Source organism: Allomuricauda sp. d1 (genome assembly GCF_039592695.1).
In the GTDB taxonomy this organism is placed as follows: Bacteria; Bacteroidota; Bacteroidia; order Flavobacteriales; family Flavobacteriaceae; genus Flagellimonas_A.
Map to the genome: position 1 here is coordinate 691,451 of NZ_JBBUTK010000002.1, position 230,686 is coordinate 922,136.

At 43.1% G+C, this 230,686-nt stretch carries 201 protein-coding genes, 3 tRNA genes and 2 riboswitches (2 of these 206 cut by a window edge); of the genes, 133 read left to right on the forward strand and 71 right to left on the reverse strand.

The features are described from left to right. From AAAH86_RS10235 to tsaB, 24 genes are all read left to right on the forward strand, one after another. Nucleotides 1-664 carry the final stretch of an NADP-dependent malic enzyme gene (locus tag AAAH86_RS10235; RefSeq protein WP_343487503.1) on the forward strand. The gene continues 1,646 nt to the left of window position 1, outside the view, so only the last 664 of its 2,310 coding nucleotides appear in the window; its start codon lies beyond the left edge, outside the window; its stop codon occupies nt 662-664. Between the two features lie 99 nt (nt 665-763). Next, complete coding sequence (gene ruvA, locus AAAH86_RS10240) at nt 764-1,345, forward strand: Holliday junction branch migration protein RuvA (protein WP_343487504.1); 582 nt, start codon at nt 764-766, stop codon at nt 1,343-1,345. 5 nt (nt 1,346-1,350) lie between these two features. Next, on the forward strand, nt 1,351-8,496 hold the full coding sequence (sprA, locus tag AAAH86_RS10245; protein ID WP_343487505.1) for a cell surface protein SprA: 7,146 nt from the start codon (nt 1,351-1,353) through the stop codon (nt 8,494-8,496). 70 nt (nt 8,497-8,566) lie between these two features. Then, the gene (gcvH, locus tag AAAH86_RS10250; protein ID WP_343487506.1) at nt 8,567-8,947 is read left to right on the forward strand and encodes a glycine cleavage system protein GcvH; all 381 of its coding nucleotides are present in this window, start codon (nt 8,567-8,569) and stop codon (nt 8,945-8,947) included. Continuing rightward, a complete protein-coding gene (locus tag AAAH86_RS10255; protein ID WP_343487507.1) occupies nt 8,940-9,332 on the forward strand; it encodes a VanZ family protein in 393 nt (130 codons plus the stop codon). The genes gcvH and AAAH86_RS10255 overlap by 8 nt, the downstream gene beginning before the upstream one ends. A gap of 64 nt (nt 9,333-9,396) precedes the next feature. Next, entirely contained in the window at nt 9,397-10,101 is a 705-nt protein-coding gene (locus AAAH86_RS10260; RefSeq protein WP_343487508.1) for an energy transducer TonB, read from the forward strand. A 168-nt stretch (nt 10,102-10,269) separates the two neighbouring features. Further along, nucleotides 10,270-10,476 carry a hypothetical protein gene (locus AAAH86_RS10265; RefSeq protein WP_343487509.1) on the forward strand — a complete coding sequence of 69 codons (207 nt, stop codon included), beginning with the start codon at nt 10,270-10,272 and terminating at the stop codon, nt 10,474-10,476. A 310-nt stretch (nt 10,477-10,786) separates the two neighbouring features. Further along, a complete protein-coding gene (cyoE, locus tag AAAH86_RS10270; RefSeq protein WP_343487510.1) occupies nt 10,787-11,686 on the forward strand; it encodes a heme o synthase in 900 nt (299 codons plus the stop codon). A gap of 2 nt (nt 11,687-11,688) precedes the next feature. Beyond that, on the forward strand, nt 11,689-12,270 hold the full coding sequence (locus AAAH86_RS10275) for a cytochrome c oxidase subunit 3 (RefSeq protein ID WP_343487511.1): 582 nt from the start codon (nt 11,689-11,691) through the stop codon (nt 12,268-12,270). A 95-nt stretch (nt 12,271-12,365) separates the two neighbouring features. Continuing rightward, complete coding sequence (locus AAAH86_RS10280) at nt 12,366-13,340, forward strand: cytochrome c oxidase subunit 3 (RefSeq protein WP_343487512.1); 975 nt, start codon at nt 12,366-12,368, stop codon at nt 13,338-13,340. Nucleotides 13,341-13,391: 51 nt separating this feature from the next. Continuing rightward, the gene (locus tag AAAH86_RS10285; RefSeq protein WP_343487513.1) at nt 13,392-13,775 is read left to right on the forward strand and encodes a cytochrome C oxidase subunit IV family protein; all 384 of its coding nucleotides are present in this window, start codon (nt 13,392-13,394) and stop codon (nt 13,773-13,775) included. 91 nt (nt 13,776-13,866) lie between these two features. Next, a complete protein-coding gene (locus AAAH86_RS10290) occupies nt 13,867-14,502 on the forward strand; it encodes a hypothetical protein (protein ID WP_343487514.1) in 636 nt (211 codons plus the stop codon). After that, nucleotides 14,480-15,223, forward strand: coding sequence for an SCO family protein (locus AAAH86_RS10295; protein WP_343487515.1), 744 nt, complete (start codon nt 14,480-14,482; stop codon nt 15,221-15,223). Before AAAH86_RS10290 ends, AAAH86_RS10295 begins: the two co-directional genes overlap by 23 nt. A 1-nt stretch (nt 15,224) precedes the next feature. Further along, nucleotides 15,225-15,758, forward strand: a complete 534-nt coding sequence (locus AAAH86_RS10300; protein WP_343487516.1) for a DUF420 domain-containing protein — start codon at nt 15,225-15,227, stop codon at nt 15,756-15,758. Between the two features lie 76 nt (nt 15,759-15,834). Next, the gene (locus AAAH86_RS10305) at nt 15,835-16,029 is read left to right on the forward strand and encodes a hypothetical protein (RefSeq protein WP_343487517.1); all 195 of its coding nucleotides are present in this window, start codon (nt 15,835-15,837) and stop codon (nt 16,027-16,029) included. A 106-nt stretch (nt 16,030-16,135) separates the two neighbouring features. After that, nucleotides 16,136-17,380, forward strand: coding sequence for an ABC transporter permease (locus AAAH86_RS10310; protein WP_343487519.1), 1,245 nt, complete (start codon nt 16,136-16,138; stop codon nt 17,378-17,380). A 71-nt stretch (nt 17,381-17,451) separates the two neighbouring features. Then, on the forward strand, nt 17,452-18,711 hold the full coding sequence (locus tag AAAH86_RS10315; RefSeq protein ID WP_343487521.1) for an ABC transporter permease: 1,260 nt from the start codon (nt 17,452-17,454) through the stop codon (nt 18,709-18,711). A gap of 182 nt (nt 18,712-18,893) precedes the next feature. After that, a complete protein-coding gene (locus AAAH86_RS10320) occupies nt 18,894-20,006 on the forward strand; it encodes an efflux RND transporter periplasmic adaptor subunit (protein WP_343487522.1) in 1,113 nt (370 codons plus the stop codon). Between the two features lie 96 nt (nt 20,007-20,102). After that, entirely contained in the window at nt 20,103-20,807 is a 705-nt protein-coding gene (locus tag AAAH86_RS10325; RefSeq protein ID WP_343487523.1) for an ABC transporter ATP-binding protein, read from the forward strand. After that, nucleotides 20,797-22,026 carry an ABC transporter permease gene (locus AAAH86_RS10330; protein ID WP_343487524.1) on the forward strand — a complete coding sequence of 410 codons (1,230 nt, stop codon included), beginning with the start codon at nt 20,797-20,799 and terminating at the stop codon, nt 22,024-22,026. The genes AAAH86_RS10325 and AAAH86_RS10330 overlap by 11 nt, the downstream gene beginning before the upstream one ends. Before the next feature lie 2 nt (nt 22,027-22,028). Continuing rightward, a complete protein-coding gene (locus tag AAAH86_RS10335; RefSeq protein WP_343487526.1) occupies nt 22,029-23,291 on the forward strand; it encodes an ABC transporter permease in 1,263 nt (420 codons plus the stop codon). Between the two features lie 36 nt (nt 23,292-23,327). Then, on the forward strand, nt 23,328-24,470 hold the full coding sequence (locus AAAH86_RS10340; RefSeq protein WP_343487527.1) for an efflux RND transporter periplasmic adaptor subunit: 1,143 nt from the start codon (nt 23,328-23,330) through the stop codon (nt 24,468-24,470). 37 nt (nt 24,471-24,507) lie between these two features. Further along, nucleotides 24,508-25,872 carry a TolC family protein gene (locus AAAH86_RS10345; protein WP_343487528.1) on the forward strand — a complete coding sequence of 455 codons (1,365 nt, stop codon included), beginning with the start codon at nt 24,508-24,510 and terminating at the stop codon, nt 25,870-25,872. A gap of 175 nt (nt 25,873-26,047) precedes the next feature. Next, on the forward strand, nt 26,048-26,734 hold the full coding sequence (tsaB, locus tag AAAH86_RS10350) for a tRNA (adenosine(37)-N6)-threonylcarbamoyltransferase complex dimerization subunit type 1 TsaB (protein WP_343487529.1): 687 nt from the start codon (nt 26,048-26,050) through the stop codon (nt 26,732-26,734). Here tsaB and AAAH86_RS10355 read toward each other — a convergent pair. From AAAH86_RS10355 to AAAH86_RS10370, 4 genes are all read right to left on the reverse strand, one after another. Next, nucleotides 26,721-27,548, reverse strand: a complete 828-nt coding sequence (locus AAAH86_RS10355) for a mechanosensitive ion channel domain-containing protein (protein WP_343487530.1) — start codon at nt 27,546-27,548, stop codon at nt 26,721-26,723. The two genes, tsaB and AAAH86_RS10355, sit on opposite strands and share 14 nt — an antisense overlap. Nucleotides 27,549-27,622: 74 nt before the next feature. Next, nucleotides 27,623-29,737, reverse strand: a complete 2,115-nt coding sequence (locus tag AAAH86_RS10360; protein WP_343487531.1) for a thioredoxin domain-containing protein — start codon at nt 29,735-29,737, stop codon at nt 27,623-27,625. A 70-nt stretch (nt 29,738-29,807) separates the two neighbouring features. Then, nucleotides 29,808-30,008 (reverse strand): dodecin family protein, encoded by a 201-nt coding sequence (locus AAAH86_RS10365; protein ID WP_343487533.1) that lies wholly within the window; start codon nt 30,006-30,008, stop codon nt 29,808-29,810. A 61-nt stretch (nt 30,009-30,069) separates the two neighbouring features. After that, nucleotides 30,070-30,963, reverse strand: a complete 894-nt coding sequence (locus AAAH86_RS10370; RefSeq protein WP_343487534.1) for a NifU family protein — start codon at nt 30,961-30,963, stop codon at nt 30,070-30,072. 146 nt (nt 30,964-31,109) lie between these two features. On the opposite strand from AAAH86_RS10370, the gene AAAH86_RS10375 reads away from it, so the two are divergent. Beyond that, nucleotides 31,110-32,108 (forward strand): type IX secretion system membrane protein PorP/SprF, encoded by a 999-nt coding sequence (locus tag AAAH86_RS10375; protein WP_343487535.1) that lies wholly within the window; start codon nt 31,110-31,112, stop codon nt 32,106-32,108. A gap of 348 nt (nt 32,109-32,456) precedes the next feature. On the opposite strand, the gene AAAH86_RS10380 is transcribed toward AAAH86_RS10375, so the two are convergent. Then, nucleotides 32,457-33,617, reverse strand: coding sequence for a vWA domain-containing protein (locus AAAH86_RS10380; protein ID WP_343487536.1), 1,161 nt, complete (start codon nt 33,615-33,617; stop codon nt 32,457-32,459). A gap of 209 nt (nt 33,618-33,826) precedes the next feature. Here AAAH86_RS10380 and AAAH86_RS10385 point away from each other — a divergent pair, with 209 nt between their 5' ends. From AAAH86_RS10385 to AAAH86_RS10415, 7 genes are all read left to right on the forward strand, one after another. Further along, nucleotides 33,827-35,761: a tetratricopeptide repeat protein gene (locus AAAH86_RS10385; protein WP_343487537.1), complete on the forward strand. Its 1,935-nt coding sequence runs from the start codon at nt 33,827-33,829 to the stop codon at nt 35,759-35,761. A 36-nt stretch (nt 35,762-35,797) separates the two neighbouring features. Then, nucleotides 35,798-36,529 (forward strand): LytTR family DNA-binding domain-containing protein, encoded by a 732-nt coding sequence (locus AAAH86_RS10390; RefSeq protein WP_343487538.1) that lies wholly within the window; start codon nt 35,798-35,800, stop codon nt 36,527-36,529. Nucleotides 36,530-36,551: 22 nt separating this feature from the next. After that, nucleotides 36,552-37,067, forward strand: coding sequence for a gamma carbonic anhydrase family protein (locus AAAH86_RS10395; protein WP_343487539.1), 516 nt, complete (start codon nt 36,552-36,554; stop codon nt 37,065-37,067). A 425-nt stretch (nt 37,068-37,492) separates the two neighbouring features. Further along, nucleotides 37,493-38,374, forward strand: coding sequence for an ACP S-malonyltransferase (fabD, locus tag AAAH86_RS10400; protein ID WP_343487540.1), 882 nt, complete (start codon nt 37,493-37,495; stop codon nt 38,372-38,374). Between the two features lie 240 nt (nt 38,375-38,614). Beyond that, nucleotides 38,615-42,487 (forward strand): Calx-beta domain-containing protein, encoded by a 3,873-nt coding sequence (locus tag AAAH86_RS10405; RefSeq protein ID WP_343487541.1) that lies wholly within the window; start codon nt 38,615-38,617, stop codon nt 42,485-42,487. A gap of 22 nt (nt 42,488-42,509) precedes the next feature. Further along, nucleotides 42,510-43,484, forward strand: a complete 975-nt coding sequence (locus tag AAAH86_RS10410; protein WP_343487542.1) for a type IX secretion system membrane protein PorP/SprF — start codon at nt 42,510-42,512, stop codon at nt 43,482-43,484. A 25-nt stretch (nt 43,485-43,509) separates the two neighbouring features. Next, a complete protein-coding gene (locus tag AAAH86_RS10415; protein WP_343487543.1) occupies nt 43,510-45,579 on the forward strand; it encodes an OmpA family protein in 2,070 nt (689 codons plus the stop codon). Nucleotides 45,580-45,581: 2 nt separating this feature from the next. Here AAAH86_RS10415 and AAAH86_RS10420 read toward each other — a convergent pair whose 3' ends face one another. Next, nucleotides 45,582-45,773, reverse strand: coding sequence for a hypothetical protein (locus tag AAAH86_RS10420; protein WP_343487544.1), 192 nt, complete (start codon nt 45,771-45,773; stop codon nt 45,582-45,584). Between the two features lie 86 nt (nt 45,774-45,859). Further along, the gene (locus tag AAAH86_RS10425) at nt 45,860-47,101 is read right to left on the reverse strand and encodes a divalent metal cation transporter (RefSeq protein ID WP_343487545.1); all 1,242 of its coding nucleotides are present in this window, start codon (nt 47,099-47,101) and stop codon (nt 45,860-45,862) included. A 225-nt stretch (nt 47,102-47,326) separates the two neighbouring features. On the opposite strand from AAAH86_RS10425, the gene AAAH86_RS10430 reads away from it, so the two are divergent. The 3 genes from AAAH86_RS10430 to AAAH86_RS10440 all read left to right on the forward strand — a co-directional run bounded on the left by AAAH86_RS10430 (nt 47,327) and on the right by AAAH86_RS10440 (nt 49,076). Then, entirely contained in the window at nt 47,327-48,334 is a 1,008-nt protein-coding gene (locus AAAH86_RS10430) for an alpha/beta hydrolase (protein WP_343487546.1), read from the forward strand. Between the two features lie 104 nt (nt 48,335-48,438). Next, nucleotides 48,439-48,873, forward strand: a complete 435-nt coding sequence (locus tag AAAH86_RS10435; RefSeq protein ID WP_343487547.1) for a hypothetical protein — start codon at nt 48,439-48,441, stop codon at nt 48,871-48,873. Further along, nucleotides 48,870-49,076, forward strand: coding sequence for a helix-turn-helix transcriptional regulator (locus AAAH86_RS10440; protein ID WP_343487548.1), 207 nt, complete (start codon nt 48,870-48,872; stop codon nt 49,074-49,076). Before AAAH86_RS10435 ends, AAAH86_RS10440 begins: the two co-directional genes overlap by 4 nt. A gap of 30 nt (nt 49,077-49,106) precedes the next feature. Here AAAH86_RS10440 and AAAH86_RS10445 read toward each other — a convergent pair. The 3 genes from AAAH86_RS10445 to mutS all read right to left on the reverse strand — a co-directional run bounded on the left by AAAH86_RS10445 (nt 49,107) and on the right by mutS (nt 52,046). After that, nucleotides 49,107-49,190 (reverse strand) — tRNA-Leu (locus AAAH86_RS10445). A gap of 38 nt (nt 49,191-49,228) precedes the next feature. Further along, nucleotides 49,229-49,301, reverse strand: a tRNA-Gly gene (locus AAAH86_RS10450). A gap of 123 nt (nt 49,302-49,424) precedes the next feature. Then, nucleotides 49,425-52,046: a DNA mismatch repair protein MutS gene (mutS, locus tag AAAH86_RS10455; protein ID WP_343487549.1), complete on the reverse strand. Its 2,622-nt coding sequence runs from the start codon at nt 52,044-52,046 to the stop codon at nt 49,425-49,427. A 434-nt stretch (nt 52,047-52,480) separates the two neighbouring features. Here mutS and AAAH86_RS10460 point away from each other — a divergent pair, with 434 nt between their 5' ends. Continuing rightward, nucleotides 52,481-53,011 carry an RNA methyltransferase gene (locus AAAH86_RS10460; protein WP_343487551.1) on the forward strand — a complete coding sequence of 177 codons (531 nt, stop codon included), beginning with the start codon at nt 52,481-52,483 and terminating at the stop codon, nt 53,009-53,011. 181 nt (nt 53,012-53,192) lie between these two features. Here AAAH86_RS10460 and folK read toward each other — a convergent pair whose 3' ends face one another. Continuing rightward, nucleotides 53,193-54,335 (reverse strand): 2-amino-4-hydroxy-6-hydroxymethyldihydropteridine diphosphokinase, encoded by a 1,143-nt coding sequence (folK, locus tag AAAH86_RS10465; protein ID WP_343487552.1) that lies wholly within the window; start codon nt 54,333-54,335, stop codon nt 53,193-53,195. Nucleotides 54,336-54,451: 116 nt separating this feature from the next. Between folK and sppA the strand changes: the two genes are divergently transcribed. The 3 genes from sppA (at nt 54,452) to AAAH86_RS10480 (ending at nt 59,927) form a co-directional block, all read left to right on the forward strand. Continuing rightward, a complete protein-coding gene (gene sppA, locus AAAH86_RS10470; protein ID WP_343487553.1) occupies nt 54,452-56,215 on the forward strand; it encodes a signal peptide peptidase SppA in 1,764 nt (587 codons plus the stop codon). Nucleotides 56,216-56,290: 75 nt separating this feature from the next. After that, nucleotides 56,291-56,998, forward strand: a complete 708-nt coding sequence (locus AAAH86_RS10475; protein ID WP_343487554.1) for a queuosine precursor transporter — start codon at nt 56,291-56,293, stop codon at nt 56,996-56,998. A 199-nt stretch (nt 56,999-57,197) separates the two neighbouring features. Then, on the forward strand, nt 57,198-59,927 hold the full coding sequence (locus tag AAAH86_RS10480) for an AsmA-like C-terminal region-containing protein (protein WP_343487555.1): 2,730 nt from the start codon (nt 57,198-57,200) through the stop codon (nt 59,925-59,927). Nucleotides 59,928-60,122: 195 nt separating this feature from the next. On the opposite strand, the gene AAAH86_RS10485 is transcribed toward AAAH86_RS10480, so the two are convergent. After that, nucleotides 60,123-62,936 (reverse strand): ATP-binding protein, encoded by a 2,814-nt coding sequence (locus tag AAAH86_RS10485; RefSeq protein ID WP_343487556.1) that lies wholly within the window; start codon nt 62,934-62,936, stop codon nt 60,123-60,125. A 287-nt stretch (nt 62,937-63,223) separates the two neighbouring features. Between AAAH86_RS10485 and AAAH86_RS10490 the strand changes: the two genes are divergently transcribed. Both AAAH86_RS10490 and AAAH86_RS10495 read left to right on the forward strand, forming a co-directional pair. After that, a complete protein-coding gene (locus AAAH86_RS10490) occupies nt 63,224-63,769 on the forward strand; it encodes a cupin domain-containing protein (RefSeq protein ID WP_343487557.1) in 546 nt (181 codons plus the stop codon). A gap of 34 nt (nt 63,770-63,803) precedes the next feature. Then, nucleotides 63,804-64,310 (forward strand): hypothetical protein, encoded by a 507-nt coding sequence (locus AAAH86_RS10495; protein WP_343487559.1) that lies wholly within the window; start codon nt 63,804-63,806, stop codon nt 64,308-64,310. Between the two features lie 75 nt (nt 64,311-64,385). Here AAAH86_RS10495 and AAAH86_RS10500 read toward each other — a convergent pair whose 3' ends face one another. Both AAAH86_RS10500 and AAAH86_RS10505 read right to left on the reverse strand, forming a co-directional pair. After that, entirely contained in the window at nt 64,386-64,877 is a 492-nt protein-coding gene (locus AAAH86_RS10500; RefSeq protein WP_343487560.1) for a DinB family protein, read from the reverse strand. 50 nt (nt 64,878-64,927) lie between these two features. Next, nucleotides 64,928-65,722, reverse strand: coding sequence for a DUF2797 domain-containing protein (locus AAAH86_RS10505; RefSeq protein WP_343487561.1), 795 nt, complete (start codon nt 65,720-65,722; stop codon nt 64,928-64,930). Between the two features lie 65 nt (nt 65,723-65,787). Between AAAH86_RS10505 and AAAH86_RS10510 the strand changes: the two genes are divergently transcribed. Together AAAH86_RS10510 and AAAH86_RS10515 are read left to right on the forward strand one after the other, a co-directional pair. Continuing rightward, the gene (locus AAAH86_RS10510; protein ID WP_343487562.1) at nt 65,788-67,305 is read left to right on the forward strand and encodes a GH3 auxin-responsive promoter family protein; all 1,518 of its coding nucleotides are present in this window, start codon (nt 65,788-65,790) and stop codon (nt 67,303-67,305) included. A 186-nt stretch (nt 67,306-67,491) separates the two neighbouring features. Next, on the forward strand, nt 67,492-68,031 hold the full coding sequence (locus tag AAAH86_RS10515) for a hypothetical protein (protein WP_343487563.1): 540 nt from the start codon (nt 67,492-67,494) through the stop codon (nt 68,029-68,031). Here the strand turns inward: AAAH86_RS10515 and clpX are convergent. From clpX to AAAH86_RS10550, 7 genes are all read right to left on the reverse strand, one after another. Then, on the reverse strand, nt 68,028-69,263 hold the full coding sequence (gene clpX / locus AAAH86_RS10520; protein ID WP_343487564.1) for an ATP-dependent Clp protease ATP-binding subunit ClpX: 1,236 nt from the start codon (nt 69,261-69,263) through the stop codon (nt 68,028-68,030). The two genes, AAAH86_RS10515 and clpX, sit on opposite strands and share 4 nt — an antisense overlap. An 82-nt stretch (nt 69,264-69,345) precedes the next feature. After that, complete coding sequence (gene clpP / locus AAAH86_RS10525) at nt 69,346-70,023, reverse strand: ATP-dependent Clp endopeptidase proteolytic subunit ClpP (protein WP_343487565.1); 678 nt, start codon at nt 70,021-70,023, stop codon at nt 69,346-69,348. 82 nt (nt 70,024-70,105) lie between these two features. Then, nucleotides 70,106-71,428 carry a trigger factor gene (gene tig / locus AAAH86_RS10530; protein WP_343487567.1) on the reverse strand — a complete coding sequence of 441 codons (1,323 nt, stop codon included), beginning with the start codon at nt 71,426-71,428 and terminating at the stop codon, nt 70,106-70,108. Between the two features lie 100 nt (nt 71,429-71,528). Beyond that, nucleotides 71,529-71,876 (reverse strand): phage holin family protein, encoded by a 348-nt coding sequence (locus AAAH86_RS10535; protein ID WP_343487568.1) that lies wholly within the window; start codon nt 71,874-71,876, stop codon nt 71,529-71,531. 63 nt (nt 71,877-71,939) lie between these two features. Further along, nucleotides 71,940-73,442 (reverse strand): G-D-S-L family lipolytic protein, encoded by a 1,503-nt coding sequence (locus AAAH86_RS10540; protein WP_343487569.1) that lies wholly within the window; start codon nt 73,440-73,442, stop codon nt 71,940-71,942. 131 nt (nt 73,443-73,573) lie between these two features. Next, on the reverse strand, nt 73,574-74,341 hold the full coding sequence (locus AAAH86_RS10545; RefSeq protein WP_343487570.1) for an alpha/beta fold hydrolase: 768 nt from the start codon (nt 74,339-74,341) through the stop codon (nt 73,574-73,576). A 4-nt stretch (nt 74,342-74,345) separates the two neighbouring features. Continuing rightward, nucleotides 74,346-75,059 (reverse strand): pyridoxine 5'-phosphate synthase, encoded by a 714-nt coding sequence (locus AAAH86_RS10550; protein WP_343487571.1) that lies wholly within the window; start codon nt 75,057-75,059, stop codon nt 74,346-74,348. Between the two features lie 137 nt (nt 75,060-75,196). Here AAAH86_RS10550 and AAAH86_RS10555 point away from each other — a divergent pair, with 137 nt between their 5' ends. From AAAH86_RS10555 to murI, 8 genes are all read left to right on the forward strand, one after another. Further along, complete coding sequence (locus AAAH86_RS10555; RefSeq protein WP_343487572.1) at nt 75,197-75,853, forward strand: CBS domain-containing protein; 657 nt, start codon at nt 75,197-75,199, stop codon at nt 75,851-75,853. Nucleotide 75,854: 1 nt separating this feature from the next. Beyond that, nucleotides 75,855-76,736: an NAD kinase gene (locus AAAH86_RS10560; RefSeq protein ID WP_343487573.1), complete on the forward strand. Its 882-nt coding sequence runs from the start codon at nt 75,855-75,857 to the stop codon at nt 76,734-76,736. A 556-nt stretch (nt 76,737-77,292) separates the two neighbouring features. Next, nucleotides 77,293-77,976 carry a DUF6089 family protein gene (locus AAAH86_RS10565; protein WP_343487574.1) on the forward strand — a complete coding sequence of 228 codons (684 nt, stop codon included), beginning with the start codon at nt 77,293-77,295 and terminating at the stop codon, nt 77,974-77,976. A 3-nt stretch (nt 77,977-77,979) separates the two neighbouring features. Beyond that, on the forward strand, nt 77,980-78,720 hold the full coding sequence (locus AAAH86_RS10570; protein ID WP_343487575.1) for an isoprenyl transferase: 741 nt from the start codon (nt 77,980-77,982) through the stop codon (nt 78,718-78,720). After that, nucleotides 78,692-81,343 (forward strand): POTRA domain-containing protein, encoded by a 2,652-nt coding sequence (locus tag AAAH86_RS10575; RefSeq protein WP_343487576.1) that lies wholly within the window; start codon nt 78,692-78,694, stop codon nt 81,341-81,343. Before AAAH86_RS10570 ends, AAAH86_RS10575 begins: the two co-directional genes overlap by 29 nt. Nucleotides 81,344-81,439: 96 nt before the next feature. Next, complete coding sequence (locus AAAH86_RS10580) at nt 81,440-82,279, forward strand: OmpH family outer membrane protein (protein ID WP_343487577.1); 840 nt, start codon at nt 81,440-81,442, stop codon at nt 82,277-82,279. A gap of 41 nt (nt 82,280-82,320) precedes the next feature. Further along, nucleotides 82,321-82,830: an OmpH family outer membrane protein gene (locus AAAH86_RS10585; RefSeq protein ID WP_343487578.1), complete on the forward strand. Its 510-nt coding sequence runs from the start codon at nt 82,321-82,323 to the stop codon at nt 82,828-82,830. 216 nt (nt 82,831-83,046) lie between these two features. Then, complete coding sequence (murI, locus tag AAAH86_RS10590; RefSeq protein WP_343487579.1) at nt 83,047-83,820, forward strand: glutamate racemase; 774 nt, start codon at nt 83,047-83,049, stop codon at nt 83,818-83,820. A gap of 27 nt (nt 83,821-83,847) precedes the next feature. Here the strand turns inward: murI and AAAH86_RS10595 are convergent, their stop codons facing one another. The 3 genes from AAAH86_RS10595 to AAAH86_RS10605 all read right to left on the reverse strand — a co-directional run bounded on the left by AAAH86_RS10595 (nt 83,848) and on the right by AAAH86_RS10605 (nt 85,614). Then, nucleotides 83,848-84,567, reverse strand: a complete 720-nt coding sequence (locus tag AAAH86_RS10595) for a hypothetical protein (protein WP_343487580.1) — start codon at nt 84,565-84,567, stop codon at nt 83,848-83,850. A gap of 139 nt (nt 84,568-84,706) precedes the next feature. Further along, on the reverse strand, nt 84,707-85,228 hold the full coding sequence (locus AAAH86_RS10600; protein WP_343487581.1) for a dihydrofolate reductase: 522 nt from the start codon (nt 85,226-85,228) through the stop codon (nt 84,707-84,709). Continuing rightward, nucleotides 85,225-85,614 (reverse strand): 2TM domain-containing protein, encoded by a 390-nt coding sequence (locus AAAH86_RS10605; protein WP_343487582.1) that lies wholly within the window; start codon nt 85,612-85,614, stop codon nt 85,225-85,227. Before AAAH86_RS10605 ends, AAAH86_RS10600 begins: the two co-directional genes overlap by 4 nt. A 46-nt stretch (nt 85,615-85,660) precedes the next feature. On the opposite strand from AAAH86_RS10605, the gene AAAH86_RS10610 reads away from it, so the two are divergent. Next, complete coding sequence (locus AAAH86_RS10610; RefSeq protein ID WP_343487583.1) at nt 85,661-86,740, forward strand: aminotransferase class V-fold PLP-dependent enzyme; 1,080 nt, start codon at nt 85,661-85,663, stop codon at nt 86,738-86,740. 161 nt (nt 86,741-86,901) lie between these two features. Then, a complete protein-coding gene (locus AAAH86_RS10615; RefSeq protein WP_343487584.1) occupies nt 86,902-87,198 on the forward strand; it encodes an isoamylase early set domain-containing protein in 297 nt (98 codons plus the stop codon). Between the two features lie 63 nt (nt 87,199-87,261). Here AAAH86_RS10615 and AAAH86_RS10620 read toward each other — a convergent pair whose 3' ends face one another. The 5 genes from AAAH86_RS10620 to AAAH86_RS10640 all read right to left on the reverse strand — a co-directional run bounded on the left by AAAH86_RS10620 (nt 87,262) and on the right by AAAH86_RS10640 (nt 92,006). Beyond that, nucleotides 87,262-87,543 (reverse strand): DUF427 domain-containing protein, encoded by a 282-nt coding sequence (locus AAAH86_RS10620; protein WP_343487586.1) that lies wholly within the window; start codon nt 87,541-87,543, stop codon nt 87,262-87,264. Nucleotides 87,544-87,611: 68 nt separating this feature from the next. Beyond that, entirely contained in the window at nt 87,612-88,583 is a 972-nt protein-coding gene (locus AAAH86_RS10625; RefSeq protein WP_343487587.1) for an L-histidine N(alpha)-methyltransferase, read from the reverse strand. Between the two features lie 16 nt (nt 88,584-88,599). Continuing rightward, nucleotides 88,600-89,760 (reverse strand): ergothioneine biosynthesis protein EgtB, encoded by a 1,161-nt coding sequence (egtB, locus tag AAAH86_RS10630; protein ID WP_343487588.1) that lies wholly within the window; start codon nt 89,758-89,760, stop codon nt 88,600-88,602. 51 nt (nt 89,761-89,811) lie between these two features. Next, on the reverse strand, nt 89,812-91,305 hold the full coding sequence (locus tag AAAH86_RS10635) for a HAMP domain-containing sensor histidine kinase (protein WP_343487589.1): 1,494 nt from the start codon (nt 91,303-91,305) through the stop codon (nt 89,812-89,814). Next, complete coding sequence (locus tag AAAH86_RS10640; protein WP_343487590.1) at nt 91,302-92,006, reverse strand: response regulator transcription factor; 705 nt, start codon at nt 92,004-92,006, stop codon at nt 91,302-91,304. The genes AAAH86_RS10635 and AAAH86_RS10640 overlap by 4 nt, the downstream gene beginning before the upstream one ends. Before the next feature lie 226 nt (nt 92,007-92,232). Between AAAH86_RS10640 and AAAH86_RS10645 the strand changes: the two genes are divergently transcribed. Both AAAH86_RS10645 and AAAH86_RS10650 read left to right on the forward strand, forming a co-directional pair. Beyond that, nucleotides 92,233-93,642 carry a hypothetical protein gene (locus AAAH86_RS10645; protein ID WP_343487592.1) on the forward strand — a complete coding sequence of 470 codons (1,410 nt, stop codon included), beginning with the start codon at nt 92,233-92,235 and terminating at the stop codon, nt 93,640-93,642. 242 nt (nt 93,643-93,884) lie between these two features. Next, nucleotides 93,885-96,431: a TonB-dependent receptor plug domain-containing protein gene (locus AAAH86_RS10650; RefSeq protein WP_343487593.1), complete on the forward strand. Its 2,547-nt coding sequence runs from the start codon at nt 93,885-93,887 to the stop codon at nt 96,429-96,431. 270 nt (nt 96,432-96,701) lie between these two features. On the opposite strand, the gene AAAH86_RS10655 is transcribed toward AAAH86_RS10650, so the two are convergent. The 5 genes from AAAH86_RS10655 to AAAH86_RS10675 all read right to left on the reverse strand — a co-directional run bounded on the left by AAAH86_RS10655 (nt 96,702) and on the right by AAAH86_RS10675 (nt 101,807). Then, nucleotides 96,702-97,526: a thymidylate synthase gene (locus AAAH86_RS10655; protein WP_343487594.1), complete on the reverse strand. Its 825-nt coding sequence runs from the start codon at nt 97,524-97,526 to the stop codon at nt 96,702-96,704. 319 nt (nt 97,527-97,845) lie between these two features. Next, on the reverse strand, nt 97,846-99,288 hold the full coding sequence (locus AAAH86_RS10660) for a nucleoside transporter C-terminal domain-containing protein (RefSeq protein ID WP_343487595.1): 1,443 nt from the start codon (nt 99,286-99,288) through the stop codon (nt 97,846-97,848). 12 nt (nt 99,289-99,300) lie between these two features. After that, on the reverse strand, nt 99,301-99,930 hold the full coding sequence (locus tag AAAH86_RS10665; protein WP_343487596.1) for a bifunctional nuclease family protein: 630 nt from the start codon (nt 99,928-99,930) through the stop codon (nt 99,301-99,303). A gap of 88 nt (nt 99,931-100,018) precedes the next feature. Continuing rightward, nucleotides 100,019-100,987, reverse strand: a complete 969-nt coding sequence (locus AAAH86_RS10670; RefSeq protein ID WP_343487597.1) for an electron transfer flavoprotein subunit alpha/FixB family protein — start codon at nt 100,985-100,987, stop codon at nt 100,019-100,021. Between the two features lie 73 nt (nt 100,988-101,060). After that, complete coding sequence (locus AAAH86_RS10675; protein WP_343487598.1) at nt 101,061-101,807, reverse strand: electron transfer flavoprotein subunit beta/FixA family protein; 747 nt, start codon at nt 101,805-101,807, stop codon at nt 101,061-101,063. A 163-nt stretch (nt 101,808-101,970) separates the two neighbouring features. On the opposite strand from AAAH86_RS10675, the gene AAAH86_RS10680 reads away from it, so the two are divergent. From AAAH86_RS10680 to AAAH86_RS10700, 5 genes are all read left to right on the forward strand, one after another. Then, complete coding sequence (locus AAAH86_RS10680) at nt 101,971-102,948, forward strand: pyruvate dehydrogenase complex E1 component subunit beta (RefSeq protein WP_343487599.1); 978 nt, start codon at nt 101,971-101,973, stop codon at nt 102,946-102,948. Nucleotides 102,949-103,099: 151 nt separating this feature from the next. Further along, nucleotides 103,100-105,592 carry a DUF5686 family protein gene (locus AAAH86_RS10685; protein WP_343487600.1) on the forward strand — a complete coding sequence of 831 codons (2,493 nt, stop codon included), beginning with the start codon at nt 103,100-103,102 and terminating at the stop codon, nt 105,590-105,592. A 533-nt stretch (nt 105,593-106,125) separates the two neighbouring features. Then, entirely contained in the window at nt 106,126-106,653 is a 528-nt protein-coding gene (locus AAAH86_RS10690; RefSeq protein WP_343487601.1) for an inorganic diphosphatase, read from the forward strand. Nucleotides 106,654-106,763: 110 nt separating this feature from the next. Beyond that, nucleotides 106,764-109,112: a sodium-translocating pyrophosphatase gene (locus tag AAAH86_RS10695; protein ID WP_343487602.1), complete on the forward strand. Its 2,349-nt coding sequence runs from the start codon at nt 106,764-106,766 to the stop codon at nt 109,110-109,112. Nucleotides 109,113-109,316: 204 nt separating this feature from the next. Next, complete coding sequence (locus tag AAAH86_RS10700) at nt 109,317-110,321, forward strand: phosphatase domain-containing protein (RefSeq protein WP_343487603.1); 1,005 nt, start codon at nt 109,317-109,319, stop codon at nt 110,319-110,321. Between the two features lies 1 nt (nt 110,322). Here the strand turns inward: AAAH86_RS10700 and AAAH86_RS10705 are convergent, their stop codons facing one another. Continuing rightward, nucleotides 110,323-110,937: a deoxynucleoside kinase gene (locus AAAH86_RS10705; RefSeq protein WP_343487604.1), complete on the reverse strand. Its 615-nt coding sequence runs from the start codon at nt 110,935-110,937 to the stop codon at nt 110,323-110,325. Between the two features lie 347 nt (nt 110,938-111,284). Between AAAH86_RS10705 and metK the strand changes: the two genes are divergently transcribed. The 5 genes from metK to AAAH86_RS10730 all read left to right on the forward strand — a co-directional run bounded on the left by metK (nt 111,285) and on the right by AAAH86_RS10730 (nt 121,381). Beyond that, complete coding sequence (gene metK / locus AAAH86_RS10710; protein ID WP_343487605.1) at nt 111,285-112,541, forward strand: methionine adenosyltransferase; 1,257 nt, start codon at nt 111,285-111,287, stop codon at nt 112,539-112,541. A gap of 243 nt (nt 112,542-112,784) precedes the next feature. Continuing rightward, the gene (locus AAAH86_RS10715) at nt 112,785-114,716 is read left to right on the forward strand and encodes a CocE/NonD family hydrolase (RefSeq protein ID WP_343487606.1); all 1,932 of its coding nucleotides are present in this window, start codon (nt 112,785-112,787) and stop codon (nt 114,714-114,716) included. Nucleotides 114,717-115,006: 290 nt separating this feature from the next. After that, nucleotides 115,007-115,116: riboswitch (SAM riboswitch) on the forward strand. Between the two features lie 147 nt (nt 115,117-115,263). Continuing rightward, nucleotides 115,264-116,568: an O-acetylhomoserine aminocarboxypropyltransferase/cysteine synthase family protein gene (locus AAAH86_RS10720; RefSeq protein ID WP_343487607.1), complete on the forward strand. Its 1,305-nt coding sequence runs from the start codon at nt 115,264-115,266 to the stop codon at nt 116,566-116,568. Nucleotides 116,569-116,723: 155 nt separating this feature from the next. Beyond that, nucleotides 116,724-120,110 (forward strand): bifunctional aspartate kinase/homoserine dehydrogenase I, encoded by a 3,387-nt coding sequence (gene thrA / locus AAAH86_RS10725; RefSeq protein WP_343487608.1) that lies wholly within the window; start codon nt 116,724-116,726, stop codon nt 120,108-120,110. Between the two features lie 68 nt (nt 120,111-120,178). Next, nucleotides 120,179-121,381: an aminotransferase class I/II-fold pyridoxal phosphate-dependent enzyme gene (locus tag AAAH86_RS10730; RefSeq protein WP_343487609.1), complete on the forward strand. Its 1,203-nt coding sequence runs from the start codon at nt 120,179-120,181 to the stop codon at nt 121,379-121,381. Between the two features lie 26 nt (nt 121,382-121,407). Here the strand turns inward: AAAH86_RS10730 and AAAH86_RS10735 are convergent, their stop codons facing one another. The 3 genes from AAAH86_RS10735 to AAAH86_RS10745 all read right to left on the reverse strand — a co-directional run bounded on the left by AAAH86_RS10735 (nt 121,408) and on the right by AAAH86_RS10745 (nt 125,192). Continuing rightward, entirely contained in the window at nt 121,408-122,268 is an 861-nt protein-coding gene (locus tag AAAH86_RS10735; RefSeq protein WP_343487610.1) for an RNA polymerase sigma factor RpoD/SigA, read from the reverse strand. Nucleotides 122,269-122,428: 160 nt separating this feature from the next. Continuing rightward, on the reverse strand, nt 122,429-124,711 hold the full coding sequence (locus AAAH86_RS10740; RefSeq protein ID WP_343487611.1) for a molybdopterin cofactor-binding domain-containing protein: 2,283 nt from the start codon (nt 124,709-124,711) through the stop codon (nt 122,429-122,431). A gap of 10 nt (nt 124,712-124,721) precedes the next feature. Next, nucleotides 124,722-125,192 carry a (2Fe-2S)-binding protein gene (locus tag AAAH86_RS10745; RefSeq protein ID WP_343487612.1) on the reverse strand — a complete coding sequence of 157 codons (471 nt, stop codon included), beginning with the start codon at nt 125,190-125,192 and terminating at the stop codon, nt 124,722-124,724. A 141-nt stretch (nt 125,193-125,333) separates the two neighbouring features. Here AAAH86_RS10745 and AAAH86_RS10750 point away from each other — a divergent pair, with 141 nt between their 5' ends. From AAAH86_RS10750 to AAAH86_RS10850, 21 genes are all read left to right on the forward strand, one after another. Then, nucleotides 125,334-125,744, forward strand: a complete 411-nt coding sequence (locus AAAH86_RS10750; RefSeq protein WP_343487613.1) for an Rrf2 family transcriptional regulator — start codon at nt 125,334-125,336, stop codon at nt 125,742-125,744. A 163-nt stretch (nt 125,745-125,907) separates the two neighbouring features. Then, nucleotides 125,908-126,171, forward strand: a complete 264-nt coding sequence (locus tag AAAH86_RS10755; RefSeq protein WP_343487614.1) for a DUF2061 domain-containing protein — start codon at nt 125,908-125,910, stop codon at nt 126,169-126,171. Between the two features lie 8 nt (nt 126,172-126,179). Beyond that, the gene (locus AAAH86_RS10760; RefSeq protein ID WP_343487615.1) at nt 126,180-126,797 is read left to right on the forward strand and encodes a phosphoadenosine phosphosulfate reductase family protein; all 618 of its coding nucleotides are present in this window, start codon (nt 126,180-126,182) and stop codon (nt 126,795-126,797) included. A gap of 155 nt (nt 126,798-126,952) precedes the next feature. Continuing rightward, on the forward strand, nt 126,953-127,858 hold the full coding sequence (gene cysD / locus AAAH86_RS10765; protein ID WP_343487856.1) for a sulfate adenylyltransferase subunit CysD: 906 nt from the start codon (nt 126,953-126,955) through the stop codon (nt 127,856-127,858). A 110-nt stretch (nt 127,859-127,968) separates the two neighbouring features. Further along, nucleotides 127,969-129,219 carry a GTP-binding protein gene (locus AAAH86_RS10770; RefSeq protein ID WP_343487616.1) on the forward strand — a complete coding sequence of 417 codons (1,251 nt, stop codon included), beginning with the start codon at nt 127,969-127,971 and terminating at the stop codon, nt 129,217-129,219. Between the two features lie 251 nt (nt 129,220-129,470). After that, complete coding sequence (locus AAAH86_RS10775; RefSeq protein WP_343487617.1) at nt 129,471-131,588, forward strand: HEPN domain-containing protein; 2,118 nt, start codon at nt 129,471-129,473, stop codon at nt 131,586-131,588. Between the two features lies 1 nt (nt 131,589). Next, complete coding sequence (cobA, locus tag AAAH86_RS10780) at nt 131,590-132,420, forward strand: uroporphyrinogen-III C-methyltransferase (RefSeq protein WP_343487618.1); 831 nt, start codon at nt 131,590-131,592, stop codon at nt 132,418-132,420. After that, nucleotides 132,417-133,022: a bifunctional precorrin-2 dehydrogenase/sirohydrochlorin ferrochelatase gene (locus tag AAAH86_RS10785; RefSeq protein ID WP_343487619.1), complete on the forward strand. Its 606-nt coding sequence runs from the start codon at nt 132,417-132,419 to the stop codon at nt 133,020-133,022. The genes cobA and AAAH86_RS10785 overlap by 4 nt, the downstream gene beginning before the upstream one ends. Before the next feature lie 121 nt (nt 133,023-133,143). Continuing rightward, the gene (locus AAAH86_RS10790) at nt 133,144-134,205 is read left to right on the forward strand and encodes an NAD(P)/FAD-dependent oxidoreductase (RefSeq protein WP_343487620.1); all 1,062 of its coding nucleotides are present in this window, start codon (nt 133,144-133,146) and stop codon (nt 134,203-134,205) included. 109 nt (nt 134,206-134,314) lie between these two features. Continuing rightward, a riboswitch (SAM riboswitch) is annotated at nt 134,315-134,460 on the forward strand. A 71-nt stretch (nt 134,461-134,531) separates the two neighbouring features. Continuing rightward, the gene (locus AAAH86_RS10795) at nt 134,532-135,536 is read left to right on the forward strand and encodes a homocysteine S-methyltransferase family protein (protein ID WP_343487621.1); all 1,005 of its coding nucleotides are present in this window, start codon (nt 134,532-134,534) and stop codon (nt 135,534-135,536) included. 3 nt (nt 135,537-135,539) lie between these two features. Continuing rightward, nucleotides 135,540-138,266 (forward strand): methionine synthase, encoded by a 2,727-nt coding sequence (gene metH / locus AAAH86_RS10800; protein ID WP_343487622.1) that lies wholly within the window; start codon nt 135,540-135,542, stop codon nt 138,264-138,266. A gap of 234 nt (nt 138,267-138,500) precedes the next feature. Next, on the forward strand, nt 138,501-139,454 hold the full coding sequence (metF, locus tag AAAH86_RS10805) for a methylenetetrahydrofolate reductase [NAD(P)H] (RefSeq protein WP_343487624.1): 954 nt from the start codon (nt 138,501-138,503) through the stop codon (nt 139,452-139,454). Nucleotides 139,455-139,661: 207 nt separating this feature from the next. Continuing rightward, complete coding sequence (locus tag AAAH86_RS10810) at nt 139,662-140,759, forward strand: acyloxyacyl hydrolase (protein WP_343487625.1); 1,098 nt, start codon at nt 139,662-139,664, stop codon at nt 140,757-140,759. Between the two features lie 4 nt (nt 140,760-140,763). After that, nucleotides 140,764-141,576, forward strand: coding sequence for a head GIN domain-containing protein (locus AAAH86_RS10815; RefSeq protein ID WP_343487626.1), 813 nt, complete (start codon nt 140,764-140,766; stop codon nt 141,574-141,576). A gap of 94 nt (nt 141,577-141,670) precedes the next feature. Continuing rightward, nucleotides 141,671-142,747, forward strand: coding sequence for a serine hydrolase domain-containing protein (locus AAAH86_RS10820; RefSeq protein ID WP_343487627.1), 1,077 nt, complete (start codon nt 141,671-141,673; stop codon nt 142,745-142,747). 58 nt (nt 142,748-142,805) lie between these two features. Then, the gene (locus AAAH86_RS10825; RefSeq protein WP_343487628.1) at nt 142,806-143,039 is read left to right on the forward strand and encodes a thioredoxin family protein; all 234 of its coding nucleotides are present in this window, start codon (nt 142,806-142,808) and stop codon (nt 143,037-143,039) included. 40 nt (nt 143,040-143,079) lie between these two features. Then, nucleotides 143,080-143,529, forward strand: coding sequence for a hypothetical protein (locus AAAH86_RS10830; protein ID WP_343487629.1), 450 nt, complete (start codon nt 143,080-143,082; stop codon nt 143,527-143,529). A 42-nt stretch (nt 143,530-143,571) separates the two neighbouring features. Further along, a complete protein-coding gene (locus tag AAAH86_RS10835) occupies nt 143,572-143,799 on the forward strand; it encodes a hypothetical protein (RefSeq protein WP_343487630.1) in 228 nt (75 codons plus the stop codon). Between the two features lie 57 nt (nt 143,800-143,856). Further along, complete coding sequence (locus tag AAAH86_RS10840) at nt 143,857-144,465, forward strand: MarR family winged helix-turn-helix transcriptional regulator (RefSeq protein WP_343487632.1); 609 nt, start codon at nt 143,857-143,859, stop codon at nt 144,463-144,465. A gap of 47 nt (nt 144,466-144,512) precedes the next feature. Next, nucleotides 144,513-145,235: a LuxR C-terminal-related transcriptional regulator gene (locus AAAH86_RS10845; protein ID WP_343487633.1), complete on the forward strand. Its 723-nt coding sequence runs from the start codon at nt 144,513-144,515 to the stop codon at nt 145,233-145,235. Nucleotides 145,236-145,300: 65 nt separating this feature from the next. Then, a complete protein-coding gene (locus AAAH86_RS10850; RefSeq protein WP_343487634.1) occupies nt 145,301-147,622 on the forward strand; it encodes an outer membrane beta-barrel family protein in 2,322 nt (773 codons plus the stop codon). Nucleotides 147,623-147,651: 29 nt separating this feature from the next. Here AAAH86_RS10850 and gldA read toward each other — a convergent pair whose 3' ends face one another. Both gldA and AAAH86_RS10860 read right to left on the reverse strand, forming a co-directional pair. Beyond that, entirely contained in the window at nt 147,652-148,548 is an 897-nt protein-coding gene (gene gldA, locus AAAH86_RS10855) for a gliding motility-associated ABC transporter ATP-binding subunit GldA (RefSeq protein WP_343487635.1), read from the reverse strand. Beyond that, complete coding sequence (locus AAAH86_RS10860; RefSeq protein WP_343487636.1) at nt 148,548-148,778, reverse strand: hypothetical protein; 231 nt, start codon at nt 148,776-148,778, stop codon at nt 148,548-148,550. Before AAAH86_RS10860 ends, gldA begins: the two co-directional genes overlap by 1 nt. Nucleotides 148,779-149,288: 510 nt before the next feature. On the opposite strand from AAAH86_RS10860, the gene AAAH86_RS10865 reads away from it, so the two are divergent. The 5 genes from AAAH86_RS10865 to AAAH86_RS10885 all read left to right on the forward strand — a co-directional run bounded on the left by AAAH86_RS10865 (nt 149,289) and on the right by AAAH86_RS10885 (nt 154,231). After that, nucleotides 149,289-150,119, forward strand: a complete 831-nt coding sequence (locus tag AAAH86_RS10865) for a prephenate dehydratase (protein ID WP_343487637.1) — start codon at nt 149,289-149,291, stop codon at nt 150,117-150,119. Continuing rightward, nucleotides 150,113-151,258, forward strand: coding sequence for an aminotransferase class I/II-fold pyridoxal phosphate-dependent enzyme (locus AAAH86_RS10870; RefSeq protein ID WP_343487857.1), 1,146 nt, complete (start codon nt 150,113-150,115; stop codon nt 151,256-151,258). Before AAAH86_RS10865 ends, AAAH86_RS10870 begins: the two co-directional genes overlap by 7 nt. 78 nt (nt 151,259-151,336) lie before the next feature. Then, nucleotides 151,337-152,200, forward strand: coding sequence for a prephenate dehydrogenase (locus AAAH86_RS10875; RefSeq protein WP_343487638.1), 864 nt, complete (start codon nt 151,337-151,339; stop codon nt 152,198-152,200). A 121-nt stretch (nt 152,201-152,321) separates the two neighbouring features. Next, a complete protein-coding gene (locus AAAH86_RS10880; protein ID WP_343487639.1) occupies nt 152,322-153,404 on the forward strand; it encodes a bifunctional 3-deoxy-7-phosphoheptulonate synthase/chorismate mutase type II in 1,083 nt (360 codons plus the stop codon). Nucleotides 153,405-153,556: 152 nt separating this feature from the next. After that, entirely contained in the window at nt 153,557-154,231 is a 675-nt protein-coding gene (locus AAAH86_RS10885; RefSeq protein ID WP_343487640.1) for a head GIN domain-containing protein, read from the forward strand. A gap of 76 nt (nt 154,232-154,307) precedes the next feature. On the opposite strand, the gene AAAH86_RS10890 is transcribed toward AAAH86_RS10885, so the two are convergent. After that, nucleotides 154,308-154,745 (reverse strand): hypothetical protein, encoded by a 438-nt coding sequence (locus tag AAAH86_RS10890; RefSeq protein ID WP_343487641.1) that lies wholly within the window; start codon nt 154,743-154,745, stop codon nt 154,308-154,310. A 106-nt stretch (nt 154,746-154,851) separates the two neighbouring features. On the opposite strand from AAAH86_RS10890, the gene rsgA reads away from it, so the two are divergent. From rsgA to AAAH86_RS10950, 12 genes are all read left to right on the forward strand, one after another. Next, nucleotides 154,852-155,799: a ribosome small subunit-dependent GTPase A gene (gene rsgA, locus AAAH86_RS10895; RefSeq protein ID WP_343487642.1), complete on the forward strand. Its 948-nt coding sequence runs from the start codon at nt 154,852-154,854 to the stop codon at nt 155,797-155,799. A 12-nt stretch (nt 155,800-155,811) separates the two neighbouring features. Then, nucleotides 155,812-156,264 (forward strand): D-aminoacyl-tRNA deacylase, encoded by a 453-nt coding sequence (dtd, locus tag AAAH86_RS10900; RefSeq protein ID WP_343487643.1) that lies wholly within the window; start codon nt 155,812-155,814, stop codon nt 156,262-156,264. 80 nt (nt 156,265-156,344) lie between these two features. Then, nucleotides 156,345-158,246, forward strand: a complete 1,902-nt coding sequence (locus AAAH86_RS10905) for a DUF3857 and transglutaminase domain-containing protein (protein WP_343487644.1) — start codon at nt 156,345-156,347, stop codon at nt 158,244-158,246. 6 nt (nt 158,247-158,252) lie between these two features. Continuing rightward, nucleotides 158,253-160,271 carry a DUF3857 domain-containing protein gene (locus tag AAAH86_RS10910; RefSeq protein WP_343487645.1) on the forward strand — a complete coding sequence of 673 codons (2,019 nt, stop codon included), beginning with the start codon at nt 158,253-158,255 and terminating at the stop codon, nt 160,269-160,271. Nucleotide 160,272: 1 nt separating this feature from the next. Next, a complete protein-coding gene (locus AAAH86_RS10915; RefSeq protein ID WP_343487646.1) occupies nt 160,273-160,599 on the forward strand; it encodes a nucleotide pyrophosphohydrolase in 327 nt (108 codons plus the stop codon). Between the two features lie 137 nt (nt 160,600-160,736). Beyond that, the gene (locus AAAH86_RS10920; RefSeq protein ID WP_343487647.1) at nt 160,737-161,993 is read left to right on the forward strand and encodes a 3-phosphoshikimate 1-carboxyvinyltransferase; all 1,257 of its coding nucleotides are present in this window, start codon (nt 160,737-160,739) and stop codon (nt 161,991-161,993) included. Between the two features lie 73 nt (nt 161,994-162,066). Then, on the forward strand, nt 162,067-163,116 hold the full coding sequence (gene queA, locus AAAH86_RS10925; RefSeq protein ID WP_343487648.1) for a tRNA preQ1(34) S-adenosylmethionine ribosyltransferase-isomerase QueA: 1,050 nt from the start codon (nt 162,067-162,069) through the stop codon (nt 163,114-163,116). A gap of 261 nt (nt 163,117-163,377) precedes the next feature. Beyond that, entirely contained in the window at nt 163,378-164,418 is a 1,041-nt protein-coding gene (gene rlmN, locus AAAH86_RS10930) for a 23S rRNA (adenine(2503)-C(2))-methyltransferase RlmN (protein WP_343487649.1), read from the forward strand. A 75-nt stretch (nt 164,419-164,493) separates the two neighbouring features. After that, nucleotides 164,494-165,471 carry a polyprenyl synthetase family protein gene (locus tag AAAH86_RS10935; protein WP_343487650.1) on the forward strand — a complete coding sequence of 326 codons (978 nt, stop codon included), beginning with the start codon at nt 164,494-164,496 and terminating at the stop codon, nt 165,469-165,471. Nucleotides 165,472-165,537: 66 nt separating this feature from the next. Next, nucleotides 165,538-166,110 carry an RNA polymerase sigma factor gene (locus AAAH86_RS10940; protein ID WP_343487651.1) on the forward strand — a complete coding sequence of 191 codons (573 nt, stop codon included), beginning with the start codon at nt 165,538-165,540 and terminating at the stop codon, nt 166,108-166,110. 7 nt (nt 166,111-166,117) lie between these two features. Then, entirely contained in the window at nt 166,118-166,834 is a 717-nt protein-coding gene (locus tag AAAH86_RS10945) for a hypothetical protein (protein WP_343487652.1), read from the forward strand. 74 nt (nt 166,835-166,908) lie between these two features. Next, a complete protein-coding gene (locus AAAH86_RS10950) occupies nt 166,909-167,985 on the forward strand; it encodes a hypothetical protein (protein WP_343487653.1) in 1,077 nt (358 codons plus the stop codon). A 129-nt stretch (nt 167,986-168,114) separates the two neighbouring features. Here AAAH86_RS10950 and AAAH86_RS10955 read toward each other — a convergent pair whose 3' ends face one another. Continuing rightward, the gene (locus AAAH86_RS10955) at nt 168,115-168,357 is read right to left on the reverse strand and encodes a zinc-ribbon domain-containing protein (protein WP_343487654.1); all 243 of its coding nucleotides are present in this window, start codon (nt 168,355-168,357) and stop codon (nt 168,115-168,117) included. Nucleotides 168,358-168,363: 6 nt separating this feature from the next. Further along, nucleotides 168,364-168,969: an SIMPL domain-containing protein gene (locus AAAH86_RS10960; protein ID WP_343487655.1), complete on the reverse strand. Its 606-nt coding sequence runs from the start codon at nt 168,967-168,969 to the stop codon at nt 168,364-168,366. A gap of 106 nt (nt 168,970-169,075) precedes the next feature. On the opposite strand from AAAH86_RS10960, the gene dnaG reads away from it, so the two are divergent. Beyond that, nucleotides 169,076-171,049, forward strand: coding sequence for a DNA primase (dnaG, locus tag AAAH86_RS10965; protein ID WP_343487656.1), 1,974 nt, complete (start codon nt 169,076-169,078; stop codon nt 171,047-171,049). Between the two features lie 48 nt (nt 171,050-171,097). Here the strand turns inward: dnaG and AAAH86_RS10970 are convergent, their stop codons facing one another. Together AAAH86_RS10970 and nadE are read right to left on the reverse strand one after the other, a co-directional pair. Continuing rightward, the gene (locus AAAH86_RS10970) at nt 171,098-171,727 is read right to left on the reverse strand and encodes a response regulator transcription factor (RefSeq protein WP_343487657.1); all 630 of its coding nucleotides are present in this window, start codon (nt 171,725-171,727) and stop codon (nt 171,098-171,100) included. Between the two features lie 164 nt (nt 171,728-171,891). Continuing rightward, complete coding sequence (nadE, locus tag AAAH86_RS10975) at nt 171,892-172,689, reverse strand: NAD(+) synthase (protein WP_343487658.1); 798 nt, start codon at nt 172,687-172,689, stop codon at nt 171,892-171,894. 116 nt (nt 172,690-172,805) lie between these two features. Here nadE and gldB point away from each other — a divergent pair, with 116 nt between their 5' ends. The 3 genes from gldB to AAAH86_RS10990 are packed head-to-tail and all read left to right on the forward strand — an operon-like array spanning nt 172,806 to nt 174,513. Next, on the forward strand, nt 172,806-173,786 hold the full coding sequence (gldB, locus tag AAAH86_RS10980) for a gliding motility lipoprotein GldB (RefSeq protein WP_343487659.1): 981 nt from the start codon (nt 172,806-172,808) through the stop codon (nt 173,784-173,786). Beyond that, a complete protein-coding gene (gene gldC, locus AAAH86_RS10985) occupies nt 173,786-174,118 on the forward strand; it encodes a gliding motility protein GldC (protein ID WP_343487660.1) in 333 nt (110 codons plus the stop codon). The genes gldB and gldC overlap by 1 nt, the downstream gene beginning before the upstream one ends. 14 nt (nt 174,119-174,132) lie before the next feature. Continuing rightward, nucleotides 174,133-174,513 (forward strand): GTPase, encoded by a 381-nt coding sequence (locus AAAH86_RS10990; protein ID WP_343487661.1) that lies wholly within the window; start codon nt 174,133-174,135, stop codon nt 174,511-174,513. 5 nt (nt 174,514-174,518) lie between these two features. Here AAAH86_RS10990 and AAAH86_RS10995 read toward each other — a convergent pair whose 3' ends face one another. The 3 genes from AAAH86_RS10995 to AAAH86_RS11005 all read right to left on the reverse strand — a co-directional run bounded on the left by AAAH86_RS10995 (nt 174,519) and on the right by AAAH86_RS11005 (nt 177,192). Further along, complete coding sequence (locus AAAH86_RS10995) at nt 174,519-175,613, reverse strand: serine hydrolase domain-containing protein (RefSeq protein WP_343487663.1); 1,095 nt, start codon at nt 175,611-175,613, stop codon at nt 174,519-174,521. Between the two features lie 72 nt (nt 175,614-175,685). Then, the gene (yihA, locus tag AAAH86_RS11000) at nt 175,686-176,291 is read right to left on the reverse strand and encodes a ribosome biogenesis GTP-binding protein YihA/YsxC (RefSeq protein ID WP_343487664.1); all 606 of its coding nucleotides are present in this window, start codon (nt 176,289-176,291) and stop codon (nt 175,686-175,688) included. 136 nt (nt 176,292-176,427) lie between these two features. Then, nucleotides 176,428-177,192 carry an alpha/beta hydrolase gene (locus tag AAAH86_RS11005; RefSeq protein WP_343487665.1) on the reverse strand — a complete coding sequence of 255 codons (765 nt, stop codon included), beginning with the start codon at nt 177,190-177,192 and terminating at the stop codon, nt 176,428-176,430. Between the two features lie 271 nt (nt 177,193-177,463). Between AAAH86_RS11005 and AAAH86_RS11010 the strand changes: the two genes are divergently transcribed. The 15 genes from AAAH86_RS11010 (at nt 177,464) to AAAH86_RS11080 (ending at nt 193,947) form a co-directional block, all read left to right on the forward strand. Continuing rightward, nucleotides 177,464-177,943 (forward strand): division/cell wall cluster transcriptional repressor MraZ, encoded by a 480-nt coding sequence (locus AAAH86_RS11010; RefSeq protein WP_343487666.1) that lies wholly within the window; start codon nt 177,464-177,466, stop codon nt 177,941-177,943. Beyond that, entirely contained in the window at nt 177,936-178,838 is a 903-nt protein-coding gene (rsmH, locus tag AAAH86_RS11015) for a 16S rRNA (cytosine(1402)-N(4))-methyltransferase RsmH (RefSeq protein ID WP_343487667.1), read from the forward strand. The genes AAAH86_RS11010 and rsmH overlap by 8 nt, the downstream gene beginning before the upstream one ends. Before the next feature lie 92 nt (nt 178,839-178,930). Further along, nucleotides 178,931-179,248: an FtsL-like putative cell division protein gene (locus AAAH86_RS11020; protein WP_343487668.1), complete on the forward strand. Its 318-nt coding sequence runs from the start codon at nt 178,931-178,933 to the stop codon at nt 179,246-179,248. Beyond that, a complete protein-coding gene (locus AAAH86_RS11025) occupies nt 179,248-181,257 on the forward strand; it encodes a penicillin-binding protein (protein ID WP_343487669.1) in 2,010 nt (669 codons plus the stop codon). The genes AAAH86_RS11020 and AAAH86_RS11025 overlap by 1 nt, the downstream gene beginning before the upstream one ends. Then, nucleotides 181,254-182,717: a UDP-N-acetylmuramoyl-L-alanyl-D-glutamate--2,6-diaminopimelate ligase gene (locus tag AAAH86_RS11030; RefSeq protein ID WP_343487670.1), complete on the forward strand. Its 1,464-nt coding sequence runs from the start codon at nt 181,254-181,256 to the stop codon at nt 182,715-182,717. The genes AAAH86_RS11025 and AAAH86_RS11030 overlap by 4 nt, the downstream gene beginning before the upstream one ends. 5 nt (nt 182,718-182,722) lie before the next feature. Beyond that, a complete protein-coding gene (gene mraY / locus AAAH86_RS11035; protein WP_343487671.1) occupies nt 182,723-183,943 on the forward strand; it encodes a phospho-N-acetylmuramoyl-pentapeptide-transferase in 1,221 nt (406 codons plus the stop codon). Nucleotides 183,944-183,945: 2 nt separating this feature from the next. Beyond that, nucleotides 183,946-185,277, forward strand: a complete 1,332-nt coding sequence (gene murD, locus AAAH86_RS11040) for a UDP-N-acetylmuramoyl-L-alanine--D-glutamate ligase (protein ID WP_343487672.1) — start codon at nt 183,946-183,948, stop codon at nt 185,275-185,277. A 95-nt stretch (nt 185,278-185,372) separates the two neighbouring features. Further along, nucleotides 185,373-186,578 (forward strand): FtsW/RodA/SpoVE family cell cycle protein, encoded by a 1,206-nt coding sequence (locus AAAH86_RS11045; protein ID WP_343487673.1) that lies wholly within the window; start codon nt 185,373-185,375, stop codon nt 186,576-186,578. Continuing rightward, nucleotides 186,565-187,686 (forward strand): undecaprenyldiphospho-muramoylpentapeptide beta-N-acetylglucosaminyltransferase, encoded by a 1,122-nt coding sequence (gene murG, locus AAAH86_RS11050; RefSeq protein ID WP_343487674.1) that lies wholly within the window; start codon nt 186,565-186,567, stop codon nt 187,684-187,686. Before AAAH86_RS11045 ends, murG begins: the two co-directional genes overlap by 14 nt. 53 nt (nt 187,687-187,739) lie before the next feature. After that, complete coding sequence (murC, locus tag AAAH86_RS11055; protein ID WP_343487675.1) at nt 187,740-189,092, forward strand: UDP-N-acetylmuramate--L-alanine ligase; 1,353 nt, start codon at nt 187,740-187,742, stop codon at nt 189,090-189,092. Nucleotide 189,093: 1 nt separating this feature from the next. After that, nucleotides 189,094-189,801, forward strand: coding sequence for a hypothetical protein (locus AAAH86_RS11060; RefSeq protein WP_343487676.1), 708 nt, complete (start codon nt 189,094-189,096; stop codon nt 189,799-189,801). Nucleotides 189,802-189,804: 3 nt separating this feature from the next. After that, complete coding sequence (ftsA, locus tag AAAH86_RS11065; RefSeq protein WP_343487677.1) at nt 189,805-191,133, forward strand: cell division protein FtsA; 1,329 nt, start codon at nt 189,805-189,807, stop codon at nt 191,131-191,133. A gap of 38 nt (nt 191,134-191,171) precedes the next feature. Continuing rightward, complete coding sequence (gene ftsZ, locus AAAH86_RS11070; protein WP_343487678.1) at nt 191,172-193,133, forward strand: cell division protein FtsZ; 1,962 nt, start codon at nt 191,172-191,174, stop codon at nt 193,131-193,133. A gap of 240 nt (nt 193,134-193,373) precedes the next feature. Continuing rightward, a complete protein-coding gene (locus AAAH86_RS11075; RefSeq protein ID WP_343487679.1) occupies nt 193,374-193,826 on the forward strand; it encodes a GatB/YqeY domain-containing protein in 453 nt (150 codons plus the stop codon). Between the two features lie 47 nt (nt 193,827-193,873). Continuing rightward, nucleotides 193,874-193,947 (forward strand) — tRNA-Arg (locus AAAH86_RS11080). Nucleotides 193,948-194,197: 250 nt separating this feature from the next. Here the strand turns inward: AAAH86_RS11080 and AAAH86_RS11085 are convergent. The 9 genes from AAAH86_RS11085 to rpsO form a co-directional block, all read right to left on the reverse strand. After that, the gene (locus AAAH86_RS11085) at nt 194,198-195,178 is read right to left on the reverse strand and encodes a YpdA family putative bacillithiol disulfide reductase (RefSeq protein ID WP_343487680.1); all 981 of its coding nucleotides are present in this window, start codon (nt 195,176-195,178) and stop codon (nt 194,198-194,200) included. Then, a complete protein-coding gene (gene rpe / locus AAAH86_RS11090) occupies nt 195,178-195,837 on the reverse strand; it encodes a ribulose-phosphate 3-epimerase (protein ID WP_343487681.1) in 660 nt (219 codons plus the stop codon). The genes AAAH86_RS11085 and rpe overlap by 1 nt, the downstream gene beginning before the upstream one ends. Before the next feature lie 51 nt (nt 195,838-195,888). Next, complete coding sequence (locus AAAH86_RS11095; protein WP_343487683.1) at nt 195,889-197,604, reverse strand: serine hydrolase domain-containing protein; 1,716 nt, start codon at nt 197,602-197,604, stop codon at nt 195,889-195,891. 22 nt (nt 197,605-197,626) lie between these two features. Beyond that, nucleotides 197,627-198,427 (reverse strand): type 1 glutamine amidotransferase domain-containing protein, encoded by an 801-nt coding sequence (locus AAAH86_RS11100; protein ID WP_343487684.1) that lies wholly within the window; start codon nt 198,425-198,427, stop codon nt 197,627-197,629. 72 nt (nt 198,428-198,499) lie between these two features. Then, nucleotides 198,500-199,555: a helix-turn-helix domain-containing protein gene (locus AAAH86_RS11105; RefSeq protein ID WP_343487686.1), complete on the reverse strand. Its 1,056-nt coding sequence runs from the start codon at nt 199,553-199,555 to the stop codon at nt 198,500-198,502. Between the two features lie 66 nt (nt 199,556-199,621). Next, the gene (locus AAAH86_RS11110) at nt 199,622-200,398 is read right to left on the reverse strand and encodes a leishmanolysin-related zinc metalloendopeptidase (protein WP_343487687.1); all 777 of its coding nucleotides are present in this window, start codon (nt 200,396-200,398) and stop codon (nt 199,622-199,624) included. A 234-nt stretch (nt 200,399-200,632) separates the two neighbouring features. Next, entirely contained in the window at nt 200,633-201,496 is an 864-nt protein-coding gene (locus AAAH86_RS11115) for a sigma-70 family RNA polymerase sigma factor (RefSeq protein ID WP_343487688.1), read from the reverse strand. Nucleotides 201,497-201,648: 152 nt separating this feature from the next. Next, complete coding sequence (locus AAAH86_RS11120) at nt 201,649-203,862, reverse strand: polyribonucleotide nucleotidyltransferase (RefSeq protein ID WP_343487689.1); 2,214 nt, start codon at nt 203,860-203,862, stop codon at nt 201,649-201,651. Between the two features lie 243 nt (nt 203,863-204,105). After that, nucleotides 204,106-204,375 (reverse strand): 30S ribosomal protein S15, encoded by a 270-nt coding sequence (gene rpsO / locus AAAH86_RS11125; RefSeq protein WP_343487691.1) that lies wholly within the window; start codon nt 204,373-204,375, stop codon nt 204,106-204,108. A 151-nt stretch (nt 204,376-204,526) separates the two neighbouring features. On the opposite strand from rpsO, the gene AAAH86_RS11130 reads away from it, so the two are divergent. After that, the gene (locus tag AAAH86_RS11130; RefSeq protein WP_343487693.1) at nt 204,527-205,408 is read left to right on the forward strand and encodes a hypothetical protein; all 882 of its coding nucleotides are present in this window, start codon (nt 204,527-204,529) and stop codon (nt 205,406-205,408) included. A gap of 59 nt (nt 205,409-205,467) precedes the next feature. Here AAAH86_RS11130 and accD read toward each other — a convergent pair whose 3' ends face one another. Genes accD through AAAH86_RS11145 form a run of 3 tightly spaced genes read right to left on the reverse strand, consistent with a single transcriptional unit; the run spans nt 205,468 to nt 209,993 of the window. Then, the gene (gene accD / locus AAAH86_RS11135; RefSeq protein ID WP_343487694.1) at nt 205,468-206,328 is read right to left on the reverse strand and encodes an acetyl-CoA carboxylase, carboxyltransferase subunit beta; all 861 of its coding nucleotides are present in this window, start codon (nt 206,326-206,328) and stop codon (nt 205,468-205,470) included. A gap of 14 nt (nt 206,329-206,342) precedes the next feature. Then, nucleotides 206,343-207,410, reverse strand: a complete 1,068-nt coding sequence (fbaA, locus tag AAAH86_RS11140; protein ID WP_343487695.1) for a class II fructose-bisphosphate aldolase — start codon at nt 207,408-207,410, stop codon at nt 206,343-206,345. 57 nt (nt 207,411-207,467) lie between these two features. Further along, a complete protein-coding gene (locus AAAH86_RS11145; RefSeq protein ID WP_343487696.1) occupies nt 207,468-209,993 on the reverse strand; it encodes a BamA/TamA family outer membrane protein in 2,526 nt (841 codons plus the stop codon). 72 nt (nt 209,994-210,065) lie between these two features. On the opposite strand from AAAH86_RS11145, the gene AAAH86_RS11150 reads away from it, so the two are divergent. After that, entirely contained in the window at nt 210,066-210,791 is a 726-nt protein-coding gene (locus AAAH86_RS11150) for an RNA methyltransferase (protein WP_343487697.1), read from the forward strand. A gap of 275 nt (nt 210,792-211,066) precedes the next feature. On the opposite strand, the gene AAAH86_RS11155 is transcribed toward AAAH86_RS11150, so the two are convergent. Further along, nucleotides 211,067-211,780 (reverse strand): porin family protein, encoded by a 714-nt coding sequence (locus AAAH86_RS11155; protein WP_343487698.1) that lies wholly within the window; start codon nt 211,778-211,780, stop codon nt 211,067-211,069. Nucleotides 211,781-211,784: 4 nt separating this feature from the next. Continuing rightward, a complete protein-coding gene (ubiE, locus tag AAAH86_RS11160) occupies nt 211,785-212,513 on the reverse strand; it encodes a bifunctional demethylmenaquinone methyltransferase/2-methoxy-6-polyprenyl-1,4-benzoquinol methylase UbiE (protein WP_343487699.1) in 729 nt (242 codons plus the stop codon). Between the two features lie 202 nt (nt 212,514-212,715). Here ubiE and trkA point away from each other — a divergent pair, with 202 nt between their 5' ends. Then, nucleotides 212,716-214,065, forward strand: coding sequence for a Trk system potassium transporter TrkA (gene trkA, locus AAAH86_RS11165; RefSeq protein WP_343487700.1), 1,350 nt, complete (start codon nt 212,716-212,718; stop codon nt 214,063-214,065). Further along, complete coding sequence (locus tag AAAH86_RS11170) at nt 214,065-215,555, forward strand: potassium transporter TrkG (protein ID WP_343487701.1); 1,491 nt, start codon at nt 214,065-214,067, stop codon at nt 215,553-215,555. Before trkA ends, AAAH86_RS11170 begins: the two co-directional genes overlap by 1 nt. Nucleotides 215,556-215,607: 52 nt before the next feature. On the opposite strand, the gene AAAH86_RS11175 is transcribed toward AAAH86_RS11170, so the two are convergent. Then, nucleotides 215,608-216,795, reverse strand: coding sequence for a pyridoxal phosphate-dependent aminotransferase (locus AAAH86_RS11175; protein WP_343487702.1), 1,188 nt, complete (start codon nt 216,793-216,795; stop codon nt 215,608-215,610). A gap of 12 nt (nt 216,796-216,807) precedes the next feature. Continuing rightward, on the reverse strand, nt 216,808-217,911 hold the full coding sequence (locus tag AAAH86_RS11180; protein ID WP_343487704.1) for an acyl-CoA desaturase: 1,104 nt from the start codon (nt 217,909-217,911) through the stop codon (nt 216,808-216,810). A 109-nt stretch (nt 217,912-218,020) separates the two neighbouring features. On the opposite strand from AAAH86_RS11180, the gene rsmG reads away from it, so the two are divergent. Next, the gene (gene rsmG, locus AAAH86_RS11185) at nt 218,021-218,656 is read left to right on the forward strand and encodes a 16S rRNA (guanine(527)-N(7))-methyltransferase RsmG (RefSeq protein WP_343487858.1); all 636 of its coding nucleotides are present in this window, start codon (nt 218,021-218,023) and stop codon (nt 218,654-218,656) included. A 31-nt stretch (nt 218,657-218,687) separates the two neighbouring features. On the opposite strand, the gene AAAH86_RS11190 is transcribed toward rsmG, so the two are convergent. The 7 genes from AAAH86_RS11190 to AAAH86_RS11220 form a co-directional block, all read right to left on the reverse strand. Further along, nucleotides 218,688-219,215, reverse strand: coding sequence for a DinB family protein (locus AAAH86_RS11190; protein ID WP_343487705.1), 528 nt, complete (start codon nt 219,213-219,215; stop codon nt 218,688-218,690). A gap of 92 nt (nt 219,216-219,307) precedes the next feature. Further along, the gene (locus AAAH86_RS11195) at nt 219,308-219,706 is read right to left on the reverse strand and encodes a hypothetical protein (RefSeq protein ID WP_343487706.1); all 399 of its coding nucleotides are present in this window, start codon (nt 219,704-219,706) and stop codon (nt 219,308-219,310) included. Between the two features lie 113 nt (nt 219,707-219,819). Further along, nucleotides 219,820-221,448: an L-glutamate gamma-semialdehyde dehydrogenase gene (pruA, locus tag AAAH86_RS11200; RefSeq protein ID WP_343487707.1), complete on the reverse strand. Its 1,629-nt coding sequence runs from the start codon at nt 221,446-221,448 to the stop codon at nt 219,820-219,822. Between the two features lie 168 nt (nt 221,449-221,616). Next, a complete protein-coding gene (locus AAAH86_RS11205) occupies nt 221,617-221,952 on the reverse strand; it encodes a four helix bundle protein (RefSeq protein ID WP_343487708.1) in 336 nt (111 codons plus the stop codon). Between the two features lie 33 nt (nt 221,953-221,985). Next, a complete protein-coding gene (gene apaG / locus AAAH86_RS11210; RefSeq protein ID WP_343487709.1) occupies nt 221,986-222,372 on the reverse strand; it encodes a Co2+/Mg2+ efflux protein ApaG in 387 nt (128 codons plus the stop codon). Between the two features lie 3 nt (nt 222,373-222,375). Then, nucleotides 222,376-223,587, reverse strand: a complete 1,212-nt coding sequence (locus AAAH86_RS11215) for a DUF3667 domain-containing protein (RefSeq protein ID WP_343487710.1) — start codon at nt 223,585-223,587, stop codon at nt 222,376-222,378. Between the two features lie 28 nt (nt 223,588-223,615). Beyond that, nucleotides 223,616-224,860, reverse strand: a complete 1,245-nt coding sequence (locus AAAH86_RS11220) for a type IX secretion system plug protein domain-containing protein (RefSeq protein ID WP_343487711.1) — start codon at nt 224,858-224,860, stop codon at nt 223,616-223,618. A gap of 152 nt (nt 224,861-225,012) precedes the next feature. On the opposite strand from AAAH86_RS11220, the gene AAAH86_RS11225 reads away from it, so the two are divergent. The 6 genes in view from AAAH86_RS11225 to nqrF are tightly spaced (at most 10 nt apart) and all read left to right on the forward strand, a layout consistent with a single transcriptional unit that may run on beyond the window. Beyond that, entirely contained in the window at nt 225,013-226,365 is a 1,353-nt protein-coding gene (locus tag AAAH86_RS11225) for a Na(+)-translocating NADH-quinone reductase subunit A (protein WP_343487712.1), read from the forward strand. A 3-nt stretch (nt 226,366-226,368) separates the two neighbouring features. Beyond that, nucleotides 226,369-227,646 (forward strand): NADH:ubiquinone reductase (Na(+)-transporting) subunit B, encoded by a 1,278-nt coding sequence (locus tag AAAH86_RS11230; RefSeq protein ID WP_343487713.1) that lies wholly within the window; start codon nt 226,369-226,371, stop codon nt 227,644-227,646. A 1-nt stretch (nt 227,647) separates the two neighbouring features. Continuing rightward, nucleotides 227,648-228,400, forward strand: a complete 753-nt coding sequence (locus AAAH86_RS11235) for a Na(+)-translocating NADH-quinone reductase subunit C (protein ID WP_343487714.1) — start codon at nt 227,648-227,650, stop codon at nt 228,398-228,400. A 1-nt stretch (nt 228,401) separates the two neighbouring features. Then, nucleotides 228,402-229,049: an NADH:ubiquinone reductase (Na(+)-transporting) subunit D gene (locus tag AAAH86_RS11240; RefSeq protein ID WP_343487715.1), complete on the forward strand. Its 648-nt coding sequence runs from the start codon at nt 228,402-228,404 to the stop codon at nt 229,047-229,049. 10 nt (nt 229,050-229,059) lie between these two features. Further along, the gene (gene nqrE / locus AAAH86_RS11245; RefSeq protein WP_343487716.1) at nt 229,060-229,824 is read left to right on the forward strand and encodes an NADH:ubiquinone reductase (Na(+)-transporting) subunit E; all 765 of its coding nucleotides are present in this window, start codon (nt 229,060-229,062) and stop codon (nt 229,822-229,824) included. Between the two features lies 1 nt (nt 229,825). Then, nucleotides 229,826-230,686 carry the 5' portion of an NADH:ubiquinone reductase (Na(+)-transporting) subunit F gene (gene nqrF / locus AAAH86_RS11250; RefSeq protein WP_343487717.1) on the forward strand. It continues 447 nt past the right edge of the window, so 861 of the gene's 1,308 nt are visible here — the first part of the coding sequence; it begins with the start codon at nt 229,826-229,828; its stop codon lies beyond the right edge, outside the window.

The following is a 230,686-nucleotide window of genomic DNA, read 5'->3' on the forward strand; positions in this document are numbered from 1 at the left end:
GATTTCTGGATATTCAAGGTCGTACCCAAAAGTATTGAAACCTGTTTTTGAGGTATTGGGCAAGGCAGCGGGAGTGACCAAAGCGGCCACCGTAAACATTATGGCCACCGAGAGAGGACCTTTGTTTTTGGCGGATACGTCGGTAAATATCAATCCGAATGCTGAGGAGTTGGCCGAAATTTCGTTGATGACGGCCAATTTGGCCAAGACTTTTGGCTTTACCCCCGTGGTAGCGCTGTTGTCGTATGCCAATTTTGGTTCTTCGAACCATCCCCATGCACGTAAGGTGAGGGAAGCGGTGCGTATTTTGCACGAGCAGCATCCCAATCTGATTGTCGATGGAGAGATTCAGACCGATTTTGCACTGGAGCAAGAATTGTGCAAGAACAACTTTCCGTTTTCAAAACTGGCGGGCAGAAAGGTGAACTGTTTTGTATTTCCAAATTTGGAATCGGCCAACATTACCTATAAACTGTTGAAAGGATTGAACGATGCCGATTCTATCGGTCCGATTATGTTGGGGCTGCGACGATCGGCCCACATCCTCCAATTGGGGGCAAGCGTAGAAGAAATGGTGAATATGACAGCAGTAGCCGTGATTGATGCGCAGGAACGTGAAAAAAGAAGGAAAGCCAAAACTGAAAAACAGACGAAACAATCTTAGCTGTGATGAATTGGAATTTTTTCATTCTGAGTAGGCAGTAATACTTTACAAACGATTCAAGAGTCTAACATCCAACATCTAGCATCTAACATCTAAAGAATGATCCACCACCTTAAGGGCAAACTTGTCGAAAAAAATCCAACCTACATTATCGTTGAGTGTAATGGGGTAGGCTACTTTTTGAATATTTCCTTGAACACGTTTTCAGCCATTCCCGATGAGGAAAGCATTTACATTTATACCCACCTGCAGGTGAGAGAAGATGCCCATACCCTTTTCGGTTTTGCCGAGAAGACCGAACGCGAAATCTTTCTGTTGTTGTTGTCGGTCTCGGGCATCGGGGCAAGTACGGCGCGAACCATGCTTTCATCACTGACACCAGAACAGGTTCGCGATGCCATTGCCACCGGCGATGTGGCCACCATACAGGCCGTGAAGGGCATTGGTGCAAAGACGGCCCAACGGGTCATCGTAGACCTTAAAGACAAGATTTTGAAAGTCTACGATATGGCCGAAGTTTCACCTGCATCAAACAATACAACAAAAGAAGAAGCGTTATCTGCATTAGAGGTTCTTGGTTTTACCAGACGGCAATCTGAAAAGGTGGTTGATAGGGTGATTCGGGAAGAAACCTCCCTAAGCGTCGAGGACATTATCAAACGGGCGCTGAAAAATTTATAAATAGTTTGAAAAGAGGGGCCAAACCGTTTCTTAAATCGTTTGTATTTAAGCAATACTTCCTATGTATTCTTTTCTTGGGGATTTCTGCAATTTCCCTGGGTCAAGACAGCATCCCACAAGCTCAGGATTCTGTCAAGACCGGGGTTTCCTTAGGAAAATTGGTTTTGGAAAACCCCGATAGCATTGTCTCCAAATACACCTATGACCCCGTTTCAGACCGCTATATCTACACCGAGAAAGTAGGTGATTTCAATATCTCGCACCCCATCATTTTGACCCCCGATCAATATTTTGAATTGGTGCGCAGAGAACAGATGAAAGGGTATTTCAAGGAAAAAATAGATGCATTTACAGGTAAGAAGGAAGGCAGTGAAGAAGGCCGTAAAAACCTGTTGCCCAACTTTTATGTCAATAGCAACTTCTTTGAGTCCATTTTTGGGGGCAATACCATTGAAGTGATTCCTCAAGGTTCGGTGGCGATGGATTTGGGCGTATTATGGCAGAAAAATGACAATCCGGCGCTTTCGCCCCGTAACCGTACCAACCTTTCCTTTGATTTTGACCAACGTATCAGTTTGAGCTTATTGGGCAAGGTGGGTGAACGATTGCAGGTGACCGCAAACTATGACACAGAAGCCACTTTTGACTTTCAAAATTTGGTCAAATTAGAGTATACCCCGACCGAAGATGACATCCTTAGAAAAATAGAAATCGGTAACGTGAACATGCCCCTCAACAGTTCACTGATTACCGGTGCCCAAAGTCTCTTTGGGGTAAAAACCCAGTTGCAGTTCGGTAAAACGACTGTGACTGCGGTTTTTTCAGAACAACGTTCACAGAACAACACCGTTGTTGCACAAGGCGGTGGTACCTTGAACGAATTTTCATTGACGGCCTTGGACTATGATGAGGACAAGCACTTCTTCTTGGCGCAATATTTCAGGGACAATTATGACCAAGCCTTGGCGAACTATCCATTCAAAAACAGTCCGGTTCTAATTACCCGTTTGGAAGTCTGGGTGACCAACCGCAACCAACAGACCTTGAACGTACGAAACGTGGTGGCGATACAAGATTTGGGGGAGGCGCTACCTGAACAAACCCGAATCAATACTATTGCTCCTGGTGCCCCTGGAGGTTTTTTCAACAATCCGGGCAATACATTTCCCAGAAATGACGCCAATGATTACAATCCAGAACAGATTGGCAGTGCCAGTGTATTGACCCAAAATATTCGTGATATCGCCACGGTCGAGCAGGGCTTTAATTTTGGCAATGGCTATCAGGCAAATCAGGGCTTTGACTATGCCATTTTAGAAAACGCCCGAAAATTGGAGGTCGGTCGAGACTATAGTTTTGACCAGCAACTGGGCTATATTTCGTTGAACCAACGCCTGAGCAATGACGAGGTCTTGGCTGTGGCGTTTCAGTACACGGCAAACGGACAGGTGTTTCAGGTTGGTGAGTTTGCCAATGGGGGTATTGATGCTACTACCGTTTCGGGTGGAGTCAACCCGATAGTGAACAACAACACCTTGGTGCTGAAATTATTGAAAAGCAACATTACCAATGTCAGTGATCCGATATGGGATTTGATGATGAAAAACATCTATGCCACCGGGGCCTTTCAGTTGAGCCAAGATGATTTTAAGTTCAACATTCTATATTCCGATCCCACCCCAAGAAACTACATCACGCCCGTTGAGCCTTTTCCTGCCGATGCGGCAGCCAATGGCAAACCCTTGGAAGAACGCATTTTGTTGAACGTTTTCAATCTGGATCGCTTGAACATTTATAACGATGTACAGGCGGGCGGTGACGGATTTTTTGATTATTTACCTGGCATCACCATTGATACCCGTTCGGGCAATATCATCTTTACCACAGTCGAACCTTTTGGTGAGTTTTTGTTCGAGTTATTGGATACGGGTGCTGAGGACTATAACCAACCAAGCACTTACAATGAGAACCAAAACAAATATGTATTCCGAAATCTGTACGAACTGACCAAGGCCGCTTCCTTACAGGATGCGGAGAAAAACCGTTTTCAGCTCAAAGGGCGCTATAAATCAGAGGGAAGCAACGGCATCCCCATTGGTGCCTTCAATGTGCCCCGCGGCTCGGTTCGGGTGACTGCTGGGGGGCGTCAGTTGCAAGAGGGCATCGATTATACAGTGAATTATCAAGCGGGTACGGTACAGTTGCTTGACCCCAGTCTCGAAGCTTCAAATACCCCTATAAGCATCTCAGTAGAAAACAATGCCATTTTTGGCCAACAGACTCGACGTTTTACGGGCATCAACGTAGAGCATCAATTCAACGAAAATTTTGTTTTGGGCGGAACGTTATTGAATCTGAACGAACGACCACTCACCCAAAAATCGAATTTTGGGGTCGAACCCGTGAACAACACCATCTTCGGTCTGAACGGAAATTTCAGTACCGAATTGCCCTTTTTAACTCGATTGGCCAACAAACTGCCCAACATCGATACCGATGTGCCATCAAATATATCCTTACGGGGTGAAGTGGCCTTTTTAAGGCCCAATTCTCCAAAGAATGCAGATTTTCAGGGGGAAACGACCACGTATTTAGATGACTTTGAAGGCGCACAGGCATTGATTGATATTCGCTCTTCCCTGGGCTGGTCGTTGGCAAGCCCGCCCGTGGAATTTGCCGATGGTCTCGACGGATTGGAAGTGGGCTATGAACGGGCCAAAATGTCTTGGTATACCATTGACCCTATTTTCTATACGAATCAACGGCCTTCTGGCATTTCTGACAGCGATATTTCTTTGAACGCAACACGCCGGGTATTCATAGATGAGGTATTTCCTGAAACTGATGTGGCACAAGGGCAGACCCAAGTACAAGGTACTCTGGATTTGGTGTACTATCCCAACATTAAGGGTCCGTACAATGCCAATCCAAGTTTTGATGGGAGTCCAGAGGATAATTGGGCAGGCATCATGCGCTCGCTGAGCAGCACCAACTTTGAGCAGTCAAATGTGGAGTTTGTGCAGTTCTGGGTGTTGGATCCCTATGTCGACGGCGATGCGACCAGTACCGGCGAATTGGTTTTGAACCTTGGGAATATCTCCGAAGATATTTTAAAGGATGGCCGCAAGCAATATGAAAACGGTTTGCCCGGACAGAACAGCAATGATTTGACGACCCCCACGGTCTGGGGCGAGGTGCCGGCCACACAGTCGTTGGTCTACGCCTTTGATGCCGATGAGACCAACCGAACGTTGCAGGATATCGGTTTTGATGGGTTGAACGATACTGACGAGGCGGTTATCTACAATGGTCCGGCAGAAGATCCCGCTTTGGACAATTACCAATATTACTTGAATCGTGATGGCGATATTTTGGAACGTTATTTTGATTTTAACAATCCTGACGGCAACTCGCCCGTTGCGGTGACAAATACCAATCGGGGTTCGACCACCTTGCCCGATGTAGAGGATGTGGACCGTGATTTGACCATGAACACGGTCAACAGCTACTATGAATACCGCATTGAAATAAAACCCAATACCACCATCAATGATCAGTATGTGACCGATATTCGTGAAGGTGTGGCAGGCAACATCCCTGACGGCACCCAGAGAAATTATCGTTGGATTCAATATAAGATTCCGTTGAGCGATTTTACGGAAGCGGTAGGGGGCATCACCGATTTTCGTAGTATCAGCTTTATGCGAATGTACCTCACAGGTTTTTCCAGTGATGTCGTGCTTCGTTTTGCAACCTTGGATTTGGTTCGTGGCGATTGGCGTACCTACACCAACACACTGCAACCCGATGTTGATAACGACCCTTCTGATGATGGTACGGTGACCGATGTGAACACGGTAAACATAGAAGAGAATGCCGGCCGAACCCCGATACCTTACGTATTGCCTCCTGGGGTTATCCGTGAACAGTTGAACAATAACAATACGATTATCCGCCAGAACGAACAATCGCTGTCGTTTGTGGTCGATAATCTTGAATCAGAGGACTCTCGCGGGGTGTTCAAAAATGTGAACATTGATATGCGACAGTACGAGCGCATCAAAATGTTCATGCATGCAGAAAAAATAATCGACTCTGATTATTCAAATGACGATACGCCTTTGGTCGGTTTTCTAAGGATGGGTACGGACTTTTCTGAAAACTTCTATCAGATTGAGTTACCATTACAATTCACTCCTTTTGGTTCTAGCGACCCAGAAATCATCTGGCCCAGCATCAATGAAATCGATATTGCCTTGTCCGATTTGAACAAGGTAAAATCACTGCGTATTAGCCAAAGTCAATCTGGTGTTCCCTTAAATGAACTGCGCTTTTTTGAAATTATTGACGGAGAAGTGGTCGAGGTAAATGAATTTGCACCCCGTACCTTGGGTAGAAACCGGATCGGTATCCGCGGTAACCCCTCTTTGGGAAGCATTCGCAGTATGATGGTGGGGGTGAAAAATATCGACGATGTGCCCGCCCGTGGTGAAGTGTGGTTCAATGAGTTGCGATTGGCAGGACTCGATAACAACGGCGGTTGGGCCGCCATCATGGCGTTGGATGCCAATATGGCTGACTTTGCCAATGTGACTGCGACGGGAGCACGAAGCACTTCAGGTTTTGGCTCCATCGACCAGATGCCGAATGAACGGCTGCGTGAAGATGCCATTTCGTATGATGTGGTGACCAATGTGAATGTGGGGCAGCTCTTTCCCCAAAAATGGAACTTGCAGATACCGTTCAACTATGGTATTTCAGAAAGTCTGATCACGCCCGAATTTGACCCTGTTTATGATGATTTAAAACTGGAGGACCGAATCGATGCTGCTGAAACTGCAGAAGATGCAGAGACCATACGTGAACAGGCTGAAGATTATACCAAACGCACCAGTATCAACCTGATTGGGGTGCGAAAAAATCGGGGCGAGGAAGCCAAAGAGAACTTCTTTGACATTGAAAATTTTACGTTCAACTATTCGTACAACGAAACCGACCATCGCGATTTTGAGATTGCCGAATTGCGGGATCAGAACGTTAATGCCGGATTTGTATACAACCATAATTTCAAGCCCGCCCCGGTGGCGCCTTTTGCCAAAAAAGACTCGTTGTTCATGAGCAAGTATTGGCGATGGTTGAAAGAATTGAATTTTAACGTGCTGCCCACCAGTCTTTCGGTAAACGCCAATTACAACCGCTCGTTCAACCAGCAACGTTTTCGTGATGTTTTGGAGCCTGGTGTTGAATCCTTGGATTTACCATTATTACAACAGCGAAACTACCTGTTCAACTGGCAGTATGCACTGAATTATAGCTTGACCAAATCATTGCGGGTACAGTTGACGGGTACGAACAATAACATCGTCAGAAACTACTTCAACAATCCTGGAGACCCAGATTCGGGAATCGACCAAGATTTGAATCTGTGGGATGGCTTTTTTGATATTGGCGAACCCAACCGCCATTCACAGCAGATGCAGTTGAATTATGAGCTGCCGTTTGATAAAATTCCGTTTATGGACTTTATCAATGCCCAGTACACCTACACCAGTAATTTTGATTGGCAGCGGGGTGGCGATGCTTTGGCGGAAGTGGCCCAAGAAGCTTTGAACGACCCTGATGCACAGATAAATACGGTGCAAAATGCCAATACCCATAATTTGACCGCCAACCTGACCATGCAGCGTTTTTACGATGCCATAGGGTTAAAGAAGCGTGATGGAAAGATACCCACCACGCAACGCGCCCCCGTACGAAGAGATAAAGCAGGCAATACAGTTGAAGGTGAGGATGAAAAGCCCCAAAAGAAAACGAGCAAGGCGTTCAACACCTTGATTGATATCGTGACCATGGTGAAACGAATCAATGTCAATTATTCTGAAAACAACGGCAAGGTATTGCCCGGCTACAACCAGTCCATTGGGTTTATCGGTACGGCCCGACCTTCCTTGGGCTTTGTGTTCGGTAGTCAGGCCGATGTACGCTTTGAGGCGGCCCGTAGGGGTTGGCTCACCACCTTTGATGGTTTCAATCAACAATATCTGGAGAACACAAACAAGCAGTTGGCCATTACGGCCACGGCGCAACCGACCCAAGATTTGACGATTGATTTGATTGCCGATCGTCAGATTTCAAACAGTACTCAAGAAACCTATGTGCCCGATCTGTGGGCCCAGGGGCAAACAGGTCTGGTCAACAGCTTTGGCAACTTTACCATCTCGACCATGATGTTGGGTACCGTATTCAACAAAAGCGATGAGTTTGATTCGGCAACCTTTGAGCAATTCAAGGAAAACCGGATTACCATCGCCAACAGAAGGGCTCAAGAAAGGGGCGACCCACAAGGTACGGCCGATGATTTTCCTACGGGTTATGGCGAGACTAGCCAAGACGTATTGCTTCCCGCTTTCTTTGCGGCCTATACGGGGCAAGATGCCGAACGGGTGAATTTGGATGTTTTCCGTGAAATTCCCATCCCCAACTGGAACATCAAATACACTGGCCTGATGAAGAACAAATGGTTCAGAAAGAAATTCACCCGCTTTTCATTAAGCCATGGCTACCGTGCTGCCTATAGCGTGAACAACATCCAAACCAATCTGAATCTTCAAAATGGGAATACAAATCCTGAAAATGGTGATTTTTTACCTCAGAATATCATCAATAATGTGGTATTGAATGATGCGTTCAATCCGTTGATTCGTTTTGATTTTGAGATGAAGAACTCCTTTAGCTTTTTGGCCGAGGTACGTACCGACCGTACACTTTCATTGAGCTTTGACAATAGCCTGCTGACCGAGATCAATGGACAGGAATACACCTTGGGCTTGGGCTATCGCTTTAAGGATGTCAAGTTTGTCACCAATATTGGTGGAGAACGCACGCGTCTAAAGGGTGACCTGAACCTCAAGGCCGATCTGTCGCTTCGGGATAATATTACCATCATCAGAAATCTGGATATTGACAACAACCAAATCACCTCGGGCCAACAGTTGATGAGCATCAAGTTTACGGCCGATTATGCCTTGAGCCGGCAATTGAATGCACTGTTCTTCTATGACCATTCGTTCTCTCAATTTGCGGTCTCCACGGCCTTCCCGCAGACAACTATCAACACAGGCTTTACCCTTCGTTACAATTTTGGAAATTAAATTCTTTGTCAAAGTTTGAAACTTTGACAAAGATTGGGTTAATTTGTTCGCACTTCAAAACAATGCTATAATGAACATACCTTCCGAATTAAAATATACCAAAGACCACGAATGGATTAAAATTGATGGCGATGTCGCCACGGTCGGCATTACCGATTTTGCTCAAGGCGAATTAGGTGATATTGTCTATGTTGAAATAGAGACCCTAGATGAGACCATGGACCGTGAAGAGGTGTTTGGCACGGTTGAGGCCGTCAAGACCGTATCCGACCTGTTTTTACCGCTCAGCGGCGAAATCATAGCATTTAATGAAGCTTTGGAAGATGAGCCTGAAAAAGTGAACGCAGACCCTTATGGCGAAGGTTGGATGGTCAAAGTGAGGTTCAATAATGCTGATGAGATTGATGATCTGTTGAGCGCCGAAGATTACAAAGCATTGATTGGTGCTTAAAAAAAATGTTTACACCATTCTATTCGTAGGCTGGGCACTGTTCATTACAACACTCAGCTTATTTTCTTTCTCCAGTATTGAAACGGGTGGTGTCGACATTCCGCATATAGACAAAATCACACATTTCTTTTTTTATTTTTTCTTCGTCATATTGGCATATTTGTCCCTCGGAGAGAAATATAAAAACAGAAGTTCGTCCACTGGCATAATTGTGCGTATCGTTCTTTTTGCCATTTTCTATGGCCTGCTCATTGAAGGGTTACAGTGGTTAATGCCATACGGGCGGGCGGCCGAAATTTGGGATGCATCAGCCAATGCACTCGGGGCCATATTGGGCGGTTTGCTCACTAAAACGTATATTTCACGTACTTACAAGCCAAAATGACCCATTATTAGTTGCTTTTTATAGCAATTAATAATTAAATTAGCCAATACTAAAATCAGAACGTATGGAACCGAAAAAGAATCCAAAAGCAGATGTAGGCAAAAACAGCACCCTGTATTTCATGATAGGGTTGGCCGCCGTAATGGGTATCGTGTATGCCGCGATGGAATGGAAAAAATACGATAAGTCCAATGACTATGACATTGCATTGAATGTTGAAGACACATTGGATGAAGAAGTGCCGATGACCGAGCAGATCAAGACACCGCCACCGCCACCGCCACCTGCGGCTCCCGAGGTGATTGAGGTTGTCGAAGATGAAGAGGAAGTTGAAGAAACCGTTATTGAATCAACCGAAACGAGTCAAGAAGAAGAGGTGATGGAAGTGGAAGATGTAGAAGTTGAGGAAGTCGATGAAGACATTTCGGTACCTTTTGCAGTAATTGAAGACGTTCCGATATTTCCGGGTTGTGAAGGTTCCAGCAATAAAAAAGCCTGTTTTCAAGAAATGATGCAAAAGCATATCCGTAAAAACTTCCGTTATCCTGAGATTGCCCAAGAAATGGGCGTACAGGGTAGGGTGTCCGTAATGTTCACCATACAAAAAGACGGTAGTATCGGTAACATCAGAATGCGTGGCCCCGACAAAAATTTAGAGGCAGAAGCACTTCGTATTATCAAGAAGTTGCCAAAAATGACCCCCGGTAAGCAACGGGGTCGAGCAGTAAAGGTTCCTTTTAGTATTCCGATTACGTTTAAACTGCAGTAATTGTTCTCAACAATATTATTTTTAACCCTGGCTGAAAAGTCGGGGTTTTTCATTTTTCCTACCGTCCGACTTGATAGGCAATTCTTTAAAACAGCGTATTTTGTCGAAATTATGCACGCATAATCACATTCTTTATAAGATTCCAGATTGTCAGACGTTTATAAGAAAATGGCTACGAAAAGACCAAATGCAAAAGTAGTGGAGAAGGTGCGGGGCAAACTGGAGTCCAAAGGCTTGCTTACGGCCGCTGCAATTCAAGAATTACGGGACAACCTGAAAAAGAAAAGGGAAGAGGCAAAGTTCTACGATCTTGCAAAAAAACGGGAGTTGGATGAGACCATTTCTGCCCTCAATCACCTTTTAGATACGATTTGAATGCATTATAAAAAGCAGCCCGCCCCCGACATCTGACCCGGGGTGTCCACGAATGCATTCATATTGGTTTTTCCGGTTACGGGTTGGCAAGCTGCATTATCATCAAAAATTCAAGGCCACAAATAATAAGTAGTGATTTCTTGACTTCTCACGGCCAATCTAAGAAGATTGCTATAATAAGAAAAGTAAAATTCCTACAATTCGATGAAATTCACCTTTAAGTTGCATTAAGTTCTCGAACACGATTACTTTGGTCGCGTTGCAAAACAACCTCTTGTAGCCTATCTTTGCAGGCCAATAAAACGATTACATGAAGTCGGCGGTAACTACGGTCAAAAGTTCATCTTGGGCCATGCTTTTTACTGATTTTAAAGAAATCACCAAGGTGCGGTTGGCTGTCAGTGTCGTTTTCTCTTCATTGGCCGGCTATTTCTTGGGGGCTTACACCATTGACCTTTTTTCAGTAGTGCTTTTGGCCTTTGGTGGCTATTGTATGGTCGGTGCATCAAATGCATTCAACCAAGTCATCGAAAAAGATTTGGATGCGTTGATGAAGCGAACCCGCAATCGACCCATACCCTCAGGTCGAATGTCGGTAGGCAACGCCATGACCATCGCCATTGCCATGACATTGCTTGGCGTGATGGCACTGTATGTCTTGAGCCCGAAAACGGCCATGTTCGGAGCCATTTCCATCTTTTTGTACACCTGTGTCTATACGCCATTGAAAACGGTGACACCATTGGCTGTCTTTGTAGGGGCGATTCCGGGGGCCATACCCTTTATGTTGGGTTGGGTCGCTGCAACCAATGATTTTGGCATTGAGCCTGGCACCTTGTTCATGATTCAATTTTTTTGGCAATTCCCACATTTTTGGGCGTTGGGCTGGATGCTCGATGAAGATTATAAACGAGGCGGATTCAAAATGCTTCCCACAGGTAAAAAGGACAAAGGCACCGCTTTGCAGATTATTTTGTACACCATTTGGATGATTGTGATTTCCTTAATGCCAGTTTTTGGCTTTACGGGTAGACTGCATCTTTCCATCCCTGCAGGAATCATTGTACTGTTGATGGGGTTGGCCATGTTGTTTTTTGCCTTTAGGCTTTATGAAAAAAGAGATAATAGTTCAGCTAAAAAACTGATGTTGGCCAGCGTCAGTTATATCACTTTGATGCAGGTGGTTTACGTAATCGATAGCTTTATTTAAATATGGATTTAACACAAGGAACAGATAGACAAAAGCACGAACGCTCAAAAAAGATGATGCTTTGGTTTGGCATCGGCAGTCTGATCATGGGCTTTGCGGGGTGGACAAGCGCTTATATCATCAGCAGCAAACGCGATGACTGGCTGCAAGATTTAGAACTGCCTTCCGCATTTTTTATAAGTACGGCGGTTTTGATATTGAGTAGCGTAACGTACATTTTGGCAAAAAGAGCGGTCAAAGGCGATGATCAAAAGATGGGATCTATCTGGCTGATGGTCACATTGGTGCTTGGCGGAATTTTCGTTTCGCTACAGTTCTATGGCTTTTCGCAAATGTTGGCCAAAGGCTATTTTTTTACCGGCCCCACGAGCAACATCAAAATGTCGTATGTTTTTTTGATTGCATTTGTGCATATTCTGCACGTGGTCGCCGGATTGATTTCATTGCTGGTGGTAATCACACAACAACTGCGAGGAAAATATGGCCCAAAGAATATGTTGGGATTGGAACTTGGGGCCACCTTTTGGCATTTTTTAGACATCCTCTGGATTTACCTCATATTGTTCATGTACTTTGTAAAATAATCAACACAAAAGCGAGTTTTCCTTTGAGATTGACTTTTAGAATACATCAAAACGATTTAACTTTGCTAACGTTTTATTAAAACAACACCTTTTTTATGGAAACAGCGGTAAGTACCAATTCTGAAGAAAGCGTTTGGGGCGGTGGAAATAGACCCTTGGGTGCCAGTTATGGCAAATTGATGATGTGGTTTTTCATTGTCTCTGATGCGTTGACCTTTTCAGGTTTTCTGGTTTCTTACGGTTTTTCAAGGTTTAAGTTTATAGAGACTTGGCCGATTGCCGATGAGGTATTTACCCACGTACCCTTTTTTCATGGCAATTATCCGATGATTTATGTCGCTTTTATGACTTTCATTCTCATCATGTCATCGGTAACCATGGTACTAGCGGTTGATGCCGGGCATCGCATGATGCAGAAAAAGGTGATTCTTTACATGTTTCTCACCATCATCGGGGGCGCCATTTTCGTGGGCTCGCAAGCATGGGAGTGGGCCACGTTCATCAAAGGTGATTTTGGTGCGCTTGAGACCAAAGGGGGTCGAATACTTCAATTTGTCAATGCAGAAACGGGTGAAAGAGCAGCTTTGGCCGATTTTGCCAAAACCTTGCCTGAAGATAGGGTGGCACACGAAGATAACGTTGGCGTATGGTATGACGAAGAGGGGTATCAGACATCATTTTCATTGAATGAGGTGATTGCAGGTTTTCAAGCCAGTCCAAATATTTTGGTGCGCACCGAGACCATCAATGAAGAGGGTGAAAAGACATTGTTGAACCGTCAAGAATCGTTGGGGCGTTTGAAAGATGCCGTTCGGGTCGTTGAGGGTGCAAACCTTATCCGTAATGAGTATGGCAGCCGATTGTTCGCCGATTTTTTCTTTTTTATCACAGGCTTTCACGGCTTTCACGTATTCTCAGGCGTGGTTATCAACATCATCATATTTTTCAACATCATTTTGGGCACCTACGAACGCAGGGGCCATTATGAAATGGTAGAGAAAGTAGGGCTGTACTGGCACTTTGTCGATTTGGTCTGGGTATTCGTATTTACATTTTTCTATTTGGTATAAATTCATTGTCATTCCCGCGAAGACGGGAATCTTATTGAACATATTTGACACATGGCACACGAACATAAATTAGAGATATTCAGGGGGCTTTTGAAGTTTAAGTCAAACACCCAAAAAATATGGGGCGTTTTGATTTTTCTTTCCATTGTTACGGCAGTAGAAGTCATTCTCGGTATTTACAAACCTGAAATATTGACCAAGAACTACTTTGTAGGGATGAAGTTGTTGAACTGGATTTTCATCATCTTGACCTTGGTCAAGGCATATTACATTGCATGGGATTTTATGCACCTGCGTGATGAAAAAAGCTCTCTAAGACGCGCCATCGTCTGGACGCCCATTTTCTTGGTCGCATATTTGGTTTTCATATTGCTCTACGAAGCCGACTACATTTATAATGTGTTCAAGGATGGTTTTATGGCATGGAATTTTTAGAATCCAGAACAAGTTACAAAGGCGGTCGTTGACCGCTTTTTTTGTGCCCGCAATTATGGGAAATGTTTGTGTCAGGTCGTAAATTTGCAGCATGAAGAAGACTGTCGTTCTTTTGATACTTTTTGTTCTTCCTTTAGTGGCCTATCTCTTTTTTGCCTCTGGGGTCAATAATTTTGGAAGGCTTCCCATTCTTCAAGAAAACATTACTGATGTAGCCAAGCATAATGCTGAAGTATCGCTTAACAATAAGATTACGGTCTTGGGTTTTTTGGGTGAGGATATCGAAAATAGAAAGGGCAACGCTTTTAACCTCAACCAAAAGATTTACAAGCGCTTTAACGGCTTTGATGACTTTCAATTGGTCATGATGGTTCCTAAAGGTACAGAGGCCAAAGTAGCAGAACTTAAAAAGGAACTGGGCACTTTTACCGACATCACCAATTGGAATTTTGTTTTTGCATCCCCTGAAGAGATTAAAAGTTTCTTTGAGATGCTCGGCACAGATGATGTACTGGATGAAACCTTGGCAACACCCTATGTTTACATCATTGATAAACAACGAAACCTTCGCGGTCGTGATGACGATGAAGACGAGGGCGTGAAGTATGGTTTTGATACCAGTAAGGTGGCCGACCTCAACAATAAAATGGAAGATGATGTGAAAATCATCTTGGCAGAATATCGTTTGGCTCTAAAAAAGAACAATGCCGACAGGAGCAAAAAATAAAAGAAAATATAACTATATCTGGGTGTCACTGGTCATTTTGATTTTTGGCATCATTTTCGTTCCAAAGATTGTCAATCGGTTGAAATCGGATGCTGTTGTAAAGAATGATCGCATGGCAAATGCCATGGTTGAAAAAGAATTGGCGTTTATCTTTAACGAGGGCAAGAGGAGAAAGGTTCCTGAGTTTTCTTTTTTCAATCAAGACAGTGTGTTGATTTCAAATAAAGACTATTTGGGCAAGGTGTACGTGGTTGAATTTTTCTTTACCACCTGCCCGACCATTTGCCCCATCATGACCAAGAACTTGGTGGAACTGCAGCATACATTTTCTGATGAGGAAGATTTTGGCATTGCATCGTTCACGATCAATCCACGGTACGATACGCCCAAAGTATTGGAAGAATATGCTGAGAAATATGACATTGAAGCTAAAGATTGGCATTTTTTGACCGGTGAAAGGGATAAAATTTACCAACTGGCCAATGTAGGATTTTACATGGTGGCCAATGAAGATGAAGATGCCCCTGGGGGGTTTGAACATTCCGGCCTCTTCGCATTGGTCGATAAAGAAGGGTATTTGCGATCGCGGATGGATGAATATGGCAACCCTATCATCTATTATCGCGGTACGATACCTGAAGAAGAGGGGGTGAACGACCATGGCGAACCACAGCAGATCACCATGTTGAAAGAGGACATCAAAAAATTGCTTGCAGAATAACATGAACACGGTTACAGCAAAAGAAAAGCGAATCAAGATTTGGATAACGGTATTGTCCATTGCCATACCTTTGGTAGTGGCCGTACTGTTTCGGTATAAGATTCCGAATGCAACGCCCTTGACTTTTTTACCACCCATCTATGCCACCATCAACGGGCTGACGGCAATACTTTTGGTGACAGCAGTGGTTTCAATAAAAAATGGGCGACAGCGACTGCATCAAAATTTGATGACCACATGCATAGCACTATCATTGGCCTTTTTGGTCATGTACGTGGCCTACCACATGACTTCAGAGTCAACTTCTTATGGCGGCGATGGTTTTCTAAGATATGTTTACTTTTTAATCTTGGTTTCCCACATTGTACTTTCCATTGGGGTAATTCCGCTCGTATTGATCACGTATAGCAAGGCCTATTTGAAAGATTTTCAAAAGCATCGCAAATGGGCTAAAGTGACCTTTCCCATTTGGCTGTATGTCGCCGTTACCGGAGTGATTGTGTATTTAATGATTTCACCTTATTATGTTCATTAAAAAACAAAAACGAAGCTCCTCCCCCTGGGGAGGTGTCTCGACCTTTTTGTCGAGACGGAGGGGGTTTTTAGTATTCATGACGCTCTTTTTATTTGTTATTACTTCCACCGAAGCCCAATGCTCTATGTGCCGTGCCGTATTGGAAAGCGAAGCCGATGGCAAGACCGCCGAAGGCATCAACAATGGCATCTTGTACCTGATGGCGATTCCCTATCTCATTGTCGGCGGATTGTTCTTTTTTGTGTATAGAAGGCTTCGAAAATCCAACTGAGCCACAGTTTTAACAAAAAATTTGACGTTATACTGTAACAATACTTGCTAACTTATGTCTTATTGTTGTACGCTAGCGTATTTCATCAATCATCAAACCAACCATTATGTTCGACATCGAAAGGTGGCAAGAGATATTTGACACTATCCGCAAGAACAAACTCCGCACTTTTCTCACGGGGCTTTCGGTGGCTTCCGGTATTTTTATATTGGTTATTTTATTGGGTTTTGGGCAAGGCATGCGAAACGGTATTGAGCATGAGTTCAAGCAAGATGCGACCACAAGTATCTGGGCATGGCCCGAAACCACTTCAAAAGCGTATAAAGGGCTCAATCCAGGTAGAAGAATTCAATTCAAGAATACTGATTTTGAAACAGCGGGCAGAATGTTCAACGATAACATTGAATACGAGTCACCGAGGGTTTTTGTACGCGAGGTCACCGTCAACTATGGCAACGAATCTCTGGTGTACAGCATACAGGGGGTGTCCTCAGAATTTCAATTTATTGAAGGATTTTCAACTGTTGAAGGACGCTTCATCAACTATAAAGATGAGGCTTCTTTGGGTAAGGTTGCCATTATCGGAAAAAAAATCAAGCAAGATGTCTTTAAGGACGTTGAAACCCCTATTGGTGAAATCATTGATGTTTCAGGTATTCGATTCACCATTATAGGGGTTTTTAAGGAACAAAACGATAGGGAAGAAGAACGTATCTACATTCCCATTACCACGGCACAACGAGTGTTTACCGGAGACGATAAATTGAATACCCTTTCGTATACGCTCCCCCCGGTTGAAAATTTTGACCAAGCTGTTGCGCAGGCTGTCAACTTTAAGGATAATCTCAGAAATTATCTGAAAGAAGAGCACGTTGTGGCACCAGAAGATGAATCAGGGGTACAGGTATGGAGCGCCTTGGAAGAGGCCAAACGGTATTACGGCATCACCAACAACATGAAACTGTTTTTCTGGTTTGTGGGTGTCTGTACCATCATTGCGGGCGTAGTTGGGGTAAGCAACATTATGCTCATCGTGGTCAAGGAACGTACACGTGAAATCGGTATTCGAAAAGCTTTGGGGGCCAAACCCTGGTCGATTGTGGGCATGATCATGCATGAGTCCATTTTCGTGACAGCAATTTCAGGATTTGCAGGATTGATTTTCAGTATGTTGCTGCTGGAGTTTCTGGGGCCGCATGTTCAAATTGAATATGTGCTCAATCCCTCGGTCAATTTTAATGTGGCGTTTTCCACAGTTTTGGTGCTCGTGATAGCAGGTGCATTGGCAGGGTTGATTCCCGCCTTGAGGGCAGCACGGGTGCAAGTGGTAGAATCACTAAGGGATGAATAAAATAATTGTCCCCTTCTTGTCTCCGACGAGCGATTTTAGGAACGAGAGGAAGACATACTTTAGACATAACTATGTTCAACAAAGATAGATGGCAAGAAATTATTGAGGTGTTGACCAGCAATGTTGGGCGTACCATCTTGACCGCTTTTGGCGTGTGTTGGGGCATTTTTATCTTGATAGTGCTACTGGCCGCTGGTAAAGGCTTTGAAAACGGTATCCGTGCAGATTTTGGGGATATCGCCACCAATACGATGTTCATGTGGACCCGCAGAACCACAAAACCCTACGAAGGGCTTCCAAAAGATAGAAGCTTTGAATTCAAAGTAAGTGATGTGCAGGCCTTATGGGACAACGTGCCCAATCTAAAATACATATCCCCGAGAAATCAACTGGGCGGGTTTCGTGGTGGTGGCAATGTCATCAGGGGCATACGTGTTGGCGCTTACAATATCTATGGAGATTATCCAGAGATTATCAACCAAGACCCCATGACAGTGACCTCGGGCCGTTTCATCAATCATAACGACATCGAATCCAAACGAAAAGTGGCTGTCATCGGTCTTGGCGTTAAATCTGAGCTTTATGAAAAAGGCGAAGAGGTTCTGGGAAGCTATATCAAGATTCAAGGTGTCAATTTTATGGTCATTGGCACGTACAAAAAGAAAAATAACGATGGTGATGGCGAGGAAGCCCAAAAACAGATTTTTGTTCCTTTTACTGCTTTTTCCCAAGCGTTCAACCAAGGCGAAGATGTAGGTTGGATGGCCATTACCGCCCATGATGGCAGCTCCATCTCCGAACTTAAAGAAAGCATTATTGATGTCATGCGTGAGCGTCATAAAGTGCATCCCGAAGACAATCGTGCCATCGGGTATTTTGACCTTTACGAACAGTTCAATCGGGTTGAAAGCTTGTTTGTGGGCATCAAGGCCATTGCCTACATCGTGGGCATCATGGTTTTGCTATCTGGAATTATCGGGGTGAGCAACATCATGCTCATCGTGGTCAAAGAACGCACCAAAGAAATCGGAATACGCAGGGCATTGGGAGAGAAACCCTGGTCGATAAAAATGCAGATATTGATGGAATCTGTTTTTCTTACCATCATATCGGGAATGGTGGGCATCATTTTCGGCTCCCTTGTCATTTATGGCATTAATTCATTGTTGGACAGTGCTGGTCCTGTGGATATGTTCATCAACCCAAGTGTGAGTGTCGGGGTGGTAAGTGGCGCCTTGACAATCTTGATGGTTTCCGGTCTTTTGGCCGGATTTATACCCGCCAACAGCGCAATTAAAGTGAGACCCATTGAAGCTTTGCGTACAGAATAAAAAGTAATCGATCAATCAAATAAACCATAAAATCAAATGAAACGAACATGAATTTTTTTAATCAAAGATTTACACAGTACAATGATTAAAATAAATTCATGTGAGAACGAGTGCAGCGAGTGGTCGCATGGGTTCTCAAATTTTTAAATAACTCATTTATAGTAGTTGAAAATTTTAAACACATGAAAAAGTCAGTAACCATTATCATCTTGTTGCTCATCGTACTGGTATTCGGGGGTGCGATGTACTATTTATACCAAAAAAATTCAGAAGATCCGGTAACCTATGAGACAGAGCAACCCTCTAAAATGACCATTGTCAAAAAGACCGTTGCGACCGGAAGCATCCTTCCCCTTGAGGAAGTACTCATCAAACCCAATATTTCAGGGGTCATTGAAGAAGTGTACGTTGAAGGCGGCGATTATGTCAAGACAGGCGATTTGTTGGCCAAGATTAAAGTGGTCCCCAATTTAAACGCCCTGAACGATGCCAGAAATACCATTGATGACGCCAAAATCACGTTAAATGACCAAAAAAGAAATTATGAGCGTCAGCTTTCACTGTTCAACAAAGGGGTCATCTCACAAGCAGATTTAGAAAGGGCACAGGTCACCTATGACCAGGCGAAGCAAGCCTTCTCTGCGGCCAATAAACGCTTTGACATTGTCAGCACGGGTACTACGAGCGGTTATCGCAATGCGGCAAATACCCTTATCCGTTCTACGGTGAGCGGTATGGTACTTGACGTGCCTGTTGAGAAAGGAAACCAGGTCATCGAGAGCAATAACTTCAATGAGGGCACGACGATTGCGGCCATAGCCGATGTGGAAAAGATGATCTTTGAAGGCAAAGTGGATGAATCAGAGGTAGGAAAAATAAAAGAAGACCTTCCGCTTGAAATCACTGTTGGGGCCATAGAAGACCAAATTTTTCCCGCGGTGTTGGATTATATCGCTCCCAAAGGGGAAGAAGAAAATGGCGCCATTCAATTCGAAATAAAGGGCACGTTGACAAAGCAGGACACCACCTTTATCCGGGCTGGCCTTAGTGCAAACGCTTCCATTATATTGGCCCGGGCAGACAGTGTTTTGGCACTTAAGGAAGCCTTGGTGCAATTTGACACCGAAACTAAAAAACCTTTTGTCGAAGTCGCCACTGGCGAGCAGCAATTTGAGCGCAAAGAAGTAGAGCTGGGCATTAGTGACGGTATTTTTGTCGAAGTCAAGTCAGGGCTCACCCAAGATGACAAAATCAAGGTTTGGAATATCGTAGATCCTGAGGAGGAAATCAACTAAGGTTTAACAAAATATTTAATCAATTCTTGTAACAAATTAACATCTTGTAAGTCCTATTTACAGGGTTTCCAAATCAAGATAGCTAACACACCAATCATGATAGAAATTAAAGATCTTCACAAATCCTATAAAATGGGGAACAACTCCCTTCATGTTTTAAAAGGATTGAACTTTTCGATAGCTGATGGCGAATTGGTTGCCATCATGGGATCGTCGGGATCGGGCAAGTCGACGCTTTTGAATATTTTGGGAATGTTGGATGAAGCAGACTCCGGAGAATATATTTTAGATGGGGTTCCCATTAAAAACTTGAGCGAAACCAAGGCTGCACAATACCGAAACCGTTTTTTGGGATTCATTTTTCAATCCTTCAACCTGATCAACTATAAGAATGCAGTTGAAAACGTGGCATTGCCGCTGTACTATCAGAAAGTGCCAAGAAAAGAACGACAAGAAAAAGCACTGAGCTATTTAGAACAGGTCGGGCTTAAAGAATGGGCACACCATTTGCCCAATGAACTTTCAGGGGGCCAAAAACAACGTGTCGCCATCGCAAGGGCCATGGCAGCCGAACCCAAGGTACTGTTGGCAGATGAGCTTACAGGGGCATTAGACAGCACCACTTCGTATGAGATAATGGATCTTATCCAAAAGATAAATGATGAGGGAAATACCATCTTGGTGGTCACCCACGAAGAAGATATTGCCCACATGTGCAAACGAATAGTGCACTTGAAGGATGGTGTTATTGAGAAAGATGAAAAAATCAAACAAGTAAGGGCATCAGCTTATGTTCAGTAGAGATACTTGGCAAGAAATATTCATTTCAATCAAAAAGAACAAGCTGCGTACATTCCTTGCGGGGTTTACAGTGGCCTTGGGCATTTTGATTTTCGTATCCCTGGTTGGCCTTACCAACGGTCTTCGGAATACTTTCGAGGAGTTTTTCAATGACGATGCAACCAATACTTTTTTTCTCTTTCCCGGTAGAACAAGCATTCCCTATAAAGGATACAAATCAAACAGACAGATAGAGTTCGACAATTCTGACTTGGCCGATATCAAGAAGAATTTTGCCATGTTCTTAGAGTACGTGACCCCGAGAATCAGCAGGCAGGCTTTGGTGAAATACCGTGAGGAATCAAACAACTACAATACAAGGGCAGTAGGTCCTGGGCATCAATTCAATGAAAAGACCATCATGATGAAGGGTCGGTATCTCAATAAAGAAGATATTGACAATAGAACCAAATATGCCGTGATTGGTCGATTGGTCGAGCAAGATCTGTTTGGGGCAAAGAATGCCATTGGGAATTATATCGATATTTCAGGAAGCGCATTCAAGGTCATCGGGGTTTTTCAAGACGATGGGGGCGATAATGAAGAACGCTACATTTACATTCCGTACACAACACGCCAATTGATAGAAAAAAATACAGATAAGATTGATCAGATCATTCTGGGCTTTAAACCCGAAATTGGCTACGCGGGTGCAATGGGGTTTGAGAACACCCTCGATAAATTCTTACGCGATAAAAAATATATAAGTCCTGAAGACCCCAATGGAATATTTATCAGAAATGTTGCGGACCAACTGAAACAAAATCAGCAGTTTGCCAATATTTTGGCCATTGTGGCTTCCGTCTTTGCATTGGGAACACTCATTGCGGGCATCATCGGCATCAGTAATATCATGTTGTTCGTGGTCAAAGAGCGCACAAAGGAAATCGGCATACGGAAGGCCATGGGTGCAACCCCGGCTTCGGTCATCAGCTCGATATTGATAGAATCAGTTTTTATCACCACAATCTTTGGCTATTTGGGCATGTTTGTGGGTATTGCAGTATTGCAATCCATTGGCACGAGCCTTGAAGATTTTTTCATCAAGAATCCTTACATCAACACTGGTTTGGCCATTTTGGCCACGATTTTCTTGATTGTTTTTGGAGCCTTGGCAGGATATATCCCCGCGAGACGGGCAGCACGAATCAAGCCCATTGTGGCCTTAAGGGATGAGTAGTTATGAAATTGTTATTTGACAGAAATACATGGCAAGAGATTTTCGGTTCCATCCGGAAAAATAAAATACGTACCATTATCACCATCATTGGGGTGCTATGGGGCATATTTGTCTATATAGCCATGTCCGGTGCCGCCAAGGGAATGGACAATGGTTTTGAGCGTTCCTTTGAAACAGTGGCCATGAACAGCCTCTTTGCATGGGCACAAAGTACCAGTAAGCCATACTCCGGTTTCAAAACAGGGCGGCAATTACAATTGAAATTGGGTGATGCCCGAATTCTCGAAAACAGGATACCTGAGTTGCAATACATCGCTCCAAGAAATGTGAAGGGAACGTTTGGCTCGGCACCCGCTTCGGTAGCAAGGGGTCTAAAATCTGGAAGTTATCCTGTTTACGGAGATTTTCCCGTCTTTACAAAAATTGCGACAAAGAAAATATATGATGGCGGTAGGTTCATCAATGATGATGATATTGAGCAGGCACGAAAAGTCTGTGTTATCGGCGAACGCACCCAACAAGAACTGTTCGATGAAGAAGAGGAGCCCATAGGCGGCTACATAAGGATAGATGGCATATATTTTCAAGTTGTAGGGGTACACAAGTTTGTGCAAAACGCCCCTTTTGATTCTGATAGCGATGTCTATATTCCATTTACGACGTACAGAAGATTGTACAACTCAGGTGATGAGGTCGGATGGTTTTCTATGGCAGCTTACGATGATGCAGATGTACTCAAAGTTGAAGAAGACGTAAAGGCAGTCTTGAAAACCATTCATAGGGTTGACCCGACCGATGAGAGGGCTTTCGGGACCTTTAACCTTGGTGAAATTTTCGGAAAAATCATGGGGTTTTCTAAGGGATTGACTTTCATATCGCTGATTGTCGGTATTGCAACCATTTTAGCGGGAATCATCGGTATAGGTGCCATCTTATTAATTTCCGTTAAAGAGCGAACCAAAGAGTTGGGAGTCAGAAGGGCCTTGGGGGCTACTCCGGGCGAGGTCAGAACGCTGATTGTTCTTGAATGTCTCTTTTTGACACTGATTGCAGGATTGATCGGAGTTATTTTAGGAGCCGCGGTTCTGAAGATTGTTGACGGAGCCACCCAGGGTATTGATTTTCCATATACAAATCCCACAGTGCCCATTCCATTGGTCATTGGGGCATTTGCCATCATGATAATTATGGGGGTTTTGATTGGATTGATTCCTGCACAGCGTGCAGTGAGCATCCGACCAATCGATGCCCTAAGGGAAGAATAATAAACAACCATTGATAAAAACTAAATAATCAAAAAAATGAAGAAAATTTTAAAATGGGTCGGACTTGCAGTATTGGTGATTGGCGCACTCTGGGCGGCATCGTTCTTTATCAGCTCCAACAGCAAGTCAGCCATTGAATACGAGACCCATAATCCCTTTATTTCAAGTATTGAGAAAAAGACAGTGGCCACGGGCAAGGTCATTCCACAAGATGAAGTCGAGATCAAACCACAGATTACTGGCATCATCGATAAAATTCTAAAAGTGGAAGGTGAACAAGTCAAGGCAGGTGATTTGATTGCGGTAATCAAAGTGGTGCCCAATGAACAGGCACTGTATCAGGCACGGGGTCGAGTCAACAATGCGAAAGTGGCCCTGAGCAATGCTGAGATTGAATACAACAGAAATAAAGCCCTTTTCGAGAAAGGGGTGGTTTCAGCCCAAGATTTTCAAAACCTTCAATTGCAGTACGATCAGGCAAAACTGGAGTTGGAGAACGCCCAGAACGACTATCGTATCATCTTGCGGGGTTCTGCAGGTGGCTCAGGCAGTGCCAACACCAACATTCGTGCAACGGTCGATGGAACTATATTGGAAATTCCTGTGGAAGTGGGGGATCAAGTCATCCAAAGCAACAATTTCAATGACGGTACCACCATCGCCTCAATTGCCGATTTGAATAAAATGATTTTTGAAGGTCAGGTAGACGAGGGTGAAGTGGGCAAACTTGAAGTGGGCATGCCGTTAAAAATAAGTCTTGGTGCGGTCGAAGACAAAGAATTGGATGCCAAATTGAAGTTCATTGCGCCCAAGGGAATCGAAGAAGCAGGTGCGGTACAGTTCAAGATTGAGGGCGATGTTGAGGTCGAAGACGATTTTTTGATTCGCGCAGGCTATAGTGCCAATGCTTCATTGACCTTAGAGAAGAAAGACAGTATTCTTGTGATTCCAGAGGCTTTGTTGCAGTTCGATAAGGAAACCGATAAACCCTACGTAGAAGTTGCCACTGGTGACCAACAATTTGAGCGCAGGGATGTTGAGATAGGAATTTCTGACGGAATCAATGTGGAAATTGTTTCAGGCTTGAGCGAAGAAGATGAGGTAAAACAGTGGAACAAGACCGAACCCATCAAAAAAGGCCTAGATGAAGAAGAGGAAGGCGATGAAGAGGATGCCTAGTAACACAACCAAATAAGAACCAAAAATCAAAAAACGAATGAAATTTCAATCAATCATCATGGCGATGTTGCTCGCCACAGTCATAGCCCATGCGCAACAACGAAAATGGACGCTCGAAGAATGCGTCATCTATGCTGTTGACAATAACCTGACCATTGAACAATTCGAGCTCGATTTAGAGAATGCCAAAATCGATAAATCAGATGCCATCGGCAACCTACTGCCCACATTGAACGGTGACGCACGTTTGACCGAAAACATTGGTCTTTCGTTTAATCCAACATCACAAGAGCCAGTAAGTACGCAGCTTAATTATACGGGCAATTTGACGTCGGTTCTCAATATTTTTGATGGCCTTCGGAACATTAAGCAATTGCAAAGGGCCAAGCTGAACGCAATTTCAAATCAATACCGATTGGATGATTTGAAGGACGACATACGTTTGAACGTTGCCAATGCATATCTGCAAGTATTGTCGAACAAAGAACAATTGAAAGTGTCAAGAGCGCAATATGCGGTTACCGAACAAGATTTATTGCGAACCAAAGAATTGGTGGAATCAGGCGTAGTGCCACGTGGCGATTTATTGGAAATTGAGGCCACTGCAGCCACCCAAGAACAGCAAATCATCAACGGTGAGAGTCTGGTATTGATTTCTAGGGTGAACCTTGCCCAATTGTTACAGATTACCGATTACGAAAACTTTGATATCGCCGATGAATCGTTTGAGATACCGCCCTCTGATATTTTGAACAATTCAGCAAAGGTCATTTTTGATAAAGCAATGACTTTTCGCAATGATATCAAATTGTCGGAAGCAAATATGGAATTGGCAGAGAAAGATTTGGAAATTTCAAAAGGCGCGTATTATCCAACCTTATCAGCTTTCATTAACTATAATACCAGATATTCGGACCAAAACCTAGTGCCCACAGCGTTTGATACAGATGGTACACCCATTGACTTTTCAATAATACCATTTACAGATCAATTATGGATTTTTGATGGTTTGGCTTATGGATTCTCGTTAAATGTGCCCATATTCAATGGGTTTAACACTCGAAACGGCGTCAAGCGTTCAAAAATTGATTTGGAAAGGTCAAAGCTACAGTACGAACAAACAAAACTCGAATTGGAATCAAACATTCAACAGGCCTATGTTGATGTGGCGACTTTTGAGAAAGCTTATGAGGCCGCACAAAAAACGTTGGAAGCCCGACGTGTAGCGTATCAGTACGCCAAAGATCGTTTTGATGTTGGTTTGATGAATTCCTTTGATTTCAGTCAGGCGCAGGCCCGATTGGACAATGCGGAAGCTGATGTAATTCGAACGAAGTATGACTACATTTTTCGCTTGAAGATTCTGGAATTCTATTTTGGCATCCCCATTTCTTTGGATTAATAGTTTTTGTCATTCCCGCTCCCGATAGCTATCGGGTAGCAGGAATCCATAAATCAGTATATATGTGGATGCCGCAATAAATGCGGAATGACAAGAACCTATACATAAAAATTTGGTTGATTGATAATTGATGGCCCTGAGGTGTTTTTAAAACCTTAGGGCTTATTTTTGCCCCATGGCAAAAATTTTGTGCATAGAATCGGCCACCACCAATTGCTCTGTTTGCATTGCTACGGATGGAAAAGTAATTTCCATTAAGGAGGAAAATACGCCTAATTATTCCCATTCTGAGCAGTTGCATGTGTTCATTGAGAACGTCTTGAAAGAGGCGGATTTGGCATTTTCTGATATGGATGCTATTGCCGTCAGCAAAGGCCCGGGTTCATATACGGGATTGCGCATTGGGGTTTCGGCAGCGAAGGGACTCTGTTTTGCTTTAGATGTGCCACTGATTTCTATTCCGACCCTAGAGAGCATGGCCCATCAGGTCGTACTAGAGGTAAGTGAGGTCATTATTCCAGTTTTGGATGCTAGACGTATGGAAGTCTACTCCTGTGTCTTTGATGAAAACCATCAAGAAATACGGGAAACCAAAGCAGAAATCATTGATTCCGGTTCTTTTAAGGAATTTTCGAGCTATTCTAAAGTGTTTCTTGCGGGCAACGGGGCCGAAAAGTGCCAAGAAGTGCTTCCCGATGATTCCAATTTCGTTTTTGACACCAGTATTTATCCATCCGCAAAAGAAATGGCACCGTTGGCCCAAAAAAAATTCGAAGCAGGCCAATTTGAGAATGTGGCCTACTTCGAACCGTATTATTTGAAGGACTTTGTCCTACAGAAAAAAAAGACTAATCGTTCTTGATACTGTGCATAACACGTTGTGGAAACGGTATTTCTATACCTGCCTTGTCAAATCGTAATTTGGTCTGTTCGTGAATGTAAAATTTGGCATCCCAAAAATCTTCGTTCTTTGCCCACCAACGCAGCGATAAGTTGACAGAACTATCGGCCAGGGCATCGACCACCACCTGTGGCTCTGGTTCGTTGAGTATCGTTTCGTTTTCTGCACAGATTTGCAGCAGAATGTCTTTGGCCTCTTTGATATTTGAGCCGTAACCGATGCCCACCTTATAATTGTCACGACGAATGGGCTCGGCATTGTAGTTGACAATGTTTCCATTTGATAATTGTCCATTGGGAATAATCGCCACTTGGTTGCCAAAGGTGTTCAATTTGGTCTGAAAAATGGATATTTCTTTCACCGCGCCGTCTTGACCTTGGGCAGAAATCCAATCTCCGACCTTAAAAGGCTTAAAGAGCAAGATTAAAACACCGCCAGCAAAATTCGCCAATGAACCCTGTAAGGCCAGGCCGATGGCCAGACCGGCCGCACCCACGATAGCAACCAGCGAAGAAGTTTTTACGCCAAGTTGGGTAACGACCAAAATTACCAAAACAACTTTGAGGGAAATGCTTATAAAACTCTGCAAAAAACTTTCTAATGCAAGGTCGTAATCCTTTTTAGCAAAAAACTTTCTGACAAGCTTGTTTATCAATCTGATAATCCATAGACCTACAATCAGTATGATAATTGCCGCAATAAGGTTGGGCAACATATTCCAGACCCAATCTATGGCCTCTTGTGCATGTTTTTCAAAATCTTTCAATTGTTCCATAAAAATTTGGTTTTGGCCAATGTAATTTTGGAGAGTTCTTTTGTCAAGTAATTTAGTTTAAACTATTGTTAATCTTACTTGAATGATGCTATTTGCGTCAAAACTTCTCTTGATTCAGTCACTGGCAGCTTGCAGGTGCCCTCAATACAGACATAAGCGAGGGTCTGCCCCTCAACGTATCGATTTTTAAGCAGTTCAATAGTGCCTTCCTCTTTACTGCCCACCAAAATGCTGTTGGGCAGGTAATGGGATGAAATTTCAGCGCCCAATTTTTTATGGTCTTCGCCCACTATGGCAATCTCATAAAAATTGTTCTGTTCATAGAAAACCAAGTGCAGCCAATTGGCAAAACCCTGTGCGCTCTTGTCAAAGCCTTTTTGGACGTTTTTGAGCATTTGAGAAGCTCGTTTGCCATAGCCCTCTTCGTGAAAGACTTTGTGCAGCTTTACAAGATTGTTTGCCATAATTGAATTGGAAGAAGAAATCACATTGTCATTCGTCTCTACGGTTCGCCGTATCAAATCATCGTCTTCATCAGAAGTATAGAAAAACATACCGTTCTCATTGTCAGAGAAATGTGCAATGGCATAATCGACATAATTTTTCGCCTTCATCAGCCATCTTTCGTCAAAAGTGACTTCATAAAGTGCGATATAGGCCTCGATGACCGTGGCATAATCATCTAAAAAGGCATTGATGGTACTAGTGCCATTTTTGTGGTTTCGATACAGTCCTCCATCCTCTTTTTTCATGTTGCCTTCAATGAAATCCGCATTTTTGAGCGCCAGTTCTAAGTATTGGGGATTTTGCAAATAACGATGTGCATCGACCAGACCTTTGAGCATGAGTCCGTTCCATGAAGTGAGGATTTTATCATCCAACCTGGGTTTTGGCCGCTTTTCACGTTCTTTTTTTAAGATTTTAAGGGATTCATGTATTTTTCGTTGTAGTGCTTCCACCGATATGGAATGTTTTTCAGCAATTTCTTCTTCGGATTTATCACGGATCAAAACATAGTTTCCTCCCTCCCAAAGTCCGTAAGGGTTGATGTTGTAATGGTCTTTAAAAACCTCAAAATCATCACCCAACAACTGTTGTAATTCCTCTTTTGTCCATACGTAAAAGGCGCCCTCTTCCAGCTCGCCCTGATCATCAAGACTGTCAGCATCTAAAGAAGAATAAAATCCGCCATTTTCATCCAACAATTCCTCAACCACAAAACCGATGGTTTCTTGAACCACATCTTTGTAGAGCTCATTTTTGGTGACCGCGTAGGCTTTTGAATACAGACTGGCCAATTGCCCGTTATCGTAGAGCATTTTCTCGAAGTGGGGCACATGCCATTTGGTGTCTACCGAATATCGTGCAAAACCACCACCGACATGGTCAAAAATGCCACCGTAGGCTATTTGGGTAAGAGTGGTGTTCGCATACGCCATGATGGAATCATTTTGTTTTGCAGTGGCGTAGTGCAACAAGAAATCAAGATTGTTGGGCATCATGAATTTGGGCGCCCGCTTGTAGCCGCCCAAAAATGTATCAAAGTAGTTTGACCAATTTTCAACGGCGCCATCAAGCTGATCAAGAGTGTAGCTGTCATCAGAATCATTGGTCTCGACCAAGTTGATGGCCTTCAACCCCCTTGAAAGATCTTCAGCATAGCCCACAACTTTTTCACGGTCATTGTTGTACAGTTCAATCAATTTGATCAGTGATTTCTGCCAGTCTTCCTTGGGCAGGTATGTGGCTCCCCAAAATGGCCTTCCATCGGGTAATGCGACGATGTTGAGCGGCCAGCCCCCATTGCCTGACATCATTTGAATGGCATCCATATAGATTTGGTCGACATCAGGCCGTTCTTCACGGTCAATCTTGATGTTGATGAAATTGTCGTTCATCAATTGGGCCACTTCTTCATCTTCAAAACATTCGTGCTCCATTACATGGCACCAATGGCAGGCGGCATAACCGATGCTGATGAGCAAGGGTTTGTTCTCTTTTTTTGCAAGCTCAAGTGCTTCGGGTTTCCATGCGTGCCAGTTTACGGGATTGTGTGCATGCTGCAGTAAATACGGACTCGTTTCATGTATGAGGTCATTGGTGTATTGGTGCTGCATCTTATCGGTTTTTTGGGCGCAACTTTGAATGATGGATATGCCAATCAACAAAAAAAGAACCTTTTTTAGCATGGGTACTTTCAGATACGTTCATAAAAAAAGCGTCCGAGCTGGGGACGCCTTAAATTTCAATAAGTCTCGGCTATTTTACCTCAAAGGTGATTTTCACATTGACACGATAGTTGTCAATCTTACCATCTTTGACGGTGGCACTTTGCTCGTTGATATAAACAGAGCGAATATTTTTTACAGATTTTGAAGCTTGGCTCAATGCATTTTTTGTTGCATCTTCCCAACTGTCATCTGAATTTGCTAAAACTTCTATTACTTTTAATACTGCCATGGCTAACGATTTTAAATTCCCTTCAATGTAAGCATTTCATGCGTAAAAAGAAAGCTCAAAATCACCCGTTTAGAGCGACGACTTCGTTTACCTTATCGCCCAACATGTTCTTGAGCATGGTCTCGATACCGTTTTTAAGGGTAAAGGTCGAAGAAGGGCAACCACTACAGGCCCCTTGAAGTACGACATTCACCGTTTTGCTGTCTTCTTCGTAGGATTGAAACACGATGTTGCCTCCGTCGCTGGCCACCGCAGGTTTGACATACTCTTCAAGAATGTCAATGATTTGTTTTGAAGTATCATCAAGTGCTGCCTCTTGTTCAGACTTTTTTTCTTCAATACCTTTTTTGGAGGCTGATTCTGAAACAACTTCTTTGCCTTCCATCAAGAAATTGCGGATGAACTCCCGGAGTTCCATGGTGATGTCATCCCATTCTTTGACCTCATATTTGGTGACCGAAACATAGTTTTCATCAAAAAATACCTCTTTGACAAAGGGAAAATGAAACAGCTCCTTGGCCAGATTGGAATCTTTGGCCTCATCGATATTTTTGAATTCAAAAGAAGCAGGCACGATTCTCTTGTTGGCCACAAACTTCATCACCGAGGGGTTTGGCGTCACCTCGGCATAAACCGTGATGTGCTGTTTTTCAGATGAATTGGCTTCATTTACAATAGGTTGGCCAGCATTCAGATATTCGACCAAGTTCTGGGCCACTTCGTCCTTGACATCATCCCAAGTCACGATATCAAACCGTTCGAGTGCCACAAAATTACTGGCGATATAGACCGTTTTGACAAAGGGTAGGTAAAACAGCTGTTGTGCCAAAGGAGAATCTTTGGCCTCATCGATGTTTTTGTATTCGTAATTGCCCTTGACCAAAAAATGATTGGCCTCAAATTTCAATATTGTGGGGTTGTTGGTGGCAACCGTGGTGATATGATATTCTTTCATAGAAAGATTTTTGGCAAAAATACGAAGTTTACTTTATCGGTAAAAGGTGCAATTATACAGGTAAAAGGCATAATAATACCTAATTTGGGGCGTTATAGTTACGATTTGAACACTAATCTACTGAACTTTTGGCCCCATATCCCCTCATGAAAAACTTCTTGGCAGTGTTATCGTTTTTCTTGGTTTTTGGATTTACATCCAGGGCACAAGAAGGTATTCCCGTTTATTTTGACTATCTGGCTGATAACTACTATCTGGTATATCCTTCCATGGCAGGTATCGGCGAGGGCGGAAAAATACGGCTTACAGCAAGAAAGCAATGGTTTAATGTTGATGAAGCGCCCAGCTTACAGACTTTAAATGCCCATTTTAGGGTAGGAGAGCGCAGTGGTGTTGGCGGTATCTTATTTAATGACTCCAACGGCTATCATTCACAAGTGGGCTTTAAGGGAACGTATGCGCATCACCTACGATTGGGGGGTGATTTTCGTACCCTCAACCAATTGTCTTTTGGTTTGAGTGCCGGGGTCATTTTAAGCAGTCTTGATGAAACCGAATTTAGGTCGGTTATACCCGATCCCATTGTATCAGGAGTAAAAAACACGACCAGTTATTTTAATGCTGACTTTGGGGTTTCTTACAATCTTTGGGAATTTTATGCCCATGCCGCAGTGCTCAATATTTTAGGAAGCGGTCGTGATCTTTATACCGCCGCTGAGTTTGACAATTTGCGACGGTATCTGTTTTCAGTGGGCTATGTATTCGGAAAAAGTGAGTGGCGTGTAGAGCCTTCGGTTTTGCTACAACTGACAGAGTTTACAGAAGAAAAAACCGTTGATTTCAATGCCAAGGTATATAAAGATATTGGCGATAACACGACTCTTTGGGGTGGTATGTCGTACAGGCGCAGTTTTGACGGTGCCCAATTTCAGCAAAATGGTTCTTTTGGTGAGCAACGGCTGCAATTGTTGACGCCCATCATCGGGGTAAACTGGGGCAAATGGTTGTTTTCTTACAATTACTCGTATCAAATGGGCGATATTCGTTTTGATAATGGCGGATTTCACCAAATCACCTTAGGATACGACATTGGTCAAGAGCGGCAGAACCGTTACGATTGCTACTGCCCTGCAGCGAATTATTAATCTTTTTCTCGATAATCGAGGTTTCTTGTTTCGCGTAATTCCAACTCAAAATTCGTCATTCTACATTCGTACTTTGCATTTCGCTGTACACTAAACGTTGTGTGCTTTATGCATTTCATACTTCTAATCTAATTTCACGAATTTGCACAAATCAAATTTGTATTTGAAAATCCATGGGTTATTTTGCAGAGCTCTTCAGAGTAGAACAGAGTTTCGCGGAGTATTTAAGGCAACTCCCAACCTAAAATTTCTACACTGTATTTCGCTTTTCGCATCATATTCATAACTCTTAACTCTACATTCATAACTCGTTAGATTTCGTAACTCGTATTTTTAACTTCGTACTTTTTACTCCCATGTATAGTTCTTTTTAATGGCTTGTCGTTTAATGGCACCCAGCATGGCATTCTCCAACTCACCTGCTTCTTGTTTTTGGTTTTTGACAATGTAGGCTTCCCGCTTTTTGTTGAGTTCATTGATTTCTTTCTGGATTTTGACCCGTTCACCCTTTTTCTCCTCGATATATTTTTCGATGGCTTCATCTGACTTTCCTTTGAGTTCCTTCGGAAGTTCATCTTTTTTCAGTTTTGAAACATCAAATTCCTTATCCTCAGAAGCATCCACCAAATCCCATGATGAATTATTGTAGAGTGTCGAGCTTTTACTGATGGCACGTTTCACAGCGACTGACTCTTCCATGGCGTATGCATTGGAGTCTTGGGTTTCTTGGGCGACCTTTCTTGCTCTGCCCACCGACCCATAACCAATGTAGGTCTTGTTCAATTTTGAATTGAGTTGAATGATAATGTCATCATAAGGCGTGTCAATATGAACGATTTCTTGGTTGTGGTCAATGGCCATATAATCGCCACCTGTCAAACGGGCACCCTCTTTCCATCGGGTATCAATGCCCAACTCAAAATTTCCGCAGAAAATGGTGTTCACGACCACATCTTGCTCTTTGGCTTGGTTGGCGGCATCTTTATAATTCAATTTGCCCTGGGTAAAGGGTTCATTGCCCGCAATAAAGATCATTTTGAGGTCATCGGCATTCTTGCCCCAATCCAATTGTCGCAATGAGGTGTGTATGACTTGTCCACAGAATTCTTCCCCGCCATTGGTGTCCAACGAAAAAAGCTTTTCGGAGATTTTGTCCAGGTCGTTGCTAAAACCAATGACTTGGCGTATGTAACCTTCACGTGATGAAAGATCGTCATTGCCATATTCATAAAGCGCAATTTGAAGTGAGGGGCGGGTTTCATTGCCGCATCGGGCATGGGTAAATTCATTGACGATGTCCCATAGTTGTGCCTTAGCTTGGTTGATGAGTCCGTCCATACTGTTGCTGGTATCCAATAATAGTGCGATTTTCACATATTGTTGCCTAGTTTCTTCAACTTCTTCAAGATATTGTATTCCTTTTTCTGCACGATTGAAACCACTGGTTATAAATGCTGTTGTTGCCAAAACTGTGATGGCCATCAGTTTAATGTTGTTTGACTTTTTCATGATTTTTTGTTTAGAAATGATGCAGCCAATGTACTGGCAAGTTTTTCATCAAAAAAAGGGCAATGAGTGAAATGGGAATCTAAATGAGTAAACATGAAAATTGGATGAGCCAAGCTCGAAAAGCGGGTCTTTACAGGGTGGTTTCAGCGGATTCCCCATTTTTTAATGCGCCGTAAATCGACTATGTTTACTGGGATTTTCATTCAAAAATGTTCAAAAAGATATACATAACGTTATTCTTTATGGCCACGGTCGGGCTTTCATTCGCACAGGAGCGAAGCAGGATGGAAAGTGCTGTTCCGCCACAGGCATTTCTCGATTCTGCGGAGTACTATATGAAAACCGATATCGAAAAAAGCATAGAATATGTCATTGAAGCCATTTCAGCATTGGGAAATAATGGCGACCAAACGGCATTGGCAGAATCCTATTCGGTTTTGGGTGAGATTTATCGGTACCACAAGCAATATGATTTGGCCATTGACAACTTTGAATATTCCAAAGGCCTCAAAAAAACATTGCAAACCGATTTGTTGCTCGGTGAAACCTATGTTCTGAACCAAAATTATGAGGAGGGCATTACTGTTTTTGAGCCGCTCCGACGTTCGAAAAATTTGGTGCCCTATCAAAAAGTACGACTTTATGAGGGGCTAGGTGATGCCCACAAAGGTTTGGGAGCGATTCGTAAGGCCCTAGATTTCTATAACGAAGCCCTGCGGGTAGCCGAAAAGAATCAAATAACCCCCAAAGTGACCGACCTGAACAGCAAGATTGCGGATACCTATGCCAAAGAAGATCGTGTGCAAGAAGCCGAAGGCTATTACAACAATTCGCTGTCACTTTCACGGGGCGAAAATCCACAACGGGCCATACAGGAAAATGAAAAAGTAGCGGATTTCTATAATCAGAAGAACCGTTACGATGATGAAATACAGTTGCGCAAAAGAAGCTTGAGAGACCTCAATAGTCTGCCGAAGCAAAAAGTGGTAGAAGAAAAAAATACCATAGATGCCGACAGTATCACCTCACAACGCATCAACTATAAGATTGGCAATGCATACGCCGCCCAGGATAAGTTCGAGGAGGCAATTCCGTATCTGGAGCGCAGTATTGTTGAGGCCGATAGCGAAGATGATCTGCTGGTTCAAAAGGATGCCACCCGAAAATTGTCAGAGGTGTATCGGTACAAAGGTGATTTCAACAAGGCATTGGAAACCTATCAAGAGTATGTCGCCGTGGTCGACAGTCTTTATAATCGCAAAGAGCAAGAAATCTCAACTGCGGCCCGTCTCAATCGTGAAATCACGACCAAACAAAATCGAATTGCTAGTCTAGAGCAGGATAGAGAACTTTCACAGAGCAGGTACGATTTGGCACTGACCGAACAAAAGTTGTCCAAAGAAAGCAATAAACGCCAAAAATTGATCATCTATTTTTTACTGGTGGGGATGGTGCTCTTGGGCATCGCCACTTTTTTCTTTTATCGTAGTGACAAGCAGCAGAGGTTGGCCAATAATCTGTTGGCGCTGAAGTCATTGCGCTCACAGATGAATCCGCATTTTATTTTCAATGCCCTGAATTCGGTGAACAATTACATTGCCAAAAGTGATGAACGCAGTGCCAATCGGTTTTTAAGTGATTTTTCGGTGTTGATGCGCACGGTGCTTGAAAATTCTGAGGAGGATTTTATTCCGCTGTCAAAGGAACTCGAGTTGCTGGAGCTTTATGTGAAACTCGAACATTCCCGCTTTCCCGATAAGTTTGATTTCAGCATCCATATTGATAAGGGTTTGGATGTGGATGCGTTTGAGATTCCGCCCATGCTGTTGCAGCCCTATATTGAAAATGCGATATGGCACGGGCTTCGCTATAAGGTGGAAAAAGGATTTTTAAAGATTGAACTGCGACAGTTGACCAATCAATTGGTTGAAATCGTGATTTCTGATAATGGTATCGGCAGAGCAAAATCCATGGAAATCAAGACCAAGAACCAAAAAAAGCAGAAGTCGAAAGCCATGGGCAACATTAAAAAACGCATTGCCATCTTGAACAGCATGTACAAAAACAAGGTCGATGTTTCGGTCAGGGATTTGTACGATGACAAGACGGGCACCAAGGTAATTTTACGATTGAAAAAAGACTAAATTCCGTAATTGTCCCCTTGGGGGTAAAAATAAAGCATGAAACTAAATGCCATCATAGTAGAAGACGAGGCCAACAGCCGTGAGATTTTGGGTATTTACATTTCAAAATATTGTAAAGATGTTTTGGTGAAGGGCGAGGCGGCGACCATTAAAGAGGGATTGGCCTTGATAAAAAAGGAAAATCCCGATTTGGTATTTCTTGATGTGGAGATGCCTTTCGGCAATGCTTTTGACCTACTCGACCAAGTACCCGATCGGTCTTTTGAGACGGTGTTCGTGACGGCCTACGACCATTACGCCATTGATGCCCTGAACAGCCATGCTGCCTACTATTTGATGAAACCCATCAATATCGACGAACTTATCAAAGCAGTGGCCCATGTCACGGAAATCAAGAAGAAAGAAAGTGCCTTGGAGGGAAGGGTCTTGCAAAGCAAGCTCAAAAAGGCCGAGGGGAAAATCACTTTGCCACAACAAGACGGATTTCAGGTGCTTGAGGTGAATGATATTCTGTACTGCAAAGCTGACGATAATTACACCGAGATTTATCTTGAAAACAAGAAAATATTGGTCAGCAAGACCTTGAAGTATTTTGAGGAGGCTCTATCGGATTTCCCTTTTGCGCGAATCCATAAATCGTATTTGGTGAATGTCAACGAGGTGCAGAAATATAAAAAAGGTAAAGGAGGCAGCGTAGTGCTATCAAACGGAAAAGAACTATCGGTTTCTGCTTCAAAAAAAGCCTCACTGCTTTCTTTTTTTGAGTAAATTTTAGTCCAAAGAGATAGTAATGATTATTCGAGAAGTCAATGGAAAATCCCCAGAAATGGGAAATGATTGTTTCGTCGCCGAAAATGCAGTCATCGTTGGCGATGTGGTGATGGGAGACCAATGCAGTATTTGGTTCAATGCCGTGGTTCGTGGCGATGTGCATTACATCAAGATGGGCAATAAAGTGAACGTGCAAGACGGTGCGGTGATTCATTGCACTTACCAAAAAGCACCGACCAATATTGGCAACAATGTATCCATCGGACACAATGCCATTGTGCATGGGTGCACGGTCAAAGATAATGTGCTGATTGGTATGGGAGCCATTTTGATGGATGACTGCGTGGTCGAGAGCAACAGTATCATCGCCGCAGGGGCCGTGGTCACACAGGGCACGCACGTACCATCTGGAACCATTTACGCAGGTATGCCCGCCAGAATGATAAAAAAGGTAAGTGCAGAACTGAGCTCGGGTGAGATCGACCGCATTGCCAACAACTATGTGAAATACAGCAGTTGGTTCAAGAAATCGTAATGTTCAAGTGTCAAATTCAATCTGAAAATGATGCTGATGAAAAAGTGAAAAGCCGAGCAAAAAAACATTCGTGGCAATTCGTGAAATTCGTGTCTTCTGAGGTACGATTTTAGAGTTACGAATGGCGAATGAATTTGCAATTTCTCTGTGAAACTTTTCATATCTCTGCGCAACTCTGTGCAATAATTTTCACAATTCAAGTTCAATAGCCAACTTCAAGCATTTAATACAAACACAAATTCAATTCGTGTCCATTCGTGAAATTCGTGTCTTCTGGGGTACGATTTTAGAGTTACAAATGACGAATTTTTGACGGTGCACAGCGTAAATCGAACTGCGTAAAGCGTATTGTATATAGATCATCTGACACCTAACACAACAACATCCAACCATATTCATTATTTTTATCCCCTAAACCGAACACTATGAATGCTTATGTTTTTCCTGGCCAAGGCGCCCAATTTGTGGGCATGGGGCTCGACCTGTATGAAAGCAATGCCGAGGCCCAAGAATTGTTTGAAAGGGCCAATGAAATTTTGGGCTATACCATCACCGATGTGATGTTTGAGGGTACTGCCGAAGATTTGAAGCAGACCAAGGTGACGCAACCTGCCATATTTTTGCACTCCGTGATTTTGGGCAAGGCCATGGGTAACAATTTTAAACCCGATATGGTCGCAGGGCATTCTTTGGGCGAGTTTTCAGCCTTGGTCGCCAATGGCGCCTTGAATTTTGAGGATGGACTAAAACTGGTCTCCCAGCGTGCCATGGCCATGCAGAAGGCCTGTGAGTTGAAGCCAAGCACCATGGCCGTTGCATTGGGATTGGATGATGCCACGGTCGAAAAAGTATGTGAGGAAATTGATGGTATAGTGGTGCCCGCCAATTATAATTGTCCGGGGCAATTGGTGATTTCAGGTGAAATAGAAGCAGTAAATCTGGCGTGTGAAAAATTAAAGGAAGCTGGTGCAAGAAGGGCGATGGTACTTCCCGTAGGCGGGGCTTTTCACTCCCCCTTGATGGAGCCTGCTCGAGAAGAGTTGGCCAAGGCCATTGAAAATACGCAATTCAATCAACCCAACTGCCCTATTTATCAAAATGTCAGCACAGCTGCGGTTTCAAATCCTGAAGAAATACAAAAGAACCTCATTGCCCAATTGACCGCACCCGTAAAATGGACGCAGAGCGTGCAGAACATGGTCAAAGATGGAGCAACAAGGTTTGTTGAAGTAGGTCCCGGCAAGGTCTTGCAGGGCTTGGTCAAAAAGATTGAACCCAGTGTTGAGACTGAATCGGGAACAGTTTAGCCAAGTCATTTAAACCCGAATATTTGTTGTTTGCCTAAAAAAAGACGCTTTGACCTTCATTTTTTGGTCAGGGCAGCACTTTTTTAGTAATATTGGAGTCCCTTTTCATGAAAGCTTACCTGCATGATTTTTAGCAGTTTGCCTTCTCAAAAAAGGCCTATGGAAATGAAAATCACATCTTTTGCCCTAAATCGCTCTAGTTTTCTGTCAAGACTCGTTTTTCTTGCTTTATTTGTTGTTATGGGTATTTTACAAACTAATGCCCAAACAGTTTCAATTTCTAGTTTAAGTGATGGAGATGAATCAAATTTAGTCAATCCTGGCCAATTTAACGTTTCTGTGTTTGGACTAGGATCAGGAACTATAAATGTTTCCTATTCTGTTACTGGTACAGCCACCCCAGGAATAGATTACAATACTCTTACTGGTTCGGTGAGTGTCACTTACAACGGTGTTGGTAATGCGTTGATTAATGTTAGTGTATTAGATGATAACCTCATTGAAGGCAATGAAACAGTTATTGTTACCTTAGAGAATGGCATTGGGTACACTGTGGGAGCTCCAAATAGCGCAACAACATCAATAACAGATGACGATTTTGCAGGCATGACCTTAGTGCCCGACCCAGCCAATCTAACAACAGACGAATCTGGCAGTCAAGATACTTTTTCAACTGTTTTGAATGCCCAACCCAATTCAAATGTTGTGATTGATATTGATGCCTCTGCTGGTACTGGTGAAGGCACAGTTGACGTGCCACAGTTTGTTTTTACTCCAGCCAACTGGAATATAGTGCAGACCGCTACTGTGACCGGAGTGAATGACGATATTGATGACGGTGACCAAAACTATACAATAGTTTTGAGCATTAATGGCAGCTCTGACCCTAATTTTCTTGGCATAGCCAATGAACAAGTTAATGTCACCAACCAAGATGACGATACTGCAGCCATTTTCATTAATGGCTCAACAGACCCTTCAATTGATGTAACAGGAGAAACAGACGAAAATGGAGACACCGCAAGTTTTGAATTCACATTAGGCAGTCAACCTATTGCTCCTGTGAGCATTAATTTGAATGAATCACAACTTGACGATGAAGGCAGTCTATCGATTAACCCAGTAGTTTTAGATGATACCAATTGGGATACGGGAGTAATATTAACCGTTACGGGATTGCCAGATAGCATTGTCGATGGTGATCAGACATACACTATTGGTACTCCAGCACCAGTCACTACTGATCCAAACTATGATGCATTAGGAGGAGGAGACGTTGCACAAATAGAAGTTACCAATTTAGATGTCGACCAATTTACAGTAACAATTGCTGCCACAGATAATATTGCTGAAGAAGATGGCGAAACCGAGGCAGAATTTACAGTCTCCTTAGATCAAACAAACAATACAGGTGCCCCGGTAACAGTCAACTACACGGTTGGTGGAACAGCAAATTCAGGGTCTGATTTTACACCATTGAGCGGCTCGGTCAATATTCCTAATGGGCAAATCGATAACGAGATAGAACTTGAACCCATTGATGATGGCTTGGTAGAAAATGATGAGACTGTGATATTGACCATCGATTCGGGCAGTTACGATATTGGCAATCCTAATTCTGCTACTGCTACAATACTGGATAATGATGTTGCAGGCTTTACAATAAATGAAAGTGGAGGTTCTACAGCCACTTCTGAGCCCAGCACGACAGATTCTTTCACAGTGGTGCTCGATGCACAGCCGTCAAGCAATGTGGTGTTGAATCTTTCCTCCTCTGATACGGAAGAGGGTACAGTTACTCCAGCAACACTGACCTTTACGCCAGGAAACTTTGATAATCCGCGAACCATTACCGTAACGGGAGTCAATGACGATATTGTAGACGGTCCCCAACCCTACACCATAACCGTGAGTATCAACGATTCCGCCAGTGATGATGCCTTTGATGACGTTCCTGACCAAACCGTAAATGCAGTTAATGCTGACGACGATGTTGCTGGCTTTACGATAGTGGAAAGCGATGGGAATACAGAAACCTCAGAACCCAATGTGTCGGATACCTTTACGGTTGTATTGGATGCCCAACCTGAGTCGAATGTCGTATTGAATGTTTCATCTTCCGATACCGGAGAGGGCACGGTTGCACCAGGCACAGTAACCTTTACTCCAGGTAATTATGACGACCCTCGTACAATTACCGTAACGGGTGCTGATGATGCAATTGTAGACGGCCCACAACCATATTCGATTACGGTAAGCGTAAACCCGGGTTCTAGCGATGATGCTTTTGATGGGGTTGCGGACCAAACGGTTAATGTGACCAATGCCGACAATGATGTTGCTAGGTTGACCATTTCCGATGCGGTAATTGAAGAAGATGGTGGAAGTCTGAATATTATCGTTCAGTTAGATACGGAAGTCACAGGTGGAACGACAGTTACATATTCCTTTATTGACAACACCGCCACAGGTGGCGATGATTACGATGATAGTGATGATGGCGAAGAAATCGAATTTGATGGAGATGAAGCAGGGGAGGTTCAGATAATTTCGATACCAATCATTGACGATGCCGAATTGGAGAACAGCGAAAACTTTTTTGTCCAATTGGGCATACCGACCAATGGTGTTTTGTTGGCTGGCGATGGCCAGGCCACTGCTACCATTTTGGATGATGACAATTGCTTGCCTTCCCCAATATTGGATACAACGCAACCCACCAATTTTTGTGATGCCATTGATGTTGATTTGGATGATTACATTTCGAATGCGCCACCGGTGGGCAGTGTGTTGACTTGGAGTACGCTCAGTGATCAGTCCAATACTGGGGCGTATCTTCCCGATAGCCAAGTAAATGCCCCCGGAACCTATTTTGGATTTTTCAGGGATACCGATGAAGACTGTTTCAGTCCGGCCGTACAGGTTACCTTGGTCATCAATACCACGCCAACCGTTGACGAAACTATAGGAGGCGATCGTTGTGGTGAGGGCACGGTGACTTTGACCGCAACCGCAAGCAGCGGTGCGACCCTGAATTGGTACGATGTCGCTACGGGAGGCACAATTTTGGGTACGGGTTCTTCTTTTGTGACCCCTTCCATAACCGAGACCACTTCGTTTTATGTGGAGGCGACCGCCAATGGGTGTACTTCAGAACGGGTTGAGGTCATTGCCACTGTTGAAGCTTCTCCTGAATTTGATGCAATTGCCTGTAATATTACGGGTGTAAGCGGGCCCACGATCATTGACCTTGACGAAGCTGCAGAACGACAGACGTTGGGGATGTGGTCGATTACAACCGACCCCTCTGATGGGCAGGCTGCCATTACTATGGAAAACACGGTGGATTTTGAAGGATTGCCAAGTGGCACCTATATTTTTGAATTCACTGCTGATGATGATACAGTAGCTTGTGAACAACGGTTTGCCCTATTGACAATAGTGGTAAGTGATTGTAATCCAGACCCAATTGACCTTGCGATTCTAAAAGAAGTGGACAATGCCATACCATTGCTCAACCAAGAGATTAACTTCACGATTACATTGACGAACACCAGTACCGACACGGCCATCAATATCACGGTGGGAGACCTGATATCGCCGGATGATGGTTTTGACTACGTAACGCATGTCGCTTCCGACGGTGAATATGTTGTTGAAACCGGGGTTTGGAGTGTTGACGAACTCTTGACTGGGGAAGCGGTGACGCTTCAAATCACCGTTGTGGTGAATAGAGTGGGCGTTCTCGTCAATACGGCGGCACTGATAGATTCTTTTCCATCGGATGACAATCCAAATAATAATACTTCCACAGCAACTGTTGATGTGGATCGAAGCCCCTGCGAAGACCCTGGTACCTTATGTAACATGTTTTCTCCCAATGGTGATGGGGTGAATGATTTGTTGGTGTTGAACGGCCATCAAGACTTTCCTAACAACACATTGGAAGTGTATGATAGGTATGGAAACAGTGTGTACAGTGCTAGGGGATATGACAGCAGTTGGGATGGTACCGGCAACAACGGCGCATTGCCAAAAGGCACATATTTCTATATTTTAGACCTTGGTGACGGCACGGAAGCCACCAAAGGCTGGATTCAAATCATAAGATAACCCCTTATCCATGACACCTACCATGAAGAATTGCTTGTTGACACACATCCTGTTATTGACAGCGATTTCTTTGTGCTTTGGCCAAAAAGAGCCGCAGTATACCCAGTACATGTACAATATTGGCAGTTTCAATCCTGCCTACTCTGCGTCGGTCGAGAATGCCGAACTGTCTGGCCTGTATCGTGCACAATGGATAGATGTTCCCGGCGCACCCAGAAATATAAGGTTTGGGGCCAATTTTCCGTTGAACAATGAAAAAATGGGCATTGGTTTTAATGTCATCAATGATGAATTGGGCCCGGTGAAGCAAACCTTTATCGATGTGGCATATTCGTATCAAATCTATGTTTCTGAAACGACCAAGCTTTCTTTCGGTATTGATGCTGGGGGAGCCCTTTTTAATATTGATTTTTCCGAAGGTACGTTTCAAAACCCCAACGAGCCCGGTATCAACAATCAGCAAGAATTGAGTAATTTCAATCCAACGATAGGGGCAGGCACGTTTCTTTATGATGAAAATTGGTATTTGGGCCTTTCAGTGCCCAACTTTTTGACCGATGTGCTGTTGAATGAAGAAACGGCGACCTTGGTCACTGAAAAAATGCAGTTTAATTTTATCGGGGGCTATGTTTTTGATATAGCGAACCGCACAAAATTCAAACCTGCATTTTTGTTGAACTATACCGACGGCTTGCCCGTCAATGTGAACCTTTCCGCAAACTTTTTGTTCATTGATGCCTTGACAGTTGGTGCAGCGTACCGATTCGATAATGCCTTTAGCGGTTTAGCTGGATTTCAAATCTCAAACAGCTTATTTTTGGGATATGCCTATGATTATAACACCAACGGATTGGGTGAGTTCAGCGGCGGCACCCATGAGGCCATTTTGAAATTTTATCTGGGTCGCGGAAGCGGAAAATCAAATTCACGGGATAAAAACAAAAAAGAAAATTGGAGGGGAAAACCCAAACAAATTGATTCGCCAAGATTTTTCTAGGGCCTGTTAACATTAAACGAAAACCATGTATTTTTTGAAGATTTTTTCGGATTTCAGGGCTGTTTTTGGCAGGCATAGCGAGCTATGTGCCCAAGAACGAACGAAGAAATACGGAAAAAGGGCAAAAAAGTTAGTGTTAGCAGGCCCTAGTATGAAAGCATTTAGGCTACATATCACATTTTTGGTAACGGTATTGACCGTGTTTTCAACATACGGACAGGGTAAGAGGTCCAAAGGAGATGCGTATTTTTTTCAATATGCGTATCAGCAGGCCATTACGGCGTATGAAGAAGAAATGGCCGAAAGCGAACTGAGACCAGACCAAAAATTGAACCTTGCCGATGCCTATTTCAAGACCGGCAGTTTTGATAAGGCGTCAAAGATATATTTTGAAACCTATAAGAATGATTCTTTGATGGGTAACCATCATTTCAATAAAATGCTTCAAAGTTTTTCTAAGGCAGGCGAAAGAAACAGGGTTTTGGCGGTTCTGGGCACAAAATCCGTGGATTTGGGTCAAGAGCTGATGGAAAATACAGACTTCAACCTTGAGCTGTTGCAAGCTGAAAACAACAATGAACTTGATTTTGAGGTTTTCAATATAGAAAGCAATAGTCCACAATCAGATTTTGCACCTTCCTTTTTTGAGGACAAATTACTTTTCAGTAGTGGCAGGCCCCGTGAAAAGAGCAAGAATTATGCTCCAATGAACGAGGCATATCTTGACATTTACGTCGGGCGCATCGGTAGTGATTACCAAGTGCTGAATCCGAATCCGTTTGGGGATGTTCCCAAATCAGATTATCACAAGGCCACGCCGTATTATTCTGAAAGTTTGAACAGTATTTTGTATGTACTTTCCAACACCGAAAATGGTGACTTGTTGTTTGATGAGAATGGAAAAAATGCGCTGGCCATTGGCATGCAAAACGTTAAAGGAAGCTTTAGAATGGTATTACGTGACCTGAGCACTTCATTTTACTACCCATTTTACGATGAAGATTCCGGTAGATTGTATTTTGCGGCTGATTTTGGTGATGGTTATGGTGGTACTGACATTTATTATATCTACACCAATAACGGTCAGGTAATGTCTGCACCCATCAACTTGGGGCCTCGCATCAATTCTCCGGGCAACGAAATAGCACCTTACATTTTTGAAAACAGCCTATATTTCTCTTCTGATGTTTTTTACGGATTGGGCGGCATGGATATTTATCGAAGCAATATTGAAGGTGAAAATTTCAGTATTCCGGTCAATTTGGGGCCAAACATCAATTCCCCAAAAGATGATTTCGGCTTTGTGATACGCAATGAAAGTGACGGACTTCTCGGTTATTTTTCTTCCAATAGAACGGGTGGAAAGGGAAAGGATGATATCTATGGATTCAAGGTGGCGCAAAAGCCAGGTCTAAAGACCATTACCTTGAGGGGCAGGATAGTGAAGCCTTACGATAGTGATGCTGAAGTTGAACAAGCATCGGTTCGTTTGATGGCTGCTGACGGCAAACTGTTGAAAGAGGTACAGTCAGATGCTGATGGAAACTACCGCATTGAGATACCCTGGCGAGAAAGTATCGTACTTCAGGCGGCAAAAGACCGTCATTCGCTGTACACTAAAAAATTGGAGTTTTTGACCGGCCCAGATCAAGAGACATCATTCGAAATGGATATTGATCTTGCCCAATACGACGATTTGGTAGAAGAGAAAGAGGGTCAAAAAGTAATTAAGCTTGACAAGTTTTTCTTTGATAAAAACAAAACCAACCTTACGCCTCAGATTACCGAAGAATTGGATAAGGTGGTCGATTTTGTAAAGCGCTTTCCCCAGGCCCAACTGAGGATTGAAACTTACACTGACAGCCGTGGGGGCAGTAGCACCAATTTTAGATTGACCCAAGCGCGCTCGGATGCCATTAAAAAATACTTGCTTGACAATGGTGTTTCGTCTTCAAATATTCTGTATTCCGTAGGGTACGGCGAACAAAAGATACTCAACAATTGTAAAAATGGGGTGTTCTGTATTGAATTGATGCACCGTCAAAACCAACGTTCATTGGTGGTGGTGTTGAATGACAATATTATGTTTGAGTAACTCTATCGGGCTATTGAGCAGTCTGCACAATCTTTAACTTCACCATAATAGGTTTCCCGATATTTGTGCAATGTACGGTAGGGCAGGCCAAAGACCATTTTTTTGATATAGGTCACCTTTGGTGAGAACATGCCCATTTTGGTTGAGAATCGTCTTTCTTTTTTTGTTTTTCGCTGAATGTAAATCAAACGCATATCATGTATTTGAAGCTGCAAAGCTTGGTAACATACTGGCCAAAGTCAAATAATCAACGTTAAGTCTGTCTTAAAGTTGTTCAGTATCACCAGATTAACCAACAATAGTAGAGCGCAAATGCCGATAAGAAAAGTATGCCCAGATATGTCAATACCCTTAGGCCCTTACTTGGCCTAAAGTTTTTGGCGATGTCGTGGCCCATGACGGTTTTCAAGTTCATCCAACCAATGATGGGTGCCATGACAAAAGAGACAAAGGTCGCCAGGGCCACCAAATTGCCCATATTGGCACTAAAGGCAGAAATAACGATCCAGTTGATGAATGCCAAGACCAGCACTGTGATTGCAAAAGATGATTTTTTTGAAAAGGCTTTGCTCTTTGGCAACAATTTTCCCAAAACATCTAGACTGACCCTAGAAACAGCATCGTGGGCCGTCATGCAGGTGCTGAACATGGTGGCAAAGGCTCCTATCGCGATAATCAAATACGCCCAATTACCGATATGGGCCGTAAACAGGTTGACCACTTGGTCGGCGAAGGTTACTGCATTGCCACTGAGTTCTGTTCCTGTGCCGTAAAGGGTCATACAGCCGATAATCATAAAAAAAATGGCCAGCAAAGCCGTCAAAAAATAGCCCAGATTAAATTCACCCAATGCTTCCTTAAGGGTGGGTTTTTGTTTTGAAGCCTTGAGTTTCTCAATGCTCCACATGCTCACCCAACCCGACGCTTCCACGGCAGTGGGCATCCATCCCACCAAACTGATTAGAAACAAGATTCCGATTTCATTGAAAATCTCCGGTCGCTGAAAATTTTTGACAGGTTCGGCCGAACCTTTGTAGAGTACTAACACTGTGGTGATTAAAAGTGCCAAAAAAAGAATCGAAATGACCACCTTGAGTGAATCTTCCAGAAACTTATAGCGGCCGATAATGAGTAGGGCACTGATAAAAACAAACAGCCCAAGTGAGACAATGCCAACACCGATTCCTGAAATTTGAAACAGATTTATCAAAAGCCCGGCAGTCACAACATACAATGCTGCTAAAATTGTAAAGGTCGAAACGAGAGTAACAACGGCATACGTCCACAGATAACCTTTGCCAAGGTTCAGATAGCCTTGGATCAAGCTTTTTTGGGTCACATGGGTATACCGAACCCCAAATTCAAAGAAGGGATATTTTAAAACGTTTGCCAAAACAATGGGGATGACCATGACCCACCCGTATTGGGCACCTGCCTTTGTTGACAACACCAAATGGGAGGTGCCTATGGCCATACTGGCAAATAAAAGGCCCGGGCCAAGGTTTTTGAGCAGTATCTTCAATTTTGACTCGATAATCGAGATTTATGTTGTTCAGATCCCAATAGCTCCCGATAGCTATCGGGACGGGATGTCGAAATTTATGGTTCGTTTATTTTCAATGCCTCGTGGGCCTGCCCTGAGTTAGTTCGCATTTTTGGTGAAATGGCAGTGCTCTAAAATAGTTTTTTTTGATGGATGGAAGAAAGGTATCTTTAGTCCAAGCGAAGTATCGAAAATTAGAGTACTATGAAAGTATTGGTAAAGACATTGAAGGTTTTGGCTATTGTTTTGGTCGTTTTGGCCATTGCCTTTTTTCTGGGTCCCAAAGTTGAAAAACCAGATTTGGACAAAAAACTTCCCAAGATGACTTCAGATTTAGCGGCCCTAGAAACCCAAATTGAGCAGCGGGAAGCTTCCAGACCCAACATTAAACCTGACAATGAAGCCCGAATTATTTGGTATGATAGCATTCCCGCAAAAACAAAGTACAGCATTGTGTATCTGCATGGTTGGTCGGCCAGTCAAGAAGAGGGCGACCCCTTGCACATAGAAACTGCTAAAAGATATAAATGCAACCTTTATCTACCACGTTTGGCAGGGCATGGTCTTAATGAAGAAGAACCTATGCTGAACCTGACTGCAGATGAGGTTATTGATTCTGCCAAAGAGGCAATAGCTGTTGGTAAACAGTTGGGCGAGAAAGTAATTGTCATGGCGACCTCAACTGGTGGTACCCTCGCATTGCACTTGGCCGGCGGTGACCCCGACATTGCCGCATTGTTGTTGTATTCACCCAATGTGGAGATTTTTGACCCCAATGCCACATTGTTATCCGGTCCATGGGGGCTGCAATTGGCAAGAACGGTAAAAGACAGCGAGTATCACGAGTTTGATACCGATATCGATTTAAAAAACAAATACTGGACGACCAAATACCGTTTGGAGGCCCTGACCCATTTACAAAGTATGGTTGATGAACTGATGGTTCCAGAAACCTTTCAGCAAGTCAAGCAGCCAGTGTTTTTGGGGTATTACTACAAAGATGAGGTGCGCCAAGACAGTGTGGTGTCTGTACCTGCCATGCTCAAAATGTTTGACGCATTGGGTACATCCGATGACAAAAAGCATAAGGTTGCTTTTCCCAGTGTAGACGACCATGTAATGACTTCATACATTACTTCTAAAGATTTGGAATCGGTCAAAAGAGAGACGTTTGATTTTCTTGAAACATACTTAGGGCTGCAACCGAAATAATTGATTAAAAAAGTGATTGAAAATATATTCGCATTCAAAAATGTAAAATAAACTTGTCATTAAGTAAAAATTACTATACTTTTATGCAAATAAATTTTACGTAAATGAAAAATCATTTCGAATCTCAAGCAACAAGAATACATCGATGGAGTAATTTTCAATTGCCCAACCCCTACAAAAAGATAGGTTGGAGTATTGTGATAGGGGCTTTTCTATTAATGATTGCAAAAAAGTTTGTTGATGAGCCCGAATGGGTGAAACCCCTATTGCGAAATTTGATGATTTTGGGTTTTTTGATGGTGTCCATCTCAAAAGAGAAAATAGAAGATGAATTTATGGCCAGCCTTAGGGGTGTCACCTATAGATTGGCTTTTATTATGGGGGCACTGTATACCATTATACAACCATACATTGATTATGGAGTGAGTTATTTAATCAACGGTAAAGCAGAATTGGATACCAGTTATTTTCAAGTAATCCTATTTATTCTACTGGTTCAAATCATGTATTTCAATGTACTAAAACGGGTCATGAAATGAGCTTAATGAACAATCTGAAAGTACAACGGGCTATAAAAGACCTGACCCAAGAAGATTTGGCCAAGCTTTTGGGGGTCTCGCGGCAGACGATTAATTCCATTGAAAAGAACCGCTATGTGCCCTCAACTGTATTGGCATTGAAACTATCCAAAGTCTTTGGAATTTCGGTGAATGAAATTTTTGAGTTGATAGAAGAAGATTAAAAAGCCGAAACTAGGGTCTCGGCTTTTCTGTACTCGAGGCGGGACTTGAACCCGCACGGGCAAATGCCCACAGGATTTTAAGTCCGGCGTGTCTACCAATTCCACCACTCGAGCAGGACTTAAACAAAAAAACGCTGCGAACAGCGTTTTTGAGCGAAAAACGGGATTCGAACCCGCGACCTCCACCTTGGCAAGGTGATGCTCTACCAACTGAGCTATTTTCGCTTGTAAAGAACATTATCCACCTTCGGCGGATGCGGACGCAAATTTAATACATTTCTGCAAAACAAAAAGAATTTTTAGTTGAAAAACCTGTCTGATCTTGAAGACCTGATAGGTTTCATAAAATCAAGATGTCGCCCTTTTTTTCTTGGTCAACAACCGTTTGATTTCGTTCAATTTCATCAGGGCTTCGACTGGGGTCAGGGTATCGATGTCCAAATGCAGAATTTCGTCTTTGATTTTCTCAAGCAAGGGATCATCAAGATTAAAAAAACTGAGCTGCATCTCATTTTGAACGGATTGCAACGAATCGGAGACCTCATCACTCCGATGTGAAGCTTCCAGCTTTTTAAGGATTTTATTGGCCTTTTGTACTACTTGTTGGGGCACCCCGGCCATCTTGGCCACATGAATGCCAAAACTGTGCTGACTGCCACCGGGTACCAATTTTCTCAAAAAGAGCACATTGTCTTTCAATTCCTTGACGGAGACATTGTAATTTTTGATGCGCCCAAACGATTCGGTCATATCGTTGAGCTCGTGGTAATGGGTCGCAAAAAGTGTTTTGGCACGTGCAGGATGTTCATGCAGGTACTCTGCAATCGCCCAAGCAATTGAAATACCATCATAAGTACTGGTGCCCCGACCGATTTCATCCAAGAGTACCAGACTGCGTTCAGAGAGGTTGTTCAGAATAGAGGCCGTTTCGTTCATCTCGACCATAAATGTCGATTCGCCCATGGAGATGTTGTCACTGGCGCCAACCCGTGTAAAAATACGATCAACGATACCGATCTTTGCTTCAGATGCGGGTACAAAGTTTCCCATTTGGGCCAAAAGTACAATCAGGGCGGTCTGACGGAGTAGGGCAGATTTACCGCTCATGTTCGGCCCTGTGATAATGATGATCTGTTGGTTGTCACGGTCAAGCACCAAACCATTGGCAATATAGCTTTCCCCAAGGGGCAACTGCTTTTCGATAACCGGATGGCGACCGTCTTTAATTTCAATGGCGGTGCCTTCATCAATTTCTGGCCGTACATACTTGTTTTCAGAAGCTGTTTGGGCAAAGGAGCACAGACAATCCAGACGGGCGATGCCTTTGGCATTTTGCTGCACAGCTTCGATATGTTCCTGCATCCAGAGCAATAATTGTTCGAACAATTGCTGCTCAAGGCTCAATATGCGTTCTTCGGCCCCAAGAATTTTGGCCTCGTATTCTTTCAGCTCTTCAGTAATGTAACGTTCGGCATTGACCAAGGTCTGTTTGCGGATCCAGCTTTCAGGTACCTTATCCTTATGGGTGTTGCGAACCTCGATATAGTATCCAAAAACATTGTTCGAAGCGATTTTCAACGAGGTGATGCCCGTTAGCTTTGTTTCACGCTCCAACATTTGGTCAAGATAATCTTTACTTGAGAATGCAAGGTTGCGCAATTCATCCAATTCTTCGGAATAGCCTTGGGCAATGGTCTGTCCCTTCAGCATGTTTACCGGAGCCTCTTCGTGGAGCATTTCTTTGATGCGTCCTCTGAGTGCATCACAGGTATCCAATTTTTCGCCGAGATGGATCAACGAAGCATTTTTACTTTGGATGGCCCTTTGTTTGATAGGGATTATGGCCTCAAGGGAATTCTTGAGTTGCACCACCTCTTTCGGATTGATTTTACCCGTGGCCACTTTGGAAATCAAACGTTCTAGATCACCAATTTTTTTAAGGTCGGATTGAAAATGCGCCAACAACCCTGAATCTTCTTTGAGATGTGCAACAACATCTTGCCTTGCCTTGATTTTTCCTTTGTCTTTCAAAGGAAGCGCCAACCACCGTTTCATCAACCTTCCGCCCATGGGCGAAATGGTCTTGTCAATAACGTCAAGCAAGGTCACCGCACCTTGATTTTGTGAATGGGCCAGCTCAAGGTTTCGAATGGTAAAACGGTCCATCCAAACATAGCTATCGTCTGCGATACGCTGTAGCTTGTTGATATGCTGCAATTGCCGGTGTTGGGTTTCTGAGAGATAATGTAAAATAGTGCCTGCGGCAATAATACCCATCGGAATGTGCTCTACACCAAAACCTTGAAGGCTTTTGGTCTTAAAGTGGGTGTTCAAGCGTTCGTTTGCATAGTCTTCTTGAAAGACCCAATCTTCGAGATAAAAGGTATGCCATTGACTGCCAAAATACTCGGTAAATTCACTGCGATGGGTTTTGGGAATCAACACCTCACTAGGTGAAAAATTCTGTAATAGTTTATCAATTTGGCTTGTGGTGCCCTCTGAGATCAAAAATTCACCTGTGGAAATATCTAAAAATGAGACCCCAAGTTTTTTGCGCCCAAAGTGCACTGCCCCGAGAAAATTGTTTTTTTTGGCACTGAGAATATCATCGTTCAGTGCCACGCCTGGCGTGACCAATTCGGTGACCCCACGTTTGACAATGCTTTTGGTCTGTTTTGGGTCTTCCAATTGGTCGCAGATGGCCACGCGTTGCCCCGCACGCACCAATTTTGGAAGATAGGTGTTCAATGAGTGGTGTGGAAAACCCGCAAGCTCGGTCTTGTCACCTCCGTTGTTGCGTTGGGTCAAGACGATATCAAGAATTTGTGAGGCTTTTATGGCATCTTCACCAAAAGTCTCATAGAAATCGCCTACCCTGAACAACAAAAGGGCATCAGGATGCTTGCTCTTGATGGCATTGTACTGCTGCATCAAGGGCGTGACTTTCTTCGATTTTACCTTTTTTGCCACGTTCAAATCGTAATTTTACCGAAAATAGGGGTTTAACTTAGGCCTAAAAATTTTTGTTGATATTTTCACGCCCAAAGTTGATAAGACGTTGTTTTTCGGGTTGGAGACGTAAGACGGAAGCCAATTTGAAGATTTGCTGATTTGAAAATGTATTGGTGTATCAATATATCAATGTACCAATTTATTAATGTGAAAGTATACCGATGTTTTTTCCGTTTTCAAAGTTCCATGTGTTGTGCCACAAATCACCTCACCGGTGAATCGTCACCGGTCACCATTTTTCCATCATTCTATGTTCTTACCTCTAACCTCATACCCCAAAAGGCACGAATGGCTATGATTTGTATTTGATATTTGATTTTGCGTTTGAAATTGACTCTTGAACTTGAGTTTGAACTTTGAAAACCTATCTTAGTATTGAAACAAAGCCTAGCATGCGCAAACTTAAAAATGAAGAGCTCGAACGGTTGGATGTGGCCGCTTTCAAAGAAGCCCGAAAGACACCATTGATTTTGGTTCTGGATGATGTTCGGAGTCTCAATAACATCGGTTCAGTGTTCAGAACAGCCGATGCTTTTTTGATCAAAAGAATCTACCTCTGCGGCATCACCGCAACCCCGCCACACAAGGATATTCAAAAAACAGCACTGGGGTCGACCGAAAGTGTTGCATGGGAATATCGAGAGCATGTTCTTGAATTGGTCAACGAATTGAAATCCCAAAAAGTCAAATTAATTTCCATTGAACAGGCTGAAAATGCGACCCTGCTCAACGAGTTTGAAATCCAAAGACAGGAAACCTACGCCTTGATCTTTGGCAATGAGGTGAAAGGTGTTTCGCAAGAAGTGGTGAACCACAGTGATGAAGTGGTTGAGATTCCGCAGTTTGGTACCAAACACTCTTTGAACATTTCGGTAAGCGTCGGGGTGGTTGTCTGGAATTTCTGGTCAAAGCTCAATAGCTGAAAACACTTGTAGTTGAAGTCCCTTTTCCTTTGGGGAGAGTCTCGATTGCTATCGAGATAGGGTAGGGCCAATGAAAAACCCTGACGGTGATGTCAGGGCAGAATATATAGTTTGAGTTAGTTAGTTTCTCTTGAAAACGTTGCCAATAACGGAAATCAATCTGTGATATGCAAATATTTTCTTAAAAAATACGCTCCAGTATTTTTTTTCCGATAGCCCCTAAAACGATTTCATAGTCTGATATATTGGCTACAAAATCCAATTCTTTCAAATTGATGATCGTACTGTTTTGGTCAGGATGTCCTTTAATAAAGTCAAGATAGCCCCGGTTGATTTTTTCAAGATAATCGGCTTTAATCTGCTGCTCATAATCACGCCCCCGCTTTTTGATGTTTTCTAGCAATCGCTCCGTACTTTGGTACAAATACACATAGATGTCGGGTTTTTTTACCTCTTTGTACATAAAGTTGAACAGCTTTCGATAGAGGTCAAATTCAACCTTTTGAAGCGTGACGTTGGCAAAAATCAGGGATTTGTAAATATCATAGTCACTGACCATAAAGGTTTTGAAAAGGTCAAACTGTGAGGTGTCATCAGTAAATTGTTGGTAACGATCGGCCAAAAAAGACATTTCCAGCGGAAAGGCATAACGGGCTTGGTCTTCGTAAAATTTTGGAAGAAAGGGATTATCGGCAAAGCGCTCCAACACCAATTTTGCATTGAAATCTTTGGCGATTTCTTTGGTGAGCGTGGTCTTTCCTACACCGATATTGCCCTCGATGGCCAAGAAATGGAGTTGTGAGAACAAGCCTTCCCGATTTTTGAACAATCGCCCCTTTTTCTGCATCACACTTTTATCCTTGCACTCTTGCAATAGGTTTCGGGTATCTTTTTTTAATAGCGGATGGTAAAATTGCGGAGCGATATCGGCCAAGGGTTTGAGCACAAAACGACGTTCGTGCATTTTTGGATGCGGAACCGTAAGGCTGTCAGCATCGATAATGGCGTCCCCGTAATATATAATGTCAATATCCAAAGAACGTGACCGGTAGTTTTCATCGGCATACCGCTGTCTGCCCGATTGTTGTTCAATCGACAAAAGACATTCCAAGAGCAAATCAGGCCTCAAATCGGTTTCAACGGCCACACAAAGATTCAGAAAATCATCGCCATCGAATCCCCACGAGGCATTTTCATAAACACCGGAGATTTGGGTCACTTTTCCCGCCAACTTATTGAGACTTAAAATGGCCTGCTGCAAGATGTGGGGGCGAAACCCCTGATTGCTTCCCAGTGATAGGTATGCCGTAACTTTTTCTTTCATGGATATGTGATAGGCGAAATATGGCAGCTAAAGATAAGTTTTACAGCGAATTTTAAAAGTCAAGATGAGTTCATTGTAACAATATTTATCTTTGGCGTCATATCAAAAAAGAATTGATGAAATTTCTACGGAATTTACTGGCTGCTATTTTAGGATGCCTCATCGCATTTGGAATCATAGTTATGATGTTTTTCATTTTTGCCGCTCTGGTGAGCAATGCTGATGATGGGGTCCAGGTCAAGCAGAATACCATTTTAGAGTTGAGTTTTACACAACCTGTGATGGACTATACCGGGAAGGACGAAAATGACCCTTTTGGAGCCCTGTTTTCAGATGGTGCTACTGGTTTGGACGAAATCATACACGCCATTAAAGTCGCGAAAGATGATGACAAAGTGGCCGGAATCAGCATCAGAACAGGATATTTGATGGCCGGCCTTGCCCAAACACAGGAAATTCGCAAAGCATTGGAAGAATTTAAATCCGCAGGAAAATTCATCTATGCACATGCCGATTTCTACACCCAAAAAGATTATTACCTGTCGAGTGTTGCCGATAAATTGTACTTACATCCACAGGGTGCTATGGATTTTAAGGGCTTGGCCAGTGAAGTGCTCTACTTTAAAGAACTTCAGGAAAAAACGGGAATCAAAATGGAGGTCATACGCCACGGCAAGTACAAGAGTGCCGTAGAACCTTTTTTGGCCAATGAAATGAGTGATGAGAACCGTACTCAAATCAAGGAGTTGATTTCTTCTATTTGGAATACAATGGTAGATGACATTGCCGCTTCACGAAATATGACCGCTGGCAATTTGAATGCCATCGCCGATACCTTGGGTGCCAGAACACCTGAGCTTGCCGTTGCCAATGGCATGGTAGACCAAACGCTGTTTTATGATGAATACGAACAGCTGTTGCGCAAAAAAGTAGACTTTGAAGAAGACGAAGCTTTGAACTACGTGCAATTTGGCGACTATGTGAGGGTCGCCAAAAAGAAAAAAATCAATTCAGGGAAGGATAAAATTGCGGTCATCTATGCCCAAGGGGAGATTTATTACGGTGAGGGCGATCAAGAATACATCGGTCAAGACCTGATCAATCGTTCACTCAAGAAAGCTCGTGATGATAAAAATGTAAAGGCCATTGTGCTCAGGGTAAATTCTCCTGGGGGTAATGCCCTGACCGCCGACATTATTTGGCGCGAAATCGCCTTGACTAAAAAGATAAAGCCCGTAGTGGTTTCCTTTGGAAATTTGGCAGCTTCAGGTGGTTATTACATTGGCGTTGGTGGGGATAAGATTTTTGCCGAGCCAACGACAATCACTGGATCTATTGGGGTCTTTGGCACCATTCCGAATGTGCATGAACTGGCCACAGACTGGGGCATCAATGCCGAACAGGTAGGTACCAACAAAAATTCGGTGGACTACTCCCTTTTTGAGCCCATGAGCGATTCTTTTAGGGCAGTGGTACAAGAAGGTATTGAAGATACCTACGAAACCTTTTTGCAGCGTGTGGCCGACGGTCGGGGCATGTCTGTCGATGCAGTGAACGAAATCGCCCAAGGCAGGGTATGGAGCGGTACAGATGCGCTAAGATTGGGCCTAGTGGATGAGTTGGGCAATTTGGATGATGCCATCGCTGCCGCGGCTGAAATGGCCGAAATAACGACATACGGTGTTAAACGCTATCCCAAATACCGCTCTGACTTTGACAAATTGATGGAAGATTTGAACAGTGTGAAAGCTGAGTGGGGCGAATCCATCCTAAAGAAAGAAATCGGCGAAGAAGCTCATACCCTTCTGAAAGAATTCAAATCCGCTACCGAACAGAAAGGCATTCAGGCTCGTATGCCATTCACTTTAAAAATAAAATAAAAATATGGCATTGTCCCCTTCTTGCATCCGACGAGCAAGTGCGAGAGGAATGCATAACTTTAGGGGTGTTTGCATATGACCCAGAAAGACAAAAAGTTTGCCTTCAAAATCTACCTGTATCTAGGGGCATTGTTCATCACCTCATTGGTGGTCTCGAACCTGATATTCCAAAAATTCTTTTTCTGGAAGCCTTTCGGTGATGTCACCGTTTTTGGCGCCCCTCTTTTTGAGCTCTCTGTTGGGATTCTACCGTACCCGCTCACTTTTTTGATCACGGATACCATTTCGGAAATCTTCGGTAAGAAAAAAGCGAACCAAGTGGTCACGGCTGGTATTTTCGCATCCTTTTTCTCGATGTTGATCATTTATATCGCCAACGAGGCTCCTGCTATTGCCAGTTCACCAATCGGTGATGAAACCTTTACCAAGGTTTTTGGCCTTTCGCCCTTGGGTGTGCTTGCGTCGATGTTGGCGTATCTGGCGGCACAGTACATCGATATATCTATCTATCATTTTTGGAAAAAACTGACCGAGGGGCGCTATCTGTGGCTTCGCAACAACTTTTCGACTTTTACCTCGCAGTTGGTCGATACCTTGACCGTCGTGGGACTTTTGTGCATTTTTGGGGTGCTGCCGTGGGATAAATTCTATGGCCTTGTCATCAGTGGCTTTCTTTTTAAGATTTTTATAGCATTTCTCGACACCCCTTTGCTATATCTTTTCGTATATCTACTGCGTAGAAGATTTAACTTAAAAATAGCAGAAGAAATTTCGCTGGATTGATTGCAGATTTTATTTTATTGAAGTCATTTAAACTTTTTGGATTTAAGCGAAAATCAGGTATTTTTTGGCTGATTGAAGCGTTTTTTGAGTTGCATAGCCGTAGTTACGGAAAGAAAAAAAGTCAAAAAAACAGACGAAAAAGAGCGATTTTTTAGCAAATTGAAAAAGTCTAAATGAGTTCATTCCCAAACCCCAATTCATGAAGAATAAAAGAATTCTAAAAATAACCGGAATCTCGTTGTTGGTAATCATCGGATTGTTGATTGCCATTCCCTTGTTTCTAGAGGGAAAAATTGGTGATATCATCAAGAACAATGTCAACCAAAGTGTCAATGCCGATTTTGATTTCGAGGATGCCGATTTAAGTCTTTTGAAGAGTTTTCCGAATGCAAACGTGAAATTAAGGGGTATTTCCTTGGTCAATAAAGTACCATTTGAGGGCGATACTTTATTCTCTGGCGAAAGTGTGGCGTTGACGCTCTCCATCGGCGAACTTTTTAAGGGTGCCGATGAACCCATAGCCATAAAACGATTGATTGTTGATGGTGCGGATTTGAATATCCGTTTGGATGAAATGGGCAATGCAAATTACGATATCGCCAAGGAAACCGAAGTTGGCAATGCTACGGATTCTTCTGAGTCAGGTAATTTTCAATTTGATATGGAAGCCTACGAAATCAATGATTCGCATGTGGGCTATCACGATGCCGAAACAGGAATCAAATTGGATGTGCGAGATATTCAGCATTCGGGCACGGGTGACCTCTCGCTCGAAACTTCTGAACTGCAGACCATGACCGAAGCTTTGGTCTCTCTGGAAATGGACAGTGTCAACTATCTCAACAAAAACAAGGTAAAGTTGGATGCCCTTATCGGAATCGATTTGAGCGAGAACAAATATTCCTTCCTCAAAAATGAGGCATTGGTCAACCAGCTTCCATTGGTGTTCGATGGCTTTGTCAAGGTAAATGAAGACAATCAAGAAGTGGATATCAGTTTTAAGACACCATCCTCAGACTTCAAGAATTTTTTGGCCGTCATTCCAGAGGAATATTCGAAAAACATTGAAAATGTGCAGACTACGGGCAATTTTGAAGTCAAAGGGCAACTCAGCGGTATTGTGAATGAGGAACACATTCCCAAATTCAACATCAACATCAATTCAGAAAATGCTTCTTTCAAGTATCCCGATTTACCCAAAGCGGTTCGCAATGTCTTTATCGATACCGAAGTGGTCAACAGCACTGGTATCACTGAAGATACCTATATCGACATCAAGAAACTGAGCTTTCAGATTGATGAGGACAAGTTCAATGCCGTGGCCAAGATCAGTGATTTGTTGGGCAATACCAAGGTGGATGCCGATTTGGATGGAAGAATCAATCTGGCCAATATCTCACAGGCGTATCCCGTACCTGAAGATTATAATTTATCAGGAATTTTGACCGCAGATGTCACCACGGCTTTTGATATGGCCTCGGTTGAAAAGCACCAATACCAAAACACCCGTACCGAAGGTACGATGAGCGTCAGTGGATTCGAGTACAACTCCCCAGAACTCAAAAATCCAGTGGCCATCAATACGGCTGCGGTGCAGTTTACCCCAGATAGGGTTTCCTTGAACTCGTTTTCAGGAAAGACGGGCCAAACCGATTTCAATGCCACGGGCACCATCAGCAACTTGTTGGGCTACCTTTTCAACAAAGAAAATATTGAGGGCAATTTCAAGCTGAACTCGAACACCTTTGCCGTCAATGATTTTATGGTGGAGGAAACGGCCAACGAAAATGAAGAGACCGATGGTGAAAATATCCCAACAGGGCAGGAAAGTGTCAAAATCCCCTCATTTTTGGATTGTACCATCGATGCCTCGGCCAAAAATGTCATTTATGATAATCTGAATTTGACTGATGTGTCTGGGCGATTGTTGATAAAGGATGAAACCGCAACGTTACAGAACATGACCTCCTCATTGTTCGGCGGTAAATTGAACCTGAACGGAAAAGTTTCGACCAAACCTGAAGTGCCCATATTTGATATGGCCTTGGGCGTCAACGGATTCAAGATTTCTGAGTCGTTTGCAGCTTTGGATATGCTCAAGGTGCTTGCACCGATTGCCAAAGTATTGGAAGGAAAGCTCAATTCGAGCATCAATTTGTCGGGCAGCTTGAAAAATGACATGACCCCAAATTTGACTTCGTTGACAGGCAATCTGTTGGCCGAATTATTGTCCACCGAAATTAATGCGGAGCAAACCCCGTTATTGTCTGCACTTGACGGAAAGCTCAGCTTTTTAAATCTTCAAGAGCTTGATTTAAACGGACTCAAAACGGCCCTGAACTTTGAAAATGGGGCAGTGGCCGTAAAGCCTTTTGATATCAATTATAAAGATTTTGCCATCAAAGTTGACGGAGGCCATACGTTTGACCAAAAATTACAGTACAATGCCACGATTCAGGTGCCCGCCAAATATCTGGGCTCTGATGTCAATAAACTCTTGGCACAGTTGGATGACTCCAGTTTAGAGAACCTGACCATACCTGTAACGGCGAATATCGGCGGTAACTACACCAGCCCGAATGTAACCACCGATTTAACCTCTGGGGTCAAAAAATTGACGAACCAATTGGTGGAAATCCAAAAGGAAAAACTAAAAAACAAAGGTAAAGATGCCGCCAAGGACTTGATTGGCGGACTCTTTAAAAAAGACTCTACCGAAACAGACTCTTCAGCTGCCAAGAAGCCTGGAGTTAAAGATGTTTTGGGCGGATTGCTAGGTAAGAAAAAAGATTCCACAGCGGTCAAAAATGATTCTACCGCAATCAAAAATGATTCAGCGACCACAGAAGATGTGGCCAAAAAAGCAGCTAAAGACGTATTGGGTGGATTGTTTGGGAAGAAAAAAAAGGATACTACAAAGCAGAACTAGAAAAAAGTTCCTTCCCCTAACCAGGGAAGGTGTCATCAGCTTTAGGCTGATGACGGAAGGGGTGGTTTCACCAAAGGTGAAATCGAGGAATTTTTATAAAACTTTTCAAAAACCTCCGTCTCTCGCATGTGCGGAATACACCTCCCTTTGTTGCAGAAAGGTGTCCACCAGTGGTAGGCCGAAGGGGTTTGGCACTTATTGTTTTACTTCATATGCGACCTTACTAGGTAACACCCCAAACTTTTCCTTAAAGCTTTTGGTAAAATATGACATGTTGGAGTAGCCCACTGAATAGGCAATCTCAGAAACAGAACCCATCTTTTGCGCAAGCATGGTCTTGGCCCTGTTCAAGCGGATTTCATTGACCAACTGTCCTGGGGATTTATTGGTCAGTGCTTTCAGTTTTCGGTGCAATTGGGCCCGACTAAAACCAACTTTTGAAGCAATATCTTCTACCGAAAGCAGTTCATTATCAATATTTTCTTTGATGATTTTCACCACTTTCTGTAAAAATTGGTCATCTACGGAACGTAGTTCCAAGTCGGGAAGGGCACTTAAATCCATCGATTTAAAATGTTCCCAAATCTTCTTTCGGGCCTCGACGAGGTTTTTAATGCGCAGTAGCAATTCATCGGCATCAAAGGGCTTGGTGAGGTAGGCATCGGCACCTTGAGTGAGACCGGCCATTTTACTTGTTTGCCCTGCTTTTGCGGTCAACATGATGATGGGAATGTGGCTAGTCTTGGTATTGTGCTTTAATGTATTGCACAGCTCGTAACCATCCTTTTTCGGCATCATCACATCGCTGATGACCAAATCGGGAATGTGCTCGAAGGCCATACGCTCCCCCTGTAATCCATCGTTGGCGGTGAGGACCTTATATTGAGGTTTCAGAATGTCGGCAATAAAATCCTGAAGGTCTTCATTATCCTCAACCAATAAGACCACCTTTTCATGGTCGTGAAGATTTTGGGAAGTACCATTTATCGATTCGGATAATTCTTTGGTTATAGGAATAACTTTGGGAGACTTATCTTCGGTCTGCTGCAGTTGAATGGATTCGGGCAGGTCTTCCAAACGTATCGGGAGTCTTATCTTAAAAGTGGTGCCCCGACGTTTTTCACTGTGTACATTAATTTGCCCATTGTGCAGGGTCACCAACTCTTTGGTCAACGCCAGCCCAATGCCCGAACCTTTGGCCTCGGTACCTTCCACCCGATAAAAGCGGTCAAAAATGCGGTCAATTTCGGTTTTGTGCATACCATTGCCAGTATCGCTGACTTTCAGAAAGAGATATTTATCGGAATGGCTGACGTTGACGTGAACCGCACCTCCATCCGGAGTATACTTAAAAGCATTCGACAAGAGGTTGTTGACGATTTTTTCCAGCTTGTCCTTATCGTAATACGCGTCATCCGATTCTTCTGAAAAATGGGTGTTCAAACTGATGTTCTTGCGCTCGGCCATACTTTCAAAAGAAAACACATGGGAGCGCAGAAACTGTATGAGTCCACCCTTGGTCAATTGCAAATGAACGTTGCCACTTTCAATTTTGGACAGTTCCAACAACTGGTTCACCAACATCTGTAATCGTTGCGTGTTTTTTTTGATAATGCCGAATGCCTTTTGTGAGAGTTGTACCGAACCATTTCGAGAGGCTTCCGACTGCTTTTCGGCCTGTTGCAGGGGCCCATGAATCAACGCAAGGGGTGTACGGAACTCGTGGCTGACATTGGCAAAAAAACGGGTTTTGATTTCATCCAAATCACGCATACGCTGTATTTCGGCCAGTGAACGTTCCGCACTCAGGCGTTCTAATTGATTTTGTTCATTGATTTTTTGACTGCGGTATGCAATTCCGAAAGAGTAGATAACAATTTGCAAAAACATACCGGTCGAATAAGGGTCGATACCAAAAGGTGGTCTCAAAACCCCCATAGACCAAAGTGTTCCGACAATCAAAAAGATACTGGCAATCAAGGATCCCGCCCCAAAATACCGGGCAAACAAGTCTTTTTTGAGGGTCAGCACAATGGATAGCAACAAACTGCCCAACGCATATACCGTTAGGAAGGGATAGTGTAAGGCATGGGGCGCTGTAAAATAAGTATCGGGTTTAAAAAAGGACACGTGCAGAAGGGTTACAAGGATCTCTCCCAAAATAAAAAGGGCCAATCCTAAAATAAACTTATCGAGCAAGGGAAATTTTCGCTTCGAATCGATAAACGAACGTCCAAAAAACCAAAAGGTAAAAAAGATACCGTTGGCGATGAAAATCCATGTAAAATAGCGAAGGTTGGGCAAGTCGCCAATGATGAGACCGATGGTCATGGCTTGGGTCAGGGTGCAGAAGGCCATCCAAACCGAAAACCAGAGGTACACTCGCTGCCTCAAATAGAGGTATTGTAGAAAAAAATACAGGAGAATCATAAAGGTCACCCCGAACATAAAGGCGTTAAAGATTCGGTGGTACTGAAAAGGGCGATGGTAAAACGCTTGGTCGGGGCTCCTGGCACTGAGGTTAAAATAGGCTGGATAGCCATACCCATTGCCTTGGGCTTTGATAATCAGGGTGACAACAGTATCAGGAGGTAATGATTTCAGGCTTATAGCGTTCAGTGCCCAGTGCTCCGAGGCGGATCGCTCTTTTTTGGGATATTCGACTCCCGTTTTTTGATGAAAGAGCTGTTGCCCGTTAGCATAGGCATGCACATCCACTTTCCCGTTACTTTTTGTCCAAGCGGGTGGACCAATCATCTTATCCTCAAATTGCAGTGTCCAATCTTGAATTGGTGATGATGCTTTCAATTTCAGTTTCCCCCAATACGTTGTATGAGTCTTAAGCAAACGGGGGAGTTCATCCCCCCGGATAAAGGGCAGATTAGTGGCGTTCAGCACTTTTTCCACAGTAAGATTTTCGGTACTATCCGTATACACTTGAAGGTACGGGTCCAAATCATGGACCGGATACTTCGGGTCGAGCTCATACACCGACTGTGCTGATAGCACACTAAAAATGTGTAAGCATAGGATGAAAAAAAGAAGTTTGCTTTTCATGGGATTGTCATAAACAAGGTACTTAAAATTCCTTAAGCACCTATAGACCACTAAGTTCGATGGTCTTTGGTGGATGCCCTAACACTCTTGTTTCATGCAATAACACTTTTGTTGCTTTCGCTGCATTTTGAAACAAAAGTATCAGCACTTGCAACCCCATTGGCATTTTGAACGTGCGGGCCAAAATAGATTTGCCTTCAAGAATTGTTTCCCACAAAACAAACTTTAAATAGTAAGATATGGACAGAAAACGATTTTTAACCCAATTGGGCGGAACAGGGCTGATGACAATACTGCCTATCAGTACGGCCAAGGCGATAGTGCCCAAGGTCAGTACTAATAGTGAAGCGAACGAAGCTAAGATAGTAAAGAATGGAGAGGGCACCGAACTCCGCATTTTTGGTAATCCGCAGTGGCACAAAGTAGTGGGAGGTGATACGGGGAACCAAGTTTTTGAATGGGTCGATGACCTTGCTCCGGGTTCGGGCATACCACCCCATGTGCACACCAAGGAAGATGAGATTTTTCGGGTATTGGAAGGGGAAGTCGAGATCATGGTTGACGGCAAGGTGACGGTGTTGAAGGCTGGTGATATGGCCTTTGCCCCAAAAAATATCCCACATGCTTGGAAGGTGGTCGGTGACCAAAAGGCAAAAATGTGGGTCAGCGCCTTTCCTTCGGGTATGGAACACATGTTTCATGAATTGAACGCCCTGCCATCGGGACCTCCAGACTTTGAAAAGGTATCAGCAATCTGCGAAACCTATGGAATTCGATTTGTATAACAATTAACAAAATAGAATCTAAAACATGTGAATTATGAAAAATGTAAAACGAACATTATTGAATGTATTGTTGGTGTTGCCAATGATCTTACTATTTATTGGCTGCGATGATTATAGCGGCGATTCGCCAGCTACTTGGGAAATCGAGGTAGACCAGCTAAAAGCTGCTACTGCCAAGTATGCCAATATTGATGTTGCCATCAATGAAGGATTTTTTGACGCCTCCGGCTTTGTACCAAACATGGGCCACCACTATCTGTTACCGACTAGAGTAGATGACACCTTTGTCTTAGAGGAGCCTGAAATTATCTTGTACGCACCTGATGAAAACGGGGTCATGCAATTTGTGGCGGTGGAATATGTTACACCGATTGCCGATTTGGATAATCCGGGTACACCACCAGACGGTTTTACCGGCGATGTGGACGAATGGGAAATCAATCCCAATCTAAGCCAATGGCAATTGCATGTATGGATTGTAAAAGAAAACCCTGATGGCATCTTCGCACCTTTTAACCCAACCGTTGGAGATGGAAATTAAGAGGTTTTATTTGAAGTAGTGTTTTTATAGCGCCCAAGCAACCCTTGGGCGTTTTGCTAAAAATGGATTTATCTATTATAAATATTTATCTTTAATGATGTTTACATGATGAATTTCATGACCGATAATCGAGATGAGAAAATCATTGAGCGTAATTTCATATTGCCCAGCCCAGCCCTTTATCTTTAATTGACTTTCTGATAGCGTATCGACAAAACTTATGGATGATTGTCTCACACGTGAAAAATCATTGACTAACTGCCGCATGGTCAATTCTTCAAAACGGCTGTTGGCTACCAACAAATTTTGGTCATAACCCCATAGCTGCACGTTTTCACTTCTGCTCAGTTGAAATGCCCTGAACATCTTTATTCTTTCATGGTCGGTGATATGCCCCACAATTTGTTTGATGCTCCATTTTTTTGGGGCGTAGCGATTCATGGATTTTTCTTCACTAATGGAATTTAATAGTGCTTCATTTACTGAAGAGGAAAAAAGTGTATTCAAATCATTTCCCTTTGCCAAATCGAAATAGTATGGGAAACCGTCTTTCGGCGTATAATTCATTTTTTGTTTTTAAAGCAAACTTGAATGTTAGATTGAAAGAGGGATTTCTGTCAATTCACATCAATCCCGACATAATACCCTTCACTGCCCCGAACATTGAAAACGGTCTGGTCTTCAAAGATGAGGTACTGGCCTTTGACACCCTTTAAAACCCCCTCGAAGGTGGGGTTCTTATTCAAATTCAAGCTTTTGACCTTTTCAGGATATTGCAGCACAGGAAACTCAATATTCGTCTCTGAGTTCGAGTCGATAAAATAATCTGCGGCCTCGTTGGGCACATGGTTTTTGAGCTTGTTGCGCCATTCGACCAAATCTTCATCCTTAATATCATTGGTCAGCATTTTTCGCCAACTGGTCTTATCACTGACATGGTCTTTTAAGGCGACTTCGGTAATGCCCGCAAGGTAGCGGTTGGGTACTTCGACGATTTCGATGGCCTCGTGGGCCCCTTGATCTATCCAGCGGGTGGGTACTTGGGTTTTTCGGGTCACCCCGACTTTGACACTACTTGAATTGGCGAGGTACACGATATGGGGCTGCAACTGCACACGTTTTTCATATTCGAGATCACGGTCTTCCTTACCCAAATGGGCTGTGCTGAGTTCGGGTTTCATGATCCAATCCCCTGCAGCGGGGGTTTCATAGAAACAGGTCTTGCAAAACCCCTGACGATAAATGGGGCGGTTTTCACCACAATTCAAACATTGAAATTTAATGAACTCGATTTTCAGGCTCTTGTTCAATGCTTGGTTCATGTTCATAAAATCATGTTCAAAAAGCAAAAAGTATTGAATGGGCGAGCCCATTTCGGTACGCATTTTTTGTAGAACGCCCTCGTATAGCATGAATTTGAAATTAAAAGTGTATCAACTATTTTAGCTAGACTGCTTACTTGGTTAAATATACAAAAATGCCCATACCACTGTTCAACAGTATTGCCTCATGGTTGCTCAAAAAACGTTACCACCAGATAGAGCTTTTTTTGAAGTATCCGGCCGATGTTCAGAATGAGGTTTTGCATCAGCTGATTTCTTTTTCAGAAGACACTGCCTTGGGCAAGACCCATGATTTTGAGAGTATTTCAGGCTATGAGGAGTTTGCCCAACGTGTACCCATCGTCAATTATGAAGAAATTGCCGATACCATTGAATTGATGCGCAAGGGCCATCAAAACTTGCTATGGCCAACCCATATCAAATGGTTTGCCAAAAGCAGTGGTACGACCAACGCCAAGAGCAAGTTCATACCGGTCAGCACAGAAGCCCTGGAAGACTGTCACTATAAATCAAGCAAAGATTTGCTGTGCCTTTATCTCAACAACAATGAAGACTCGCAATTGTTCAAAGGCAAAAGCCTGCGTTTGGGGGGCAGCAAGGAACTGTACGAAGAAAACGGAAGCGTCTTCGGAGACCTTTCCGCCATTTTGATTGACAACATGCCCCTCTGGGCAGAGTTTAGCAGCACGCCAAGTAATAAGGTGTCACTGATGGGGGAGTGGGAGACCAAACTCACCGCTATCATTGAAGAAAGCATTCAAGAGAATGTGACCAGTTTGGCAGGGGTGCCCTCTTGGATGTTGGTCCTGCTCAATGAGGTGCTCGAAACCACAGGTAAAAACCACCTCTTTGAAGTTTGGGAAAATCTCGAGGTCTATTTTCACGGTGGAGTAAGTTTTGCTCCCTATAAGGAACAGTATCAAAAATTGCTGCCGCGAAATCGGTTCAATTATTATGAAATCTATAATGCTTCTGAAGGTTTCTTTGGGATACAGGACCGTAACAATGCCGACGACCTCTTGCTGATGCTGGATTATGGAATCTTCTACGAATTCATTCCTATGGATTCTTATGGAAAGGATACCCAAAAGGCCATTCCGCTTTGGGAAGTGGAAACCGGCGTCAATTACGCTATGGTCATCACGACCAATGCAGGATTGTGGCGTTACAAAATCGGGGATACGGTGCGCTTCACCTCTACCAATCCGTATCGAATTCGAATCACGGGCCGTACCAAACACCATATCAATGCCTTTGGCGAGGAACTGATTATTGAGAACGCTGAAGAGGCACTCAAAAAAATCTGCAAAAAAACGGATGCTGAAATCATGGATTATACAGCTGCTCCCATTTTTATGAACGGTAGTGAAAAAGGCGGCCATGAATGGATTATTGAGTTCAGAAAACCACCAGAGGATATCGACTACTTTACCGAGTTTTTAGACAATGCGCTAAAATCATTGAATTCTGATTACGAGGCCAAACGCTACAACAACATTACCCTAAAGATGCCCAAAGTGCACGTGGCCCGTAAAAACCTGTTTCACGATTGGTTGAAATCAAAGGATAAGTTGGGCGGGCAGCATAAGATTCCAAGGCTTTCAAACGAACGAGGTTGTTTGGAAGAGTTGCTCAAGATGAACCAAAACTAGCCATTAATCAACCATTCCGGTCATTTCACACAATTCCACAAAGATTTACGAAAACGTTTTCGTAGGTTTACATCGTTTTGTCGAACAAACATCTCTTTTGAACAAATAAATGTGTTTTTTCGTCGTTTATAACAGAAGTTTGATGCGCAGTTCCCAATTCGATTAACCAAAGCAAACTAAAAAATCATGGCAGAGAAACTGGTCGTTCTTTCAGATATGTGGGGGGTAAAAAAAGGCCTCTGGATTACTTCTTACTTCGGATATTTACAGCAATATTATGACATCACTTTCTATGATTGCCTACAATTGGGCAATGTAGATGTGCCCGTCTGCACCGAAGAGAACATTCACAACGCATTTGTCAATGGCGGTATCGATACCGCAGTTGCCCACTTGCTTAAAAAAGAACATGAATCAGCCCATTATCTTGCCTTTAGTACAGGTGGTACCATTGCATGGAAGGCAGCTCTCAACGGGTTGCCCATAAAATCACTCACGGCAGTTTCACCCACCCGAATTCGTCATGAATCCCAAAGCCCCGATTGTGAACTGGATTTAATTTTTGGAGAATGTGATGAATTCAAACCTTCAATGAAATGGGCCAAAGAAGTCGGTGTTTCAATGAATGTGATTTCCGGATTTGGACACCAATTGTATTCCGATGAAAAAATCATTAATGAACTTTGCCTGAAATTGTTGCAAAAGGTCACAAAAAAAGCGGTCTAAGAAACCGCCTTTAATTTTTTGATGGTCTCGCGAGAGAGTTTTTCTTCGGCATAGGCCTTCGTCACCTTGAACTCTTTTTCATCTTCACTGGGCAATGTGAACATGGCATCGGTAAAAATGGCCTCACATAGTGAACGTAGTCCGCGGGCGCCCAACTTATACTCCACCGCTTTTTCAACAATAAAAGTCAACGCCTGCTCGGTGATGCTAAAGGTGATGCCATCCATGGCAAACAGTTTTTCATACTGTTTGATGATCGCGTTTTTGGGTTCGGTAAGTATGGCACGAAGTGTTTTGGCATCCAAAGGGTTCATGTGTGTGAGCACTGGAAGTCTTCCGATAATTTCAGGAATCAATCCGAATTCCTTTAAATCTTTGGGAATGATGTACTGAAGAATGTTTTTATTGTCCAATTGGTCCTCAGCTTTTGAGGCGCTGTACCCAACGGCTTGCATGTTCAAACGTTTGGTAATGATACGTTCGATACCGTCAAAAGCACCACCGGCAACAAAAAGAATGTTCTCGGTATTGACCTCTATAAATTTTTGGTCTGGATGTTTTCTGCCCCCTTTGGGCGGTACATTGACCATGGTGCCTTCCAAGAGTTTAAGAAGCCCTTGTTGTACGCCTTCGCCAGAAACATCGCGGGTAATGGAGGGATTGTCACTTTTTCTGGCAATCTTGTCTATTTCATCAATGAAAACAATACCGCGCTCTGCTTTTTCAAGGTTATAATCGGCAGCTTGTAGCAAACGAGTCAAGATACTCTCAACATCTTCGCCCACATAACCAGCTTCTGTCAGTACCGTGGCATCAACAATGGCCAATGGTACGTTCAACATTTTAGCGATGGTCTTGGCCATCAAAGTTTTGCCCGTACCCGTTTCACCGACCATAATGATGTTACTTTTTTGAATCTCAACATCATCTTCTGTGCTTTTGGGTTGCAACAATCGCTTATAGTGGTTGTAAACCGCTACAGACATCACTTTTTTGGTACGCTCTTGGCCGATGACAAAGGTGTCAAGAAAGTCTTTGATCTCTAAAGGTTTCTTTAAGACCAGTTCTGAGGAAAGGTCATTGTTCTTTGATTGCTTCGATTCTTCGGCGACAATGCTATGTGCCTGCTCGATGCAACGGTCGCAGATATGGGCATCAAGCCCAGCAATCAAAAGATTGGTCTCTGGCTTTTTCCTTCCACAAAAAGAGCATTCCAAATTTTCCTTTGCCATGTTGGGTGTGTTGTAACGTATTAACGTAAAATCAGCTGATTTCTTCTAAAATAAGAAAAAGCCGATGGTTTGGTCTTGTTTTTTATTGTTCCCTTACGAGAATTTCATCAATCATGCCATATTCTTGGGCCTCTTCGGCTTTCATCCAATAATCGCGGTCACTATCCTCATAGACCTTGTCAAAACCCTGGCCTGAATGTTTAGAAATGATTTGATACAATTCATCTTTTATTTTGAGCACTTCTTTCGCCGCTATCTCGATATCGCTTGCCTGACCTTGTGTACCTGATAAAGGCTGGTGTATCATCACACGAGAGTGGCTTAGACCACTGCGCTTGCCCGATTCACCGGCACAGAGGATGACCGCGGCCATTGATGCGGCTATACCCGTGCAAATGGTCGCCACATCGGGTTTGATAAATTGCATGGTGTCGTAGATTCCCAAGCCTGCATATACACTGCCGCCGGGAGAGTTGATATAAATCTGGATGTCTTTTGAGGCATCGGCACTTTCTAAGAACAACAGTTGTGCCTGAACGATATTGGCCACTTGGTCATTGATACCCGTACCCAAAAAAATGATACGGTCCATCATGAGCCTTGAGAACACATCCATGGCTATCGCATTCAGTTGACGCTCTTCAATGATGTTTGGAGTCATGCCAACAGGGTACATGCTACTGACGATCTTGTCATAATACATGCTGTTGATACCGTGATGCTTGGTGGCGTATTTTTGAAATTCGTTGTAGTAATCCATAGAATGGCAATCGCTAGTTTTAATAAAAAAGGTGCCGAAACTAACGTTCCGGCACCGTAAAGATACTTATTTTGAAGGAAATCTATCCGTAGACTTCCTTTATGAAATTGTCATAAGTGACCTCTTTTTTCTTGAGGTTGGCCTTCTCTTTGTAGAGATTGAGCAGTTTTTGACTCATCAGTTGCTCTGAGAGTCGTTTTACTTCTTCTTGGTTGCCCAAAACCCTGTTGGCGATGTTGTCCAATTCTTCTTCGGCCGGATTTACATTGCCATATTGCGCCATCTGTGATTTGATAAAACCTTTGGCAAACTCTTTCAATTCATCAAAAGTAACCTGTAGGTCATGCTCTTTAATAATTTTGCCCTCAATGAGCTGGTAGCGAAGTCCTTTTTCTGATTTTTCAAACTCTTCTTTTGCTTCGTCTTCGGTCAATGGCTTCTCACCACTGATCTGCATCCATTTTTGAAGAAACTCGGTTGGCAGATTGAACTTTGTGGTCTCTATCAACCGCTCAGTGACGTCATTCAACAATTTTTGATCCGCTTGTTGTTCAAACTGTTTTTCAGAATCTTCTTTGATTCTTTCTTTCAGCGCAGCTTCAGAAGCGACTTCATCTTTTCCGAAAAGCTTGTCAAAAAGTTCTTGGTCAAGAGAAGCGGGCTGTCGCTCGTTGATTTCCTCAACGGTAAAGGCTACTTCTATGTTCAACTTTTCAGCTTTATCACGTGGTATGCCCAAAGTGCTTGAAAGCAGATAATCTTCTTTGAACAACCCCTTTGTCTTTAACTGGGCAGTTTCACCGACCTTTAGACCAACCAGGTTGTCCAATGCTTTTTTACTTTTAACTTTATCGAGTTCGATTGTCGCCTTGTTCTCGATTTCCTCAGCTTCATTTTTAAAGGTGCCGGTGACTTCATCGCCTTTGCCGACCACTTCTTTGCTGATTAGTTTGCCATATTGCTTTTTGATACGATCTACTTGCTCGTCGACCATTTTTTTATCGGCAACGATCTTGTAGTGGGTGATGGCTTTTTTGGTCTTCAACTGCACGTCAAAGTCTGGTGCCAAGCCCAATTCAAACTCAAAAGCAAGTTCATCACTGTCCCAGTCAAGATTATCCTGCTGTTTTGGCAGGGGATTACCCAACACATCGAGCTTCTCTTCGGTCAAGTATTTGTTGAGGTTGTCTTGCAATAACTTGTTCACCTCATCGACCAACACGGCTTTGCCATATTGTTTTCTGATGAGCCCTAAAGGTACTTGACCCTTACGAAAACCGGGTATATTGGCCTGTTTTCGATAATCATTGAGAATCTTGTTCACTTTTGCCTCGTAGTCATTTTTGGTAATGGCCACTTTCACCACGGCATTCAACTCGTCAATCTGCTCTTTCGTGATATTCATCTACCTTTCGGTTTTGTAATTAAAAATGGAGCGCAAAAGTAGTATATTTTGGCCTGTGCACCAACTTTTTAAGGTTTTGCTAACCAAAGTCTCGGTGCACTTATTTTTTATCCTCTTTTAGGATAGAGTATAAGATGGATTGAAGTAGTGATAACAACAGACTGAACAAAATGGCCCACCAAATACTGGTGACCTGAAACCCATCGATAAAGTTGGCGGCCAAAAGGATAATGACGGCATTGATGACGAGCAAGAACAGCCCCAGGGTGACAATGGTAATTGGCAAGGTCAATATCACCAAAATGGGCTTGACCACAAAGTTCAAAAGACTCAATACCACCGCTACAATAATGGCGGTTACATAAGAATCTACACCTACCCCCGGTAAAACATAGGACAGTATGACCACCGCCAGGGCACTCAGTAAAATGCGAAGAATAAATTTCATGATTTTAAAATTAAAAGGGTGCTTTTTGAGCACCCTTAAAAATAGAAATATTTTGGTTTGGCATCAATTGATGTACAATCCTGTATAATCTAAAGGGTTCACACCCGGCAACGTTGATCCGTATTTGGCATTGATGGCTTCAGCAAAGGCATTGGCAAGAATGGCATAGCCTCTTGGTGAGGGATGTACACCATCCAATGAAAAACCACCACCTGTACCGAATTCAGCGGTTACGGTACTACCGTCAGCTAAAGGGAATCCCATTTCATTGATGCCCCTTAGAAGCGCATTCGCATCCACTAGAGCCAAATCATATGTTGTTGCAAGTCCTGCGATAACCTGATTGTAAGCTATTAAAGTGGCATTTGCAGTAGCTTGTTCTTCAGGAGTCAGTACCCAGTTGTCTGCCAAAGGAATCGCAACACCATTAATCGAAGTTGGGTCAGCAGGATTGGCCAACGTACCAATAAACGAACGTGATGTCAAGACCAATAAATCATCAGGAGTAGACTGTCGCATATTGATCAATGCGGGGTTGACCCCAGTTAAATCGGTTAAATCTTCATCAATCAATACTACTGCATTGGCATCACCCGCTTCGAAAGAAATCGTTCTTCGTTCTAGCTCTTCGGCAGTAATTAATCCAAGGCCTTGAACTTGGGCAAGTCCACCATTGTAAGCTGCATAGGCACCATTTAATAAATCTGCTGTTGCCTGATCCAGCGGAACCGGATTATAGGGCACTGTGGTTAAAAATGGTATTGTGGTGACATCGGGCAGATTGGCAATCACGCCATCAGCCCCATTGGCGGTCATCGCCTGTAATACGGCATCAATAGATCCGGCGACAACATTGGGGTCTGAGATGTCCGATCCCCCGTATGTAGATGGGTCGATATTTCCTGTTTGATTAACACCAGCACCACCTGCAACAACATATCCTAAGATATCGTTATTACCTATCCAAACTGAGAAAAAGGTGGCGTTTTGGGCTGCAGCATCTGCCAATACCGTGGTGGTCGGTGATGAGGCAAACCTAGCGAAATAGGGATTTGCCAGTCCATCAGCAACACCTGCGACATTGCCATATCCTGGCGCGACCAAATGGTAACTTTTTGCACCAGGAACGCCCATATTATTAAAACTTCCTGAAAGGGTATTGGTTATTTCAGTACTTCCCTGACCCTCAACGGGAACAGGATTAGGGGAGCCTGTAGAAAAATCCAAAATCAACCGATTCCCAGCAATCGGATTTCCAGCAAGGGTCATTCCTCCCAGATTATCTGCCATAAACGGTATATTGAAAGAGCCACCGCCTGCGAGGGCAAAATTACTGGCAAGCATGTTGGGGAACGATGCCTCTTGGCCCGCAGTGAACAGCGCGTTATCAGAGAACCCCGCCGTCAATGAATTTCCTATGGCCACGTAGTTTGAGAAATCGGCCGAGCCAGAGGTGACCACAATTGGGTCGGGCATTGAGTCGGGTTCTGTGACCATTGTATCGTCATCTTCACATGAAATCATCAGAAGCCCAAAACAGAACAATAGGGCGAATATCCTTTTCATAATACAATAAATTTGAGTTAGCTTATTTTAACTAAAGGTTAATGAGATGTGACCAAATCTATATGAAAATTAGCATACTTACAATAAGATGGGCAAAAAAATTATGCATGCATAATAAAATGCACCCAATTTTAACGATTTATGAAGTCCATCGTTTTTTCAAAGAATTGTTTCGGATTTTCAGCATGAAGCCAGTGCCCTGCATTTTCAATGGTTGCTATGGATGCGTTCGGGAACCGTTTTTTGATGAGTTCACTGTCGGAAGGAGCTATATATTCAGAGCGGTCGCCTCTTAAAAACAAGGTGGGTTTTGTAAATGGACTCGAGGGCGGAATGTCTTCCCCGATTTCCTCCATTTTATCTTTTAAAACGTCTAGATTGAAACGAAACCCCAATGTTCCTTTTTCGACCCAATACAGGTTTTTGAGCAAAAACTGACGAATTCCGAAATCTGCAAGTTTTTCTGCCAATTTTTCGTCGGCCTCGCCTCTGGATTGAATTTTAGAGAAATCCAAAGACTCGAGCGCATCGACAATGTCTTGATGATGTGGCGGATAGTGTTTTGGGGCTATGTCGGCAACCAATAATTTGTCGACCATTTCAGGATGTGAAACTGCGAACTGCATGGCCGTTTTGCCCCCCATCGAATGGCCGAGCACCATAGCTGAATCCAATCCATGAAATGCCATATAATTTTTGACATCATTGGCCAATAGCTCATAGTCAAAATCCTTGGAATGAAAACTCTTGCCATGGTTGCGTTGATCAACCAAATGTACTTCGAGGCCATTTTCGGCGTATTGTTTGCCCAAGGTTTTCCAGTTGTCGAGCATGCCTAAAAATCCATGTAGGATAATCATGGGTTTTCCCGAACCCAGAATAGTTGAATGTAAGACCATGGCGCTATTTTAATCGATGCAAATACATGTTGACCACATTTTCCAATCCCAAATAAATGGATTCACAGATGAGGGCATGGCCAATGGAAACCTCCAATAAATCTGGAATGTTCGCTTTAAAAAACGTAATGTTATCAAGATTCAGGTCATGGCCGGCATTGATGCCAAGACCGACCGAAGTAGCAGTTTTGGCAGCTTCAACAAAAGGGTCGATACCTTTTTGGTTTCCTTCAGAAAAGGCTTTGGCGTAGCTTTCAGTGTACAATTCGATACGGTCAGTGCCCGTTGCTGCAGCCCCTTCGACCATTTGGTTGTCGGGATCCACAAAAATGGAGGTGCGAATGCCGTTGGATTTGAAGGTGGCGATGACATCTTTCAAAAAGTCTTTGTGCCTTTTGGTATCCCATCCGGCATTTGAAGTGATGGCATCTTCGGCATCGGGCACCAAGGTTACCTGGGTGGGTTTGACCTCGAGCACCAAATCAATGAATTTCGGAATGGGATTGCCCTCAATATTGAATTCGGTGGTCACCACGTGTTTCAAATCCCTTGCGTCTTGATAGCGAATATGACGCTCATCAGGTCTGGGATGGATCGTGATGCCGTTGGCCCCGAAAGCTTCAATATCTTTGGCAGATTTCAGCAAATCGGGCACATTGCCCCCGCGAGAGTTTCTTAGAGTGGCCAGCTTATTGATGTTGACACTGAGTTTTGTCATAAAGAAATGGTCTGTTTGAGGTTGCAAAAATACAAAAGGGCATGTCTTTTGCTCTAGATAGTATAGTTTTTGTGTTTATGCGAAAATTGTAAATAAGTTCGTTATTAAAATAGTATTTTGCATTTGAATAAATGAATATGCACATTCAAAACCACATATTGACCACGCTACCTTTTTTTCAGTTATCCGATAGCATGGAAACGGTCATCCACTTTTTTGAGGAGACCACTTTTTCGCATGTGGCAGTAGTTGATGAAGGTGTTTTTATGGGATTGTTGGCTGAAAAAGACTTGGGCTGTTTTGAATCTGAAAAAAAGATTGAAGACTTTCGTTACAATTTTGAGGCTTTTTATGTCACCAAAGATACTTCTTGGTTTGATGTACTTGAAAAATTTGCTCGAAATGAGGCCAATATTCTACCCCTTATTGATGACAAGAACAGTTTTGAGGGCTATTATGACTTGACGGATGTCGTGGGAGAATTTATCGCTACGCCCTTTTTCACCGAACCTGGGGGCATTTTGGTGGTTTCGAAGGGCATCAAAGACTATTCTTTCAGTGAAATTGCCCAAATTGTTGAAGGCAATAATGCCAAACTTTTGGGGGCCTTCGTTACTGATAACCAAAACGATGTGGTACAGATTACCCTGAAAATTAGCAGCGCCAATCTCAATGAGGTAACGCAGACTTTCAGACGCTACAATTATGCCATTCTTTTTGGCAACAGCGATGACCTTTTTATGGAAGATCTGAAACAGCGCTCTGAATACCTTGACAAATATTTAAACGTATAAAATGAAAGTTGCGGTTTACGGTCAGACCATTCACGAAAGTGATGGAAAGTATATCGCTGAACTTTTACGTGAGCTTGAACGTGTTGATGCCAAAATCAGTATCGAGAGAGACTTTCAAGAACAACTGGCGAACAGAGGGCTCAATTTTACTTCGAATACCTTTTCACAGTCCGATGGGCTTGATGCCGGCTTCGAACTTTTTATCAGTATTGGGGGTGACGGTACGATGCTGAGGGCTGTGACCTTTATCGGTAATAAGGGCATACCGATTGTGGGGGTGAATACGGGGCGACTCGGATTTTTATCCACCTTTAAAAAAGAAGATGTAAAAAAACTGGTGACGGAATTTGCGGCCAACAATTTTTCGATTGAAGAACGTAGCTTGGTCGAGATTTCTTTGGATGATGACACCTCTGAACTGGGCGATATCAACTACGCCCTCAACGAAGTAACGGTCAGTAGAAAAGATACGACTTCGATGATAACCGTTGAGACCTATCTTGATGAAGAGTATCTTACTTCTTACTGGGCCGATGGCCTTATTGTCGCCACCCCAACAGGCTCGACCGGATATTCATTGAGCTGTGGTGGCCCCGTGATGGCGCCAACGGCCAAATCATTGGTGCTGACACCTATTGCTCCACATAACCTTAATGCGAGGCCGTTGGTCATTTCAGATGATACAGAGATTCGACTTAAAGTATCTGGCCGCGAAGAAAACCACTTAGTTTCTTTGGATTCCCGAATTGCGACCATCCCCAATGGAAAAGAAATCCGTATCAGAAAATCAAACTTTACCATCAAAATGGTCGAATACAAATCTGAAAGTTTTTTGAAGACACTACGGAACAAACTACTTTGGGGCGAAGACCGAAGGAACTAAGCTCAAGCAAGTATTAAGTTCAAATACAAACTCAAACAGCAAATACAAAGTCAATTTGTGAAATTCGTGACCATAAGTTTACATGTTTAGAGGATTTAGAAGTTTAGGTGCAAAATCTCTGTGAAACTCAGTGATTGTCTGTGCAGCTCAGCGAAACAGATTTTCAAGTATCAAGTTCAAGCTCAAAAACCATTTGTGCTTATTCGTGAAATCCGTGTCCTTTGAATTACGATTTTAGGGTTGCGAATTACGAATGTGGTGTCTTGCGACCGAACAGCGCTCTGCGAGACTCTGTGGTTCTCAATATGGCCCGGCGAAATTACCTTTGGATTAAAATTCCGATCCCCAAGCACATAATTCCAAAAAATGTATTACAGCAATTAAACGATAACAAAAAATTCAAAAGTGTGCCTTTCTGCCGATGTACAGCCCCGAAATATAGAGCATCGACATAATAGCTCCCGAAAAACAATAAAATCGACCAAAATCTGTTTTACAAGCAGAACATTTTATGATGGTGAAACACCTGCTTTTGAATACAAAATCTGCCAAATTTATGAGGTTAATTTTTCCAATTTTAATGTTGGTGGCTTTCATTGCCCATGGGCAAACCTATGAAATAGGGATCTTTGGTGGCGGTCTGAACAATATTGGCGATGTGGGCCGCACCAATTTCATTTTACCTTCTGGCCCTGCTTTTGGCGGTATCTTTAAATGGAACAAAAGCAAACGCTATGCTTGGCGGGCAACCGCATTGTATGGCAAGTTTACCGCAGATGATTCAAAATCGAACTTTTCTTCAAGACAACAGCGAGACTATGTTATCGATAATTCAGTGCTGGAATTTTCGCTGGGGCTTGAGTTCAATTTTGTGGAATACAATTTGCACAAGCTCGGACCAGCATTTGCACCTTATCTATACACGGGCGTGACCTACTTCAGGTACGACTTTAATTATTTTGATGCACAACAAGTTCAGGATTTTGGGCAAAAAGATGGTACTTTTGCCATTCCAATGACGGTTGGGGCCAAGTATAGGCTCAATCAATTCCTGATTTTGGGTGCCGAGATAGGAGCTCGCTATACCTTTACCGACAATCTGGATGGTAGCAATCCAGAAGGTTCTAACTTTGAACAGTTTGCGTTTGGTAATGTACTGAGTGACGATTGGTACGTATTCTCAGGATTTACCTTGACCTATACCTTCGGCAGAAAGCCCTGCCAAGACTGTTTTGAGTGAACCATGCATTCCATTGAGGATATTGACAAGTCGAAGCTTCCCAAGCATATCGCCATTATTATGGATGGTAATGGCCGTTGGGCAAAACAACGCGGAAAACTCAGGGTTTTTGGTCATGAAAATGGAGTGGAGGCGGTGCGCCAGACCGTCGAGAACTGCGCAAAACTGAATATAGATTTCCTAACACTTTATGCCTTTTCCACAGAAAACTGGAAACGCCCAAAAATCGAGGTAGACACCTTGATGCGACTCTTGGTCGCCTCATTGCGAAAAGAGCTGAAAACGCTCGATGAGAACAACATTTGTCTGAACGCCATCGGTAAGATTGATTCACTGCCACAAAAAGCGCACAAAGAACTCAAAGAGGTCATTGAAAAAACAGCAAAAAACACAGGTATGACGCTCACCTTGGCCTTGAGTTATGGTTCGCGCGAAGAGTTGAAAACAGCCATCAGGGCAATGGCAATTGAAGTTAAAAATAACATAATTTCACCTGATGATATTGATGAAACGGTTATTAATGACCATCTTTACACGCGTTCGATGCCTGACGTTGACTTGCTTATCCGCACCAGTGGTGAACATAGGATAAGCAATTTTTTGCTTTGGCAGATAGCATATGCGGAATTATTTTTTATTGACGTATTTTGGCCCGATTTTGGCGAGCATCATTTAGCGGAAGCCATTATTAGTTATCAAAATAGAGAACGAAGATTTGGAAAGACTAGCGAACAACTCAATTGACGGTATAAACAAGCATTTTTACTTTTATCTCTTACCGCTCCTCACACTTTTTTTGGTTTCGTCCCATGTGAACGCACAAGATATCCCCTACGAAGAAGGCAAAGAATATGTACTGGCGGGTCTTGAAGTGACCGGTCTACAGAGTTACAATGAGCAGACCGTCAAAACCTACACCGGCTTGCGGATTGGGCAAAAAATTGTCGTGCCCGGGGAAGACATCAGCGCGGTTATCGATAAATTATGGGGATTGGAGCTTTTCAGTGACGTTTCTATGTACTACACTAAAATAGAAGGTGACAAGATCTATTTAGAGTTGGAAATCATGGAGCGACCTACCCTGAACAACATCACGATTTATGGTGTCAAGAAAAGGAAGGTACAGGGCATCATCGACGATACCGATTTAAAAAAGGGAAAAAAAATCACCGAAAGCCTTATCGCCAATACCAAAAACTACCTTCAGAACAAATACAAGAAACAAGGGTATCTCAATGCCACTGTCGCCATTGCCACAGCCAAGGACACTTTGGGCACGAATACCGAAAACATGGTCATCAATGTAAAAAAAGGTGATAAAGTAAAAATCAGTGACATCACATTTGAGGGTAACGAAAAGTTGAGTGACAAACGGCTGAAAAAAGCATTAAAAAATACCAAGAAGAAGAAATTCTATCGCTTTTGGAAAAAGTCAAAATACATAGAAGCCGACTACGAGGAGGATTTGGACAACTTAGTTGATGCCTATGCCGAAAGGGGCTATCGTGATGCCAGAATCATATCAGACACTTTCGTAAAGGTCAACGAAAATAATATTGCACTTAATATAAAGGTTGAAGAGGGCGATAAATACTATTTCGGCAACATTGATTTTGTCGGTAATTCTGTGTATACGGATCGGCAATTGGCCCAAGTTTTGGGTATCAAAAAGGGAGATACCTATAATGGTGTGCTGCTCAAAAAGCGTATCGCAGATGATTCAAAACCTGATGGAGAAGATGTGACCAACCTCTACCAAAATAATGGATACCTTTTCTCAAGTATCAACCCTGTGGAAGTTTCCGCTGCAAACGACACCATCGATTTTGAGATACGCATCATTGAAGGAAAAGAGACCTTCTTGGACCATGTAAGGGTCGTGGGCAACGACAAGACCAATGACCATGTGATTTTTAGGGAACTTCGCACCAAACCCGGCCAAAAATACAGTAAGGACAATATTGTGCGGAGTATACGTGAATTGGGCCAGTTGGGCTTTTTCGATGCCGAACAGATTGCACCTGATATTGAAAATCCAGACCCCAACACGGGTACGGTTGATATCAAATACAGCCTTGTCGAATCGGGATCAAGCCAAATAGAGCTCCAAGGCGGTTATGGTGGCGGCGGTTTCATTGGTACGCTTGGCCTTTCATTCAACAACTTTTCATTACAGAATATATTCAACGGTGAGGCCTACAAACCCGTGCCTATGGGTGATGGCCAGACGTTTGCATTACGGGTACAGGCAAGTCGTACCTTTAGGGTGTACAGTCTTAATTTTGCCGAACCTTGGTTGGGGGGTAAAAAACCGGTACGCTTCAATCTTTCTTTTTCTAGAACCCAGCAATTTGCCACACAGTTTGATCCTACGAGTAGAAGTCAATTTGAAGTTGACAAAGACCGTGGCTTCGCCATTACTGGGGTTTCCGCGGGATTGGCAAAACGCGTACAATGGCCCGATGACTTTTTCACCGTTTCCCATGCGTTGGGGTATCAATTGTATGATTTCAATGACTACAATATCGGCCTTTTCAATTTTGGTAACGGTTCTTCAAATGCTTTGACGTATACCATTGGTCTTTCCAGAAGTTCGCAAGGGCCCAGCCGTATTTTCCCCCTAACAGGGTCAAATTTTGAGATAACAGCTAAACTGACACCACCTTGGTCGTTGTTCAGCAATAAAGATTTTAATGCTTTAAAACAGCGAAGTGACGAGATTGCCGAATCTGCCAATGACGGTACACCATTGACGGCCGCTGAGGTCAATGAACTTCAAAGTATAGAAGAAGAACGCTTTAAGTTGTTAGAGTACTACAAAATAAAATTTAAGGGGGATTGGTATACACGTCTGGTCGATAAATTGGTATTGCGTACCAATGCCGAGTTTGGCTTTCTGGGCAATTACAACAATGATATTGGTGATGTACCCTTTGAACGATTTTTTGTCGGTGGTGATGGACTGGGGAACTTTACTCTTGACGGGCGAGATGTTATTCAGTTGAGGGGCTATGAGAACAATTCATTGACCTCTTTTACCCGTAATCCTATTACCGGCAACAATCAGCAAGATGGTGGCACCATTTATAACAAATACTCGTTAGAACTACGCTATCCGTTGACCTTGAAACCATCGGCTTCCATATATGCACTTTCATTTTTAGAGGCCGGTAATTCGTTTGACAATTTTCAAGAGTTTAATCCGTTTGAGTTAAAGAGATCTGCGGGAGTGGGGCTGCGAATATTCATGCCGGCATTTGGCCTTTTGGGTATTGACTTCGGTTACGGTTTTGACACCGATAAAAGACCCGGTTCGGTCGGCCCGAGCGGTTGGCAGACACACTTCATCATAGGTCAACAGTTTTAACCTTGGAAAGTTCGGCTGAAACATCCTTAACTTGTTCATTTTAAACGAATTCGTAATTTTGGCACGATATTTTCTATGTAAAAAGCGCAAATAGAAATGAAACGTAAAGTTCTTTTTTTATTGATTTGTTCGATGCCCTTCTTCTACGGCATGTCGCAACGTGCTGTGGGAGTGCGCATAGGGTATGTGGATATGGAATATATCTTGGAAAATGTGGAGGAGTATCGCGATGCTACGGAACAATTGAATGCCAAAGCGCAGAAGTGGAAGCAAGAAATTGAGCTCAAACAAGAAAAAGTTGAGCAGATGAAGAAAGATTTGATGGCCGAAAAAGTATTGCTCACCGATGAGTTGATTGCCGAACGCGAAGAGGAAATCCAGATACTTGAAAAAGAAATGTTGGATTACCAACAAGACCGGTTTGGTCCCCAAGGTGATTTAGTGCTGCAAAAACAATTGTTGATTCAGCCGATTCAAGATCAGGTGTTCAATGAGGTGCAAAAGATCGGAGGCAATAAAAGGTATGATTTTATTTTCGATAAATCTGCGGATGTTGTAATGTTGTACTCCGAAAAAAGGCATGACATTAGTGACTTGGTGCTCAGGGAAATAAGTCGAACACGTAAGGTCAGTAAATCCAAAAAGGCAGAAAAAGAAAAAAATCGCCTAGAAGAGTTTCAAGCGGAACAGGCAGATGAAGAAATCAGTGAAGCTTTAAAAGAGCGTCAAGAAAAGGCCGCCGATGCCCAAGAGAACAGAAAAAAAGCTGTTGAAGATAAGAGGGCAGAGGCTTTGAGACTTAGGGAAGAGCGAAAGAAAGCCTACGAAGAACGAAGAAAAAAATTGTTGGAAGAACGAGAGGCAAGAAGAAAGGCAAAATTGGAAGAGCGTAAGAAAGAACAGGAACAGCCGAAAGATTCAACCGACCAGAAATAAAAGTAAAACTTTAATTAACACTCAAATAGTAACTTAGAATCATGAAAAATGTAAAGAAGATGATTGTGGCCTTGGTATTTTTTGTGGCGGCCACTGGTTTTGTAAACGCCCAGAGCAAAGTAGCACATATCAACGTGCAACAGCTGCTCTCTGAAATGCCTGAAATGAAGGCTGCACAGGCAGAATTGAAAAAGTTGCAAGAAACCTATCGAGCCGATATTGAAAGCTCATTAAAAGAATTGCAAGACAAGTATACCCAATATTCCAATGAGGCGGCTTCAAAATCAAAAGAAGAGAATGACAAAAGGGCCATAGAGCTTCAGGGCTATGATAAGAACATCAAAGAGGCCGAAGCTGCTGCGATGCAAGAGATGCAGAAGAAACAGCAAGAGCTTTTTGCACCCATCTCTGACAAGGCAAAGGCCGCTATTGAAAAAGTGGCAGCTGCACAGGGGTTTGACTATGTAATCGATGCAAGCCCAGGTCTGAGCTTGATCGTTGCCAAAGGCAAAGATTTGTTACCCGAAGTAAAACAAGAATTGGGCTTTTAAAAGAATCTTGAAATATTACAAAAAACCGCTTTCTTGAATGGCAAGGGAGCGGTTTTTTTATGACATAAGACCATTTGACGTAGAATAAAGGACAACGATTTGCCAAGAGCACATGATTACCTTACGATGGCTGTCTTATATCTTACGTCCTTAATTAATTGATGAAAATCCAATCTCGATTCGTCAGATTTATGGCGGACTCTTATTTTTACTAGAATGAAATCACCCATAGGCATTTTTGATTCTGGAGTTGGAGGCACTTCCATTTGGAAGGAAATCAATCGTTTGCTTCCCAATGAAGATACAATCTATCTGGCCGATAGTAAAAATGCACCTTATGGTGAAAAACCAAAGGAGGAAATCCTGCATCTATCCATCAAGAATACTGAATTTCTTCTTGAAAAAGGCTGTAAGTTGATTGTAGTAGCCTGTAACACGGCCACCACAAATGCCATTGATTATTTACGGGAGCATTACGATGTGCCCTTCATTGGTATTGAGCCTGCTATCAAACCGGCCGCTTTACAGACCAAGACCAAAAAAGTGGGAGTGCTTGCTACAAAGGGCACTTTGGCAAGCAGTTTGTTCCACAACACCTCAAAGTTGCACGCATCCGGAATCAAAGTTTTTGAAAAAGAAGGCCATGGACTGGTCGAATTGATTGAAGCGGGGCAACTACATTCCCCAGAAACCAAGAAATTACTCCAAGACTACTTGAATCCAATGGTTGAAGCCGGTATCGATTGCCTGGTGCTGGGCTGTACCCATTACCCGTATTTAATTCCACTGTTGCAGGAAATGCTTCCCACAAACATCAACATTATCGATTCGGGGGAGGCCGTTGCGAGGCAGGCCAAGACAGTATTGGTGAAAAATGACCTGTTGAATGACGGTAACCCGCCTTTCACACACCAGTTTTTCACCAACAAAGATGTTAGTATACTCAACAAGTTTGCCGACATTACTCGTGCATCTTTTTTGGATTTTTAATATAATATAACGGGTCTTTTAAAAGTGCTACTGCCAATATTCTACATCAACTTGTGTGATATTGAATGTTTTTCCGTCTACAGATTGTCTAATTTCTGAAAAATTACCTGCACAATCATATTTAAATAGATTGGTCTGTGTACTAATTATGGTGTCTTTACCATGAAATTTGTAACGCTTTTCGCTTATAGGACTTTTTAATGTATCATATTCAATATGTTTAATGGTTTCCAACAGGGTATCATTTTCGTTGTACCGGTCAGTGGTTGATTTTAGACCATTTCCATAATATGAATAATTATATTTATCTATTGGATTATTTTCATCATCGAAGAATTCAACAGAAATGTTTTGTCTCTTTTCGTTGTATTTTTTTGTCACTTTTTCTATTACTTTTCCGTCCACAATTTCCAATACCTCAATATTGTTTCCAGCAATATCATAAGTGTAGCGTGTTTCAGTAACAGTATCGTCATCTTTTTTTATGACTTTGATTTTTTTATGTGATTTGTCAAAAAAGTTCGTGGTCACGCTTTCCTCTTTTTGAATTGTATTATATGAAGTCTCTATCAACTGCCTGCCCTTTCGTTTGTATTTGAATATGGTCTCAATTGACTTGCGACCGTCTGAACCTAAAAGCTCTACTTTGGTAGGTCTGCCCTTTTTATCGTATGAAAGTCGATGAATGTACCGCAACTCTCCTTTAATATATTCGTCATCTTGTTTTTCTGCTTTAAAAACCAACATAGATATGATTTTTGGTTTTCCTGAGTAGCCATCAAACTTTTTGATGTATTCAAGATTTGAACAACTATGTAATGTTTGTAATAAAATCAAGTAAAATAGGTGCCTGAAGAAAGCCTTGATATTAAACATTGATAAGAAATTACAATCTATTTGACTTTTTATAATCCTCATGAAGCTTTGTATACGTCAAATACGTAAAATCATACTTATGCCGTTCATCTTTTGCATAGTATTCTTCTTTGACCAATTGCCAGATATCCTCATCAATCTCAGGAAAGAACGTATCTGCCTCAAAATCGGCATGGATCCGTGTCAATTCAATATCAGTGGCATGATCCATTGATTGGCGATAGATTTCTCCCCCGCCGATAATGAACGAGCGCTCATCGATCTTTGCAAAATGCAAAGCCTCTTCGAGCGAGTGAAAAAGTGTACAATCGAATTTTGGTATGTAATCTTTATCGCGGGTCACCACAATATGCTCGCGGTTCGGCAATGGCTTGGGGAAACTTTCCAAGGTCTTGCGCCCCATGATGATTTTGTGGCCCGAAGTCAATGCTTTAAAGCGCTTGAAGTCATCGGGCAGGTGCCATGGCAAATCGTTGTTGATGCCCAAGGCATTGTTTTCCGCAGCAGCGGCAATAATGACCAATCTGTTCAAACCTCTTTTTTTTTATTGATGGAAGATAGGGGGAAATCGGTCTCAATTTCCTTTTGCAGTTCGGCAATGCGCTGCTTTTGCTTGGCGACCAGTTTTTCACGCTGCTGGCGCTCCCAATCCTTGCCCATGAACCTACTGGTCACGAACACGTTGAACGCATGGATCACAAATAAAAAGGCCCAAGCGGTAATCGCCCATAAGAACCAATCGTACGATTCACCATACTTCAAAATCTTGTTGATGAGCACCAAAAAGACACTGCCGATCAAGAAGATGACAAAATGGGAAAACAGCCGTTTCTTTTGCTTGATTCTTTTTTGGGCATTCTCAAGCAGTTCGTGCTGTTCTACATCCACTTCTGCTGTTGACTTTTTCTTCGAGAACATACGCTATCTTTAAACACAAATATAACCGAAATAGCCTGACCGATTTATGGAAAACATCAGAGCGCAGTTCCCAGTTTTGGAACATTGCATTTACGCGAACACTGCTTTTTCAGGCCTTTTTTCGAAAGATTTGGTACAATGGCGCCAAAACCGCGATACCGATTTTTTGTTAAAAGGCAGTGCGGGCAATTTTGGACGCGATGGAACCATACCGGAAACGAGAAAAACGATTGCCCAATTTTTTGGAGCCAAAAAGCATGAAATTTCCTTGGTCACCAATTTTTCAATCGGATTCAACTTGTTGATGGAAGGGCTTCCAAAAAGTTCAAATGTCCTCTTGCTAAAAAAAGATTATCCTTCGGTAAACTGGCCTGTTGAGGATAGGGGATTCAAAATCCATTATGCAAAAATTGACGAAAATCTTGAAGAAAATGTCGATGAGGTCATCCGACAACATGACATTGACGTTTTTGTGTTCAGTATCGTGCAATGGCTCGATGGTATTTTGATGGATTTGGATTTCATAAAAAGGCTGAAGAAAGACTTTCCAAATTTGTTGATTGTTGCCGATGGTACACAATTCTGTGGCATGTACGATTTTGATTTTGAGCGTTCGGGCATCGATGTCTTGGGTGCCAGTGGCTACAAATGGTTATTGGCGGGTTATGGCAACGGATTCTTCATCATTCGTGAAACGGCCCAAGAACGGTTTGCGATAAAATCCATTGGTAGCGGTTCCGTAGGGGGCGACCCCTCAAAGCGTGATCAAATTCCGTTTTACAAATATTTGGAGCCCGGACATTTGGATTCCCTCAACTTCGGGAGTCTCAAATTTGCACTCGAATTTCTACAAAAAATAGGAATGGATAAAATCACGGAGCACAACAAAATACTTTCCGAGAAAGCGAAGCATGCTTTTACAGAATTGGGGCTTTTGAAAAATTCATGTGCCGCTAGAGAAAATCACAGCACCATCTTCAATGTTCGTGGAGAAACAGAAATTTTTCAAAAATTGACCAAGAAAAATGTGGTTTGCGTCGAACGTGGCGATGGAATTCGACTGAGCTTTCATTGCTACAACGTTGTAGGTGAAATCGATGAAATCGTCAAAATTGTTAAAAATTGATTTTTGTTTAGCAAAATTCTGAAAATCAAGTAATTTTATTAGTGACCTCCATGTGACTGGACATCAATTTTATCAAATTGATAAATCTTTTGTAACCTGTTGACTTATAATGGTTTTATAGTTTGCTTTGCCGCAAATTTTAAAACAGAAATTTTTTTACCATGGCAATAAAAAAGCAATATCTAAAAAGTAAGCCTGTTTGCAAGGTGACGTTCACTGTACCTGCAGAAGAGGCTAAGAAAGTGGCCGTAGTAGGTGATTTCAACAATTGGAACCCTAAGGGCAGTACCTTAAAAAAATTAAAGAACGGTACTTTCAAAGGCACCTTTGACTTACCTACAGAGAATTCTTATGAGTTTCGTTACTTGGTTGACGGTAGCTACACAAATGAAGAAGCTGCTGATCGCTATCAGTGGAATGATTACGCTGGTACCGAGAACGCTGTTCTTGAGTTGTAATCAATAAGAAAAATTAAATAAGGCGGTCTGTAATTGAATTTACGGACCGCTTTTTGTTTGAAATCATTCTTCTACGGTGACCCCTTTCCAAAAGGCAATTCTGTCTTTGATTGATTTAGCAAGCTCACTGGTTTCAGGATAGTACCAAGCCGCATCCTTATTTTCTTTTCCATCCACTTTTAACGTGTAGTACGAGGCTTCACCCTTCCATGGGCAGGTGGTGTGGGTGTCACTTTTTTCAAAAAACGCTTCTTTGATGCTGTCTGGAGGAAAATAATGGTTTCCTTCAATGACAATGGTATCGTTACTTTCTGCGATTACTTGATTGTTCCAAATAGCTTTCATGTATTTGAGTTATTGGGTTAATGGTTATTGGTTAATAGCGCATAAGCTTTACTATTTTCAAACAATTTTTATTTTTTTTTGAAAATATAATCTTTATAAAATCCTTTACTGTCGCTGAATTGGTTCACTATCTGCAATCCTGATTTTTCGGCCAGCCACCTGACTGTTTTATCATCGTATTTTTGTGAAATCTCGGTATGAATGGTTTCCCAGGCTGTAAAATCAACGTTCAACTCTAAATCTTCAATAAAAACAGACTGCTTTTCTTTGGATACCAAATAGCTTTTAGCGGTACCTGTTTCTGGGTCGTAGACCTCCCAGTGTAGAAACTTGTCCAAATCAAAATTGCCGCCGAATTCTTTGTTGATGCGCGCCAATATATTTTTGTTGAAGGTTTCAGTGATTCCAGTTTTATCATTGTAAGCATCCAATATTTTTTGTGGATGCTTTTTTTGGTCCATGCCCATGAATACTAAATCGTCATCTCCAAGAACATCTCTTAGTTGTATCAAGAAATCAATAGCTTGGGGATGCAATAAATTGCCAATGTTCGAGCCCAAAAACAAGATGACTTTTCTTCTGCCATTGGTTTTGGCAATATTGGCCAAGGTCTCAAAATAGGTGCCCTGTAGCGTATTGATGGCCAATTTTGGAAGTTCTTTTTCAAGGGATGCTTCCAACTGCTCAAGGGCATTTTGGCTGATATCGATGGGCCTGTAATCAAAGGAAGCTTCATTTTTCAGAAGCTGACGCAGCAGAATTTTTGTCTTTTTACCGTCTCCTGCACCGAGCTCAAAGAGGCTGAACGGGCTTCCATCCCCAGAAAATAAACTGGAAATCTCTGCGGCATGATTCGTCAAAATTTCAAACTCACAATCCGTCAGGTAATATTCTGGCATCGCCATGATGTCTTGAAAAAGCTTGTCGCCGACTTCATCATAGAAATATTTTGACGATAAATGTTTTGGAAATGCCGTCAGCCCATCTTGTACCTCTTTGGCAAAAGCAGTGTTCAGGGCAGTAGCCGATTTGTCTTGCATAGTGTTTTTAGTCGCTTTATTTGGCCAACCTTAATCCAGTAAACTGCCAACGTAAATTGGGGTGAAAAAAATTTCGATAGGTAGGTCTGGTATGCTTTTCGGGAGTTGCCACAGAACCGCCCCGCAATACTTTTTGATTGACCATGAATTTGCCATTGTATTCGCCCAGAGCACCGTCGGCCTTTTTGTAATTGGGGTAGGGCAGGTAGGCACTCTCCGTCCATTCCCAGCGTTTGCCCCACGGGAAAAACTCTCGGGAGATTTCCCATTCAAACTCGGTGGGCAATCGCATTTCTTTCCATTGGGCATAAGCGAATGCTTCAAAATAAGAGATGTGGGTGACAGGGGCATCTTTATTGATTTTTTGCAGCCCAGGAGCGGTGTAATGGTGCCATTCACCATCAATGTTGTGCCAATACAGTGGTGATTTGATTTGATTTTGATTCACCCAATCCCAGCCTTCGGCATGCCAAAGGTCAAAACGGTCGTATCCGCCCGCATCCATAAACTCTAGAAACTCGCCATTGGTCACTAGCTTGTTCGAAATTTGATAAGCATTCAGATACACTTTGTGCCTTCCCAATTCATTGTCATAACAAAAAGTGTTGTCGTTATGGCCGATTTCGTAAGTGCCCTCTTCCACCGAAATCCAGTCTTGTTGGTGATTTTCTATGGGATGGTCTTCAAAAGTATCTGAATATTTAGGTAGCAACGGATTGTTGCCCAAAATGTATTTGATGTCAGTCAAGAGCAGTTCTTGGTGCTGTTTTTCGTGGTGGATGCCGATTTCCAGCAAATCATTCACCGCTGCCGATTGCTCGGTCTCAAAAAGCATTTTGATATGTTCGGTCACGTAGGTTCGGTACTCATAGACTTTCTTGACCGAGGGTCGCGACATATTGCCGCGGTCTGTGCGAACCACCCGCTTGCCCACAGCTTCATAATAGCTGTTGAAGACAAAGGAAAAATCCTCATGAAAAATTTCGTAGTTTTTAAGATGCGGCTTTAGAATGAATTCCTCAAAAAACCAAGTGGTGTGGCCCAAATGCCATTTTGGTGGACTCACGTCAACCACGGGCTGTACCACATAATCTTCAACCTCTAAGGGCTCACAAATTGCTTCGGAATGTTTTCGGGTCTCCAGAAAGAAATCCAAAAGGGAATCAACAAGTATCATGCATTAAAGATACCAAATATCAAGGCCTTTTATATGCTCGATTACATAAACTTAACCTACTTGATATACTGGCAAGCTAAAACTAAACGCCGTACCCTCATTGGGCTTGCTAAAGACCTGAATACTGGCATTGTGCAGTTCCATGATTTTTTTTACGATGGCCAGACCAAGCCCAGCACCTTCTTTTTGTTCCCCTGTCTTGGTTTGTCGATACCGTTCAAAAATCAAGGCTTGGTTGTCTTTGGCGATGCCAGGGCCCGAATCTTTGATGACAATTTCTACACTATCTTCTTTGGGAATGATCTTGACAACCACCTCACCACCTTGAGGAGTGAACTTTAAGGCATTGTCCATCAAATTCTGAATGGCCCGCTCTACCAATGAAATATCGGCAAAGACCAGTGGTATGCCTTCTTCCATTTCGAGTTTCAGGTCAATATCATTTTGCTCGGCGAGCACTTTATAGTTTCTGTGGATGTCATTGGCGAGGTCAGCAATCAAGAAAGGCTCTTTTTGCGGTTCAATTTGATTGGCCTCCAATTTTGAATATTCAAAGAGCTGGCCGATTAACTTTGATAGCCGCTCACAACCTTTATTGATGGTGTTTAGATATTCTTCACGCTGTTTCTGACTTAGCTCAGCATCCTTCATTTGAAGGGTTTCAATATAGCCTTGAATGATGGAAAGTGGTGTTCTCAGATCATGTGAAATATTGGCAATAAGTTCCCTTCTCAAATTTTCAAGGGATTTTATTTTTTCAATATCGGTCAGAATGGTGTCGGCCATTTCGTTGTAGGTCGTGGCTACCCCGGCCAAATCGGTTTTTTCGGCATCTTTGATACGATACTCCAAATCACCTTGTTGAAAACGTTTGGCGGCAAAGACCAGTTCACGAAGGTTTTTGGTAAGGTACCATACCGACAATATGCCAAGAACAGCAGCGAAAATCAGGGTCAAAATTGACCCTCTCAGCCCAAGCCGCATAAAATAGCTGTCCATCAAAGAGGCCCTTGCCGTGAGGTATTCTTCCCCTGCCAAAACGATGTACACATAGCCCTCTTTACCACCCTTCTCGAACTTGGCCACTGAAAATACACTTTGGTTTTCAGGGTTTTTAGGATTGTCTCCCAAAATATACCCTTGTCCATTTTGGGCGATAAACTGTTGAATTGGGGCCAAGTTGACCTTTTTTTCATTGGTTTCCGGCGCATCATGGTCCAAAACCACGGAGTACATCACGTGGCCTTCCTTATCCAATAAATACACCTCAATGGCCCGGTTAACGGCCATCATATCGTGCATAATATCACCGAACAGGGCTTTGTTCACATTGCCCAAACTATCAATAGGGCTTTCGTCGACAAACTTTTCATCTATGAGGTCTTGGGCCAAATTGGAATGCAGCCTTTGGGTCGTTTCGTAGAAGTAGTTATTTGATAGGTACACCGCCGTGAACATATAGCCCACCCCTGCCAAAATCAAGATGGCCAAAAACGAGAACAAGAGCTTGACGATAAGTCGATTTGAAAGTAAGGAGTTCTTCATAGTTCTTCATTGAATTTGTACCCAACGCCCCAGGTAGTCAAGATAAATTTGGGTTGGCTCATATCAGGTTCGATTTTTGAGCGCAAGCGGTTGATGTGCGAGTTGACGGTATGCTCATAGCCTTTGAAATCGTAGCCCCAAATAAGGTTGAGCAGTTTGGTACGGTCATAGCTTTTTCCTGGGTTTGATGAAAGCAGCACCAACAGTTCAAATTCTTTGGGGGAGAGTTCCACTTTTTTGCCATCGATGGTCACTTTTCGCATATCGACATTGATGGAGAGGTTGTCAAACTTCATGGCCCCATTGCTTCCGTTTACCTTTTCGGCATGGTTTTCCATCTTCTGTCGTCTGAAAATGGCCTTGACCCGGGCAATGAACTCACGCACGCTGAACGGTTTGGTCAGGTAATCATCGGCACCGATTTCCAATCCCAAGACCTTATCGATTTCTTCCGATTTCGCGGTCAGCATCATGATGGGGGATTGCACGTTGTTTGCACGTATCTTTTGACAGACTTCGATACCATCCATTTCAGGGAGCATCACATCTAAAATAATCAGGTCGGGCACTTCGTTGATGGCCATGCGCAGCCCGGTGTCACCTTGGTTGGCTGATGACACTTCACAACCCAAATCCTTTAAATGGATTTCAAGCAAATGGATGATTTCTGGATCATCCTCAATAATAAGCACGCTCTTCATCTTTGGCGAAATAAAGGGTAAAATCTCACGGAAAGTTCACAACGACTTCCCGAAATAAGAACATCTTATGCAACAATGGTCGTTAAAAATGGCATTTTCTTGCGAAATCCATCACAAGATTGACTTAAAAATCTGAAAATCAATACGTAAAGAAATATGATTTTTATGTGATCGTTTTGCGACACCTCTTGAATTGTTTTGCAGTGAACATTAAAATATTAAAGCTATGAGCAACTTAAAAACACTTTTATTTTTATTCTCCTTTGTTTTCTTACTTCACAGTTGTGATGAAGATGACAATGGTAGCGCCCCAGTTACATTGGACGCAGGAACACTTTCGGGCGGCCCCTTCACATTTGCCGTTGACGGTGTCGCCGACATGGTCAGCGGAATCACGCTTTCTGATTTTGACGGCAACGGTGACGTACAGACCTACGTAATCACCGATGATGCCCGAAACGTTTTGGGCATACCACCAACCCTTGAAGCAGTCGAGGGTGTAGATTTTGACGGAGCAGGTTTAGGTGATTGCTATATCTACCATTTGACCTATGACGACGGTCTCACTGGATTGGACATGGGCCTGAATCTTGATGGCCTTGATGGCAATTTTGACCTTTCCAACTTTATCATGGTTAGCCGCAACGCGCTCAATGCTGGTATGCTTTCAGGCGGTCCGTACGACTTTGTAGTGGATGGTATGCCTGATATGGTCAGTGGCATCGCTTTGGATGATTCAGAACTTAACGGTGATATGCAGACCTATGTGATTACCGACGACTCTAGAAATATTCTGGGCATTCCCCCAACCTTGGAAGCTGTTGAAGGCGTTGATTTTGATGGTGCAGGCGTAGGGTCGTGCTATATCTATCATTTGACCTATTCCACAGGATTGGAAGGTCTTGAAATGGGCAATAATTTAGATGATGTCACCGGACAATTTGCAACCTCCAACTTCGTAGTGGTCAACCGTAATGCCATGAATGCGGGTACACTTTCAGGCGGACCGTTTATGTTCTCTGTGGATGGAACTGCGGATATGGTTTCTGGAATTTCTTTGGATGACACCGAACTCAACGGAAGCAACCAAACCTACGTCATCACTGACGAAGATTTGAAGATTTTGGGGCTGCCCCCGACCTTGGAAGCTGTTGAGGGCGTTGATTTTGACGGCGCCGGAATCGGGGTGTGCCTCATTTGGCATTTGACCTACGAAGAGGGCATTACAGGTTTGGCCATGGGTGAGAATGCTGGGGATTTGGATGGCTTTTTCGCCCTTTCAAACGCCATTCGAGTGTATCGCAATCCGAACGCGGGCACTATTGCTGGTGGGCCGTTCACCTTTACCGTAGATGGTACCCCTGATATGGTCAGTGGCATTACCTTGGATGGCAGCAACGCCACGGGTACCAACCGTACTTGGGTGATTACCGATGATCAAGGGAATATTTTGGGCTTGCCACCCACGTTGACCGATGTTGAAGGCGTAGATTTTGATGCCGCTGGTGTTGGGGTATGCTTTATCTGGTATATGCGCTATGAAGATGGCTTGACAGGCCTGATGGCAGGCAACAATGTTGCTGATTTGGAAGGTCTGTATGGATTATCAAACTCAATTATGGTCACACGAAACTAGGCTGTGAATTAGAAAAACCAAATCATGGTTGTTGTGTTTATTTGATGAACTTGAAAGAGTTCGATTTGTTCAGAAAGCGCCTGTCTACCTTTGGTAGATGGGCGTTTTTAGTCGAATAACCGTGTTGAATCGAACTATAAATTTTCAGCAAAACAACACTTAAAGTTATTCTAATAGAAATTTGGAAGATAAAAACAATTATTATATTGATATGGCACCTTCAATTATTGAAGTTTATACCTATGAAGAATTTACTTTTTTGTTCATTAATTGTTGGTCTTGCTATTACTCTCCCTATACGGACACAAGAAAAAAATAGTATCCTAAGAAAATTGTCAGATGGCCTTAGAGCTTATGAACAAATATGGACCCCTGAAAAGGTGTATGTGCATACAGATAAAAACCATTATCAACCAAGGGAGACTATATGGGCGAAAGCGTATTTGGTAGATGGGATAACCCATAAAAAAAGCCAAAATAGTAATGTACTGTATCTTGAACTTATAGAGGAAAATGGGTATGTGCTATTCAAAAAGAAAATCTTTGTTGGTAAACTTGGTGCTCCGATAAGTTTTGAGATTCACAAAAACACCCCAAATGGAATTTATAGGCTTAGATCTTATACGAAATACATGTTGAATGAATTTGAACCATTCTATTTTGAGAAAGAAATCTACATAGGCAACGTTGCTATATTCAATAAAAATGATTTTGACAACAGTAGTTTCTCAAAACTGGCACATAAAACGAATGGTCATGATGTAAAACTATCGTTTTACCCAGAAGGAGGCCAATTGGTTTACGGAATTACTAGTGCTATGGTAATAAAATCAACCAATTACTTTGGTGAGCCCGTTGAGGTAAAAGGAGAAATTGTGAACGGCTTCGATGAGGTGGTGGCACACTTCAAAACAGGGGGATACGGATTGACCAAATGCACTTTTAAGCCCGTAAAGGGCAACATATACGTTGCAAGAATCCAACAAGGTTCAGTTGAAAAAGAATATGCGCTCCCCGAAATCTCAGATTCAGGGTATACTTTGAGTATTGCAAAATCGGGCCAAGATTTAATTATTAAAGCTGAAACAGCTGGATTTGATAGTTTGGAAGGCACACTTTTGGTAGGTCATCTAAGAGGAGAGCGGTTTCTTTGGTTCAAAGGAACAAAAGCACACGGCTCAAAGTACAATGTTAAAATTTCTTCCAAACAGTTGAACGATGGAATAGCACATTTTACTTTGCTCACTAAAGATGGCAAACCCGTCAGTGAACGGCTTGTATACATCGAAAATTCTGTTGATGATGTCCCTATTTCTTTAACTACCAGAAAAGATAGTTTGAATAATGAAATGACCCTTTTTTTCAGACATACAGGTACAAAAGATAGGGCTGTCAATGGCAATTTTTCAGTGAGCATAATCAAAGAAGGAAGTGAAAGTTTTGAGGCCGAATCAGATACAGACATTAAAAATTGGCTTATGCTCGAATCAGATTTGGGGAACATCCCATTAGCCTCGAAAATATTTGACGAAAGCAATCCAATCAAGCGTAGGAATATTTTAGATGCTTTGATGATAAGCACTCGTTGGAAAAGATTTGCTTGGAAAGATATCATTCAAGAAAAATCCATAGATGAGTATATTGCTCCTGAGAAAGGAATTATCATCAGTGGTACGACTACATCATTAAAAAATGGTAAGCCTATTCCTGCGATGGTTTCCTTAGATATACTGGGTCAAGATATTTATCAAGCAAAGAAACAAACGAATACCCAAGGCAAATTCAATTTTGGTCCTTTTGATTTTACGGATAGTATTCCTGTGGCATTAAAAGCTTCTAAACTGAACAGCAGAAGTAAATTTGAGAGTCAAAAAATTGCAATAAATCTTGATGATCAAGCTGAATTTATCCTACCAGAAAAATACATAAGATCAAAATCAAGAGAATCAACCAATGATGACAAAGGAAAATATAAAGAAAACGATACATCTGTCGCAGAGGTTGGTTCATATTCCTTTAGAGATTATGACTTTGAGACAGGTAAGGATATCACTAGATTAAAAGAAGTTGTGGTCACTGAAAAAAAGAAGACCAAAGAAGAACTGATAATAGAGCAGATTAAAGAAATTACCCTATACAATCGCCCAACATACAGGGTTTTTACAGACTCATTGCCTAAAACCGGTATACGAAATATAGTGGAAATGTTCAGAACCCTGCCTGGGGTTCAGGTAAAGGGACCAGAAGGTGGCGAAACAGTACGTATACGTTATGGAATGAACAGTATTCTATTGCCCACAGAACCTATCTATTTAGTTGACGGAGTACAAGTATCTCTAGATGCCATCAAAACAATGAATAGTTTTGAAGTCATGTTCATTGATGTGCTAAAAGGCGCTGATGCTTCGGTTTATGGTGTTCGAGGTGCCAATGGGGCAATTGCTGTGTATACTCGTAGAGGTGTCGGATTAAATTATGCAGGGGGTGTTAAGGATGCAGGCTTTGATAATCGCGCATCTCCAAATATTTTGACTTTTACTAAAAGGGGGTTTGACAAAGCCAGACTGTTCAAAGGTATGGAATGCGATATGCCAGTTTCTCGTAATGTTCGTACTCTTTATGAAAAAACAATGTTTTGGGAACCTGATCTTAATAGTATTGGTTCAGGGCATAAAACATTATCTTTTTGTTATGATGATGCGATTATAGGCAAATATAAGGTACGAGTGGAAGGGCTTTCGGAAGATGGACAAATTATCTGCGAAGATTTTGAAATTAACTTGAACTGATAATAATTATATTAAAAAAATCAGTGACTCAAAACAGTCAGGAAATCTGCTTTTTTTGATTATTTATGGTCAAGTTTGATTCTGCATTGATTTGTATTTGAAACAAAGAATTTTTCTTCAAAACAGCTTTTTTTCAGCAATTGTGGGTTGATTGCAGGAATAAAGTTGAATTTCGGGAAAGCTTTCAACTTCGTCGGACATATTTTTTTTGCCCAATCCCCACAAATGTTTTAAAAACTATTGTGAAAGTGATTATTTTTTTTAAATAAATCATACGGCCACAACCCCTTTAATATGCGGGTGGGGGTCATAGTTCAACAGGGTAAAGTCCTCAAATTTAAAATCGAAGATGTTTTTGACTTCTGGGTTGAGTTGCATGGTGGGCAGGGGCCGTGGTTCGCGGCTCAATTGCAGTTCAATCTGTTCGAGATGGTTGTTGTAAATATGGGCATCACCAAAGGTGAGAATAAATTCTCCAGGCTCAAAACCGCATACTTGAGCCATCATCAATGTCAACAAGGCATAACTGGCAATGTTAAAGGGCACGCCCAAAAAGATATCGGCACTGCGTTGGTAGAGCTGGCAGCTCAATTTGCCATTGGCCACATAAAATTGAAAAAAAGCGTGGCAAGGGGGCAGGGCTGCTTTGCCATTTGCCACATTTTCTGAAAACGACACCGAGGTGTCGGGCAATACGCTGGGGTTCCAAGCCGAAACGATGATACGCCGGCTATCGGGATTGTTTTTCAGTGCTTCAACAGCTGCTTTGATTTGGTCGATGCCTTCGCTGTTCCAATTGCGCCATTGGTGTCCGTATACAGGTCCCAAATCACCATTTTCGTCGGCCCACTCGTTCCAGATGCGTACGCCGTTTTCCTGAAGGTATTTGATGTTGGTATCGCCTTTCAAAAACCAGAGCAGTTCATGAATGATGCTTTTCAGGTGCAATTTTTTGGTGGTCACCATCGGAAAACCTTCCTGCAGATCAAATCGCATTTGATAGCCAAAAACACTGATGGTCCCCGTGCCGGTACGGTCTTCTTTTTGGTTGCCGTGTTCGAGTACATGGCGCAATAAATCGTGGTATTGTTTCATAAAAAGCCTTCTCTTCCGTCTCCCTGCTTCGACTGCGCTCAGCACAGGCTCGGAGAGGGAACTATTTATTCGTTAGCAAAAATTTTATCGCACTAAAATAAATAGGAAAGCACGCATCTTTTCATTTTCTACCAATCACTTATGAAAAAATTATCAACGACGAATTCCCCCCTTGAGGGGGGGGTAAGGGGGGTGTTTTTTGACACTTTTACACCCCTGCTTTCCGCCAACGACGGATTCGCTGTCCCCTCAAGGGGACAATCCACTTTTTCATAGTACAGAATAAAACCCCCTCCTTTGGAGGGATAGGGGAGGGCCTTTACCCCAAAATCATTCCCGCAATCGTGGCTGAAATCAGCGAAGCTAAAGTGCCGCCGAGCACGGCGCGCATCCCAAATTCAGAAAGGGTTTTTCGCTGGCCTGGAGCAAGGGAGCCGATGCCCCCGATTTGGATACCTATGGAAGCAAAATTGGCAAATCCGCAGAGCATATAAGTGGCCATGATGACCGATTTGTTATAGGTGAATCGCGTGGAACTCGCCAAATCCTTCAATTCTGCCAGTTGGATGTATCCCACAAACTCACTGGCCGCCAATTTGATGCCCAATAACTGCCCCATCAACATGATGTCTTCGTTGTTGACGCCTATCAACCACATCAGGGGAGCGAAGACCGTACCCAGAATGGCTTCGAGAGAAAACGTATCGTAGGGCGAATTGGCCGCCACCCAATTGTTGAGGGTGGACCAATCGCCAATCCAACCTAAAATACCATTGATCATGGCGATAAAGGCCACAAAGACCAAGAGCATGGCACCGACGTTAAGTGCGAGTTTCAGTCCTTCAGTGGTACCGTTGGCGATGGCATCCAAAAAATTGGCCCCGATTTTATCGGAAGATACTTCAACATCGGTATTGATTTTTTCAGTCTGGGGATATAAAATCTTGGAGACCACGATGGCACCCGGGGCTGCCATCACAGAAGCAGCCAGCAAGTGTTTTGCAAAAACAAGGCGTAGTTCAGGGTCGTCACCACCCAGAAATCCGATATAGGCGGCCAGTACGGCTCCTGCAACGGTCGCCATACCACCAATCATAACCAAAAGGATTTCTGATTTGTTCATCTTTTCGAGATAGGCCTTGATAAGCAGCGGTGCTTCCGTTTGGCCCAAAAAAATGTTTCCGGCGATGGATAGACTTTCCGCTCCTGAAATGCCCAATGATTTGGTCAACAACCAAGCCAGGCCCTTGACCACTTTTTGAATGATCCCCAGATAAAACAATACCGAGGTCAAAGCAGAAAAGAAAACAATGGTCGGCAAAACTTGAAAGGCAAAAATATAGCCAAAAGTTTCGGTATCCACCACCAAGCCTTCAAACAAAAACTTGCTTCCCGAACGGGTAAAATCCAAAATATTGATAAACACTTTTCCGATACTCTCAAACACCAATTTTACAAACGGAACCTTCAAAACCCCTATGGCAATGAGCAATTGAATGCCCAAACCGATGCCGACCATTTTCCAATTGATGGCCTTTCTATTGGCACTGAACAAAAAGGCGATGCCCACCAAAGCCAGCATGCCCAAAGCGCCACGCCAAAGTGAATTGATGGAGAAGCCCTGATTGGGAAGCATTTCGTTACCGGTCTGAATATCATTTAGCGTGGTAGCGTCGACTACCGGAATTATGGAATCTTGTGAAAAAGTAGGGAAGCAAACCAGTAAGAAAAGTACAATGAACCCTAGAAATCGATTGCCCATAAAATGGTTTGGTTATTTGCGCTTGGAGATTTCGTCGCGAAGTTTGGCCGCTTTTTCGTAGTCTTCATTGGCGACGGCCTTATCCAGTTCTTTATGCAGTTCTTCCAAGGTCATTTCGCGATAGCCTTCTGACCCAGAGGATTCTATCTCAACGGTTTCCCCTTCTTGAAGAATTTCATCGACCATGATGCTATCATCTTTTTCTTCGTCATCTTCTTCTTTTGAAGAAAATTTTAGAAAGATTCCCGCTTTGTCCAAAATCGTTTTATAGGTGAAAATCGGTGCATCAAAGCGCAATGCCAAGGCGATGGCGTCGCTGGTGCGGGCATCAATAATCTCTTCGATTTTATCACGCTCACAGATAATGCTTGAATAGAAGACCCCATCGACCAGTTTATGGATGATGACCTGTTTGATGACAATATCAAATCGGTCTGAAAAATTCTTGAACAGGTCATGGGTCAATGGGCGGGGAGGTTTGATTTCCTTCTCCAAAGCAATGGCGATGGACTGTGCCTCAAAGGCCCCGATGACAATGGGTAGCTTTCTATCACCTTCGACTTCATTCAAAATCAGTGCGTAGGCCCCATTTTGGGTTTGGCTGTAAGAGATTCCCTTTATTTTTAACCGAACTAAACTCATATATCCTCCTGAAAATCAAAAGGCCATCCAGATAGGCGGCGTTGCCATCTACCTGAACAGCCCCTTTAAAGGAACAAATTAACAAAAATTAGGCGTTCTGGGCTTTAAATTCCTTTAATTTTTCGATGAGTTCGGGCACCACTTCAAAGGCATCGCCAACGATACCGTAATCGGCAGCTTTAAAGAAAGGAGCCTCAGGGTCATTGTTGATAACCACTTTGGTCTTAGAGGCACTCACCCCTGCCAAATGCTGGATTGCACCAGAAATACCGACCGCGATATAGAGGTTGCTGGCCACTGGCTTGCCCGTTTGGCCCACGTGCTCGCTGTGAGGGCGCCACCCCATGTCGGAAACGGGTTTTGAACAGGCCGTTGCCGCACCCAAAACATCGGCCAGTTCTTCAATCATGCCCCAATTTTCAGGACCTTTGAGGCCACGACCACCGGAAACCACAACATCGGCATCAGCAATGGTCGCTTTGCCAACAACTTTGTCTACTTCGACAGATTTTGTTGAAAAATCAGCATCTCCTAAATCTGGACTAAAATCTTCAACAATAGCGGAAACATTATTCTCATGAACGCCAAACGCATTGTTGGATACCCCAATAATTTTAGTGTCAGCGGTTATTTCGGTATGGGCAAAACCTTTGTTGCTAAAAGCGGTACGTTTGACCATGAAGGGCGAAATGCTTTCGGGAGCGGCCACTACATTGGGAACGTAGCCTGCATTGAGCTTGGCCGCCAAGATCCCGCTTAAAAATTTGCTGTCAGCGCTAGAGCTGATAACAATCACTTGAGCCCCTTCGGCTTCGGCGGCTTGCGAAATACAACTGGCATACGCCTTTGCGTTAAAGGTGCCAAGATTATCATTTTTGATGTTCAGCACTTTTGATACGCCATACTCGCCCAGTTCTGCTGGATTTTCTGCATTGACCGCGATAGCCGTGACCGATTCACCCATTTTTTGGCCTATGTCATAGGCATAAGAGGCAACTTCAAAAGCGTTTTTTTTGAATGTTCCTTTATCCGTTTCTGTGTATACTAGTATTGACATAATATTTTATTTAAGCTCCAAACCCCAAGCTCCAAATCCCAACTGTTGGAATTTGGAATTTGATGTTTGGAATTTATATAACTTTTGCTTCGTTATGTAATAGATTTACCAATTCACCTACATTACCCGCATCAACCAATTTAACGGCACCTTTTGGAGCAGGTTTTTCAAACTTGTTGTCGTTGGTTTGTGATGGGGCATCCACTGGTTCAACTACATTAAGAGCTTTTTTACGGGCCATCATGATTCCTCGCATGTTGGGAATGCGCAAATCACTTTCTTCTACCAAGCCTTTTTGGCCGCCAATGACCAAAGGCAATGAAGCTTTCAATGTTTCTTTACCACCATCAATTTCACGCACAGCAGTCGCCTCGTTTCCTTCAATTTCAAGTCCGATGCAGGTGTTGACAAAATTCATATCCAATAAAGTGGCCATGATACCTGGAACCATTCCTCCATTATAGTCGATGCTTTCCCTTCCACCAATGACCAAATCATAACCACCGTTTTTGACCACTTCGGCCAATTGTCGGGCCACAAAAAAACCATCTGTAGGCACAGCATTGATACGAATGGCCTCATCGGCACCGATGGCCAACGCTTTTCGCATCGTGGGTTCAACCGAGGCATCACCAACTGTGGCCACATGCACCGTTGCGCCTTGCTTTTCCTTGAACCACATGGCACGGGTCAGTCCGAACTCATCATTCGGATTGATGACGAATTGCACACCGTTGGTGTCAAACTTGGTATCACCTTCGGTAAAATTGATTTTTGAGGTCGTATCAGGTACGTTGCTAATGCAAACCAATATCTTCATAACTATCAAAATTTACGGCCAAATATAGCTATAAAATCGCATAATTTATTATGCATGCATAATAAATTTTTACTCTTTTTTTGAAAAGCCAAGCTTATCCTTTCCTAATATATTTTCCTATTTTTGCTTGCATTTTTACCAATACGACCTTTAAAAAGTTTTTATGAAGACATTACAGTTCAGGCAAGCCATTGCCGAAGCCATGACCGAAGAAATGCGCAGAGATGACACCATCTATCTTATGGGTGAAGAGGTGGCTGAATACAATGGTGCTTACAAAGCTTCAAAGGGGATGTTGGATGAGTTCGGACCTGAGCGGGTCATCGACACTCCTATTTCTGAATTGGGTTTTGCAGGGGTTGGCGTTGGGTCGGCCATGAACGGAAATCGACCCATCATTGAATTTATGACCTTTAATTTTGCTTTGGTCGGTATTGACCAAATCATAAACAACGCCGCGAAAATCAGGCAGATGTCAGGCGGTCAGTTTAACTGTCCGATTGTTTTTCGTGGCCCAACGGCTTCTGCAGGCCAATTGGCGGCAACGCACTCGCAGGCCTTTGAAAGTTGGTTTGCCAATTGTCCTGGTTTGAAAGTGGTGGTGCCCTCGAATCCCGCAGATGCCAAGGGGTTGTTGAAATCATCTATTCGCGATGACGATCCGGTAATCTTCATGGAGTCAGAGCAAATGTATGGTGATAAGGGTGAAGTACCAGAAGACGAATATACCATTCCGATCGGGGTAGCCGATATCAAAAGAGAAGGTTCTGATGTGACCATCGTTTCCTTCGGAAAAATCATCAAAGAGGCCTACAAAGCTGCCGATGAGCTTGAAAAAGAAAATATAAGCTGCGAAATCATCGACTTGCGCACCGTACGCCCGATGGACCATGATGCAATCTTGAATTCGGTCAAAAAAACCAATCGATTGGTGATTTTAGAGGAAGCATGGCCTTTTGGCAATGTGGCCACTGAAATTATCTACCACGTTCAGGATAAAGCCTTTGACTACCTGGATGCACCAATTGTTAAATTAAATACTGCAGACACTCCAGCACCCTATTCGCCAGTGCTGTTGAAAGAATGGTTACCCAACAGTGATGATGTCATCAAAGCTGTTAAGAAAGTGTTATATAAATAAGTTTGCGACTATTGTAAGGTATATTAGCCTTGCCGACGAAAGTTGGCGAGGCTTTTTTAACGGAATACTTTTTGATAGAAAATTACTCAAAACCAAAATCGACCTAAAGCGCAATTGAAACTGTTGTTTCGCTTGAGATTGCTATCAAAAAATGAACAGATTCCTACTCTTTCTTCTTTTTTTGCCCATTGTTTTATTTTCCCAAACAAAAGTCGGTGGTATCGTCGTTGACGATTCGGGTGACCCTATAGCCTTTGCCAATATTATTTTTAAGGATGCCTCTGAGGGTACCATCACCAATGATAATGGGCGGTTTTATTTTGAATCGGATAATACCTTTGACGCCATTATGGTTTCCTACATTGGATATGAAACCAAGGAAGTTTCCCTCTCTGGCAGGGTCAACTATAATTTGGAAATTGTGTTGTCAGCATCTGCCGAACAGCTCGATGAGGTGGTAGTTTATACTGGGAAGCAATCCAAAAAGAACAATCCAGCAGTAGAAATCCTAAAGAAAATATGGGCCAAAAAGCGCATCAACGGTTTGCGGCAGTTCAAAAGTTACCAGTATGACAAATACGAAAAGGTAGAGTTTGACCTGAACACCATTGACAGTGCGCTTATCAAAAGCAAGCTTTTTAAGGGATTGGAATTTATGTTCGATAATCTCGACACTTCGCGAATCACGGGCAAGACCTATCTGCCCATGTTTTTGAACGAAGTGTTTTCAAAGGTTTATGGCGACAACCGCTATGAATTGGAAAAAGAAGACGTGCTGGGCAATAAAAGCTCAGGTTTTTCGGGCAATCAGGCGATTACCGCTTTTGTTGAAGATTTGTATTCCGATTACGATATCTACAACAACTATCTCAAGTTTTTTGACAAGAGTTTTACGAGTCCGCTTTCCCGAACCGGGGTTGATGTGTACAACTATGTGCTATCTGATAGTACGTTCATTGATGACAAATGGTGTTATAACATCATTTATTATCCAAGGCGGAAAAACGAACTGACCTTCAAAGGTGATTTTTGGGTGAACGATACCACCTTTGCAGTGAAGAAAATCAATATGGAAGTCACCAAAAGTGCCAACATCAACTGGGTGAAAGAAATCTATATTGAGCAGGATTTTGAGGTGGTCAACGATTCGGTGTTTTTGTTGAAGCGTGATTACATGCTCAGTGATTTTGCCTTTTCAAAGAAGGAAGAATCCCGTGGGGTCTACGGCAAGCGTACCACGGTGTATGACAATTATGTGTTTGATTTGGATAAGCCCATTGAATTCTATGAAGCCGAAGCTGACCCCTACGATCTGAGGGTTTTTGATCGTGACAGCTTGTTTTGGAAAAATGCCCGTTTAGAAAGTCTCAATGAAGATGAATCCGGAATTTTCAAATTGTTGGATACGCTTAAAACGGTTCCTAAGTTCCGCACCTATTATGATTTGGTCAGTATTTTAGGCTCTGGCTACGTTGAAATTGATAAATGGAATATTGACATTGGCGATATCTACAGCACTTTTGGCATCAATGACGCTGAGGGCATTCGGGTGCGTGGCGGTGCACGCACCTATTTTGGGCAAAATGACCCTTGGCGATTAGAAGGCTACATGGCCTATGGTTTTGACGATAAAAAGTTCAAACATGGCTTTTCGGCCAAGTTTTTGTTGGATAGAAAAAGCCGCTTGATTCTGTCTGGCGGGCATCGCCGTGATGTAGAGCAGTTGGGGTTGAGCCTGACGGCCACGAACGATGTTTTGGGGCGTAGCATTGCTTCATCATCCTTGGTTTCGGTTGGGGCCAACAATCGATTGAGCAATATCAACCTGTCGACATTTAGTGTGGAAATGGAACCCATTCAAAATTTTAGGATACGACTGGGCAGCTCATTCAGAACCTTGAGTTCAGCTTTGCCAGAAGATTTTAGTCTAGAGTACATCGACCCAAGTTCACCAACAGGCATATCTGCCGAAGTCAAGCAGTTTGATATCAACACTACATTGATTTTTACCCCGGGCAAGCGTACGATTGGCTATGGGGTAGAACGGCGTGATGTCAATGAAGATTACAGTACGCTGCTTTTGAATTACACCGCGGGGATCAGTGGTTTTTTAGAAAGTGATTTTGACTACCAACGATTGCAATTTTCATATACCCAACCTTGGCAGATTGGTGGCTTTGGCCGCTTGTTGAGCACTGTGGAATTGGGCAGAACCTTTGGCGAAGTGCCTTTAGGGTTGTTGAGCGTGATTCCGGGCAACCAGACCGTGTTTTCGTTGTACAACACTTTTCCCAACCTTGATTTTTATGAGTTTGTGACCGATACCTATGCCACGGTACATTTAGAGCACAATTTTAATGGCCGTATTTTTTCGCGTATTCCATTTTTACGCAAGTTGAACCTCCGTGAGATTGTGGGGCTTCGAGGGGCGTGGGGTTCTTTATCCGACGAAAACATTGCCTTAAGCTCGCCGACCAACATCCCGTTGATTGCCCCCGATGACCAGATTTATTGGGAATATTCCTTCGGAATTGGCAACATCTTTAAAATTTTCAGGATCGATTTCAACTTCCGTGGCAATTATTTAGACAATCCCAACGCACGGCCCTTTGGCGTGACCGGAAGTTTTGGGTTTAGCTTTTAATTTGATGACCGAGGACGGGAAACAAAAGACGACAGAGTTTATGGGTTTAGCAGTTTAAAAGTTTAACAAAGTATTCAGCAAACATCTGAGAGCCTTCATACAATTCTGCGGAACAGTTTTAAAACGCAGATTCAAATCAAACTCAAACACTAGTTTCAAATACTAATTCAATTAGTGACCATTCGTGTAATTCGTATCCATTTGAAGTGTGAAATTAGAATTGTAAATGGTACATGACGAAAAGCTAATTGTCAAGAAGTTCATTAGCATATAGGTTGAAGAGTATAATCGATAATTACTCTGCAAATCTCAGTGAGCCTTCGCGTAACTCTGTGGAACAGCTCAAAAGCTCAAAACTTGAGCACCAAATTCGAAAAGCAATTCGTGAGAATTAGTGAAATTCGTGTCCACAATAAAAGAATGAAAGGCAAACATCACACATCGAACATCCAACATCCCTTTCCAATTTCACATTCCCTTAACCTGTAAACCGCATAATAGCAGTACTTTTGCACGACATTTAAAAAACTGATATGGCCAAGAATGACGAAGTCACATTTGACGTGTTGATTGAGATTCCCAAGGGAAGTCGTAACAAATATGAATACGATTTCACACTACATAAAATACGATTTGACAGAACCTTGTTCTCATCGATGATGTATCCTGGCGATTATGGCTTTGTGCCCGAGACCTTGGCCCTTGATTCCGACCCGTTGGATGTGCTCGTTTTGGGTACCGAACCCACCTATCCCATGGTGGTGATGGAGGTGCGGCCCATTGGTGTTTTCCACATGACCGATGAAAAAGGTCCTGATGAAAAGATTATCTGTGTGCCCGTCAATGATCCTATTTGGAGCAAGAATACCGATATCAGCGACCTAAATCCACATCGATTAAAAGAGATTGAGCATTTCTTTCAGGTCTATAAGGATTTGGAGGAAAAAAAGGTCGATACCGGTGGTTGGAGCAATGCCGAAAAAGCCAAGGAAATTTACCGAAAGTGTGTGCAACGTTACGATGAAAGCAGCCATAAAGTAAAGCGAACGTTCATGATATAAGCTTGTGAACAAGAAATCAAAAGCCCTTTCTTTACCGAGAAAAGGGCTTTTTTTATTCTGGGCGGTTTTACTACTTTTGCGCCACTTTAAACAACTTAAAAACTTAATTTATGGAATCATTAGTTCCTTACCTATGGGGGTTTGGTATTTTGGCGCTGCTTTACGTGGCCATTAAAAATGCATGGGTCTCAAAACAGGCGGTTGGCGATGATAAAATGGCCAGAATTGCCAAGAATATTGCCGACGGTGCCATGTCTTTCCTAAAGGCTGAATACAAGATATTGGCCATCTTCGTTGTTGCCGTTGCAGTACTTCTGTTTTTCAAAGGACAGAATGAAGAAGGCTCAAACGGAATGGTCGCTGTATCCTTTATTGTAGGCGCCATTTGTTCTGCCTTGGCAGGATTTATTGGGATGAAAGTTGCAACAAAGGCCAACGTGCGTACCACAAATGCAGCTCGAACTTCATTGGGTAAAGCGCTTGAAGTGGCTTTTGCAGGGGGTTCGGTCATGGGGCTTGGTGTTGTTGGTCTCGGTGTCTTAGGTTTAAGTGGACTTTTTATGATTTATAGCGGGCAGGGCTGGTCGTTGACCGAAGTCTTGAACGTACTTTCAGGCTTCTCATTGGGCGCATCATCCATCGCACTTTTTGCACGTGTGGGCGGCGGTATCTATACCAAAGCTGCTGATGTTGGTGCGGACCTTGTAGGTAAGGTTGAGGCTGGTATTCCTGAAGATCACCCATTGAACCCTGCGACCATCGCAGATAATGTGGGTGACAATGTGGGTGATGTTGCTGGTATGGGTGCTGACCTTTTTGAATCGTATGTCGGTTCAATCATCGGTACCATGGTATTGGGGGCCATTTTTGCCACCAATCCCGCTTTTGCAAATTCTTTTGATGGATTGGGAGCCGTTTATCTGCCTTTGGCATTGGCCGCAGCAGGTATTGTGATGTCCATCATCGGAACATTTTTTGTTCGTGTGAAGGATGGTGGTAATCCACAGACCGCATTGAATATCGGTGAATTCGGCTCTGCCGCCTTAATGTTGGTCGCTTCCTATTTCTTGATTACCATGATGTTGCCAGAATCTTGGGTCGATGGCGGAAAAGAATACACTTCCATGGGCGTGTTCTGGGCCACCATTGCAGGTTTGGTTGCGGGTTTGGCCGTTGGTAAGGTAACGGAATATTATACGGGTACGGGTACCAAACCTGTAAATGCCATTGTGCGACAGTCTGAAACTGGTTCCGCTACCAATATCATCGCTGGTTTGGGTGTGGGCATGATGTCTACGATGATTCCAATCATTCTGATTGCCGCTGCTATTTTGGTATCGCACCATTTTGCAGGTTTATATGGAATTGCGATTGCTGCCGTAGGGATGTTGGCCAATACAGGAATCCAATTGGCAGTTGATGCCTACGGGCCTATTTCTGACAATGCAGGTGGTATCGCCGAAATGGCCGAACTGCCAAGCGAAGTACGTGAGCGTACCGATAAATTGGATGCTGTAGGAAACACCACTGCGGCCATTGGTAAAGGGTTTGCAATTGCCTCAGCTGCTTTGACTGCTCTGGCACTTTTTGCTGCCTTTATGAAAACTGCGGGGGTAACATCAATTGATGTGTCTCAACCCAAGATTATGGCAGGTTTATTGGTCGGGGGGATGCTTCCGTTTGTGTTCTCAGCCCTTTCGATGAATGCTGTGGGCCGTGCGGCGATGTCAATGATCGAAGAGGTACGTCGCCAGTTCAGGGATATTCCCCAATTGAAAGCTGCTTTGGAAGTCATGCGTAAATATGATTCTGATTTGTCAAAGGCCAGTGAGGCTGATATGCGCATTTTTGAAGCTGCTGACGGCGTTGCTGAATATGATAAATGTGTTGAGATTTCAACCAAAGCATCCATCCGTGAGATGGTATTGCCAGGGCTATTGGCCATCGCAGTACCTGTTGCCGTTGGTTTCTTGGGCGGTGCGAATATGTTGGGCGGTTTGTTGGCTGGTGTGACCACTGCTGGAGTTTTGATGGCGATTTTCCAATCCAATGCTGGTGGTGCTTGGGACAATGCCAAGAAGACCATTGAAAGCGAAGGCCGTAAAGGTTCCGATGCTCACAAGGCTGCCGTTGTTGGGGATACCGTTGGGGATCCCTTTAAGGATACTTCTGGACCTTCGTTGAACATCTTGCTGAAATTGATGTCTGTAGTGGCCTTGGTCATTGCACCGAGCTTGGTGAGTTTGGCACCTGCTGATGAAATGGGAATGCTGAATGATTTGGATAAGGAAGTTCGTATAGAAATGACGACAACCGATGAGGGCTATCAAGCAATGATATATACTACTTTAGAAGTAAATGGCGAGGTCAAAAAAGAAGTCCGTGAGTTTACGGGAGCAACCAAAGAAGAGGTAAAAAAAGCAGTCGCGGAATACAATAGCTCTGTAGCTGTCGAATAGCTGTCGCTGTATTGAAATATTAAAAACCATCCTGATATTTCAGGATGGTTTTTTATTTTTCTTTAAAAGCTCCCTCCCTTAGTCAAGGGGAGGTGTCATCAAATCCGCTAGAGACGGAGAAGATGACGGAGGGGTTCGCTTTTAGAACATAAATTTGCATTGAAAGCGCAAAGCACACTTCAAAAGCCTGTTATCTTTGTTTTCATGGGGCTGTTCAAAAAAGACAAACTTCAGGTCATAGGCTTTCAGAGTTATGGTACTGCTTCACGATTGTACCTTCGCGGACGAGCCCTTGAGGATGAAGAGATTGATTTGAATCAGAAAGGGCTTTTCAATCTCATCCGCAATTCTTGGAAACGTTTTGAAACCGATGAAATCAAGCATGCAGACCTTATCGTCAAATTGACGAACGGAGAAAGTCTGACCACGACCACGGATGATCATGGCTATTTTTTGTTGAATGAAAAGGTCGACGGCTTGTCAGCATTAATAAACCAAGAAGGCTGGTTGTTGGCCGAAGCCTCGTTTTCCAACATGCATTTGCATCGCGAAGTAGTGCACCAGAATCGATTTCCGATAGAAATGCTGATTCCACAAACCACCTCAGAGTTTGGGGTCATTAGTGATATTGACGATACCATTTTGCATACGGGCGTGGTTTCTTCCCTGAAATGGAAGGTGATACTCAATACCTTTCTTAAAAGTGCGACCAAGAGAAGAGCTCTTGAAGGTAGTGCCGAATTTTATCACCAATTGCATTTAGGGAAATCCGGTGAGGCGGCCAATCCTATATTTTATGTCAGCCACAGCCCATGGAATCTCTATCGCTATCTAGAACTCTTTCTGATGGCCAATAATTTTCCAAAAGGGCCGATTTTGCTGCGTCGTATGGCGAGCTTTCGTGCCAGGAAGAAGCCAGGAGAGTGGCCCCACAAATACCATGAGATTGTGAATATCTTGAAAACCTATCCTGAACTTCCGTTTATTTTAATTGGTGATAGCGGCGAAAAGGATGGTGATATTTATATAGAGGTGTCAAAAAAATTCCCAAATCGAATTAAGTCCATCTACCTTCGCAGTGTGAACGATGGCAAGAGAATAAAACGCATAGAAAATCTGTTCAAAGAATATACTGACGCTCCTTTTTTATTGGTCAATAAAACTGAGGAAGCCTATAAACATGCTAAAAAACATGGTTTTGTGCAATGAACTAAAACAGACCGTGAATCTCCGCATCAATACGGTTGATGACCTCGCCTAAATGCTCGGGTTCATCAACAAAGTTGAGCTCATCGACATTAAAAATCAATAGTTTTCCTTTTTCATACGTATTTACCCATGCCTCATAACGTTCGTTCAAACGACTCAGATAGTCAATGGAAATACTGTTTTCATAATCACGCCCACGTTTATGAATTTGGTTTACCAAATTGGGGATAGAGCTACGCAAATAAATTAAAAGGTCGGGTGGCTGCACCAAGGTTTCCATCAGTTCAAAGAGACTTTTGTAGTTGTTGAAGTCCCGATTGGTCATGAGGCCCATGGCATGTAAATTGGGGGCAAAAATATGGGCATCCTCATATATGGTTCGGTCTTGTATCACATTTTTGCCGCTCTCGCGAATCCTTAGAATTTGTCTGTACCGACTGTTCAAGAAATAAATCTGAAGATTAAAACTCCACCGCTCCATTTGGGTATAGAAATCATCGAGGTAGGGATTGTCGACCACATCCTCAAAATGCGCTTCCCATTTGTAATGTTTTGAAAGTAAGGTGGTCAGCGTGGTTTTTCCTGCTCCAATGTTTCCGGCAACCGCAATATGCATAGTAGTGGTGTGTTTAGGCTAATGTGTAAAAAGTCGGAGTTTGCAATATACAAAGTTATCCTCCATGGGTGAAAATTTTTAAACTTTTCAAATGCGATACAACCAATATTTTTGCCATTAAACTAATATCTAGGCCGCAACTTTATTTCTTTTTGCCATACTATACATTTATTCTATTTTTGGTGGCCTAACGAGGAAAGATTTGACTGATTGCAACCTCTCTGTCCTGAACTTGACTCAGGGACTAAAAATGCTAAAGCAGTTCATGCCAAGTTTGTTTTGGCATCTCTTTTAAGAGACCGAGCTTCTTTAACTATTCACGTCAGATCTTCCCAAAATAAAAAGAGATGTCATATTTATTTACTTCAGAATCTGTCAGTGAAGGACACCCTGATAAAATTGCCGATCAAATCAGTGATGCCCTATTGGATAATTTTTTGGCCTTTGACCCCGATAGCAAAGTGGCCTGTGAGACTTTGGTCACAACCGGACAAGTAGTTTTGGCAGGTGAGGTCAAAAGTGATACCTATTTGGATGTTCAGAACCTTGCCCGTAGCGTCATTAATACTATTGGTTACACTAAAGGCGAATATCAATTTAGTGGAGATTCGTGCGGTGTGATATCGCTCATTCACGAACAATCACAAGATATCAATCAAGGGGTAGATAGGGCATCGAAAGAAGAACAAGGTGCAGGCGATCAGGGCATGATGTTCGGCTATGCTACCAAAGAAACCGATAACTACATGCCGTTGGCGTTGGATATTTCGCACAAGATCCTTCAGGTGTTGGCTGATTTGAGAAGGGATGGCACTCAAATTGCATACCTGAGACCTGATGCCAAGGCACAGGTGACCATAGAATACTCCGATGAAAATATTCCACAACGTATTGATACCATTGTAGTTTCAACTCAGCATGACGAATTTGATGAAGATGAGGCCATGTTGGCCAAAATCAAAAAGGATATCATCGAGATTTTAATTCCGAAAGTCAAAAGCCAGCTACCAAATAACATTCAACAGTTGTTCGATGGCAACATCAAATATCATATCAATCCGACGGGAAAGTTTGTCATCGGTGGTCCTCACGGTGATGCCGGCCTGACCGGTCGTAAAATCATTGTTGATACTTACGGTGGTAAAGGAGCGCATGGTGGTGGAGCCTTTAGTGGTAAAGATCCGAGTAAAGTAGATCGCAGTGCGGCCTATGCCGCTCGACATGCTGCCAAAAACTTGGTGGCAGCGGGTGTTGCAGATGAAATCTTGGTTCAGGTGAGTTATGCCATTGGGGTGGTGGAGCCAACTTCAATCTTTGTTGATACTTTCGGTACTGCCAAAGTGGATTTGTCTGATGGCGAGATTGCCAAAAAAGTCAAGGAACTGTTTGATATGCGACCTTATTCCATTGAAAAAAGACTAAAACTTAGAAATCCAATTTATTCAGAAACCGCTGCTTACGGTCATTTTGGAAAAGAATCACAATCGGTAAGCAAAGTCTTTGAATCGCCTTACAATGGCCGAATCGAAAAAGAAGTGGAGCTTTTCACTTGGGAGAAGTTGGATATGGTTGATGAAGTGAAGGCGGCTTTTGGAATACTATAAAAAATTCCTTTCCCTGGATAGGGAAAGGTGCCCTGTCTGCCAATGGCAGACAGGGCGGAAAGGGTTGATTTACTTACGGTTGTCTTCAATCCCCTCCGTTTCCGTCTTTCAGACGAAACCACCTCCCCTTAACCAAGGGGAGGAGCTTTTAATTATCCCTTTCAAGGGACAGTCCGCCAAAGGCGACAGAGGGTGTTTTTATGGGAATTCTTCGTAGTTTTATTTCCATCAAAAAACTACCTAATGAAAACCTTATTTCGCATTTCCCTTTTTCTATTTCTGATTTCTTTTTCATTCCAATCCTGTAAAAAAACAGTCAAAAAAGAGACTGTTGAAGAAAACTACGTTGCCGATAACTATACCAAGCAAGAGGTTGATATTGCGATGCGCGATGGGGTAAAACTGCATACCACGATTTATTCCCCAAAGGATACTTCCAAAGAATATCCCATCATCATGCAGCGTACCCCGTACAGCTCTAGACCGTATGGTGAGGGGCAGTTTCGAGAACAAATAAGCCCCAATGTGAGCATGATGAAAGAGGGCTACATTGTGGTCTATCAAGATGTGCGCGGTCGATGGATGAGCGAAGGGCATTATGAGAATATGCGGGCCTACATCCCCAATAAAACTTCTGATCAACAGGTAGATGAAAGTTCGGATACCTATGATACCATCGACTGGTTGGTCAACAATGTGGAGAGCAACAATGGTCGTGTGGGGCTTTGGGGCATTTCATACCCTGGATTTTACGCCACGTACGGAACCATTGATCCACATCCTGCTTTAAAAGCCTCCTCGCCGCAAGCCTGTATCGGGGATTTCTTTTTTGATGATTTTCACCATAACGGTGCCTATTTGTTGAGTTATTTTCGGGCAACCTCCCTTTTTGGCACTCCCAGGCCAAACGGCGACCAGCCTGTGGACACGGCTTGGTACGAGCTACCCGATATCGGTACCGAAGACCAGTATCAATTCTTTCTGGATGCAGGTCCGCTCAAAAATTTGAACCACTTTTTTGAGTATGAAACTCCAGATGATACGAGGCTGGTTGCCGATAATATGACCGATGATTTCTTTTGGAATGAATTGAAAGAGCACCCCAATTACGATGAACTTTGGCAAAGCCGAGGACTGATCCAGCATTTGGATGAGACCGAACCCCATGTCGCCACCATGATTGTGGGCGGTTGGTTCGATGCCGAAGACCTTTATGGCCCGTTGGAAACCTACAAGAACATCGAAAAATACAACGAGGGAGCTTATAATACGATGGTTTTTGGCCCTTGGGACCATGGCCGTTGGGCACGACGGAGTGAGCGCAATCTGGTGGGCAACTATTATTTTGGGGATTCCATCTCCAATTTTTATCAGGATAAGATTGAGAGCAAGTTTTTCAATCATTTTTTAAAGGGTGAAGGAGACGGCAAAACTGGCCTTCCCGAAGCCTATGTTTTTGATTCAGGGCGAAAGGAATGGAGCGAGTTGCCTGCATGGCCACCAAAAGATGCTGAGAAAAAGATCATGTATCTTTCTGATGACCAAGAGTTGACCGAAGAACCAAAAAATATTACTGAAATCAAATTTATCAGCGATGTCGACAAACCCGTACCCTATTCAGAGGACATCAAATCGGTCTTTACGCCGAGAAAGTATATGACCGACGATCAACGCTTCGCTGCCCGGCGCGCTGATGTTTTGGTTTTTGAAACGGACGAGCTGACCGAAGATTTGACCTTGGCCGGCCCTATCATGGCCAACCTAAAAGTGGCCACCACGGGTACAGCAGCAGATTGGATTGTAAAAATCATTGATGTGCATCCCGACGATGTCGAGACCAACGAAGAAATGCAAGACCATTTGAAAATGAGCAATTATCATCTGATGGTGCGGAGCGAGGTGCTGCGAGGACGTTTTCGAAATAGTTTTTCAAATCCAGAACCATTTACACCAAATAAAAAGACAGACGTGAACATTAAGCTGCAAGATGTGTTCCACACGTTCAAAAAAGGGCATAAGCTTCAGGTTCAGGTACAGAGCACCTGGTTTCCGTTGATTGACTTGAATCCGCAGACCTATGTGGAGAATATTTTTAAAGCGGATGAAGCGGATTTTCAAACACAGACCCATACGGTGTTCACCGATTCGAGTTTGGAGTTTTCGGTATTAAAATAAATTGTCCCCTTGAGGGGACTTTAGGGGTGTTTTTTACAGCAATTTATTTCTTGAGAGAAGTTTTGGTTAGTAAACTGAAAAAAGATTTCTCAATCTTTTGTTTTTGGTGAACTTATTTCGAAATGACTAGTCAGACTCAAGTATCATTTCATACGAATGTGAGAAATCTGAAATCCACTAGGAAATCGTGAAATTTTCCAAAATCATTAGGATAATCCGAAATTCTGCCGTTATATTTGTTTCAGAATGTCTTTTAAGACAAATTCTAAGAAGTTCAAACACGTATTGACGAGTTATCAAGAAAGGTGGAGGGAATAGACCCTTTGAAGCCTTAGCAACCTGCCGCCCCCTGCGGAAAAGGTGCTACATTCTATCCCGCAAGTGTGGGAAAAGATAGCAACCATCGAACCATTTCGATTTTTCACTTTCTTATAACTTTTTGATTAGGTCATCCACAATGGCGGAGTGACTTCGTGTTTTTTTATTCCCGTCCCGATAGCTATCGGGAGTGGGAATCCAAATTGTTCAACAACAAAAATTAGAAAACATGAGCGAGCAAAATCAAAATTTTTCAAAAGCGACCAATGCCCTGCATGCGGGGCACGATGTAACTGTAAACGGTGGTACCAGGGCAGTGCCCATTTATCAATCCACGGCTTACGTGTTCAACGATGCCGACCATGCGGCCAATCTATTTTCACTGGCGGAGTTTGGCAACATCTACACCCGAATCAACAATCCGACCAATGATATTCTGGAGCAGCGTTTGGCAGCTCTTGAAGGTGGAATCGCCTCAGTGGTAACCGCTTCGGGTACCGCAGCTTTGAATACCACACTTTTGGTGCTGTTAAAGGCTGGTGACCATATTGTTTCTTCGAACAGTCTCTATGGCGGCACCTATAATTTATTGAGCGTTACACTACCGAGATTGGGCATCACCACCACCTTTGTTGACCCAACTGACCCTGCCAATTTTGGTAAGGCGGTTCAAGAAAATACACGTGCCATTTTTGTGGAGTCCATTGGAAATCCCAAATTGGATGTGCTCGATTTAAAAGCAATTTCATCCGAGGCCAAAAAAGCGAAAGTACCGTTTATTGTAGATAATACCGTGGCTTCCCCTGCACTCTTGAACCCGATAGAGCATGGGGCAAATATTGTCATCCATTCCCTCACCAAATACATCAATGGTAACGGTACGGCCTTGGGCGGTGCCATTATTGATGCGGGAACCTTCGATTGGGCCAATGGTAAGTTTCCAGAATTCACCGAACCCTCACCTGGCTATCATGGTCTGGTCTATCATGAGGCATTGGGTCCGGCAGCCTTTATCGCCAAAGTACGTATTGAGGGCTTACGCGACCATGGCGCCTGTTTGAGTCCGTTCAATGCCTTTCAAATCATTCAGGGATTGGAAACTTTGGAAGTGCGCATGAAAAAGCACAGTGAGAACGCATTGGCCTTGGCCGAATGGCTTCAAGAACGTGACGAAGTGACTTGGGTAAACTATCCTGGATTGAAAACAAGCAAGTTTAAGGCCCAAGCCGATGCCTATTTGCCAAAGGGTCAGAGCAGCATCGTGACCTTTGGGGTCAAGGGTGGCTTTGAATCTGCTAAAAAGATTGCCGATGAAACCAAAATTTTCTCTTTGTTGGCAAACATTGGCGATACCAAGTCGCTGATCATACATCCAGCAAGTACCACCCACCAACAGTTGAGCGATGAATCGCAAGAAGCAACGGGAGTAACCAAAGATTTGATTCGCCTTTCCGTTGGATTGGAAGATTTAAAAGACTTAAAAGCTGATTTAGAAGCCGCCTTTGCGACGATTGACAAATCAGTATTGGCATAAAAAGCAAAAAGTAATAGCTCCTCCCCTTAGATGAGGGGAGGTGGCATTCCGTGAAAACGGAATGACGGAGGGTTTGAGAAAAATTTAAAACTCCCCGATTCCGCAAAGCGGAATCACCCCTCTTTAGACAAAGAGGGGAGCTAAATAAAAAATACATGCTCCAAAAAATTAAAATACCAAACTACACGACCCTGAGCGGAGTGGTTCAAGACCTACAGTTATCCTATGAGGTTTTTGGGCAACAACTGCATACCGCCCCCATAGTTTTGGTCAACCATGCCTTGACGGGCAACTCCAATGTGGCTGGTGAGAATGGTTGGTGGACCGATTTGATTGGGGAGGGCAAGTGTATCGACACCCAAAAGTTCACCATTTTGGCCTTCAACATTCCAGGGAATGGCTATGATGGTTTTGTTATCGACAATTACAAGGATTTTGTAGCGGGGGATGTGGCCCGTATTTTCTTGAAGGGTCTAAAGGAGTTAAAAATAAGTCGGCTTTTTGTCATCATCGGCGGTTCGCTGGGCGGTGGTGTCGCTTGGGAAATGGCGGCTTACAATCCCGATATTACAGAACACTTGATTCCCGTTGCTTCGGATTGGAAATCCACCGATTGGCTTATCGCCAACTGCCAGATACAGGAGCAGATTTTGAACAATTCGAGCCAGCCCGTGCACGATGCCCGTATGCATGCCATGCTGTGTTACCGTACTCCTGAATCCTTTAAAGAGCGGTTCAAGCGCAGCACAAACGAAGAGCTGAATGTTTTTAATGTGGAAAGCTGGTTGATGCACCACGGAAAAAAGTTACAGGAACGTTTTCAGCTTTCAGCCTACAAGTTGATGAACCAACTGCTCAAAACCATCGATATTGCCCGTAATGGAGATGAGGCCTTTGAACGATTGCGTCAAAGTGATTTGAAAATCCATATCATCGGGGTGAATTCCGACCTCTTTTTTACTGCGGCCGAGAATAAGGAAACCCATAAAAGGTTGGCACAGGCCAACAGCAATGTTACCTACGGTGAAGTGCAATCCCTGCATGGCCATGATGCCTTTTTGATGGAGTTTCGGCAATTGGAAAACCTGCTGAAAGACATTTTTCCTCAAAAGGGTAAAAAGCAGGGACTCAAGATTTTAAAGTTTGGCGGAAAATCTTTGGGCAATGGCCATGGCTTGGAACGTGTTTTGGATATCATTTCAAAAAAGGCCCGGAATGGCGAAAGAATAGCCGTGGTACTCTCTGCACGCGAAAAGGCTACCGACACTTTGGAAAAAATGCTTGCCAAGGCTGCCGAGGGTGAAGCGTATCAAGATGATGTGGACGCCTTCACGGCCTACCAGACCGAAGATTTTCACACGACCGATTTTTCCAGTGAAATACAACAGGTCGCCAAAAAATTGGAAGGTGTTTCTTTGGTCGGTGACTACAGTGCCAAGACCAAGGATGAATTTTTAGCTTTCGGAGAACTCATCTCCAGCAAATTGGTTGTTCAATTATTGAAGGAAAGGGGTATAAAAGCGCAGTTTTTTGATGCCCGTGAATTGATAAAGACCGATGATGGTTTTGGCAATGCCAAGGTAGATGAAATCCAATCCAAGAAAAATGTACTGCAAAAATTCTCTAGGTTGGAAACTGATATGATTCCCGTGGTAACGGGTTTTATCGCCTCTAACCAAAAAGGGGAGACCACCACTTTGGGTAGAAATGGTAGTAATTATACCGCAGCTTTACTGGCCAATTTTCTGGATGCCGAAGAGATGCTCAACTATACCCATGTCGATGGAATTTTTACGGCCAATCCCGATTACGTATCCGATGCCAGAATCATTGAAAACCTGTCCTATGCCGAAGCGAACGAGCTGGCTAATTTTGGGGCAAAGGTCTTGCATGCCAAAACCATCATCCCATTGATTGAAAAAAATATTCCGTTGCGAATTCTGAACACGTTCAACGAAGATTCCAAAGGCACTTTGATAAGCTCCAAGACCAATAAAGAGGGCATTAAATCACTTTCTGTCATTGAAAATGTGGCTTTGGTGAATTTGGAAGGCAGGGGTCTTTTGGGAAAAGTGGGCGTTGATGCCCGAATTTTTAACACTTTGGGACGACACAACATCAATGTGGGCATTATTTCACAAGGTTCTTCAGAACGTGGTATTGGCATGGTGGTGGATGCGGATAGGGCTACCGAAGCCAAAAAAGCATTGCAAGATGAATTTGCAAAAGATTATTCCGAAAAGGATGTGAACACCATCACTGTGAACAAAAATGTTGCTGTGATTTCGGTGATTGGGCAAGATATGAGCACCTTTCACCACCCCTTCAATGCATTGATAAAGAACGGAATAGTGCCATTGCTGTTCAACAACACCATTTCAGGAAAGAATATCAGTCTTGTGGTTAATAGTGCAGATTTAAACAAGGCCCTCAATGTGATGCACGGTCAGATTTTTGGTATTGACAAGAAGGTGAACGTGGCCATTTTCGGCCATGGCAACGTAGGCGGAACCTTGGTGGACCAAATGCTAAAAAGCCATAAAAAAATAGCCAAGCGTAAGGGAATTGACCTCAATATTTTTGCAGTGGCGAATTCAAGAAAACTGGTACTGAACGCGAAGGGCATCGGCAAAAATTGGCGACAAGCTATCGAGAAAAATGGAAAGCCCTACAAAGTTTCCGATGTGGGCAATTTTGCCAAAGCACATCATCTGGGCAATCTGATTGCTGTTGACAATACTGCCAACACCGATTTCGTGAACCACTATTTTGATTTGATTGCCTCGGGATTCGATTTGGTCTCTTCAAATAAAATCGCCAATACCTTGAACTTCGATTATTATGAATTGGTACGCGATGCGTTGGACAAAAATCAAAAACAGTACCTCTATGAGACCAATGTAGGCGCGGGTTTGCCATTGATTGATACTATCAAGCTGTTACACCTGTCGGGGGAAAACATTACCAGAATCAAAGGGGTGTTTTCAGGGTCGCTGAGCTATATTTTCAATATATTTTCTGAATCTGAACGGTCTTTTTCTGAAATTGTGCGTGAAGCTATGGAAAATGGCTACACCGAACCTGACCCCCGCGAAGATTTATCAGGAAACGATGTGGGCAGGAAATTGCTCATCCTCGCCCGTGAATTGGATTTACGGAATGAGCTCAGCGATATTTCCATTGAAAATTTGATTCCGAAGGAGTTGGAAACCATTTCAAAAGTGCAGTTTTTGAACAGTTTGGAGCAGTTGGATGAAAAATTCCAGCAGATAAAGGAAGAACAAAAACCCGACCATGTACTCCGATATGTTGGCGATTTGCATGGCGATTTACAACAGGATAAAGGTGTTTTGGATGTAAAATTGATTTCTGTTCCTAAAACAAGTGCGTTGGGGCAAGTATCTGGTTCGGATTCCATTATCGAGATTTACACAGAATCCTATGGTGAAAAACCGATTGTGATACAAGGGGCAGGAGCAGGGGCCGCCGTCACCGCAAGAGGTGTTTTTGGGGATATTCTACGGATTGCAGAGAAACTGTAGGAGTTTAGATTTTAGAATTACGAGTGTAGAACCACATATAGCTAATAGCATAAAGCGTACAGCTAATCATGAAAAAACCTGAAACCACAAACCATAAACAAGAAACCGAAAACCGAAGGTTTGAGACCAATGCCATCAGAAACCAGCTGGAACGCACCCAATATTTGGAGCATTCGAGTCCCATGTTTTTGACCTCCAGTTATGTGTTTGAAGATGCAGAGGACATGCGGGCCTCATTTGCTGAGGAAAAAGAACGGAATGTGTATTCACGGTATTCCAATCCGAATACATCCGAGTTTGTGGAAAAAGTCTGCGAAATGGAAGGGGCCGAAGCAGGCTTTGCTTTCGCCTCGGGTATGGCAGCCGTCTTTTCAACCTTTGCGGCATTATTGAACAGTGGTGACCATATTTTAAGTGCGCGCAGTGTTTTTGGTTCGACCCACAGTCTGTACACTAATTTTTTCCCTAAATGGAATATTGAGACCTCCTTTTTTGAGGTTGATGATTTGGAAGGACTGGAAGCTACAATTCAACCAAACACCAAAATTATCTATGCCGAATCACCGACCAACCCCGGGGTAGATGTACTCGATTTGGAAGCGTTGGGAAGCATCGCAAAAAAGCACAACCTGATTTTTATTGTCGACAACTGTTTTGCATCCCCCTATTTACAGCAGCCCATTAAGTTTGGAGCCGATTTGGTCATCCATTCCGGTACCAAATTAATGGATGGCCAAGGAAGGGTTTTGGCAGGAGTGACAGTTGGAAAAGCTGATATGATTGAAAAGATCTATCGCTTTTCACGAATCACAGGCCCAGCATTGTCCCCATTCAACGCATGGGTACTCTCAAAAAGCTTGGAAACCTTGGCTGTTCGGATAGATAGACATTGTGAAAACGCATTAAAATTAGCCGAATTTTTGGAAAATCATCCGAAAGTGAATTGGGTAAAATACCCTTTTTTGAAATCCCATCCAAAATACGAACTGGCCAAAAAACAGATGAAAGCGGGAGGCTGTGTGGTTGCCTTTGAGGTCAATGGCGGACTGCAAGCAGGCCGTAAATTCTTCGATTCTATTAAACTATTATCACTTTCAGCCAATTTGGGTGATTCAAGAAGTATCGTGACCCACCCGGCATCAACAACCCATAGTAAACTTTCCGAAGAAGAACGAAAAAAAGTTGGCATCACCGATGGTATGGTTCGGGTATCGGTTGGTCTGGAGCATATTAATGATATTATCGCCGATATATCACAAGCGTTAGAATAAGATTCAATTTAACTAGATGCCAACTGCTACAAGTGGGCCATTAAAACTTTACTTCTCGACTTGTTTCGCAAGGATCGAAGTCCTCTTTCACGTATTTGTCTTACGCGTTCTCGGGTAAGGTCAAAAATATCACTGATTTGCGAGAGGCTCATTGCAGGTTCATTACCAAGACCGTAGTATAGCTCGATGACTTGACGTTGTCTTATAGGTATTGTATCTAGAACATTGTTGATGTCTGTAGAAAGTGATTCCCGCATCATTTCTTTATCAGGACTGGTTGATTCTTTTGATATCAAAACATTTTGCAATGTTGAGGTTTCACCTTCTTTCAGCGGAGCATCCAATGAAAGGGAACGCCCTGAATTTTTCATGACACTTTTTACCTTGTTTTCGGTTATGTCAAGTTCGTTGGCTATTTCACTAGCGCTTGGCGGTCTTTGAAATTTTTGCTCAAGACCCGCATAAACCTTATAGATTTTTCGGTTGGTGGCAATCTTGTTTTGGGGTAGTCGTATTGTTTTTCCTCTATTGGCGATAGCCTGCATCATTGATTGCCGTATCCACCAAACTGCATAAGAAATGAATTTGAAGCCTCTGGTTTCATCAAAGCGTTTGGCAGCCTTTATCAAGCCTACATTTCCCTCATTGATAAGATCTGAAAGTTTTAGCCCCCTGTTTTGATACTGCTTAGCTGCTGAAACCACAAATCGTAAATTGGCATTGACCAGTTTATCAAGGGCTTTTTGATCACCTTTTTTGATTCGGTGGGCTAGTTCTACTTCTTCTTCTGCGGTAATAAGATCAATTTTACTGATTTCTTGAAAATATTTTTCTAGAGATTTTGTATCCCTATTAGTAACCTGTCTAGTAATCTTAAGTTGTCGCATACATTGATTTTGAAGTGAATAAAATAAAATACCCTTTTTTATCAGAAAAACAAAAAAATCATCAAAACTCCCCGTTTTTTACCTTTTTTTGGCCAAAAAGAAGCAAAAAAGCCCAAAATCAATCGATTTTAGGCTTTTTTATGAATAAAGCTTTTTTTGGTTATCCCACCAACGGTGGCCTGTCTGAAATGAACGGCTGGTGATAATACCTTCTGCCCGTAGCTTTGTAGAGAGCATTCGCCAAGGCACCCATGATGGGAGGAAATGGCGGCTCGCCCATACCCGTGGGGTCGATACCATTGTCCACAAAATGGGTCTCGATCTCTTTTGGCGCTTCGCTATGGCGAATCAGACGGTAACGATCAAAATTGGTTTGTTCGGGCGCACCATCTTTAAACGTAAGGGCACTGTACATCGCATGGCCGATACCATCAACGACCCCACCTTCGGCCATATTGGCGGCCGCATCGGGATTGATGACGATACCACAATCAATGGCGGAAGTTACCTTTTGAACGGTAGGGCTTCCATTCTCCATGACCATATCCAATACTTGGGCCACATAGCTGTTATGGCAAAAATAGGCCGATACGCCTCGGTGCACGCCATCCCGGTGCTGTCCCCAATTGGCTTTTTCACGTACCAATTTCAAAACTCCGGCATATCGGGCGGCTTCGTAATCATTGATTTCTGGGTTGCCTACGGGATTTTCCTCCGCGCGTTTTAATAATTCTAATCTAAAATCAATGGGATCTTTGCCCATCTCTTCGGCCACTTCGTCTAAAAACGATTGTTCGGCCCCTGCTATAAAATTGGAACGCGGAGCACGGAATGCCCCCGTTGTGATGTTCGAGTCAATTGTATAATCCTCTGCTAAATAGTTTTCAATAGCTCCCGCTGGAAAGCGATTCGCAAAGAGCGGACTTTCGGGCACGCCCCCTGCTTTCACATGAAAGGCGACCAAGTTGTTGTTTTCGTCCAGCGCAGCGCGATAGGTGGCGTAGTAGGAGGGGCGATAGGTGCCCTGTGAGATATCATCTTCACGGCTGTACACCAACTTCACCGGAGCTTTCATCCGCTGAGAGATCACGGCTGCCTCGACCATAAAATGGCCATAGAGCCTACGGCCGAAGCCACCTCCTTGACGGGTCATTTGAATATCTACTTGCTCCAGGGACAATCCCAAGCGTTCCGCGATGGCGGGCTCCATCCACTCCGGCGTCTGGGTGGGGCCCAATAGCTCTGCGTGGTCTTCGGTGACGTTGGCAAAGAAATTCATGGGCTCCATGGTATTGTGCGCCAAAAACGGACAACTATAGCTTCTTTCGATTATTTTGGCCGCACTGGCAAAAGCCGCCTCGGGGTTGCCGTCTTTACGGGCCACTTTTCCCTGACCGGAATTTTGTTCCTTCAATTTCGCGTTATGGGTATCTGAATTTTCCATGCCGGCAGGGTAGTTCACCTTGGTATCATTGCCGAACAGACTCATGTTCATAACCGTATCAGGGGTTTGTTCCCATTCAATCCTTAGCGCTTTTTTTGCCTGCATCACTTGCCAAGTGGTTTCGCCGATCACAGCAACCAGTTCGTTGAACGCCGTATTGTGAAAGGCAGACCTTTTAAAATCGTCATCATATAAGGTTATGGAAAACACATCCTTAATGCCGGGCATTTGTTTGGCCTCCGCCGCATCGAATGATTTAAGCCGCATGCCAAATGCGGGTGGATGGGCTATGGATGCAATCAACATCCCTTCACGTTGCACATCGATACCGTACAAAGGTTGGCCGGTAACGATTTTTCTTCCATCCACGTTTTTACGGGACGTGCCAATAATGGAAAACTCCGAACGGTCTTTCAATGCAACTTCCTCGGGAACTTCCATGGCTGATGCCGCTGATGCCATTTCGCCATACCCCGCGGAATTGCCACTGGCCTCATGGCTGAGCACCCCTGCCACGGCGATGATTTCACCAACGGGCACTTGCCAAGCTTGTGCGGCAGCCTCCTTTAGCATCTGACGTGCGGTGGCCCCGGCCATACGTAGCGGTTCCCAAGAGTTCATGATAGACCGGCTTCCTCCGGCCACCTGCCAACTATATAAATTGGTGTTGAGAGGGGCCTGTTCTACGATAACGTCTTTCCAGTCAATTTCCAGTTCATCCGCCAAAATCATGGGCATGGAAGTTTTTACATTCTGGCCAATCTCTGGGTTGGGCGACATAATGGTCACCACTCCATTGTCGCCAATTTTGAGATAGCCGTTGATTTCATACCACTCTTCGGGCATTTCAATTTGTTCAACGTGTTCAACGGCAACCGCTTCTTCGGCCTTTGGTTTGCAAGAATTCAAAAAGTTGAAACCGAGTACGAGTCCGCCCCCGGCCAAACTGGTGTTTTTGATGAAAGCCCTTCTTCCTATCTGTGTTTTTACGAGTGTCATGGTGTTTTCTTTAGGATGGATTTGCATTCGTTTCAGCAGCCAATTTCACCGCTTTTTTGATGCGGGTGTAGGTACCGCAACGGCAGATGTTGCCGTTCATAGCGGTTTCGATTTCAGCATCCGAAGGATTCGGATTTTGTTTCAACAATGCCGAAGCGCTCATGATCTGTCCCGCTTGACAGTAGCCACATTGCGGCACATCAACTTCCAACCAAGCTTTTTGCACCGGATGGGTGCCGTGTTCGGATAGCCCCTCGATAGTGGTGATGCTTTTGTCACCGACCGCCGATACGGGCAATTGGCACGACCTTGTCGCAGTATCTTCCAAATGGATGGTACAGGCACCGCATTGTGCGATACCGCAGCCATATTTAGTTCCGACCATACTTAAATGGTCACGCAGTACCCAGAGCATGGGTGTTGACGGGTCAACGTCTACCTCGTGGGATTTTCCGTTGATGTTGAGTGTATAATTTGCCATGATAGTTTTTGATTGCTTTGAAATTACAAAATATTTCCCCTTGAAATATTTAGAAACAGTTTGAATTACAGCAATAATATTTTGCTATTGGCATCAACCATGTATTCAATCGATAGGGCATTTTTTGGCTATATTTAGCAAATGCTTTCCAAAAAAACAAAATACGGACTCAAGGCCCTGGCTTATCTGGCCTCACAAGAAAATCGCGAACCCGTTCAGATTGCTGAGATTGCCAAACACGAGAACATTTCGCAAAAATTTCTGGAAAGTATTTTGTTGACCCTTAGGCGCAATGGTTTTCTGGGCTCTAAAAAAGGAAAGGGCGGGGGATACTACCTTATAAAAGAACCAAATGAAATTCTCATGACTGCTGTGATGCGAGTTCTCGAAGGGCCGATTGCCATGGTACCCTGTGTGAGCCTTAATTTTTATGAAAAGTGCGACGATTGCCCTGATGAAAATGAATGTTCCGTCAACAAGTTGATGCTCAAAGTGCGCGATGCCAATCTAGAAGTGTACCGTAACAATACCCTTAAAGACTTAATTTCTTAGAAACTTCTGCACGATTAGCTACGAATTTCTCAAACTCTACCGTCAAATTTTAAAAATCTATAAAAACTATAGGGTATTAGGAAATTTATTGAAGTTTTAACGAACCAATTTGGTGAAATGGATTATGTTTGTATTTCCTACTAAATCTATAGGATATAAAATTATGATTGCAGACCAACTTATCATAAGCTCCCAAAAGGAAAAATCCACATACACCAAAGACAAATATTCTGAAAGCCCTAAGCGTAGTATAGTGAAATCTATCAGCTGGCGGGTCATTGGCACGTTGGACACCATCATCATCTCATGGGTCATTACGGGTACTTTGACCTTGGCGTTCTCCATAGGCGTGGTTGAATTGGTGACCAAGATGGTGCTCTATTTTTTTCATGAGCGTATTTGGAATAATATAAAATGGGGCAAATAACCAAAGTTATGTCAGAAGAGCAATTGCCAAAATGGAACGCCCAATTAAAGGGCATACCACCCCAAGAAATTATCGCATGGGCCATACAACATGGAAATAAACCCGTGGTAACCACCAATTTCAGGCCCTACGAAGTAGCTATTTTACATGCCGTTACTGATGTAAAGAAAGATATTCCTGTAATCTGGTGCGATACCGGGTACAACACACCGAATACCTATAAACATGCCGAAGAGCTCATCGATAGACTGAACCTGAACGTCGACCTTTACGTGCCCAAACAAACCTCGGCCCATCGCAATGTTGTGATGGGAATTCCACAGGTCGATGATCCGAAACACGCTGAGTTTACCGAGCAGGTAAAGCTGGAGCCTTTTAGAAGGGCCATGGCCCATCACAAACCTGATGTTTGGTTCACCAATTTACGAAAAGGGCAAACCGCACACCGAGACTCGTTGGACATTTTGAGTTTAGGAAGCGATGGGGTATTGAAGGTGAGTCCGTTTTTTTATTGGAGCGATACCCAATTGGATGCCTATTTGAAAGAATATCAATTACCGAACGAACATAACTATTTTGACCCCACCAAGGTATTGGAAAACCGGGAGTGCGGGCTGCATACTTAGTAAAGTAGGAAATACGAAATTAGAAGTACGAAATACAGAATTATAATCCTGAGAATGTCACACTGAGCGCAGTCGAAGTGAATGCGGGAATCCTTAAAATAAAAAATAATAGTTTGGATACTCTGATAGAAGAATTAAAAACGACCGAAAAAGGCTTGGCGGCCGATAGACCCACTGCCAACGCATTGGAGCATGAGGCCATCTATATTTTTCGTGAGGTGGCCGCACAGTTTGAACGGCCCGTACTGCTCTTTTCCGGTGGAAAAGACTCGATTACCTTGGTGCGATTGGCACAAAAAGCTTTTTGGCCGGCCAAGATTCCATTTGCCTTGCTACATATCGATACGGGGCACAACTTTCCGGAAACCATTGCGTTTCGTGACCGGTTGGTTGAGGAACTGGGCGTTGAATTGATTGTGCGAAATGTTCAGGATTCCATAGACCAGGGCAAAGTAGTCGAGGAGACCGGTAAATATGCCAGCCGCAACATCTTGCAGACCACCACACTGTTGGATGCCATAGAGGAGTTCAAGTTCGATGCCTGTATAGGTGGTGCCCGCCGTGACGAGGAGAAGGCCAGGGCCAAGGAACGTATCTTCTCGGTCCGTGATGATTTTGGCCAATGGGACGAAAAAAACCAACGCCCCGAACTGTTCGATATGCTGAACGGACAGATTGAGCTGGGGCAGAATGTTCGGGTGTTCCCTATCAGTAACTGGACTGAATTGGACGTTTGGAGCTACATCCAAAAAGAAAATATCGAAATCCCGTCCATCTATTTTGCACACAAACGAAACACCTTTTTGAGGGACGGACTCATCTGGTCCGCTGAGGACGAGGTCGTTTTTAGGGCAGATGAAGAAGAAGTCATGGAACGTACGGTGCGTTTCAGAACGGTAGGCGACATGAGCTGTACGGCAGCGGTCGAGTCGCATGCGGATACTATTGACAAGGTGGTTTCTGAAATAAGAAATTCCAAAATTTCGGAACGTGGCGCACGTATCGATGACAAGCGCTCCGAAGCCGCCATGGAAAAAAGAAAACAGCAGGGATATTTTTAGGCCCCTAGCCCCCAATGGGGGTATGGCTAGAGGCAGCAATAATTAATGAACAAAAATTAAAATTACTCCGCATTATAGTTCCTCCCCTTTGGGGAGGCTAGGAGAGGCTTATGGAAGTACTAAAAATAGCAACGGCAGGAAGCGTAGATGACGGTAAGAGTACCTTGATTGGAAGATTGTTGTACGACACCAAGTCATTGACCGACGATAAGTTGGAAGCCATCGAAAAGACCAGTAAGCAAAAAGGCTATGATTATCTCGATTTCTCGTTGGCTACCGACGGATTGGTCGCTGAACGCGAACAGGGCATTACCATCGATGTCGCCCACATCTACTTTTCGACCGCTTCGAAAAGTTACATCATCGCAGATACGCCGGGGCATGTAGAATATACCCGGAACATGGTTACGGGTGCCTCGACTTCCCAAGCGGCGATTATTTTGATTGATGCCCGAAAAGGGGTCATCGAGCAGACTAACCGACACTTTTTTATCAACAACCTGCTGCGTATCAAAGATGTCATCGTGGCCATCAATAAAATGGATCTGGTCGATTTTTCCGAGGAACAGTATAATCAAATCAAGTCCGATTTCAAGAGGCTAATGGCCAAACGCGATTACGAAGACCAAAAAATAACCTTTATTCCGGTAAGTGCGTTGAAGGGCGACAATGTGGTGAACAAATCCGAAAATACGCCTTGGTACAAGGGCGAAACGCTGCTGGAACATTTGGAAGGTTTGGATATGGCGGCCGTGTCAAATGTAGGCACACCACGTTTTCCGGTGCAATATGTCATTCGCCCGAAAACAGACGAACATCATGATTTCCGTGGATTTGCGGGGAAAGTGTATGGAGGCGAACTGAACGTGGGCGACGAAGTGGTCGTATTGCCGTCGATGACAAAATCTCGGATAAAGGATATTTTTTTTTACGATAAAAAGTACAATACGGCCCCAAGACGATCTTCCGTTACGATTACGCTAGAAGACGAAGTAAACGTGAGCAGAGGCAATATGCTGGTAAAGGTTGATGACTTGCCAACGATAGACAAACAGTTCACAGCTACAGTTTCTTGGATGGATTCGGATAAGTTGATGGCTGGTGCGAAGTATATCGTACAGCATGGTGTGAACAAAGTGTTGGCCAAAATTGAGAGTATAGAACATAAGATCAATCCCGATTATTCGGGCATCGATACGGAAGCAGATGTTTTGGGAATGAACGATATAGCCCAAGTAAAGTTCCGATTGAACAAGCCCATTTTTTATGATGCGTTCAAGGCACACCGTACCAATGGCTCGTTTATCTTAATAGATGCCCGTACCAACCATACGGCCGGGGTCGGATTCATCACAAAATAGTGGATTAAATATATAAGATCATGCAATTATGATAACAAAGAAATCATACGCCAATAAATCTATTTATCCGATAGGAAAAATATACAATTTAGCAATAATTCCTATTTCGTCCAGATAGGAATTCCTTCCCAGCCTGTGCTGAGTGTTTTACACTGAGTGCAGTCGAAGTAGGGAGGCTAGAAGTGGGCAAATGGAAGTTTAACAAAATAACCGTAAAGTGCTCCTCCCCTTTGGGGAGGTCGGGTGGGGCCATGAAAAGCTTTAGAACCGAAATAGAAAATCCCGTAGTCGAAAAAGACATCATTGAACTCGAGCGTAAGATCCGTCAGTTCAAGGAGGGTAACATTGATGAGGAAAAATTCCGAAGCCTTCGTTTGGCCCGCGGTGTGTATGGCCAGCGTCAGCAAGGTGTTCAGATGGTTCGCATCAAACTTCCGTATGGTAAGGTCACATCAAACCAGTTGTTGCGCATCTGTGATGTTTCTGATGAATATTCCACAGGGCGGTTGCATATCACTACACGGCAAGACATTCAAATTCATTATGTGGATTTGGAACGCACTCCAGAACTATGGGCACAGTTGGAAAAGGACGAAGTCACCCTTCGTGAAGCTTGTGGCAATACGGTACGCAATGTGACGGCCAGCGAGACTGCGGGCATCGACCCTCATGAACCGTTCGATGTTTCGCCGTATGCCCAAGCGGTTTTTGAATATTTTCTTCGAAATCCCATCGGGCAAGAAATGGGGCGCAAGTTCAAGGTTTCCTTTTCGGCCAGCGATGCAGATACAGGGCTATCCTATATACACGATCTGGGTTTTATCGCCAAAATCAAAAATGGCGTTAGGGGCTTTAAAGTAATGCTCGGTGGCGGACTGGGATCACAGCCCCGACATGCCGATATGCTTTTTGAGTTTCTTCCCTCGGATAAAATCATTCCATTGATGGAGGGTGTCATCCGTGTTTTTGACCGCTATGGAGAACGTAAAAGTCGTGCCAAGGCCAGAATGAAATTTTTGTTGAAGGATATTGGTTTGGAAGGATTTAAGAAGTTGTTGCAGCAAGAGCAACAGGCCATTCCAATTCAGTCACATCCGATAGATTTTGAAAGTTATCCAAAGGCAACGGTTGCCCAAACCGAAGTTCCGCAAGTTGAGATAGAAGATAAGAAGGCGTTTGAGCAGTGGAAATCCACAAATATCATTCCTCAAAAACAGAAAGGTTTTGTTGCCATCGGCATCAAAGTATTGCTGGGGGATTTTTATACGGACAAAGCCCGAAAGCTTGCCAGACTAGTTGATCAATATGCAGCAAAAGAAATAAGGCTTAGCCTTCGGCAGAACATTTTGATTCCTTATGTCAAAGAAGAATTGGTTTCCTACTTCTATCAAGAATTGAAAAAGTTGGGCTTTGCAGAATCAGGTTATAATAAGGCCTTTGATATCACGGCCTGCCCGGGCACTGATACCTGCAACCTTGGTATTGCCAGCAGCACGGGTATTGCCGAAAAGTTAGAGGAGGTGATTAAAGAAGAATATCCCCAATACATCCAAAATTCTGATGTGGTCATCAAGATCAGTGGGTGCATGAATGCCTGCGGTCAACACAATATGGCCCATATCGGTTTTCAGGGCATGAGCATCCGCACTAAGGATAAATTGGTCGCCCCGGCATTACAAGTGCTTTTGGGCGGTGCCAATTTTGGTGATGGCAAAGGCAGGTTTGCCGATAAAGTGGTGAAAATACCCAGTAAGCGTGGACCACGGGCACTACGCTTGATTTTGGATGATTTCGAGGCCAATGGAAACGGTCAGAAATTCGAGAAATACTACGTAGAAAGAGGGGAACATTACTTCTATGATTTCCTGAAGCATTTATCCAGTGTAGACAATCTGACCCAAGATGACTTTATTGACTGGGGCAATTCAGAAAAATACAAAAAGGAAATCGGCATCGGTGAATGCGCAGGGGTCATCGTCGATTTGGTGGCCACCCTATTCTTTGAGAGCCAAGAAAAGATTGAAAATGCCAAAGAGGCACTTGACAATGGCAAATGGGCGGCGAGCATTTATTATTCCTACCAATCAATGGTGAATTCGGCCAAAGCACTGCTCACGGCCGAAAAGACTAAGACGAATACCCATGCCAGTATCATCAAAGACTTTGATAGGCTGTTTGTTGAAACAGAAAAAATTAGGTTTTCTCCCTCTGGGGGAACGGAAAGGGGTCTCGATTCCTTTGGGGAATTCGTATTGCAACTGAACAAAAAAGTACCAGATGAGGCATTTGCCAAAAGCTATTTGGAAGATGCCAAATTGGTCTTACAACAATCGGAATCATACCGAAAACTTGAATTGCAAGAAGCCTAACATGAGAAACCACTTAATAAACCATCCGAGTGAGAATTATCCCCCCTTTTGGGGGACAGGAGGGGGGCTTGGCCTTCTAACAGTTGTGGGTGCAGGCCCCGGAGATGTAGAGTTGATAACCCTCAAGGGAGTCAAAGCATTGCAGTCGGCAGATGTTGTTCTATATGATGCCCTGGTCGATACCGAGCTTTTGGAGTATGCTTCTCAAGCTGAAACAATATTTGTTGGAAAACGAAAAGGCTGTTACCGCTACCAGCAAGAACAAATCAATGAATTGATTGTTCAGAGAGGCAGGCTTGGTAAAAATGTTGTCCGCCTCAAAGGGGGCGACCCCTTTGTGTTTGGTCGTGGTGCAGAAGAAATGGAATATGCCGCCCAACACGGTCTTGACGTGGCCGTGGTACCTGGTATTTCCTCCTCGGTGGCAGTACCGGCCATTGCGAACATTCCTGTAACCAAAAGAGGTTCCTCGGAAAGTTTTTGGGTCATTACGGGCACGACCAAAGAGCACAAACTATCTGCTGATATAGCACTAGCGGCAAAATCATCGGCTACAGTTATCATTTTAATGGGCATGGGCAAGTTGGATGAGATCATGGCTTTATTCCAATCCGAAGGAAAATCGGAAACCCCAGTTGCAATTATTCAAGAAGGTACAACATTGAATGAAAAACTAGGAATTGGCACTGTTGCCACCATTGAAGCCAAGGTCAGGGAGCAGCAGTTGTCCAATCCTGCCATTATCGTTATTGGCGATGTAGTCAAGCACAGAGAAAACATAAGAAACCTTCAAGGTTTTCAAAACCTTGAAGGTTTAACAAGAACAGTATGACGGAGCGAAACAATCTCTACCCAATATTCCTAAAAACTGCACAATTGAACATCCTGATTGTGGGCGGAGGGTACGTTGCCGAGGAAAAACTCCATTTCCTGACCAAATCAAGTCCGAACGCCAAGGTTACGATGGTTGCCTCGATGTTCAGGGAAAAAACAGTTGAACTGGCTTCTGAATTTAATGTTGCCATGGTTGATGATGAGTACAGTGCCGAGTATTTGCTAGGAAAACATCTAGTGATTGCCACAACTGATAATCCTGAGGTGAACCTAAAAGTGTATCACGATTGCAGGGAGCGAAATATTCTGGTCAATGTGGCCGACAATCCACCGCTTTGTGATTTTTATATGGGCGGAATTGTAACCAAGGGCAATGTGAAAATTGCGATTTCCACCAACGGAAAATCTCCAACCACGGCAAAACGCTTGCGCCAGTTTTTTGAAGAGGTTATTCCTGAAGATATCGACCAGATGGTCAAGAATTTGAACAAATATCGAAAAACGATAAAAGGCGATTTTGAAGAAAAAGTGGAACAAATGAATAAAATAACAAGCCCCCTGGTACCTAAAAGGGGAAAAGAATTAGTCAAAAAAAATTAACGCGATAGTTTCCCCTCTTGGGAGGGGATTAAGGGGTGGGTCGTTATTGGAAATGATTGAAATAGACAGATTCCCTTCCGATAGTTATCGGGATTCAAGGGAATGAAAAAAGTAAAGATTGATGATAAAAACTGATATATTGATAATTGGTGCCGGCCCAACCGGTCTGTTCGCCGTTTTCGAAGCAGGACTCTTAAAATTGAAGTGCCATCTGATCGATGCGTTGCCACAACCCGGCGGGCAATGCTCCGAAATCTATCCCAAAAAACCCATTTATGACATACCGGCCTACCCTGAAATTCTGGCAGGTGATTTGGTCGATAGACTCATGGAGCAGATAAAACCCTTCGAACCTGGTTTCACCTTGGGCGAACGGGCCGAGACTTTGGACAAATTGGAAGATGGCTCTTTCGTGGTCACGACCAAGAGAGGAACAAGACACCATGCTCCCGTGGTCGTGGTCGCTGGTGGATTGGGTTCCTTTGAACCTCGAAAGCCCCTGATTGCCAACATCGGTATTTTTGAAAGCAAAGGAGTGGAATATATGATAAAAGACCCTGAGGTGTATCGCGATAAAAAAGTGGTCATTGCAGGTGGGGGCGATTCGGCCTTGGATTGGGCCATTTTCTTGGCTGATGTAGCATCAGAGGTATCTTTGGTACATCGAAGAAATGAATTCCGAGGGGCATTGGACTCCGTTGAAAAGGCTAGAGAATTGGCCCAGTTGGGTAAAATACAACTCTATACAAGGGCTGAGGTCAAAGAATTGCACGGTAAGGAAGATTTACGGGCAGTGGTCATCAATTACAATGATGCTGAAAAAGGACCTGTTTATCTCGAAACCGATTATTTTATTCCGTTGTTCGGACTATCGCCAAAACTCGGCCCCATTGGTAATTGGGGTTTGGATATTGAGAAAAACGCCATTAAGGTCAATAACTCCAAAGACTACCAAACCAATATTCCGGGGGTGTTTGCGATTGGTGATGTCAATACCTACGAAGGGAAGTTGAAATTGATTCTTTCAGGTTTTCACGAAGCAGCTGTCATGTGCCAGTACGCTTATCAAATCATCAATCCGAACAAACGTTATGTCATGAAATATACCACTGTTGGTGGAGTAGAAGGATTTGATGGTTCTAAAAAAGAAGCCAAGAAAGAAGTAGTACAAAGAATTGTTTAAAATGGGGTTATTCATCAATAAAAAGCCTTCTAAAATCGATTTTTGGAAGGTTTTTTTGGTTTTGACCCCAACGCACCGTTACTTTGTGGCCAGTTCATTCAAAAATTGTAAGTTATCAAGAAAGGTGGAGGGATTGGACCCTTTGAAACCTTAGCAACCTTCCGTACTCTGCGGAGTTGGTGCTACGTTCTACCCATCCCAAGCAAAGCTTGGGGCCTGTTGAAGTTATCTCAATAGTTTTGGGAAGGATAACAAAAGAATTTCATATTCCACTTTGCTTGATAGTCTAAAAATTGAATGTTCCGAATTAGGAATAAAAAAGTGCTATGCCAAAAATTGAGGAAATACTACAAAAACGAGTCCTGGTGTTGGATGGTGCCATGGGCACTATGCTGCAACGCTATAAATTTACCGAGGAAGATTTTCGTGGAGAACGCTTCAAAGATTGGCCTTCGCCTCTTCAAGGTAACAATGATCTGTTGTCGTTGACGCAACCAGAAGCCATTGCCGAGGTACACCGGAAATATTTTGCTGCAGGAGCTGATATTGTAGAGACCAATACATTTTCGGGCACTACCATCGCCATGGCTGATTACGGCATGGAAGAACTGGTCTATGAATTGAACTATGAATCTGCTCGCATTGCAAAAGAGGTCGCTCAGGAGTTTACCGAGAAAGAACCTGCGAAACCACGTTTCGTTGCCGGTAGTATGGGGCCGACCAATAAAACGGCAAGCATGTCACCAGATGTGAATGACCCTGGCTTTCGTGCCATTTCATTTGACGAACTTCGTATGGCCTACAAACAGCAAACGCAAGCTTTATTGGACGGCGGTGCTGATATTTTGTTGGTAGAGACCATTTTTGATACGCTGAATGCCAAAGCAGCCCTTTTTGCCATAGAAGAGGTGAAAACAGAGCGAAATATTGAAGTACCCATCATGGTGAGCGGTACTATCACTGATGCTTCAGGCCGTACACTCTCAGGGCAAACAGCTGAGGCCTTTCTGATTTCGATATCGCACATTCCGATATTGTCTGTCGGATTCAATTGTGCCTTGGGGGCAAAACAGTTGACACCCCACTTAGAAGTAATTTCCGCAAAATCTGACCATTTTACGAGTGCCCACCCCAATGCTGGGCTGCCCAATGCATTTGGGGAATACGACGAGACTCCCGAACAAATGGCGTCCCAAATCGAGGAATATTTAGAAAAAGGGTTGGTGAACATTGTTGGTGGCTGTTGTGGAACCACGCCGGAGCATATTAAGGCCATTTCTGAATTGGCCGATGGCTATAAGCCGCGACAGTTAATGGTTAAAAGTTATTAATCAATGGGAGATACAATTAACCATCAAACGTTAACGAATAACCACAAACGCCCTTTGCGTTTATCAGGTTTGGAACCTCTTGTGATTACCCCCGAAAGCAACTTTATCAATGTGGGCGAGCGTACCAACGTGGCGGGCTCCAAAAAGTTCTTACGACTTATCAAGGAAGAAAAGTATGACGAAGCTTTGGAAGTCGCCCGCCATCAGGTAGAGGGTGGCGCCCAGATCATCGACATCAACATGGATGACGGTCTTATCGATGGCAAAGAGGCCATGGTCAAGTTTTTGAACTTGATAGTCGCAGAGCCCGACATCGCCCGAGTGCCCATCATGATTGATTCCTCGAAATGGGAAATCATCGAGGCAGGACTTCAAGTGGTGCAGGGCAAATGTGTGGTGAATTCCATCAGTTTAAAGGAAGGAGAAGAAGAGTTCATTCGTCAGGCAACTCGAATCAGACGTTACGGTGCTGCGGTTATTGTGATGGCTTTCGACGAAGTGGGTCAAGCCGATAATCTTGAAAGGCGAATCGAAATCGCCGAACGGTCATACCGAATTTTAGTGGATAAGGTCAACTTTCCGCCTGAGGATATCATTTTTGACCTAAATATTTTTCCCGTGGCCACAGGGATGGATGAACACAAACGCAACGCCCTCGATTTTATCGAGGGAACGAAATGGGTGCGTGAAAACCTGCCCCATTGCAGTGTGAGCGGGGGGGTAAGCAATGTCTCTTTTTCCTTTCGCGGAAACAATCCCGTTCGTGAGGCCATGCATTCCGTTTTTTTGTACCACGCCATCAAAGCGGGCATGAATATGGGTATCGTTAATCCGACGATGCTCGAAGTCTATGATGACATTCCGAAAGATTTATTAGAGCATGTTGAGGATGTCATCCTTAACCGCCGCGATGATGCCACCGAAAGGTTGTTAGAATTTGCAGAAACAGTACAAGGCAAGGCGAAAGAGAGCAAGGTCGATTTATCATGGCGTGAGGAACCGCTGCAAGACCGAATCACACGAGCATTGGTGAAAGGCATTGATCAATACATCATTCAAGATGTCGAAGAGGCACGTCAAAAAGCTCCAAGGCCATTAGAGGTTATAGAGGGCAACTTAATGACAGGTATGAACGTGGTAGGCGATTTGTTCGGAAGCGGTAAAATGTTTCTGCCCCAAGTTGTGAAATCGGCAAGGGTGATGAAAAAAGCGGTGGCGTATCTAGAGCCGTACATTGAAGAAGAAAAGAAAAACAATGCGGATGCAACAGCTGGTCGAGCCGCTGGAAAAATATTAATGGCCACTGTAAAGGGTGATGTTCATGACATTGGAAAAAACATCGTCAGTGTAGTTTTGGCCTGCAACAATTATGAAATTGTCGATTTGGGGGTAATGGTACCTCCTGAAAAAATAATCAACAAGGCGATTGAAGAGCAAGTTGATATTATTGGCTTGAGCGGATTGATTACGCCGTCGCTTGATGAGATGGTCTTTTTGGCCAAAGAAATGGAGCGCCAAAACTTTAAGGTGCCCTTATTGATTGGTGGTGCGACCACCAGTAAGGCGCATACGGCAGTTAAAATTGATCCGATGTACAGTCAATCCGTTGTGCATGTCAATGATGCTTCGAGAGCGGTGACCGTTGTCGGTGATTTGTTGCAAAAAGAAACGTCTGATTCCTACAAAAAGACGGTCAAATTAGATTACGAAAGTTTTCGAGAAAAGTTTTTGAACCGAAGCAAGCAAAAGGAATATTTGACTTTACAAGATGCCCGGGCCAATAAATTGCAAATCGATTTTAAGGAAGAGGACATCATAAAACCCAATGAATTGGGCATTCAGGTTTGGGAAAATTTCGATTTGTCAAAGTTGGAAGATTTTATTGACTGGACACCCTTTTTCCGTAGTTGGGATTTACATGGAAAATATCCTGCGATTTTAGAGGATGATGTGGTGGGTCAACAAGCGACAGAATTGTTCAACGATGCCCAGATAATGTTGACAAAGTTGTTTGCTGAAAAATTATTGAAAGGGAAAGCGGTGTTTGGATTGTTCGCCGCAAATTCAATTAATGATGATGATATTAAAGTCTTCCCCTTGGGGGGAGATTTAGAGGGCGCCGCCTTTCGTACCCTTCGCCAACAACTGAAGAAGCGTGAGGGGGTGCCCAACATCGCTTTGGCCGACTTTATTGCTCCAAAAGAAACCGAGATTCAAGATTACATAGGTTGTTTTTGTGTAACTGCAGGATTCGGCACCCAAGAATTGGCAGCCGAATTTGAAAAGAACCATGACGATTACAGCTCCATTATGGTCAAGGCCCTCGCAGATCGCTTGGCTGAAGCTTTTGCCGAATATCTGCACAAAGAGGTACGAACCAAACATTGGGGGTACGCATCAAAAGAAAACTTGGACAATGAAGCCTTGATTGATGAAAAATATAGGGGAATCCGTCCTGCCCCAGGGTATCCGGCTTGTCCCGATCATTTGGAAAAACTCACCATCTGGAAGCTGTTGGGTGTCGAGGGCAACATAGGCGTAAAATTGACGGAAAGTTTGGCCATGTGGCCGGCAGCAAGTGTGAGCGGCTATTATTTTGCGTATCCTGAAGCGAAATATTTCGGATTGGGAAAGATAAAAATGGACCAAGTGGAAGATTTTGCCAAGCGCAAGGGAATCACAGTGGAGAAAGCCCAAAAGTGGTTGGCACCAAACTTGGTCGACGATTGAGACCTACAAGGTGTTGTCTGCCGATGGCAGGCCTCCTTGTAGGTCTGAAACATTAGGGATAGCAGCGGCATCTTTTTTGGCAACACCTTCAAGGTTGGTAAAACCTTGCAGGAGGCCAAAAAAATAAAGCGAATAGCGCGACCCTGACGATTGCAAGCAATGTCAGGGGAATGCCCAAAAAATTATGAGAATAGTAAAGATTTCCGCCTACGCGGGAATGACAAAAACTGATGGATGAAAGTAACCGACCATATTGAAAATGCAAAAGGGAAGACCCTTTTTAGTTTTGAAATCATTCCCCCTGTCAAGGGTAAAAGTATTCAAGAACTCTATGACAATATTGACCCGCTGATGGAGTTCAATCCACCGTTTATTGACGTGACCACCTCGCGCGAGGAATACGTGTATATTGACCGTGACGGGTTGTTGGACAAAAAACTGACCCGTATGCGGCCCGGTACGTTGGGTATCTGTGCTTCCATCAAACATAAATATGATGTCGATGCGATACCGCACGTGCTTTGTGGTGGTTTTACCAGAGAGGAAACAGAATACCTTCTTGTTGATTGCCATTATTTGGGGATTGACAATGTCATGGCACTTCGTGGTGATGCCATGAAAGAAGAGAAATATTTTGAGCCCACAAAGGGGGGGCACCACTATGCGTCGGACTTGGTGAAGCAGATTCAAGAATTGAATTGTGGCAACTACCTGCACGAGGTCATAGAAACAGACAATTGCGCGGACTTCTGCATCGGCGTGGCTGGCTATCCTGAAAAGCACATGGAAGCGCCATCACTGAAATCTGACCTCAAGAGGCTCAAAGAAAAAGTAGAATTGGGTGCTGATTATGTGGTCACCCAAATGTTTTTTGATAACAAAAAGTTTTTTGAATTTGTTGATGCGGCCCGTGATATGGGTATTGATATCCCCATTATTCCTGGTATCAAACCTATAGCTGTAAAACGGCACCTACAACTGTTGCCCCAAGTTTTTCGAGTGGATATTCCTGAAACGTTGATTGATGCTGTTGAAAAATGCAAAAACAACAAAGAGGTTCGACAAGTGGGCATTGAATGGGGCATCGAACAATCAAAAGAATTAAAGAAAGCCGGGGTACCCGTATTGCACTATTACTCTATGGGAAAATCAGACAATATCAAGGCGATAGCCAAGGCGGTGTTTTAGGGGCGGGCCTCCCCCTCCCGATAGCTATCGGGACCCTCCAAAGGAGGGGAGTCAAGAAGATTTAAAATTCCCAACCCGTACTTCGTATTTTAGAGCTTTAGGCCTTACGCCATACGCTTTTCGCTACAAGCTATACGAATTGCACCTCACATCTTATATTTTGTACTTCGCACTTTGTATTTCAAACTTCAACTTACCTTTGCCCCAATGAAGCGGCTCCTACTTATCATTTTTCTTATCGGTACTTATTTTGGGTTTTCCCAAGGTGAAAATAGTTCAAGGAAATATACATTGGACGCCAGCCAGTTTTATGGTTCCATCCTTTTGCATAATTCTGACATTGCCCATCTTATTACGTCACATCCTGGGGGTATCATCCTTGGGTTTAACCGGAAACGGTTTGGTGACGCCGTTTGGGAAGCCGAATATAACTACCCTGATACTGGTTTTTCGTTCGTGTACCAAAACATGAACAATGCAACTTTGGGCCAAAACTTCGGATTGTATGCCCACTACAATTTTTATTTTTTCAAACGCAATCTTCAGTTTCGAATAGGGCAGGGGGTGGCCTACAATACCAATCCTTATGATCGGGAGACCAATTTTAGAAATTCGGCCTACGGCTCCCATTTATTGAGTTCTACCATGGCAATGCTAAACTACCACAAAGAAAATCTGGTTGCTGGTTTGGGGGTGAAAGCGGGTATTTCGCTGATTCATTATTCCAATGCCAATTTTAGGGCGCCCAACACATCGACCAATACCTTTGCCTTGAATTTAGGATTGGTGTATGATTTGAACCAGCAGGAGGAACGCGAATATCTGAATCCCCAGAAAGAAAAAATCACCGAGCCCATCAAATTCAATGGAGTCATTCGAACAGGATTGAACGAGGGTGATGTAGTGGGCTCTGGACAGTTTGGTTTTGTGGTACTATCTGCCTATGCCGATAAGCGACTGGGCAGAAAAAGTGCCATTCAAGTGGGTGGGGATTTCTTTCTGTCCTATTTCTTGAAAGAATTGATTCAGTTTCAGTCCAACTCGTTTCCTGAAATAAATGTGGATGCCGATACCGATTTTAAAAGGGCAGGCGTATTTGTGGGCCACGAGCTGTTCATCAACAAGATGAGTTTGGTGACCCAATTGGGGTATTATGTGTATTATCCCTTTGACTTTGAGGGCAGGGTCTATAACCGTATTGGCTTGAAACGCCATTTTGGCGATACATTCTTTGGAAGCGTGACCTTAAAATCGCATGCCGCCGCTGCTGAAGCCGTTGAATTTGGAATAGGTGTTAGACTGTAAAAGTATGAAGTACGAAATGCGAAATGCGAAATTTTATTCCTTGGAATGTCCCCTTGAAGGGACTTTAGGGGTGTTTTTCGTATTGTTGATCTTAGTATCCTTTTCTGCCTGTAACTCTGAAAACGGTCCCGACTGCTTTCAAAACGCTGGCGATTTGACCCGAAACGAGATTTTGGTTGCTGATTTTACAAACATCACCGTTTTTGAGCGCTTAAATTTGGTGCTCAAGCAGGGCGAAGAGCAAAAAGTGGAAATTGAGTCTGGAGAATTTTTGTTGGATGAGATTTCAGCGGTGGTTGAAGGCGATAGATTGATATTGCGCAATGAAAACGGCTGTAACCTGTTCCGCGATTACGGACTTTCCACCGTTTACGTGACCTCGCCCAACATTGAAGAAATTAGAAGCAGTACCGGACTTTTGGTATCGAGCGATGGCGTACTGAACTATCCGAATCTGAGATTGCTTTCAGAAAGTTTCAACAATCCGGAAACGGAAACCACTTCGGGCACTTTTGATTTAGATGTGCAAAACGAATCCGTTAGCATTGTGGTAAACGGTATTGCCTATTTCAAATTGCGAGGGGCCACACAAAATTTTAGCATTAACGTTGCTGCCGGCGACACCCGAATTGAAGCCGAAAATTTGATGGCAAATTCGGTCACCATCAACCATCGCGGCACAAATGATGCGTTGGTGAATCCGCAACAAAGCATTTCGGGAGTCATTCGAGGCTACGGTGATGTCATCAGTTTTAACCGGCCTGATGTGATTGATGTTGAAGAGACCTTTGAGGGGCAATTGATTTTTAGGGATTAGAACAACATCTTGTCATTCCCTGTTCCGATAGCTATCGGGAGCGGGAATCTAATTTTACTTTGTCTAGATTTCTCACTATGTTCGAGATGACATTATGTTTTCGTACCTCAAAAACTTATTCTTTTCTCAAACCAGTACAAAATCCGTAAAAAGTCTCTCTGGTATCAAAAAAACCGATGCCCTATTCCACAATCTGGTTACTGAACAGCAAGTACCCGGAATTGCCATCACGATTTTAAGGGAAGGCGAAGCACTGTTGCAAAAAGGGTACGGTTATGCTGATTTGGAAAAAAAGATTTTCATGAACCCTAAAGAGACCATTTTCAGAATTGCCAGCATTTCAAAATGCATTACAGGTTTGGCGTTTGGCAAAATGGTGGAAGAGGGACTACTGAATTGGGACGATTCCTTCTACAAACACGTGCCCTACTATCCGAAGAAAAAGCATGACTTTACGCTTCGGCAATTGGCATCTCACACAGCGGGGATCCGCGGTTATCGCGGCAAGGAATTTGCCCTGAACCGACCCTCTTCCATCAAAGAAAGTATCGAAGTGTTCAAAAATGACCCCTTGGTTTTCGAACCTGGCAGGGGCTATCTGTACAACAGTTTTGACTTTGTGTTGCTATCATTGGCCATGCAAGAGGTGAGTGGCGTTCCGTTTGAAGCGTATGTAAAGGAAAACGTGTTAGATCCTTTGGGGATGATAAAAACTTTTGCACCCGAGTGTCACCCTGAGCGCAGTCGAAGGGTCTTTAACACTCACTTCTACACTAAAACCGCCACTGGCTTCAAAAAAGCGGTTGAGGTCAACAATTTCTACAAACTGGCAGGTGGGGGTTATCTTTCCACCAGTGAAGATATTGCGAAACTGGGCCAGGCCATTTTAAAGAAAGAACTGTTGAATCTAAATACGTATCAAGAATTGCTTACTGCCCAAAAAGTGAATGGCAAATCCATTTACTACGGACTCGGATTTCAAGTGAGCCAAGATGCAAATGGGCGACATTTTTTAGGTCATGTAGGCAACAGTGTTGGGGCGTACACCAACTTTTTTGTGTATCCTGAACAAAAAACTGTGGTTTCGATACTTATCAACTCTAGTGACCCCAAAGTTCAAAATATATTGGATGGAGCTATCAACGAAATTTTGATGAATAAATTTGTTTAGTAAGGAATCCTAACTATATTTGTATTGCAATTTTGCAATAATCTAAAAAGAATTAACAATGAGCAAAGCAACTTTTTATCATGCAGGCTGTCCGGTATGTGTTAGTGCAGAACACGAAATCATTGAACTGGTCGGAGCCTCAAATGTGGAGGTCGTTCATTTGGGTGAAGAAAAAGCCCATATCTCCAAAGCGGAAGAGCTTGGGGTGAAGTCTGTACCCGCATTGGTCACACCTTCGGGAAATGTGCTTCATATCAACTATGGTGCTTCCATCGAAGATGTAAAGGCGTAGTTTTTTATCCTTAAAAGTTAGGAATCCTAATTTAAATACAATGAAAGCAAGAACAATTTTCTCAGTTGGACTCCTTTTAGGAAGCATATTTACATCATGTGCCCAGAAAAGTCCGTACAACAGCGATGATTTTAAGATTGATGCCGTTCAGGTCAACCACAACTCTGATTTGAGTATTACCGTTTGGGAAATTTCCGTAGTGGGCAAAGCTGGTGAAACGGTTCCGACTGCTGTTGGTCAATTGGATGGTGCCCCGGTTTTGGGCTATGTTTTTCCAACAAACCTAGCTTCTACTGACGTAGGTTTTGGCAAAACGGAAGGTATTGTGGCCTTGGCATTGACCTCACATCCTGATTTTGATGATACCCCGCTTTGGGATGAGAACAGCGATTCGATTTTTGACAATGATGGGTTGGTTTGGCATCCGCATTGGGTGATTTTGACCGAGGACAAACGGGTCGCTGGTGGACTGTCCGTAAAACAGTTTTAAAAAGCAGATAAGACCGTGGTGCTTCCCCCGACAAATCCCGGAATGCCCATGTATATGGATTCTCCAGGTTATCCGGTTACGGCCAAGAGCAATACCATTAAAGTGGCGGTACCCGACTATCGCATCAACAACAGAACAACCTTTAATTATGATGGGGTCACGGCTTTTATGAAGGTGAACACCAGTTTAAATGACAAGCCAATGTTGGGGGTTTATGAAGTTTTCAGTGTGGCCAGTGGTGATTTATCCTTGCCGTATGCTGTAAAATAATAGTTCCTAAGTTAATTAGGATGGCTAACTTTGTCCCGCAATAAGCGGGACATTTTTATGAAGAATAGTTTGTTCAAGCCCGAAGAGCAGCATGATGATGTGGCCAACAAAATTGTTGTTGGCTTGGAGCGCCTTTCACAGGCGTTCAAAACCCTACTGTGGGAAAAGGCCAAAACTCTTGGTTTGAGCCCCATTCAGATTCAAATCCTCATTTTTGTGGCCTATCACAAAGGGGGATTGAACAATGTCAGCCTTTTGGCACAAGAATTCAATGTGACCAAGCCCACGGTGAGCGATGCCGTCAAAATTTTGGACAAAAAGGGACTAATTACAAAAGACTATTCTTCAACGGACAGTAGGAGCTATTCCATCTCACTTTCAGAAGCAGGCAAGAATATTGTTTCAGAAACGGATACCTTTGCAGATCCCATCAAGGTGTTGGTGAACAAGTTCGGTGACCATGAGAAATCCGCTTTCTATCAAGTGTTGTCAAAGCTTATTTTTCAATTGAACCAAGCGGATATTTTGACCGTTCAACGAACATGCTACGCCTGTAAGTTTTACAGAAAAGATGATAGCGGTCACTACTGCAATTATCTTGAAAAACCACTTCGCGACTCCGAAATCCGGTTGGATTGTCCAGAATTTGAGGGTAAAGTTGTATAAGTTGCAGTCTTCTCAAATTTTCAAGAACTTTATACAAAACCTTGACAATGAATTTTTTTAGAAACTTTTCTCTCTTTGGAGCCATGCTGTTTGGTTTTATGATTCAAGCGCAAAATAAAGCGACCCTGCCGAACATGATTTTGGAGTTTGAAGATGATGCCTACAAAGAACTTTCACTCTCAGAATGGAAAAAGTTTAAAAACTTTGAACAAAAATTGACGTTGGCCAAAGGTGCAGAACCCAATAAAGAAGAACAATTACGGGGCTACGCAAGGGATTCCATCCAGATTTTGGGGGTAAAGCTTATGGCGGTTAAACTTTTGGAAAAGAAAAAGTTGTTGAATCGAGATATTGCTGAAAATCCCAGTTATTATGTGTCACTGCTTGAAGAACTTCGTGAAAGTGGAATTCCCCAAGTAGAATATTTGTTTCTAGAAGAAAAGATGGCCTATTTAAAACAGGAAGCTTTGGAACAACAATTGGGGCAGAGCAGGTGGTTGAATGCAGGACTGCTGATTTTGTGCCTGGGCTTGGGTTACATTGTCCTACGATTTAAAACAAAACTTCGACAAACAAAAACCCCAGAATTGAGCCGACAAGAAATGACCGTTCGAAATTTAATTCTTCAAGGAAAATCCAATAAAGAAATTGCGAACGAACTTTTTGTAAGTCTCAGCACTGTCAAAAGCCACATCACCAACTTATATGGCAAGCTGAATGTGACCAACCGTCAGGAACTTTTTCAAAAAAGCACAGGTACTAGTACCTAATTCAGACCCTAAAAACACCTCCGAAGCTATTTTCAGTAGTTGTTTTGTTTCAAAATCTATTGGTTTTGCAGCGGATAACTTTATTGTTCCTTTTGATGTTTTGTTCCGTCAATGCCCAGGAATCGTACCGATTAATGGGGAAGGTCTATGATGAAAAAGAAAATGCCATTGTTATTGGCGATATTTTATTGTACAACAAAACTGAAACCGAATTAGTGCAATACACCATTCTTTCAGATGGTTTTTTTGAGTTGACCAATATAGCTGCGGGTAGCTATGTACTCAAAATTTCTTCATTGGGTTATGAAGACAAAAGCCTCTCTATTGAGATTTCCAAAGACATTTCACTTGAATTTGTACTGACGGAACAAGTTTCCAGTCTAGAGGAGGTCGAAGTCACGGCAGTGAAGAATCCCATCACGAACAGCAACGGTAATTTGAAGTTGGACGTTCAGAATCCTGTTTTTTCGTCAATTCCCGAATTGTTGGATGTGTTGGCGAAGTTGCCCACAGTGCAGATTGCCGCCAATCGGGAATCAGTTTCCGTTTTGGGTAAGGGCAATCCCTTGATTTATCTGGGCAACCAACGCATCGACTTTCAGGAATTTACCTCGCTGGCTGTTAATACCATCGAGTCGATTGAACTCATCAATAATCCATCTGCTCGTTATGAGGCCAGTGGTCGGGCGGTCATCAAAGTGACGTTGAAGCGTGATGCTTCCTCCAATACGGTTACGTTTACCGAGATTGCTTCCATCCGTAGAAATTTCAACAATTATCTTTCTACTAGCGGAAATATGAACTTGGGCAGGTCCAACTTCCGTGGAAACTTCAGTTACAATCAATTGGGTCAATGGGAGAGCAATACGTTTCGGTTTGAAATTCCTGAACGGAATGTGTTGGTCGATTACTTGGTGCTGGTGTCCGACAACAAGCGACGGGAATTCAATGGCGGTGTGGGTTGGTACCTTCCCTTTAAAAAAGAAGGGTACATATCGCTCAATTCAAACTTTCGGCTGCAGACCAATGACGCTCCGATTTTTACAGAGACTTTTTTACGGGATGGCCTGATGGAAAACGATATTTTCACAAACACCGATAACAACAGGGAACGTAACTATGTGACGGTCAATTTCAATTTTGAAAAACCCCTGACAAAAAACCTGAACCTTTTTACGGGACTCCAATTTTCGAATTATCTGGAACTGTATGACTCCAACATTTCAAACAACATAGATGACAGTAGTTTCACGCTTGATGAGGCCCGAACACAAAAGTACCGTATCAGTTCCTTGGCATTTCGCACTGACTTCACCCATAAGATTTCAGCCAATACCACATGGGAATTAGGCCTAAACTGGAACGAGGCCAAGGCCCAAGCAGTTTCCGATTTTCAAGATTTACGAACGGATGATTTTACATCGGTCGATTTTGGTTATGACGAAGGATTGTACGCTGCATATACTTCGTTTGCATCTAAGTTGGGCAAAAAAGTAGATTATTCGGTAGGTCTGCGATTGGAGCACAACCAGGTCAAAAGCGGATTGGAAACCGAAGAAATTCCATTGGTAGAGCGGAAGACGACCAATCTTTTCCCGAAAATGAATGTTTCTATACCATTGGACTCCACAAAGACAATTTCCCTTAATTATGCTAAGAGTGTCAGCCGACCGAATTTTTCCCGAACAAACACGATTTCCTTATTTATCAATCCTTTTTTAGAAGGAGCGGGAAATATCAATTTACTGCCGAGTATGACAGATGAGGTTTCCACCAACCTGCAATGGAAAAACAAATCGTTGGCAGTGGGTTACAATCGTACCAAACGCCCCATGAATTTTACCATTGGTTATGATGAAGAGGCAGATGTCGCGATACTGTCACAGGTGAATCTTGAAAAGGAATCCGGTTTTTTCAGCAATCTCACATTGCCTTTTTCCAAAGGAATTTGGAGCACCACCAATACCATTGCCCTTTATTACAACAAGATTGAAGACAACAATGCCGTTTTAGGGGTAGCAAGGCCTTACATCTATGCCTATAGCAATCATCAATTCAAAATCGCCAAAGACATGACTGTGGCTTTTGGGGTATGGGCACTTACCCGAAGACAAGAAGGTATCTTTAAGCGAAATACCATGATTGTGCCAGATACGATTATTTCAAAAACCTTTTTTAAAAAATGGGAATGCAGTCTACGATTCAATGATTTTTTCAGGGCCATGAACTTTGAGGAGGCATACGCGATTGATGGGGTTTTTGCAGAAGGCACCTACTTTGCCGACGGTCGCGAAATGGCACTCACCATTCGGTATCGATTCGGTGACGACGCAAAAAATGATTTTAAGAGCAGAGATGTCGATGAGAATTTAGACCGTATCAATTAATCTAACGTCTCATGTCTATAATCTTACGTCTATTCTCCCGTTAACTCCGTAAACAAACTCTCTAAATTCTTGTTCTTACGGCTCAGTTGAAGCGTTTTGAGTTTGTTGTCATGTGCAAAATCAAAAACCGCTGGGCGCATGTCCTTTGCAGTGTTGAAGGTAATTTCATAGATGAAGCCACCTGTGTTTTTAACCGATTTCACGTTGGGCAATTGATTCAACAGCACTTCCTCCACACGGTAATCAAACTCCACTTCAATAATTTGCTCTTCGGCTTCACGAAGTTCTTCCAATCTTTTATCGGCGACAATCTCACCTTTGTTGATGATGATGACCCTATCGCAAACCGCCTCGACCTCTTTCATAATATGGGTGGAGAGTAGAATCGTTTTTTTCTTGCCAATTTCACGAATCAGTTTTCTGATCTCGATAAGTTGGTTGGGGTCGAGGCCTGTAGTGGGTTCGTCCAATATCAAGACATCGGGGTCGTGCAAGAGTGCCGCTGCCAGTCCGACCCGTTGGCGATAGCCTTTTGACAGCTGTCCGATTTTTTTATGGGCCTCTGGGGTCAGTCCGGTTTGTTCAATGACTTCGGCAATTCGATTTTTCGCCACCTTGTACACATCGGCGTTGAAAGCGAGATATTCCTTCACATACATTTCCAAGTACAGTGGATTGTGTTCGGGCAGGTATCCGATACTTTTTTGAACGCTTCGTTCCTCTTTCAGAACGTCATATCCGTTCACGGCAGCCTCTCCTACATCCGCTTTGTAATACGTGGTCAAGATGCGCATCATGGTCGATTTGCCCGCACCATTTGGACCCAAAAAACCGACAATCTCCCCTTTTTTGATGTCGAAAGAGACACTGTTCAACGCTTTTTGCTTACCGAAGGTTTTGGTGATGTTTTGAGCAGTTATGGACATTAAGAGATTCTTTTGCTGACGAAATTAACCAATTGAGAGATTTCCTCAAGGTTGCATTCATGAAGATGATAGCACTTTTTTTGACCCTTGTATTTGAATTCAAGTAGATTTTTGTTCGTGGTTGGTTTTGAAAGTGCAAATTCTCCAAAAAGACTTCCCAAGAAACTGATAATGCTTCCGACCAAATCAGTCTTTGATTTATGAAACTCAAAGTTTTTTAATGCTTTCATGGAATATGGAATCGGTTTTTCAGATTCATACCTATCATGAACATGTAACACACCATCTGCAATGAAAATCTCAAAAACCGGCTTTTCCTCAAGAGGAATCTTTTCATACCAATAAAATTGAGATTCAAAAATAAACCATTTAAGCTCCCCTCCTCAGTTGAGAAAGGGGGAGGGCTTTGACTAAAGGGAGGAGCTTTTTGTATTCCTAATTTTCTTGTACTTTTTATCAACAATCTTCATTCAATGTATCAGAATGTAATAAAATCAAAAAAAATCCGTCATTCTCTTTGTATTCTCAGTTGAATACCTAATCTTAGCCGCAAGTTTTTCAACAATGAACAACACGTATTTCTGGAACGGTTTCTTTTTTTACTTCTTTTACCGAAGAGGTTTGGGACTGTTATGATATACGTTTAGTATAGAAACATTGAAAGTCCCGACCCGAAGTCGGGACTTATTTTTTGCACAAAATTGAGATTTCCCCTCCTTTGGAGGGGGTTAGGGGAGTCCATGAAACTGAAAATCGCCATACAGGGAATCAAAGGAAGCAACCACCACCAGGTCGCCACCGACTATTTTGGTGAGGCCATTGAATTGGTTGAATGCCTTTCATTTGATAAGATGATAGACCATATCTTGGCTGATTCTGCAGACAAGGGCGTAATGGCCATTGAAAACTCCATTGCGGGCAGCATCATCCCCAATTATAATTTGATATGCCAAAATGGGCTGCACATTATCGGTGAGCATTATCTGAGCATTCACCATAATCTGATGGCGTTAAAAGGGCAGGCCATCAGTGCTATTCAAGAGGTTCGGTCGCATCCCATGGCGTTGTTGCAGTGCATGGATTTTCTAAAACAGCATCCCCACCTGAAACTGGTTGAGGATGTGGATACCGCAGAAACGGCACGACAAATTCAAGAAAAGAAGCTCAACCATGTTGCTGCCATTGCTCCAAAAGTAGCGGCAGAATTATATGACTTGGAGATCGTTGCTCCAGAAATTCAGACCATAAAAAACAATGCCACACGGTTTATTATCATCAAAAAGCAAAACAAAGTTTTGCCCAAGGAGAAAATCAACAAAGCTTCCTTACGATTTACTACCGACCACAAAAGGGGCAGTTTGGCAACGGTCTTGAACGTGATGAGCGATTGTAATCTAAATTTGACCAAGATTCAATCATTACCCGTGATTGAAACCCCTTGGAAATACGCTTTTTTTGTCGATGTCACCTTTGAAAACTATGAGCACTTCACCAAGGCAAAATCCTTGTTGCAAATCATGTTGGAAGAATTCACCGTGCTCGGGGAATATAAAAATGCACTGTTATCATGAAAACTGCGGATAGGCTGCACACAGTTCAGGAATACTACTTCTCAAAAAAATTACGTGAGGTAAGAGGATTGATGGCTGAAGGAAGGCCCATCATCAATATGGGAATAGGCAGCCCAGACCTACCGCCGCCTGTTGGGGCATTGCAGACTTTGAACAATGTGCTTTATCAAGAGGGCGTACATCAGTATCAGAGTTATCAGGGGCTTCCGGAGCTTCGTGAAGCGATGGCCGATTTTTACAAGCAACGTTTTGGCGTGACCGTAAATCCGCAAAATGAAGTGTTGCCCTTAATTGGTTCCAAAGAGGGTATCATGCACATCAGTCTGGCTTTTTTAAATGAGGGCGATGGGGTTTTGGTGCCCAATCCGGGATATCCTACGTATTCGTCAGTGTCTAGATTGATTGGTGCCAAATTGGTGGAATATGATTTGTTGGAAGAAAACGATTGGTTGCCTGATTTGGAAGCTCTTAAGAGAACAGATTTGTCGAACATCAAATTGATGTGGATCAGTTACCCCAATATGCCCACTGGTGCCAAAATCACTTTTAAAAAAATGCAGATGTTGGTCGATTTTGCCAAAAAGCATGACATTTTGTTGGTGAACGACAATCCGTACAGTTTTGTTTTGAACAGTTCACCCACCAGTATTTTGCAGGTTGAAGGGGCCAAAGAATACGCATTGGAGCTGAACTCCCTCAGCAAGACCTTTAACCTTGCGGGTTGGCGTGTGGGCATGGTGATGGGTAGTGCAGAACATGTTCTCGCCGTTCTTAAGGTAAAGAGCAATATGGATTCGGGCATGTTCTACGGTATTCAAAAAGGAGCGGTTGCAGCCTTAAAAAGTGGTCAGGAGTGGTTCAAAGAATTGGATGCCACGTATGAAAAAAGAAGGGATTTAATGTTCCGATTGGTGGATAAATTGGGCTGTACCTATGATGCAACTACAGCTGGAATGTTTGTCTGGGCCAAATTGCCAGAAGATTCGAAAACATCCGAAGAATTTATTGATGAGGTGTTGTATGACAAGAGCATCTTTATTGCCCCTGGCACTATTTTCGGGAGCAATGGGGAAGGTTATATCCGTTTTTCACTTTGCGTCAAAGAAGAAAAAATAAAAGAAGCCATTAATAGATTCTAGAATGAAGAATTTAGAATTACGAATTGTCACCTTGAGCGCAGTCGAAGGGTCGTTGGTTCTTAATCATCCAGAAAAGTTATGAGGTTCGCAATCATCGGAATAGGTTTAATCGGAGGTTCTTTTGCAAAGGGCATCAAACGGTTGCACCCTACCGCTAAAATTATAGGGATTGATAACAATGCATCCCATCTGGAAGAAGCACTTCAACTGGGTCTCATTGATCAAAAAGGCGATTACGAAAAGCTTCCTGAAGCAGAAATGGTCATTATGGCGATACCTGTGGATGTGGCAGTCAAAGAGCTTCCCAAGGTTTTGGACAGTATTGGTGATGATTGTCTGGTATTCGATGTGGGCTCCACCAAATCATTGGTTTGCGAATCCGTCGAGAACCATCCGAAACGAAGAAACTATCTGGCCTGCCATCCAATAGCCGGTACGGAGTTTTCAGGTCCGTCCGCAGCCTTTGATGGCCTTTACGAAGGCAAGACCAACATCATTTGTGAAGTGGAGAAAACAGCGTTTAAGCTGCAAGAAAAAGCATTGGAACTCTTTCAGGGATTGGGTATGCGCATCCGCTATATGAATCCTGAATCACATGACAAGCACATTGCCTATGTGTCCCACTTGTCGCACATCAGTTCCTTCATGTTGGGTAAAACGGTGATTGAAGAGGAAGAAAACGAACGCGACATTTTTGACATGGCGGGCAGTGGTTTTGAAAGCACGGTGCGATTGGCCAAAAGTTCTCCCGACATGTGGGCGCCGATTTTTGAGCAGAACAAAGCGAATGTGGTCAAAAGTTTGGAAGAGTACATCAAAAATCTGGAATCCTTTAAGCAATTAATGGAAGAAAATGATTTTGAGGGAATCCATTCCCAAATGAACAATACGAACCGGATAAAACAAATTTTAAAGGGAATACCGTTGGGAAGTACGAAGTAGGAAATACGAAATACAAGACCTGCAAGGTGTTGTCTGCAAAGCAGACCTCCTTGAAGGTCTAAAACGTAAGAAATAAGAATTGGCAAACAAAAACACGAAATAAAACGAATTAACACATACGATGAAGAACTCAAAAGAACTACGAACATGGTTGGATGATATGCAATTACCGCACCCATTGGTGATTGCAGGGCCATGCAGTGCCGAGACCGAAGACCAAGTAATGAAAATTGCGAACGAATTGAAAGATTCAGATGTCAGTTACTACCGTGCAGGAATCTGGAAACCCCGCACCCGCCCCGGTAATTTTGAAGGCGTGGGTGCCATCGGCCTGAAATGGTTGCAGCGTGTCAAAAAAGAAACCGGACTGATGACCGCCACTGAGGTTGCCAATAGGGTGCATGTTGATTTGGCCCTCGAACACGATATCGATTTATTATGGATAGGAGCTCGTTCAACGGTCAGCCCTTTTATTGTTCAAGAAATTGCTAATGCTTTAGAGGGTACCGATAAGGTGGTCTTGATAAAAAACCCCGTTAATCCTGATTTGGCATTGTGGCTCGGCGCTGTAGAGCGTTTGCATTCGGCCAATATCGAAAAATTGGGAGTCATTCACCGTGGCTTTTCTACCTATCAAAAAACGAAATATAGAAATATTCCCGAATGGCAGATAGCCATCGAATTGCAAAGTCGTTTTCCAGATTTACCATTGATCAATGACCCGAGCCACATCACGGGCAAACGCGATATGGTGTTTGATGTCTCGCAAACGGCATTGGACCTCAATTTTGATGGGCTCATGATTGAAACCCATGTTGATCCTGACAATGCTTGGAGTGATGCGGCACAACAGGTGACACCATCAAATTTGAAGCAGATGTTCAAAGATTTAAAAATGCGAAAAGAGACTGATGAGCAGGCAGAATACAACTCGAAGCTGAGCAACCTGCGGGCACAAATTGATGTAATTGACAATCAATTGATTGACACGTTGGGCAAGCGTATGCAAGTGGCCGATGCCATTGGTGAGTTGAAAAAGCAACGAAACGTTGCTGTACTTCAGACCAACCGATGGAACACCATTTTAGGAAAAATGATTCTCGAAGGTGAAGAGCACGGCCTGAGCGAAGAGTTTGTGCTGCGTATGTTCAAAGCCATTCACCAAGAAAGTATCAACCATCAGGAGAAAATCATCAACGCTTAATGTAGGCATTCCCCTCCTTTGGAGGGGGCGTCCCGACCAAAGTGTCGGGGCGGGGTGGGTGCTTGATCAAGTATGAAGATGGGTTGGTTTTTAAATTAAAACTGTAACAATACCTGAATTTCTTCATCTTTCAGAAAACAAAACAGAACGTCATGAAATCGATAATTACCTTTTGCTTAGCTTTTATTTCTTTGGCAACTTATGCCCAGAGAACCATTGATAAAGAGGTTGGAGAGTTTACTGAGATCAAAGTATTTGACCTTATCGAGGTGAACTTGATACAATCTGATGAAAACAAAATTTTGATCAAGGGATGGAATGTTGATGATATCAAATGGGTGAACAAAGACGGTACGCTGAAACTGCGAATGGAACTGGACAAGAAGTTTCAAGGAGAAGATACCTTCATTGAGGTATATTACACGAAACTGAATGTCATCGATGGTAACGAAGGGGCGAAAATCACCTGTAACGAAATGGTGCAAAAAGATAGAATCGAGTTACGGGCACAAGAAGGTGCGCAAATCAGAATCGGAATGGATGTGGAGTATGCCGAAATTCGTGCGGTAACGGGTGGTATCATTGAAGCCTCAGGTTTGGCCGAAAACCAGTCCATAGTTTTGAACACAGGAGGCATTTTTGAGGGGCGTGATCTGCGCACCTCAACATCTGATGTCAAGATTTCAGCAGGTGGGGAAGCCGAGGTTTTTGCATCAGAACGGGTGGATATCAATGTGAAAGCAGGAGGCGATGTAGTGGTATACGGCAATCCCAAAGAAGTCAATAAGAGCACATTTGTTGGGGGTAGGGTAAGAATAGTGGATTAAAACCAAACTCAGACCAAAGAATAAGCCCCAACAGAATTGTTGGGGCTTATTCTTTTTAGAACGTATCTACAAAAATCTATTTCTTGAAAATATATCGTGTGATGAAGATACCTTGGTTATCACCTTTTCCAGCACTTTCAACAGCACTGGTCACAAATTCAAGACTCCATCCATCGGCAATCATGGCATTGATCATTGAGGTGATCAGCGCATCGTTTGCAGCAATGTTCTGAAAACGGATGCCTCCTAGATTGAAAAAGTTCAATAATTTGGTTTCTTCGAAATTTTTGACTCTGATTTCACTACGATCTGATTTGTTTCGCGTGTTGTCTTCTTCGGTCTGAACACTGGTAAATTCTTTGTAGTCTTTGTCTTCAAGAGCGTTGATAATTCGAGAACGCCCCAATCCGTTGGGTACGATTGATTCGACGCTGGTGATGACCTTGTACTGTTGAGCAGTCACTTCGATGGTTCCCACAATCGCCAAAAGGGCGATAAAAATGATTTTTTTCATAATTGATTCGTGTTTGATGTTATGACAGGCCAATGTTAAAACGAATTTGTAAGAAAAGAAAATTGTTTCTTTGCTATTGTATGAATTGTTATCAACATTGTGCTTGATGCAGGGAACCGTGTATAAATCCACCGGAAGCTGGTACACCGTCAAATCGCTCGATGGCGATTTTTATGAGTGTCGCATCAAGGGCAAGTTTCGGATAAAGGGCATAAAGAGTACAAATCCGATTGCTGTGGGAGATGAAGTGGTTTTTGATTTGGAAACCATAGGGGATGAGACCGTTGGTATTATTTCAAAAATCAAGAAGCGAAAAAATTATATTGTAAGAAAATCGGTCAAGCTCTCGAAACAAGTGCATATCATTGCTGCCAATCTTGACCAAGTTTTTTTGATGGTGACCCTGAACAATCCGACCACCTATACAAGTTTTATCGACCGCTTTTTGGTGACTGCGGAAGCCTATGAAATTCCAGCCATTTTGTTGTTCAATAAAATGGATTCGTATGATGAGGATGAAATGGTCGAAGTAGATTATCTCATGAAATTGTACGCTTCAATTGGGTACAAAGCCATAGGCATATCGGCGAAAAATGGCGAAAATATTGAACAAGTCAAAGATTTGATGCAGGATAAAACGAGCATGTTCTCAGGCAACTCGGGCGTGGGCAAGTCAACTTTGGTCAATGCTCTGGAATCGGGCCTGCAACTGAAAACTGCCGAGATTTCAGAACAACATCTGCAGGGCCAGCATACAACGACCTTTGCCGAAATGTATGATCTGTCTTTTGGGGCAAAGATTATTGATACCCCGGGTATTCGTGGTTTTGGTATCGTTGACATGGATAAAGATGAGTTGGGTGATTATTTTCCCGAGTTTTTTGAGTTGAAATCCGAGTGCAAGTTCAATAATTGTCTGCATTTAGATGAGCCCAAATGTGCCGTAAAGCAATCGTTGGAAGATAATGAAGTGGCTTGGAGCCGATATCGAAGCTATGTACAGATGTTGGAAGAAGATGTTGAACAAACCTACCGAAGAGACGATTATGAATAATGTGTACGGGCCATGAGGGCAATGATTCAAAGGGTCTCAAAAGCAAGTGTCACGGTCAAGGGCAAAACAGTTTCCCAAATAGGCCATGGATTGCTTATTTTACTGGGAATTGAAAATGATGATAATAAAGCGGATATTGAATGGCTGTCAAAAAAAATTGTGAACCTTCGCATTTTCAATGATAAAGAAGGCGTGATGAACTGTTCGATTTTAGATGAGGATGGGGAAGCCATCGTGGTCAGTCAATTTACCTTGCATGCCTCGACCAAAAAAGGAAACCGTCCTTCCTATATCAAAGCCGCAAAACCTGAAACGGCCATTCCGTTGTACGAAAGTTTAGTGCAACGACTTGAAATGGATTTGGGCAAACCGGTCGGTACCGGCATCTTCGGAGCTGACATGAAAGTGGAACTGCTGAATGATGGCCCTGTGACAATAATTATTGACACTAAAAATAGGGAATGATACATTTTGTCGATTTTTTTGCCTCTTCTTGTAAGAAACCCTACATTTTTGCCGTTTAAAAGCGAAACCTAAATCAATACATGCGTTTTTTTACCCTCCTATTGACTGTTATTGTTTACGGCCAATTATTATCACAAGAGCTTGCGCTAAATTATGGTAGTATTCCACCTCAACTTTTAGAAAACGCAGATGCGATTGTTCGATTGGATGAAAAGGAAGTAGTTATTGACTCCTACAGGTCAATGAAGGTAACCCATAACCGTATAGTCACAGTGTTGAACGAATCAGGTAAAAAGTATATACATGCTTATGCCTTTTATGACAATGAAATAAAAATAAGCGGCTTAAGTGTCATAGTTTATGACGCCAAAGGAAAAGAAATAGACAAGTTCAAAGAACGTGATTTTTTAGACCAAAGTGCCACTGGCAGTAGTACATTGTATTCCGACAGCCGGGTTAAGTATCTAAGATACACACCAATAGAGTATCCTTACACAGTGGTCTTCAGTAAATCATACCTGTCATCAGATACAGCATTTATTCCCAGCGGTAATTTTTTGGATGGTTATCGTGTGAGCACTAAAAAAAGCAGTTATACTTTGAGTGTAAATTGTGATGTTCCTTTTAGACACAAAGAAGAGCATTTGAAAGAGTTTGGTGTGCAAAGCAAAAAAATGCCAAAGAAGTTCCATTATTATGCAGAAAATTTAAAGGCTGTTGAGAAAGAACCATATGCCTATGGTTTTAGGGATTTTGCACCACAAGTAAAGTTTGTACTAGAAAAGTTTCATCTTAAAGGTGTAGATGGTAAGGCAAAAAATTGGAAAGAATTTGGTAAATGGATTTATGAGAGCCTACTTGTTGATCAAGACATATTAAATGAAGCAGCTAAAGCTAATGCTAGAAAATTGGTATGGGGTGTCAAAAATCCTGTTGAAAAAGTTAAGAAAGTATATGAATACGTACAAAACAATACCCGTTACGTCAGTGTACAGCTGGGTATCGGTGGATGGAAGCCCATAAGCGCACAAGAAGTTGATAATGTAAAGTATGGTGATTGCAAGGGTCTTACAAACTATACCAAAGCCCTACTGAAAGAAGTGGGCATAGATTCATATTATACCATAGTTTATGGTGATACACAAAAACGTGATTTAGATCCAGATTTTCCCGCACTTCAAGGAAACCATGTATTTCTCAATGTTCCTTTGGAAAATGAATCGATATGGCTTGAATGTACCGATCAGCAAGTGCCAGTAAATTATTTGGGAACTTTTACAGATGACCGCTATGTTCTAAAAGTCACGCCCAATGGAGGTGAGCTTGTGAAATCAAAAAAATATTCAGAACAAGATAGCAGACAATCGACAAGCGCATCAATTTCGATTGATCGATTAGGAAAAATATCTGCAGAAGTAAATATTATATCTACAGGTGTACAGTACAATCAAAAGTATAGATTGGTAAATCAGACATATCAGGAGCAAGAAGAACATTATAAAGACCATTGGGATTATGTGAATAATATGCAGATTGATGACATCGACATTGTAAATGATAGAGATACCATAGCCCTGCAAGAAAAGATAGCAGTTTCTACAGAAAACTATGTTTCTTTTGCTGGTGAAAATTGGTTGTTTACACCCAATATGTTCAATCGAAATTTATATGTACCCAAAAGAGTTAGAGACAGAAATAGAGAGGTGGTGGTTCAGAGAGGGTATATGGATAAAGATGATTTTGTTATCAAATTACCTGAAGGGTATAGAATAGAGGCCTTATTGTCAGCCGTTGATATTTTAACCGATTTTGGCGAATATCAGATAAACATGGAAAAGATATCTGAGACCGAGTATCGGTATTCTAGAAGATTGTTGTTAAAAGCGGGTAAATATCCGAAAGAACGCTATGACGAGTTTCGTGATTTCAAGAAAAAAATAGCTAGAAATGACAATTCCAAAATTATACTGACCAAAACATAACCATTGATGAGAGTAAGAATACTTCTATTAGTTTTTTTATATGCGGTTATATTAACTGCTCAAGAAAAGAGTTTCAAGTTTGGAAAGGTGTCAAAAGCTGAGGTTGAACAAGCACAGCACCCGATTGAAAAAGATGCCGAAGCTGCAATTTTGTACAAAAAGGAAAGGGTGTTTTATGAATATATTGCCGATGATGGTTTTAAGACTGTCCGCGATGTCCAATATCGAATAAAAATTTACAATAAATCAGGACTAGGCTGGGGGACCATTGAAATACCTCTTTATAAAAATGAAAATGGTGAAGAACGCATTTCACAAATTAAAGCGTATACCTATAACATGGTCAATGGTAAAGTCGAAGAAACGAAACTTAAGAAAGATGGAATCTTCGATGGAGACGTTAACAAATACCGAAACAAAACCTCCATAGTTATGCCCGAAATTAAGGAAGGTAGCGTAATAGATGTTGAATACAGGATTACCTCAGACTTTTCAAGTTATATCGATGATTTTCAATTTCAATATGGCATTCCTGTAGATGTAGTTAATGTAAAGGTCGAGATTCCCCAATATTTTTTCTTTAAGCGTTTTGGTAAGGGCTTTTTCCCGATAGATATTAAACAATATAAAAAACATAGAACGATTTCAGTGACTTACAAAACTGAGAACAAAGGTCAATATGCCGGTAGCGGGCGTAGAACAAAAACAGGAGCTTTAGAGTTTTCAGAAAATGTTTATGAGGTAAATACCAGTAATATTCCCTCGCTAAAAGAAGCAGATTATACTGATAATATCAACAATTATCGTAGTGCTTTGAAATTTGAATTGGCCTCAACACAATTTCCGAATAGTCTATATAAAAATTATAGTGTGAGTTGGGATGATGTTGCAGAATCCATATACAAATACGATGACTTTGGTGGAGAACTCAAGAAAGAAAAGGTAATAAGAGACATTGTAGATCAACTTGGGGCCGAAAACGAAGATAGAGAGATCCTTGCTGAAAAAATATTTGAATATGTTAAGGGCAGGATGACATGGAATGGATATTATAGCTATGCATGCGAGAATGGTATCAAAAAGGCCTTTAATGAGAAAAAAGGTAATGTTGCCGACATTAATATAATGCTGACCGTCATGCTCCGTTATGCAGGTTTTAATGCCAATCCTGTTCTTGTTAGCACTAAATCACATGGTATACCATTATTCCCGACTAATGAGGGATTTAACTATATCATATCAGCAATTGAAAATAGTGATGGCACATATATGCTACTTGATGCTACTGAAAAAATGGCCCCGATGGGTATACTGCCCGTAAGAGCTTTAAATTGGAAAGGAAGACTGGTAAGAGATGATGGCACCTCTGCTGAAATAGATTTGACTCCAAGAAAACCTGCAAAAAAAATGATACTTATGAATGCCAATCTATTTGAAGATGGTTCTGTCGAAGGCAAAATGCGTACCCAGCTTACGGCAAGCTTGGCATTTGACTATCGTGAAGCTCATAAAGATGAGTCTCTAGAAGATATTGTAGAAGGTATGGAAACCCGCTATCTTGAGATGGAAGTGGACAATATGGAAATCAAAAATCAACAAGAATGTTATAAACCATTGGAAGAGTCTTGTTCATTTGTGAAAGAAAACCAAATCGAGATGATTTCTGGGAAATTATACTTTAAACCAGCTCTTTTTCTCACAATAAACGAAAACCCCTTTAAGATGGAAAAAAGGGATTATCCAGTAGATTTTAAATTTCCTCAAACACAAGATTTGACCATCAATTTCAAGATTCCAGAAAACTATAAAATAGAATCAATTCCTGAAAGTACAGCGATTGGTCTTCCAGATGACATGGGTGTTTTTAGATATACAATCAAACAAAATGGCAGCTTCTTGCACTTAAAAAGTAAAATCAATATTAATGCCGGTATAGTACCACCGATTTATTACAAAACCCTAAAGGAATTTTACAATCAAATTATTGTAAAACAGTCAGAAAGAGTAGTTTTGACAAAAGCTTGAGATGAACATACAAAACGCCCAAAAGGCGGTTGATGAATGGATTCAGAACCATGGGGTGCGCTATTTCAATGAATTGACCAATATGGCCCAATTGACCGAAGAAGTCGGTGAAGTAGCACGCATCATTGCACGTCGCTACGGCGAACAAAGCGAAAAAGCATCAGATAAAGAGAAGGACTTGGGTGAAGAATTGGCCGATGTGCTCTTTGTGGTCCTTTGCCTTGCCAACCAAACGGGGGTTGATCTTCAACAAGCCTTTGACAAAAAGTTGCAATTAAAAGCCAAACGCGACCATGACCGCCACCACAAAAACGAAAAGTTGAAATAAAAATGGCTCCTTTCCCTAACCAGGGAAAGGCGACCCGACGAACTATCGGGTCGGAAAGGGTTGTGTCAAAATGGATTTCTAAAGCTGGTTTATTGTGTGTTTTTCCTAGCTTTGGAACTTTCAAAAAACGAATAGCTTTGAAACTCGACCTTTCCGCACCATCAACTAATAAAATCAAGGCCTCGATTGAAATCACCGGTTCAAAAAGTGAGACCAATCGGTTGTTATTGCTACAGGCATTATATCCAAACCTAAAGATTGAAAATAGTTCAAATTCTGACGATGCCCAAGTCATGCAACGCGGATTGAAAACTTCCAATGGGGAAGTCGATATACACCATGCCGGCACTGCGATGCGGTTTCTGACGGCCTATTTTGCATCACAAGACGGAAAAGAGGTCACTTTGACGGGTTCTAAGCGTATGAAAGAACGCCCCATCAAAATTTTGGTAGAGGCATTGCAAAGTATGGGCGCAGCTATCAGCTATGTTGCGAACGAAGGCTATCCACCAATAAAAATTAAAGGGAAAAAGCTCGAAAACCATAAAGTTTCGCTTCCTGCCAATGTGAGCAGCCAGTACATTTCGGCTTTGTTGCTTATCGCGCCAAGCCTCGAAAACGGTCTGGAGTTGAATTTAATGGGTGAAATCACTTCGGTACCCTACATTAAAATGACCTTGGGCTTGCTCACGGCGATTGGTGTCGATTCCACATTTGAAGGAAACCAAATTAAAATCCATCCCAAGAAAAAAATTGAGGACGCTAAGTTGGTGGTCGAATCTGACTGGAGTGCGGCCAGCTATTTTTACAGTCTGGTAGCCCTTTCAGAGGTGGGCAGCGAAATAACGTTGACCTCTTACAAAAAAAACTCACTTCAAGGCGATAGCGTCTTGGCAGAGATTTATAAGAATTTTGGTGTTGAAACAACATTTTCGAAAAATTCAATTACTCTTTTGAAAGTCCACTCTCCAAGTGGGAGAGGGGACTTAGGGAAGAGGGCCTTAAACCTAGATCTTTCAAACGCTCCCGACATTGCCCAAACCATTGCCGTGACCTGTTTCGGACTGGGATTGGGTTGTCGTCTAACGGGCCTGCACACACTGCCCATTAAAGAAACCGATAGATTGGCCGCCATGAAAACCGAACTTGAAAAATTTGGGGGCGAAGTTTTTATTGATCATGAGAGTTTGGTGTTGAACCCATCCAAGGACATCAAATCAGAGGTTTCTGTGGATACCTACAACGACCATAGAATGGCCATGGCCTTCGCTCCGTTAGCCTTAAAAACAGGTTTCAACATCAATGATGCGGGGGTGGTTTCAAAATCCTATCCTGATTTTTGGAAGGATATGAAAAGAGTTGGTTTGGGTGTTTCACCCGTCGAACAGAATTAATTGCCCATTTACTTGACATCCCCTAGTGGCAGATTGTATATTTGCGGTCTTTTAAAAATATCCTAGAAAACCTATGAAATTATCAAACTTCAGTTTTGAGCTTCCAAAAGAATTGTTGGCCGAATACCCTGCTGAAAATCGTGACGAATCCAAATTGATGGTCGTGCACCGCGAATCTGGTAAGATTGAGCACAAACTGTTCAAAGACCTGATTGATTATTTTGATGAGGGTGATGTCATGGCGTTGAACAATACCAAGGTTTTTCCTGCCAGATTATTTGGCAATAAAGAGAAGACCGGAGCTCGGATTGAAGTGTTCTTGTTGCGCGAACTTAATGAAGAACAGCGCCTTTGGGATGTCTTGGTAGATCCTGCGCGAAAAATAAGAATTGGCAACAAATTATATTTTGGCGAGGATGAGAGCTTGGTCGCCGAGGTGATTGACAATACGACTTCAAGAGGGCGTACACTTCGGTTTTTGTTCGATGGCTCTTATCTGGATTTTAGAAGGAAACTGAAAGAGCTGGGCGAGACCCCATTACCGAAATACATCAAGCGTGACGCTGAACCAGAAGACGAACAGCGTTACCAAACCATTTATGCCAAGCATGAAGGTGCCGTTGCAGCCCCAACTGCTGGATTGCACTTCTCGAAGCATTTGTTAAAGCGATTGGAGATAAAGGGTATCAATTATGCTGAATTGACACTTCATGTAGGTCTGGGCACTTTCAATCCCGTTGAGGTTGAAGACCTTTCAAAACACAAAATGGACAGTGAAGAACTGGTCATTGACGAGAAGGCGACCGAAATCATCAACAATGCAAAAAGCAACAAAAAACGGGTTTGCGCCGTGGGCACCACAGTGATGAGAGGGCTTGAGAGCGCAGTATCTTCTGAAAGAACATTGAATACCTTTGAGGGGTGGACAAACAAGTTTATTTTCCCGCCCTATGAGTTTAGCATTGCCGACAGCATGGTGACCAATTTTCACCTGCCAAAATCAACGTTGTTGATGATGGTTTCTGCATTTATGGGGCACGATTTGATGAAGAAGGCCTACAAACAAGCCATTTTGGAGCAATACCGGTTCTATTCGTACGGTGATGCAATGTTGATACTATAATTTTTTGTCATTCCTGCCTCCCGATAGCTATCGGGAGGCAGGAATCCTTATAAATCCCGATTTATCATCGGGATTTTTCTTTTTCTAACTTTGTCAGAGCCTGTTTAAATTTTTGTGATTAGAATTGTTATAGATTATTTTTTTGCCCTTTTAGGCAAAATTTTATGGCATAGCCCATGCTACGGTATAAAATTTTAACGAAGAAGGGCGGAAAAAGGGTCATTAGGAAATAATTGATAAAAACTTAAATAGGCACTCAATATGGTCAAACACAAAAAAGACATTCGGGCACTTACCAAAGAACAACTGCGTGACTTTTTTACATCCGAAGGTGACCAAGCTTTTCGTGGCAACCAGGTCTATGAATGGTTGTGGCAGAAATCTGCGCATTCTTTTGATGGCATGACCAATCTGTCAAAGCAGACCCGTGAGATGCTTGATAAAAACTTTGTCATCAACCATATTGAGGTGGATCAAATGCAGCGAAGCAATGACGGAACCATCAAAAATGCGGTAAAATTGCACGATGGACTCATTGTAGAATCCGTTTTAATCCCTACAGAAACCAGAACAACGGCTTGTGTATCGAGCCAAGTAGGCTGCAGTCTTGACTGCAAGTTTTGCGCCACAGCACGGTTGAAACGCATGCGCAATTTGAATCCCGATGAGATTTATGACCAAGTGGTGTCCATAGACAGGCAAAGTCGGTTGTACTTTGACCGCCCACTCAGCAACATTGTTTTTATGGGCATGGGCGAGCCATTGATGAATTACAACAATGTGCTCAAAGCAATAGAAAAAATTACTTCAAAAGAAGGTTTGGGCATGTCACCAAAACGCATTACGGTCTCTACTTCGGGGGTGCCCAAGATGATAAAGAAAATGGCGGATGAAGCTGTAAAGTTCAACTTGGCGGTTTCATTGCATTCCGCCATCGATGAAACCCGCACCTCTATCATGCCGTTCAATGCCACCTTTCCGCTGCATGATTTAAGGGAGGCCTTACAATATTGGTATCAAAAGACCAAGAATAGGATTACCTATGAATATGTGGTGTGGCAAGGCATCAACGATACCAAAAAAGATGTGGAAGCCTTGGTCAAATTCTGCCGCTTCGCGCCTTCGAAAGTGAACTTGATTGAGTACAACCCCATTGACGATGGGCAATTTCAGCAGGCTTCTGACGCAGCTATAACGATGTATCAGAACATTTTGGAAGAAAATGGCATTACGGTAACGGTACGCCGTTCTCGTGGCAAGGATATTGATGCCGCCTGTGGCCAGCTGGCCAATAAATCTTGACGCTGCACCAAGACCACCGATTACTGTGTTGTTTTCCCTACTTTTGGTGCACCAAAATCAAACTTCTAATCTCTTTTGAAAGTCGCCGCGCAAATAAGGGAGCCCATTGAGCATGAGATGCAGCTTTTTGAAGAAAAGTTTCGCCTTTCAATGTCATCAAAAGTGGCCCTGTTCAACCGTATCACCTATTACATTGTCAATAGAAAGGGCAAGCAGATGCGCCCCATGTTCGTTTTTTTGACAGCAAAGATGTTGAACAGCGGGCAGGTGAACGAACGCACCTATACCGGGGCATCGATTATTGAGTTGATCCATACTGCAAGTCTGGTACACGATGATGTTGTCGATGAAAGCGATAAACGTCGTGGATTTTTCTCAATCAATGCGCTGTGGAAGAACAAAATCGCTGTTTTGGTCGGCGACTACCTCTTTTCAAAAGGACTTTTGGTCGCTTTGGATAATAACAGCCACGACCTTTTGCAGATTATTTCAAATGCTGTTCGTGAAATGAGCGAGGGAGAGCTACTGCAAATCGAGAAAGCCCGTTTGCTCGATATCACAGAAGAAGTGTATTACGACATCATCCGTCAAAAAACCGCTACGCTGATAGCTGCCTGTTGCAGTATGGGAGCTTGTGCAGTGAAATCTGGCACTGATGAAGTAGAGACCTTCCGCAAGTTTGGTGAGCTCTGCGGCATGGCATTTCAGATCAAGGACGATCTTTTTGATTATGGAGAGGAGCGTATCGGCAAACCCACGGGTATCGATATCAAAGAACAGAAAATGACCCTGCCACTTATCTATGCCCTTGACCAAAGCGACAAGAAGGAACGGAGGTGGTTGATCAATTCCATCAAAAATCACAATAAGAACAAAAAAAGGGTCAAAGAGGTCATTGCATTCGTGAAAGCTAAAGGCGGATTGGAATATGCCATCGAACGGATGTTCAAATTCAAAGATGAAGCCCTTTCGCTGCTGGAACCTTACCCTGAATCCCCTTACAAAGACTCCCTGATGCTTATGGTCAACTATGTGGTTGACAGAAAAAAATAGGTGCTGGACAACCCTTTTTAAATTACATGCGTCTATACCTATAGAAGCGAGAACAAACCAAGAGCCTTGAAGATTATTGGACTATACAGAAATGAAAAACTGTTGGTGAAAAAAGCCAAAGCCAATGATAGGTCTGCACAAAAAGCAATTTTTGAGCAATTTTCTCCCAAAATGCTTTCGGTATGCCGCCAATATATCAAAGACGTTCAGTTTGCAGAAGATGTCATGATCAGTGGTTTTGTCAAGGTTTTTAGCAAGCTTGAAACTTTTAGAGGGCAGGGAAGTTTTGAAGGATGGATCAGAAAGATTATGGTGCGCGAAAGTATTTCCTATCTAAGAAAGCGACAGTTTGTGGTCTATGATGATGAGGTGGTTGAACAGGTTGAATTGGAGGTTGGCGATTCATCTTCAATGTGGGATGTGGAACATATACAGTCACTCGTTGATACACTGCCGGAAGGATATAAAACTGTCTTTTTGCTCTATGCCGTTGAGGGATATAAACATCATGAGATAGCTGAGCTACTAGATATTTCTGAAGGTACTTCAAAGTCACAATTGTTCAAGGCCCGGCAAACGCTTCAAGAAAATTTAAGATTGGGTGGTGCCATTCACGACACCAGATCAAGAAGTAAATGAAAAAGCTATGGAAAAATTAGAAAAACATATCAAACAAAAACTGGAGGCTCGCGAGATCAAACCGTCCAAAAAGGCTTGGTCAAAACTTGAAAAGCGTCTTGAAACTGCACCTGAGCAGAACAACAACCGAAAATGGTATATGATAGCTGCCGCATTCATTGGAGTTTTGATAGTGACATCCATCTATTTTAGCGGCAACAAAGAGCAGCAACAACCTCAAATAGTGGTAAAAGACAACCAAGATGAAGAAAACAGCCAGGCAAGTAAGGAAGCTATTGAGATTATCAAAGAAAAACCTTCCGTTGTAGAAACTGAAGAGCAGTCACCAAAGCAAAGCGATGAAAAACAGTTTGTTGAACCAGAAACTAAAACAGCAGTTGCACTATCGGAAATCGTAGAAAAGAGAATTCCACTTGAAAACGAATTGGCTGAAAACCAGCAATGGCTTATTGACCAAAAAGTGGATGAAGTTTTGGCCAAGGTCATTTTATTGGAAAACAACAATCAATCGGTCACCGAAGCTGAGGTAGATTCACTGTTAAGAGCCGCGCAAAAAGAAGTGCTGACCGACAAACTTTTTAACCAAAATGGTTCGGTTGATGCCATGATGCTTTTGGCCGAAGTCGAAGACGAACTCAATGATTCTTTTCGGGACCAAATTTTTGATGCCCTGAAAGATGGCTATACCAAACTCAGAACCGCAGTGGTATACCGCAATAATTAACATTCATCAATCAAAACCCCTGTTTTTATTCCTCCCCCTTGGGGGAGGTTAGGTGGGGGCTAAATCAAACAATCATGAGAACAATTACCTATTATGTTGTGCTGATCATTATCAGCTTTTTGACCCAACAGCTTTCGGCCCAAAAATCGTATGAAAAAGAAGTTGAAGAATTAAAAAACAGAAAAGAAGAGATAGTATCTCAAGAAAAAGATGCGTTACGTTTAGAGGTCGAACACATCAATAAGCAACTTGAAAAGGGAAAAATTTCAGCTGAAGAAGCGACAAAATTAAAAGAAGCTGCCGCGAAAAAGCGTGCCTTGAACATCGAAAATAGAACAGCAATCATCGATAACCGTATTGCCTTGTTGGAACGCAACCAGGGTCAGGTTTTGGAATTGGACTCACTAGATTCAAAAAATCGGTTATTATTGACGTTTGATATCGACGATGAAGACGATAGAATTTTTGGCATACGCATCAATGAAAGAGATTGGGATAGAGACTATAAGTACGACCGGCGTACCTATTCTGACTTGGTCTTGGCCATTGGGTTGAACAATGCTTTGATTGAAGGGCAATCATTGGATGACTCTCCGTATAAAATTGGTGGAAGCCGATTTTTTGAGATGGGTTGGCAGTGGCGGACGCGGGTGTTCAGGAATTCAAATTGGTTGCGATTCAACTACGGATTTTCATTTCAATTCAACGGTTTAAAACCAGAAAACAACCAGTTCTTTGTGCAAAATGGTGACCAGACCGGATTACAGGAATTTGATGTGGAATTGGACAAGTCGAAGCTCAGAATGGATAATCTGGTGTTTCCGGTGCATTTTGAAATCGGTCCTTCAAAATATAGAGAGTACCGCAACGGTTTCCGGTATTCGCTGGATGATCAGTTCCGTTTGGGTTTTGGGGGTTATGCGGGATTCAACTTGGGTACACGGCAAAAATTAAAATATACAAGAGACGGCGAGCGTGTAAAGGACAAGTTTAAACGTGACTACAATACCAGTGATTTGATATACGGTTTGAGTGCTTATGCAGGTATCGAGGGTGTGCTGCTGTATGTCAAATACGATTTGAATCCCATTTTTAGGGATGCTCCTGTCGAGCAACGTAATATTTCATTGGGGGTTCGCTTTGATTTGTAAAAAAAATACTGGCTCCACCCTGTCATCCTGAGCGGTGTCACACTGAGCGCAGTCGAAGTGCAGTCGAAGGAAAAGAGTTGTTTTCCAAAAACGGACAGGGGGATATTCCAATGTTCTTGGGATATTGAATCAAATTGACAACGCCCTCTCCATTTCGTCCGAAAACTCCTCTTTATAATAGACCCGTTTACAATGACTACATTCCGCATAGCGTGATGTTCCTATTTTAAAAAGCGGTATCCAAAACAGATGAAAATAGTTGGGCTGAACATGGGCAGTGAGTGTTCCCGTTTGCGAACAATGAGGACAAGAAACACCATTCATGGGTTTTGAAACCTGTTTTCCCGATCGTGTTCCGAAGAACAATATCATATTCTGCTATTTCAATTCAAACGAGACATTGATACGGTATTCACGCTCGTTGTTGATGTTGCCATAGTAGAGGCTTTCACTGAACTTTTCATAGTTGGTATCACTTAAATAGACCACTTTCCCAATTTGTCGTCCCATTTTTCCGGCGAGTGCTTCAGCGCGATTTTTCGCATCTTCAAGTGCTTTACCGGCATAATCTGCCATTTGTGCTCTAGTGAGTTTGAATTCCATGGTAGTGTCTGATTTGGTCACGCCGACAGAGCGTACCGAAAGAAATTTTTGAAGGTCATCGGCACTGTTGGTCGTGTACTTGATAATGGTGCCATCTTTATCATATCCATAGAGCGCATAGCCCATGGCATCTTCTTTGAGATTTGCGGTATTGATGCCCACTTTGGCCAATTTATCTTTATAGGTCGATAGTATCTCTGGCAGCGTAAAAGTTTGCGCATCATAGTAGACGTTGTTCATGCTGACAAGCATAGACGCCTTATAATTGGGAGAAATGGTATAGCCGTGAACCCCATATACATTGATGGTGTTCTGGTTTTCTTGAGCATTTGTAAAACAGAAACTGGTGAAAAGCAGTGTAAGCAATACTATTTTTTTCATGGTAACCGTGTTTAATGAAATTGTCTAATTTGGATTGAAATTAAGGATAAACTTTTTTACATTCCAATTAGAGGATTAATTTTATCCACCTTTCAAAAAAACGCTTTTGATTTCAAAGACCACCATAGATCAAGTGTACGAGACCGCCAGGGTCGAAGAGGTCATTGGCGACTTTGTGCAGCTTAAAAAATCGGGCTCCAACTACAAGGGGCTGAGTCCGTTTACTGATGAGCGCACCCCGAGTTTTATGGTATCGCCGGTCAAACAGATTTGGAAGGATTTCAGTAGTGGCAAAGGTGGCAATGTGGTGGCCTTTTTGATGGAGCACGAACATTTTACCTATCCCGAAGCGATTCGATACCTTGCCAAAAAGTACAGCATTGAGATTGAGGAGACCGAACGCACCGATGAAGAAAAAGAACAGGCCAATGAACGCGAGAGCATGTATCTGGTCTCAGAATATGCCAAACAGTATTTTGAAGAAACGCTGTGGGGCACCGAACCGGGCAAGGCCATTGGTCTCTCTTATTTCAAAGAACGTGGCTTCACTGAAGAAACCATCAAAAAGTTCGGTCTCGGTTACAGTTTGGATGAATGGGAGGCCTTCACCAAAGCAGCATTGGATGCGGGCTATCAATTGGATTTTTTAGAAAAAACCGGGCTCACTATTGTCAAAGAACAGACGGGTGGTGAAAGCAGAAAGTTTGATAGGTTCAAAGGCCGGGTGATGTTTCCCATCCATTCCATGAGTGGTCGCGTTTTGGGTTTTGGCGGTCGTATTCTGACCAATGACAAAAAAGCGGCGAAATACCTGAACTCCCCAGAAAGCGAAGTCTACCACAAGAGCAAAGTGCTCTACGGTATCTATTTTGCGAAGCAGGCCATCGCCAAAGAAGACAATTGTTACTTGGTGGAAGGCTATACCGATGTCATTCAAATGAACCAAAGTGGCATTGAAAATGTTGTGGCGTCAAGCGGCACGGCATTGACCCCAGAACAGATTCGCCTCATCAATCGGTTGACCAAGAACATCACCGTGCTTTTTGATGGTGACGCTGCCGGACTTCGAGCATCACTCCGTGGCATTGATTTGATTTTGGAGCAGGGCATGAACGTCAAGGTCTGCTCGTTTCCTGAGGGGGAAGATCCCGATAGTTTTGCCAAGAACAATGCCTATGAAGATGTGGTTTTGTATCTGGAGGAAAACAGCCAAGACTTTATTCAGTTCAAAACCTCGTTATTGGCCAAAGAAGCTGCGAACGACCCCATCAAACGGGCGGATACCATTCGTGAAATAGTCAACAGCATCGCCAAGATTCCCGATAGGATAAAAAAGGAAGTCTACATTCAAGAGTGCTCCAAAATCATGCAGATCTCTGAAGAGGTACTGTACAATACTTTGGCACAGATTGACAAGAAAGAGGCCTACGATGCCAATAAAAAAGCAAAGAAAGAGCAAAAGGCCTTTGAAGTGGTCAAGAACGAAGCCGCTGTAGAAAAGGTGGATGTTCAATACGAACTCGAACGAAAAATTATTGAAATGCTCTTGCTTTATGGTGGTGAGAAACAAGAATTTGAAGACTTGGTGCTCAAAGAAAACGATGAGGGTGATTTGGTGCTTGAGCCTGAGGTCTTTGAGGCCAAGGTTTATGAGAAAATCTATTTGGATTTACAGGAAGACGAAATTGAACTGACCAACGAGAACTTCCGTAACATTTATTACAAATTGATTGAAAACTTGAACGAGAATGAAGACTTTTCGGTGAATTCGTTCATTTCAGATTTGGAACAAGAGTTTGTAATCGAGGTATCTTCAATCTTGATGGAAGAAGAAAAATACATATTGCACGATTGGGAGCGAAAAGATATTTACCCCAAGGATAAAAAATACAGTGTTGCCCAATTGGTGGGTGAGACCATTTTGACCTTGCGTTGCAATCTTATAAAAAATAGAATCGACAGGCTTCAAAAAGATACCGAAGATTCAAAAGCTGACAATACCGAAACCTTGGAGGAAATCATGAATTATCTTCAGCTCAACAAATTGTTGAATGCCAAATTAAGCAGGGTCATTTCATAAAAAAACCCCAGTTTGACTGAGGTTTTTATCGAGTATCATTGAGTTTTTCTAGTAAAGTTCCAATGCTTTTGCCTGTTGCAATAGGTCAACAAGGTTGTCAACATTGAGCTTTCGCATCAAACGGGCTTTATAAGTACTCACCGTTTTTTCGTTGAGGTTAAGGCCTTCTGCAACTTCTTTGTTTCTTTTTCCGCTGGCGAGCAGTTTCAACACCTCGATTTCGCGGGTCGACAATTTTCTGAAGAACCTTCTTGGCTTTTGGGTACCTTCGTCAAATGCCAAACGTTGTGCCAATTCGTTGGTGATGAACATATTGCCTTCACTTACTTTTCGAACAGCAGATACGATGTAATCAACATCAGCAGCTTTGGAAAGGTAGCCGTAGGCACCTGCCCTAATGGTGCTCAGTGCGTATACATCTTCTGATTGACCGCTGTACATCAATACTTTGGCCTCAGGAAACTCATTTTTCATTTTTCGCAATGTGGCGATGCCATTAATTTCTGGGATGTCCATTTCAAGCATGACGACATCGGGGGAAACTTTTTTCAATTGTTCAAACAGCTCAGTGGTTGAAGAGACATCTGCGACAACTTCAAAATCTGGGACGGACTCAAGTACGGTTTTAACGCCCAACCGTACAACGGGGTGGTTGTCAGCAATCAGTATTTTTGTCATTGTGATAGGTTTACAGTATTGTTTAGGTTTTAAAATGGTTGGTTTAACAAAACTTACATCGTTTTGCCGAGCAATATAGCCATTTTCTTACAACAAAAGTGCATTTTTAAATTAAAACCACAGAATTTTTAAGGTTTTTCTCGTTTTAAGTACTCTATTTATAGTTAAGATGTTGATTTTAACGACTCTGGAATTGTGCAAATGGGTATCGGTATCATTTTATGTCGATTAATGGTATTGAATCTTTTGTAAATGGTGAACACCTCTTTTTTTCTTCCAGAAAAGTCATTGGCCGTCTTTCCTTCATCGTCCATTTTCATGGCCCATTCGAGTTCTGGGTAACTGGCCCCAATTTGGTCTTCGTCGGTACGGCTGTCGCCCCATAGTCCGTCAGTGGGTGCAGCTTCCATAATGTCTTGGTTGATGCCCAAGACCCTTGCCAGTTCATATACCTCTGTCTTCAACAAATCGGCAATGGGGCTCAGATCAACACCGCCATCCCCGTATTTGGTGTAAAAGCCTATGCCAAAATCCTCTACTTTATTGCCCGTACCCGCCACAAGGTATTTTTCCAGCGCAGCGAAATAGTACAAGGTGGTCATGCGCAATCTTGCACGTGTATTGGCCAGTGACATAAAGCGGTCTTCCTCATTCTCAACTTTGGGCAGGGCTTCTATCAGGCTATCAAAAACGGGGGTCAGGTTTACGGGTTGTCGGCTTACATTAAGAAAATGTTGCATCAACCAATCAATATGCCTGTCCGCACGGGTCACTTGATTTTGTCCTTGGTGTATGGGCATCTCCACGCAGAGCAAATCCAGCCCCGTTTTAGCACAGAGGGTAGAGGTCACTGCAGAATCAATACCGCCCGAGACACCAACCACAAACCCTTTCATTTTGGCGTTCTGTGCATAGCTTTTAAGCCAGTTTACGATGTGGTCAATGACCTTTTCAGTTCGCATAACGTTCTTTTTATGAACTTATATTGAACTTTTTAGGAAATACAAAAAGTTCAATATAAGTTCTATTTCAAAAATTTACCTTTGTTTCCGTAAAAATAAATGCTGAGCGCGTAATAATGAAGAGGTTTAGAGAATTCATGGGGTGTTTCGCCCTCTTACTCATTATTTTATTTATTGGATGTAAAGATGATACGGATGGATTGGAAGCAGAAATCGCGAAGATTTCCATCAATTTTGAACTGTTGCGTTTTGACCAACAGTTTGGTGAAGCCAAGGCTGAAGACATTCCAAAACTAAAACAAAAGTACCCCTATCTGTTTCCGGCGCAATATCCGGATAGTGTATGGGAAGCTACCCTGAACGATACCTTACAGATTGCCCTGCACAAAGCAGTGGATAGTGTGTTTACCGATTTTGATGAAGTTGAAACAGATTTAGAATCCCTGTTCAAGCACATTGCACATTATTTCCCCAGATACAAAGTACCTAAAACGGTCACCTTGATATCGCGGGTCGATTATAACAATCGGGTAATCTTATCAGATTCATTGCTGCTGATTGGGTTGGACAATTATTTAGGGCACGGGCATAAATTTTATGCAGGCCTTTCAAATTATATTGCCAAGGGTCTTGACAAAAAGTATTTGACCTCAGATGTGGCAAGTGCCTTTGCCAAGACCGTGAATCCGTATCCGCGAGACCGTACCTTTTTGTCGCGAATGGTACACTATGGCAAAGAGCTCTATCTGAAAGATAAGTTGCTGCCAAATGCCACAGATGCCCAAAAGATTGGATACACTGATGATGAAATGGGTTGGGCAAAGGCCAACGAAGAGCAGATGTGGCGTCATTTTATTGAACAAGAACTGTTATACAGCACTGACTCATCGTTGGACCGTAAATTTCTTGACCCGGCACCTTTCTCTAAATTCGGATTGGAATTGGATAGTGAATCACCCGGAAGATTGGGCCGCTATCTGGGCTGGCAGATTGTAAGGGCGTACGCTGAGAAAAATGATAATGTGGGGCTTATTGAACTTTTGGATATGCCCGCTGATGAACTCTTTAAAAAATCAAACTACAAACCCAGAAGATAATGGCTGTTGAACATACCTCAGAGATACGCTTAAAGGTAGGATTGGATGAAAACCGTGTGCCCGAAGAATTGACCTGGTCTGCCGAAGATGGTGGCATTGAAAATGAAGAGGCCAAAGCAATGCTGCTCTCGGTCTGGGACAGCAAGAATCAAGAATCGCTCAAAATCGATTTGTGGACGAAGGACATGCCCGTCGATGAGATGAAAATATTCTTTCACCAAACCCTGATGACCATGGCCGATACTTTTTTTAAAGCTACACAGGATGAAAAGATGACGGCCACGATGAAAGATTTCTGTGATTATTTTGCTGAGAAGCTAGAGTTAAAGTGACTCTCTTGTTGTGCATGAAAAAGAAGCCCGCTCAAAAACTCATTTTTGTCTACAACGCCAATTCAGGTGCCCGAAATGCGGTGATGGACAGTATGCACAAAGTATTCAGGCCATCAACCTATGAATGCAATCTGTGCGATTTGACGTATGGTACCTTTTCAGAAAATCGCGTTTGGAAACGCTTTCGCCAAGACAGTGTGCATAAAATGGTCTTTATGCACAAAGATGAGTTTGCCAAGCGTTATGCTTCTAAATTCGGATACAAGTTTGATTTTCCGATTGTATTGATTGAGGGCGACAATGGCTTGGAGGTGTTGATTTCAAACACAGAGTTGAGCGAATTGAAAACGCCCAGGAGTCTGGTTCGTCTGGTGGAGGAGCGAACCAAATTATAAATATTCTAGAGTTCGTCTATAATGGCTTCTACAGTTTCGGCCAATTTTTGGTGTACTCCGGGTCCGGAGACATTGGTGACGATAAATACACCTGTCTGGGTTTCGGGTATGAGGGTCATCCAGCACATGGTGCCAAAAGCCCCTCCGTTTTGAAAAATTTTATCGGGTTTCGGTCCATCCTTAAAAATCTGCCAAAAAAATCCATTTTCATAATCGCCATATTTTCCTTCATGTAATTCAGTATGTGACACTCTAACTATTGTGTCAGAAGTATTCAAATGAAATTTCATGTACTTCACCATATCGCCAAGCGATGATTTGATACCGCCTTCCGCACTCATAGCTTTATTTGGGTTGAAGGGCATTTCTATGCCATTGTGATTAAAACCTGTCGCCAGATATGTTTTTGTATCATTTGAAGGGATTATTGATGAGCTTTTCATGTCAAGAGGTTTGAAAATGTATTCTTTCAATAGGGTTTCAAACGGTTTTTGGTTTAGATTTTCGAGAGTGTACCCGATGAGGTTGGCCCCAGCGTTCGAATAGCTGAATTTATGTCCAGGAATGGTATCCAGTTTCACTTGTACCAACGCTTCAAAAAACTGGGTTTTTGAGTAGTTTTTCTGCAGTTTGAAGATTTCGAAGGGTAATTTGTCATAATCTGGATTTTCAAAAAGACTATCTGCAATGGGAAACATTCTGGGCAAACCACTGGTATGGGTGAGAAGGTGTCTAAAAGTAATGGGATTGCCCTCGTATTCCAAGTTCGTAAAATTTCCATCCATGTAAAGACGGATATCGTCATCAATATTGACTTTTTCTTCGGCAACGGCCTTGGCCAAAAGTGTTCCTGTAAAGGTTTTGGTGAGCGAAGCGATTTCATAAAGGGTATCATCATCTGGGGCATTGCCATCATGCAATTTTCCCAAATGTAGTTTGTATGTTTTACCATCTTTTATAGCTGCAATCGATAGTGAGGTGATTTCCGGTTGCTTCAGCAAAACAATGCCATGTTTTTCAAGAATCAAATGAGGATCTTTAGGTGTTTCAATTGTAGTTGCGAATAAGAATGCAAATGATAAAAAGATAGCGTACTTCATTTAGCGGTGTTTAAGTCAATACCGCTGTAACTGCAAAAGGTTACAATTTTTAAATGATTTTTGAGCCCTCAACTAAGATTTGAGGCTGTTATTGATTTCATCAATATATCCCAACAGCTCATCCTTTCCGGTACGGTTTGCCGATGAGGTCACAAAATGTGGTGGGGCTTCTTCCCAAAGACCGTCGAGCAATACTTGAAGGTAGTCATCAACATGTTGTTCAATGGCCTTGGGCTTCAATTTATCAGCCTTGGTAAACACAATGGCAAAGGGTATGCCGTTTGAGCCGAGCCACTCCATAAACTCCAAGTCAATTTTTTGGGGTTCGTGGCGAATATCCGCCAAAACAAAGGCACTGACCAGCTGTTTTCGTTTTTCGAAGTATTCGGTAATGTATTTTTGAAATGTTTTTTTATCCTTTTTTGAGACTCTGGCATACCCATAACCGGGCAGGTCGACCAAAAACCATTTGTCATTGATTTTGAAGTGGTTAATGAGTTGGGTCTTTCCTGGTCTTGCTGAGGTCTTTGCCAAATTCTTGTTGTCGGCCAACATGTTGATCAATGATGATTTGCCCACATTAGAGCGGCCAATAAAGGCATATTCCGGTAATAGGGCTGCCGGGCATTTGGCCACATCAGAATTGCTCATTACAAATTCAGCAGAAGTGATTTTCATCGGTGTTGGGTGTCAGTTGTCAGATGCTCGGTGTCCATTTTGGATACGACCATGCCACAAAGTTAAAATACTGGATTTGAAACTCTTTATCAGTAAACCACTTTACATCCAGCATCCAGCATCGTGCATCTATCGACTAAAATCCTCTTTTCTCAAGCCAGGCTTCAAGAATTGTATTGAAGTCTTCGGGGTGTTCCATCATAGGGGCATGGCCACATTTGTCAATCCAGAAAAGGTCAGAGTCAGGTAAAAGCTCATGAAACTCCTCGGCCACGTTGGGTGGGGTCACGGTATCGTTCTTGCCCCAAATAATGCAAGTTGGGGTCTGCATCTTGGGCAGGTCTTTTGACATATTGTGGCGAATGGCACTTTTGGCAATGGCCAACGTTTTTACCAGTTTCATTCGGTCGTTGACCGTGGCGAACACTTCGTCTACGATTTCTTTGGTGGCCACTTTGGGGTCATAGAAAACATCTTCGGCCTTTTTCTTGATGAACTCATAATCACCCCGCTTGGGGTACCCGTCGCCCATGGCGCTCTCGTACAGTCCTGAACTTCCAGTGATGACAAGGGCTTTGACCATTTCGGGAAACATCTTGGTGTGCAACAAACCAATATGGCCACCGAGTGAGTTGCCCAACAAGATGACATCTTTTAGGCCTTTGTATTCAATAAATTCCTCTAAAAATTTGGCGAAGTTCTTTACCGTGGTCTTAAGCATCGGCATGTCGTAAATGGGCAGCTCGGGCACCAACACCTTATAGCCTTTGTCTGGAAAATAGTCGGTGACACCATGAAAGTTGCTTAACCCCCCCATCAACCCATGAAGGATGATCATTGGGGCACCCTCTCCGAACTCAATATACCGGTACTTACCATCCTTGATGATGTGCTCTTCCATTCAAAGTTAGTTGGGTCAAGAGCGGCAAATATAGGCATTTCATATCATACGAATTGTGAAAGTAAGGATGGTAAAAAGTGGGATTTTCCCCTAAAAATGATGACTTGAATGGTAGAAGAAACAAGAAAAGTGGAAGATGAAAATACTTTAAAGTGGAATTTTGACGTTAAAATTATAGAATTTATTAACATTTGTGTCTTTTAGTGGAAAAATGTGGAAATTTTATCTATATATTTGAATTTAAAATCCTGACACAAAAATTCATTGGCCAATGAACTTGATGGGGCAATTTGATTGTAAAGCTGATACCAAGGGGCGCGTCACCTTACCGACCGCACTCAAAAATCAGCTCATGCCCGTCATCAATGAGGATTTTGTCATCAAAAGGGCTGTTTTTCAAGGTTGTTTAGAGTTGTTTCCGAAACGGGAATTTGATGTGTTGATGCAGCAGGTGCGGGCCAAGAAGAACATTGATAGAGATTACGATCTGTTTTTCAGAAAGTTCACCGCAGGTATGAAAATCGATGTCAAGGTCGATGCTGATACCGGTAGGGTTCAGATACCGAAAAACTTGATTGAGTTTGCGGGCATTGAAAAAGAAGTGGTATTGAACTGTGCCGATGATCGTATTGAAATCTGGGATAAGACCAAATACGAGGCGGTATTGCTTGAAAGCGAAACGGTCTATGCCGATGTAGCTGAAAAGATATTCAAGAACGGCAATCAAGCCCCATCTGGAGGCAATGGATAGTGAGTATCACATCCCCGTGCTCTTGCAAGAGTCGGTTGATGGGTTGGATATAAAAAAAAACGGAGTGTATGTTGATGTCACCTTTGGCGGTGGCGGGCACTCTGCTGAAATACTGAAACGGTTGGGCGATGGTGGCAGGTTGTATGCCTTCGACCAAGACAAGGATGCTGCCGAGAATGCACTGAATGATCCACGTTTTCAATTGATCGACCAGAATTTTCAGTATCTCAAACAGTTTTTAAAGTTCTATGGCATTTTTGAAGTTGATGGAATCTTAGCGGATTTTGGGGTATCGTCACATCAATTTGACCAACCTGAGCGCGGCTTTTCAATCCGGTTTGATTCAGAATTGGATATGCGCATGAGCCAGAACAGCTCAGTGACCGCTTTTGAGGTGGTGAACACCTATGGTGAAACTGAATTGGCGGCGGTGCTTTTTCGGTACGGTGAACTGCGCAATGCAAACGCCATGGCAAAAGCGATAGTCGGGGCAAGAAAGCAAACCTCTATTCGAACCACAGGTCAGTTAAAGGCAGTATTGCAACGATTTTTGCCCAAGGCCAAAGAGAACAAGATTTTGGCACAGGTGTACCAAGCCATTCGCATTGAGGTCAACCAAGAGATTGAGGTTTTGAAGGCCTTTTTGTTGCAAGTGCCCGAAGTGTTGAAGAAAGGTGGGCGGTTGAGCGTGATAAGTTACCATTCCCTCGAAGATCGGTTGGTCAAGCGATTTATCAGGGCCGGAAAGTTTGAGGGCGAACCCGAAAAGGATTTCTACGGAAACCTCAAGGTTCCCCTGAAGAAAGTGGGAGGGTTGATAGTGCCATCAGCGGAAGAAATAGCAAAAAATAATAGGGCACGAAGTGCTAAGCTCCGTATTGCAGAAAAATTATGATTGTCCCCTTGAGGGGACAGGGGTATAAATATAAAAAGAGGGTTATATGGATTCCCGTCTTCACGGGAATGACAAAAAATCAGAATGCATTCATGAAAAAAGGATTGTTAGACATATTGAAGGGAAAGTTTTTGGTGAGCGGCGACGCTCCCAAGAATTGGCTGTTTTTATTGTTTGCCTCCTTTCTGGCGGCAGCGATGATTTCAAGCAGCCACAATGCCGATAAAAAAGTACACGAGATTGCCGAACTCAATGAAGAGGTGCGGGCTCTGCGAAGTGAGTTTGTGGTCTACAGGCGACAATTGCAGCAACAGAAACTAGAATCCTCCCTTCGAAATTCCATAGTGGAAAGGGGGTTGCTGCCTGCTGCCCATCCTCCCCAAAAAATAAAGGTCAAATCAACTAGATAGTGGCGATAAGCGAACGAAATATCATGAACAGGCTCTACCTCGTAGCAGGCTGCCTTCTCCTCTTTGCGATTGCCGTGGTCGCCCGCTTGGTCGATATTCAGATGGTCAAGGGCGATACGTTTAAAGAGATGGCCACGAAGAAGACCGAGCGCATGTTTGTCATTGAGCCGAACCGTGGCAATATCTATGCCGATGATGGTAGTCTTTTGGCGGCATCCATTCCCAAGTACACCGTGCATTTTGATGCGACGGTCATCAACCAAACAGTGTGGCAAGAAGATTTGGGGGCGCTATGCGATTCTTTGGGTAAAATGTTCGGCAAACCCGCTTCATACTACGCTAAAAAATTCAGAAAGGCGAGGGCCAACAGAGATGCCTATGAGTTGGTTGCGCGAAACCTGAGCTATTTGGAATATGATCGCGTGCGCAAATTCCCCATATTCTCAAAGGGAAGGTACCGTGGCGGATTTATGGAATCGTACAAAGTGGTACGCGAATATCCCTTGGGCAAAATTGCTGCGCGAAGTATCGGTTACGAGCGTATCGACGAACAGGGTTATTACACTAGAGTGGGATTGGATGGTGCATTCGGAAAAGAATACCTGCGTGGGCAAGAAGGCAAACGTCTCAAGCAGAAAAGTGCCGGTTCAGAATGGAAGCCCGTCGGTCTCAGCAACATTATCGAGCCAAAAGATGGTCAAGATATTGTCACCACCATCAACACCAATATTCAAGATATCGCGCATCATGCGCTTTTGGGCCAATTGGAAAAATACAAAGCGGATCACGGCTGCGTGGTCATTATGGAGGTAGAGACGGGTGAGGTCAAGGCCATCTCGAATCTTGGCCGTACCGAAGAGGGCAAATACTATGAAAAGCTGAACTATGCTGTAGGAGAGTCGCACGAACCTGGCTCTACCTTTAAATTGATGTCGATGGTCGCCGCTTTGGAGGATAAGGTGATTGATACGAACAGCATCGTTGATACCGAGAAAGGTCGGTGGCGCATCTATGATCGAACGGTTCGCGATTCAAAGCATGGCGGCTACGGTAAAATCTCTGCTGCCGATGCTTTTGCCGTATCCTCAAATACGGCTTTTGCCAAAATCATCCATGAAAATTACAAGAAACGACCAGAGCAATTTGTGAATCGACTTATGGCAATGGGGCTTCACGAAGATTTGGGCCTGCCCATCATTGGTGAGGGGCAACCTGTACTTCGATATCCTGGTGATAAGGGCTGGTCGGGTATTTCACTGGCGTGGATGTCTCACGGCTATGAGGTGGCCATGACCCCACTGCAAACGCTCACTTTTTATAACGCCATTGCCAATGATGGTGAGATGGTGCGTCCTCGATTTATCAAAGAGGCACGCATCGGAAAAAAGGTAATAGAAGAATTCGACAAAGAAGTGATCAATTCCGCTATCTGTTCCGAAGAAACAGTCAAAAAAGCACAGCAATTGTTGAAAGATGTCGTGGAGAAAGAGGATGGCACTGGGCATCGGATGTACTCAAAATATTTTTCGATGGCTGGCAAAACGGGTACCTGTCAAAAGAATTATGTGGCCAAAGACCCCGATAAACTTGCCTATATATCCTCTTTTGTGGGTTATTTTCCTGCGGACAATCCCAAATACTCCTGCATCGTCGTCATACACGAACCTGATAAGAGTGTCGGGTACTATGGTGCTGATGTGTCGGGCCCCGTATTTAAATCCCTCGCACAAAAAATATTTGCCGACTCGCCCATGGTTGATGAGGTGGCTCCAAAAAATCAGGAAATAAAAAATCTGGAAGAAGAGTTCAACACCTTTTATGCCCACGCCCAGAAAAAATACAAGCAAGTGCCCAATGTGAAGGGCATGAGCGGCATGGATGCTATTTCGATTTTAGAAAATTTAGGCCTTGAAGTCGAGGTCAGGGGCAATGGTAAGGTCAGAAATCAATCCATCAAACAAGGGACGGACTTATCACAAGTCAAAAAAATAGTGCTCGAACTGTCATGAAAACACTGAAAGACATATTGTACGGGGTACGGCTTACAGCGGTGAGCGGTACAACAAATATGTTGGTCAACAACATTCACTTTGATTCACGCAAAGTAGCGATGGATGATGTTTTTGTTGCCGTTCGCGGTACGGTCACCGATGGGCACAAATTCATTCAAAAAGCGGTGGAGTCTGGGGCAAAGGCCGTGGTTTGTGAAGAGTTTCCAGAATTGATGGTCAACGGCGTGACCTACCTTGAGGTGCGTGATTCGAATCAAGCATTGGCGGTGATGGCTTCCAACTTTTACAATGTTCCATCAAAAAACTTAAAATTGGTGGGCATTACGGGCACTAACGGCAAGACCACGGTGAGTACCTTGTTATATCGATTGTTCAAAAGGGCAGGGTATAAAGTTGGTTTGATTTCCACCATCAAAATCATGGTCGACAATGAAGAACACCAAGCGACCCACACCACACCTGATGCCCTTGCCATCAACTACAATCTACAGCTGATGAATGATGAAGGGGTTGAGTTCTGTTTTATGGAGGTCAGCTCGCACGGTATCCACCAAAAAAGAACGGAAGGTCTGGTGTTTGAGGGCGCCATTTTTACCAATCTTTCACACGACCATCTCGATTATCACAAAACCTTTGCAGAGTATCGAGACACCAAGAAAAAACTGTTTGACGGTTTGCCCAAAACGGCTTTTGCACTGACCAATATTGACGACAAGAACGGTTTGGTGATGTTGCAGAACACCAAAGCGAGAAAACTGACCTATGCACTGAAAAATTATGCAGATTACAAGGGTCAGATTCTAGAGCGCCAAATCAATGGCCAATTGTTGAAAATCAATGACAATGAACTCTGGTCAAAATTAATTGGTGATTTCAATGCCTACAATCTGCTGGCCATTTACGCTGCCGCGGATATTTTAGGATTGGAAAAATTGGAGATTCTGCGTCTCATCAGCGAGCTCGAAAACGTTGATGGCCGCTTTCAATACTTTATATCGAAAAAGAAAATTATAGCAATTGTTGATTATGCCCATACACCGGATGCACTCAAAAACGTATTGACCACAATCAATACGCTGAGGACTGGAAATGAAAACGTCATCACCGTAGTGGGGTGTGGTGGTGATCGTGATAAGTCAAAGCGTCCGGTTATGGGTCATATCGCCTCAGAAATGAGCAACCAGGCCATTTTCACCTCTGACAATCCAAGAACTGAACCGCCCCAAACAATCATTTCAGCAATGGAAGCTGGGGTTGAACCACAAAACGCGAATAAAGTACTGGCAATAGAAAATAGAAAACAGGCCATCAAAACAGCCTGCAAATTGGCAGTTGCCAACGATATCATTTTGGTAGCGGGCAAAGGCCATGAGACCTATCAAGAAACCAATGGAAAACGAGTTGATTTTGACGATTTCAAAGAGGTCAAAGAGGCACTGAACAGTTTAAACAAGTAAGAAGGATGTTATACTATTTGTTCGAATTTTTAGAACAACAATACCAACTGCCGGGGGCCTCACTGTTTCAGTATCAGACGTTCAGGTCAGCTATGGCCGTGCTGCTATCGCTATTGATTGCCATGATATACGGTAAGCGAATCATCCTTTTTTTACAGAAAAAACAAATTGGCGAAAGTATTCGTGATTTAGGATTGGAAGGACAAAAAGAAAAAGCGGGTACCCCGACGATGGGCGGTATCATCATTATCATGTCCACCTTGATTCCGGTATTGCTTTTTGGCGATATCAAGAATATTTATGTCATTTTATTGATTGTCACCACAGTATGGATGGGCATCATCGGCTTTGCCGATGACTACATAAAAATCTTCAAAAAGAACAAAAAGGGGTTGAAAGGCCGCTTTAAGGTCATGGGCCAAGTGGTGCTGGGGCTTATCGTTGGGGCGGTACTGTATTTTCATCCAGAAGTGACCATGAAAGAGCGCGATACCACGCGCATCACCCAAAACTTCAGGGTCGAAGAAGTGATGGGCAAAGAGGTGAAGTCGGTGCGGACCAACGTACCCTTTTTCAAGAACAATGAACTTGATTATGCCGATTTCATTTCATGGATGGGTGAGGGAGCAAAAGAATATGCGTGGTTGGTATTCATCCCCATCGTGATTTTGATTGTGACCGCGGTTTCAAACGGGGCCAACCTGACTGATGGTATCGATGGGTTGGCAGGGGGTACTTCGGCCATCATCGTATTGACCTTGGGCATTTTTGCTTGGGTTTCTGGTAATGTGGAATTTTCAGACTACCTCGATATTTTTTATATCCCCCGTGTAGGTGAATTGGCGGTCTTCATCGCTGCCTTTGTGGGTGCACTGGTCGGATTTCTTTGGTACAATGCATATCCAGCACAGGTTTTTATGGGCGACACGGGCAGCTTGACCATTGGCGGGGTCATTGCTGTGATTGCCATCATTGTGAGGAAAGAATTGTTGATTCCGATTTTATGCGGAATCTTTTTCGCCGAATCACTTTCGGTGATGCTGCAAGTGGCCTATTTCAAACATACAAAACGAAAATATGGTGAGGGTAGGCGCATCTTTTTGATGGCGCCCCTGCACCATCATTTCCAGAAGAAGTCATATCACGAAAGCAAAATAGTGACCCGTTTCTGGATTATTGGAATTCTATTGGCCATCATCAGCATCGTCACATTGAAGATACGATAGCCATGAAGCGGTTGGTGGTTTTAGGAGGAGGTGAAAGCGGTGTTGGCACCGCAGTATTAGGAAAAAAAGAAGGATTTAAAGTCTTTGTCTCTGACAAGGGCAACATCCAAAAAAAGTATAAAAACGTTCTTGAACATTTTGAGATTGAATGGGAAGAAGGCCAGCATACCGAAGACAGAGTTTTGGATGCTGACTTGGTGATGAAAAGCCCCGGCATACCCGATAAGGTGCCGATGGTGCAAAAATTGGTCAAAAAGGGAGTTCCGGTGATTTCAGAAATTGAGTTTGCTTCAAAATTTACCAATGCAAACATCATTGGCATCACAGGAAGCAATGGCAAGACCACGACCACCATGCTGACCTACCATCTGGTGAAAGAGGAACTTGATGCGGGTATGGCCGGAAACATTGGTGACAGTTTTGCCAAAATGGTCGCTGAGAATGACTTTGGGCACTATGTGTTGGAAATCAGCAGCTTTCAGTTGGATGGTATTGTAGATTTCAAACCTCACATTGCCATGATCACCAACATTACGCCCGATCACTTGGACCGATATGAATATCAGTTTGAAAACTATATCGCTTCCAAATTTCGGATAGCCATGAACCAAGGCAATGAAGATTACCTGATCTATGATGCCGATGATGAAGTGATAGTCGATTGGTTGAAAAGACATCCCGTTCAATCCACTTTGGTTCCTTTTTCATTGAAGAAGGAACAGCAGTTCGGGGCGTGGTTAAAAGACGACGAGATAATAAGTATTGTAGAACACAAATCCTTGAAAATGAACAGAGATATTCTGGCCTTAGAGGGCCAACACAACGTAAAAAATGCCATGGCAGCCAGTTTGGCGGCGCTATTGGTCAATGTTCGTAAGGACACTATCCGAAAAAGTATCCAAACCTTTCAAGGAGTTCCGCATCGACTTGAAAAAGTATTGAAAATCAACCATGTAGAGTACATCAATGACTCTAAGGCCACCAATGTCAATGCCACGTACTACGCCTTGGAAGGCATTAGAAAACCCATCGTCTGGATTGCCGGCGGAGTCGATAAGGGCAATGATTATGGTCAATTGATGCCCTTTGTGCGTGAAAAAGTAAAGGCCATCATTTGTTTGGGTATGGACAATACCAAACTCAAAGAATCATTTGGCAATGTCATTGACCTGATGGTCGAGACCTATTCGATGGAAGAAGCGGTCAAAGTAGCCTATAAGATTGCCGAGCGTGGTGATTCGGTATTGCTGTCACCGGCCTGCGCCAGCTTTGACCTGTTCGAAAATTATGAAGATCGGGGCGACCAGTTCAAACAACAAATAAGAAAACTATAAACAACCTTGGGTAAGGCCCAAGACATTAATAGGTTAACAGATTTTAGATTTTGACAAAAACGTCTGAAAATTATTAACCTCGATTATCGAGTAAAATGTTGACACTGCTTAAAAATTTGAAAGGAGATAAAGCCATTTGGGGCGTAGTGGCCCTGTTGGCTCTTTTCTCATTTTTGCCCGTGTACAGCGCCAGCACGAATTTAGTGTATGTCTTGGGCAAGGGTACCACGGCAGGGCATCTGTTCAAACACGGGCTATTGTTGTTTTTGGGCTTTGCCATTATCTATGCGGTACACCGCATACCGGCACACTATTTCAAAGGGTTGTCGATTATAGCGCTTCCCATAGTGCTGTTGTTGTTGGCCTATACATTGACCGTAGAGACCAATATTGGTGGGGTGCGAGCCAATCGCTGGATTCAGATTCCGTTTATCGGAGTGAATTTTCAGACCTCGACCTTGGCTTCGGTAGTGCTAATGGTATGGATTGCGAGATACTTGAGCAAAATCAAAGATACCGCCATCACTTTTAAAGAAAGTGTATTGCCGTTGTGGTTGCCGACTGCACTGGTCATTCTTTTGATATTGCCCGAAAATTTTTCCACTGCCACCATTCTCTCTTTTATGGTAATCGTGATGTGCTTTTTGGGAGGCTATCCCTTAAAATATTTGTTTTCCATTGTGGGGGTTGGTCTGGTGATGGCGGGCATGTTCTTGTTCGTATTGTTTAAAACCCCAGAGATATTACCGGGGCAACGGGCCATCACCTGGCGTTCACGGTTGGAAAGCTTTTGGAATCCTGATAGTGCCTCTGCAGACAGTACACATCAGCCCACACTGGCAAAGATTGCCATTGCAGAAGGCGGTATTGTGGGCAAGGGCGCAGGCAAAAGTGTGATGAAGAACATGCTCTCACAGAGCACATCAGATTTCATTTTTGCCATCATCATTGAAGAATATGGGTTGCTTGGCGGAGGGGCACTGGTGTTTTTTTACCTGTTGTTGCTCTTTCGGATTGTGGTTGTCGCCAATGCGGCTGAAAAAATATTTACAAAATTATTGATTATAGGGGTCGGTCTGCCCATCGTGTTTCAGGCCTTTATCAATATGGCGGTGGTGGTGCAGTTGTTTCCGGTGACGGGACAACCCTTGCCGCTCATCAGTATGGGGGGCACGTCAATTTGGATGACCTGTTTGGCGATAGGCATTGTGTTGAGCGCAAGCAAAAAGAATGAAACGGATGGAGCATCGCAAGAAGTGGATGAGACCCATCCCTTAGAAGTGTTGAGTGGGCAATTATAGGTTCATAATTTCTGGAGGAGGAACAGGCGGACATATTTATCCCGCCATAGCGATAGCGAACGAGTTGAAACGACGGCATCCAGATGCAGAATTTTTGTTCGTCGGAGCAAAGGATAAAATGGAAATGGAAAAAGTACCCCAAGCGGGTTACCGAATCGAGGGACTTTGGATCAGTGGATTGCAACGGAAGCTGACAACGAAAAACTTGATGTTTCCAATAAAATTGATAAACAGTTTGTACAAAGCAAACAACATAGTAAAAGAGTTTAAACCTGATGTGGCCATTGGCACAGGGGGGTTTGCCAGTGGGCCGCTGTTGCGAATGGCTTCAAAAAAAGGCGTACCCAGTGTGCTGCAAGAGCAAAATTCCTTTGCAGGGGTAACCAACAAATTGTTGGCCAATCGTGCCGAAAAAATCTGTGTGGCCTATGACGGCATGGAAAAATTTTTTCCAAAGGAGAAAATTGTGAAAACGGGCAATCCCATACGGGCTGATTTGGTAGATATCAAAGAGGACAAAACGGAAAGCGCCCAATTTTTTGGGTTGAGTGCGGAAAAGAAAATCCTGTTGGTCCTCGGTGGAAGCTTGGGCGCACGCAGGGTGAACCAATTGATTGAACAAAAACTAGGATACTTTAAAGATTTAGGGATTCAAGTACTATGGCAGTGCGGTAAGCTCTACTATGAAGAGTACAAAAAACATGATTCAGAGACCATCAAAGTGAAAGCGTTCATTGCAGAAATGGCAAAAGCGTATGCGGCAGCAGATTTTATTGTCTCCCGAGCAGGGGCGGGTTCGGTCTCGGAGCTGTGCTTGGTCGGTAAGCCCACGCTGTTCATTCCTTCGCCGAATGTGGCCGAGGACCATCAGACCAAAAATGCGATGGCTTTGATGGAAAAAGAGGCTGCATTGATGCTCAAAGAAAGTGAGCTGGAGCATCAATTTGAACCAGTTTTTGAGGGATTGATGGTTTCTGAGGAACAGCAGAAAAAGTTGTCAAAAAACATCAAAAAACTGGCCATGCCAAAAGCCACAGAACATATTGTGGATGAGATTGAGAAACTATTGAAAATTGATACTAAAAACAACACTTCTCCGTCATCCTGAGCGCAGTCGAAGGAAATGGTAGAGAACAAAACGATTGAATTTGATACTTGATTTTGAACTTGAAAAACATACATAACGTCTATTTTATTGGTATCGGTGGCATCGGCATGTCGGCCCTGGCGCGCTATTTCAAACATTTAGGGATGAATGTGGCAGGTTATGACAAAACCCAAACTCCCCTAACCGATGAACTTGCAGGGCTTGGTATTGCTGTTCATTTTGAAGATGATGTGAACCGTATTTCGAAGGCCTTTAAAAATTCTGAAGACACATTGGTGGTATACACCCCGGCGGTACCGCAGACCCACTCTGAATACCAATATTTCGAGTCCAACGGATTTCAGCTCCTCAAACGTTCTGAAATATTGGGGTTGATTACCAAAGACTCTTTTTGTTTTGCGGTGGCGGGTACCCATGGCAAAACCACAACGTCCTGTATTTTGGCACATTTGCTCAATGAGGTCGACGCTCCGATGACCGCTTTCTTGGGAGGAATTTCAGAGGATTTCAATAGCAACTTCTTGCTGAAGGGCACTGACTATTCGGTGGTAGAGGCAGACGAGTATGACCGTTCTTTTTTAAGGCTGAGCCCGAACATTGCCTGCATCACTTCTATGGATGCTGACCATCTCGATATTTATGGAAGCGGTACGGAGCTTAAAAAATCATTTGAAGAATTTGCGGGCAAGCTCAAGCAGGGCGGGAAACTTATCGTTCGAAACGGACTTCCCATCCAAGGAATTACCTACGGTATTGAGGATGATTCCGACTATTGTATCGAAAACATTAAGATTGAACATGGCACCTACATTGTGAATTTGAAAATCCCCTCTGAAGTTTTAGAGGGGGTCAAGTTCAACAAACCGGGCCGCCATAATCTATTGAATGCCTTGGCAGCATTCGCCATGGCAGCTGAAGCAGGTTTTTCTACATCAGACCTTGCAGTTGCGCTGGCCACATTTAAAGGGGTTCAACGCAGATTTTCATATCAAATAAAGGGCGATGACTTTGTTTTTATTGATGATTATGCCCATCATCCCAAAGAAATTGATGCGGTGCACCAAGCGGTGAATGAAATGCATCCCGATAGTAAGGTGCTTGTTGTTTTTCAGCCCCATCTCTTTTCAAGAACTAAGGATTTTGGCGATGAGTTTGCAAAAAGCTTGTCCAAGTTCGACGAGGTGTTGTTGCTGGAAATCTACCCTGCACGTGAAGAAGCCATTGCGGGGATCACCGCTTCGTGGTTGCTGCAAAAGATTGAAAATCCAAATAAAAAATTAATCCAAAAGAAAAATTTGGTACAAGAAATACAGAGTGCCAAAACCGATATTTTGATAACGATGGGCGCGGGCGACATTGGTCTTGAGGTGCCCAAAATAAAAAAAGCATTGGCCTATGCGAGTTAAAATGAAGTATATCAAATTTTCAGCTTTGCTTATGGCAATCGTCAGCCTTTATGGCTTCGCAGATTATCGAAGCAAGCAGAAAAACATCAATAACATTTCCATTAAATTTTTGGGAGACAGTGATTTATATCTTACCGAAGACTCGGTTAATAAATTGTTAATACAAAATCACGGCAGCGTAAAAAATAGGGCAAAAGAACAAGTAGTTTTGAATACCATAGAGACGATAATCGAATCGAATCCTATGGTAAAAAATGCCCAAGTCTACCTCACCGTTGATGGTGAGTTGATTTCTAAAATCGTTCAGCGAAAACCTATTGCAAGAGTAGCAGGTGTCACTAAATTTTATTTGGATGATACGGGCGAACGTATGCCATTGTCAAGGCACCATTCAGCACGTGTGCCTATTATCACGGGCAAGATTACGGGTAAGAGCCTTGAAGATGCCTACATCATTTTGGAATATATCAATAGGGATGATTTTTTGAGAAAAAATGTAATCGGCATTCACATTGAGGATGAAGATAAATACCAATTGAAATTTCGATTGGAAAATTTTGTGGTGAATTTGGGAGGCGTTGACAACCTTGATGAGAAGTTCAAGAATTTTAGGGCCTTTTATGTGAAGGCCAATAAAGACAACACACTCGAAAAATACGCAGTAGTGAGCTTAGAGTTTGATAATCAGGTAGTTTGCACTAAAATATAGCACATGAAACAGGGCAATTATTCAGTAGGATTAGACATTGGTACCACCAAAATCGTCGCCATTATTGGAAGGGAGAACGAATATGGCAAGATTGAAATCTTGGGTACGGGCCGTTCAAAAAGTCTTGGGGTACACCGTGGTGTGGTGAACAACATCACCCAGACAATTTCTTCCATTCAGCAGGCCGTAGAGCAGGCAGAAGTTGATGCGGGTTTAAAAATTGGCTCGGTGGTCGTGGGCATCGCTGGCCAACATATTAGAAGTCTACACCACAGTGATTACATCACAAGACCTGATTCTGAAGAAGTCATCAATGAAGACGACCTTGACAAACTCTGCAACCAGGTCTACAAATTGGTGATGCTTCCCGGTGAAGAAATCATTCATGTATTGCCGCAAGAATATAAAGTGGATGGGCAATCAGAAATCAAGCAGCCCATTGGCATGTATGGCGGGCGGTTGGAAGCCAATTTCCATGTCGTGGTCGGACAGGTTTCCTCCATCAAAAATATTGGCCGGTGCATCAAAAGTGCCGGACTTGACTTGGGCAACATTACGTTAGAGCCATTGGCGTCCGCAGAGGCGGTTTTGAGCCAAGAAGAAAAAGAAGCTGGTGTAGCTTTGATTGACATAGGGGGCGGTACCACCGATTTGGCCATTTTCAAGGATGGGATTATCCGCCATACGGCCGTCATTCCTTTTGGTGGTAATGTCATAACCGAAGATATTAAGGAAGGGTGCTCCATCATAGAAAAACAGGCCGAACTCTTGAAAATCAAATTTGGTTCCGCTTGGCCAGGTGAAAACAAGGACAACGAGATTGTATCCATCCCCGGATTGCGTGGAAGGGAGCCGAAAGAAATCACTTTGAAGAACCTTTCAAAGATCATTCATGCCCGGGTGGTCGAAATCATCGAACAGGTCTATGTCGAAATCAAGAACTACGGCCACGAAGACCAAAAGAAGAAGCTCATTGCAGGTATTGTATTGACTGGGGGCGGTAGCCAGTTGAAACACCTTAAGCAATTGGTTGAGTACATCACGGGCATGGACACCCGTATCGGATACCCGAATGAACATTTGGCGGGCGATTCAGATGAAGAAATTGCGAGTCCGTTGTATGCCACAGCTGTTGGTCTGTTGATGAATGCTTTAGAAAATGAGAATAAGATCAATGAAATAGGCCAAGAAGCAATTGAAAACGAAGAGATTTTGGTGGGGGAAGAAGCCAGTATGGGCGAAGCCCAGTCGAGAGTTGTACAAAAAGAACGAAAATCAATATTCGATAAATGGTCTGAGAAGTTGAAAGACTTTTTAGACAACGCAGAATAATAGTAAAAATATAATTTATAACCCGTAAGAAAACAATCATGAGTAAGAGCAACGAATTTGACAACATCGCTTTTGACCTGCCAAAGAACAAGAGCAACGTGATAAAAGTCATTGGCGTCGGCGGCGGTGGAAGCAATGCCATCAACCACATGTTTCAAGCAGGCATCAACGGCGTTGATTTTGTGATTTGCAATACTGATGCACAGGCATTACAGAACAGTTCAGTGCCCAACAAGATCCAGTTGGGTGTTTCATTGACCGAAGGTTTGGGAGCGGGGGCCAATCCTGAAGTGGGTGAACAAGCTGCTATGGAGAGCATGGAAGAAATCAAGACCATGTTCGAGAACAACACCAAAATGGTATTTATCACTGCTGGCATGGGTGGGGGTACGGGTACGGGCGCCGCCCCAATCATTGCCAAGTTGGCCCGTGAAATGGACATTCTTACCGTGGGTATCGTAACGATTCCTTTTCAGTTTGAAGGTGCCATGCGGAACAAACAAGCACAATTAGGCATTGAAAAATTAAGGAACAATGTCGATTCGCTTATCGTCATAAACAACAACAAGCTGCGCGAGGTGTATGGCAACCTTGGGTTTAAGGCTGGCTTTTCAAAGGCCGATGAAGTGCTGTCAACCGCTGCTCGCGGCATTGCCGAGGTAATTACCCATCACTATACGCAAAATATCGACCTGCGTGATGCCAAGACAGTTTTGTCCGATAGTGGTACTGCCATTATGGGCTCTGCGATGGCTACGGGATCAAACAGGGCCAATGAGGCCATTACAAAGGCTTTAGATTCTCCCTTGCTGAACGACAACAAGATTACAGGTGCCAAGAACGTTCTGTTGTTGATTGTTTCTGGATCACAAGAAATCACCATTGATGAAATCGGCGAGATCAACGACCATATTCAAATTGAGGCCGGTCACGGGGCCAATATCATCATGGGTGTTGGCGAAGATGAAGATTTGGGTGAGGCCATTGCCGTTACGGTAATTGCAACTGGCTTTAATGTAGACCAACAAAATGATATTGTCAATACCGAGACCAAGAAAATCATCCACACGCTTGAAGATGATCAAAGGGCTGAACAAGAACTATCAACCGATGGTTCATCAGCTGCACCAGTCGATGAACCGGTCATTAAGCATACGTTATCGGAAGATGAAGATGAAGATGAGCCTGAGGCCACCCACGAAACAATCCAAGAAGTACGAGAGCCTGAAAGTGATTTGATTCCCACTACCTCTTATATAAGAAATTTTAATGTGTTTTATGAAGAAGTAGTTGCTGAGAATGTTGAAGATGATTTTATCATTATTGAAGCCAAGAACATCATTAATGATATAGAAGTCATTGACCCCGAAGTAGTTGCACCTGAAGCTGTTGAGGAAGACCAATTTGCATTGGCATTTGACATGCCTCTAAGCCAAGAAAATGCTGAGGAGGAAGAAAAAGAGCATACCATTACGTTTGATTTGGATGCAGAAGTGAAGAATGTGAACGTCAATGAGTACATTGAAGTAAACCCGGTATTGGATTATCAAAAAGAGGGAGAGACCCGTTACAACCTTCAAGAGTATATGGAACTGGAGACCAAGCTGACCGGAGCAACCTCATTGGCCGAAACCCACGAGCCCAAGTTAAAAGACGATGAGCTGGTCTTTGAAAAAAAGGTTGTGGAAACAAAGGCCTCTACAGGCGGTGAACAAAATGCTTCTGGGCATGTAGATCCCATGAACAGTTCTATTGAAGATTTGTTGAAAGAAAGGGCAGATGAAAGACGAAAAAAGTTGAAAAACTTCAATTATAAGTTCAAGAATGGCAGTAACAGTATTGATGACCTTGAAAAACAGCCTGCCTACAAAAGGAGGGAGGTAGATTTGAACGACCCACCAAAAGAGCAAAAAGTATCTAGAACTACCTTGGGAGAAGATAGCAATGACGAGATGCAATTGCGCTCGAACAATTCATTTTTACATGATAATGTTGATTAGTAGTGTTTAGTTTGTTTCCATTTTAAATGGATGTTTAGACCCGGAAGTCCGACAGACTTTCGGGTTTATTTTTAGTAAGAGACTGTTTTGAAATTTGATGATCGAACAACCTTGGCACTTTGTAGGGGTCGCTATTTTGTATATAAAATTTATAAATTGATTTGCGGTACTTAATTACGACTTTCAATCAGCTTTCATAAAAATTCTTTATTATCTTCGCAGCCCTAAATAACAGGTAAAATGGCTTTGCAAGAAAAGGTGATGAATGACATGAAAGTGGCAATGAAAGCCAAAGATACGGTAGCCTTAGAATCGTTGCGTGCCATCAAATCTGCCATATTGCTTGCCAAGACCGATAAAGGTGCAGGTGCAGAACTGACCGAAGAAGAAGAAATCAAGTTGGTACAGAAATTGGTCAAGCAGCGTAAAGACAGCGCCGCTGTGTATCAAGAGCAGGGCAGAAATGATTTAGCAGAGCCTGAATTGGCGCAAGTTGCTGTGATAGAACGATTTTTGCCTGAGCAGCTTACCGAGGAAGAAATTGAAAAGGTTGTGGTGCAGACCATTGATTCCATAGGAGCATCAGGCATGCAAGATATGGGTAAGGTCATGGGGATGGTATCCAAAGAATTGGCTGGGCAAGCTGATGGGAAGACGATTTCGACTATCGTGAAGGCTAAGCTTTCGAAGTAAAAATTAGAAAAAATTAAAAAGATTCCGTCGCTTTGTGCTCGGAATTTGGCCACGTAGCTCAGCTGAATAGAGCACTGGATTTCGGCTCCAGCGGTCGGGGGTTTGAATCCCTCCGTGGTCACGAATAAATCAACAAAAAGTTGAAAACGAAGCAAGCTAGAAAACATAGCTTGCTTTTGTTTTATAGTAGGTGAGTTTTCTTTTGTTGATTTTCAAGGTGGAGCTTTGAGGGAAGGGCGGAGCCAATCCTTCAAGAAAACATTTTCAACTTTGAATTTGCAAGCGGGCTTTTTGGTTTTCAAAGCAGCCTTCCGCATTTAGTGGAGGACTTTAAAGGAGGGGAAGGGCCAATCCTCACAGATAAAAGTAGATTAATTGGAAACTTGCTCTTCTTTTTTCTTTTGTATGGAGCTGATGATTATCGGCGCATGAACCCTTGAATTTTCTATAAACCATTTATGGGTTTCCATACCGCCACAGATGACCCCAGCAAGATATAATCCCTCGACATTGGTCTCCATAGTATTGGGATTGTAGTTGGGCAATCGCTTTTCATCTTTAGATAGCTCGATGCCCAAACTTTCGAGAAATTCAAAATTGGGCATATACCCAGTGAGGGCCAGCACAAAATCATTTTTCAAAGTGATGTCACCGTCTGGAGTGTCAACAACGATTTCGGTTTCCTTGATTTCTTTGACCTTAGCGTTGTAATAGGCTTTGATGCTTCCCTCTTCGATACGGTTGATAATATCGGGCCGTACCCAATATTTGACCCGTTGCCCCACTTCTGGCCCACGAATGATCAGAGTGACTTCAGACCCTTTTCGCCAGCATTCCAATGCTGCATCAATGGCAGAATTACTGGCGCCGATGACCGCCAATTTTTGACTTGCGTAAAAGTGGGGGTCTTTATAATAGTGGGAAACCTTGGGCAAATCTTCACCAGGCACATTGATTTTGTTCGGAAGGTCATAAAAACCAGTGGCCACAATAATATTGTCAGCCAAGTAGGTGTCTTTGTCCGTTTTTACAGAAAAACCAGTTGATTTTGTGACCTCGATGACTTTTTCGAATAGATGGATGTTGAGATTGTTCGAGGTGACAATTCTACGATAATATTCAAGGGCCTCGTTACGTTTGGGTTTGGCCTCTTTGCTGATAAAGGGAATCTCATCTATTTCTAGTTTTTCAGAAGATGAGAAAAACTGCATATTGATGGGGTAGTTGAACAGTGAATTGACTATCGGACCCTTTTCAATAATTAGATATGACTGTTCTTTCTTTTTGGCTTCCAGTCCACAGGCAATGCCAATGGGGCCTCCACCTATAATGATAACATCAAATTGCTTCATCAGACAATGGCTTCCTTTAAATCTTTGATGGTTTGGGTAGGATGTGCACTTTTGAACACAAAACTACCAGCGACCAATACATCCGCTCCTGCATCCATCAGTCTTTTGGCATTATCAGCATTGACACCCCCATCAATTTCAATCAAGGTCTTTGTATTTTTTTGCTCGACGATTTCTTTCAATGCCGATACTTTATTATAGGTGTTTTCTATGAATGATTGACCTCCAAAACCCGGATTGACACTCATCATACAAACTAAATCGATATCTTGAATGGTGTCTTTCAATAAGTCAACAGATGTATGTGGGTTCAGTGCAACTCCCGCAGACATTCCCTCACTTTTGATGGCCTGTAAGGTACGGTGCAAATGGGTGCAGGCTTCATAATGCACAGTCAGCGTATTGGCCCCCAAATCAGAGAATGTTTGAATATATCGGTCAGGGTCAACAATCATCAAGTGAACGTCCAACGGTTTTTGGGCATGTTGTGCAATGGCTTTGACGACGGGCATTCCAAAAGAAATGTTGGGTACAAAAATGCCATCCATAATATCCAAATGAAACCAATCGGCTTTACTTTGGTTCACCATTTCAATGTCTCTCTGAAGATTGGCAAAGTCAGCTGCCAATAAAGAAGGGGCTATCAAACGTTCGCTCATGAACTACTTGTGTTTTGTTGAGCAAAAGTAGCAAAATGGTTTTTGAACTTTTTACGAATCAGCTTTTGGTTTAATTTTAATAAACTCCAAATTCTGCAGTCCGTCAGTATTGATTTTAAAACCAGTGATGGTGCCGTTGATATCTCTTTGGTAAACCACACTTGCCAATGACCAAACATTGCTTCTAAACGTATCTTGGATAACAGGTGATAATTCAATAATACGACCTGTAGGGCTTTGTGCGTAAAGAATACCTTCTTTGATGTTGAACCGATAAACACAAGCCAGGTTTGGTTCGTAAAAATCCCCTGTGAACTCTTGTAATTGCCTCTCAGAATATTCAGTAGGCACATATTTTACATATTTACTTGGGCTACTGCCGCCAGAGATGGCTTCATAGGTTTGTTGTCCATTCTCTTCACTAAAGTTGAAATAGATTTTGTCGTCGCTTTCGACTTGTAGCTGAAATTTGTTTTTATCCAACGGAATTAAAGGCAGTCCTTGCTCTTGACCTACTCTTGCATAGAACAGACTGTCGTTGGAGACATAGATTCTTCGTGCCAATCCTCGTTTTGCATTCCAGTAATGGCCTTCAATCTTTTTGTAGTAATCAAGTGTTGGTTTTCTTGTCTTTGATTTCGGAATTTCAACCACATTGGGTTCGGGATATTTATCCTCGATATAATGATTGGCATGCATCATGGCAGGATAGCCGTTGTAGCTATCATTGTTGCCCAAGACAAAAGAGATGAGTCGTTGTTCAGGAAATCGGAATACATTGGCTCCGTACCCACCGACCAGACCATATTGCCAATAGGCTGGCTCACCACGTTCTTTGTGAAAGAAAGACCGTCCCAGTGTCATTCTCCCCCAAGCTGAATCATAAGTATTGCCATTGTCGAGGGTTACGGGAGTATCCAATTTTTGAATCAGTTCGGTAAGCTCGTCGCTGGGTTTAGCCATAAAATTTGCGTACCATTTTAATAAATCTTCTGCTGAAGTGTAGAGGTTCGTAGGGCCAGCATGGCCTTGATTCAATACCTTTCTTTTAAAACCGTTTTCAGGAGTGTGATAAGAATGCGCTTTTTCACTTATAATTTGTTGGTAATCTTCACAAAACAGACTGTGCTTCATCTGTAATGGTCCAAAGATGTTCTTTTGTGCAAATTCATCGAGAGATTGACTGGACACTTTTTTTACAATTTCGGCCAAAAGGGTCAATTCTGTTTTTGATGTGATGTATGAGAAATCAGTGCCTGGTGTAAAATTGGGCTCTTTTTGATTGTAAATAAGACGAAGTGCATCTTCATGGGTAAAGACATGATCCTCGCGAATTCCCAATAAACCTTTGACCACCTCGTAATCGTTTAACCCGCTGGAATGGTTCACCAAATGTGATATCAAAAGAGGCTTTTTGAAGTCAGGTAGCTCAGCGACATATTTGCTCACAGGATCTTGTAGCGAGAGTTTCCCTTGTTTCTCCAATAATAGAACCGCCAAAACTGTGAACTGCCTTGATAAATGATCAACTTGAAATTTGGTCTGGGTAGTATTTGGATGCCCATTTTCTATATCGGCCAGACCGTAAGCCATCGTATATCGAATGTCATCCCCATAGATGAGTCCCGCAGCCATCCCTGGCTTTTCATTGGTATTCCATTCACTGAAAATGCTGTCAATTTGTTGTTGGCCTTTTGGTGTTACTTGTGTATATGCCAAACAATACAAAAGAAAAGATAGAACGAGTGGAAACACATTTTTTGTCATACTATTGATTTTATACTTTTTCTTATTCGATTTTTAAGGCTTTCACAACTTCTTCTGCTACTGAAGCCGCAGCAGTTGGATCTTGCCCAGTTATCAACCGACCGTCGACCACAAAGAAATTGTCCCAACCCTCTTCCGAGTATCTAAAATTTCCACCACGTTCTTTGATGGTTTCTTCTATAGAAAACGGAAATTCTTGATAGTAACGAGCATCTTTATTCTCAAATAGATCAGGGAAGCCATTGACCTCTTTATCGCTGTAAAGAAATTCGCCGTCATGGGTTTTGAGATTTACAATACCTGCTGTGCCATGACAAATGGCGGAAACCACACCGTTTTGCTCGTTGTAGATTTTCATGGCTATTTCTTGAATGGATTCATCTTCAGGAACCCCGAACATGGCCGCCCCACCGCCTCCATAATAAACCGCTTGATATTGTTGGGGATTTATTTCATCAGGCTTCATGGTGGTTTTCAGTTTTTTCATGAATCCAAAATCATAGAGGTATCGCTTTTCAATAGGGTCGGAAGTATTTAGATATCCGATAGGGATGGCGCCACCTCGTGGACTCACAAAATCTACCTCAAATCCTGATTTTTTGAATACATCGTAGGCTAGAACAATCTCAGCAAAATGATTGGCCGTATTGATATCGGAATCACCATAGGTATGCTGGTTTGAAACGATGAACAGCACACGCGGAGACCCTTGTTCAACAATTTCTTTGTCAACACTTTTATTTTTACCGTCTGTCTCTTTAGAGCTTATTTCTGCGCAACTTATAGCAAGGGTGAGCAGGATTACTGAAAATAGCTGTTTCATTGCCAATTTTTTTGGCAATTTTTCATATTAAAAATTCATATAGGTCGGGAGTTATAAAATGGAAGTCCTGATTTATAAAAGTGAACCTTGAAGCTGGCTTCTGTATTTATTCGGGGTAGTGCCCACTATGGCTTTAAAGGAAGTGTAAAATGTTGACTTTGAGTTGAACCCACATTCATAGCCGATGGCTTCCAAGGTCAGGTTTGTATTGGTGGCCAATAGTTTTTGTGCTTTTAAAATACGATACTCGTTGATATACACAGGGAAGCTTTTGCCCAAATTATCGTTCAACAGTTGTGACAACTGATGACTTGAAAGCCGTATTTTTTTGGCCACCTCCGATAATTTGAGATTCGGATTTGTATACGGCTGTTCCGTTTCCATGAGATGGTTCAATTTGTCCAAAAGATGATTTGCTTCCTGTTTTGCAATTCTTTTGTCAGCATACTTCTGGTCAGGAATAAATATGGAAGTATTTTTCTTTCGGTTCAAAAAAACCAGTAAGGCCAAGAGATAGAACAAAAAAGAGAAGGTCAAGGCCCCAACCAGATAGTAAGTAATGTTGGTGAAAAAATAGGCTGCCCATATGGCAAGATTGCCGAAGAACACACTCAGTACCCAAACATCATGTGATTGTAGTGACCTTGGTTTAAGGAACAGTCTTTTTATTTTGTTTCGTAGTATCCATCCTGAAAACAAACTATAACCCAGCCATTGCAGGTAGATGCAATAAATGATATAGGGTCTCCATAGATGGATATTAGTTTCAAAAGGATATAAATAACCCAAAACCACAATGAAAGGAAGCAGCAGTGCGGTGTGATAAACCCATTCGTTTCGAATAGTACTGCCGGAATGGATTATGGATTTTATATAGAAATATAGAAAAGGCCCCACAAAAAAGCATGCTGAAAGACCAAGCTGTAGGTAAATAAAAGCCAGGTCAGGTTTGAAATAGAAAAAAACAGATTTACCGATTCGAACACTGAGCATCAAAAGAAAAACTCCCAAAAAACGACTGGCAATATGCTTCGGTTTGGCAATCAACAAAAAGTAGAATCCTAAACACAGGCCATTGAAAGCACCTAATGCACTAAAGAAAAAGAGAAGGGTCTGATTGAATTCCATATCGGGATTTCTCGCACATCTTTCTTCTTAAAATTACATATTTTTAGAAGAGACGATTCCCAATTTTTAAAGAAAAGCAGATTCCGGCAGCACTATCGGGGTGCACCTCAATATTTTTGTGCTGCACATTTTACATTGATTGTTCTCGTTCAGCTCTTTTAGTGTCAGTCGGGTAAGGTCGGGCAATACGTAAGCATCAGCTGCTTCGTAATCCACTTCATAGCCCATGTCTTGAAAGGCCGCAATGGATAGTCTGCTGAGCGGATTTTGACCAGAATTGATAAACCCCGTCATCAGCTCATTGTCAAAAGTGCGTTCACGCCAATGCCCGTTACGGGTACCTGCACCACCTGTATTGGCTACGGGCACTCCGTTACTGGTATCAGTACCTGTCAGTTGGTTGTACTCCTGTTGTGCATTTTCTCCTGTAAAAATGGGATTCTCTGAACCTTCACCTTCAATTAGGTTCAAAAACTGGGCCGACCAGAGCGTGCCAAAGCCCAAAACATGCCCCATTTCATGGATGATGACATCCAAAAGGCTGTTTTCAGCTTCCATACGTGCAAGGTCTGCACTATCGAACCGCATCATGCCCGTAGCAGGGAGAAAACTTCCAGATCGCAATTGGGTAGGTCCTGCTTGCCCTAAAATACCGGATTCGCCATCAATGTTCGCTCCTTGGGCATCTATTCGTACATCATCGACCACTTCGCCATTTGCCAGTTGAACAGATGGTAAATCACCTGTGATGATTTCTGACCATCTGTTGGCGGCAGTTGCAAAAACTTCCTGCTGTGTCGGGGTCAATCCTCCTAAAAAACGAACTTCAATGGTAAAACTCATATAATATGTACGCCTATGAACTAAATTTAGGTGTCTAATGCATAAAAATTAACAGTTTTTGATAAGATGGAAGGTATAAAATGAAAAACTCCGGTAATCAGCCGGAGTTTATTCATCAATCAAAAAACGAACAGTCATGATAAACTGTTGTAGTGCTACAAATTACAACTTTCTTGCCAAAAAAACAATTTAAGGTTTATTTAACTGTAATTTGTGTACTGTTAACTATCAGGATTAACCCAAATAGGTCTTTAGAATCTTGCTTCGTGAGGTATGCTTGAGCCTGCGGATGGCTTTTTCTTTGATTTGGCGCACGCGTTCGCGGGTCAAATCAAAGGTTTCACCAATCTCTTCCAAAGTCATGGAGTGTTGCCCTGCCAAACCAAAGTATAGGCGGATAACGTCTGCTTCCCTTGGGGTCAAGGTCTCCAATGCCCTTTCAATCTCAGTGCGCAACGATTCGTGCAACAATTCTTTATCAGGATTTGGTGACTCACCACTTCTAAGTACGTCGTAAAGGTTTGAATCTTCACCATCAATCAGAGGCGCATCCATTGATACGTGACGACCAGAATTTTTGAGGGATTGTTTTACATCCTCAACGGTCATATCCAATTCTTTTGCGATTTCCTCAGCTGAGGGCACACGCTCATGGGCCTGCTCCAAGAAAGCAAAGGTCTTGTTGATCTTATTGATGCTGCCAATTTTGTTCAATGGTAGACGCACGATACGCGATTGTTCGGCCAATGCCTGTAAAATCGATTGGCGAATCCACCAAACGGCGTACGATATAAATTTAAAACCACGGGTTTCATCAAAACGCTGTGCTGCTTTGATCAATCCCAAGTTTCCTTCATTAATCAAGTCAGGAAGTGTCAACCCCTGGTTTTGGTATTGTTTGGCCACCGAAACCACAAACCTTAAATTGGCCTTTGTCAATTTTTCGAGTGCGGTCTGGTCACCAGCTTTGATGCGTTGGGCCAATTCTACCTCTTCTTCGGCAGTGATCAGGTCAACTTTACCGATTTCTTGTAAATACTTGTCCAACGAGGCGGTTTCCCTATTGGTAACCTGTTTTGTGATTTTTAACTGTCTCATCTAATTCTCCCTTTCAATTAAGTTCACGAGCATAGCTCATTAAGTTATACGTAGGAAAGTGAAAAAAGTTACAATTTGATAAAATTAATTTGATGTGAACTAAAAAAGCCCCAGTAAAACTAGGGCTTCCAAATTATTTTAATACTTGAAGGTTAGTCTCTTCTCGGACCTCTATTGCGATTGTCGCGGCGTCTGTCGTTACCACGGTTGTTGTCCCTTCTTGGCTTGCGTTCTTCGTAGCCTTCAGGTTTTTGCAACAATGCCCTTCTTGAAACCTTTTCTTTTTTGGTCCTTGGATCAAAGCCGAAGTATTTCACATCAAAAACATCACCGATATTCACAACATCGGTCACATTTTCGGTGCGTTCCCAAGCCAACTCAGAAACGTGCAACAAGATTTCATTGCCGGGAGCCTCTGTGTATTCTACTACAGCTCCGAAATCAAGAATCTTGATGACTTTGACCTCGTATACGCTGCCAACCTCAGGCTTGAACATTACAGCTTCAATTTTGGCGATGACCGCGTCGATACCGGCTTGATCAGTACCCAAAATCTCAACAATACCTTCTTCGGTATCGGGATCTTCATTGATGACAATCGTGGTGTTCGTCTCTTTCTGTAGTTCTTGAATCACTTTTCCGCCAGAACCGATAACTGCACCGATATATTCTCCTGGAATGATTTTGGTCACAATCTTTGGTGCATAAGATTTTACCTCGGCATTTGGTTCTGCTATGGTATCGGTCAATTTTTCTAGGATATGCAGCCTGCCATCCTTAGCTTGCATCAATGCTTTTACCAAGATTTCATAAGACAATCCCTTTACTTTGATATCCATTTGGCAAGCCGTAATGCCGTCTTTTGTACCGGTCACTTTAAAATCCATATCGCCTAAGTGATCCTCATCCCCCAAAATATCTGATAATACAGCATATTTTCCGGTATCGGCATCAGAAATCAAGCCCATGGCAATACCAGAAACAGGCTTCTTTAATTGTACCCCGGCATCCATCAAAGCCATGGTGCCCGAACAAACGGTAGCCATCGATGAGGAACCGTTGGATTCCAACACTTCTGAAACGACCCTTACAGTATATGGGCAATCTTCAGGAATCATACCTTTCAAGGCTCTCTGCGCCAAGTTTCCATGACCCACTTCTCTACGCGATGTTCCACGAATTGGTCGTGCCTCACCTGTTGAAAAAGGAGGGAAATTGTAGTGTAGGTAAAACTTTTCTTCCCCTTCATGAGAAGGCATGTCGATGATATTTGCATCTCTAGAGGTGCCCAGAGTCACCGTAGCCAATGCCTGTGTTTCACCTCTGGTAAATATGGACGACCCATGCACGGATGGTAGATAGTCAATTTCACACCAAATTGGGCGAATCTCATCGGTTTTTCTGCCATCTAAACGCAGCCCTTCTTCTAAAGTCAGTTTACGTACAGCTTCTTTCTCTGCCTTGTGGTAATATTTTGAAATCAATCCTCCGATTTCATCCAATTCTTCCTCAGAAAAGCTTTCTTTGATTTCTTCTTTTATACTTGAAAAGGCTTCACTTCTTTCGTGCTTTGCAGAACCTGCCTTGGCCACGGCATACACTTTATCGTATGCCATATCGTAAACTTTCTTCTGCAGCTCTTCATCTTCAGCCTCGGGGTCGTATTCACGAACTTCTTTTTTGCCCACGGCTTCCGCTAATTTTATCTGTGCGGCACACTGTGCTTTTATGGCTTCATGGGCAAATTTGATGGCCTCTACCATTTCTTCTTCAGAAATTTCATCCATCTCGCCCTCGACCATCATGACTGAGTCAGCTGATGCTCCGATGACCATATCGATGTCAGATTCTTTGAGTTGCGCCCTGGTCGGATTAATAATAAGTTCTCCATTGACACGACCCACACGGACCTCTGAAATGGCACATTCAAACGGAAAGTCAGATAATTGGATGGCCGCTGAAGCCGCTAGGCCAGCCATGGCATCAGGCATCACTTCATCATCATGTGACATCAATTGTATCATGACCTGTGTTTCTGCATGATAATCTTTTGGAAATAAGGGTCGCAATACTCGGTCTACCAATCGCATGGTCAATACCTCGCCATCGCTTGGTCTCGCCTCGCGTTTGAAGAATCCGCCTGGGTAACGTCCCGCTGCGGCAAATTTTTCCCTATAATCCACAGTTAGCGGAAGAAAGTCCACATCTGCGGCATGATAATTCGATACAACGGTGCACAAGAGCATACACTTGCCCGATTGTACTACAACAGAGCCATGGGCCTGTTTTGCCAATTTTCCGGTTTCGATAGAGATTTCCCTACCGTCACCGAGGTCAATGACCTCTTTAAAAGTTTTTGGAATCATAAAATTGTGTGTTGTCTACAATACGTAGACACGTTAAACATTTGGTCTGCCGCCATCCTGACGGTCGGGTTGTGTTGTGTTGTTGACCAATGAAAAACTACGGGTAGCTTTTTGTTCGCCCTGTACCGTCCCGATGGCTATCGGTATTGATTCAGGGTCTTTTCAATCTAAATGGATGCTGAAACCCCCGATGTTTCGGGGCAGCATACTAAATAAGGGTGACCAAAAATCACCCTTATTTCATTATTTTCTAATACCCAATTCTTTAATCAGAGCTCGGTATTTTTCAATATCCTTTTTCTTCAAATAATCCAAAAGGCTACGTCTTTTACCTACCAACTTCACCAATGAACGCTCGGTATTGTAGTCTTTGTGGTTATTTTTTAAGTGTTGTGTCAAGTGGTTTATGCGATGGGTGAACAACGCAATCTGCCCTTCAGTTGAACCGGTGTTCTTCTCTGAACCCCCGTGTTTCTTGAAAATTTCTTCTTTTTTTTCTTTTGTCAAATACATGCCAATATTGTTAAAATGATTTTTATGTATCTAATTGTTTTCCAATCAGGCCGCAAAGATACTTTCTTTTTTTGACTGGAAAAATTTTAAAAAAGAATTAAACCTTTTTGACTTTGGTCGGTCATACTACCAAACTCTAAAATTTATAGTTATGAAAAAGTGTCTCAATCAAGTGAACTTTACCAAAATTTTTACTGTTTTGGCAGCATTAACGATTTTGGCCGCTACATCGTGTAGTGAAAACGGTGCTTCTGATGAAGAAGCTTTGCTAACGGAGGAGGTCATCACGGCCACCGAACTGAAGTTTTCAGACGAAGCTGAACAAATCTCTGAAGAAGTGACTGCCATTGCAGAAGATGTCTACGTCACGGATGAGATATCGCAAACTTCAAAATCTGATTATGCTTCCGACTTTTTACCCGACTGTGTGACCATAACCACCGTTGTGACCAGCACGACCAAAGAAAAGACGATTGACTTTGGTGAGGGTTGTGAACTGCCCAATGGCAATGTTTTAAGCGGAATCATTCAATTGAGCTATGAAAAAGATATGGAAGCCGCTTCGAAAAGCCTCGCCCTGTCTTTACAAAACTTCACCTTTAACGGAGTTTCAGTCGAGGGTGGAGCAGACATTCTTCGGGTGCGTGCAAATGCAAATGGTAATCCGCAAGGCACTGCCAACGCAGATTTTAGTGCCACATGGCCTGAAGGTGAAACTGCTTCGTTTACGGGTACACGAACCCGCGAATGGATTGAGGGCTATGGCTCCGGGTTTTGGGGCGATAATGTGTTTTTGATTACTGGTAATGGTACGTATACAGGTAAATTGGGCAATGTGTTCTCAAAAGTGGTCACAGAGCCATTGCGCAGAGAGATGGCTTGTCGGTTTATTGTAAGCGGTGTGCTTGATATTTCGAGAAATGGTGCCACTGCAAGCCTTGATTTTGGTGATGGTAGCTGTGATGCCAAAGGTGTTTTGACATACCCTGATGGTAGCTCAGAGGAAATTTTCCTTAGAAGGTTCTTTAAATAAGAGGGGTAACATTCAATCAAAAAAAGCCCCTTCCGATAATTAATCGGAAGGGGCTTTTTTTATTTTCTTAAAGGCTGGTTGGTTATCAAATCGATGTACTGATTGATTTTCTTTTTCAAATCTTTTCGGTGTGTGATAAAATCCAAAAAACCGTGTTCTTTGACAAATTCGGAAGTCTGAAATCCTTCGGGTAGATCTTGGCCAGTGGTGTCTTTCACCACACGGGGCCCTGCAAAACCGATAAGTGCACCAGGCTCAGAGATATTGATATCACCCAACATGGCGTACGATGCCGTGGTACCACCTGTGGTCGGGTCAGTGCACAACGAAATATAGGGCACCTTGGCCTCTGCCAGTTGTGCCAATTTTGCCGAAGTTTTTGCCAATTGCATCAATGAAAGGGCCGCTTCCATCATTCGAGCACCGCCAGACTTGGAAATCATCACAAAAGGAATTTTCTTTTTGATGGCATGGTCGATGGCACGGGCTATTTTTTCGCCCACCACACTGCCCATGGATCCACCGATAAAACTGAAATCCATGCAGGCGACCACCACATCTTTGCCCATTGATTTCCCTACAGCGGTGCGAACAGCATCATTGAGCCCCGTCTTTTTTTGAGCGGCTTTCAGTCGATCCGCATATTTTTTGGTGTCCTCAAATTTCAAGGGGTCTTTTGAGGTCAGTTTTTCATCCAGCTCACGGAATTTGTTGTCATCAAAAAGAATTTCAAAATACTCCCTGCTGCCAATCCTGACATGGTAGTCATCTTCGGGGCTCACATAAAAATTATCGGCAAGCTCTTCAGATTCAATGATTTTTCCGGTAGGGGTCTTGTACCATAGCCCCCTTGGGGTGTCTTTCTTTTCTTCCGTTGCGGTCTGTATACCTTTTTCCTTTCTCTTGAACCAAGACGACATAAATTCAGCTTTAGTTAAAGTGTATTGACATTGTTGAGGTCTTCAAACGCTTTTTTCAGACGCTCTGAAAATGCTTTCTCGCCATCCCTGAGCCATACCCGGGGATCGTAGAATTTTTTATTCGGAACGTCATCTCCATCAGGATTACCGATTTGCGCCTGCAGATACTCTTTTTTGCCCTGAACATAGTCACGTACACCTGATAAAAATGCATACTGCAAATCGGTGTCAATGTTCATTTTAATGACGCCGTAACCGATGGCTTCACGGATTTCTTCCAAGGTACTTCCCGAACCTCCGTGAAAAACGAAGTCAATATGGTTGTGCTCGACCCCATATTTTTGAGAAACGTACTCTTGGGAATTCTTCAGAATCTTAGGGGTTAATTTTACATTACCGGGTTTGTACACCCCATGTACATTGCCAAATGCAGCGGCAATGGTAAATCGTGGACTCACTTTTGACAGCTCTTCATAGGCGTAGGCGACTTCTTCGGGTTGTGTGTAGAGTTTTGAGCTGTCTACATCGGTATTGTCAACCCCATCTTCTTCACCACCGGTAACGCCCAATTCAATTTCAAGGGTCATATCCATTTTCGACATGCGCTCCAAGTATTTTTTGCAGGTTTCAATGTTTTCCTCAATGGGCTCTTCAGAAAGGTCGATCATGTGTGAGCTGTACAAAGATTTGCCTGTGGCTTTGTAATGCGCTTCACTGGCATCCAATAGGCCGTCAATCCATGGCAACAATTTTTTGGCACAATGATCAGTGTGCAAAATGACCGTTGCGCCATAGGCTTCAGCCATTTCATGTACGTGTTTGGCACCCGCTACACCGCCTAAAATGGCAGCCCTTTGGTTTTCGTTGGATAGGCCCTTGCCAGCATTGAACTGGGCTCCGCCATTTGAAAATTGGATAATTACGGGTGAATTGAGGGCCGCAGCAGTTTCCATCACTGCATTCATCGTGTTCGAGCCAATTACATTGACCGCCGGAAGTGCAAAAGCTTTATCTTTCGCATAATTAAAGATTGCTTGCACCTCGTTTCCCGTGGCTACGCCGGGTTTGATATTGTGGGACATATATTTTTGAGTTAGTTGAGCGTTGTTTCAGGCAACAAAAGTAATAATAATTTAGGTCTAAAAAGGATAGTTGATACCAACGTTGAATACGGCATTTCTAAAATTGTAATCGCGAAACCATCGTTTTGAGGGCTCTTCGGCTGGATTATAGGTTTTAAACCCCATATCCAAACGAAAGACAAAATAGGTAAAATCGTAGCGTAGGCCAAAACCCGATCCAAGGGCCATATCGCCCAATGAATCAAAACCCGTGAAGATGGCATCAGGATTGTCTTCACTGTCGAACACATTCCAAATATTCCCGGCATCGGCAAAAAGGGCTCCTTTAAAATCTCCAAAAATGGGAAAACGAAATTCGAGGTTCAATGCCACTTTTAGGTTGGCCTCATTGAAATCGTTAAGGTTCGAGGTACTGCCAGGTCCCAGCTCGTAGGCATTCCATGCCCGATTGTCATTTGAGCCACCCGCAAAATAACTGCGCACAAAGGGGATGCTGTTTGAATTTCCGTAGGGTACCGCCAACCCAACAAAACTTCGAAATGCCAGTACATCGGTTCTCGAGGTCTGCCAGTGTTTGATATAGTCAAACTCTGTTTTCAGGTATTGCGAAAAGGGTACCCCGAAAACCAGCGATTGATCGTTGTCATTTTTTTCAAAATCTATGACATTGGTCGCCAAAGAAAGCAAGTTTCCGGCACTTTCTACCTTAAAACGGAACTGGTAAAAGGCAAGATCGTTGATGCCCTGTTTGTTGTTTTTGGTGTAGGTGTAGTTCGATGTAAAAATAAGGTTGTTCTCGGTCAGACGGGTCTGGCGCTCCCTGATACTTCTAACAATACTTATGTCGTCTGAACTTTGCCCGATGCCATCATTTAAGATGGCATCAATAAATCCGTTGGTGCCATCAGGTATGGTCAAGTTGTCATTTTCGTTATAAAGTGTGTCAAGCTGTACGTTATTCAAAAAAACATCTTGACTCGCGACCTCGTTCAAACGGTCATACGTGTTATTGTACACATTAAAAAAATCATTGATATCGGTATTTCGTACAAATTCAATATTGATCAGTTCAATATTGTTGGTCAAAAAATCGGTAGGCGACCATTTATATGATAAGACAGTATTCAAAGATTGCCGATCAAGTCCGATATTGTTTTGAAAATTGGTACCCACAGAAAGGCGGGTCTGTGGGAGCATATAATATGGAATAACTTTTTCTGTATTGATAGGAAACCAAATTCGTGGGAAAGTGAGATTGATGTCACCGCCCAGTTCAGAAGTGAAATCACCATCTGTAGGCCCAGCGTTGCTCAAAATACCAATGGCCCCCCTGGCAGATATGCTAAGGGTCTCTGCCCCACCAAACACATTTCTGGTGATGACCGAGGTACCGAACGAGGTGCCCACCCTTTGAATGTTCGAATGGGTCACATCAAAATCAAGTTCGAGCGAGTATTTTGGTCTTGGTGAAAGATAGACATCTGCGATTAAATCACTTTGGCCCACTTCTTCGGCAATCAGAATGTTTGGATACTTGAACGTGTTGAGATTGCCGATTTGCCTGTAGGTCCTAATTTTGTCCAATTCTCGATAAATACTGTCCTGCTCTAAAAAAACGGCATCGGTCAATGCATCCGGTTTGTATTGTAGCTTGTCATCATAGAAAATGGTATAATTTTCATGCTGCAAAGAATCAAGCGATGTATTGTCAGCGGTAACGTCGTAATCTGCGTAGATGTTGATTTTTTTGAATTTGTGAACGGTGTACGGTTTTCTGGTGGATACTGTATCCTCATCACTTTGCGCCCTACTGATGTTCAGGCGAACATCCATATTTTGATCTTCTGCCAAAAGTGCCGTGTCACGAACGATATCATAGGTTATTGAGCTTTCTTGAAAATCGTACACTCCAGAATTTCTGAAAACAGAGGTCAATCTGCTACGTTCATTGCTAAAATCACTCAGGTCAAATTGCTTTCCCTCCTTGACAAAAGACTCGTCGTTGTTCTCAATATAGATGGAGTCAAGTTCTCTTGAGGTGATTTTTCTGGTCAGCGAGTCGACAAAATACGGTTTCCCCAAAGTCACATTATAATCTATGGTGCCTTTTCTCTCTTTTATTTCGGTGATTTCGTAGCTGGCACTGTTGTTAAAATAGCCTTTGCTGCCATAATATGCTTCCAAAAGACCGATTGATTTTTTCGTGCGTGTGGTGTCTATGATCACTGGCGGTTCGCCTACCCGCTTTAAAAATTCACTGAACCCCTTGACCATAAAAGATTGCCCCAAACGATTCACCTGCTTTTTTGACAACAGGTTGTTCAGGCGTTTTTCTCTTTTCTCTTTTCTGTGCAGCCAATCGCGATAGAGTGAATCAGGGTCATCTTTTGCCAGATTATAGAGGTTCAAACGTAATGGGTAGCCCAATAGATTGGTGTTGGGCTTTTGTGCGATAAGGTTCTCTATGGGTTCGTCATTGACTTTTTCACCATCGACATAAATGGTGTTCTCTATCAACAACAGCTCTCCATCTTCGACTTTTTTAAGGGAATTGCACCCCCAAAACGTAACCGATAATGACAATACTATTACTTTTGCTAGGTTACATTCCCGATGCGCAGATTTCCACATATAGCTCCAAAAATAAATATTTGAATGGTCACCAAAAAACAAATCAAACTGGTAAAAGGCTTACAGCAAAAAAAGTACCGATCGTTGAATGGGCTCTTTGTTGTTGAAGGGCTGAAGCTGGTGAACGAGCTTTTACAGTCTGATTTTACATCTTTTGCCATATATGCAACATCAGATACGTTGGCCGCTCAATTGATGGGCAAGGTAGAACTAATTGCTGAATCAGATTTGGAAAAAATGTCTTCGCTAAGCACGGCGAACGGTGTTTTGGGCGTTTTTAGGATACCAGAAATAAGGAAAAATAAAGATGCAGATTGGGTCGTGGTTCTTGATGCGGTGCGTGACCCCGGTAATCTGGGCACGATTATCAGGCTATGTGATTGGTTCGGTATTGAGCAAGTAATTTGCTCGATGGATACCGTAGACTGCTACAACCCAAAAGCACTGCAAGCCACCATGGGCTCGATTGCAAGGGTAGCTATTTTTTATGAGGATTTAGAAACCTACCTTTCCGATAGCGATGACCCGATTTTTGGTGCTTTTATGGATGGAGCATCCGTTTACGGTGAACAACTTCCAGAAAAAGGCATTTTGATCATGGGCAATGAGGCCAACGGAATCTCGGCATCCACAGAAAAGCTTGTTCAAAAAAGATTGGCCATTCCCCAATTTGGGAAACCTTCCACAGAAAGCCTCAATGTGGCGACCGCCACGGCAATTTTGCTGAGTGAAGTGAGGAGAGCGATTTAGTTCAAGTTCAAACTCAAAAATCAAACACAAACTCAAATCGTGTAATTCGTGTCTTTTGAATTACGAGGTCAGAAGCACGAAATACGAGTGTAGAATGACGGATGATTGTATTGTTTCTCTGTGAAACTAAGCGAACATAAGTGCAGCTCTGCGAAATAATTTTGAATGAAAATTTCAAAATTCAAGCACCAAATTCCAAAAAGTCATTTTTTCATCAACCATCAACCATCAACCATCAACCATCAACCATCAACCATCAACCATCAACCATCAACCTATTCAAAGGTAAAGTTGACAAAAATGCCCCTGGTGCGCATGGCATTGATGTTGCCTGTCCACGGGCTATTGGGGTCATTGTCTCTCACCAATTCATCCGTCAGGGCAAAGACTCCGCGAATTGAAGGCGTAAATTTGAAGTATTCGGTATAAAAATCGATACCGAACCCAAGTTCATAGCCATATACGTTTTTCTTCATGCGAAATTCGCCACTGCTGTTATCCTCAAGGCTATCTTCATTGCTGCCCAAATTGATCGCTGCATAACCGCCACCAATGATAAAGGGTTTCCAGTTGCCAAATCTCTTGGTACTCAATTTCAACAACAACGGAAATCTGATGTATGTAGAACGAACCTCACGAATGGCATCGGCTGCATTGTCAAATCCGGGGAAACCCAAATTCCGTTGATTGTACAGCAAGCCCGGTTCAAAACGTACATCCATAAATTCATTGATGCGCATCTCACCGATAAGCCCCACATTGAACCCAAAAGATTTATCGACCAAAATATCGGTCAGGGCGTTTTGGGTCGCTGTATCATTTTCATACTCAAATTGAAAATCATACTGGTTAAAGCCTAAATAGTAGCCCCAGTTCAAAAGAGCCTTATCCTCATTTTGAATGTTGATGATGGGGTCTTTTCTAAATTGTGATTGGGCGACATGGCATACCAGAAGCAGTAGGCCTAACAATTTTGCGGTATTTTTCATCCGGTTATTTTGTAGCAACATAAATTGATGCCACCCCAAATGTTTGGGGTTTGTTCTCTATACCTATAAACCCAATTTTGGCCAAAATATTGTTGAACGCTCGACCATGTGGAAAAACTGACGCTGACTCGCTCAAATAGGTGTATGCAGAGCGGTCTTTAGAGAAGAATTTGCCGATTGTGGGCAGTAAGTATTTTGTGTAGATGGCATAACCCTGCTTGTATGGAAACTTTGTGGGCACAGAAGTTTCCAATACCACAAAAGTACCATTAGGCTTGAGTACCCGGTGTATTTCTTCAAGCCCTTTTTCTAAATTTTCAAAATTGCGAACCCCGAATGCCACAGTTATGGCATCAAAAGAGTTGTCTTCAAAAGGCAGGTTCTCACTGTCACCAATGACCATTTCAACTTGCTGTTGAAGATTTTTCTTGGCCACTTTTTCTTTTCCGATTTCGAGCATGCCCGGCGAAAGGTCAAGACCCACAATCTTTTCGGCATTGGTCTGGGTCATGGCAATGGCAAGGTCGCCAGTTCCAGTAGCAATGTCCAATACGGTCTGAGGCTTTTTCATTGCCACGATGTTGACCACTTTTTTACGCCATTTTTTATCGATTCCGAAAGAAATGACCCTGTTCAGGCTGTCATAATTTTCAGAGATGGTATCAAACATCTGTGTGACCTGTGCCTTTTTGCTTGAGCGGGAATCTTTATACGGTTTGACTTTTTCAGACATTCAGAAAATTTGGCTGCAAAGATACAATTTGAAGTAGCAGTACCTATTTTGGTGCACCGATATAATTATTTGTAATTTTGCCCCATAATTTCAAGTCACATGTTGAATGGATGCATTTTCGTGTATCGAAGCTTACAGTAAAATTCTTTCCAAATTTTATTTCATTTTAGGTATTGATACCTTTTATTCTCAAATGTAACCGATGAAGATAATTATTGCAGGGGCTGGCGAAGTGGGTTTTCATTTGGCAAAGCTATTGTCTTATGAGTCACAAGACATTACACTTATAGATACCGATAAAGAAAGTTTGTCGTATGCCGACAACCATCTCGATATCAAGGTGTTGAAAGGAGATGCTACATCAATATCCGTGTTAAACGATGCGAATGTCGACACCTCTGATTTGGTCATTGGGGTCACCTCTTCTGAGACCACCAATCTGACACTCTGCCTATTGGCAAAACAGTTGGGCAGTAAAAAGACCATAGCGCGAATTTCGAATACCGAATTTGTTGACAACAAAGAATTGTTCAAGTTTGGTGACCTGGGTGTAGATGAATTGATTTCCCCCGAAGAGCTTGCGGCGACTGAAATACAGCTTCTGCTGACGCAATCGGCTTTTAATGATACCTATCAATTTGAAGAGGGACTTTTGACCATGTTCGGAGTGTTTCTCCCCAAAGGTGCTCCCTTTGTGGGAAAAATGGTCAAAGAAGCGGCCAATATTTTTCCAGAAGTGCATTTTATGCCGATAGCCCTTCAACGTATGGGCACCCAGTATACCGTGATTCCCCGCGGGGATACGGTTTTTAAGGAAGGTGACCAAGTATATTTCATCACTTCAGCTGGTGGGGTCGATGAGCTGTACAAACTTACCGGTGTGAAGAAAAAAGACATCAAAAATGTCATGATTCTTGGCGGAAGCAAGGTAGGCTACAAGACCGCCCGCGAGCTCTGCAATAAAAAATTCAATGTCAAGCTGATAGAGAAGAACAAAGAAAAGGCATTTGATATCGTTGATGAGTTGCCAAACGCTCTGGTCATCAATGGTGATGGCAGAAACGTAGAGTTGTTGGAGGAAGAAAGCCTCGATTCAATGGATGCCTTTGTGGCCGTTACTGGCAACTCAGAGACCAACATCATGTCATGTCTTGTGGCAAAATCAAAGAACATTAAAAAGACCATAGCACTTGTTGAGAATATGGACTATTTTCAACTGTCACAGTCCATCGGGATCGATACCTTGGTCAACAAAAAGCTCTTGGCCGCGAACACCATTTTCCGCTATATCAGAAAGGGTGAGGTGCTGGCACTGACCCGCCTGAACAATCTGAACGCCGAAATATTGGAATTTGAGGTCAAACCGACCTCTTTGGTAAACGGTGAGCTGATCAAAGAGCTTGATTTTCCGCGTGAGGCAATCATTGGTGGTGTCATCCGCAACAATAAGGGCATCATAGCACTCGGTGATTTTAAGATTGCCAGTGGCGATAAGGTAGTGGTGTGCTGTCTTCCCAAAGCTATCGGAAGGATCGAAAAATTGTTCCTCTAATGGGTTTGAACACCAGAATCATTATTCACATTATGGGGCTCTTGTTGCTCTGCAACGGGGGATTCATGTTGCTGTCGGCATTGGTCAGCGGTCTCTACAAAGACGGGGCTACCCTTGACATCACGCTGGCAGCCTTGGTGACCCTTTTTGTTGGTGTCATGGCGATGTTCTACACCCGGGGCCATAAAAAGGAAGTGAAGCGAAAAGAGGGCTACATCATTGTCACTTTTGGGTGGATTATTATGTCGCTCTCGGGTATGCTTCCCTACCTGTTCACAGGCTCGATACCTACAATGACCGATGCTTTTTTTGAGACCATTTCAGGATATACGACAACGGGGGCATCCATATTGAACGATATTGAATCGTTGCCCGAGGGCGTGCTTTTGTGGCGCAGCCTGACCCACTGGATCGGAGGTATGGGAATCATCGTTCTCGCCATTGCCATTTTACCGTTGCTGGGCATTGGGGGCATGCAGTTGTTCGCCGCAGAAGCACCGGGGCCAGGGGGCGATAAGCTCCATCCGCGAATTACCGATACGGCAAAAAGGCTGTGGTTGATCTATGTGGGCTACACTATTGCTGAAACCATTTTGCTCAAGGTCGCGGGCATGTCGTTTTTTGATGCCATCAACCATTCATTGTCCACACTTTCCACAGGCGGATTTTCAACCAAAAACCTGAGTGTAGCCTACTGGAATGATAATCCCGCCATTCAGTACATCATCATCGTTTTTATGTTTCTGGCGGGCACCAATTTTGTGATGAGTTATTTTGGGCTCACGGGCCAAGTACAGCGCATTCTCAAAGATGAAGAATTTAAAATGTACGCCCTGTTCATTGTGGTGAGTACCATTGTGGCATCGCTGTTGGTCTATTTCAGGGCTGAGGTGCCAGTTTCTGAGTATCATCCCCAAGTTTTGGGAGCTAAGGAAAGTGCGTTTCGGCATGGACTTTTTCAGGTGTTGGCCATTGTGACCACCACGGGATTTGTCACGGCTGATTTTACGAATTGGACACCCTTCTTGACCGTATTTTTCTTCGGATTGATGTTTTTGGGAGGCTCTTCGGGTTCCACTTCTGGTGGCATCAAGGTCATGCGCCATTTGCTTATCATCAAAAATGGAATTCTGGAGTTCAAGCGGTCATTGCATTCAAACGCAATTATACCTGTGCGTTATAACAATAAAAGTGTTTCTGAACACATTGTTTACAACATCATTGGCTTTTTTGTGCTCTACATGCTGTTGTTCATCATCTGCGCTTTGGGATTGGGTTTTTTGGGATTGGATTTTGAATCGGCCATCGGTGGGGCCGCGTCATCTCTAGGAAACGTGGGGCCTGCATTGGGCGATTTGAACCCGGTGGTGAATTTTAGCAGCCTGCCCAAATTTGGTAAATGGTGGTGTGGATTCTTTATGCTTTTGGGAAGGTTGGAACTCTTTACCGTCCTCATCATTTTGACCCCTTATTTCTGGAAGCGGGCATAGCAAAAAGTAAAAGCTCCTTCCCTTGCTAGGGAAAGGAGTCAGAAATCTAAAGCTAAACCACTGCCTCAATCCTCGAAATAGCTTCTTTCAGCTCTTCTTCCGAAGCCGCATACGAAATACGGATACAGCTGGGGTTGCCAAAGGCTTCCCCGGTGACGGTCGCCACATTGGCCTTTTCCAAAATGTAGAGTGCAAAATCGGAGGCGTTGTTGATTTTGGTGCCGTTCAAGGTTTTTCCAAAGAAAGCCGAAATATCAGGAAACACATAAAACGCCCCTTCGGGTACATTGACATTGAAGCCGTCAATTTTTCCCAACAAATCCAACACCAAATCGCGACGTTGCCGAAACTTATCGATCATGTACTGTATTTTGCTCACCGGAGCCTCCAAAGCGGTGATTACCGAACGCTGGGCGATGGCATTGGCACCGCTGGTCACTTGGCCCTGCAGTTTGGTACAGCCCTTGGCAATCCATTCAGGGGCGCCGATGTAACCGATACGCCATCCGGTCATGGCAAAGGCCTTTGAAACCCCGTTCACGGTCACGGTACGGCCATACATACCGTCAATGCCCGCAATGCTGGTGTGGCCGCCTCCCTTAAAATTGATGTGCTCATAAATTTCATCGGAAACAATGATGATCTGCGGATGCTTTTTTAATACTTCGGCCAAAGCTTCAAGCTCTTCCTTTCCATAGACAGAACCACTGGGGTTACAAGGGGAGCTGAACCACAGCATTTTGGTCTTTGGCGTAATCGCAGCTTCCAATTGCTCGGGTGTCATTTTGAAGTCGGTGTCGATACTGGTCGGCACCTCCACAGGAATGCCCTCGGCCAGTTTGACAATATCGCGGTAGCTGACCCAATAGGGTGCGGGCAAGATCACCTCATCACCGGGGTCCAGAACCACCATGGCCACATTGAAAAGCGATTGTTTGGCCCCGGTGGAGACCACAATCTGTTTCAGAGCGTAGTCAAGATTATTATCTCTTTTGAACTTGTTTGAAATGGCTTGTTTCAGCTCGGCATAACCGTCAACAGGAGTATAGCTGCTATAGTTGTCGTCAATGGCCTGTTTTGCCGCTTCTTTGATAAAATCGGGGATGTTGAAATCAGGCTCGCCCAAACTCAAACCGATGATATCTTTTCCTTCATTTCGTAGTTCACGGGCCTTGGCGGCCATAGCCAGTGTGGCCGAAGTGGACATGTTCTGTATCCTTTTCGACAGTTGGTTGCTCATAGCTGTTCTTGATTATTGGTATTGCAGAACGGGTCTTTTGCCCAATTCTTTCAAATGCTTGAAGTGCGAAATTATGGCTTTTCTGGTAGTTTTGTACTCATGGTACGGCAAATTGAATTCCCGCGCCGTTTCTTTCACAATTTTAGAGATTTTTGTGTAATGCACATGACTAATGTGTGGAAAAATATGGTGTTCCACCTGATGGTTCAATCCGCCGGTAAACCAATTCACGATCCGGTTTTTGGTGCCAAAATTTACCGTGGTGAACAATTGGTGGATGGCCCAAGTGTTTTTCATGCCCCCTGATTCGTCGGGTAGGGGCGTCTCGGCATCCTCAATGATGTGCGCCAATTGAAAGACCATGCTCAAAATGAGTCCGGCCACGTAGTGCATGATGAAAAATCCGATAAGGATATGCCACCAGGGGATGTCAAAGAATAGGATGGGCAGTACCAACCAAACCGTGAAATACAACACTTTTGTGACGGCCAAAGTGCTCCAATTCACCACTGGGTTGGGTAGTTTTCCGTATGAAAGCTTTCGCTTCATATAACGGTACATCTGCTTGAAATCTACGGTAATGGCCCAGTTGAAGGTCAATAATCCATATAAAAAAACAGAGTACCAATGTTGAAACTTGTGGTGGCGTTTCCATTTGGCATGTTTTGAAAAGCGCAGCACCCGGCCAGCCTCCATATCTTCATCATGTTCGTGAATATTGGTATAGGTATGGTGCAAGACATTGTGCTGTACTTGCCAATTGTAGACATTGCCCGCAAGCAGGTACATACTGCCGCCCATGAGTTTGTTCACCCATTTTTTGGTGGAATACGAACCGTGGTTGGCATCGTGCATGACGTTCATGCCGACACCGGCCATACCGACACCCATCAAGATAGTGAGCAAAAATTGCGCCCAAGTGGGCAGGTTGAGCGACAACAGCAGAAAATAAGGTGTCAGATACAAACTGAACATAATTACAGTCTTGAGGTGCAACTTCCAATTGCCCGTTTTTTTTAGCTGTTTCTCTTTAAAATAGTGGTTCACCCTTTTATTGAGGGTTCTAAAGAACTGTGCGGAATCTTTACGGGAAAAACGGATGGTATCCTGCTGCATAGTTTGATTTTCGGCAAAGGTAACCAATTAGCGTTGGCAAAGGTTACCAAAGATGTTAACGGTTTTGTGCCTGTCAAAAGTATTACTTTTGGCGAAATTAACACTTTTGATGCAAGCGGAAATTGTTTTCAAATACTTTCAATCCCTTACGGAAAATCAACGGGAACAGTTCGAAAAAATGGAACGACAGTACCAAGACTGGAACCAAAAAATCAATGTGGTTTCCCGAAAGGACATTGATGAACTCTATCTTCGCCATGTATTGCATTCCCTGGGCATTGCTAAAGTACAGGCTTTCAATGAGGGTGCTGAAATTTTGGATGTGGGCACAGGTGGTGGATTTCCGGGGATACCCTTGGCGATTCTTTTTCCTGAGACACAATTTACATTGGTCGATGCCATCGGAAAAAAAATCAAGGTGGTCAATGAGGTTGTAGATGGATTGGGATTGGAAAATGTGACCGCGCACCACTCACGGGTTGAAGATTTGCCCGGTCAATTTGATTTTATCGTCAGCCGTGCCGTGGCTGCCATGCCCACTTTTGTACACTGGACAAAAGGAAAGGTCAAAAAAGAATCTGCCCATGAACGAAAAAATGGCATTTTGTATCTAAAGGGTGGTGATTTGACCGAAGAACTCCGAAATTATAGAACAGCGCAAGAGTTTGATTTGACCGAATATTTTGAGGAAGCCTTTTTTGAAACCAAAAAGCTGGTGTACCTGCCGCAAAAATATAAAGCATAAAAAAAGCCCCGAATTCGGGGCTTTTTCATTGTTATTCTTGTGGCTGGCTCCAAGGTGGAACCACTCCGTTTGAGCGTGCATAGGCAATCAACTGCCCTTTATGTTCGGCATTATGGTCCAAAACGACCAATAATCCACTGAGACGGTTCAATTTCATAAAGCCAAAATCAACTTCTTCGTTGAATTTGGCAGCTTCTTCTTTAGCAATGACCCCCAAAATAAACTCATTCGACTTTTTTAGAGCGGCGATTACATTGTCTTTACCGGTTATACTTTTTTCCATGCCCATCCAGTCGACATCTTCGGGAGATGGGTGGCCCATTTTTGAAGCTAAAAAGTAGTTGGCCGCAGCAGTATGCAAAATAGCTTCGCGAACTGAACGTACGTCATCAGAAGGCCGCCAATCATATTGTGATTCGTCAAACGCATCAGCCAGTTGAACCAATTGGCCTTGCACAAATGTTACCATTCCTGTAATGGAATTTTGAACGGTTGTGTCTTCTTGGGCAAAAACACCAAAAGAAAATAAGCAGAAAAGTAGTAGCGTTAATTTTTTCATTTGTTTCTAAATATTAGGTTGAACTGCCCTGATTTTCAGGGATATGTTCAAATGTAAGTATTTTTCTGAAGGATTTTTTGGGATGTTGGTAGCTAATTGTTGCGTACACATGAAAAGTTTATGAGACAGGCGAAATCTTCTGGCAACCAAATGACGCAAGAATCACTCAATTCATTTTGCTGTACTTCATTCCCGATACGACCTATGAAGTCTCCCTCACAATCAAACACAGGGACGATTTTATTGATAGCAGGATTACAATCTTCATATATGAACACTGTTTGGCCATTCAATTCAGCTTGCTCAATGTAGCAGTATTTAGTGTCTTCGGTAGGATTGGCCTCTCTATCAATGATTTCAGCTTGTAGCCAACCCAGGTCCTCAACAGGGTTGCCTACACCGCAAGCGGCAGTTTCAGAAGTGCTGTCATCATCATCTGAACAAGAGGATAAACTCAATAATGCAGCGATAAAAACTAAAAATCTTGACATGGGTAAAGTTGCTTTTGGTTAAGATGCAGTCTATGTCAAAAGTTGCGCAAAAAAGAAGTCCTTCTACTTGATTTTGTAGAAGGACCCACATTCATACTTAATCAATGATTGTTCTACCCTAAAAACGGATAACGATAATCTTCGGGTGTCACAAAGGTTTCTTTGATCAATCGCGGTGATACCCAACGCAACAGGTTTTGTGCCGAGCCCGCCTTGTCGTTGGTACCAGAGGCTCTTGCGCCACCAAAAGGCTGTTGGCCGACCACGGCTCCCGTTGGCTTGTCATTGATGTAAAAGTTGCCCGCACTGTTCTGTAGTGCTTTGGTAGCCTCTTCGATGGCGTAGCGGTCCGCTGACAATACGGCACCGGTCAAAGCATATTCTGAAGTGGTATCGACCAACTCCAATGTTTTTGACCAAGCTGCATCATCATAGATGTATACTGTGACCACGGGCCCAAAGAGTTCGGTGCACATGGTGGTGTATTTGGGGTCTTTGGCAACAATGACAGTTGGTTCGATAAAATACCCCACAGATTTGTCATGATTGCCACCTGCAAAGATTTCAGCATCCTTGTCCGCTTTGGCTTGGTCGATATATTTGGCCAGCTTGTCAAAAGATCCCTCGTGAATGACCGCCGTGATAAAGTTTGACATATCCTCGGGCGAGCCTGGCTTGTTGAAGCTCTCCACATCTTTTTTGACCAAATCAAGAATTTCATCTGCAGTTGATTTTGGTAAATATACCCGAGAAGCCGCACTACATTTTTGACCTTGAAACTCAAAGGCTCCCCTTGTGATTGCCGTCGCCACTTGTTGTGGTTTGGCCGTTGGGTGCGCGATGATAAAGTCCTTGCCACCGGTCTCACCGACAATACGAGGATAGGTTTTATAGGTATGGATGTTGTTACCGATCTGTTTCCATAATTCTTTGAACACGGTGGTAGAGCCGGTAAAGTGCAGGCCCGAAAAATCTGGGCTAGCCAAAACGGTTTCCGTAATCATTACGGGGTCGCCCATGACCATGTTGATTACCCCGGCGGGTAGACCGGCTTCCTTAAAGACATCCATAATGACCTTGGCTGAGTAGACTTGGCCGTCACTGGGTTTCCAGACACAGACATTCCCCATCATAGCGGCACTGGCAGGAAGGTTTCCGGCAATGGCTGTAAAATTGAAAGGGGTAATCGCATACACAAATCCTTCCAATGGGCGATATTCAACACGGTTCCAAGTGCCATCGGCAGAGTAGGGTTGCTCTTCGTAGATTTGGCTCATGAATTCCACATTAAAACGTAGAAAATCAATCAACTCACAGGCAGCATCAATCTCTGCTTGGTGAATGGTCTTTGATTGTGCCATCATGGTAGCTGCATTGATTTTGGCACGGTAAGGCCCGGAAATCAAATCTGCTGCTTTGAGAAAAATGGCAGCACGCTGCTCCCAAGTGAGGTCGGCCCATTTTTTACGGGCTTCAAGACAGTTGGTGATTGCCTTTTCAATATGCTTTTTTTCAGCGGTATGGTACTGCCCCACTACATGTTTGTGCTCATGCGGGGGCGACATCGGATGGGTGTCACCGGTCTTGATTTCTTCGCTACCGATATAGAGCGGTACCTCAACCTGACTGTTGTAATATGCTTTATATTGTTTAAGGACTTCCTCACGCTCTGGGGTGCCCGGAGCATAACTTTTGATAGGTTCGTTGATAGCAGTTGGAACTTGAAAAAAACCTTTGCCCATTGTGGAGAATATTTTTTAAAATTAATCCTCCAAAAATACGGAAACCATATCCCAAAAAGAAACACTGATTGGATATAAAAAATTATTGATTGCTCATTATTGATTAATGGTTATTTGGTTTTTGATTCAAGATATTTGATGTAACCATTAACAGAATAGATAGCTTCATTAAACAGAATAGATAGCTTCATTAATTAGTAGCAATCCTTCTTCGATATCTACTTTAGAGACATTTTTTTCCTCTACACAAGTGAGTAAGTCATCTTTGATTTCGAATAAAGAACCTCTACTGATACGGCAGAATTGCATGTTTTCTCGAAAATGAAAACGACCAAAACCTTCAGCAATATTTCGTGTAGTTGAACGCCCTGCTCTCCTAATATTCTGAACCATATCAAAATCATTCTTGGGTATCTTGGTTTTGATGAAGTGATTAATCCAATTTTTTACCAATTGGCATTTTTGCCAATAGTCCACCTCTTCAAAAGATTTATAGCTAGACATCGGCAATCAAGAATTAAAAATGAATAATGTATTCTAGTTCAATGCAAACGGAGCAGAAAATTTAAAGGTTGGGATTTCAACCTCAAATGACTCAGATGATGAAAGGTTGACCATGTTGTAGAAGCCCTTCATAGCACCGATCGGTGAGGCCAGAAGGCAACCAGAACTATAGGTGTGGGATTTGCCAGGTTGAATCACAGGTTTTTTGCCGATGACACCTTCGCCATCGACGGTTTCCGCCTCTTTCAGGGAATCCAAAATATCCCAGTGGCGGGCGGTCAGCTGTACGGCATTCTTGCTCTGGTTTTCAATGGTGATGGTGTACCCAAAAGCATAGTGCATTTTATAGTTTTTGAAGAACGTGCCTTCAAATGTGGTCTGCACTGAAACTTTTATTCCTTTGGTAACCTGTGTGATCATTTTCTAATAGGTAAAAACACTTCCCGTGAACAACAATATGACCATCAAAAAGGCCAAAAAGGTAAAAATCGTGTTCAGAAATATGTATTTGACAATCGTTTTAAGCCTACCCTGCCCGTAAAATTTCCGCATGGCCTTGTACAGGTAAAAAGCGAACACCAATATGAACAGTCCTGCACTGGCGGTGCCGAAAATAGAATCGACTATCAGGCTTATGATCAGCAAGATAAATAATAGTGACTGGTTGTGAAAACTAAAGATCAAATGATCGGTATAGGTATATTTTTTACGGATGTACGCCACCCAAATGAAAACGGCAAACAATGGCAAAAAGAAAAATATGACAAAAGGAAGCTTTGAAAGGGTGTCATTCAAAAAGGTGCCCGGTCGTGCCGCTACCTTCAATGCACTGTTTGCAGAGTTGAAGGCCATGCGGTTCTTCAATGAATTCTTGATGTTGTAACGACTTTTGGCCTCTGAGAAAGTCTTTAGGGTGTCTTCGGGAATAAGCATTCTAAAAAAGTCCATTTTTTGAATGAAATCATCAATGCCAGTACTGTCTTCCAACTGCTCAAAAAATACTGCAGGATGATTTAAAATCATTGAGTCGCGTATCATTTCCTTTCTCCTCGCTACCGCTTGGATGGAGTCGAAATTATCGAGTATACCCATTTCAGATACTTCTTTTAGACCAGGAACTCCGCTTTTGCCCAACGAATCCAATTGCTTTAGCGCCAATTCGGTACGTTTTTGGGCCTCAATGCTATCTTGTGTTTTCTCATCAGCACTAAAGGAAAACGAAAAAGGTCCGGTTTTTTTTAAACCACTACTGAACTTTTCCCCGAACTCATCGAACTCAGTGAGGTTGCTGTTGTAGGTGAACATCAAAAAATAGATAAAGGCCAAACTCAACAAGAACCGAAACGGATTGGTGTACGAAATGCGTTTGCCCCGAATGTAATCTTTGGTAATCGTTCCTGGCTTGACCAACATCGTATACAGGGTGGCCAGCAATTTTGAATCATAGTTGATAAGGTTCGAGAGAAACTCATCAAAAAAGTCTTTGAGCACCAATCTTTTTGTACTGTTGGCCTGAGAGCAGTTGGGGCAGTATTTGTCGCTGACATCCAAAGGATGCCCGCAATTGAGACATTCTGTACCTCTAAATTTGAGCTCGTAACGGCCTTTGCTGATCAGTTCTTTGCCCTTGCCCATGGTTGATTGGTTATGGGCGTAAATTTAATCAATTGGTAATACTCCGTGAATTGGTCGAGCCGATGCCGATAATACTGTCGTACATTTCACCAAAATCGCGGTAATAGATAAGAATAAGATAGTTGTTCTCGGTAAAATGAAAGTTGCCTGAAACTTGGTTCAATTTGACCTCACCGTCTTCACCAACAATCACATACTTGTAATTGTAAAAGCCCTGTTTGATGGGGTAGACGAGTTCCATATTGCCTGTTTCTTCATTGAATACCATTTTGTTTTCTTCACTCAGGTCGTAGTTGTTGAACCTCCCGACGACATAAACTTCATCCAAACCCAGTTCGTTGGTGTAGGGCAGGCTGAAATGAACCTCGGTGTACTCTGCTTCGCGTGAGACATCTTCCCCCTGTAGCGTCCGAACCACAAAATCACCATTGATATCAGGAAAAAAGGTGTATTCTTGGTCGTATCGATAATCATTCGTGAACAGGTAATGATGGTAGAGGTCTTCAAATTCTATTCTCGAGATGGCAAAAGAGGGAGATCGCAAATCTTTAGTGTCAAAGTTCAAAAACTCATTGCCCCCATAGAAACTTGTTTCTTGGTCATATCTGTATACCAATTCATTGCCAATGGTGAATTGCGGTGCGATATTGTAAATGGCCGTGGGCCAAAAATGGTTCTGTATGATGGCGACTTTGATTTCCTTTTTTGGATTTACCACTGGAAAATCCAACGTATTGATGCTGAACTGCACCACTTGTTTTTCATTGAGGTACTTAAAATCACGTGAACGTTTTACGGTGGCGGCTACGGCAACCAAATCTTGATAGACCACAAACCTTCTTGAAAACTGCAGCTCACCATACATATTGTAAATTTCAAGCACGTAATTTCCGCTCACTTTGAGTCGTACCTCGTTATTAGGTAGCTGCAATCGATAGTTCGAGTACGGTTGTAAAGTGGTATAGCTGTTCTCGTAGTTGATGATCCGTTGGTTGTCGGCCCCATCCAGATATTGTGATTTCAACAATTGGGAGGGCGTCCAATCGTAATCGCAATGAATGATTTTATAATAATAGTCTTGCTCACTGGCCGAAAGATCATCAAACTCCAACATAATCGGATCGCCCAATTGCACCACCGGAAATTGATCTTCCGTCGGCCCCTTGAACACCACTGTTTTAATGTGTGGCGGTGGATTTACTTCTTCCTGAACCTGTGAGTATAAAGGCAGAATCATCAAAAGAAGTATAAATTGTTTGATCAAAAGACGCATTTTCAGCCAATTTAGCCGTCAAAGGTAAACAAAATGTATGCCGTATAAATTAAGCTCGATGTAATCCCAATTTTCTAGGCAATTATTATGAAAACAATCGGTTAAGTAGTAAATTTGCGTGCAATTTTTCATAACATAAGGTCTACATCAATATGTCTAAAGACATTAAGATTAAAAAAGGTTTGAACATCAACCTTGTCGGCGCTGCTGAACATACCACTTCAAAGGCCGTTTTAAGCAATATCTACGCATACAACCTAGAAGACTTTCATGGCATCACCCCTAAAATGATGCTCAAGGAAGGAGAAGAAATCAAGGCTGGCGAGCCGCTTTTTTACAATAAGAGCAATGAGGCCATGAAATTTGTTTCACCGGTCAGTGGCGAATTGGTCGAAATTTTCAGGGGGGCGAGACGGCGTATCTTGACCCTAAAGATTTTGGCGGATAAGGAACAGGAGTTTTTGGTCAACAAAAAAGTGGATCTAGAAAAGGCCGATGGCGAAGAATTGCGCGAGCTGTTGCTTGAGTCAGGTTGTTGGCCCTTTATCAAACAGCGTCCGTATGATAGGGTTGCGAATCCTGATGTGGTGCCAAAATCCATCTTCATCTCAGGCGTGGCCACAGCACCTTTGGCAGCAGATGTAGAATACGTGTTGAGCGGAAAGGAAAATGAGCTGCAAGCGGCCATCACCGCATTGTCAAAAATGACCCCCGGAAAGGTACACATCTCGGTCAAAGACAAGGCAAATTCTGTATTCTCGAACGTTGAGGGGGCAGTTTTGCACAAAGTCTCGGGCCCACATCCAGCAGGTCTGGTCGGTACGCAGATCAATAAAATAGATCCCATCAATAAAGGAGAAACGGTCTGGACGGTCGCTCCACAAGATTTGATCATCATTGGCGAGTTTTTGCTGACGGGCAAGTTCAACGCTGAGAGAACCATCGCTTTGGCAGGTTCGGCAGTGAAAACACCAAAATACTACACTACAAAAATCGGGACTGAAATCTCGACCTTTCTGTACGCGAGTGGGGTGAATCTCAAGAAGTTCCGTTTGATCAACGGTGATGTGTTGACAGGCAGCAGGGTCAAACCTGACGGCTATCTTGGTTTTTACAACAGCACGGTGACTGCAATTCCTGAAGGTGATGATTATGAATTCTTTGGATGGAACAAACCGGTCTTCAATAAGATTTCACCCACAAGGGCCTTGACATTCTCTTGGATGCAGCCCAACAAAAAGTATGATCTTGACACGAATACCAATGGCGAACATCGGGCATTTGTGGTTACAGGACAATATGAGAAAGTATTTCCATTGGATATTTATCCACTGCAACTGTTAAAGGCCTGCATGGTAAAGGATATTGATGAAATGGAACAATTGGGGCTTTACGAGGTGGCTCCCGAAGATTTTTCCCTCACGGAATTTATCTGCATCTCAAAACAACCGCACCAACAAATAATCAGGGAAGGACTTGATTTATTGTACGAAGAAATAGGATAAAAGATGGCATTACAGCTCAAAAGAAGATTGCACATTATCAAAGAAAGGTTCAAAGGCAAAAAAATGGCTCCGGCCTTCAATGCCCTGCACACTTTTTTGTACACACCCAATGAGACCACCCATGGTGGAACCCATGTGAAGGCGGCAGATGACCTGAAGCGTACCATGAACACGGTCATCTTGGCCTTGGTGCCCTGTTTGCTGTTCGGTATGTTCAACGCGGGGTATCAGCATTATTCGGCCATCAACGGTTTTCCAGAGAATTTTTCACTGTTCGAGCACTTTTTGACGTGGGATAATTTCTGGGTCGGTGTGACAGAGGTACTGCCCTTAGTCATTGTTTCTTATGGGGTTGGGCTTCTCATCGAATTTATTTTTGCCGTCATCAAAGGGCATGAGGTAGAAGAAGGATACTTGGTTACCGGTATGTTGGTACCATTGATCATTCCTATTGACACCCCCCTTTGGATGTTGGCTGTTGCCGTTGTCTTTGGCGTGGTCATCGGCAAAGAGGTTTTTGGCGGTACGGGCATGAACATTCTGAATCCGGCCTTGACCATTCGCGCGTTCTTGTTTTTTGCCTATCCTACATGGATGAGTGGTGACAAGGTTTGGGTGCATGGTGCCAAAGATGGTATCACACAAGCAGGTTCAACCGATGCCATTTCTGGTGAAACGGTCTTGGGCTATTTGGCACAAGGCAATAATGCCGAGGCATTTGCCAAGTATGATTTGTCAGAGATGTTTTTTGGGTTCATTCCCGGTTCGGTGGGTGAAACCTCCACATTGTTGATTTTGCTTGGGGGCTTGTTCCTGATCTTTACAAAAATTGCCAGTTGGCGCATCATGGTCAGCGCTGTGATCGGTTCACTGGTCATGGGCTTGATCTTCAATGGGGTCGTTGAAGCCGGGTGGATTCAAGAATACAGTAAATTCTACGGACTGATGAGCTTTGATTTCTGGCAACACCTTATTGTCGGAGGCTTGGCCTTCGGTATTGTTTATATGGCCACCGATCCAGTGACCGGCTCACAGACCAATAAAGGAAAATGGATTTATGGATTTCTGATAGGTTTCCTCTCTGTCATGATTCGGGTGTTCAATCCGGGGTATCCTGAAGGGGTGTTCTTGGCGATTCTTCTGATGAACGTTTTTGCACCGACCATCGACCATTATGTGGTTCGCGGCAATGTCAGAAGACGTTTGAAGCGAATGCAGAACGCGACCATTTATCCAAAGTTATCCGAAGGAAAAGAAGAACTAAAAGCAGAAGCAGTTTAAAATGGCGATCAATACAGACAAAAACGTTTATACTGTTATTTTTTCGGTAATCATGGTGGTGATTGTAGGCTCAATCCTGGCATTTCTTGCCACAAGCCTGAAACCCAAGATCAGTGAGAACGAGCGTTTTGAAAAACAGCAGAACATTCTTTACGCAATGGGCGTGAATGAGAACGAGGGCGAGGGTGATGTGGTATTTGTGCCAACGGATAGGGTGGAACAAGCTTTTTCAAAATTTATCACCAAACAATTGGTAGTTGATACCGATGGAGATACTGAAGTCGATAGTACCGCATACCTAATTGACGTGAAAAAACAACTCGCTGCTGTAAAGAATGGCTCAGAGGGCAAGTTGCCACTATTTGTGGGTGAAAAAGATGGTAAGTCATATTACATTTTACCGATGTACGGTAAAGGCCTGTGGGATGACATCTGGGGCTTCATGTCACTTGATGAGAACATGGTCGTTCAAGGTGTATATTTTGACCACAAGGGCGAAACCCCTGGGCTCGGAGCAAACATCAAGCTCCGTTATTTTATGGATGATTTCAAAGGCGAGTACATTCTAGAGGATGAAAGTTGGGTCGGTATTGAAGTTGCAAAGGGCAACAACGATCCCTTGAACAACGATAAAGAAGACCACCAGATTGACGCTCTGGCAGGTGCAACCATTACCGGTAACGGCGTGGCCGATATGATCAAAGAAAGCCTAGACCTCTACAAACCATATTTAAAAACGATTAAGACGAATTAGTATGGCGCTATTATCAAAGAAAGATGCGAATCTAATCTTAGACCCCCTTGCCGACAACAACCCCATCACCATTCAGGTACTGGGTATTTGTTCGGCCTTGGCGATTACCGCTGAATTGAAGGCTTCGGTTGTTATGGCCATTTCAGTGATTTTCGTAATGGGTGTGGGCAATATTGTGATTTCGCTCTTGCGGAATGTCATTCCCTCAAAAATTCGAATCATTGTACAATTGGTAGTCGTGGCAACCTTGGTAATCATTGTTGACCAAGTGCTAAAAGCTTTTGCCTATGAGCTCAGCAAAACGCTTTCAGTTTTCGTGGGCTTGATCATCACCAACTGTATCATTATGGGCCGCTTTGAGGCTTTTGCACTTGGTAATGGCATCTGGCGTTCCTTTTTAGATGGTATTGGCAATGCCCTTGGTTATGGTGTCATTTTGATTATCGTTGGATTTTTCAGGGAATTATTGGGCTCAGGAACCCTTTTTGGTTACAAGGTTTTGGGCGACCCCATCGCAAAAACGGGATTGTATTCCATTGGATATGAAAACAATGGATTTATGATCATTCCCCCCGCCGCGTTGATTGTGGTAGGTATCATCATTTGGGTACAACGCTCAAGAAACAGGGCATTGATTGAAGAAGCATAAACAATAAAAGATGTTAGAGCATTTAGAGTTATTTTTTAAGTCCATTTTCATTGACAACATGGTGTTTGCCGTGTTCTTGGGAATGTGTTCCTATTTGGCGGTTTCAAAAAAGGTCACCACAGCGGTTGGTTTGGGTGCTGCGGTCATATTCGTGTTGGGCGTGACCGTGCCGTTGAACTGGTTGTTAGATCAGTATTTGCTGCGCGATGGGGCTTTGGCTTGGTTGGGTCCAGAATATGCGGATTACAACCTGAGCTTTTTATCGTTCATTCTGTTTATCGCCACCATTGCCACCATGGTACAGTTGGTAGAGATTGTGGTTGAAAAGTTTTCACCCTCACTGTACAATTCCTTGGGTATCTTTTTGCCCCTGATTGCGGTGAACTGTGCCATTCTTGGAGGGTCTTTGTTCATGCAGGCACGTGACATTCCTACGCTCGGCTTGGCATTGAATTATGGTATCAGCTCGGGTATAGGTTGGTTTTTGGCCATTTTGGCAATTGCGGCCATCCGTGAAAAGATTCGCTATTCAAACGTGCCACCACCACTGCGCGGATTGGGTATTACGTTTATCATTACCGGCTTGATGGGCATCGGTTTTCAAAGTTTTGGAGGGATGTTGACTGGTGATAACGAACCGCCTGAAGATGCAGAAGTCACCGAATCCATCGAGAAAGAAGATAAAGAAACACCGACCGAAGAGGTCACAGAATTAGAAAAAGAAATTGAAAAAGACGACAAGACTGTCTCTTATAACGAAGTCATAAACGAATAAGATGATTTTAGCTACAACCGGAGGTACCATTCTGATTACCGTAGTTGCATTTTTGATATTGTTGTTGCTCTTGGTGGCATTGTTGTTGTTCACCAAAGAAAAATTATCACCCTCAGGTCCGGTAACATTGACCATCAACGGTGAAAAACAAATAGAGGTTTCGTCAGGGGGAACGTTATTGTCCACCTTGGGGAACCAAAAAGTATTTTTGCCCTCAGCCTGTGGTGGTGGTGGAACCTGTATTCAGTGTGAATGCCATGTTTTATCCGGTGGGGGAGAGGCACTGCCTACCGAAACACCACACTTTTCCAAAAAAGAATTGAACGAAGGTGCGCGCTTGGCCTGTCAGGTCAAGGTAAAACAGGATATGGAAATCACCATACCTGAAGAAGTTTTTGGTATCAAAAAGTGGGAAGCTACCGTGGTCAGAAATTACAATGTTGCTTCCTTTATCAAGGAGTTTGTGGTTGAGATTCCTGAAGATATGAACTACAAGGCAGGTGGATACATACAAATTGAAATTCCCCCCTGTGAAATTAAATACGAAAATATTGACATCACGGCCCATCCTGAAGAACATGAGACACCTGATAAGTTTCAGGCGGAATGGGACAAGTTCAACCTTTGGCCTTTGGTGATGAAAAATACAGAAACAGTAGAGCGCGCCTATTCAATGGCGTCGTATCCAGCGGAAGGGCGTGAGATCATGTTGAACGTGCGTATCGCAACCCCACCATGGGATCGCTCAAAAAATGGGTGGATGGATGTGAACCCCGGTATCGCATCGTCTTATATTTTTGACTGTAAGAAAGGTGACAAAGTAACCATTTCAGGGCCGTTCGGAGAGTTCTTCATCAACGAG

What these genes read in the sequence shown, in the direction of transcription:
- AAAH86_RS10655 (WP_343487594.1), bottom strand. Translation starts at nt 97,526, where the DNA reads ATGAAACAATACCACGATTTATTGCGCCATGTACTCGAACACGGCAAC.
- AAAH86_RS10615 (WP_343487584.1), top strand. Translation starts at nt 86,902, where the DNA reads ATGGCAATAAAAAAGCAATATCTAAAAAGTAAGCCTGTTTGCAAGGTG.
- AAAH86_RS10970 (WP_343487657.1), bottom strand. Translation starts at nt 171,727, where the DNA reads ATGACAAAAATACTGATTGCTGACAACCACCCCGTTGTACGGTTGGGC.
- AAAH86_RS10825 (WP_343487628.1), top strand. Translation starts at nt 142,806, where the DNA reads ATGAGCAAAGCAACTTTTTATCATGCAGGCTGTCCGGTATGTGTTAGT.
- AAAH86_RS10810 (WP_343487625.1), top strand. Translation starts at nt 139,662, where the DNA reads ATGAAGCGGCTCCTACTTATCATTTTTCTTATCGGTACTTATTTTGGG.
- yihA (WP_343487664.1), bottom strand. Translation starts at nt 176,291, where the DNA reads ATGAAAATCACTTCTGCTGAATTTGTAATGAGCAATTCTGATGTGGCC.
- AAAH86_RS10490 (WP_343487557.1), top strand. Translation starts at nt 63,224, where the DNA reads ATGGACAGAAAACGATTTTTAACCCAATTGGGCGGAACAGGGCTGATG.
- AAAH86_RS10835 (WP_343487630.1), top strand. Translation starts at nt 143,572, where the DNA reads ATGCCCATGTATATGGATTCTCCAGGTTATCCGGTTACGGCCAAGAGC.
- AAAH86_RS11225 (WP_343487712.1), top strand. Translation starts at nt 225,013, where the DNA reads ATGTCTAAAGACATTAAGATTAAAAAAGGTTTGAACATCAACCTTGTC.
- AAAH86_RS10680 (WP_343487599.1), top strand. Translation starts at nt 101,971, where the DNA reads ATGAAGACATTACAGTTCAGGCAAGCCATTGCCGAAGCCATGACCGAA.
- AAAH86_RS10685 (WP_343487600.1), top strand. Translation starts at nt 103,100, where the DNA reads ATGAACAGATTCCTACTCTTTCTTCTTTTTTTGCCCATTGTTTTATTT.
- AAAH86_RS10315 (WP_343487521.1), top strand. Translation starts at nt 17,452, where the DNA reads ATGTTCAACAAAGATAGATGGCAAGAAATTATTGAGGTGTTGACCAGC.
- AAAH86_RS10840 (WP_343487632.1), top strand. Translation starts at nt 143,857, where the DNA reads ATGAAGAATAGTTTGTTCAAGCCCGAAGAGCAGCATGATGATGTGGCC.
- AAAH86_RS10365 (WP_343487533.1), bottom strand. Translation starts at nt 30,008, where the DNA reads ATGGCAGTATTAAAAGTAATAGAAGTTTTAGCAAATTCAGATGACAGT.
- AAAH86_RS10375 (WP_343487535.1), top strand. Translation starts at nt 31,110, where the DNA reads ATGAAAAACTTCTTGGCAGTGTTATCGTTTTTCTTGGTTTTTGGATTT.
- AAAH86_RS10410 (WP_343487542.1), top strand. Translation starts at nt 42,510, where the DNA reads ATGAAGAATTGCTTGTTGACACACATCCTGTTATTGACAGCGATTTCT.
- egtB (WP_343487588.1), bottom strand. Translation starts at nt 89,760, where the DNA reads ATGATACTTGTTGATTCCCTTTTGGATTTCTTTCTGGAGACCCGAAAA.
- AAAH86_RS10760 (WP_343487615.1), top strand. Translation starts at nt 126,180, where the DNA reads ATGTCAGAAGAGCAATTGCCAAAATGGAACGCCCAATTAAAGGGCATA.
- AAAH86_RS10945 (WP_343487652.1), top strand. Translation starts at nt 166,118, where the DNA reads ATGGAAAAATTAGAAAAACATATCAAACAAAAACTGGAGGCTCGCGAG.
- AAAH86_RS10830 (WP_343487629.1), top strand. Translation starts at nt 143,080, where the DNA reads ATGAAAGCAAGAACAATTTTCTCAGTTGGACTCCTTTTAGGAAGCATA.
- AAAH86_RS10795 (WP_343487621.1), top strand. Translation starts at nt 134,532, where the DNA reads ATGCCAAAAATTGAGGAAATACTACAAAAACGAGTCCTGGTGTTGGAT.
- AAAH86_RS11100 (WP_343487684.1), bottom strand. Translation starts at nt 198,427, where the DNA reads ATGAAACAGCTATTTTCAGTAATCCTGCTCACCCTTGCTATAAGTTGC.
- AAAH86_RS10585 (WP_343487578.1), top strand. Translation starts at nt 82,321, where the DNA reads ATGAAAAATGTAAAGAAGATGATTGTGGCCTTGGTATTTTTTGTGGCG.
- apaG (WP_343487709.1), bottom strand. Translation starts at nt 222,372, where the DNA reads ATGATCACACAGGTTACCAAAGGAATAAAAGTTTCAGTGCAGACCACA.
- AAAH86_RS10785 (WP_343487619.1), top strand. Translation starts at nt 132,417, where the DNA reads ATGACGGAGCGAAACAATCTCTACCCAATATTCCTAAAAACTGCACAA.
- AAAH86_RS10460 (WP_343487551.1), top strand. Translation starts at nt 52,481, where the DNA reads ATGCGCAAACTTAAAAATGAAGAGCTCGAACGGTTGGATGTGGCCGCT.
- gldB (WP_343487659.1), top strand. Translation starts at nt 172,806, where the DNA reads ATGAAGAGGTTTAGAGAATTCATGGGGTGTTTCGCCCTCTTACTCATT.
- AAAH86_RS10380 (WP_343487536.1), bottom strand. Translation starts at nt 33,617, where the DNA reads ATGAAAAAGTCAAACAACATTAAACTGATGGCCATCACAGTTTTGGCA.
- AAAH86_RS11240 (WP_343487715.1), top strand. Translation starts at nt 228,402, where the DNA reads ATGGCGCTATTATCAAAGAAAGATGCGAATCTAATCTTAGACCCCCTT.
- clpX (WP_343487564.1), bottom strand. Translation starts at nt 69,263, where the DNA reads ATGGCAAAGGAAAATTTGGAATGCTCTTTTTGTGGAAGGAAAAAGCCA.
- AAAH86_RS10510 (WP_343487562.1), top strand. Translation starts at nt 65,788, where the DNA reads ATGCCCATACCACTGTTCAACAGTATTGCCTCATGGTTGCTCAAAAAA.
- AAAH86_RS10650 (WP_343487593.1), top strand. Translation starts at nt 93,885, where the DNA reads ATGAAGAATTTACTTTTTTGTTCATTAATTGTTGGTCTTGCTATTACT.
- AAAH86_RS10860 (WP_343487636.1), bottom strand. Translation starts at nt 148,778, where the DNA reads ATGAAAGCATTAAAAAACTTTGAGTTTCATAAATCAAAGACTGATTTG.
- fabD (WP_343487540.1), top strand. Translation starts at nt 37,493, where the DNA reads ATGAATGCTTATGTTTTTCCTGGCCAAGGCGCCCAATTTGTGGGCATG.
- AAAH86_RS11155 (WP_343487698.1), bottom strand. Translation starts at nt 211,780, where the DNA reads ATGAAAAATACCGCAAAATTGTTAGGCCTACTGCTTCTGGTATGCCAT.
- sppA (WP_343487553.1), top strand. Translation starts at nt 54,452, where the DNA reads ATGAAATTTCTACGGAATTTACTGGCTGCTATTTTAGGATGCCTCATC.
- nadE (WP_343487658.1), bottom strand. Translation starts at nt 172,689, where the DNA reads ATGCGAACTGAAAAGGTCATTGACCACATCGTAAACTGGCTTAAAAGC.
- AAAH86_RS10990 (WP_343487661.1), top strand. Translation starts at nt 174,133, where the DNA reads ATGAAAAAGAAGCCCGCTCAAAAACTCATTTTTGTCTACAACGCCAAT.
- AAAH86_RS10705 (WP_343487604.1), bottom strand. Translation starts at nt 110,937, where the DNA reads ATGCATATTGCGGTTGCCGGAAACATTGGAGCAGGAAAAACCACGCTG.
- AAAH86_RS10275 (WP_343487511.1), top strand. Translation starts at nt 11,689, where the DNA reads ATGGATTTAACACAAGGAACAGATAGACAAAAGCACGAACGCTCAAAA.
- AAAH86_RS10265 (WP_343487509.1), top strand. Translation starts at nt 10,270, where the DNA reads ATGGCTACGAAAAGACCAAATGCAAAAGTAGTGGAGAAGGTGCGGGGC.
- AAAH86_RS10305 (WP_343487517.1), top strand. Translation starts at nt 15,835, where the DNA reads ATGACGCTCTTTTTATTTGTTATTACTTCCACCGAAGCCCAATGCTCT.
- pruA (WP_343487707.1), bottom strand. Translation starts at nt 221,448, where the DNA reads ATGGGCAAAGGTTTTTTTCAAGTTCCAACTGCTATCAACGAACCTATC.
- AAAH86_RS10670 (WP_343487597.1), bottom strand. Translation starts at nt 100,987, where the DNA reads ATGTCAATACTAGTATACACAGAAACGGATAAAGGAACATTCAAAAAA.
- trkA (WP_343487700.1), top strand. Translation starts at nt 212,716, where the DNA reads ATGAAGATAATTATTGCAGGGGCTGGCGAAGTGGGTTTTCATTTGGCA.
- AAAH86_RS11190 (WP_343487705.1), bottom strand. Translation starts at nt 219,215, where the DNA reads ATGAAAAAATTAACGCTACTACTTTTCTGCTTATTTTCTTTTGGTGTT.
- AAAH86_RS10415 (WP_343487543.1), top strand. Translation starts at nt 43,510, where the DNA reads ATGTATTTTTTGAAGATTTTTTCGGATTTCAGGGCTGTTTTTGGCAGG.
- AAAH86_RS10735 (WP_343487610.1), bottom strand. Translation starts at nt 122,268, where the DNA reads ATGCGACAACTTAAGATTACTAGACAGGTTACTAATAGGGATACAAAA.
- AAAH86_RS10665 (WP_343487596.1), bottom strand. Translation starts at nt 99,930, where the DNA reads ATGAGTTTAGTTCGGTTAAAAATAAAGGGAATCTCTTACAGCCAAACC.
- rlmN (WP_343487649.1), top strand. Translation starts at nt 163,378, where the DNA reads ATGGTCAAACACAAAAAAGACATTCGGGCACTTACCAAAGAACAACTG.
- AAAH86_RS10740 (WP_343487611.1), bottom strand. Translation starts at nt 124,711, where the DNA reads ATGACACTCGTAAAAACACAGATAGGAAGAAGGGCTTTCATCAAAAAC.
- AAAH86_RS11110 (WP_343487687.1), bottom strand. Translation starts at nt 200,398, where the DNA reads ATGAGTTTTACCATTGAAGTTCGTTTTTTAGGAGGATTGACCCCGACA.
- ruvA (WP_343487504.1), top strand. Translation starts at nt 764, where the DNA reads ATGATCCACCACCTTAAGGGCAAACTTGTCGAAAAAAATCCAACCTAC.
- AAAH86_RS10605 (WP_343487582.1), bottom strand. Translation starts at nt 85,614, where the DNA reads ATGTTCTCGAAGAAAAAGTCAACAGCAGAAGTGGATGTAGAACAGCAC.
- AAAH86_RS10300 (WP_343487516.1), top strand. Translation starts at nt 15,225, where the DNA reads ATGAACACGGTTACAGCAAAAGAAAAGCGAATCAAGATTTGGATAACG.
- metK (WP_343487605.1), top strand. Translation starts at nt 111,285, where the DNA reads ATGTCATATTTATTTACTTCAGAATCTGTCAGTGAAGGACACCCTGAT.
- AAAH86_RS11175 (WP_343487702.1), bottom strand. Translation starts at nt 216,795, where the DNA reads ATGAGCAACCAACTGTCGAAAAGGATACAGAACATGTCCACTTCGGCC.
- AAAH86_RS10405 (WP_343487541.1), top strand. Translation starts at nt 38,615, where the DNA reads ATGGGTATTTTACAAACTAATGCCCAAACAGTTTCAATTTCTAGTTTA.
- AAAH86_RS11120 (WP_343487689.1), bottom strand. Translation starts at nt 203,862, where the DNA reads ATGATTCCAAAAACTTTTAAAGAGGTCATTGACCTCGGTGACGGTAGG.
- AAAH86_RS10640 (WP_343487590.1), bottom strand. Translation starts at nt 92,006, where the DNA reads ATGAAGAGCGTGCTTATTATTGAGGATGATCCAGAAATCATCCATTTG.
- AAAH86_RS10515 (WP_343487563.1), top strand. Translation starts at nt 67,492, where the DNA reads ATGGCAGAGAAACTGGTCGTTCTTTCAGATATGTGGGGGGTAAAAAAA.
- AAAH86_RS10905 (WP_343487644.1), top strand. Translation starts at nt 156,345, where the DNA reads ATGCGTTTTTTTACCCTCCTATTGACTGTTATTGTTTACGGCCAATTA.
- AAAH86_RS10790 (WP_343487620.1), top strand. Translation starts at nt 133,144, where the DNA reads ATGATAAAAACTGATATATTGATAATTGGTGCCGGCCCAACCGGTCTG.
- AAAH86_RS10960 (WP_343487655.1), bottom strand. Translation starts at nt 168,969, where the DNA reads ATGAAAAAAATAGTATTGCTTACACTGCTTTTCACCAGTTTCTGTTTT.
- AAAH86_RS10595 (WP_343487580.1), bottom strand. Translation starts at nt 84,567, where the DNA reads ATGTTGGTTTTTAAAGCAGAAAAACAAGATGACGAATATATTAAAGGA.
- metF (WP_343487624.1), top strand. Translation starts at nt 138,501, where the DNA reads ATGAAAGTAACCGACCATATTGAAAATGCAAAAGGGAAGACCCTTTTT.
- AAAH86_RS10635 (WP_343487589.1), bottom strand. Translation starts at nt 91,305, where the DNA reads ATGAAGAACTCCTTACTTTCAAATCGACTTATCGTCAAGCTCTTGTTC.
- ftsA (WP_343487677.1), top strand. Translation starts at nt 189,805, where the DNA reads ATGAAACAGGGCAATTATTCAGTAGGATTAGACATTGGTACCACCAAA.
- AAAH86_RS11010 (WP_343487666.1), top strand. Translation starts at nt 177,464, where the DNA reads ATGAACTTGATGGGGCAATTTGATTGTAAAGCTGATACCAAGGGGCGC.
- AAAH86_RS10295 (WP_343487515.1), top strand. Translation starts at nt 14,480, where the DNA reads ATGCCGACAGGAGCAAAAAATAAAAGAAAATATAACTATATCTGGGTG.
- cobA (WP_343487618.1), top strand. Translation starts at nt 131,590, where the DNA reads ATGAGAAACCACTTAATAAACCATCCGAGTGAGAATTATCCCCCCTTT.
- AAAH86_RS10955 (WP_343487654.1), bottom strand. Translation starts at nt 168,357, where the DNA reads ATGATATTGTTCTTCGGAACACGATCGGGAAAACAGGTTTCAAAACCC.
- AAAH86_RS10865 (WP_343487637.1), top strand. Translation starts at nt 149,289, where the DNA reads ATGAAACTGAAAATCGCCATACAGGGAATCAAAGGAAGCAACCACCAC.
- AAAH86_RS10995 (WP_343487663.1), bottom strand. Translation starts at nt 175,613, where the DNA reads ATGAAGTACGCTATCTTTTTATCATTTGCATTCTTATTCGCAACTACA.
- AAAH86_RS10480 (WP_343487555.1), top strand. Translation starts at nt 57,198, where the DNA reads ATGAAGAATAAAAGAATTCTAAAAATAACCGGAATCTCGTTGTTGGTA.
- AAAH86_RS10340 (WP_343487527.1), top strand. Translation starts at nt 23,328, where the DNA reads ATGAAGAAAATTTTAAAATGGGTCGGACTTGCAGTATTGGTGATTGGC.
- AAAH86_RS10435 (WP_343487547.1), top strand. Translation starts at nt 48,439, where the DNA reads ATGAAAAATCATTTCGAATCTCAAGCAACAAGAATACATCGATGGAGT.
- AAAH86_RS11215 (WP_343487710.1), bottom strand. Translation starts at nt 223,587, where the DNA reads ATGGGCAAGGGCAAAGAACTGATCAGCAAAGGCCGTTACGAGCTCAAA.
- AAAH86_RS10545 (WP_343487570.1), bottom strand. Translation starts at nt 74,341, where the DNA reads ATGGTCTTACATTCAACTATTCTGGGTTCGGGAAAACCCATGATTATC.
- AAAH86_RS11085 (WP_343487680.1), bottom strand. Translation starts at nt 195,178, where the DNA reads ATGAAGCAATTTGATGTTATCATTATAGGTGGAGGCCCCATTGGCATT.
- AAAH86_RS10715 (WP_343487606.1), top strand. Translation starts at nt 112,785, where the DNA reads ATGAAAACCTTATTTCGCATTTCCCTTTTTCTATTTCTGATTTCTTTT.
- AAAH86_RS10505 (WP_343487561.1), bottom strand. Translation starts at nt 65,722, where the DNA reads ATGCTATACGAGGGCGTTCTACAAAAAATGCGTACCGAAATGGGCTCG.
- AAAH86_RS10495 (WP_343487559.1), top strand. Translation starts at nt 63,804, where the DNA reads ATGAAAAATGTAAAACGAACATTATTGAATGTATTGTTGGTGTTGCCA.
- AAAH86_RS10290 (WP_343487514.1), top strand. Translation starts at nt 13,867, where the DNA reads ATGAAGAAGACTGTCGTTCTTTTGATACTTTTTGTTCTTCCTTTAGTG.
- AAAH86_RS10700 (WP_343487603.1), top strand. Translation starts at nt 109,317, where the DNA reads ATGGGGCTGTTCAAAAAAGACAAACTTCAGGTCATAGGCTTTCAGAGT.
- AAAH86_RS11235 (WP_343487714.1), top strand. Translation starts at nt 227,648, where the DNA reads ATGGCGATCAATACAGACAAAAACGTTTATACTGTTATTTTTTCGGTA.
- gldC (WP_343487660.1), top strand. Translation starts at nt 173,786, where the DNA reads ATGGCTGTTGAACATACCTCAGAGATACGCTTAAAGGTAGGATTGGAT.
- AAAH86_RS11030 (WP_343487670.1), top strand. Translation starts at nt 181,254, where the DNA reads ATGAAAACACTGAAAGACATATTGTACGGGGTACGGCTTACAGCGGTG.
- AAAH86_RS10690 (WP_343487601.1), top strand. Translation starts at nt 106,126, where the DNA reads ATGGCCAAGAATGACGAAGTCACATTTGACGTGTTGATTGAGATTCCC.
- AAAH86_RS10475 (WP_343487554.1), top strand. Translation starts at nt 56,291, where the DNA reads ATGACCCAGAAAGACAAAAAGTTTGCCTTCAAAATCTACCTGTATCTA.
- AAAH86_RS10535 (WP_343487568.1), bottom strand. Translation starts at nt 71,876, where the DNA reads ATGAAATTTATTCTTCGCATTTTACTGAGTGCCCTGGCGGTGGTCATA.
- AAAH86_RS10660 (WP_343487595.1), bottom strand. Translation starts at nt 99,288, where the DNA reads ATGGGCAATCGATTTCTAGGGTTCATTGTACTTTTCTTACTGGTTTGC.
- AAAH86_RS10755 (WP_343487614.1), top strand. Translation starts at nt 125,908, where the DNA reads ATGATTGCAGACCAACTTATCATAAGCTCCCAAAAGGAAAAATCCACA.
- AAAH86_RS10745 (WP_343487612.1), bottom strand. Translation starts at nt 125,192, where the DNA reads ATGGCAAATTATACACTCAACATCAACGGAAAATCCCACGAGGTAGAC.
- clpP (WP_343487565.1), bottom strand. Translation starts at nt 70,023, where the DNA reads ATGGATTACTACAACGAATTTCAAAAATACGCCACCAAGCATCACGGT.
- AAAH86_RS10625 (WP_343487587.1), bottom strand. Translation starts at nt 88,583, where the DNA reads ATGCAAGACAAATCGGCTACTGCCCTGAACACTGCTTTTGCCAAAGAG.
- AAAH86_RS11220 (WP_343487711.1), bottom strand. Translation starts at nt 224,860, where the DNA reads ATGCGTCTTTTGATCAAACAATTTATACTTCTTTTGATGATTCTGCCT.
- accD (WP_343487694.1), bottom strand. Translation starts at nt 206,328, where the DNA reads ATGTCGTCTTGGTTCAAGAGAAAGGAAAAAGGTATACAGACCGCAACG.
- folK (WP_343487552.1), bottom strand. Translation starts at nt 54,335, where the DNA reads ATGAAAGAAAAAGTTACGGCATACCTATCACTGGGAAGCAATCAGGGG.
- AAAH86_RS11170 (WP_343487701.1), top strand. Translation starts at nt 214,065, where the DNA reads ATGGGTTTGAACACCAGAATCATTATTCACATTATGGGGCTCTTGTTG.
- rsmH (WP_343487667.1), top strand. Translation starts at nt 177,936, where the DNA reads ATGGATAGTGAGTATCACATCCCCGTGCTCTTGCAAGAGTCGGTTGAT.
- AAAH86_RS10875 (WP_343487638.1), top strand. Translation starts at nt 151,337, where the DNA reads ATGAGGTTCGCAATCATCGGAATAGGTTTAATCGGAGGTTCTTTTGCA.
- AAAH86_RS10720 (WP_343487607.1), top strand. Translation starts at nt 115,264, where the DNA reads ATGAGCGAGCAAAATCAAAATTTTTCAAAAGCGACCAATGCCCTGCAT.
- rsgA (WP_343487642.1), top strand. Translation starts at nt 154,852, where the DNA reads ATGCAGGGAACCGTGTATAAATCCACCGGAAGCTGGTACACCGTCAAA.
- AAAH86_RS10950 (WP_343487653.1), top strand. Translation starts at nt 166,909, where the DNA reads ATGAGAACAATTACCTATTATGTTGTGCTGATCATTATCAGCTTTTTG.
- AAAH86_RS10645 (WP_343487592.1), top strand. Translation starts at nt 92,233, where the DNA reads ATGAGCAACTTAAAAACACTTTTATTTTTATTCTCCTTTGTTTTCTTA.
- AAAH86_RS10770 (WP_343487616.1), top strand. Translation starts at nt 127,969, where the DNA reads ATGGAAGTACTAAAAATAGCAACGGCAGGAAGCGTAGATGACGGTAAG.
- ftsZ (WP_343487678.1), top strand. Translation starts at nt 191,172, where the DNA reads ATGAGTAAGAGCAACGAATTTGACAACATCGCTTTTGACCTGCCAAAG.
- AAAH86_RS10280 (WP_343487512.1), top strand. Translation starts at nt 12,366, where the DNA reads ATGGAAACAGCGGTAAGTACCAATTCTGAAGAAAGCGTTTGGGGCGGT.
- AAAH86_RS10580 (WP_343487577.1), top strand. Translation starts at nt 81,440, where the DNA reads ATGAAACGTAAAGTTCTTTTTTTATTGATTTGTTCGATGCCCTTCTTC.
- dtd (WP_343487643.1), top strand. Translation starts at nt 155,812, where the DNA reads ATGAGGGCAATGATTCAAAGGGTCTCAAAAGCAAGTGTCACGGTCAAG.
- murI (WP_343487579.1), top strand. Translation starts at nt 83,047, where the DNA reads ATGAAATCACCCATAGGCATTTTTGATTCTGGAGTTGGAGGCACTTCC.
- AAAH86_RS10395 (WP_343487539.1), top strand. Translation starts at nt 36,552, where the DNA reads ATGATTATTCGAGAAGTCAATGGAAAATCCCCAGAAATGGGAAATGAT.
- AAAH86_RS10880 (WP_343487639.1), top strand. Translation starts at nt 152,322, where the DNA reads ATGAAGAACTCAAAAGAACTACGAACATGGTTGGATGATATGCAATTA.
- AAAH86_RS10555 (WP_343487572.1), top strand. Translation starts at nt 75,197, where the DNA reads ATGCACATTCAAAACCACATATTGACCACGCTACCTTTTTTTCAGTTA.
- AAAH86_RS10845 (WP_343487633.1), top strand. Translation starts at nt 144,513, where the DNA reads ATGAATTTTTTTAGAAACTTTTCTCTCTTTGGAGCCATGCTGTTTGGT.
- AAAH86_RS11195 (WP_343487706.1), bottom strand. Translation starts at nt 219,706, where the DNA reads ATGTCAAGATTTTTAGTTTTTATCGCTGCATTATTGAGTTTATCCTCT.
- AAAH86_RS11230 (WP_343487713.1), top strand. Translation starts at nt 226,369, where the DNA reads ATGGCATTACAGCTCAAAAGAAGATTGCACATTATCAAAGAAAGGTTC.
- AAAH86_RS10695 (WP_343487602.1), top strand. Translation starts at nt 106,764, where the DNA reads ATGGAATCATTAGTTCCTTACCTATGGGGGTTTGGTATTTTGGCGCTG.
- AAAH86_RS10560 (WP_343487573.1), top strand. Translation starts at nt 75,855, where the DNA reads ATGAAAGTTGCGGTTTACGGTCAGACCATTCACGAAAGTGATGGAAAG.
- AAAH86_RS11205 (WP_343487708.1), bottom strand. Translation starts at nt 221,952, where the DNA reads ATGTCTAGCTATAAATCTTTTGAAGAGGTGGACTATTGGCAAAAATGC.
- AAAH86_RS10440 (WP_343487548.1), top strand. Translation starts at nt 48,870, where the DNA reads ATGAGCTTAATGAACAATCTGAAAGTACAACGGGCTATAAAAGACCTG.
- AAAH86_RS10260 (WP_343487508.1), top strand. Translation starts at nt 9,397, where the DNA reads ATGGAACCGAAAAAGAATCCAAAAGCAGATGTAGGCAAAAACAGCACC.
- gldA (WP_343487635.1), bottom strand. Translation starts at nt 148,548, where the DNA reads ATGTCCATAACTGCTCAAAACATCACCAAAACCTTCGGTAAGCAAAAA.
- thrA (WP_343487608.1), top strand. Translation starts at nt 116,724, where the DNA reads ATGCTCCAAAAAATTAAAATACCAAACTACACGACCCTGAGCGGAGTG.
- AAAH86_RS10360 (WP_343487531.1), bottom strand. Translation starts at nt 29,737, where the DNA reads ATGCTAAAAAAGGTTCTTTTTTTGTTGATTGGCATATCCATCATTCAA.
- AAAH86_RS10500 (WP_343487560.1), bottom strand. Translation starts at nt 64,877, where the DNA reads ATGAATTATACGCCGAAAGACGGTTTCCCATACTATTTCGATTTGGCA.
- AAAH86_RS11075 (WP_343487679.1), top strand. Translation starts at nt 193,374, where the DNA reads ATGGCTTTGCAAGAAAAGGTGATGAATGACATGAAAGTGGCAATGAAA.
- AAAH86_RS10820 (WP_343487627.1), top strand. Translation starts at nt 141,671, where the DNA reads ATGTTTTCGTACCTCAAAAACTTATTCTTTTCTCAAACCAGTACAAAA.
- gcvH (WP_343487506.1), top strand. Translation starts at nt 8,567, where the DNA reads ATGAACATACCTTCCGAATTAAAATATACCAAAGACCACGAATGGATT.
- AAAH86_RS11095 (WP_343487683.1), bottom strand. Translation starts at nt 197,604, where the DNA reads ATGACAAAAAATGTGTTTCCACTCGTTCTATCTTTTCTTTTGTATTGT.
- AAAH86_RS11105 (WP_343487686.1), bottom strand. Translation starts at nt 199,555, where the DNA reads ATGGAATTCAATCAGACCCTTCTCTTTTTCTTTAGTGCATTAGGTGCT.
- AAAH86_RS10345 (WP_343487528.1), top strand. Translation starts at nt 24,508, where the DNA reads ATGAAATTTCAATCAATCATCATGGCGATGTTGCTCGCCACAGTCATA.
- AAAH86_RS10730 (WP_343487609.1), top strand. Translation starts at nt 120,179, where the DNA reads ATGAAAAAACCTGAAACCACAAACCATAAACAAGAAACCGAAAACCGA.
- AAAH86_RS11045 (WP_343487673.1), top strand. Translation starts at nt 185,373, where the DNA reads ATGTTGACACTGCTTAAAAATTTGAAAGGAGATAAAGCCATTTGGGGC.
- AAAH86_RS10310 (WP_343487519.1), top strand. Translation starts at nt 16,136, where the DNA reads ATGTTCGACATCGAAAGGTGGCAAGAGATATTTGACACTATCCGCAAG.
- AAAH86_RS10335 (WP_343487526.1), top strand. Translation starts at nt 22,029, where the DNA reads ATGAAATTGTTATTTGACAGAAATACATGGCAAGAGATTTTCGGTTCC.
- AAAH86_RS10320 (WP_343487522.1), top strand. Translation starts at nt 18,894, where the DNA reads ATGAAAAAGTCAGTAACCATTATCATCTTGTTGCTCATCGTACTGGTA.
- AAAH86_RS10385 (WP_343487537.1), top strand. Translation starts at nt 33,827, where the DNA reads ATGTTCAAAAAGATATACATAACGTTATTCTTTATGGCCACGGTCGGG.
- AAAH86_RS10390 (WP_343487538.1), top strand. Translation starts at nt 35,798, where the DNA reads ATGAAACTAAATGCCATCATAGTAGAAGACGAGGCCAACAGCCGTGAG.
- AAAH86_RS11180 (WP_343487704.1), bottom strand. Translation starts at nt 217,911, where the DNA reads ATGCAGCAGGATACCATCCGTTTTTCCCGTAAAGATTCCGCACAGTTC.
- AAAH86_RS10550 (WP_343487571.1), bottom strand. Translation starts at nt 75,059, where the DNA reads ATGACAAAACTCAGTGTCAACATCAATAAGCTGGCCACTCTAAGAAAC.
- AAAH86_RS10750 (WP_343487613.1), top strand. Translation starts at nt 125,334, where the DNA reads ATGCTTTCCAAAAAAACAAAATACGGACTCAAGGCCCTGGCTTATCTG.
- AAAH86_RS10420 (WP_343487544.1), bottom strand. Translation starts at nt 45,773, where the DNA reads ATGCGTTTGATTTACATTCAGCGAAAAACAAAAAAAGAAAGACGATTC.
- AAAH86_RS10540 (WP_343487569.1), bottom strand. Translation starts at nt 73,442, where the DNA reads ATGAAAAGGATATTCGCCCTATTGTTCTGTTTTGGGCTTCTGATGATT.
- AAAH86_RS10370 (WP_343487534.1), bottom strand. Translation starts at nt 30,963, where the DNA reads ATGAAAGAATATCATATCACCACGGTTGCCACCAACAACCCCACAATA.
- AAAH86_RS10325 (WP_343487523.1), top strand. Translation starts at nt 20,103, where the DNA reads ATGATAGAAATTAAAGATCTTCACAAATCCTATAAAATGGGGAACAAC.
- AAAH86_RS10675 (WP_343487598.1), bottom strand. Translation starts at nt 101,807, where the DNA reads ATGAAGATATTGGTTTGCATTAGCAACGTACCTGATACGACCTCAAAA.
- AAAH86_RS10570 (WP_343487575.1), top strand. Translation starts at nt 77,980, where the DNA reads ATGCATTCCATTGAGGATATTGACAAGTCGAAGCTTCCCAAGCATATC.
- AAAH86_RS11060 (WP_343487676.1), top strand. Translation starts at nt 189,094, where the DNA reads ATGAAGTATATCAAATTTTCAGCTTTGCTTATGGCAATCGTCAGCCTT.
- AAAH86_RS10355 (WP_343487530.1), bottom strand. Translation starts at nt 27,548, where the DNA reads ATGGAACAATTGAAAGATTTTGAAAAACATGCACAAGAGGCCATAGAT.
- AAAH86_RS11005 (WP_343487665.1), bottom strand. Translation starts at nt 177,192, where the DNA reads ATGGAAGAGCACATCATCAAGGATGGTAAGTACCGGTATATTGAGTTC.
- AAAH86_RS11130 (WP_343487693.1), top strand. Translation starts at nt 204,527, where the DNA reads ATGAAAAAGTGTCTCAATCAAGTGAACTTTACCAAAATTTTTACTGTT.
- nqrE (WP_343487716.1), top strand. Translation starts at nt 229,060, where the DNA reads ATGTTAGAGCATTTAGAGTTATTTTTTAAGTCCATTTTCATTGACAAC.
- rsmG (WP_343487858.1), top strand. Translation starts at nt 218,021, where the DNA reads ATGCAAGCGGAAATTGTTTTCAAATACTTTCAATCCCTTACGGAAAAT.
- AAAH86_RS10910 (WP_343487645.1), top strand. Translation starts at nt 158,253, where the DNA reads ATGAGAGTAAGAATACTTCTATTAGTTTTTTTATATGCGGTTATATTA.
- rpe (WP_343487681.1), bottom strand. Translation starts at nt 195,837, where the DNA reads ATGAGCGAACGTTTGATAGCCCCTTCTTTATTGGCAGCTGACTTTGCC.
- AAAH86_RS10285 (WP_343487513.1), top strand. Translation starts at nt 13,392, where the DNA reads ATGGCACACGAACATAAATTAGAGATATTCAGGGGGCTTTTGAAGTTT.
- AAAH86_RS11020 (WP_343487668.1), top strand. Translation starts at nt 178,931, where the DNA reads ATGAAAAAAGGATTGTTAGACATATTGAAGGGAAAGTTTTTGGTGAGC.
- ubiE (WP_343487699.1), bottom strand. Translation starts at nt 212,513, where the DNA reads ATGTCTGAAAAAGTCAAACCGTATAAAGATTCCCGCTCAAGCAAAAAG.
- fbaA (WP_343487695.1), bottom strand. Translation starts at nt 207,410, where the DNA reads ATGTCCCACAATATCAAACCCGGCGTAGCCACGGGAAACGAGGTGCAA.
- AAAH86_RS10565 (WP_343487574.1), top strand. Translation starts at nt 77,293, where the DNA reads ATGAGGTTAATTTTTCCAATTTTAATGTTGGTGGCTTTCATTGCCCAT.
- AAAH86_RS10620 (WP_343487586.1), bottom strand. Translation starts at nt 87,543, where the DNA reads ATGAAAGCTATTTGGAACAATCAAGTAATCGCAGAAAGTAACGATACC.
- queA (WP_343487648.1), top strand. Translation starts at nt 162,067, where the DNA reads ATGAAATTATCAAACTTCAGTTTTGAGCTTCCAAAAGAATTGTTGGCC.
- AAAH86_RS10890 (WP_343487641.1), bottom strand. Translation starts at nt 154,745, where the DNA reads ATGAAAAAAATCATTTTTATCGCCCTTTTGGCGATTGTGGGAACCATC.
- AAAH86_RS11150 (WP_343487697.1), top strand. Translation starts at nt 210,066, where the DNA reads ATGGTCACCAAAAAACAAATCAAACTGGTAAAAGGCTTACAGCAAAAA.
- AAAH86_RS10815 (WP_343487626.1), top strand. Translation starts at nt 140,764, where the DNA reads ATGAAGTACGAAATGCGAAATGCGAAATTTTATTCCTTGGAATGTCCC.
- AAAH86_RS10915 (WP_343487646.1), top strand. Translation starts at nt 160,273, where the DNA reads ATGAACATACAAAACGCCCAAAAGGCGGTTGATGAATGGATTCAGAAC.
- rpsO (WP_343487691.1), bottom strand. Translation starts at nt 204,375, where the DNA reads ATGTATTTGACAAAAGAAAAAAAAGAAGAAATTTTCAAGAAACACGGG.
- cyoE (WP_343487510.1), top strand. Translation starts at nt 10,787, where the DNA reads ATGAAGTCGGCGGTAACTACGGTCAAAAGTTCATCTTGGGCCATGCTT.
- tig (WP_343487567.1), bottom strand. Translation starts at nt 71,428, where the DNA reads ATGAATATCACGAAAGAGCAGATTGACGAGTTGAATGCCGTGGTGAAA.
- mraY (WP_343487671.1), top strand. Translation starts at nt 182,723, where the DNA reads ATGTTATACTATTTGTTCGAATTTTTAGAACAACAATACCAACTGCCG.
- AAAH86_RS11115 (WP_343487688.1), bottom strand. Translation starts at nt 201,496, where the DNA reads ATGAGACAGTTAAAAATCACAAAACAGGTTACCAATAGGGAAACCGCC.
- tsaB (WP_343487529.1), top strand. Translation starts at nt 26,048, where the DNA reads ATGGCAAAAATTTTGTGCATAGAATCGGCCACCACCAATTGCTCTGTT.
- AAAH86_RS10430 (WP_343487546.1), top strand. Translation starts at nt 47,327, where the DNA reads ATGAAAGTATTGGTAAAGACATTGAAGGTTTTGGCTATTGTTTTGGTC.
- murD (WP_343487672.1), top strand. Translation starts at nt 183,946, where the DNA reads ATGAAGCGGTTGGTGGTTTTAGGAGGAGGTGAAAGCGGTGTTGGCACC.
- metH (WP_343487622.1), top strand. Translation starts at nt 135,540, where the DNA reads ATGGGAGATACAATTAACCATCAAACGTTAACGAATAACCACAAACGC.
- AAAH86_RS10610 (WP_343487583.1), top strand. Translation starts at nt 85,661, where the DNA reads ATGGAAAACATCAGAGCGCAGTTCCCAGTTTTGGAACATTGCATTTAC.
- AAAH86_RS10330 (WP_343487524.1), top strand. Translation starts at nt 20,797, where the DNA reads ATGTTCAGTAGAGATACTTGGCAAGAAATATTCATTTCAATCAAAAAG.
- AAAH86_RS10775 (WP_343487617.1), top strand. Translation starts at nt 129,471, where the DNA reads ATGAAAAGCTTTAGAACCGAAATAGAAAATCCCGTAGTCGAAAAAGAC.
- AAAH86_RS10885 (WP_343487640.1), top strand. Translation starts at nt 153,557, where the DNA reads ATGAAATCGATAATTACCTTTTGCTTAGCTTTTATTTCTTTGGCAACT.